This window comes from Streptomyces kronopolitis, assembly GCF_050953795.1.
Lineage (GTDB): Bacteria > Actinomycetota > Actinomycetes > Streptomycetales > Streptomycetaceae > Streptomyces > Streptomyces kronopolitis_A.
Genome location: NZ_CP191850.1, coordinates 4,507,575 through 4,738,260 on the forward strand (window position 1 = coordinate 4,507,575; position 230,686 = coordinate 4,738,260).

Here is a 230,686-nt window from a genome sequence, read left to right on the forward strand (position 1 = left end):
CCGCCTCATAGCTGGCGCCGAGGGTGTTTGCCCAGATCAGAGCGGCTACGGCCGCGGCCAGGAGGAGGATGCCGCCGACGGTCTCGGTGCGCAGGGCTTCCGCGAGGTAGTTCCGCTCGGGCAGGGACATGCGTCCCAGGAATATGGAGCGGCGGTTGTTGGGCGCACTCACGGGGGTGACCTCCGGCCTTCGGCAGCTGTGTACGGCTGTGGCAGTTGCCGACCAGACTTCCCGGCGCACCCTGAGTTTCTTGGCGTTTTCTTGACGCGGTTCCTACCTTACCGGGCGGGTGCGGGGCGCTGTCCGGTGGCCTCACTTTACGGGCAAAACGGTCTCCCGGCCGTCCGGTGCGCGGGCCGTGGCCGGTCGCCGGACCGGTGGATCCGGATGCCGGAAAAGGCGCGGCGGCGGACGGTCTGCCGGGGCCGGTCACGACGACGGGGGCGTGCGGCCGCACCGGCCGCACGCCCCCGTCACCCGTTCCGCTCAGTCCTCGCTCGCCGCGCTCGGCAGCTTCGCCTGGATCAGGTCCATGACCGAGGAGTCGGTCAGCGTGGTGACGTCACCGAGGTCGCGGTTCTCGGCCACATCGCGCAGCAGCCGGCGCATGATCTTGCCGGAGCGGGTCTTGGGCAGCTCCGCCACCGGCATGATCCGCTTGGGCTTGGCGATCGGGCCGAGCTGCTGGGCGACATGCGCGCGCAGCTCCTCGACCAGGCCCTCGTCCTCCTCCGCGCCGCCGCGCAGAATGACGAAGGCGCAGATGGCCTGGGTGGTCTGCGGGTCGGTGGCGCCGACGACCGCGGCCTCGGCCACCTTCGGGTGCGAGACCAGCGCCGACTCCACCTCCGTGGTGGAGATGTTGTGGCCGGACACCAGCATCACGTCGTCCACCCGGCCGAGCAGCCAGATGTCGCCGTCGGTGTCCTTCTTGGCGCCGTCGCCGGCGAAGTACTTGCCCTCGAAGCGGGACCAGTACGTGTCGAGGTAGCGCTGGTCGTCGCCCCAGATCGTGCGGAGCATGGCCGGCCAGGGCTCGGTCAGCACGAGGTAGCCGCCGGCCCCGTCGGGGACCTCGCGGGCGTCGTCGTCCACGACGGTCGCGGCGATTCCGGGCAGCGGCACCTGGGCCGAGCCGGGCTTGGTCGCCGTGACGCCCGGCAGCGGGCTGAGCATCATCCCGCCGGTCTCGGTCTGCCACCAGGTGTCGACGATCGGCGTGGCGTCGGCCCCGATGTGCTTGCGGTACCACATCCATGCCTCGGGGTTGATCGGCTCGCCCACCGACCCCAGGACGCGCAGCGACGACAGGTCGAACTTCGCCGGGATGTCGTCGCCCCACTTCATGCAGGCGCGGATCGCGGTCGGCGCGGTGTAGAGGACCGTCACGCCGTACTTCTGCACGATCTCCCACCAGCGGCCCTGGTGCGGGGTGTCGGGCGTGCCCTCGTAGAGCACCTCGGTGGCGCCGTTGGAGAGCGGGCCGTAGGTGATGTACGAGTGGCCGGTCACCCAGCCGACGTCGGCGGTGCACCAGAAGACGTCGGTCTCCGGCTTCAGGTCGAACACCGCGTGGTGGGTGTACGAGACCTGGGTGAGGTAGCCGCCGGTGGTGTGCAGGATGCCCTTGGGCTTACCCGTCGTGCCGGAGGTGTACAGGATGAACAGCGGGTGCTCGGCGTCGAAGGCCTCGGGCGTGTGCTGGTCGCTCTGCCGCTCGACGAGGTCGTGCCACCACACGTCGCGCCCCTCGTGCCAGGCGACGTCCTCCTGGCCGGTGCGGCGAACGACCAGCACGCTGCGGACGTTCTCGGTGCCGGGCCTGGTCAGCGCCTCGTCGACGGCGGGCTTGAGGGCGGACGGCTTGCCGCGGCGGTAACCGCCGTCGGCGGTGATCACGACGCGGGCGTCGGCGTCGTTGATGCGGGTGGCCAGCGCGTCCGCGGAGAAGCCGCCGAAGACGACGGAGTGCGGGGCGCCCAGGCGGGCGCAGGCCAGCATGGAGATGACCGCTTCCGGGATCATCGGCAGGTAGATGGCGACCCGGTCGCCGCTGCGCACACCCAGCTCGGTCAGCGCATGGGCGGCCTTGGAGACCTCGCGCTGGAGCTCGGCGTAGGTGATCGTGCGGGTGTCGCCCGGCTCGCCCTCGAAGTGCAGCGCGACGCGGTCGCCCAGGCCGTTCTCCACGTGGCGGTCCACGCAGTTGTAGGCGACGTTGAGCTTGCCGTCGGCGAACCACTTCGCGAAGGGCGCGTTGGACCAGTCGAGGGTCTGGGTGGGCGTGGTGTCCCACGACAGTCGTCCGGCCTGCTCGGCCCAGAAGCCCAGCCGGTCGGCCGCGGCCTGCTCGTACGCGGCAGCCGTGACGTTGGCGTGCGCGGCCAGATCGGCGGGCGGTGCGAACCGCCGCTCCTCCTTGAGCAGGTTGGCGAGGCTTTCGTTGCTCACAACATCTCCCATTCCCAGGGCGTCCGAAGTGTCCCCAGGCCCTAGCTCATCAGCCCGTGCGTGGCCTGACAAGGGCTGTGGACAAATATTGGTGTAGACCATTGTCCGGACGGCTCGTTTCCGGGCTGTCGAGGGGATGTTGTGCAGGTCAGACCGTCACCGGCACCGCTTCGCCGCGGACGGCGCCGAACCGGCCGGTGGCCTCGTCGAGCACATAGGCCTGGGCCTCGCCGACGTGGAAGTACATGCCGTGCAGGGCGAGCGAGCCCTCGGCCACCCGGCGGGCCACACACGGATGAGCCCGGAGGTGGTCGAGCTGCTGCATGACATTGACGAGCGCCAGCCGCTCCTGATCATCGCTCACCGGACGCTCGCGCAGGGCGACTTCTCCCCGCCCCAGCCGCCCGATGCGCTGCATCCGCGCCAGGCTCGGCCGGCCGTGCCGCAGCCAGCGGGCTAGCGGGGTCGGCTCGGCCTCCTCCGGGGCGGCGCCGCTCAGCAGCGCTCCCATGGCACCGCACCCCGAGTGCCCGCACACCGTGATCGAGCCGACCCGCAGCACCTCCACCGCGTACTCGACCGCCGCCCCGACGGAGTCACAGGAGGCGTCCGAGCCCGGCGGCGGCATCAGATTGCCGACGTTGCGCACGGTGAACAGATCGCCCGGGCCGCTGGAGGTGATCATGCTGGTGACCAGCCGGGAGTCGGCACAGGTCAGAAACAGCTGGGTGGGCCGCTGGCCGTCGCGCGCCAGCCGGGCCAGTTCCTCGCGGACGAGCGGGGCGGTGTGGCGCTGGAAGGCGCTGACCCCGCCCAGGAGTTGGCTGCCGCTGTCCGCCGGCTCGGCCGCGCCGTCCGGGTCGGGACGGGTGCAGTGGTGCTGGCGCCACGGCGTCCAGGGTCGGCAGGAGTGCGCGCCGGCCGCTTCGGCGGGCGGGCGTCCCGGGCGCCCCCCGAGGGTCACCAGGCCGCCGTGTGCCCGGTGGGCGGCGGCCCACGACTGCAGCGCCTCGTAGGCGGCGTGGTCCATGAACGAGCCGCACAGCTCGACGACGACCTCGGCGTGCGCCGGCACCCGGGCCAGTGTCCGGGTCAGCCGCGGCACCGCCAGAAACGTCAACTGCCCGCTGACGCGTACCCGGTAGCCGTCGGACTCCTCCGTCACCGTGACCCGGGTGCGGGTCAGCCGGCGCAGCGCCAGGAAGACCGCGACGGCGATGCCCGTCGCCACCCCCTGGAGCACACCGAGGAGGATCACTCCGCCCAAGGTGGCCACGTAGACCGGGAATTCACGGTGCCGCCGCACATGCCGGATGTGCGCGAAGCTCACCATCCGCACCCCGACGACCAGCACCAGCGCGGCGAGCGCCGCCAGCGGGATCGCCTCCAGCGCGGCGGCCAGCAGGCCCGCGCACAGCAGTACCCACACGCCGTGCAGCACGGTGGCGCGCCGGGTGACCGCGCCGGCCCGGACGTTGGCCGAGCCGCGCATCGCGCCCCCGGAGACCGGCAGCCCGCCCAGCAGCCCCGAGACGACATTGGCCGCCCCCTGGCCGGCCAGCTCGCGGTTGAGCCGGGCACGCCGTACCGGCGGGCCGGGGCGCTCGGCCGCCAGCCGGTCGACGGCCAGCGCCGAGAGCATCGACTCCATACCGGCGACCAGGGTGACGGTCAACACTGCGGCCGCCAGGGCCGGCACGGACGCGTCCGGCAGCACGGGCAGTTCGGGCGTCCGCCAGGACGGCAGCTCGACGCGCGCCACCGACGAGCCCGCGCTCATCGCCGTCGCCGCGAGGACGGCGGCCAGCGGCGCCGGCAGCACCCGCGCCCACCGCCCGGCGCGACCCGGCAGGCGCCCCCAGCCGAGGAGTACCGCCACCGTGACGGCGCCGATCAGCAGCGCGAGGACGTGCGGATGCGCCAACTGACCGGGCAGCGCCGCGGCGTTGTCGAGCGCCGAGCCGTCGGGGCCGCCGCCGAGCACCACATGGAGCTGCCCGATCGCGATGGTGACCCCGATACCGGCCAGCAGGCCGTGCACGATCGCCGGGCTGACGGCCGACGCCGCCCGGGCCGCGCGCAGCGCTCCCAGGGCGAGTTGGGCGAGACCGGCCAGGACCGTGACGGCACAGGTGGCGCGCCAGCCGTAGCGCTGGACCAGGTCGGCGGTGACCGCCAGCAGGCCGGTCGCGGCGCCGGTCACCTGGAGCGGCGCGCCCCCGAGCAGTCCGGCGACGAGGCCACCGGCGACGGCGGCGACCAGACCGGCCTGGAGCGGGGCGCCGGTGGCCAGCGCGACGCCCAGGGACAGCGGGACGGCGAGCAGGAAGACCACGATCGAGGCGGAGAGGTCCCGCCGCCAGACGGTCAGGCCGGCCCGCTCCCTCCGGGAGGTGGGCTCGGCCGCCGCCCGGGGTCCGGGAGGGGCTTCGGGGTGGTGCCGGTTGCGCGGCTGCTGCGGCGGCGACTTCTCCATCTGCGACATTCCCGTCTCCTCCGGGGCGACGCGGTCGCGCGGGGCGCGATCGTGGGGCGGCGGTGTGCTGCGGCGGGACGCGAGCCGGCCGGCGGTCGTCGCTGTGGGGTGACGGTCCGGTGACTCTCAAGCATCGGTAAACGAACCGTAATGCCAGGTAAAGGTCAGGAGAAGACTTTGCGGGCAAATGCCGCAATCCTTCCCTCCATCGGATGAATATGATGACTAATCACTTGCCCCTTTAGCCCCTTTTCTTGGTGTATGGAAGCTTGCACGCAATTATCCGATTAATCACTCGGAAGGTGCGCACAGGCACCGGGAATGGGGTGGCCGATGACGGCCGCAGCAAGGGTGACGGCGTCACGAGTCACGGCTTCCGTCGCGGCGGTGGTCGCGCTGGCAGCGCTGGCCGGCTGCTCCACGGCGATACAGAACGGCCCGCCCCCGGGCACCAGGAAGGGCCGGGCGGTGCCCAAGGCGCCCGCCCGGCCGTTCCGGCTGATCGGCGACGGCTCCACCGCGTACACGGGCGCCCAGCCCCACCAGCCCAGGCCGCACCGGCTCGCGCCGGGAAAGCGTCCCCCGCAGTTCGTGGTGTTCTCCTGGGACGGCGCCGGCGAGGACGGCCAGAAGCTCTTCTCGCACTTCCGCGCGGTCGGCAAGAAATACGGCGCGGCCATGACGTACTTCCTCAGCGGCGTCTACATGCTGCCCGGCGACCGCAGGCAGCTGTACGAGCCGCCCCGGCACAAGACCGGCGCCTCGGACATCGGCTTCAACGACATCCAGGGCGTCAAGAACACCGTGGCCCAGATGCGTGCCGCCTGGCTGGAGGGCAACGAGATCGGCACCCACTTCAACGGCCACTTCTGCGGCCCGCGCGGCGGTGTCGGTACCTGGACGCCGGACGAGTGGATCAGCGAGATCGAGCAGGCCGAGGCGTTCGTGCAGCACTGGAAGACCAACGCGGGCCTGGCCGCCGAACCTCCGCTGCCGTTCGACTACTCCCGGGAGCTGGTGGGCGGCCGCGCGCCCTGCCTGGAGGGCCAGCGCAACCTGATCTCCGCGGCCAAGGAGATGGGCTTCCGCTACGACGCCAGCTCCGTGGGCGGCCGGCAGACCTGGCCCCGGCGGATCGACGGCATCTGGGACTTCCCGCTGCAGGAGATCCCGTTCCCCGGGCGGGGGCTGGAGACGCTCTCGATGGACTACAACTTCCTCGCCAATCAGTCCGGCACCACGGAGGGCAACCCGCAGATGCACGCCACATGGGGCCGGCAGATGCGCGACGGCCTGCTCGCGGCCTTCGACCGCGCCTACCGCGGCAACCGCGCCCCGCTGTTCATCGGCAACCACTTCGAGTCCTGGAACGGCGGCACGTACATGAAGGCCGTGGAGCAGGCCATCAAGGAGATCTGCCCCCGCAAGGGAGTCCGGTGCGTCAGCTTCAAGCAGCTCAGCGACTGGCTGGACGTCCAGGACCCGGAGGTGCTGGCGAAGCTGCGGGCGCTGCCGGTGGGCCGGGAACCGGGCGGCGGGTGGGCGGCGTACCTCTCCAGCGGCTCCCCGGCGCCGTCCGCACCGGCTCCGTCCGTCCCCACCAGCAAACCGGCCGAGCCGCCCGCGCCCGCCCACGCCGCGTGGCAGGTCAGGCGGGCTGTGGGGTAGCCGCCCCCTCGAAGAGCACGAAGGCGGGGTCGACCTGGGCCGCCAGGTCGACCCCGGTCTTCGCATTGCCCCAGCTCTCCGCGTTCTTCAGGTGGAAGTGCACCATCTGGCGCGTGTAGCGCTCCCAGTCCCGGTCGCCGTAGGCGGCGTCGGCGGTGTCGTGCAGCGTCCGCAGGGCGGCCCGGTTGGGCTCTTCCAGCTGGGCGAAGCGGGCCGGCCGGCCCTTCTCCATGGCGCGCACCCAGTCGGAGTGGCCCACGGTCACCAGCAGGTCGTCGCCCACCTCGTCGCGCAGGAAAGCCAGGTCCTCGGGGCCCTGCACCTTGTTGCCCACGACCTTCAGGGGCACGCCGAAGTCCCGGGCGTACTCGCTGTACTGGCGGTAGACGGCGACGCCCTTCCGGGTCGGCTCGGCGACCAGGAAGGTCATGTCGAAGCGGGTGAACATCCCGGAGGCGAAGGAGTCGGAACCGGCCGTCATGTCGACGACGACGTACTCCCCGCGCCCGTCCACCAGGTGGTTCAGGCACAGCTCCACCGCGCCGACCTTGGAGTGGTAGCAGGCGACCCCCAGGTCGGACTCGGTGAACGGACCCGTGGCCATCAGCCGGACGGCGCTGTCGTCGAGCTCCACCGGCCTGGCGCACGCGGCGTAGACGGGGTTGGCCTCGCCCACCCGCAGCAGCCGCGAGCCCTCACCGGGCGGGGTGGTCTTGATCATGGATTCGGCGGACGGGATCCGGGGGTTGCTCCCGCGCAGGTAGTCCTTGATCAGCGGGAGATGGGCGCCCATCGCGGGGAGCGCGGCGGCCTGTGACTCGTCGAGTCCGAGGGCGGCGCCCAGATGCTGGTTGATGTCGGCGTCCACCGCGATCACGGGGACCCGGGCCGCGGCGAGATGCCGGATGAACAGGGAGGACAGGGTGGTCTTGCCGCTGCCGCCCTTTCCTACGAAAGCGATCTTCATGTTCACCAAGGGTAATCTTGGCATGGCCCTGAGTGAGAGAGCCGCGTGAGGAAGACCACTCCTTCGAGGGGTACGGCCAGGTGGTGCGTAGGGTCGTGGTCATGGCTGGAATCTCCCGGGGGACCTCCCCCGCACCCCCTCGAGCGAGCGACGACCCGCTCGCGACCCTGGCCTCGCTCCCGGGAGTCGCCGACTCCGTGGAATCGGTGCGCAAGGGCGTGGACCGCGTCTACGGGCACAGGGTCATGCGACGCCGCAGCAACGAGGTCACCTCCGAGGCGGCGCTGCGCGGAGCGCGCGGTTCCGCTGCCCTCTCGGGAGCCGACTGGGCGCTCGAAGAGGTCCGGCGCCGCACCGACTTCGGCGTCGACGGCGAGCCGCGGACGGTCGGCGCGGCCCTGCGGCTGACGGCCGAATCCGGCCAGCTGCTCAGCGTCTGGCGGCAGTCCCCCCTGCGGGTGCTGGCGCGGCTCCATCTGGTGGCGGCCGGCGGCGAGTCGGCCGACGAGACGGTGGGGCGGCCCCGGCTGGCCGGCGAACCGGTCGACGAGCCGCTCGTCGAACTGCCGCTGCCGGACGCCGACGAGGTCGCCGGACGGCTCGACGGGCTGTCGCGAATGCTGCTCGCCGGCACCCGGGCGCCGGCGCTGGTGACCGCTGCGGTGGTGCACGGCGAGCTGCTCGCGCTGCGGCCGTTCGTCTCCTGCAACGGGCTGGTCGCGCGGGCCGCGGAGCGGATCGTGCTGATCGGGAGCGGGCTGGACCCGAAATCGATCTGCCCCGCCGAGGTCGGACACGCCGAGCTGGGCCGCGCGGCGTATGTCGCCGCCCTGGAGGGCTACGTCTCGGGCACCCCGGAGGGCGTCGCGGCATGGATCGCGCACTGCGGACGGGCGGTGGAACTCGGCGTCCGGGAGAGCACCGCGGTCTGTGAGGCGCTGCAGCGCGGCGCGGCATAACGCGCGGGGACGGAAAGTCCGGGCCGGTGCCCGGAATTCCGGAAGCGTGGCTTCATTCGTCCCTGAACAGGGATGCGGCGGTACCAATGGGTGGTACCGCCGCTGGCATGTCCGCCGGGTTACCATGCGTGCTCGAAAATGTGCCCATCAGGTCGGAATCTTCGTCCGGTTACCTGGTGCGGCTGGCCCGTAATCGACGGGTCGGCGTCGCGTGGGTGCCTGGCTTTCATGCATCGGTCCGTGGGCCACTTCCTGCGTTAAAGGCGTTCCTCTCGGATGTCCTTGGTCTCGCGGGCCGTTAAGTCCTTTGTACTCCTCGGGTGAGTCAAGCGGAACCCTGCTTCGCAGATCTTTACGTTTGGCGTCAAACGCGTTCGGCGCGGGCCAGCGGACCACGGACAAGGGAGCCGATGCGGGACTTCGTGGTTTTCCGGCGGCTCGTGTACCAGACAAGCGTCGCGGTGGCGACGGCCGCGCCCGCCGCGGCCATGATGGCGAGCGCCGGCCGGGAAGGCATGGACAGCGTCGGCAGCCGCTGCTTGAGCGGGACCGGGCGGTGGAAGGAGAGAACCGGCCAGCCGCGCGCGGCCGCCTCGCGGCGCAGTGCCCGGTCCGGATTGACCGCACACGGGTGGCCGACCGCCGAGAGCATCGGGACATCGGTCGCCGAATCGCTGTAGGCATAACAGCGCGCGAGGTCGTAGCCCTCGGATTCGGCGAGTTCCCGGATGGCCTCCGCCTTGGTCGGGCCATAGGCGTAATACTCCACCTCGCCGGTGAAGCGGCCGTCCTCGCCGACGACCATGCGGGTGGCCACCACCCGGTCCGCGCCCAGGAGTTCACCGATCGGTTCGACGACCTCGGCGCCCGAGGTGGACACGATCACGACATCGCGGCCCGCAGCGTGATGCTCCTCGATGAGCGAGGCCGCCTCGTCGTAAATGATGGGGTCGATCAGATCGTGCAGGGTCTCGGCGACGATCTCCCGCACCTGTGCCACGTCCCAGCCGCGGCACAGCGAGGAGAGATACTCCCGCATTCGCTCCATCTGATCGTGGTCGGCGCCGCCCGCCAGGAACACGAACTGGGCGTACGCGGTGCGCAGTACGGCCCGCCGATTGATCAGGCCGCCTTGGTAGAACGACTTGCTGAAGGTCAGCGTGCTCGACTTTGCAATGACGGTCTTGTCCAAGTCGAAGAACGCGGCAGTACGGGGACTCGAGTGAGGCACGGAGTGGTTTTCCACGGGGCGAGCATAGGCGCCCACCATTCGGCGTAAGGTGTGGCGCGTGGGTTTGCCTGAGAAGGCTCTCGGGTACACCATGGAAGTCACGGATCGTTCGCGACCGTGCTAACCCGGTCCGGCTCCTCCCCCCCGAGTCGGCCGTGGGGACGACCCCCGCTCTCCCCCCCGGCGGGGGTCGTCGCATGTCCGGACGCATTTCCCGTCGTCGGACGCAGATCCACTTCTCTCCCTGCCCCGTGCGGCGGCCTGGGCCATGACGCCCACGTTCCATAACACACCGTAGTTGCCGGGATGCTCTGCGAAACGCCCGCCAGGTACTCGGAAGCGGCCGTTCCTCGCCGGAATAGGTGACAGGGATATTCACAGCCGTGGCGTTGTCCACAGATTTTCTTCAAGATCCACAAGATTTTCCCGATCGCTGCACGGTGAAAGTCCGCGAGTTCGCCGAGGTGCGAGCCGCGTAGCGATAGGGGGACGGAACGTGGCCGGATTCATGCCATCGGAACAACCGGTGGGAAGCGGTGGAGAGCGTGGCGGGCCGCTGATCGTCACCGAGGACGAAAAACTCCTCGACGATCTTGTGCGGCTGTGTGCGGCGGCCGGCGCGCTGCCCGAAGTGGCGCACGGGCTGCCGGCCCGCAAAGGGGAGTGGGAGGCGCCGCCCCTGGTGATCGTCGGCGCGGACTGCGCCCGCAGGCTGCGCGGCGCCGGACGACGGGCGGGCGTCCTGCTGGCGGCTCGCGACGAGGACGATCCGGACCTGTGGCGCCAGGCCGTCGCTCTCGGGGCGGAGCGCGTGCTCGCGCTGCCCGACGGCGAGCGCTGGCTGGTCGACCGGATCGCCGACGCCGTCGAGGGCGTCGGGCCGCCGGCCCTGACCGTCGGCGTCATCGGCGGCCGCGGCGGCGCCGGGGCGAGCACCCTGGCCGGTGCGCTGGCCCTCACCGCGGCCCGGACCGGCCGCCGCACCCTGCTCGTCGACGGGGATCCGCTGGGCGGCGGGCTGGACGTCCTGCTGGGCGGGGAGAAGGAGAAGGGCCTGCGCTGGCCCGCCTTCGCCGAATCGCGCGGCCGGGTGGCCTGCGGCGCCCTGGCCGAGTCGCTGCCGCGACTGCACTCGCTGCGCGTCCTCAGCTGGGACCGGGACTCCGATGTCGTCATCCCGCCGCCGGCCATGCGCGCGGTCATGGCGGCGGCGCGCCGGCGCGGCGGGGTCGTGGTGGTGGACCTGCCGCGCAGGGTCGACGAGGCGGCGGCCGAGGCCCTGGCCCAGGTGGACATGGGACTGCTGCTCGTTCCCACGGAGCTGCGCGCGGTCGCGGCCGCCCAGCGGGTGGCCTCCGGCGTGCGGCAGGTGCTCGGCGATCTGCGGGTGGTGGCCTGTGAAGCCCCCGCACGCCACGGGGATGGCCTGCCACCGGACGAGATCGCCCGCCTGACGGGGCTGCCGCCGGCCGGTGAAGTGCCATGGGAGGCGGGCCTGTCGGCGGATCTCGCCCGCGGGGTGCCGCCGGGGGCGCAGCCGCGCGGTCCGCTGGCGCGGTTCTGCGCGGGGTTCTGGGAACGCGTGGCGGAGAGCGTGGATGGCGGCGGTGCGGGGCCGGAGCGGGAGCAGACGTCCTGCCGGGGCGGGGGCCGGACATGAGCCAGAGCCAGGACCTGCTGGAGGCGGTGCGCCGGCGGCTCGCCGAGGACGGGGCGGAGCCGACGCCGGCACGGGTGGCGCTGGCGCTGCGCGAGCAGGGGCGGCTCCTGGGGGACGCCGAGGTGCTGGGCGTGGTGGCCGTGCTGCGCTCGGAGATGGTGGGCAGCGGCCCGCTGGAGCCCCTGCTGGCCGCGCCCGATGTCACGGACGTCCTGGTCACAGCGCCGGACGAGGTGTGGGTCGACCGCGGCGGCGGACTGGAGCGCACGGACGTCCGCTTCCGGGACGCGGCGGAGGTGCGCAGACTCGCCCAGCGGCTGGCGGCCGTGGCGGGCCGGCGGCTCGACGATGCCCGGCCATGGGTGGACGCCCGGCTGCCGGACGGCACCCGGCTGCACGCCGTGCTGCCCCCGGTGGCGGTCGCCGGGACCTGCCTGTCCCTGCGGGTGCTGCGGCCACGGGCCTTCGGCCTCGCGGACCTGGTGGCGGCCGGCACGATCCCGCCGGGCGGCGACCGGCTGCTCCGCGCGCTCCTGGCGGCCCGGCTGTCCTTTCTCATCAGCGGTGGGACGGGCGCGGGCAAGACCACCCTTCTCAGCACCCTCCTCGGCCTGGTCTCTGTGGACGAACGGATCGTCCTGGCCGAGGACTCGGCGGAGCTGCGTCCCGACCACCCCCATGTGGTGCGACTCGAGACCCGGCCCGCCAACCAGGAGGGCGTCGGCCGGGTGACGCTGCGGGACCTCGTACGGCAGGCGCTGCGGATGCGCCCGGACCGGCTGGTGGTCGGCGAGGTGCGCGGCCCCGAGGTCACGGATCTGCTGGCGGCTCTCAACACGGGGCACGAGGGCGGCTGCGGCACGGTCCATGCCAACGCCGCGGCCGATGTCCCGGCGCGTCTGGAGGCCCTCGGCTCGACCGCGGGGCTGGACCGCGCCGCACTGCACAGTCAGCTGGCGGCCGCGGTCTCCGTCGTCCTGCATGTCGTACGGGACCGGGGCGGCCGTCGCCGGATCGCCGAGATTCATGTCCTGGAGCGGGACCGCGGCGGCTTCGTGGTGACCGTACCGGCTGCCGTCCGTAGCCCCGCCGGCTTCCAGGAGGCCGCCGGCTGGGGGCGGTTGATGGGGCTGTGCGAGCGGGGCGGGTTCCGGTGAGTGCGGCCGGCGGGGCAGCACTGCTGGGTGCGGCGCTCTGCGCGGGAGCCGCGGGCCGGCTGGCCTGGGGACGGCCGGACGACGTACGGCGGCGGGCCCGGGCGCTGTTCGGAGCCCCTGGGGAGAAGGACGCGGCGGTGGGGTGGCGGGCCCGCCTGCGGGGCAGCGAGGTGCGGGCGTGGTGCGCCCAGCGGGTGGTCGAGGGGGACGCGGGGCGGCGATGGCGCCTGGGACGGCTGGGGGACGTCGGGCGGGAGCTGTGGTGCCTGCCGGCCGGGCTGGTGCTGGGGGTGCTGGGCGGGTCCGTGCTTCCGCCGCTGGCTTCGGTGGCGGCGGCGTTCCTCGTCCGGCGGTGGCTGGCCGCCCGGGGAGCGGTGCGGGCGCGCGACCGGCGGGCCGCTGCGGTGATCACGTTGTGCGCGGCGGTGGCGGGGGAGCTGCGGGCCGGGCGGCAGCCCGCCCAGGCCCTGCTCGCCGCGGGTGCGCCGGGGCTGGGAGCGGCGGGCTCGGGCGTGATCGCGGCAGCGCGGTACGGCGGAGACGTCCCCCAGGCATTGCGTGCGGCGGGGCGACTGCCGGGGGCAGAGGGGCTGACCGGCATGGCCGCGTGCTGGCAGGTGGCGGTGGAGGGCGGCGCGGGACTGGCCTGCGGACTGGAGCGGATCGCCTCCGGTCTGCGTGCCCAGCGCGAGCAACGCGACGAGCTGCGGGCCCAGTTGGCGGGCCCCCGGGCCACCGCGCTGATGCTCGCCCTGCTGCCCGGCGGCGGGCTCCTGATGGGCAGCGCCCTCGGCGCCGACCCACTGAGGGTGCTGCTGCACACCCCGGCCGGGTGGGGCTGTCTGGTGATCGGCGGCCTCCTGGAATGGGGCGGAGTGGTCTGGACGGCCCGGATCGTCGCGGCCGCGGAAGGCACATGAGGAGGGGTGGAGATGAGCGCAGAAGTTGTCCACAGGGTGGGGATGACGGTTGCGGCGGTGACGGCGATGCTCTGCGCCGTGGCACTGCTGCGGGAGGCACGCCGCGGACGGGCCGTGAGGCGACGGGTCTCGGCGTTATGGGCGGCCACCGGTCCGGCCCTATACGGGGCGGACGGGGCCCCGCCCTGTATAGGGCCGGACCGGGCTCCCTGGCGCCGCCGGGCCTCGACCGCGAAGCACGCCGCACACGGTCGGCTGAGCGAGTGGGCCGGACCGGCGGGAGCGGCCGTCCTGATGTTCATCCTCGTCGGTGGCGCGGGCGGAGCCCTGGCAGGACTCGCCGTGGGCTGGGGAGCGCACCGCGCCCTGGCCCGCCAACGAGGTGCGGAGTCGGCGCGGTGGGCGGCAGCGGAGGTACGGGCGGCACTGGCACCGGCCGGTGATCTGCTGGCGGCCTGTCTCGCTGCGGGAGCCGGGCCGCGGGAATCGGCCGAGGCGGTGGGCCGGTCGCTCGACGGGCCGGTGGCGCAGCGGCTGCGCCAGGTGGCGGCGGAACTGCGCCTGGGCGGAGAACCGGCGGCCGTGTGGCCGCGACTGGCCGAACTCCCCGGTGCGGAAGGGCTGGCGCGCTGTATGGAGCGCGCCGGGATATCCGGGGTGCCGGCCGTGGAGGCGGCCTCCCGGACCGCGGCCGAACTCCGTGCGGAACAGGCCTGGTCGGCGGTCGCCCGGGCCCGGCGGGCCGGGGTGATGGTCACCGTTCCGTTGTCGGCGTGCTTCCTGCCGGCGTTCCTGGTGCTCGGAGTGACCCCGGTACTGATCGGCCTGGCGAGCGGGCTCCTGGGGCGCAACTGAGGCGCGCACGCGGCGATTTCCAAGGCCGCTGCCGGCCCGGTCCTGGGCGGGTCGGACCGGACCGGTCAGGTGGGCGAGGGGATGCGCCGCCTCGCGGGCGACAACAGCTCATCAGCAGACATTCATCAGCAGACGACTTCCCGAGGGGGATGGACATGGTGCGCAGTGGAGTCCGGAGCGGAACGGCCGGGCGTGGAGTGGCCCGGAGCGGAGTGGTCCGGCGGTGGTGGGCGCGGTGGCGCGGGATCGGGGCCGACGATCGCGGGATGACCACGGCCGAGTACGCCGTGGGGACACTCGCGGCGTGTGCCCTGGCGGCGGTGCTCTACAAGGTCGTGACGAGTGGACCGGTGCAGGCGCTGCTGCGGTCGGTGATCGAGCGGGCGATCAATGTCCAGTTCTGAGCGGGGCGCCCCGCTCCCCCGGAACCGGGGCGCCCCGCCGGGGGCCCGCGATGCCGGATTCGTGACGGCGGAGACCGCGGTGGTCCTCCCCGTGCTGGTCGTCGTGGTGGCGGCGCTGATCTGGGGGCTGATGGCGGCCTGTGCCCGCATCGAGTGCGTGGACGCGGCGCGAGCCGGAGCCCGTGCCGCGGCGCGCTCGGAACCACCGTCGGCGGTGATCTCGGCGGCGCGGGGCGCGGCCCCACGGGGCGCGCGCGTCGCGCTGGCGCGGGAGGGCGACCTGGTGCGGGTACGGGTCGAGGCCGAGGTGCCCGGTGTGGCGCGGCTGACGGTGCGGGTCGGTGGGGAGGCGGTGGCTCTTGCGGAGGAGACGGTGCGGTGACGAGGGTTCCGCGACGGTCTGGACGGTCGTCGCCGCGGCGACGCTCTGCGCGGTCTTCGTCGCCCTGATGGGAGTGGGCCAGGCCGTCGCGGCCCGTCACCGGGCGGGCGGCGCGGCGGACCTGGCGGCGCTGGCCGCGGCGGATCGCGCTCTGCAGGGCCCGGCTGAGGCCTGTGCGGCGGCGCACCGGGTCGCGGCGGCGCAGCACGCCGTCCTGGTGCGCTGCGCGGTGGACGGCCGGATCGCCGATGTCTCGGCCGAGGCGGGCAGCCTCCCGTTCACCTCCCGGGTACGCGCCCGGGCGGGCCCTGCGGGGCAAGCACCCGCCGGGCGGGCCGGTGGAGGGCACTCCGCGGGGCCGGATGCGGGACCCGGTGCCGCCACGGCGCTCGCGGGCCGACCTCAGCCGCTCGCAGGCCACCCCTCGCGCGCCACGCGACAGCCCCGGCGTCACCTGCACCCCGCGCCACCGCGGTATCTCACACGGCGCCCCGCGCGCCCCCTACGCCTCCTTCGGCGCCCCGCGCAGCAGTTCGCCCAGGAGACGCACGGCGCCCCGTTTGTGGAGCGGGTCATTGCCGTTGCCGCACTTGGGGGACTGGATGCAGGAAGGGCAGCCGGCGTCGCATTCGCAGGCGGCGATGGCGTCCCGGGTGGCGGTGAGCCACTCGGCGGCCGTGTGGAAGGCGCGTTCGGCGAATCCGGCGCCGCCCGGGTGGCCGTCGTAGACGAAGACGGTCGGCAGCAGGGTGTCCGGGTGCAGCGGCACGGAGACACCGCCGATGTCCCAGCGGTCACAGGTGGCGAAGAGCGGCAGCATGCCGATGGAGGCGTGTTCCGCGGCGTGCAGGGCGCCGCCCAGCTGCTCGGGGTTCACACGGGCGGCGTCGAGTTGGTCCTCGGTGACCGTCCACCACACCGCGCGGGTGCGCAGCGTACGCGGCGGCAGGTCGAGTTTGGTCTCGCCCAGCACCTCGCCGGTGATCAGCTTCCGGCGCAGAAAGGAGACGACCTGATTGGTGACCTCGACGGAGCCGAAGCACAGCCGGGCATCGCCCCAGGGGATCTCGGTGTCGGTCTCCAGGACGGAGATGGCGGTGGTGTCGCGGGCGGTCGTGGAATAGGGCGGGCTGGCCTCCTCGACGAGCGCCACATCGTCCTCCAGGTCGAGCTGCTTGACGACATAGCTGCGCCCCTGGTGGAGATGGACCGCGCCGTCGTGGACGGTGGTGTGCGCGGCGGCGGCGTCCACGGTGCCCAGCAGCCGGCCGGTGCCGGCCTCCACGACCTGCACCGGCGAGCCGCCCTGGCCGCGGATGTCGGCGAGGTCGGCGGCCCGCTCCCGGCGCGTCCAGTGCCAGGCCCGGGCCCGCCGGCGCAGCAGGCCCGCGGCCTCCAGCTGGGGCATCAGACCGGCGGCCGCGGTGCCGAACAGGGCAAAATCCCCTTCCGTGAGCGGGATTTCGGCGGCGGCCGCGCAGAGGTGCGGGGCGAGCACGTAGGGGTTGTCGGGGTCGAGGACGGTGCTCTCCACGGGCTGGTCGAAGAGCGCCTCGGGGTGGTGGACCAGATAGGTGTCCAGCGGGTCGTCGCGGGCCACGAGCACGGCGAGCGCGCCCTGCCCGGAGCGGCCCGCCCGCCCGGCCTGCTGCCACAGCGAGGCCCGGGTCCCCGGATAGCCGGCGATGACCACGGCGTCCAGCCCGGAGACGTCCACGCCCAGTTCGAGCGCGGTGGTGGCGGCCAGTCCGAGCAGATCGCCGCTGTGCAGGGCGCGTTCCAGGGCGCGGCGCTCCTCGGGCAGATAGCCGCCCCGGTAGGCGGCGACCCGCTTGGGCAGCGAACGGTCCACCTCCGCGAGCCGCTCCTGCGCGATCAGGGCGATCAGCTCGGCGCCGCGCCGGGAGCGGACGAACGCGACGCTGCGCACGCCCTGGACGGCGAGATCGGTGAGCAGGTCCGCGGTCTCGGCGGTGGCGGTGCGGCGGACCGGGGCACCCTGCTCGCCGTGCAGTTCGGTCAGCGGCGGCTCCCACAGCGCGAAGACCAACTCGCCGCGCGGCGAGGTGTCCTCCGTGATTTCCACCACGGGCAGTCCGGTGAGCCGGGTCGCGGCCGGCCCCGGCTCGGCGGCGGTCGCGGAGGCCAGCAGAAAGACCGGATCGGAGCCGTAGCGGGCACAGATCCGGCGCAGTCGGCGGACGATCTGCGCGACGTGCGAGCCGAAGACCCCGCGGTAGCTGTGGCATTCGTCGATGACGACATAGCGCAGCGCGCGCAGGAAGGAGGACCAGCGCGGGTGCGAGGGCAGGATGCCGCTGTGCAGCATGTCGGGGTTGGTCAGCACATAGTTGGCGTACTGGCGGACCCATTCGCGCTCCTCGACGGGGGTGTCACCGTCGTAGACCGCGGGCCGCACGGCCGTGCCCAGCGGGGTGGCCAGTTCGCGTACTGCGCGCCGCTGATCAGCCGCCAGGGCCTTCGTGGGGGCCAGATACAGCGCCGTGGCACCCCGTCCGTTCGGGGCCTCGGAACCGTCCAGGAGCGTGGAGAGGACCGGTGCGAGATAGGCCAGGGACTTCCCCGACGCGGTCCCGGTGGCGACGACGACCGATGCGCCGCGCACCGCGTGTTCGGACGTCCGTGCCTGGTGGGCCCAGGGGCGATCGATTCCGGCCGAGCGGATGGCGTCGATCACTTCCGGCCGGATCTGTTCCGGCCAGTCGGCATGGCTGCCGATACGCGGGGGCAAGTGCTCCGTATGAGTGATGCGCGCAGCGCGGGTCGCGCCCCGGGCGAGACGTTCGAGAATCATGCCTGGGGAAGGGCGCGCGCCCGCATCCGGCGGGACGGGATTGGAGGCCATCGGCACCGAGTGTGTCACCGGAGTGACGGACAATGCTCAAAGGGCGTCGTGCACGCCTGCCGGTAAGTGATTGAATGCCATCGCGGCTGCCAGATCCGCCCCTACCGTCGGTGGGGAGGCCCCAGGGGGGCGACCGCTCGATAGCAAGGTGCTGGAGGATCCGTGGACCTGTCCCTGTCGACCCGGACCGTTGGCGACCGTACGGTCGTCGAGGTCGGTGGCGAGATTGATGTATACACCGCGCCCAAGCTGCGCGAGCAGCTGGTCGAGCTTGTGAACGACGGAAGCTACCACCTCGTGGTGGACATGGAACGTGTCGACTTCCTCGACTCCACTGGGCTCGGCGTGCTGGTCGGCGGACTCAAGCGGGTGCGTGCCCATGAGGGCTCGCTGCGCCTGGTCTGCAACCAGGAGCGCATTCTCAAGATCTTCCGTATCACCGGTCTGACCAAGGTGTTCCCGATTCACACCTCGGTCGAGGAAGCCGTCTCCGCTACCGACTGACGGTTTCACCGGACCCCCGTGCCCTCTCGGCGCGGGGGGAGGAAGCAGTGGGGGGTACCGGACGTCGTGTCCGGCCCCCTGCGTCGCACGCCCGCATAACGAGGGGGATGGCATGGCCACCGTCGAACTTCGATTCAGCGCCCTTCCCGAGCATGTCCGCACCGCGCGTCTGGTCGCGGCTGCCGTGGCACGGCGCGCCGGGGTGGACGAGGCCGTGCTGGACGAGGTGCGGCTCGCCGTCGGTGAGGCGTGCAGTCGCGCCGTGGGGCTGCACGAGAGCCATGACATCAACTCGCCGGTGCGGGTCCTGCTGATCGAGGACGAGAAGAAGTTCTCGATCGAGGTGGGCGACGGAGTGAACGGCGACTCCGGTGCGCACGAGAACGGTGCGGCCCGGGGCGCCGCGGAGAGCGACGCCGAGGGCGAGGACGAGATGGGCCTCGCGGTCATCAGCGGGCTGGTCGACGACGTCGAGGTCACCGCGGGCAAGGACGGCGGCATGATCCGCATGACCTGGCCCACGACGACGGCAGCGGTCCTGCCGCAGGGCGGCTAGCCCGCCGCAGACGGCCCGTACGGGCCGTCCCGCCCGAAGAGCGCCGGGAGCGCCACGGGCGGCCTTCACGAGCCGTCTGGCGGGCCCACCGTCTCCCCGTGCTCACGAGCCCGTGAGCACGCAGGCCCACGAGTCCACGTGGCAGAAGCCGTCACGGCTGCCACCCACTCCGCTGCTACCCACCCCCGCGCCTCCGCGCCCCTGCCGGGCTGCCCGGCTGTAGGGCCTCGCCAGGGCGACTCCAACCGCCTTACAGGCGGCCCCCGCCCCCACAAGCCGCCCCCGTGCCGCACAGCGCCTGGGGCACCGCAACCCTGACCACAGCACGAGCCCGGAGCGCTCGGCCCCCAGCTCCTGGCCCGCTGTCCCGACAACCGCCGCACGAGCCCCCAGGCGGCCCGACACGCCTCCCGGCCCCGGCACCCGCCCAGAGCCCCGGCCCCTGGCTCTCCCCAGGCCTCAGCCCGCGCAGGCCACCCGGGAGCCGCACGCTCCGCCGTCATCGGCCGTTCCTCGCACGGGACACCCCTTCGTCACGCGTCACGCGGTCCTCATGCGATGCGATCCGGCCTTGATCTGATGTGCCTTCACCGGCTGCCGGGGGTGGCGGGCGCGTGGCGGGCCACCCGTTCAGCCGTAGACGGGCGGACCAATTCCCTCCGGTGTCACGCCGGCCTCGCCCGGCGCGGGATTCCCGGGCGGCGTCCTTGAGCAGCGGCGATCAGTGCGCGTGCGGCGAATGATCAGTACGACAGAGAGATCATCGGGCGACGGTCAGTGAATTCATCGCTTTCCTTCGTCCGGGCGAATTCTGAGCGGCGTCGACCTTTTGATCTTCGCCGCTATCGGCGAATTCCCTTTGACGCGCACTGTTTTGATCAACCGTGGCTCCCTACAATCCGTCCACATCTTGCTCAGGACGCCTGAGCGTGCTTCCGCGCGCCCATGTGCCAAACGTCAAGGAGGACGAATGGCGGGGCCTTACACCCCTCAGTTGCTTGACACCCCCACTTTTCTGGCCGGGCCGTCTCTTACGACGGGCAACCGCGGCATCGTGCTGGCGATCGCGGTGGTCGCCCTGGCGGCGCTGGCTGTCGCGGCGGTGCTGGTCCGCCAAGTGCTCGCGGCCGGTGAGGGAACCGACAGTATGAAGAAGATCGCGGCGGCCGTGCAGGAAGGCGCAAATGCCTACCTGGCGCGGCAGTTGCGGACCCTCGGCGTATTCGCCGTCGTGGTGTTCTTCCTGCTCATGCTGCTGCCCGCGGACAATTGGTCGCAGCGCGCCGGACGCAGCGCCTTCTTCTTGATCGGCGCCGGATTCTCGGCGGCCACCGGCTATATCGGCATGTGGCTCGCGGTGCGCAGCAATGTGCGCGTGGCCGCGGCCGCCCGGGAAGCCACGCCGGGGGAGGGGGACCACGGGAAAAAGGATCTTACGGCCGTCTCCCACAAGGCGATGAAGATCGCATTCCGTACCGGTGGCGTCGTCGGCATGTTCACCGTGGGGCTGGGCCTGCTCGGCGCGTCGTGCGTGGTGCTCGTCTACGCGGTCGACGCGCCCAAGGTGCTGGAGGGCTTCGGTCTCGGTGCCGCGCTGATCGCGATGTTCATGAGGGTCGGCGGCGGCATCTTCACCAAGGCCGCGGACGTCGGCGCGGACCTCGTCGGCAAGGTCGAGCAGGGCATCCCCGAGGACGACCCGCGCAACGCCGCGACCATCGCGGACAACGTGGGCGACAACGTCGGTGACTGCGCCGGTATGGCCGCCGACCTCTTCGAGTCGTACGCGGTGACCCTGGTCGCCGCCCTGATCCTGGGCATGGCCGCCTTCGGTGACGCCGGGCTCGCCTTCCCGCTGCTGGTCCCGGCGATCGGGGTGCTCACCGCGATGGTCGGCATCTTCGTCGTCGCGCCGCGGCGCAGCGACCGCAGCGGCATGACGGCGATCAACCGCGGGTTCTTCATCTCCGCGGGCATCTCGCTGGTTCTGGTGGCCGTCGCGGTGTTCACCTACCTGCCGTCCAGTTACGGGGACCTGACCGGTGTCACCGACACCGACATCCTGAGCCGGACCGGCGACCCGCGGATGCTGGCGCTGGTGGCGGTCGCCATCGGCATCGTGCTGGCCGCGCTGATCCAGCAGCTGACCGGCTACTTCACCGAGACCAGCCGGCGTCCCGTGCGGGACATCGGCAAGACCTCGCTGACCGGCCCGGCAACGGTCGTGCTCTCCGGCATCTCGATCGGTCTGGAGTCGGCCGTCTACTCGGCGGTGCTGATCGGACTGGCCGTCTACGGGGCGTACCTGCTGGGCGGGGCCTCCATCATGCTGGCGCTGTTCGCGGTCGCACTGGCCGGCACCGGCCTGCTGACCACCGTCGGCGTGATCGTGGCGATGGACACCTTCGGCCCGGTCTCCGACAACGCCCAGGGCATCGCGGAGATGTCCGGGGACGTCACCGGTGACGGCGCGCAGGTGCTCACCGACCTGGACGCGGTCGGCAACACCACCAAGGCCATCACCAAGGGCATCGCGATCGCGACGGCCGTACTGGCCGCGGCCGCGCTCTTCGGCTCCTACCGGGACGCCATCGCCACCGCCGTCCGCGGGGTCGGCACGGCAGCCAACGACATGGGCCTGAGCCTGGACATCTCGCAGCCCAACAACCTGGTCGGGCTGATCCTCGGCGCCTCGGTCGTCTTCCTGTTCTCGGGGCTGGCGATCAACGCGGTGTCGCGGTCGGCGGGAGCGGTCGTCTTCGAGGTGCGCCGGCAGTTCCGCGAGCACCCCGGGATCATGGACCACACCGAGACGCCCGAGTACGGGCGGGTGGTCGACATCTGCACCAAGGACGCGTTGCGTGAGCTCGCCACTCCCGGGCTGCTGGCGGTGCTCACCCCCATCGCGGTCGGCTTCGCGCTCGGCGTCGGCGCGCTCGGCTCGTTCCTGGCCGGTGCGATCGGCACCGGCACGCTGATGGCGGTCTTCCTCGCCAACTCCGGTGGCGCGTGGGACAACGCCAAGAAGCTCGTCGAGGACGGTCACCACGGCGGCAAGGGCAGTGAGGCGCACGCCGCGACGGTCATCGGGGACACCGTGGGCGACCCGTTCAAGGACACCGCGGGTCCGGCGATCAACCCGCTGCTGAAGGTCATGAACCTGGTGGCGCTGCTGATCGCGCCGGCTGTGGTGAAGTTCTCCTTCGGGCAGGACAAGAGCGACGGCGTGCGGCTGGTGGTCGCGCTGCTGGCGATCGCCGTCATCATCGGCGCGGTCTACGTCTCCAAGCGGCGCGGAATCGCCGTGGGTGACGAAGACAACTCCGAAGACCCCGAAGGCATCGCCAAATCGGCCGAGACGGTGGTCGCCTCCTAGCCGGAAGGGACCGCCGAAAGGGCGCGCGGACCGCTCAACTGGGCGGGTGGACGGCGTTTTTTACCGACGCCGGCCACCCGCCTTCCGTGTGCCCGGGTGGCCCTGCGGGGCTTGGTGCAAATGGCTGCAATGAGGACGGGCCGCGATGGCCGACCCGATGCCCAGGCCCTTTGGACGTGTATGTTCCGGGGCCGAGAGCCATGGAAGGGACCAATCCGGTGAACAAGAAGCTTGTGGCTGCACTGTCCGGCGGTGCGGCACTGGTGCTCGCGCTGACCGGCTGCAGCGACGACAGCAACAAGAAGCTCAACGACTGGGCGAAGAGTTTCTGCGACCCTGCGCAGGCTCAGTTCAAGCAGATCCAGGACGCCAACGGCGCCATGCAGACGGCCGACAACGGCAGCACCGACTCCAAGAAGGTCCAGCAGACCGACTCGGCGGCGTTCCAGAAGATTTCCCAGGCGTACGCCTCGCTGGCCAAGTCCCTGGAGAAGGCCGGGCCGCCGCCCACCGACCAGGGCAAGACGGCCCAGCAGAACGCGGTCAAGGAACTCAACTCGCTGTCCAAGGGCTACGCGGACCTCCAGAAGCAGGTCAACAAGCTGGACACCTCGGACAAGCTGAAGTTCGCGGACGGTCTGCGCGACCTCTCCAACGGCATCAACAAGCTCAACAAGCAGAGCGAGGCCGCCTTCAAGAACCTCGAGGCCGGCGATGTCGGTACGGCGATGGCCAACCAGAAGGGCTGTCAGAACCCGGCCGCGTCCGGCTCCCCGGCCCCCACGCAGTCCAAGAAGTCCTAGCGACCGGGGACGGCGGCCAGGGCAGGAGCACCGGCGGACCGCGGCGCACGCGGCCCCGCCACCGCCCGGGACGGCCCGGCGACGCGCCCGGAAGGGGTGCGGCGCCGGGCCGTCGCCGATTGTCGGTGGCAGGGCCGACAATGGGGGCGTGAGTACGCACCTCCCCACCGCAGATGCCCAGGACCCCGACAGCACCGCCCGCACCACCCGGCTGCGCGAGGCGCTGCTGGCCGCCGACTTCACCGCCGACGGGTTGCTGGAGCTGCTCGGCGGCCCGGCCTATGCCGCGCTGGCGCGCAGCGAGACCGTCCCCGCGCTGCGGGCGACGCGCGGCGACGGCCCGCTGGAGACCCTGGTGCGGCTGTTCCTGCTGCAGCGTCCGGTGGCGCTGTCACGGGCACAGGCCGCGCTGCCGGTCGCGGACTGCCTCGCCGACGGCTGGCTGGTGCAGGAGGGCGACGAGCTGCGCGCCAGTGTGGACGTCCGCCCGTACGGCGGTCCCGAGGGGCAGAACTGGTGGATCGTCTCCGATCCGGGGTGTGCGGTCGGCGGCGCCGGCGGCATCCGGGGCGGCGGGGACGCGGACCGCTCCGAGCTGGTGCTCGGCGTCGGCGGCGCCTCCACGACCCTCGCCGGTCTCACCGTGCGCCGCCCGGTCGCCGGCGCCCTCGACCTCGGTACGGGCTCCGGCATCCAGGCGCTGCACGCCGCGCAGCACGCGACCCGGGTCACCGCCACCGACCTCAACCCCCGGGCGCTGCGGATGACCGCGCTGACGCTGGCGCTCTCCGGGGCCCGGCCGGCGGAGCTGCGCGAGGGCTCGCTGTTCGAGCCCGTCGGGGAGGAGACCTACGACCTGATCGTGTCCAACCCCCCGTTCGTGATCTCCCCGGGCGCCCGGCTGACGTACCGCGACGGCGGCATGGGCGGCGACGACCTGTGCCGCACGCTCGTCGAGCAGGCGGCAGCGCGGCTCAACGACGGCGGGTACTGCCAGCTGCTGGCCAACTGGCAGCACGTGGCGGGTGAGGAGTGGCAGGACCGGCTGCGCTCCTGGGTGCCGCGCGGCTGCGACGCCTGGATCGTGCAGCGCGAGGTGCAGGACGTCACCCAGTACGCCGAGCTGTGGCTGCGGGACGCGGGCGACCACCGCGCCGGTGACGAGACGTACACCGCGCGGTACGACGCCTGGCTCGACGAGTTCGAGGCGCAGGGGACCAGGGCCGTCGGCTTCGGCTGGATCACGCTGCGCAAGTCCGGGGCGGACACCCCCTCGATCACGGTCGAGGAATGGCCGCATCCGGTCGAGCAGCCCCTGGGGGAGTCGGTCGTCGGCCACTTCGCCCGCCAGGACTACCTGCGCGACACGGACGACGCCGCGCTGCTGGCCGCCCATTTCCGGCTCGCCGACGGGGTGGTGCAGGAGCAGGTCGGGCCCCCCGGGGCGGAGGACCCGGAGCATGTGGTGCTGCGTCAGAACCGCGGTATGCGGCGGGCGACGAAGGTGGACACGGTCGGCGCGGGCTTCGCCGGGGTGTGTGACGGCACCCTGCCCGCCGGGCGGATTCTCGACGCCATCGCCCAACTCGTCGGCGAGGACCCGGTCCTGCTGCGCGACCGCACCCCGGCCACGATCCGGATGCTGGTCGAGCAGGGGTTCCTGGAGCCGGTGGCGGCGAGCGACTGACGAGGGCGGGGGAGCGCCGGGGCGGGACACGCGGAAGTCGTTCACCCGGCGTTCGCCCAGTGGCCGCCCCGGCGTGCCACGCTCCCCGCATGGAGAGTGGACCCGAGGCGTTCGCCGGTGCCGCGTTCGCGCTGTTCGGCGGTGGACTGCTGGCGTGGACGGGCGTGTGCCTGCGGACCGGGATGCCGGTCGCCGACGGTGTCAGCCGTCCGGTCGCCACCGCGACGGCACTGCTGTGCGGGGTGGCGTTCCTCGCCACGGGCTGCTGGCTGCTGGTGGCCCTGTAGCCGCTGTCGGCAGGGTCCCCGCCGCCGCGCGACGGCCCCGCGCTCCATGGCTCTGACGAGGCACGACGTTCACTTCAGGCCAGTTCTGTCGTAGTTGGCCGATCTGTGGCGGTACGAGGGAACTTTCCGGTGCTGTCGCTCATGTTCCTCAGTGAAGGTCTCCACAGGCCGGTCGGCCGGCCCACGGCCATCGGACCGGCAGGCGCACCGACCCCATCAGTGAGGAACTCAGATGAACCGTGCACTTCGCTACGCCACCGTCGGCGTCATCGCCGTCTCCCTGCTCGCCGGCGGCTCCGCCGCGGCCTTCGCCGCGCCGCAGCAGCTCCACACCCCCGCCGCGGTCGTGGCCGCCGCGCCGGCCGCCGCCAGCCTGACGGCCAAGGCCAGCGCGACCACGGTCAACGCCTGGCAGGAGTTCCGGATCTCCGGTGCCGCCAAGGGCCTCAAGGCCGGCACCAAGGTCACCGTCCAGCAGAAGCAGGGCAGCAAGTGGGTCTCGCTGCCCGCGCAGTCGCCGGTCAACTCCAAGGGCGCCTACTCGGTGCGGGTCAAGCTCGGCCTCAAGGGCGTCAACCAGCTCCGCATCGGCGCCGGCGCCACCGTCTCGCCGGTGGTCAAGGTCACCGTCCGCTGACCCCGGACGGTCCGGTCACGGCCGGACCGTCCCCGTCCGCTCCGTCGGCCGCGTGCTAGCCGACGAGATTGCGGGCGACCGTCCACACCGCGGCAATGCCGAGCACCAGGGCATTGCCGCGGCCGGTCACCCGCGGCCGGTACGCGCGCCCGCCCAGCCCCGCGCCCAGCCAGCGCACGACGGCGTACGCCGCCACCGGCACGCCCAGCGTCAGGAGCACGGCGTTGTCGTGGAAGGCCGCCACCACCTCGCCGTGCATCAGGTCGTACGCCATCCGCGTCCCGCCGCACACCGGGCACAGCAGACCGGTGGCCCATTTGAACGGGCAGGGGAGCAGCAGCTGCCCCGGCCGGTGCGGATCGGTGTGCCAGAGATAGACGGCGGCGGGGACGCCCAGGCCGAGCGCCGCCGCCGCGCCGCGCAGGGTGCGCCGGCGCACCGCCGCCCCCGTGGGTCCCGCGGGCCGGGCGGGACCCCACGACTCCTTGTGACTCACACGCTCAGCGACCTGGCGTAGTTGACCTGGTTGAGCACGAACATGACCTGCTCGCGGGACTGCACCGGGATCATCGTGGAGTGGTGCCGGCCGCCGCTGTTGACCGTGACCTGCACGAATCCGGTCGTCACCCGCTCCTTCATCAGCAGGAACAGCAGACCGAGCAGACAGAAGAGGAAGAAGACGATGGCGAGCACGACCGCGTGCGTCGGCATCCGCTCCTCCGTCCGCGACATGTCCGTCGCCGTCCACACCGCGCCCTTCAGCGGCATCGGCCCCGCGGGCGTCATGATCGTGTCACCGCTGACCGCGATGTCGCCGAGCGACAGCATCATCCCGCCGGGCTGCCCACCGCCCTGGTGACCGCCGGGCGCGAAGCCCGGTGCGGGCGGCTGCTGCGCGCCGGTGTGCGGGGCGCCGTAGCCGGGCGGCGGCTGCGAGGGGGACTGCGGATAGCCGTACCCGGGCTCCCCGGGGCGGCCGCCCTGCGGGAAGCCGTAGCCGGAGCCGGCGGGCGTGCCGCCGTCCGGTGCGGCGTAAGGGTTCTGGCCGGGCGGTTGTTCCGGTGGCGGTCCGGGGTACTGGTGCGCCATGAGTGGTCCCCCCGAGGGTGCGTGACGACGGCCGTACTCGGCTCGAACGGCGAGCCGTGCCGTGTCCATCCTGCCAGCCCGCTCACATGCTGTATCAAGGCAATGACGGCATTCGACGCCGCCCGGTGACGGTCCGCGGCCCGCGGACGGTACGGGCCACGGCGCCGGGCGGGCGGTGAACGGCCGGGGATTCGTCACTGTGTGAGATCGCCCGTGGTGCCCGGACCGCGGTCCTGCGGGAGTCGTCCGAGGTGGGCGCCGGGAAGCGACGCGGGCCCGCCATGATCCACCGGGCCCGCTCCCGGCCCGCGGGGAACGCCTCCTGCGGTCCGTGCGGCATGAAGGCATGTAGTCGGGTTACCGTTCGAGTGGCGTTGCGGGGTTTTTCCGTTTGACACGGGGCCGGGAGGTACCGTCACACTCCGCAGCGTCAAGCGTCACCGCAGTGCGCCCCCAACGTCCGACCGGGGGGTATTCCCAGCGTCGACCGGAGAGAAGAGCGAAGTTGTCCCCGACCAGCGAGACCACAGGCGGCGGCCGCCGACTCGTCATCGTCGAGTCGCCTGCCAAGGCAAAGACGATCAAGGGCTATCTCGGCCCTGGCTACGTGGTCGAGGCCAGCGTCGGGCACATCCGTGACCTGCCCAACGGCGCCGCAGAGGTCCCCGCGAAGTACAAGGGCGAGCCCTGGGCCCGCCTCGGCGTGAACGTCGACGCCGACTTCCAGCCGATCTACGTCGTCAACAGCGATAAGAAGGACCAGGTCAAGAAGCTCAAGGAGCTGCTGGCCGAGTCCGATGAGCTCTATCTCGCCACAGATGAGGACCGGGAGGGCGAGGCCATCGCCTGGCACCTCCAGGAGATCCTCAAGCCCAAGGTCCCCGTCCACCGGATGGTCTTCCACGAGATCACCAAGGACGCGATCCGCGAGGCCGTGGCCAATCCGCGCGATCTGAACCAGAAGCTGGTCGACGCCCAGGAGACCCGCCGGATCCTCGACCGCCTCTACGGCTACGAGGTCTCGCCGGTCCTGTGGAAGAAGGTCATGCCCCGGCTGTCGGCCGGCCGCGTGCAGTCCGTGGCGACCCGTCTCGTCGTCGAGCGGGAGCGCGAGCGCATCGCCTTCCGCTCCGCCGAGTACTGGGACCTGACCGGCACCTTTTCCCCCAACCTCGGCTCCGCTCGGCCGGGGGGACCCCCATCCGGCCGGGCCGGTGACGCCAGCGACCCGTCGGTGCTGACCGCCCGCCTGAACTCCGTCGACGGCCGCCGCATCGCCCAGGGCCGTGACTTCGGCGCCAACGGACAGCTCAAGAACGACAGCCTCCATCTGGACGAGGCGAACGCCCGCGCGCTCGCCGCCGCCCTGGAGCACACCGACTTCGCGGTCCGCTCGGTCGAGTCCAAGCCCTACCGCCGCTCGCCGTACGCCCCGTTCCGGACGACGACCCTCCAGCAGGAGGCCAGCCGCAAGCTCGGCTTCGGCGCGAAGTCCACGATGCAGGTGGCGCAGAAGCTGTACGAGAACGGCTTCATCACCTATATGCGTACGGACTCCACCACGCTCTCGGACACCGCGGTCTCCGCGGCCCGGGCGCAGGTGACGCAGCTGTACGGCGCGAGCTACCTCCCGGACAAGCCGCGCACCTACGCGGGCAAGGTCAAGAACGCCCAGGAGGCGCACGAGGCGATCCGCCCCTCCGGCGACCGCTTCCGCACCCCGGCCGAGACCGGTCTGTCCGGCGATCAGTTCAAGCTCTACGAGCTGATCTGGAAGCGGACCGTGGCCTCCCAGATGAAGGACGCGACCGGCAACTCCGTCACCGTCAAGATCGGCGGCCGCTCCGCCGACGGCCGGGACGTCGAGTTCAGCGCGTCCGGCAAGACCATCACCTTCCACGGCTTCCTCAAGGCCTACGTGGAGGGCGCCGACGACCCGAACGCCGAGCTGGACGACCGCGAGCGCCGGCTGCCGCAGGTCGCCGAGGGCGACGCGCTGGCCGCGCGGGAGATCACCGCCGACGGGCACGCCACCAAGCCGCCCGCCCGCTACACCGAGGCCACGCTGGTCAAGGAGCTGGAAGAGCGCGAGATCGGCCGCCCGTCGACGTACGCGTCGATCATCGGCACGATCCTCGACCGCGGCTATGTCTTCAAGAAGGGCACCGCGCTCGTCCCCTCGTTCCTGTCGTTCGCGGTGGTCAACCTCCTGGAGAAGCACTTCGGCCGGCTGGTCGACTACGACTTCACCGCCAAGATGGAGGACGACCTCGACCGCATCGCGCGCGGCGAGGCCCAGTCCGTGCCGTGGCTGCGGCGCTTCTACTTCGGCGAGGGCGAGGCCGAGGGTGCCGCCTCGGACGCCGGCAACGGCGACGGCGACCACCTCGGCGGCCTCAAGGAACTGGTCACCGACCTGGGCGCGATCGACGCCCGGGAGATCTCGTCCTTCGCGGTCAGCGACGACATCAAGCTGCGGGTCGGCCGCTACGGCCCGTACGTCGAGCGCGGGGAGAAGGACGCCGAGGGCCACCAGCGCGCCGACGTGCCCGACGACCTGGCGCCCGACGAGCTGACGGTGGAGTACGCCGAGGAACTGCTCGCCAAGCCGAGCGGCGACTTCGAGCTGGGCATGGACCCGGGCAGCGGCCACCAGATCGTCGCCAAGGACGGCCGCTACGGCCCCTACGTCACCGAGATCCTGCCCGAGGGCACGCCGAAGACCGGCAAGAACGCGGTCAAGCCGCGCACCGCCTCGCTCTTCAAGTCGATGTCCCTGGACACCGTGACCCTGGCGGACGCGCTCAAGCTGATGTCGCTGCCGCGGGTCGTCGGCAAGGACCCCGAGGGCGTGGAGATCACCGCGCAGAACGGCCGCTACGGCCCGTATCTGAAGAAGGGCACCGACTCGCGCTCCCTGGAGACCGAGGAGCAGCTCTTCACGATCACCGTCGACGAGGCGCTGGCGATCTACGCCCAGCCCAAGCAGCGCGGGCGGGCCGCCGCCAAGCCGCCGCTGAAGGAGCTGGGCACGGACCCGGTCAGCGGCAAGCCGGTGGTGGTCAAGGACGGTCGGTTCGGCGCGTATGTGACCGACGGCGAGACCAACGCGACCCTGCGGCGGGACGACGACGTCGAGACGGTCACCGCCGAGCGCGGCTACGAGCTGCTGGCGGAGAAGCGCGCCAAGGGGCCGGCGAAGAAGACCGCCAAGAAGGCGGCCAAGAAGGCGCCGGCCAAGAAGACGGCCGCGAAGAAGACGGCGGCCAAGAAGACCGCGGCGAAGACCACCACGGCGAAGACCACCACGGCGAAGAAGACCACCGCGGCGAAGAAGACGACCGCCAAGAAGGCCACCGCGAAGACCGCCGCGGCCAAGAAGACGGCGGCGCCGGCCGAGGACTAGCCGGCCGCGCCACCGGGCCCGCCCGGTGGCAAAACCGCAGGACAGAGGCGGACCCGACGGATTCCTTCCGTCGGGTCCGCCCATTTGTTCGGGCGGGCGCTCGACGGCGTGGGGTGTCCCGATAGGCTGGCGAGATGACGCGTGCCGAGCAGCCAACGGTCGTGACCCCCACTTCAGGCGCCCTAGCGGCGGATTCCCGCGAGCGCGCCGTGCGAGCCCTGCTCCGCTTCCCCCCACTGAAGCGATTGTGGAGCGCCCAGTTCGTCGGGGGCATCGGCGATGCCCTGTCCATGCTTGTCCTGGTACTCCTCGCCCTTCAGGCGGCGTTGTACGTACCGCTGGGCGGCGAGCCCGTCTTCGGCGGTGGATATCGGGGTGCCGCGCTCGCGGTCACCGCGGTCTTCGCCGCCCGGATGCTGTCGACGCTGCTCTTCGGGGCCGTCCTGCTGGGCCCGCTGTCCGCGCTGACCGCGCCCTCGGGGCCGCTGGACCGGCGCTGGACGATGATCGGCGCGGACCTGCTGCGGCTCGCGCTGCTGGTCATCGCGCCCTTGTGGATCAACTGGACGCCGGACGACGCGCTGGCCTGGCTGCTGGTGACGGTCTTCGTCATCGGCGTCGCCGAGCGCTTCTGGACCGTCGCGCGGGAGAGCGCGGCGCCCGGGCTGCTGCCCGCGCCGCCCGCGGAGGGCGCCGCCGTCCGGCCGCTCCCGGACCACATGGACGCCCTGCGCCGCCTCTCGCTGCGCACCGGCTTCGTCTCGCTGCCCATCGCGGCCGCCGCACTCGTGGTCGTCACCCTCGTCAGCAAGCTGCTGGGCGTCGGCATCGACTGGTTCCACCTGCACCAGGCCGCGCTCGGCTCGTACGTCGCCGCCGGGCTGTTCGCCGCCTCCGTATCGATCCTCTACTTCATCGAACTCCCCGGTGGGCAGACGCCGCGGCCGCGCTCCCCTCTGGAGGGGCTGCGCCGCCCGCGTGCCACGGGAACGACGACCGGACGGCCGGCTCAGGGCGAGAACGCCGAACAGGGCAGCGCCCGGGCGGCCGCCGACAAGGGCCGCACCGGCGTGCTCCCGCTGCTGGTGACGACCTGCGCCGCGGTGGCCGCCGCGATCGCCGCCGCCGTCTCGCTCGCCGTCCTGCACGGCTACGACCTGGCCGGCGGACCGGCCACCTTCGCGCTGCTGGTGCTCGCGCTGACCGGCGGCACGGTCGTCGGCATCCGCGCCGCGCACCGCGTCCTGCCCGGCCTCTCCCGGCGCCGGCTGCTCGCCCTCGCGGTGGCCGCCACGGGGCTGGCGCTGCTGGCCATGGGGCTGGTCCCGGACCCGACGACGGTGCTGGTGCTCGCGCTGCTGGCCGGTGTCTGCGCCGGCATAGCCGCCAATACGGGGCACGTCCTGCTGGACCAGGAGTCCGAGGAGTCCCGCACCGCCCGCACCACCGAGCATCTGCACGCCGTCGTCCGGCTCTCGGTCGCGGTGGCCGCCATCGTCGCGCCGCTGCTCGCGGCCGTCATCGGCCCGCACCACCTCGGGGACGGCACCTTCAACTTCGCCTACGGCGGCGCCGCCTACACCCTGATGCTGGCCGGCGCGCTGCTGCTGCCGGTCGCCGCCCTGGTGCTCGGCAAGGTCGACGACCGGCAGGGCGTGCCGCTGCGGCGCGACCTGCGCGAGGCCCTGCGCGGCGGCGACCCGGCCCAGGCACCCGCCCCCACCGGCTTCTTCCTCGCCCTCGAAGGCGGCGACGGCGCCGGCAAGTCCACCCAGGTCGAGGCGCTCGCGGAGTGGATCCGCGGCAAGGGCCACGAGGTCGTGGTGACCCGCGAGCCGGGCGCCACCGCGATCGGCAAGCGCCTGCGCTCGATCATCCTGGACGTCTCGACGTCCGGGCTCTCGGACCGTGCGGAGGCGCTGATGTTCGCCGCCGACCGGGCCGAGCACGTCAACAGCGTCATCCGGCCGGCCCTGGAGCGCGGCGCGGTCGTCCTCACCGACCGGTACATCGACTCCTCGGTCGCCTACCAGGGCGCCGGGCGCAACCTCGCGCCCACTGAGATCGCCCGGATCTCGCGCTGGGCCACCGACGGCCTCGTGCCCCATCTGACGGTGCTGCTCGACATCTCCCCGGAGACCGCGCGGGAGCGCTTCACCGAGGCACCGGACCGGCTGGAGTCCGAGCCCGCCGAGTTCCACCAGCGGGTGCGGGCCGGCTTCCTGACCCTGGCCGCCGCCGACCCCGCGCGCTATCTGGTCGTCGACGCCGGGCAGGAGCCGGAAGCCGTCACCACCGTCGTGCGGCACCGCCTCGACCAGGTCCTCCCGCTGTCCGAGGCCGAGATCCAGGCGCAGGCCGAGGCCCGTAAGGCCGCCGAGGAGGAGGCCCGCCGCAAGGCCGAGGAGGAGGCCGCGCGCAAGGCGGAGGAGGAGCGCCTGGAGCGCGAGCGCCAGGAGCAGCTCGCCAAGCTGCGCGCCGAGGAGGAGGAGCGCAAGCGCCGCGAGGCCGAGGAGGCCAGGGCGCGCGAGGAGGCCCGGCAGGCCGAGGAGGCCCGCAAGCGCGCCGAGGAGGCCCGGCAGGCCGCGGAGGCCGAGCGGCAGCGCCGCGAGGCGGAGGAGCGCGCCCGCGAGGCCGAGCAGGAGCGGCTGCGCAAGCAGCACGAGGAAGAGGCGCGGCTGCGCAAGGAGGCCGAGGAGCGCCGCCTGGAGAAGCAGCGCAAGGCCGAGGCGGCCCTGGTCCGCGCCGAGGAGGCGCGGCGGGCGGCAGCCGAGGAGGCGGCCGCCGCGGAGGCCAGGGCGGCGGCCGAGGCCCGGGCCGCGGAGGAGGCGGCGGCGGACGCTCCCACCGCGGAGACGCCCGTCGCGGACCTGCGCAAGCGGCTGGCGGAGAGCGCGCCGGAGGAGCCGGCGGAGTCCGGCTCCGGCACGGACGCCGAGCGCACCGAGGCCCTGTCGTGGCCCGAGGCGCAGGGCGGGCACCCGTCCGGCGCGGCGGACGAGACCGCGGTGCTGCCCTCCGTAGGGGACGGCCGGGACTCCCGGGACGGCCGTGGGGCCGGCCCGGACGCGGACGAGACCGCCGTCCTGCCGCCCGTACGCGACGCCGGCACCGGGGGCCGGGGCCGGACCGAGCGGGAGGGCGACCCCGCCGACCGCGTGCCGTCGTGGATGTTCCGCAAGGAGACGCCGGAAGCGGCGGAGCCCGGGCACGCCGCGGCAGCCGGGCGCCCGTCCGGCACCCCGGCCGAGTCGCGCGTGGAGCGCACCCGTGAACTCCCGCAGATCGACCCGGCGACGGGCCACCCCGTCGAGCCCGCGCAGCGCAGCCGCCCCCGCCCCGAATGGGCGGAGGAGACCCCGCTGGACGATCTGCCGACGCTCGCCGACGAACTGCTGGGCGAGCGCGACGACGAAGCGGACGACGGGGCGGGCGGCAACGCGGGCGGCAACGGCCGCCGCGGCGGCCGGGGACGGCGCCGCTAGCACCGGTCCGCAAGCACACCCTCGGCCGTGGCCGCAGCCCGAAAGCTGCGGTCACGGCCGTTTTCCGCTTCCGCGCACGCGGCCGCCGGGCCGTCCGGCGCCGATTGTCGGTGGGGTGCACCACAATGGGTCGGGCGCGGAGCGATGCGTGGTGTGCGCGGCCGGCGCGGGCGCACTCCGCACCCCACGGGCAGTACGGAACGGACAGGAACGGCGGGCAGCGATGACGGTATGGGACGACGTGGTCGGCCAGGACCGGGTGACGGTGCAGCTGGCCGCTGCCGCGCGCGACGCGGACGCCCTCATCACCGCGGAGCACGCCGCGGCCGCGGCCGGGAGCGGCGGGCAGCCGGCGCCGTCCGCCGACCCGAGCGGCGCCTCCCAGATGACCCACGCCTGGCTGTTCACGGGCCCGCCGGGCTCCGGCCGGGCCACCGCGGCCCGGGCCTTCGCCGCCGCCCTGCAGTGCGTCAGCCCGGACCGCGCGGGGGAGTACGGCGCCCCCGGCTGCGGCTTCTGCGACGGCTGCCACACCGCCCTGGTCGGCACGCATGCCGATGTCGAGATCGTCCGCACGGACCTGCTGTCGATCGGCGTCAAGGAGACCCGTGACCTGGTCCGGCGGTCCTCCCTCTCCCCGTCCGGCGGCCGCTGGCAGGTGATCGTCCTGGAGGACGCCGACCGCCTCACCGAAGGCGCCGGCAACGTCCTCCTCAAGGCCGTGGAGGAGCCCGCCCCCCGTACGGTCTGGCTGCTCTGCGCCCCCTCCGTGGAGGACGTCCTGCCCACCATCCGCTCCCGCTGCCGACACCTCTCGCTGTGCACGCCGCCGGTCGACGCCGTCGCCGAGGTCCTCGTCCGCCGGGACGGCATCGAGCCGGCCGCCGCCGCCCGGGCCGCCCGCGCCACCCAGGGGCACATCGGCCGGGCCCGTCGGCTCGCCACCGACGAGCGGGCCCGCGCCCGCCGGACGGCCGTGCTCAAACTCCCGCTCCGCGTCGACGACATCGGCGGCTGCCTCAAGGCCGCCCAGGAGCTGATCGACGCCGCGGGGGAGGACGCCAAGCAGGTCGCCGAGGACGTCGACACCAAGGAGACCGAGGAGCTGCGCGCCGCGCTCGGCGCCGCCGCGGGGACCGGCGGCCGGCTGCCGCGCGGCACGGCCGGCGCCATGAAGGAGCTCCAGGACCGGCAGAAGCGCCGCTCGACCCGCACCCAGCGCGACAGCCTCGACCTGGCCCTGGTCGACCTCACCGGCTTCTACCGCGACGTGCTCGCCCTCCAGCTGGGCGCCTCGGTGGCGCTGGCCAACGACGAGGTCCGCGACAGCGTCGAGCGCATCGCCACCGCCTCGACCGCCGAGCGCACCCTGCGCCGGATAGAAGCCGTCATCGCCTGCCGCGAGGCCCTGGACCGCAATGTGGCCCCGCTCCTCGCGGTCGAGGCCATGACGGCGGCCCTCCGCGCCGGCTGAACACCCCGAGCGGGACCCGCACCCCCGTCCACGCCACCTCCCACTCCCTCAAGCGCGCACACAACGTCCCCGCCCGGATACTCTCCGTTCAGGAAACGTCACCCGCGCCCACCCCACCACCGGCTCCCCGCCCCGCACCCCACCTCCGAGGACCGCACCACACCGCACCGCACTCCAGCTTCCACGGACCGAGACCAAGGGACACCGCCCATGGCCACCAGCCGTCTGCTCCGCACCTCCGCCGCTGCCCTCGTGGCCACCGCTCTGCTGATCTCCGGCTGCTCCTCGGGGAGTTCCTCCCCCGACGGCGACACCTCCGCGGGCGGCACCACGGAGGCCGGCGCCCAGCGCCCCGCCGCCGACTCCACCCTTGAGCCCCTCGCGTCCTCCACGCCCGGCAACCTCCGCCCGTACTACGACCAGAAACTGAGCTGGCGCCCCTGCGGCGTGTCCGGATTCGAGTGCGCCACGATGAAGGCCCCCCTGGACTACGCCAAACCCGACGCCGGCAACGACCTCAAGCTCGCCGTGGCCCGCAAGAAGGCCACCGGCCCCGGCCGCCGGATCGGCTCCCTGCTGGTCAACCCGGGCGGCCCCGGCGCCTCCGCGATCGACTACCTCCAGCAGTACGCGCCCCAGCCCGCCCCCGTCCGCGCCCGCTACGACATGGTGGCGATGGACCCGCGCGGCGTGGCCCGCAGCGCACCGGTCGAGTGCCTGTCCAACAAGCAGATGGACGCCTACACCGAGGTCGACCAGACCCCGGACACTGCGGCCGAGACCACCAAGCTCGTCAACGCCTACCGCGCGTTCGCCAAGGGCTGCGAAGCCCGCTCCGGCAAGCTGCTCCCGCACGTCTCCACCGTCGAGACCTCCCGCGACATGGACGTCCTGCGCGCCGTCCTGGGTGATGCCAAGCTCAACTACGTCGGCGCCTCCTACGGCACCCTGATCGGTGCCACCTACGCCGGTCTCTACCCCTCCCGCGTCGGCCGGATGGTCCTCGACGGCGCCATGGACCCGGAGCTCGACTCCCGCGCCACCAACCTCGAACAGACCGCCGGCTTCAACACCGCCTTCACCTCGTTCGCCGCGGACTGCATCAAGCAGAAGGACTGCCCGCTCGGCACGAAGAGCACCGCGGACGCCGCCCGCCAGCTGTCTGCCCTCTTCAAGAAGCTGGACGCCCACCCGGCGGCGACGGGCCAGGAACGCAAGCTCACCGAGTCCCTCGCCACCACGGGCGTCATCGCCGCCATGTACGACCAGCGGGCCTGGCCCGTCCTGCGGGAGTACCTGGCCCAGGCCAAGGCCGGCGACGGCCGCGGGCTGCTCACCCTCTCCGACAGCTACTACGAGCGCGACCCGAACGGCACGTACAGCAACCAGATGTACGCCAACCCCGCCGTCAACTGCCTCGACCTCGCACCCGCCTTCCGCGACCCCGCCCAGGCCCGCGCCGCCGTGCCCGCCTTCCGCAAGGCCTCCCCGGTCTTCGGCGAAAGCTTCGCCTGGGCCGCCCTGAACTGCGCGTACTGGCCGGTCAAGCCCACCGGCACCGCCCACCGCATCGAGGCCAAGGGCGCCGCCCCGATCCTCGTCGTCGGCACCACCCGCGACCCGGCCACCCCCTACATCTGGGCCAAGGCCCTCGCCGCCCAGCTCTCCAGCGCCACCCTCCTCACCTACGAGGGCGACGGCCACACCGCCTACGGCCGCGGCAGCGACTGCATCGACACCGCGATCAACACCTACCTCCTCGACGGCACCGTCCCCCCGAAGGGCAAACGCTGCAAGTGATCCGCACCACACCCCCCACACCCCTTCCGGCCAACCTCTGACCAGCCCCTAAACCGGTGACAGAGCACCCCTCAACGATGTGTAGACTGGGCCGCGCACCACGCCGCCTTAGCTCAGTTGGCCAGAGCAACGCACTCGTAATGCGTAGGTCTCGGGTTCGAATCCCGAAGGCGGCTCAGAGAGAAGGCCAGGTCACATAGCCCGTGACCTGGCCTTTTGCGTTGCTCGGGGCATGACGTGTCGCGCGGCAGCGGTGCCGCGAGATGACTTGCGTGAGCGATGCGTGAGCGGGGGCGCTCAGAGACCTACTTCTTGGGCTTCCGGAGCTTGGCCTTCGTGTCGTCCTTGGCCTGGGCTTTCGCCTTGTTCTTCGGCTTGCCGCCCTTGCCGGTGTTCTTCGCCGTGGCCTTCTTGGCCTTCTCCTTCTTCGCCGCCTTGCGGGCAGCCTTCTCCGCCTCGGCCTTGCGCTGAAGCGGCACCAGCTTCGCCGTCGCCTCGGCGGCGCTCTTGCCGACCTGGGGCAGGACGCTCTGGTAGATGTCCCGCGTGATGCGGGTGTCGCTGTGTCCGAGCGTGTCCGACACGATCTTGATGTCGATGTCGGCGGCCAGCATGAGGGTTGCCGCTCCGTGACGCAGGTCGTGCAGCCGGATCGGCGGGAGGCCGGAGGCGGCGACGAGGCGCTCGAAGAGGTCGGTCACCTTGCCCGGGTGGAGCCAGGAGCCGTCTTCCTGAGTGAAGACGTGGCCGGTCTCGACCCAGGCCGAGCCCCACTCCGCGCGGTCCGCTTCCTGCCGCTCGCGGTGCCGCTTGAGGACGTTGACGGTGTCGTCGTCGAGTGCGACCACGCGATAGCCGCTGTCCGTCTTGGGATCGGACGCCTCGATCTCCCATCCGTCCTGCACGAGTTGGGAGGAGACGGTGAGCGAGTGGGTGTCGAGGTTCGTCTCCGACCACGGTTGCCCGCACGCCTCGCCACGGCGCAGGCCGCGGAAGGCGATCAGGTGCCACATCGCGTACAGCCGGTCTTCGGCGACGAAGTCGAGGAAGGTGCCGGTCTGCTGGGGCGTCCAGACCATCACCGGCGACGGCTTCTCGCCCGTCTGCTCCCACTTGGCAACCCGTTCGTCCGTCCACACGAGCGCCTTGGGCTTGCGTACGGGATCGATCTCGACGTGGGCGGCCGGGTTGAACGTGATGATCTGCTGCCCGATCGCGTCGTTCAGGGCCGCGCGGAGAGTGGCCTTGACGTGCTGACGCGTGGCGGGGCCGGTGACGCGACGGAAGCGCGGCATTGCGTCGATCGCGGCATTCATCGCCTTGCGACGGGCACGGTTCTCCACGCCCTTCCACGGTACGGTCGCCAGCTCGTCGATCGCGGCTCGCCGCTGGGCGTTGTACTCCAGGATCTGGGCGTTGGCGTCGCGGATGTCCGTGAACATCTCGCTGAGGTGGCTGACGCGCAGCCGGTCCAGTCGCCGGTTTCCGATGCGCGGCTTCAAGTGCACGCGGATGTCGGTCTCGTAGCGATTGAGGCCGGACTTGCGTATGCGCTTACCGGCCAGCCACCGGTCGAGCCACTCGCTCACTGTCAGGCTGCCGATGAGGTCCTGGCCGGCGTTCAGGCGCCGCCTCGTCTCCTCGACGTCAGGCAGAGGCGAACGCTCGCGGCTGACCTCCGCCAGCATCTCGGCGATGAGTTCCGTGCCCTCGGGGTCGTCCGACTCGGCCAGACCGAGGAGAGCGCGGACGTGGTCGAGGTCGGCCTGGGCCGACTTGAGGCTGCTGTACCCGCCACGGGCGAACGAGCGTCGGCTGCCGTCCTCACGGGGCGAGAGCTCCTGGCGTATGGAGTAGGTGCAGTGGTTCCTGCTGTTGCGCTTGGGGCAGGAGGTGCCGAGTTCCTTGCCGGTCTTCGGGTCGCGGCAGGAGCAGCGGCGATAGGTGGAGCCCTTCAAAGATCATTCTCCTCGGTGATATCGGGATCGCTCCCGGGGGAATCGATTGCGGCGGCAAGGTCGGGCCACAGGAATGGAGGCGTGACGCCCTCTTCTCGGATGAAGGCGCGGATCCTGCGCAGACGGTTCGCGGCGCCGTCAGCCACCTCGGCGGCACGAGCCTGAGCGCGGAGGGCCTCGGCCTTTCGGTCGGCGTTCGGGGCAGTCTCGGCGTGGTAGCGCGCGTACTCCTCATCGCGTCGCGCGCTCTGCAGTTGCTCCTCGGCGGCGTGGTGGGCGCGGAAGTAGCGGAGCATGTCGTCGTCCACGCCGAGGTCCGTCTCCTCCCCGGTGAACCAGCGCAGGGCGTTCACGGGGGAGGTGGGGTGCTGAAGCGGGAGCCGCTGCACACCGTCGACGTAACCGACGGGATAGATGAGGCAGATGGGTGGGGTGTTCAGCGCCTCGGCCAACACCATGACGTCGACCAAGGGCAGGTTGGAGCGGCGTCCGGACTCCATGTTGGCGATCACGTTGCGGGGGATCGAGTGGCCGATCTCCTCGCACTTGTCGGCCAAGTCCTGTGCGCTCCACCCCAGTTCCTTCCGTCGTCTACGGACCTCGTCGGCCACGGTGGCCATTACCTGGTCCACCCACTCAAGGACGTCGTCCTCGTCGTCGGCCTTCTCGTATCCATGGTCGCTACGGCGTTGTGTCATACGGACACATTAGCTCGCCTAACGTTGATTTCGTGACCTGGAGACGGGCGCGATGGTCGCGTTCGCCGAGGGCTCAGTCGTGGATGGAGCGCGCATGCGCGAGAACGAAGCTGGTGGGCGAGCGAAGGGGATGAGCCGCGAGGAGCTTCTAGAGCTTCCCGCCGCCGTTGACCTGGAGACAGGCAACCGAGCTTTGGGGCTGGGGCGGAGTAAGGGATACGAGCTCGCCAAGCGTGATCAGTACCCGTGCAAGGTGCTGCGACTCGGCAATGCCTACCGGGTGGTGACGGCGGACCTGTTGGCCCTGCTGGGGCTGGCAGCGTGAAGCAGCTGGTGCGTAGCAGGCGCTTCTGCGCTGAGCTGACACAGAAATGCTGGACTGTGGCGTGGCGTGGACGTACTGTCCGTGGTCGCTCGCGGTACCGAGACGCCCGCGAGAAGGGGGAGAGCCTCCGGCGGTGCAACGCCGGAGGCCCCAAGGCTCCCCAGCAATCCCATGAGAACCGACCCGGCGGCAGGGGCGTGCAAGCCCGACACCGCCAGACGAGGAGCCGCCCAGTGCAACCCGAGAGCCCCGAGTCCTATTCCGCCCCCGCCCGAGCGGGCTGGCCGGCCACGGCCATCCCCGGCCAGCCCGGCGCCCACATGCGCGCAGTGCAGGCCGACAGCGCCGCGGCAGACCCGAGCGAGGGTGCGGTCGAACGCAGCGTCGACGAGGCGGATGCCGCGAGCGAGCTGGAGGGTCTACCCGACGCGGAGCCGACAGCTGGCTCGAAGCTACTGGATGAACTGCGCGCCCAAGTAGCCCAGTTCGTGATCCCACCCTCGTCGGAGGCGCTGGACGCGATCACTCTGTGGGTGGCGGCGACGCATCTCCAGCCCGCGTGGCAGCACGCCCCGCGCCTGGCGGTGGTGGGCCCGGCGAAGCGCTGCGGCAAGTCGCGGCTGCTGGACGTGCTGACCGAGACGGTCCACGAGCCGATGCTGACCATCAACACCACACCGGCGGCCATCTTCCGCTCGATCAGCGAGGAGGAGCCGCCGACGCTGCTGGTGGACGAGGCCGACACCATCTTCGGCCCGAAGGTGGCGGAGAAGAACGAGGAGACGCGTGGCCTGCTCAACGCCGGTCATCAGCGCGGCCGGTACGTCACCAGGGTCGTCGGCAACGACCACACCCCGCACAAGTTCGCTACCTTCGCCATGGCGGCCATCGCGGGAATCGGTGACCTGCCTGACACGGTCATGGACCGTTCGGTGGTGATCCGCATGCGGCGGCGGGCCGAGGGCGAGAAGGTCCGGCCCTTCCGCTCCCGCCGCGATATCCCCGCCCTGCACGAGATACGCGACCGCATCCACGCGTGGGCCAGGCCGCTGCTGGAGGAGGCCGCGAACCTGGAGCCGGACATGCCGGTCGAAGACCGCGCCGCCGACACGTGGGAGCCCCTGGTGATCGTCGCCGATCTGGCAGGCGGTCGCTGGCCCCGGCTGGCGCGGGTCGCCTGCGTGCGGATGGTCAATGCCGAAGTGGCGGCCGAGGAGGACCACCCCAGTGGTGCACGAATCCTTGCCGACATCCGCCGGGTCTTCTTCGCCCAGCGTGAGGTGGACAGCCTGTCCACAGGGGACCTCCTCCACCACCTGCGCCAAGACGCCGAAGCCCCGTGGGCGGAGCGGGGACGTGACGGCCTAACGGCCCGAGAACTCGGCAGGATGCTGCGCGACTTCGACATTCGGCCCGGCAACGTGCGCATGGCCGACGGAAGGCAGCTCAAGGGCTACGTGCGGAACAAGTTCCTCGACGCGTGGCGGCGCTACTGCCCCACCGTGCACCCGGTCGACGCCGGTCCCGCGCCCAGCTCGGGCTGAGCCCCGCCCCTCCGGTTGCCGTCCTTGCCGTCCCTGCCGTGATCCCGCAGGTCAAACGGCATGTCGGTAAGACGGCAGCCAGGCTCAAGACGGCAACGCGATGACCAACGGCGCGCTGACCGCCAGGACGTCTCCCACCTCCGTCTTGCGCCGTCCTAGGCGTCCCTGCCGTATCGCCGCAGGTCACAGGAGCTTCGGCCAAGACGGAAGACGTATCCGCCCCGTCCACTGCCACCCCCACGCTCCAACCCGAGGGCGGCGGTGCCGCAATACGTCGGCACCGCCGCCGAGACGGAACGCCAGCACCTGTGCCGTACCTGCTCTGACCTGCGGTTTCAACGGCCAAGACGGCCAAGACGGACCACGCCACCACCACAGGAGAACCCCGCTTGACCACCCTCGCACCACCCGCCAACCACACCAATCAGGACACTGGTGGGAGCCGCGCTCTTAGGCCAGGAGGGCAGCAGGTGATGACCAAACAGACCGCCGAGCAATATGCGCTCGTCGCGGCGGGAACCGTCATCGTCGCCCTGACCGCCGGTGGGTTCTGGCTCTCCTACGCGCACCTCGCTGAGGTCGCCGGACAGCACGGACTCAAGAGTTCCCCCGTACGTCAATGGGCCTGGCCCGCGACGTTGGACGCGTTCATCGTCGCGGGGGAGTTGCTGATGCTCCGCGCGGGCCTGCGGCGGCTCACTGATGGGTGGGCCATCGCCCTCACGGCCACTGGGTCGGTCGGTTCCATCGCGCTGAACGTAGCCGGGGTCAGCGGAGCCGGCGGGCCCGGAGCGAAGCCCCTGCTCGACTATGTGGTCGCTGCCGTACCCCCGACCGCCGCGCTGCTGGCCTTCGGCGTCCTGATGCGGCAGATCCACCAGCTGGTCGACCAGCCGATCGCCCGACTGGGAACGGCGTTGGATGAGGGACCGGAGGCAGCGACCAATGCTGCTGTCCGTGCCACTGAGCCACCGGCTGGCAGTTCCGCCCAGTCGCCGGAATCTCAGCTCCGGGAATCGGACAGCAAGCCACGTGGGGGCCGCCCAGCTGGGGCCACGGTCGAGGAGCTCGTGGAGATCGGTCGGATCGCCGCTGCAGAGCAGGGCAAAGCCACCCGGGACATTGTCCAAAAGGCCATACGGGCCAAGGGACTGACGGTCAGCGGGGAACGGCTGACCGAGGTGATGGAAGTCCTTCGACGCGAGCTCGAAGCCGCTTCCGGCACCGGTCCCGATAGGGACTGACCGCTCGTCCCATGGGGTGACCGGAACCCTTCCGGTCACCCCGCCACCGGTCACCGCCCCCTCACCGCTTGGTCATCCACACCTGTGGAGGGGGCCGTGAACCGCCTGGACTCTGCCTGCCCTTCCTCGTCAGCCCGCCTGCCCCACTCGCACCTTCCGGAGAGCCACCCATGACGCACGACCCACACCACGCCGAGGCCACTCACAACGAGCCACGGCTGCTGACGAAGTCCCCTGGAGCGATGGGCCTTTTGCGGCGGGCATTCGGATGGATTGCCCCTGGCGGAGCCAGTAGTACCCCGAGTCCGACTCAAGGCCGGCCTTCGGGGATCTCCGCCCCAGGGGTGGCGGAGACGGCCCAGCGCCAGGGGACGCCGGGCCAAGGGGTCGGGGCCGGGGGTGGCCCCGACCCGGACACGCTCCACGCCATCCAACGCGAGACCCTCCGCCCCGCCCGTGCCGCCGAGAGCGCCACCGGCGAGCCCTCCGTGAAGAACGCCCAGCCCACGATCCGTCGCTTCAGCGGCAACAAGCGCACCGTCCGCGTCGGCCCGCTGCGGTTCACCGACCACGAGCACGCCGGCCTTCAGGAGGCCGCCACCGAGCACGGCTACAAGGGCGAGTCCGGCTTCGCCGCCGATGTCGTCCTGGCCTTCATCACCGGCCGGTTCACTGCCAACCTTCCCCTGTCCGGGGATCGCCGCCGCACGCACATGTTCCGCGCCCAGGTCCTGCGCCAGCTCAACCGCATCGGCGTCAACATCAACCAGATCGCCCGCGCCCTCAACAGTGACCTCACCCCACCCGACATACGCCACCGCCTCGACGAACTCCACCACCTGCTGGAACTGATAGCCGACGCCCTGCGCCAGCCTGCCGACCCGCGGGAGGATCTCGCCGCATGATCGCCGCCATCAAGGCGCCCGGCGCCAACACCCGCGGCCTGCTTGCCTACCTCTACGGCCGAGGAACCCACGACGAACACTTCGACCCGCACATCGTGGCCGGCTTCGCGATGCTCGGCATGCCAGACCCCGGCCGCGACGAGATGGCCACCCTCACCGAACTCGCCCGCCACCTCGACGAGCCCGTCCGCCTGCGCAACAGCGAGTTCGGCAAGCCTGTCACCGACCACGTCTGGCACTGCCCCGTCCGTGCCGCACCCGAAGACCGCTACCTCTCTGATGCCGAATGGGGCGAGATCGCCCAGCGCGTCGTCGCCGCGGCCGGCATCGCCCCTGCCGGTGATGACCTGGCCTGCCGCTGGATCGCCGTACGCCACGCAGACGACCACATCCACATCCTCGCCACCACCGTCCGCGAAGACGGCCGCCGCCCCAAACTCCATGACAGCGGCATCCGCGTCGGCGACGCATGCCGCGAGATCGAGAAGGACTACGGTCTGCGCCGCCTGAAGAAGGGCGATCGCACCGGCACCCGTCGCCCCATCCAGGCCGAGATGCACAAGGCCCAGCGCCTCGGCTGGGAGCAGACCAGCAAGGAGTGGCTCCAGGACCGCATCCGCGCCGCGATCCCCCACGCGAAGAGCGCCGAGGAACTCCTCGCCTACCTCGAAGCCGACGGTGTCCTGGTCAAGGCCAAGCGGGGCCCGTCCGGTGACCTCCTCGGCTACGCCGTCGGACGCCCCGGCGACCTCAACAAGGACGACGAACAGATCTTCCACCCCGGCGGAAAGATCGCCCCTGACCTCTCCCTTCCCAAGATCAAGGCCCGCCTCGAAGCCAGCCAGCCCGAAGAGCACCCCATCGCCCGCCGCGCGCAGCCCAGCACCCCCTGGCACCGAGCAACTGACGCCCTCGACAGTCTCCACGCTGACCTTGCCGACGACGCACGAGCCCAGGGACACATCACCGCCCTCGGGGAACTGATCGAAGCCACCGCCCAGAAGGCACCCGCCGACCTGCGCACTGAACTCCAAGCCGCGTCCAAGGCGTTCGCACGCGCCCAACGCTCCCAGATCCGGGCAGAAGACCGAGCCGCCCACGCTCTGCGCAACGCGGCCCGCGACATCGCCCACACCGCCACCGGCCCCGACGGCAGTGCCCTCGCCGCCCTGGTCGCAGCCCTCGTCTGGGCCGCAATCGTCGCGGGACGCTGGCACGAAGCCAAGGGCCACGCCCACCAAGCCGACGCCGCCCGCCAATCCCTCCAGCACCTTCAAAGCGCCGCCGACCACGCCCTCACCCCGGAACTCACAGACCTCGCGCAACGTCAACCGAAGGAGGAGACCCGCCGCACCCTGGCCAGCGACGTACGAGCCGCCATCCCCGAACACGCCGAGCAGATCCTCGCCGACACCGGCTGGCCGGCCCTCGCCACCGTCCTCGCTGATGCCGAAGCCCGCGGCCACAAACCCCGCCAACTCCTCAAGGAAGCAGCCGCCCAACGCGAACTGGCCACCGCCCGCCAACCCGCCCGCGTCCTGATCACCCGCATCCAGCACACCGGACGCAACCCCATCCCCAACCGCCGCGCAGCAGCAGCCCGACTCCGCACCACCGCAGCCCCGCACCCGCCCCTCGGGCGGCCTGACTTCGCCAAGCCAACGGCGGCAACTACAGCACCGGCCGAGCAGCACCACCGCCGGCGCTCGTAACTGCCCAACACGCCCTCTGCACGACCGTGGCTCCGCTGCGGTCGTGCAGAGCGCTCGGTGGCTCGCCTCCCACCGGAATCTGGGTGGTGGGAGGCTGCGGTCCTGCATGGGCTCACTGCTGGGCAGCGCTGTATCGGTGGCTGAAACCCACTCCCACCAGGTCGATTGTCGGTGCCGTATGTCATGGTCATCATCTGTGGGCCGAATGCATCGCCAGTGGTTCACAACGGGTTACGAGTACATGGTCAAGGGGGAAGTACGGCATGGCCGGCGACGGTTTCGACGTAGACACCGACCATCTCAAGTCCGCTGCTCCGACGTTCCACCGGGAGTCTGTTGCCCTGGAACGGGCGACGGCCAAGCTTCGTCACACGCTGGGCGGGCTGGGGGAGCCCTGGGGTGGTGACGAGCAGGGCAAGAAGTTCGAGCATGCCTACGCCCCGCATCAGGCGCAGATCGAGAAGGCGGCCGCGGCCCTGGTCAAGGGCCTGTCCAGCATCACCAAGGCCATGAACGACATGGCTGCCAACCACGAAGACGCCGACCACTCGGCCAAGTCCGGCTTCGAGGGCGGTAAGTGATGGGCGCTGCCGACAAGGCCAAGGAGATCGTCCAGGATCTCACCGGCATGTGGTGGCCGGAGGGCGACGAGGATGAACTCCGCGAGGCTGCCCGTGCTTGGCGGACGTACGCGGACGATGTCGAGGACTGCACTGCTGCCTGCCACAAGAAGGCCCAGGACGTCATCGACAACAACAAGGGCAAGTCGATCGAGGCGTTCGGGGAGTTCTGGCGCAAGTACCACGGCGGCGGCAAGGGTTACCTCGACGATGTGGCCAGCGCTGCCCGAGACATGGCCAAGGCGCTGGACAAGTACGCAGACCAGGTCGCCGAGGCCAAGAAGAAGATCGAGCACGAGCTGGAGATAGCCGGCGCGGTCTTGGTCGCCGGCACGGCCCTGGCCCTCTTCACCGGCGGCATCAGCGAAGTCGCGGCGGCCGGTGCCACCGAGGCGATCGTCGCGGCGGCGAGCACGGCGGGCGTCGCCGTTTCCGCCACCGTCACCGAGATCGCCGGAACGGTCCTGGCCACCGCTGCCATCGGCGGCATCGAGGCGATCACGGTGGACGTGGTCGTCGCCCAAGGCGGACGTAACCTCCTCGGCGATCAGAAGGGCATCAACCTGGCGGAGATCAAGGACGCCGGAGTCAGCGGGGTCTTGCTGGGGGGTGCCCTGGGCGGCGCAGGCCGCGCGGCGAAGGCTGTCGGCGACGCCGGTGGCTTCAAGAACGCCTTCGGCAAGATGAAGCTGGATGGCTTGGGCAACTTCAAGAACCCGCTGCGCGACTTCGAGATGTCGCTGCCCAACGTGGGGGGCCCGCGCTTTGCGATGGCCGGCGAGGGGCCTGTCGGTCCGACCGGCCAGCCGCTGATGCGCAGCGCCGAGCGCGGCGGAGGGGGAGGCCGGGCACCTCAGAAGCCAATTCCGCCGTATGCCAAGCCGCTGGACAGCATGGGCCGAGCCACCGGCGTCGAAACGAGGATCACGCAAGACATGCTCGACACCGGCACCAAGGCATCCCGGCGGATGCAGCCCCCGGGCTGGGGAGGCGAAGCGGCTGGTCACACGCGCGGACACCTCCTGGCCCGATCACTCGGGGGAGACGGCCGCTCTGAGGCCAACATCGTGATCATGCACAAGACTGCGAACAACGAGGTGATGGAAAAGCTCGAAGAGCAAATCTATGAAACTGTGAAGCAGCGCGGGAGCGTGGAATATTCAGCGGCACCTGCCTACGCCAATCCAGGCGACATAATTCCTACGGGCGTGCACGTCAGGGCCATTGGGCCTGGCCTGCACATCGACCAGACCATCATCAACAAGTAGGCGGCCATGACTGATCTCGAACTCTTGGCATCGTTTCGCGCAACTGGTGAAGCGGGACCGGTCATCAATGACTGGAAGGCCGCCGAGGAGGCCCTGAGCGCCGCCTTTCCGCCTGCGTTCAAAACGTTTCTCGAAGCTTTTGGCGGCGCGAAGTTCGACGACTTTCTGCGGGTGTATCGGGCAGGTGCCGAGAACGAGTACGCCGACCTGGTGGCGAACACGGTCACGGCGCGGCACACCATGGAGGTGACGCGGGACACGATCCGGGAACTGCTGGCAGAGCGGGGTGTGAAACCCTCGCAGCTGATCTGCTGGGGCGGCACGGACAACGCGGACATGTGCTTCCTGATCCCGCACGAGGACCCCGAGCAGTGGGCTGTCCTCACCGTCATCGGCCGTGGCAGGGAGTACGACCTGTACGAAGGTCCGGTGGAGAGCTATCTGCTGCGGATCCTCCGGGGTGACATCGTGAGCGAGGTCTTCCCGGACGACTTCCCCGACGAGGAACCGGGCTACGAGCGCAACCCGTGGATCTAGCGGGTGCAGCAACGCGCCTCCGATCCGGGCACGTGCCCGGATCGGAGGCGTCGTGGTCTTCGCCGCAACCTGCGACGAGCGCAACCGCTTCGCGGTCAAGCACCGCGGGCCGCACAGCGAAGGCTGTACGCGACGCCGGTGGCTTCAAGAACGCCTTCAGCAAGGTGAAGCTGGATGGCTTGGGCAACTTAAAGAACCCGCTGCGCGACTTCGAGATATTCGCTGCCCAACTTGGGGGTTCGGCACAGAAGGCATGATGGTGGTACCGCCGCCCCGAGACCATGCCCTGGTTTAAGGGATGGGCATGAGGCCGAGCGCCTCCGTGGATCTGACCGGGTAGGGGGCGGACCGAATGCGGTACTGATGCACCGGCCATGACCGCATGCCGCGGTCATGGCCGGTGGGCGCTCTGCGATTGGTCACTGTGTGGCGGGAGTCATCCGTTGGCCGTCGCGAATCCATCTGACTCCCGCCATTCGTGATCGAGGACTGAGTACGTGATCGAGTCCCTCCACGCTCCTCGTACGAACACGTGCTCCCGAATGCGGCCTTCCTCCGTCATGCCGGCGCGTAGCAGGGTCTTGGCAGAGGCGGCGTTCAGTGGTGCGCGAGCGGCCCAGATGCGGTGCAGGCCAAGGTGGTTGAAGCCGAGGGCGCACATCAGGTGAACGGTTTCGGTGCCCAGGCCCGCGCCCCATGTGTGGGGGCGCAGGGCAAAGCCGATTGTGGCGGCTTTCTGGGCGTGCGGGTCGAGCGCCAGGCGGGCGAAGCCCACCAGGTCCCTTTCCTCCTGGCGGACCACACCGAGGGCGTATTCGGTACGGGGTTGCTCGCCGGAGGAGGCGATGGAGCGGGCGACGATCTCCCCGGCCTGTTCATGGGTTCGGGGTTCGAAGCTCAGGTGGCGGGTGGCCTCGGCGTCGCCGTAGATGGCGTGTACGGCGTCCACGTCGTCGCTGGTGAGTTCGCGCAACTGAAGCCGGGGGCTTGCGATGTCGACCGGATGCATGGTCGGGACCCTACTCGCAGGCGGTGTTACCTGGGCAGGGCGGCGACAGGGGCCGCGGTGAACGCCTCGATTTCCTCCCGTGTCGTGCGAGCCTCGGGTGCGGTGAGCCACCGGGGATCCCGAAGCGCGGTGTGGACCTGCCGCACCGAGGCAACGATGCCGTTGATGCGCTGATCGGCGGGCAGGTCGAGAACGGGCCGCATGGCCTCGTCGACACCGTCGAGGCTTCCGGCATGGATGCGGGCGAGGGCAAGGTCGGTGTGGGCGCCGGCCTGGTCACCGAAAGCCCACTCTTCAGGTTCCGCTTGGCGGTAGGCGGCGACGGCCGCTTCAGCTTGATGCTCCGCCTCGGGGGCGTTAGGCAGCCAGGCGGTGGCGTCGGCGGCGTAGTAGAGCTGGCGTGGTACCGGGAAGGTCATGATGCCGCCGAACTCGTCCAGGTCGTCGGGGGACGCCGCATCGCGGGCCCGTTCGGCTTCTGTGAGGGACTCCCGTACAGCCGCCACATCGCCGAGTGCGGCGCTGGCACGGGCTTGCAAACAAGACAGCCATACGGCGCTGGTGCCGGTCACGCCCCCCACCTGGGAGATGCCGAGGGAAGCGTATTTGGAGGCTTCCTGGTGTCGGCCGTCCCAGTAGGCGATCAGGGATTGCAGGCCGCGGACCCAGGCGCGCATGGCGCGGTGGTCGGCGTTGTCCGCGCATACGTAGGCGGTGCGGGCCTGTGTCATGGCCGATCGCGGGTCGCCGAGGTCGTGGCTGGCCTTGGCGAGCATGCCGGAGGTGATGGCGGAGAGCAGGTACAACTCGCGGGCCTGGCCGGGGCGGACATGGCCATGTTCGAGGAAGCGGAAGGAGAGGTCTTGGACTTCGACGAGGTCGCCGAGGAGGGGGGCCAGCGGCAGCTGCGGGTAGGCGGCGGCTAGACGACGCACCTCCTGGTGGAGCTCGTCCAGGGTCTCAGGACCTACGTTGCTGCCTTCTGCCATCGCGCTGAAGCGGAATGCACGGCGAGCTGCCATGGCGACCTGCCTCTCTAACGTGTCCCGGCCGGCGTTGCCGCCTGGAACGGGTCTGCTGGTGAACTCGATGCCGTCGAAGCCGCTGTCCCCTTCGCTGGGTTCGAGCGAGGGGGACAGCAGCCGTGTCGGCATGACGAGCCGAAGCTGGGGAACGGCATCGGCTGCAGCACCGCCCTCGTCCGCTGGACCGAGCAGGACGTCGACGGGGTGTCGGAACATCGCCTCCAGTACCCGGCACAAGGCCGGGTAGGGGCGGGTCTTCACCTCGCCCCCGTACCACCGCTCAAACTGCCGCTTCGACACCGTCAGGCCGACAAGCGTCGGATCACGGTCCTGTTCGGCGAGTTCGTTGGCCGTGCGCTCGAAGTGAAGCTTGAAGGTTTCGAACACCTGCCAGTGGCGCCTGGTGATCAATGTCCGTAGAAGAGTGGGCCTTTGAGCCATCAATCCCCCGATGGGTTCCGGTCGGCTCGTCGGTTCGACGGTAGCCCCGCAATGCCGCCGTACGGGAGTAAGAGCTGCCGTGTGCGAGGAGATGACGGTGGAGACGGCGGCAACGTGACGGTACCCATGTCGTCCACTTCGCCAAGCCCGAATCAGACGTCGGCACTCATGTCGTGGTGAGGCGTGCCGCTTGGACGTCAGGCTCGATGCCCGCCCTGAACGCGAGCGACGAGGTGGTGTTCCGGCAATGCCAGCAGCAGGAGACAGCGCGATGCGGCGACAGGCAGAGCCCCGTACCGCGATTCGGAGCACGGAGGCCATTTGGAGCGACAGCGGCCCGCCCATGCGGCGCGAGCGGACCTTCTCTCCACACGGCTCGTCCGTGAGTGAGGCACGGAAGTTCGCCGTCGAGGCTCTGTCGGCTTGGGGAGTCCGGGACCGCCTCGATGACGTGTGTCTGTGCCTGTCTGAGGTCGCTACCAACGCGCTCGTACATGCAGGTCCGCCCAGCTTCGGATTCCGGGCACGGCTAGGCATCAGCGGATCGGTGGTTCGGCTGGAGGTTCACGATCAGGATGCGGACCGGCCGCATCGGCAGCATCCGCGCCTTGATGACACCTCGGGTCGCGGCCTGCTCCTGGTGGACGAACTGTCCGATGGGTGGGGCGTGGACGAGCAGCACGGCATCGGCAAGACCGTCTGGATCACCTTCAAGATCACCGCCCCTGACCCTCGCACGCCCAAACGCGAGATCTGACGGCGATGCGACCTGTTCACACCGATCACCAACGCCCATACAGAAAAGAGGAACCCATGCCCAAAGCCCAAAATCCCTTACCCGGCCGGATCGTCATCCTCGGTGCCGGCCCCTGCGGACTGGCATGCGCGAACGAACTGGACCGTCTCGGCCACCGCAACTGGACCCTGTTGGAGGCGGCGCCCACTGTCGGAGGGCTGGCGTCATCCGTGGTCGATCGCGCCGGCTTCACCTGGGACCTGGGTGGCCACGTGGTCTTCTCCCACTTCGGAGAGTTCGACCGGATCCTGGGCGAGCTCTTCGCCCCGCCTGAACTGCTGCACCACGACCGGTCTTCGTACATCCGATTCCGCGACCGCTGGGTGCCCTACCCCTTCCAGCAGTACCTCCACTGCTTGCCGCAGGCTGACGCCGAAGCGTGCCTGGTGTCGCTGACCCACGCCTGCCAACAGCGCGAACAGACCCTGCCGACCGACACCGACTTCGCGACGTGGCTACAGGCCCAGTACGGAAGCGGCCTCGTCGAGCGCTTCTTCGCCCCGTACAACACCAAGGTCTGGGCGATCTCACCAGAGAAGATGAGCGCAGGCTGGGTCGCGGAGCGAGTGGCACCGGTCGACCTCGACGAGATCCTGGCGGCCTTCTACGGCGTCAAAGCCCCCGCACCGAAGTGGGGCCCGAACTCCACGTTCGCTTTCCCTTCCATCGGGGGAACTGGAGAGATCTGGCGACGACTGGGCGCCCGCCTGGGCAACCGAGTCCGTACCCGAGCCCCAGCCACGTCGATCGACCCGAGCGCCCGCCTCGTGCGACTGGATAACGGGGAGGCGGTCCCTTACGACCAGGTCGTGGCCACCCTGCCACTGGACCGACTCGCCGCCATGACGACGACGAGCCCACTCGACGTGGGAGAGGCGGCCCGACGGCTGAAGCACACCACCGTCGCCATGGTCGGCCTCGGATACCGGGCCCCCACCCTGGACGAGCGGTCATGGTTCTACTTCCCGGAGGACGACGTGCCGTTCTACCGCGCCACCAACTTCAGCAAGTACGCCCCTGCCAACGTCCCCGGCGCCGACACCACCGCCTTCAGCTCATGGATGACGGAGATCTCCGTGATGCCCGGGACTCGGGTCAACCAGCGTGCCTTCGTGAAAGCCGCCGATGCTGCGCTGAGGCGACACCGCCTGGTTCCCGGACTGGCCGAGCTGGCCTCCGCCCATGTGGAAATGATCCCGTACGCCTACCCGATCCCCACTCTGGACCGGGACGAGGCGCTGGCGTTGACGGTGCCGTGGCTGGAAGACCAAGCGATCTACCCTCGCGGCAGGTTCGGCACCTGGCGGTACGAGATCGGCAACATGGACCACGCGGTGAAGATGGGCGTCGATATCGCGCGCCGTCTGGTCACGGGGGCAACCGAGGAGCTACTCAGCAGCCAGGCCGCGGTTCCCGCGGGGAGCCGCTCATGACCACCACCACGACGACGTCCGTCACCTTCGCCGGACACGTCTTCGATGTCGAGGTGGACCAGGACTTCGCCGTCGAACAGCGCACTCACCTGCACAGCTTCGTCCCCGAGGCCGCGCCGGCTCCACCCTGTGGTCGGCTGACCAGCATCCGCATCCGCCACAACCGTGAGCTGTTCGCAGACCGGTCCGCCCGCCTCCAGACGGTGCAAAGCCGGTGCGTCGAGCCGTTCCGCGGTGAGCCGTACCTGCGGTCGCGGGTGGGTGACGTGGACTGGTGGCGCCCTCATCCCCGCTCGCACCTGTCCCAGGACCATCTCTATGCGCACGACTCCACCGGACGCCTGCACATCGTCCTCCACCCTGATGCACATCGCGGAGAGCGCTATCTGCTGCGCATCGTCCGGGAAGTCGTGATGCGGTGCGGCGAAGACCGGGGCTGGACCGCATTCCATGCCGCCGCGGCGTCCATCGACGGAAACGGGGTGCTCATCGCCGGACCCACCACAGCCGGCAAGACCACCGTGCTCGCCGCTCTCGCCTGCCACCGCCGCGCGGACCTGGTGGCCTCCGACCGCGCGATGCTTGCGCAGAACGCGGCCGACGTCATCGGTGTCCCACTGTCCATCCGCATCGCGGGAGGCACACTGTCGGCTCTGACGCCGCGCGAGGCCCTGCCACCGCACCGGGTGCTCCCTCGCACGTTCGGTACAGATCAGAAGGCAAGCTGCACCCCGCGGGATTTCGCCGCCGCCTTCGCGGCCCAGGTCCACGAGGGCGCTCCACTGCGCCTCGTGCTTCTGCCACGGCTTCGCAACGACGATACCCCGCTCAGCATCCAGGGGCTGCACGGCGAAACCGCCCGCGCCGAGTTGGCCGCCGCGTGCTGTACCCCGGATGACGAGGACTGGCTCCATCCGTGGTTCGCGTGTCAGACCCGGTCGGTGGAGGGACTGCGCGCTCAGGCCGACCAGGTACTGGACGACCTGGTAGCGAAAGTCCCGGTGTTCAGGGTCACCGCCGGCGTTCGCATTCCCCACTTGCTGGAACGCCTCGCCGACACCGTTGCCAGGAGGCTTTCGTGATACCGAAACGCGTCGCCGTTGTAGGTCCCGTGGCCTCCGGGAAATCCACCCTCGCTGCCGTGGTTGCCGGACACACGGGACTGCCTCACCTGGACCTCGACAACCTGTTCTGGGGAGCCGGCTGGACGCCCGTCGACGCCGTGACCTTCCAGAACCGGGTCAGGGAAGCGCTCGGCGCAGAGACCTGGATCGCCGACGGCAACTACAGCGGGCCTGTCGGCGAGATGCTGCTGGGCCACGCCGAGCTGGCGATCTGGCTCGACCTCCCCCTGCGCACCTGCCTGCCCCGGCTGCTCAAGCGCTCATTCCGGCGAGCCGCCCGTGGCGAGGAGCTGTTCGCCGGCAACCAGGAGACCTTCCGGCATCTGTTCGCCAGGGACTCGATTCTCCTCTGGGGCCCGGCCCATCACCGCCAGCACCGCCGTCGCTGGCACCACCATCTCGGCCCCAACAAGCCCCATGGGCTGTCCGTGCTGCGCCTCACCAGATCCACGGCCGTTGCACCGGCGCTCCGAGCCATGGGTCTGTTGCCCGCAGCTACGAGGGCGGTGGCACCGTGCCGCACACGGTGATCGCCTCGGCCGTCCGCGTCCCCTGGCACAGCCACCATGGGGGCTACGACCGGCTCCTTGATTACCTGCCGGAAGCCAAGCGCATCGCCGCGCCACGAGGAATCACCGGCCAGAAGATCGCCACTGCCGCCCATCACTGGCTCCGCCGCCGCTGCCCTCTGCCGTTCTACCCGGCCGAGCACTTCGCCACGGATGCACGCGTCCTCGCCGGGCGCGGGCCCGCCCACATCCTCTACGGCGACGAGCAGTTCTGGTTCTCCCGCCACCGACCGGGCCCGACCGCCGTCACCTATCACCAGCCACCCGCACACCTGGCCCGCTTCATGCCGGCCACGAACTGGCGGCGGCTCGCCGCACACGCAAGCCAGATCATCGCCCTCGCCCCCGACCAGCTGGCGTTCTTTGCCAACCACCTGTCCGAGGAGCGCGTGCACCTGATCCCGCACGGCATCGACACCGCCGCCTTCACGCCGTCAGGAGTCCCGGAGCCCGTCGGCCGGCCATTGCTCCTGACTGTGGGCTGGTGGCTGCGCGATTGGGACGTCCTGGACACGGTCCACGACCAGCTCCATCGACGGCACGGCAACGACATCGAGCTCGCCGTCGTCACCCGTCAGGCCGACCGGCGCACCTGGCACCCGGCCGTGCGCCTGCTGGAAGGAATCAGCGAACTCACCCTCATCCAGTTCTACCGCCAGGCCGCGGCCGTCTTCCTCCCCCTGACGGAGGCAACCGCCAACAACGCCCTCCTGGAAGCCCTGGCCTGTGGAACCCCGGTAGTTGCCACCGACACCGGCGGCATCTCGTACTACACGGGTCACGGCCCGGCCGCCTTGCTCACACCACCCGGTGACGCAGCTGCCGCCGCCGAAGCCATCGAAACCCTCCTCGACGAACTCGGCACCGCTGCACACGCTTCACGACGTGCCGCGGCCCGGGAACGCGCCGAGCTCTTCGCCTGGCCGCGCATCGCCGATCAAGTTCGCTCCGTCTACCGCCTGCTGGAGGACGAACGATGATGCTGGCCGAACTGTGGCTCCACTACGCCGTTCCCGTCCTGCTAGCCCTCCTGCTGGCCCGCGGGCTCTGGGCACTCGTAGCCGTCGAACTCTCTGCCCGTTGGCTGCTGGACAACGCACGCCGAGACCCCGTCTCGGCCGACGAGGACGGGCCCTGGCTGGTGGTCCTGCTGCCCATGCTCCGCGAGCAAACCCTTGCCCCCAAGACGATTGCTGCCTTCACGGCCCTGGACTACCCACGAGAACGTGCAGTGGTCGTCGCCATCACCACCGAACGAGAAGAGAACGCCCGCCGGCGCGACCGTGATCGCCTTCCGGCGCTGGCGGACACCAGCTGCCTCACCGAGGTGCAACTGCGCGGGATGTTCCCCCGCGCCCGTTGCAGCGACGTCGCTGACGAGGTCAACGCCGCTCCCAGGGAGAAGCGTCTCTCCCTTCTCGCCGAGCTGTACGACGCAGAGCCCACGACATGCGAAACCCTCGCTGCCCTTGCCGATGACCAGCCAGCCGTCGGGCTGCGTCTGGTACACCTGCACCAACCTGACACCGGCGGCCGCAAGGCCGGACAGCTCAACCACGCCGTCGACCGCCTCGACGAGGTTCTCGGCCCCCTCGGCTGGCACGACGAGAATGACGCGGACAGCACCTTTCTCTGCGTCTATGACGCCGACGCCATCCCGGACGTCCGTACGCTGACCGCCTTCGCCGAGACAGCTACTCGCCACAGGGCCCTGACGGGTTGGCCACCGGTCCTGATCCAGCAGCAGCGCCTGCCACTGCTCGGCCGCCGCCCCTTTCCACCCGGCGCCACCGGCCTGTTCCTGGCGGGAGAATGGCTCTACCAGCTCCGCCGCTCACTCGGCATCGAGCTCGCCCGAATCCGCCTGACGCAATGGCTCACTACCACCCAAGTCCCGCGCCTCGTAGAGACACTGCTGCGGCCAATGATCTACGCCGTCGGCTGTGGCATGACCGTCCACCTGCCGACCGTACGAACCCTCGGTGGCTTCCCCGAACCGATGGAGGATCTCGGCACCGGCCACCGTCTCTCCCTCCTCGGTGCCGACATCGCATCCACCACCGTCGCCGCCCTGGACGAGCCGTATACAGAGCCACGCGGCCTGACCAACCTCCATGCCCTCGCCTTCCTCACGTCAGCCCGACCGGACCGCCATGCGAAGGCCGTCGCTCAGCTACCGAGCGCTCTCACTCGCATCGGCAAGGCGCTCTTGGTACTCCGGGAATGGGCCGACGAGGTCGCCTGGGTTGCCGGCGCCCCGCTGATCGCCGCCGCGGTCGTCTCCGCCGGTTGGTCCGGTCCCCTGTGGTCCGCGCTTGCCCTCGCAGGTGTCCTGCTGCATGGCCCCGTCCTAACCGCTCGGCTCATCGGGCTGGCCCCTGCCCTCCATGCCGCGGTCGTACCCCCGACCGGCCGCGTCGCTGCTACTCCATGCCCCACACGCGGCCGCCGAGCAGGATTGATCGCAAGCAGCCCCGTCCAACCGTTCATCCGTCTCGTCGGCCCCTGGCGGATGATCTTCCGCCGCATCACCGGACACGCCACCACCTTCGGCAAGACTGAGCGCTGAAGCACCACCCAATCCACATCAGGAAGTTGGACCAGCAAGTGACTGAATCCGCCACCCCCGAAATTCGCACCTCCGCCAAAGCCGTTGTCCTCCACGATGACCAGATCCTCCTCATGCGGGCCGTCTGGGAGGACCAGGAGTGCTACTTCCTCCCTGGAGGCGGCCAACACCCCGGAGAGAGTCTCGGCGACGCCGTCGCCCGCGAAGTCGACGAGGAAACCGGCCTGACCGTCACCGTCGAGCGGCTGCTGTGGCTCCGTGAATACATCGGCGCCAACCACGACCACCCCGAAAGCGAAGCCGACACCCACCGCATCGAAGCGATCTTCCTGTGCACCCCCACCAGTGATCCCGGCCAGCTCGGCGGCCATGCCCAGGACGAGGTGCAGACTGGCCTGGAGTGGGTGCCGCTGGGCAAGGTCCCTGCCCTCAACCTGCTGCCGCAGGCCATCCGCCAGCCAATCGCCTCCCTCACGGAGACGCCGCCCAAGCTTCCCGGCACCTACCTCGGCGATGTCGCCTGACAGCGCTATGGACGGTATCGACGGCCGCGTTCCACCCAGTGCCCGCGAGATCACCACCGGCCAGGCCAACCGTGTCTGGTCGGTGGAAGGATCGATGCCGTACATCCTCAAGTACTACGGCGACCCGAGCCGTGCTGCCAATGAAGTCGCCGCTCTCCGGCTCCTGACCAGCCACCGCGCCCCATGTCCACAGCTGCTCGCCGCGTCCAGAGGCAGCAGCACCCCTTCATGGACCGCACAGGCCGCACTACACGCGAAGCCTGTGCCCATCGACCGGTTCCTGGCAGACCTCGCCGAACCGCTGGCCGCCATCCACCGCATCCCCGGCACGCACTTCGGCCGCCTCGCCGGCACCCAACAACACCGCAGCTGGACCGGCTACCTCCACGACCGCTTGCGCACTTATGCGGCAGCCGCACCAGCCCTACGCGTCGTGGCCCGATGCCTCCACCAGGAAGTCGACGCCAGCGACACCCCGATCCAGCCAGTGCTGCTCCATCACGATCTGCAGCCGGGCCACCTCCTTCGGGAACCCGCGGGTTCCCGTCTGCTCATCGACTGGGAGCTGGCCATCTTCGGCGACTATCAGTCCGACCTTGCTCGCCTCGCCGTACGTCTCGGCCTCGACGACCCCACGCCCGTATTCGCTCTCGCCAGTCAGCCCGGCGCCACAGCCGAAGGCCGACTCCATCTGTACTGGCGCATCCACCTGCTCGCCGACGCCGCACTGAGCACAGACCGCGCCGTACGGGAATGGGCAGCCGGGAGGTTACTTGCTTCGAACGTCACGTAGCTGCTGGCGACTACCGAGTCGCTAGTGCCGCTGGTGGACTCTTGGGCGATGAGCTACAAGAGCAGATATCTGGGTGCACCCAGGGGTAGTTCGCAGGGAATGGTTTTGGATGAGGATCAACTCGGCAGACGGACAGCCTCAGCCCCTACGGACCTTCGCCCAAGAAGTAGGTGGTTCCAGGCCGCTCCACAGCTGACGAGTGGACTGATTGTCCCGCTTTCTTGCTAGCTTTCGGTCCGTCCCCAAGGAGGTGCGGTGTTGTCATCCTCGTCTGCCAAGGCTGGCCCAGCTGATCTGCGAGTTGAGCCACTCGATGGCGTGCTCGACGAGGTCGAGCGTGCTCTTCGAACACAGTTGGACCGGGGTTCTCTGGTGCGCAAGCGTCGAACGCTGGGGGTGCCTACAGATCGTGGCACATGGGTGCGGGTTGAGCGGCGTTGCCTCGACAAAATCGGCAGCCAAGGCTGGAACGGCACCGAGTGCGCTGCTTTCCTGGAAGGAGTGTCCAAGCCACAGTGGCATCGAGGCATCGAATGGAGACAGCCTGGGGACCCCATGATGTGGCGGGCGGATGAGACGGATCTTCTTCCCAGCGCGCCCGTCGGCAGCAGTGTCCTAGCCGAAGAGCCAGCGCTGCCGGACTACTGGTGGCAGGCGCTCAATACGTCGCTGGACGCCCTGGTTGAACAGCACACGAGGCGCGTCGCCACCCCCGACACCATGATGATCACGCAGAGTCGCGTCGCCCAAGCGATCCGTCGCTTTCTCCCCGGTGATGTCGATACGACAGTGCAACGATGGCTGCCGGCACACGCGGATCTGAATTGGGCGAACGTGACCGGGCCAGAGTTCTGCCTGTTTGACTGGGAGGACTGGGGCATGGCTCCTCAAGGGTTGGATGCCGCGTCGTTGTGGGGCAGCTCCCTTGCAGTTCCAGCTCTGGCCGAGCGCGTCCGCCGCGAGCGGACCGACGATCTGGAGAGCCGGGACGGCAAGCTAATGGTCTTGTTTGTCTGCGCGAAGATCCTGGTACCGGATGCCCATCCTGAGGATCCGCGCCTCGAACCCGCACGTCACATCGCGGCACAGGTCGCGGAGGACCTTCAGAGAGATTGACGGGCTCTCTATTCGCGGGGGCGCCGTCGATAGCCTCTTCTGAGGGCAGGCATCTCGATCGAGCGAGCCTGCTGGTCTGGAGGGATTGCGGACGCGGATCTTCCGGGAGCGGCAGTCGCGTGGGTCGGGGTCGAGGTAGATAGTTCGCTTGGTCACGTGCTGCGATGTTCGCCGGACCGTCGGCTCGGTCTACCTCGTCCGTCTCTTTGGTATCCATCCCAGCCGCCACGGTGGAGTACGTCCCTGCTGCCCATCCGGTGACCAGAAGGCATCGACCCCGCGGACGGCTCACCGGGAGTCGGTGGTCCGTAGGGCTTGTGGACGGTCTGGGTGCCCGCACACCGACGTATGCCGTCACAGGCATGCGGGCTGATCCGTCAGATCTCCTTGAACGTTCCGCTTATGCCGAGTTCTTCTAGACGTTGCTGGATCTGTTCTGCCTCATCGGCCTGTATGACCAATTGGAGAGTGCCCTGCAGATAGCTGATCTGCCTTTCGTCTAGGGCCATATAGAACGCCCGGAAGAGTGCGGCCAAACCGTCGGCGCTGTCGCCGTTGGCCAGGAGGTTTTTGGTGAAAGAGAAGGCGACCTGCCGGTCCCTGACCTGCTCCCTTTTCGGGGATTGGTCCGGACTCGGCCCGTCGGCTTCCCGCTGTCGGGGCACGCCCGGTGTCTCGCCCGCTGAGTTGCCTGGTTCGTGCGCCGAGCCGTTAGCGACGGTGTCGTCGGCACTTAAGGAGCATCGACCTTCATGTACCGGCTGGTCGCAGTCGGCGCACATCTTGGGCTGTGGCCTGGCGAGGCGCAGACCCGTGCTCGCGAGGTTGACCTGTCCTGGGGCTGTGACTTCCACCTCGGTCCCCGCTCCGTCGACGATGCTCAGCAGGCCCTGGCTGACAGCATCGAAGATCGCCTGCTGAAGGTCGCGGTCCCCGCTGTACAGCAGCGGCAATCGTGGGGCGCTGTAGAAGGCGGATCGGATGTCAGAGAGGGTCTTTCCGTAGTCGTGGTCGCGAAGGTTGTGCAGGAGAGCCTTGGCGCTGAACTGGCCAGTGTCGAAAACCTTGTCCCGAGCTGCGAGGCCCTTCCAGACGAGCATGCCGTCGAGCGCGGTGATGTTGTCCTTGTCGAAGGTAAGTTGGTCGAGGTGCCGCTCCCCGTCCGGATCGGGCTGGGCCAGGTAGGCGACATGCTGGTACGCCCGCTTGAGCGCCCTTTCCAGCTGCGTCGTGGCCTCGGCGAGCTCCTTGGCGCCGATTGTCTTGAGTTCGGCATCGTTCTGAATCTCGGGCGCATGCAGAGCCTTCTGCCTTGCCAGGTACTCCACCGCCAAGTTCCGTGCAAGAGAACGCTGCTGGGTGTTCACCACGGCGTACACCGCGCTGCTGGCCCACTGGACGGGGAGCTGCTGCGCACCTTGCCCGAGCCCCATGGCGACGGTGAGCGCCTCGAGGGTCGGCTTCTCCATGCCGTTGCGCAGGCTGTACTGCGCCGGGTCGAGGACGATGAGCCGTGTGGTGTAGGCGGTGTCCAGGCCGGCCGTGGCGAGGACGTCGGCGGGACTGTGTTGGGAGTCCGCCGGGACGAACTGCAGGTCGCGGAACGGGCCGCTGCTGGCTAGCCTCTTTGCGATGTCGGCGATGACCTGGTCGCGTTCGGCCTCGGTGATGGTGCGCCGGATGTTCTTCACCAACATGCGGTGGGTGAGCCGGGTGGAGAGGAAGTAACGGGCAGGCTTGTTGTTGCCTTGACCGGGAGTGATGTCGAGGGCGCTCATCCCCTGGTTCGGGTTAACCAGCTCATCGACGACGCCGTCTGCGTCAGTGACGGTGTACGCGGCTTCGGGCACACTGGTGGCCGCCTTGACCTCAGGAGCACTGGCGCCGCGGCCCCGCCCCGGGCGCAGGGTGCCGACAACACTCGCCAGGAAGATGAAGGTGGCCGCCCGTTCGGCCGCGCGCGGATTGTTCGTGCCCCAGGCGCTGGACTGCCGTTCGAGGTCCTGGCGCCGCGCTGCGCCTGACGAGCCGTCGTGGTTGATGACCTCGATCTCGGCCAAGCTCCGATAGTTCGCGATGGTGCGGTCGTCCTCCACCAGGCCGCTGCCCAGGAGCGCCTCGCGGACGGTGCTGTCTGACAGCGGCAGGTCTCCCGGTCCAATGAGCGCTGGCACCCACTCGCCTGCCTTGCCGCGCTGCTGCAGGGCATAGACCGTGGCTGCGAAGATGCGGATAGTGGACCGGACCCGTTGGAATCCGGTTACCTTGCTCCACTCCGACTGCGCCAGGCTCATCAGCATGGGGTGGAAGGGGTAGCAAGATGTCATTTCTGCACGCCAGTTGCGGCGCCACGCAGCTCCGATCGGATCCCAGACCTGCTTGCTCCAGGTCTTGTCCGTCAGCACTTCCTCGTAGAGCGCAGCAGTCGCAGCGAGCACCTCACCAGCGGGTTCAGCGTCGAACAGCCGCCGGCGGAGGATGTCGGCGAAGTCGCCCACGCCGGTGACAGTGGTGGGCAGGCCGTTGCGGTCGAGATTGCTATTCAGGTCGTCGCGGCGGGCCTGAGCGGCGGGCGAGAGCGCGGTCTTATCGATGTCGGAGGCGATCATCACGACCAGCATTGCGACGTGCGGGACATCGTTGACGACATCAAGCAAAGCCCGCAGGAACGCCATGTCCTGGGCCGCCAGGTCGGTCTGGTTTGCGCCGTCCAGTCCGTTGCCGATGTAGTCGAGCACCTCGTCGACGATGATCAGCACGGGTCGGTTCACCGCGCTGATGGCTTCAGCGATCTTGTGCTTGTCGCTCCAGTACCGACGGTAGCGTTCGAAGAGGGTGTAGTCCTTGGAGAAAAGACGCCACAGGAAACGCTCGTAGAGGTTGACCGCAGGCCCATCGAGCTCCTGTACCCCAGCCCCTGGAGTCATGTTGTCGCAGGGCAGCACGACGACATGTGGACGTCCAAGGCTGTCAGCAAGCGGGTGGCCGATTCTGGCCCTCGCGCGCTCGGTCACTTTCTGGCCGAGCTCAGTTCCCAGCAGCGCCCTTGGGTTGGCGGCCAGATGGTAGGCGCCGATGCACGCGTGCGACTTACCGCCGCCCATGCCCTGGTCGAGTCGGGTGACTGCTCGGGCTTTCAAGTAGTCGTCGCCACCACCGATGCGGACTGCGATTTCGGTGAGCAGGTCAATGAGCCGTTCGGTCGGGTGTGTGATGTCACCGTAGTAGTCGGCGTCGGCATAGGGCGGCCGCTCGGCTCCCGTGGCGTGAACGGCTCGGAACAGCGACATCTGTACGTCATCGATCTGCCCGGAGGCGCTCCGGATCTCCTGGCGGAGCTTGAGTGCCTTCCACCACGGCGTCACGCTGGTCGTCATGGTTTCTCTCCTGGGCTGGTGGAAACGAGGATCATGGGGGGCGGTGTTGGTCGTTTTCACGTGAGCCGCAACTGGACGTCGTCAATCAGTTGGAGTTGGGATTCTTCGCAGTTGTTCGCAGCGACCGCCTCGGCGGCACTGACCACGCCGGCCCGGTTGCGCAGCACGCGGGTAAATCGGACGGAGTCTGGGTCGTTGTCGGGAAGCCGGTCCGCGAGGAACTGGACTGCGGCCCACAGGAAGGTGTCATCGGCCGTGTGCTCTGCGGCCGCCAGTACCTGCCCCATGGCTTGCAGGCCCTCCTCCGAGGCGGCTGCGAGCGCGAGGGCGATGTCGATGACGGTCGAATCCTCGTCGATCTTGACCTTGCAGTCGCGGGCAGCGATGAACTGCACACCCTTGTCGGCATCAGGGACCAGGTCGCGTATCGCTGCCAGGTCGAGCGAGGAAGCCAGAGCCTGCCAGCGCAGTTCGGACTTTGCACGGATCTGGCGGTTATAGAGCGTGATCCACCACAATGCGAACCGCGTTCGAGCGTCAAAGGTCTCTAGCGGCTGGTGGTTGATCTCGACTGCCATGGCTTCTTGGACCGCAGCTCGCGCCAGCGGAAGAAATGTATAGATGTCGACGGGTTCGCCCTTGGCGTCGAGAACTTCGCTGTAACGTCCGACGACCTCCATGGCTGGTCCGGCAGCGGCCATTAGCATGTCCGCCGGGGCCAAACCCCACCGCTCCCAGTCGGGGTAACGCCGCTTGATCTCTGCCTTGATCTCGGCCTCGACCGCGCCCTTGCGCCCAGGGGATCGTCCGGGTGCCATGGGGCGGCACGTCATGGTCAGGGTGGTCTCGATGTTCGCCTTGCCCTGATGGTTGCTGGCCTCAGTGTTCGCAGGCCAGGACCCGGTCATCACCAGGCCGGCCTTCTCGATGGCCGTGAGCAGGCGCTGCCAGACCTCCGGATCTCCGGAACCGAACACGATGGTCACCAGCCCGTCGTCGCGGACCACGCGACGCATCTCGCCGAACGCCTGGGCGATCTTCGTGTCGTAGTGCTCCCGAGTTCGGTGCTCGTTGGGCGCCTCTCCCCGGACCCGCTTGACGATGATCTCTTCCGATTTCTCCTGGCAGCCGTGTTCGTCGGAAGTGATGACGAGCTCGGGCCAGGTGCTGTGCAGGGCGCGCTTCAACCATGCGTAGATCAGATCGGAGGAGTCGGCATACGCGATCATCTCGTCGTATGGCGGGTCGGTGACCACGGCAGTGATGGACCTGTCCCGCAGGTTCATCGCGGTAGCGGACCCCCGCGTCACGCTGACAGGCGTCCCCTGGATCTCGGCCATCAGGTTCGAGAGCGTCGCCATGCTGCTTTTGCACAGTGACGACCATGATCCCGCTCCTGTGCCGATTCCCACTTCGAAGAAGTCCTGTGAAAATGTGATTGATCCCTGATTTGCGTATACGTCGTGAACCCCTGCGCGACTGATGTCGATCGTGCATCCACGGGTAGCCCGTCGAAGCTTCCGAGCGACGACCGCCCCTGCATAACCACTCAGCGCTCGCGCATAGTCAGGGCTAACCCCCGTCTTGTACATGAGTTCGTCGGCCACCTCGGCGATGGACCGGGTGAGCATGACGAAGGCCAGGGTCTGCCGATCGCACATGAAGTCGCCGTAGGTGCGCGCCCCGTAGATAGATGGCCCGATGATGTTGTTGTTGCCCGGTGCGATCCGTTCGTCCGGTACGGCGCTCAGAAACGGACTCGGGTCGGACAGCTCACGTAGTGCCGCGGGCGTTGCGGCGACAGCCGAGAGCTCTGCCTGGGTGGGCTCCCGATACTCCTTGCCGGAGTCGTCCGAGTGGTCGGCCACCACCAGAAGCATGTCTGTGGCGCGCCTCTCGTCCGTCAGTCGTCGATGCACATCGAGTGGGTGCACATGACTGCAGAAGGGGCAGATCGCAGACTTCCCCGGTAGCGTGCGGCCCTCAGCCGTACGAGCGCGCGTCAGTGTTGGAGTACGCCTTGGAGGGCCCTCGTGCACCACCGCTGCGCAGGTACCGGCAGTGGGGTCGGCTTCGATGTAGAACGACTGGCCGGGATCGATGACAGGCGGTGCGCCCTTGCGACCGCGCTTCTGACTCGGCCTTCGAAGCTCGTACGAGCCGACCAGAGGGAATCGGTTGCCGCACTCCTGGCACGGTATGGCGATGGCCCACAGATACCCCCATGGTCGTTTGTCGTTGACCTCGGGGTAGTAGTCCGCCATGGCTGCCGTCCACCGGCGTCCGACCTCGTCGAGAGTTGCGCGAACGTCAACAAGCAGCCGTGGCCGGTCATCGTAGAGGGCGTCGCTTTCCTCGGCGAATGGCAGGTTCGGCTCCTGAGACCAGTCCCGGAGGGGGAAGTCGGTGAGGAGTGTGCTGGCCAGCACTGCGACCGGGCTGTAGTCGACACCGTGGGCCTCAAAGCCGAGCCGCCCCGCCTCGAGCGGGATCATTCCGCGCCCGCTGAACGGGTCCAGGACTGATGCGCCCTCAGGGTTGGCCTTGATGATCTCGTCATGGAGCATCTGCCAAGCGGCGTAGCGCCCGGACATGGCCTTGTGTACCAGCTCTTGAAGACGCTGTTGCTCGGCCTGGTCCTCCGGCCAGGGCAGCAGCGAGCAGACCACCGCAGCCTTAGCCTGTGCGACTGGACGCTTCGCGAACCACGGGAACAGTCCGATCTCGGTTGCACCGCTTCCCCATCCTGCTGAACTGTTCGCCGAAACCTCGGCACAGGGGAACCAGCGTTCAATCATTCGGGTCATGCGTTGCTCCCGGGGGCGTTCTTGAGGCTGCTGCCCGGGACACGGAACACCGCGTTCCCGGTCATGACGTTCGCGAAGAGGGTGGCGGGGTCCTGGTAGGCGCCGAAGAATCGGCCCTTGCCGTCGACGCACTGGTCGATGACGTAGAGCCAGTACTCCTTTCGATGCTGGGTTGCGATGAGGACTTCGTTGCCTGTCATTCGGATGCCGTCGCTGGCCGCGCTGCGGAGCACGCCCTTGACCTCGACATGGCGGACTTGGCTATGGCGGCGGGCCTCCAAGTCGTAACCACGGCCCTCGGTGTGAACATCGGCCACGGTCCAGCCGTCGTCCTCAAGGAGCTGTTGCACGCGCCGCATGGAGACCCGCTCGGCGTCGATCTCGGCCTGGACGCTGATGTCGGCGGTGGCCAGGATGCGGATTCGACCCACCTGCTTCGGTTCGGTCAGATGCACGTCCGCGAGCCGCTCGAGCTCTTCGAGTCGCTGGGCGGTCTGGGTCTGAAGCCGGTGCCGCAGCTCAAGGCGGGCGTCGCGGTCATCGATGCGATCGGTCAGGCTCAGCGGCAGGTTGGTCAGGTCACGGCGGGCCTGTGCGAACCAGTCGGCGCGCACCTTCCGGTGCTCCGTGACGGTCGCGGCGGCTACTTCGCGGGCCGCTGTGAGCGCCTGGCCCTCCCGAGCCGGATGCAGTGAGCCGCCGTTCTGGTCGGTGGGCACGAGGTTGGCCAGGGACTCCCATCGCACTGGGCGGGCATTGCCGCTGTCGTCCACCTTGATCAAGGTGGCCCATATGCTGGCGCGCTTACCGTTGCTCTCGGTCATCGTCGCCTCGTACGCGTACAGGTCGTACGGGGTGAGGCTGGTGGGGTCGGATGCGGCGCCGGACTGGTACAGGTCCTCGGCCAGGCTGTGCTCGGCTGTGTTGATCAGGTCGCTGAAGCCGGGCTCACCGGGGCCGAGGGTGACGGTGTCACCGATGTCGATGCTCTCCGAGGCTTCGCGCACGACATCCCCGCTGGTGGCGACGTGAACCTCGTTCCGTCCGCCCAGAGTGGCCGGAAAGGTGGCCTCGCCGCTTAGAGAGAGTCGCCGAAACCCGGGCCCGGCTGCGGTCGGAGCGGACTTCAGTACGCCGGCCGCCGCGAGCCGATCGAGGTATGCCTCGACGATGGCCGGGTTGATGCGAGCGAAGAGGTCACGCTGAAGCAGGGTCAGTGCGGCCACCGCGTCCACCTGGCTGGCCAGGCGTCGCTCGTTGTCCCGTACCTTCCGGGCTGCTCGGCTGAGTTCCTGCGCTTGGACCGCCTGGGCTGCGTCGATGGCCTGCTGCTTCTTCAGCTCGTCGTTGCCGTAGAGGTCCGACAACCACTTGTCATAGTCGACGCCGGTGATTTCGGCGACCGCCGAGAGGCTGTCGAACATCTGGCCGCGCAGCTCGTTTGCGGCCGTAACGAAGTTGTCGAGGAGGCGTAGCAGGGTCGCGCCTTCCCGGGTGTCGGTGGCGACCAGGTTGTAGAGGTAGACATCGCGCTGCTGACCGACGCGGTGGATGCGTCCCATCCGCTGTTCGAGACGGACCAAAGACCACGGGATGTCGTAGTTCACGAGCACGTGCGCGGCCTGCAGGTCGATACCCTCATTGCCAGCGTCAGTGGTGACGATGATCTGGAATTCGGCGCGCATGAACGCCTTGCGCGTCTCATCGCGTTCGGCTTTTCCCTGGCGGCCGGAGTAGAGCTGGGCGGTGTATCCCTGGGCCTGGAGCCGCCGGGCGATCCACTCGGCCGAGTCTGCGTACTCAGTGAAGACAACAGCCTGTTCACCGTTCCCAGGGTGGACCCCGTGGGCGGCCAGGCAGTCGTCGGTGAGTCGCTTCCACTTCGACGGCTGCCAGCGAGAGTCACGGACCGTTGCCTCGATCTGTTGCAGAAGGCTGTTGATCGCGGCCCGCTCAGCCCTGGTCGAGGCTGAGACCGTGTGAATCACCTTCGCCTCATCGACCTCAGCCTCGTCACCGTGATCCTCGCGGTCGGCGATGAGCGCAGCCTCCGCCTCGCTCATCGCCCCCATGTGCTCGTGCCGCCGGCGCAGCGTTTCAGCCAGCGCGTAGAGACTGGAGGCTGCTCGCTTGCCGTAGACCATGCGGGCAAGCGGCTGCGCCACCGGAGGGAAGAACCGGTCGACCATCTCTAGGGCGGCCCTGTAGAAGCCGTACTCGGTCTGCGACAGCGGGACGCTGTGGTTGCGTGCGGTGCGCCCTTTGAACAACCGGGTCGTGCCGTCGTAGTCGACTAAGTCCTCCTTCATCCGTCGCAGGAAATGGATGGGGCCGGGGCGCAGCGCACTGAGCTCGATGTTGGGGTCGTTGCCCGGATCCGGGTAGATCTCCGGGTCGACCAGATGCAGCAGGTGTCGGAAGAGCCACTCTTTGCCCCGGTGTGGCGTTGCCGTCATCAGCAGCGCCCGCGGGGTGTTCTTGGCCAGTAGCCGCCCGACCTGGTGGAATCCGGCGGCAGTCGGAGTCAGCCGGTGCGCCTCGTCGAAGACAACCAAATCCCAGCCGGCCTTGTCTGGCCGGATGGCGTCCTGCACCGCGGGGTTCACCGCTGCCAACTCCAGTGACACCACCCACAGGTCGTTGGAGTTCAGAGCGTCCTCGCGCACCGTGGCCGAGGTCAGCTGCCGCAGTCCGCCCCCCAGCAACCGCTGGAAGTCGTCCACCCACTTGGTGGCGAGGTTCGCAGGGCACACGATGATCGCCCGCTTGATCAGACCAAGCCTCTGCATCTCACGCAGATATAAGCCGGCCATGATCGTTTTGCCAGTACCTGGCTCGTCGCTGAGAAGGAAACGCAGCAGGGGCTGGGGAAGCATCGCTCCGTAGACGGCTGTGGTCTGGTGAGCGTATGGCTTCAGTGGCGTGGCTGCCATCGCGCTGGACTCGGCGTTGGTCGCCGCGGCGTTCATCCATTGGGTCCACATTGCGGCCAGAACACGGGCTGAGTCGGCCTGCCCGTCGCTGACGAGAGGTCGCACGGTCTCGGTGTCTCCGGCTGCCAGATTCACTTCGTGGCGACGGTCTTCGTCGTCGACCAAGATGAGGTCCCATGACCCCGGTTGATCTCCGGGCAGGGCGAACCTGACGGTGGCGAACTCTGGTACGCCAGCTGCCTGAACCCTTACTCTCTGGCCGCGCTCAAAGGTGCCTTGGGGCTGCATGCTATGCATCTGCCACAAGGCGCGTTGGAGTCCAGGTGATGAGACTGACCACAAGCCAGCCCGCTAGACGTGGACAAGCCATGTCCTGGTTCCTCCCCCTCGGCCACCCGTCGTCCCCAACTTTGGCCGACTAACGGATGGTCAAATTACAGTAGCCAACTGCTACTTCCAAGACCGAGAAGACCAGGATGGGGGGCCTGAGCGACGGTTTCCGGCCACCCATTTCCGCAGACGCAAGGGCCGGTTGGAACGTAACGCCGTTCGTTCAGGTCAACCTCACGGGTCGCGCTGTGGAGGTGAGGGCGGGCTACCGAGAGTCGAATCTGGCCAACGATCTCGCGATACCCCCACACCTCGTGGAGCTACCAGGACACGCCCTTGCTTCGTCGTTCCTTGGGACGGCGAACTCGTTCAAGGAGCTTCCCTCGTTGCGCGGAGACCGCGGCCGGAGGGGCAGCTGCTCAATGGCGGCCATCACGCCGCCTGGCTGGGCGGCGGGCGGCATCGGTGGCTAGTGGCAGCTGGCACCGGGACCCCTCCTGATGGTCGGCTTCAGCTCACCCATGCGGCAGCGCTTCCTCGATGCGCCACGGCGCGCCGTATCAGCTTGGCGAGTACTTTTCGCTCGGCCGGGACAGTGCGGGCGAGGCTGTGATGGGCTCATTGCGTGAGCGATGCGTGAGCGGACCGAGCAGCACCCATTGGACTGCGCGTCAGGCTCATGAGGCCGTTGATCCTCTGACCAGCCAAAACGGGACCTGGCGCCATCGCCCGGCACTGCCTGTCACGACCCCGCACCCCCTCGTTATGCGTAGGTCTCGGGTTCGAATCCCGAAGGCGGCTCAGTGAGGAACCCCAGGTCATGTAGCCCGTGACCTGGGGTTTTGTGCTGCTCGGGGCGTGATGCGTCGGCGGCTGGGGTGCCCCGTGGGTGAGATGTCTGAGTGAGGTGCCGGTGCGAAGCGCAGGTGTTCTCAATGCTTCATCGCATGTTCCTGAAGGGAGTGGACGCTGATGTCGTCGTGGGATACGTGGGACATGGCCTCGATGCCCTGGAGGGCGGCGGCGAGGGCTTGGACGGTGGTGAGGCAGGGGACGGAGCGGGCGATGGCGGCGGTGCGGATTTCGTAGCCGTCTTGGCGGCCGTCGGGGCCGTGGGGGGTGTTGACGATGAGGTCGATCTCGCCGTCGTGGATGAGTTGGACGATGGTGCGCTCGCCGTTCGGGCCCTCGCCCTCGCTGAGTTTGCGGACGACGGTGGCGTTGATGCCGTTGCGGCGCAGCACCTCGGCGGTGCCGGAGGTGGCGAGGAGTTCGAAGCCGTGGGTGAGGAGTTCCCGGGCCGGGAAGAGCACGGCGGGCTTGTCGCGGTGGGCGACGGAGAGGAAGGCGCGGCCCTTGGTCGGCAGCGGGCCGTAAGCGCCGGTCTGGGACTTGGCGTAGGCGGTGCCGAAGACGGAGTCGATGCCCATGACCTCGCCGGTGGAGCGCATCTCCGGGCCGAGGACGGTGTCGACGCCGCGGCCGTGGATGTCGCGGAACCGGGACCAGGGCAGGACGGCTTCCTTGACGGAGATCGGGGCGTCCAGGGGGAGGGTGCCGCCGTCCCCGGTGGCGGGGAGCATGCCTTCGGCGCGTAGTTCGGCGACGGTCGCGCCGAGGGAGAGGCGGGCGGCGGCCTTGGCGAGCGGTACGGCGGTGGCCTTCGAGGTGAAGGGGACGGTGCGGGAGGCGCGGGGGTTGGCCTCCAGGACGTAGAGGGTGTCGCCGGCCATGGCGAACTGGATGTTGATCAGGCCGCGGACGCCGACGCCCTTGGCGATGGCCTCGGTCGAGGCGCGCAGCCGTTTGATGTCGTAGCCGCCCAGGGTGATGGGGGGCAGGGCGCAGGCGGAGTCGCCGGAGTGGATGCCGGCCTCCTCGATGTGCTCCATGACGCCGCCGAGGTAGAGCTCGTGGCCGTCGTAGAGCGCGTCGACGTCGATCTCGATCGCGTCGTCGAGGAACCGGTCGACCAGGACCGGGCGGGTGGGGCTGATCTCGGTGGACTCCGCGATGTAGGTGCAGAGGCGGGCCTCGTCGTAGACGATTTCCATGCCGCGGCCGCCGAGCACGTAGGAGGGCCGGACGAGGACCGGGTAGCCGATCTTCTCGGCGATCTCCCTGGCGCCGTCGAAGGTGGTGGCGGTGCCGTGTTCGGGGGCGGGGAGGCCCGCTTCGGCGAGGACCTGGCCGAACGCGCCGCGGTCCTCGGCGGCGTGGATCGCCTCGGGCGGGGTCCCGACGATGGGGACGCCGTTGTCCTTGAGGGCTTGGGCGAGGCCGAGGGGGGTCTGTCCGCCGAGTTGGACGATGACGCCGGCGACGGGGCCTGCCTGGGTCTCGGCGTGGACGATCTCCAGGACGTCTTCGAGGGTGAGGGGCTCGAAGTAGAGGCGGTCGGAGGTGTCGTAGTCGGTGGAGACGGTCTCGGGGTTGCAGTTGATCATCACGGTCTCGTAGCCGGCGTCGCTCAGGGCGAAGGAGGCGTGGACGCAGGAGTAGTCGAACTCGATGCCCTGGCCGATGCGGTTGGGGCCGGAGCCGAGGATGATCACGGCGGGCTTCTCGCGCGGCGCGACCTCGCTCTCCTCGTCGTAGGAGGAGTAGAAGTACGGGGTCTTCGCGGCGAATTCGGCGGCGCAGGTGTCGACCGTCTTGTAGACCGGACGGACCCCGAGGGCGTGGCGGACCTCGCGGACGACGTCTTCGCGCAGCCCGCGGATCGCCGCGATCTGCGCGTCGGAGAAGCCGTGCCGCTTGGCGTCCGCAAGGATCTGCGGGTGCAGCTTCTCGGCGGCCGCGATCTCGTCCGCGACCTCCTTGATCAGGAAAAGCTGGTCGACGAACCACGGATCGATCTTCGTCGCCTCGAAGACCTCCTGCGGCGTCGCCCCCGCACGGATCGCCTGCATGACCGTGTTGATCCGGCCATCGGTGGGAACCTTCGCCACCTCCAGCAACTCCGCCTTCGCACCCGGCACGGAGACGAAGTCGAACTGACTGTCCTTCTTCTCCAGCGAGCGCAGGGCCTTGTTGAGGGCCTCGGTGAAGTTCCGGCCGATCGCCATCGCCTCACCGACCGACTTCATCGTCGTGGTGAGGGTGGCATCGGCCGCCGGGAACTTCTCGAACGCGAACCGCGGGACCTTGACGACGACGTAGTCAAGCGTCGGCTCGAAGGACGCCGGGGTCTTCTCGGTGATGTCGTTGGGGATCTCATCGAGGGTGTAGCCGACGGCGAGGCGGGCAGCGATCTTCGCGATGGGGAAGCCGGTGGCCTTCGAGGCCAGTGCGGAGGAGCGGGAGACCCGCGGGTTCATCTCGATGACGATGACCCGCCCGTCCTCGGGATTGACCGCGAACTGGATGTTGCAGCCACCCGTGTCGACCCCCACCTCCCGGATCACCGCGATGCCGACGTCCCGCAGGATCTGGTACTCACGGTCGGTCAGCGTCATCGCGGGGGCGACGGTGATCGAGTCGCCGGTGTGCACACCCATCGGGTCGAAGTTCTCGATGGAGCACACGACCACGACGTTGTCACTCTTGTCGCGCATCAGCTCCAGCTCATACTCCTTCCACCCCAGAATCGACTCCTCCAGGAGCACCTCGGTGGTCGGGGAGAGCGTCAGGCCCTGACCGGCGATACGGCGCAGCTCCTCCTCGTTGTGCGCGAAGCCGGAACCCGCACCGCCCATGGTGAACGAGGGCCGCACCACCACGGGGTAGCCGCCGAGCTCCTCGACACCCGCCAGGACATCGTCCATGGAGTGGCAGATGTAGGAGCGCGCGGACTCACCGTGACCGATCTTCTTGCGGACCTCCTCCACGACCTCCTTGAACAGGTCGCGGTCCTCACCCTTGTTGATCGCCTCCACGTTCGCGCCGATCAGCTCGACGCCGTACCTGTCGAGGGTGCCGGAGGCGTGCAGCGAGATCGCCGTGTTCAGCGCGGTCTGGCCGCCCAGGGTGGGCAGCAGCGCGTCGGGGCGTTCCTTGGCGATGATCTTCTCGACGAAGTCCGGGGTGATCGGCTCGACGTAGGTGGCGTCGGCGATCTCCGGGTCGGTCATGATCGTCGCCGGGTTGGAGTTGACCAGAATGACCCGCAGGCCCTCGGCCTTCAGCACCCGGCAGGCCTGGGTGCCGGAGTAGTCGAACTCGGCGGCCTGGCCGATGACGATCGGACCGGAGCCGATGACCAGGACGGACTGGATATCGGAGCGCTTAGGCACGCTGGCCCTCCATCAGGGATACGAAGCGGTCGAAGAGGTACGCGGCGTCATGCGGACCCGCGGCGGCTTCGGGGTGGTACTGGACACTGAACGCCGGCTGGTCGAGGAGGTGCAGGCCCTCCACCACGTCATCGTTGAGGCAGACATGGGAGACCTCGGCGCGGCCGAAGGGCGTCTCGGAGACCTTGTCGAGCGGGGCGTCGACGGCGAACCCGTGATTGTGGGCGGTGACCTCCACCTTGCCCGTCGTACGGTCCTGCACCGGCTGATTGATCCCCCGATGCCCGTACTTCAACTTGAACGTCCCGAAACCCAGGGCGCGGCCCAGGATCTGATTGCCGAAACAGATACCGAACAGCGGCGTCTTGCGCTCCAGCACCCCGCGCATGAGCGAGACCGCGTGGTCGGCGGTGGCCGGGTCCCCCGGCCCGTTGGAGAAGAACACCCCGTCCGGAGCCACCGCGTAGACGTCCTCGACGCTCGCCGTGGCGGGCAGGACGTGCACCTCGATGCCGCGCTCCGCCATCCGGTGCGGCGTCATCCCCTTGATCCCCAGATCGATCGCCGCGACCGTGAACTTCTTCGTACCGATCGCCGGGACCACATAGGGCTCCTTCGTGGCGACCTGGGCGGACAGGTCGGCGCCGGCCATCTCGGGAGCCTGGCGCACCTTGGCCAGCATCGTGCCCTCGTCGGGCAGCGCGTCACCGGAGAAGATACCCACCCGCATCGCACCACGCTCACGCAGATGACGGGTCAGCGCACGGGTGTCGACACCGCTGATGCCCACCACGCCCTGCGCGACCAGCTCGTCGTCCAGCGAACGCACCGCGCGCCAGTTGGACGGGATACGGGCGGGGTCGCGCACGACGTAACCGGAAACCCAGATCCGCTGCGACTCCGGATCCTCGTCGTTCACACCGGTGTTGCCGATGTGCGGAGCCGTCATCACGACGACCTGACGGTGATAGGAGGGGTCCGTCAGCGTCTCCTGATAGCCGGACATGCCCGTGTTGAACACGGCTTCGCCGAAGGTCTCCCCCACGGCCCCGTAGGCGCGGCCCCGGAAGCTGCGGCCGTCCTCCAGGACGAGTACGGCGGGAGTCCGGCCGGGTCGGCGGGTGGGGAGCGTCACCCGGTTCACCGGTCCTGTCCGCAGGTCTGGCGGCGTCCGGTGACCGGAGCGGTCACCTCGGCCGAGCACTCCAGGCGGAATCGGGCGGCCGTCCGCAGCACGGCCTTCTCGACGTCGCCGCTGGTCGTGCCCTTGAACCGGAACCGCGCGCCCACGTGCTCGTATCCGCCGATGCGCGGCAGGACGTGGCCCACGGGCGGGATGACGGACGTGTAGGGGCCCTCGTCCGGGTCCGGCGAGGCGGGCAGGTCCCAGGCGACCACCCGGCAGGGGGCCGGCACGGGGAGCGGGACGAGCAGCCAGCCGCCGGTGTGCCAGGTGGACGGTACGGGCAGGTCGGGGCGGTTGCCGAGCTGGATGTGGGCCGCCGCGGCCATCAGGTCGATGCCGTGCACCTCCCGCCACACGAAGGGGATCTCGGCGCCGCCGACGCGGTAGCCGGCCTCCAGGAACTGCAGCACGGGGGTGCCGTCGGGCGTCCGGCCGGCGAACAGTTCCAGGTGGAAGACCCAGGGTTCGGTGCTCAGCGCACCGGCCGCACGGGCGGTGAACTCGCCTATGAGGAAGAGGAGTTGGGGGTCGTCGATCTCTACCGAGCCGAGGGCCTCGCCCTCGGTGAAGTCCACGCAGGTGTTGACGTACCGGGACGCCCGCCAGGGGCCGAGCGCCTCGCCGGTCCACAGGCCGTCGATGTGCAGGACCGGGTCGGCGCAGTACGTCTGCACCAGGCGCGGCTCCGGCGGCAGGGTGCGCAGCAGCGGCAGATCGGCCGCGGAGTCCAGGCGGACGACGCCGCGGCTGGCGGTGCCGCGGCGGGGTTTGACCACGACGGGCCAGCCGTGGGCCTCGGCGAAGGCCTCCACGGCGGCCTCGTCGGGCGCGTCCGCGAAGGAGGGGGCCGGGACGCCGGCGTCCGCGATCACGCGGTTCATGGCCAGCTTGTCGCGGAACCTCGCCAGTTCGTCCGGCCTCTGTCCGGCGCAGCCGAGCTTCTCGCGCACCAGTGCCGCGGTGTCGAGGTCGCCCTCGTTGAGGGCCAGTACGCGCCGCGGCGTGCCGAACCGTGCGCTCAGGTGGGCGACGGCCGGCCAGACGCCGTGGAAGTCGTCGGTGGCGGGGACCATGCGGACCGCGGCAGCGCCGGCCGGTACGGAGGGCAGGCCCAGGTTGGTCGTCACATAGGTGACGTCGTACGCCTCGTGGTCGAGGTAGTTCTCGTAGCGCGCGTACCCGTCGCGCCACCGGTGGATGACGAGGAGGTGCTCCTTCATGCCTGGCCCGCCTCCGGCGCCGTGCGCGCGCCCTTCCGGGCCAGCTGCGTGCGGCTGTGGACGCTGCCCACCGCGTACGTCGCCGACACCACGGCGGCGCGGGCCGAGCCGAGCGCCTCGCGGGCCGTGTCGAGGTCGCCCTCGGGCAGCCGGGCCACGATGTCGGTCGCGCAGTCGATGAGGTGCAGGGCGGCGCGGGTGAGGGGCTGGTCCGCCGTGAACTCCTGCTCGACCAGGCGGCGGGCGTTCTTCAACTGGGTGACGGAGTCGGCCGGGGCGGTGGTGGGCGACGCCGGGGCGGCAGCAGCGATCGTTGTCACGGGCACTCTCTTCTCCTCCAGATCCGTGGGACTGGTCCTCGTTCGGCGAGCACCCGGGCGCGGAGCCCGAGTGCTCGCAGCAATGCGTCGCGGCGTCGGACCTCCGCCGGGAGGCCGGGCGGGATCAGCTCGTCTCGAAGCGGATCCGGGCGTTGGCCGTCTCGCACTTGGTGACCGCGTCCTCGGCGTCGCGCCCGGAGGCGATGACGTACCCGGAGACGCAGTCCGCGACGGTGAGCAGCGGCGGCACGGTGTCGCCCTCGCTCTTGGCGATGACGGCCGCCACGTCGACGTCCATGAACTCGTCCAGGTAGGGGAGGAACACCTGGGCCACCTCGCCCTTGGGGACGTGCCGGATGACGTCGGCGGCGTCCTCGGGCACGTCGAGGGCGGTGATCTCGCCCGGCTCCGGGGTGAAGAAGCGGACCGCGGCGCCGCCCAGCGGCTCCGGCGAGGTCTCGGGCAGTTCGTCGATGCCCAGCGGCACGGTGAGGAACATGCGGTTCAGGTTCAGTCCGAAGGCCCGCCGCACCAGCTCGGGGGCGCCGCTGCCGGCGAGCCGGGCGTGCGACTCCAGGACCCGCGGCCCGTGCTTCGTCAGGACGAACTCGCTGTGCGAGGGACCCTCGGTGAGGCCCACGGCATCGAGGAACTTGGGGGTCAGCTCGCGCAGCGCCGCCAGCTGCGGGACGGCGACCCGGCTGGGGGTGCTGACCTCCCACTCCACGTACTTCTCGTTCATCCGGTACTCGGAGTAGCCGATCGTCAGGTGCCGGCCCTCGTGCGAGAAGGAGTCGACGCTGACGACGGGCCCGTCGAGGTACTCCTCGGCGATGACGCCCGAGATCTCCGCCGCCTGCAGCGCGCTCCATGCGGCCGCGGCCTCGTCCGCGTTCGCGACGGGGTGGATGTGCAGGCTCGCCACTCCGTCGACGGGCTTGACGATGACGGTCCCGCCGACCTCGGCCTGGAACGCGGCGATCTCCGCGGCGCTGTGCACCATGCGGTAGAGGACCGGGCTCAGGTGGTGCTTGGCGAGGAGCTCGCGGGTGAGCGCCTTGTCCTTCAGGGCGCGGGCGGTGGCCTCGCTGACGCCGGGCAGACCCAGGGCGTCCACGACGAAGCCGGTGGACTCGGCCGCGGGCTCGGTGGTGGTCAGGACCCGGTCGAAGGGCCGCTCGTCGTGCAGCGGCTTGAGGGTGTCGAGGAGGGCCTGGCCGTCGGCGATCGGCGCGTGCACGATGCGCTCGCAGTGCACGGATATCGCCGGGTCGTAGGCGCCTTCCTCGTGCACGAGGACCACGTCGATGCCGAGTTCCTTGGCGCCGGCGATGGGAGCCGGCCTGCCGCCGATGACCGCTACGCGGAACTTGCCTGCCATGGTGCGTCCTTTTCGGTGAAGGGGTGTGTCAGGGGTGGTGGGTCAGGTGTGGTGGGTCAGGGGTGAGGTGTCGGAGGCGGTGGGTCAGGGGGGAACGGGTGCGCCGGGCCCGCCGTCAGGCGGCGTAGCAGCGGCGCAGCCAGCGCGCCGTGGCGTCGGGGGCCGGGGAGAACGCCTTACGGCGGTGGAGCACCCGGTAGTTGTCGAAGATCATGAACTCGCCGGGCTGCAGCACGAGTTCGGTGGACGGGGCGGTGCCCAGCGCGGTGGACCAGCGCTCCAGCGCCGCGGCCGCGGCATCGGTGCAGCCGGCCGTGGTGCCGCGGTCGTAGCGGGCACGGTGGTGCCGGCCGTCCGGACCGGGCTCCAGCACGGAGGTCTTCGTCAGCGGCGCCGTCGACCGCTGGTCGTTGGAGGCGGGCGCCCCGACCTGGAACTCCTGGGCCAGCAGCGCGAGCCGGGTCTCCTCGTCGAGCCGGACGACGACATCGTCGAGCGCCATCAGCTCGGTCGGCACGCGCTCCTCGTTGCGGACGGTGTAGAAGCTCAGGTACGGCGGTGCGTACAGCCGGGGGTCCGAGCCGGGCGGGCTGAAGGGCTGGTGCGGGTTGTCGGAGTGCCAGAAGAACTCCGAGTCCGCGCCCCAGGAACTGGTCGTGCCGGAGGCCTCCGGATTGGGCACGACGTTGCGGATGAGACGCCCGTCGTTCTCGTAGGCCACCGCGAACGGCGTGCACCCCAGCAGCCGCAGCAGCCCGAGGTGGAGCGCGTTGGTGACGGCGAGCCGGGACTCGTCCCCGAATCCGGAGACCGGGGTGGCGGGGAAGTCCTGGGTGGGCAGGTTGGTGAGGGTCAGCGCATGGCTGCCCCCGGCGGTGAACACCTGGATTCCGTGCAGGGTCTCGCCCGGCAGGTACCGGCGCAGCGCGTAGGCACCGATCCTGGCGAGGATCGCGTCGTCAAGATCCGAGTCCAGGCGGGTTTCGGAGACCCGTTCCGAAATCTCCTTGCCCAACAGTTCCCGGGCGCTGTCCTCGACGTGGAACCGGGTGAGCTGGAGCAAGCTGGTCATGAATTTCTCCGATCAATAAGTGGCACGCCGTTGTGCGCGACTCAGCGATCTGCCGAAGGAATCCAGTAGGTCGCTGCACTCCGGTTCCATCGGCGGGCCATCGGGTCCCGTACGAGCCGGCCCAGCAGGCCTGCCGGAGTGATGAAGAGGATGTAGACGAGCAGGAGCACGAAGGTGCGCATGGCGTTCCGATCTGTGGGGCGGGCCGGGGGCCGGCGCCGGTGGCGGGCTGCGTCAGTCCAGCGGGATCTCGTCACGCCAGTCGGACTCCTCCGACCAGGCGGGCTGGGCGCTCTTCTCCAGCAGGAAGTTGCCGAGTGCGAGCAGGTCGATGTCGGTGCGCATGAAGCAGGTGTAGGCGTCGTGCGGGGTGTTGACGATCGGCTCGCCGCGCACGTTGAACGAGGTGTTGACCAGCACGGGGCAGCCGGTGCGGGCCTTGAAGGCGGTCAGCAGCCGGTGGTAGGCCGGGTTGCTGTGCTCGGTGACCGTCTGCACGCGGGCCGAGCTGTCGACGTGGGTGACCGCGGGAATGGTGGAGCGCGGCACCTTCAGCAGGTCGAGGCCGGAGGCGCCGGTCTCCTGCGCCGCCAGTCGCTGGGCCGCCGCCACCTGCGAGACCACCAGCATGTACGGGCTCTTCTGCGGCAGGTCGAAGTAGTCCTTCGCGTCCTCCTCCAGGACGGCGGGCGCGAAGGGCCGGAAGGACTCCCGGAACTTGATCTTGAGGTTCATCGCCGACTGCATGGCCGGGTTGCGCGGGTCGCCCACGATGGAGCGCGCGCCCAGGGCCCGGGGGCCGAACTCCATGCGGCCCTGGAAGAAGCCGGCGATCTTGCCCTCGGCCAGCTGCTCGGCGACCGCCTTGGCCAGGGTGTCGCTGTCCAGGTGCTGGTAGGGGATGTGGTTCGCGTCGAGGTACGCGGCGATCTGCGCGTCGTCGAAGCCGGGGCCGAGCAGGGAGCCGCTCATGGCGTCCTGTCCGCTCCCGGTGTGCCCGCGCCGGGCCCCGCGCTCCATCGCCACGGCCTGGGCGGCGCCCAACGCCCCGCCGGCGTCCCCGGCGGCGGGCTGGATCCATACCTCGTCGAAGATGCCCGCGTCGATCACCTTGCCGTTGGCGACGCAGTTCAGCGCGACCCCGCCGGCCAGGCAGAGCCGGGACTCGCCGGTGCGCTCCCGTGCGGAGCGGGCCAGCTTGAGCACGGCTTCCTCGGTGACCTCCTGCACGGAGGCGGCGAGGTCGAATTCCCGCTCGGTGAGCGCGGCTTCGGGCATCCGCCGGGGGCCGCCGAAGAGCTTCTCGAAGCCCTTGCCGGTCATCACCTGGCCGCGCATGTATGCGAAGTAGCGCATGTCCAGGCGGAACGAGCCGTCCGGCTTGATGTCGATGAGGCGCTCGCGGATGAGATCGGCGTAGCGCGGCGTGCCGTACGGGGCCAGGCCCATCAGCTTGTACTCGCCGGAGTCGACCTTGAAGCCGCAGAAGTAGGTGAACGCGGAGTAGAGCAGCCCCAGGGAGTGCGGGAAGCGCAGCTCCGACACCGGCTTCAGCTCGGTGCCCCGGCCGTGCCACAGCGTGGTCGTGGCCCACTCGCCCACACCGTCGATGCACAGCACGGCCGCGGACTCGTACGGGCTCGGGAAGAAGGCGGAGGCGGCGTGCGACTCGTGGTGGCGGCGCACGGACAGCTCCGGGACCCGCCCCCGGCCGAGCGCGGCCAGCTCGTCGCGGACGGTGTCCGCGGTGTGCAGCTTGCCGCCCCGCGAGAGCCACGCGGGGAGGGTGTCGCGGAAGGAGGCGAAGCCCATGGGCGCCGCTCCCTTGAAGGTGGAGAGCACCCGCTTGAACTTCAGCCGCGGGTCCTCGTAGTAGGCGACCGCCGAGACGTCGTCGAGGCTCACCCCGTACTCGTCGAGGCAGTACTCCACCGCCTGCGCCGGGAAGGCGGGGTCGTGCCGGCGCCTGCTGAAACGTTCCTCCTGCGCTGCCGCAACGGGCACGCCGTCGGCGACGAGTGCCGCCGCGCTGTCGTGGTAGTAGGCCGCGATGCCGAGAACCAGGTCAGTCACTGATGTTGTCCCTCGCCGTGGTCGGGGTCACGCCGAGGCGTGACCGGGTACGCGTACCGCTGTGCGCGGCCGCTCCTGGGGTGGGCCGGCCGGGGTGGTTCACCGGCGCCTGCGCGCGGACCTGCCGCGGCGCGCCGCCCTGCGGGCCCCCATGCCGCTCGGTGGGTTCAGGGACCGGTAGCCGGTCCTGACCCGCTCCCACACCTCTGTGCGCGCGCCGGGTCCCGGGGTGTCGGGAAGGGCGGCCATCAGGGTGTCGATCGCGTCGGCCGCCCACGCGGAGTGCCCGGTGGCGACGTTGTCGATGGTGTTGTGGATGTCCACGAAGCGCGTGTTGAAGCCGTACGTCTTCAGGGCCATGCGGGCCCTGCGGTACGTCCCGCCCACCCCCGACAGCTCCATGGCCAGGTTGAGGCCCAGCACCTCGGGCAGGAAGGTGCGCGGGAAGCGGCCCACGCACAGCCAGTACACCGGCAGTTCGAACGAGGCGTCGTGGAAGCCGGGCCAGCGCGCGAACTCCGGGGAGGCGGTGGGCGGCAGCTCGATGTCCATCTCCTTGAGCACCTCGCGGTAGATCAAGGGGTGGTTGAGCTTCGGCTCGCCGTTGCCCAGCTCGTCCCAGTAGGTCTCGAAGAGCGAGTGGCCGATCTCCGAGGAGGCCTGCTCGTAGTCGGTGAAACCCTGGAGCCAGCTGCCGTCGATGAGGGTGAGCGGCGCCGTCTGCACGGTGTCCTCGACCACGGCCTCCCGGGTCGGCAGCGGGATCTCCGCGTTCTCCTCGAACTCCGCGCCGTGCCGGTCGTGCTGGGTCTGGAGCCAGGGCCGCAGCCCCTCGCGGCCCCAGGCGTCCGGCAGCAGCATCGTTCCGGCGTCCATCCCGTGCCGGGAGCGCGCCAGCCAGCCCGCCGTGTAGTCCAGGGCCCAGGCGCGCAGTGCGGGGGTGTCGGTGCGCCCCATCAGCAGGTGGTAGGCGTCGCGCAGATCGGCCGGGGCCCGGCCGGCGGACGGTGCGCCGGCCCGCAGCGCGGCGGCCACCGCGGTCAGCTGTCCGCCCGCCGGCCGGGGCGCGGGGGAGCGGGTGTCCGGTGCGGTGTCCGCCGCGCGCACCGTCTCCGGGGACAGCGAGTCGATCCAGCGGCGGATCACCGTCAGGTCCTCCGGGGAGAACACCCGGAACATCGGTCCGCGCTCGCCGACCAGGCCGCGCACCAGCGAACTGGCGCCGGAGCGGCCGGGCTTGACGAGCCGGCTGCGGGCCAGGACACCGAGCAGCGGCCCGGCGTCGGTGCGGCAGTCGGCCAGCCAGGCGCTCAGCGGCCGCCCCTCCATCTCGAAGCCGTGGTGGTACACGGCCCCCTCGCGGGAGCGCAGCCGCATCAGCTCGGCCATGTCGTACGCCGGGTCCTTGGACGCGGTCAGCTCCGTGTGGAGCAGCTCCGCCCAGTCGCGCAGCTCGGCCAGCGCCCAGCCGAAGCCCAGCCGGACCGCGTCGGCGGCGGCCGGCCCGCCCTCGGCGATCAGCGCGTCCACCGCCGCACGGCACATCAGGGGCGGCGGTTCGCCCTCCTGGCCCCGGCCGTCGGAGAGGTCGAGGGCGGCCCAGTCCGCCTCCGTGGGCAGCGCCCGGGCGACCAGGGCGAGCGGCGGCAGCAGCCCGACGGTGCGCAGGCACAGGTCGGCGCCGAGGAGTTCGCCGCGGAAGTCGTCCGGGCGGCGGCTCATCGCCAGCAGCAGCGCGGGGAAGCGGAACGTGCGGTCCGCGATGCGCTGGTCGCCGGTGAGCCGGGCCAGGGGGACCGCGTTCTCCGAGAGCCGCAGATGGCGCAGGAGGCCCAGGTACGCATGGCCCCGGGAGGCTCCCGGATGTCCGGCGCCCACATCACAGGCGTACAGCGCCAGGGTCCGCAGCACGGCCGGCTCGTCCGCGTTGCCGGGGGCGCTGAGCCACTGCAGCCAGGCGCCCGAGACCAGGGCGAGCGGGGCGCAGCCGAGCACCGCCCGGCGGACGAGGGCCTGCCGGGCGCCGTCCGCGCCGTCACCGGTGACGGGCGGGTGCGCCGCGTCCCCGGCCACGTCGAGCGCCCGGAAGCGGGCGCTCTCGGTGCGCGCCCAGTCGGCGGCCCGGCGGACGGCAGCGTCGAGATCCGTCTCCGCGCCTGCTGCCTGCCGGCGCAGTTCGGCGCGGACCTCGTCGGTGAACCGGCCCCCGGGGACGGACGCCTCCGGGTCGGCGGCGTACGCGTACACCGTCCGTGCGGTGTCGTCGTCCCGCGCCGGTACGTGCCGCGGGGCCGGGCCGGTTGCCTGATGGCCTTGCATCCTTCTCCTCTCCTCTGCTTCGTGGACCATCCGGCGCGCGGTGCCGCCGCCGGCCGTACCGGTCAGAACATGGGGTAGATGGAGGCGTCGTTCTTGCGCTTGGCGCGCTTGTTGCGCCGGAACAGCGCATTGGCGATCTTTCGCACGAAGGACATGTTCGGTAATTCCTCTCGGGTAAGGGGAGTTGAGGTCAGGACAGGCCGAGGGTGTCCGCCATGATGTGGGCGACGACGTCGTATCCGTGGTCCGTGTAGTGCGCCCGGTCGACGAATATCCAGTCGTTCGGGCCGACCGCGTCGGCGACGACGGGATTCAGGTCGTGGTATCCGATGCCGAGCTTTTCGCAGCCGGTCCGCAGGGTTTCGGAGAACTCCCGGGCGACCTCCGGCGTCGAGATGTCGCCGTACAGCGCTTCCCAGGTGCCGAGTTTGGAGATCCGGTCGATCTCGTCGAAGAGCAGCTTTTCCTGGGGAGCCGGGGTGTCGCGCATCCACTGGGCCATGGGCTGGAGGACGTAGCTGACGCGGGTGTGCGGGCCGGCCAGCCTGCGCCAGCTGTCCAGGTGGCGCAGGGTGAGGTCGGCCGCCGACGCGATGACCTGCGGGATGTCCCGGCGGACGTCGTCGTGGGTGGAGATGGTGCGCCGCCGCTCCGTGCGCCGGCCGAAGGGCTTGGCGGCCTTCCGGTTGCTCTCGCGCAGCTCCTCCATCTTCTCGAAGTACTCGCCGCAGAACCAGAATGCGCCGTGGTCGCCCTGCTGCCATTCGGGCAGGCGGCCGACGGTCAGATCGTTGAGCCCCGAGAAAATGACGATCTCTTCGATCTCGGGCAGCAGATGCCGGTACAACGTGAAGAGCAGGAGTTCCTGGGTGGAGTTGTAGCAGCGGCCGCCGAAATTGAGCCACGGGGCGGAGGGGGCGTGCTTGCTCCACAATTGGGAGGCCAGCGTGGTGGCGTCACTGGTGGCGCCGATGCCGAGCACGGTGGAACTGCCGGCGATCAGCCGGACGGGACCCGCCGGCACGTTCTCCGCCGCCGAGGCCGTGGCGCCGCCGGGACCGTGTGAGATACGGAATCCGGCCCGGTCCGTGTTGATGGTCGCGGACCGGTAATCCGCCTGGTGGAAATACATGAGGTACGGCAGATAGCGCGCCTCGCCGCGGTCGTCGAACCGCGCGTACTCCTGGTGCTGCGGAGTCAGTTCGTCGCGGTGCAGTTTCACGGGAAAGCTCCTCGGATCGTGTGCGGACATTCCTCCCAACCGGCGCACGGCGGCGCGCACGGACAGGGCGGCCCGAGGCGCGTACACGGTGGAAGAAGGAACGGAGAAACGGAGGTGGAGAGAATTCGGGCGAGAAGAATTCAGGGCGCCGGACGAAAGCCCGGAGAGAGCCCCGGAGAGCGCCCCGGAGAAGGCCCCGGAGGGAGGACCGGAGAGCGCCCCGGCGGCGCGCTCAGGTGCCGAACAGCGGGCCGCGGTGCAGCTTGTGCTGGGCGGCCTGGGCCAGCGGCCGCACCACCATCCGGTCGACGTTGACGTGCTGCGGGAGCCCCACGACGAGCGACACGCACTCGGCCACGTCGTCCGCGGTCAGCGGCGCGTCGACGTTCTCGTAGAGCGCGGCCGCCCCGGCGGCGTCGCCGCGCAGCCGGTTGAGGGCGAACTCCTCGGTGTGCACCATCCCGGGCGCCACCTCGATGACCCGGACCGGCTGACCGCACAGTTCCAGCCGCAGCGTTTCGCTGAGGGCGTGCTCGGCGTGCTTGGCGGCGCTGTAGCCGCCCCCGCCCTCGTAGTTGACGAACGCGGCGGTGGAGGTGAGGGTCACGACCGTGCCGCCGCCCTCCCGCAGCAGGGGCAGCAGCGCCTGCGTCATCCGCAGCGTGCCCAGCACGTTGACGGAGAACATGTGCGCCCAGTCGTCCGGCGCGGCGAGCGCCACCGGCTCCGCGCCGAGGGCGCCGCCCGCGTTGTTGACCAGGACGTCACAGGAGTCCAGGTCGCCGGCGAAGTGCCGCACGGCGTCGTCGTCCGTGATGTCCAGGGGATACGCCTGCGCACCGGTCTCCGCCGCGAGCGCGGCCAGCCGGTCCGCGCGCCGGGCGAGGGCCACGACGTCGAAACCGTCCTTGGTCAGCCGGCGGACCGTTGCCGCACCGATTCCGCTGCTCGCACCGGTCACCACTACCTTGCCGGCCACCCGACACCTCCGCCTTTTCCCTTTATGGCATTTCCGAAACCTCTATTCGATGTGCCACGCATTAACGAGTGGAAGGCGGGTACCCGAAGGTTTCCTGCCAGGTATTCGTTCCGCTGCACACGTGAATCCTTCACGAATGCAGCCGTCAGCAGAAGTAATTCCGGGCGGCTGGATCGCGCATTGCGGGAACCCGACCGTGGGGCATAACGCCATGAAACGGCCACAGCGGGGCAACGCAAGAGGCCGGACCGCTCCGGTGGTACGGAGCGGTCCGGCCTCGGACGTACGGTGCTGCCCGGCCGGCTCAGGCGGGGCCGGAGGTGTCGAGGGCGAGGGTGACGGCCAGCGCCCCGAGCACGGTGCCCATCATGTAGCGCTGTGCCTTCAGCCAGGACGGGCGGCGGGTGAGGAAGACCGCGATGGCCCCCGCGCCCAGCACGATCACGAAGTTCACGCCGATGCTCACCACGATCTGGATCGTCCCCAGCGCGAGCCCCTGGAAGAGCACATGCCCCGACTTCGGGTTCACGAACTGCGGGATGAGCGAGAGGTACATGACGGCGATCTTGGGGTTGAGCAGGTTCGTCATCAGCCCCATCGTGAACAGCCGGCGGGGCGAGTCGTGCGGCACGTCCTCGGGGGTGAACACGCTGACCCCGCCGGGCTTGAGGGCCTTCCACGCCAGCCACAGCAGATACGCCGCGCCGGCCAGCTTGATGGCCGCGTAGAGCTCGGGGACGGCGATGAAGATCACCGACAGTCCGAGGTTGGCGGCGATCAGATAGATCATGAAGCCCACCGCGACCCCGCCGAGGGAGACGATCCCGGCCCGGCGCCCCTGGGTGATGCTCCGGGACACCAGGTAGATCATGTTCGGTCCGGGGGTCAGCACCATGCCGAGCGCGACCACCACCACGCCCAGGATTCCGCTCAGTTGCAGCATCTCTTGTTCCCTCTCCGGTGCATGCGCTGTCGTGCCTGGTCCGCCGTTGCCGCTCCGCCTCAGGGCGCCTTCAGGCGCGCCACCTCGGAGAGGTCGTGGACGAGATCGTGAATGAAGTGCTCGGTGCAGAGCTCGACGCTGAGCCCCGGTGCCCCCGAACGCGGGTCCCTGCCGAGCCAGTCGGCGCCGGTGAAGGTCTCGAAGCGGCAGGCCAGCGACTCCGCGGCCCAGCCGAGTTCCGGCGCCACCTGCCGGGGGTCCTCCTCGCTGTAGCGCGTGAGCAGGTCCGCCTCGACGTGCTTGCGGCCCGTCTCGCGGACCCGGCGCACCGGCGGCAGGCGGAGCATCGTGATCAGCCGCCGGTGGAAGAGCACGCACATGTCCCGCGCGTGGCAGCCGTATTCGAGCGGCGACCAGCCCAGCGGGCCGGTCTTCTGCCGGCTCAGGTGCGGGTCGCCCAGGATCGTGCGCCACTGCCCGGCGCACGCCCGCAGGACGGCCGGTACCTCGCGGCGGTGGAAGGCCTCGCCGGTGAACCCGCACCGTTCGCACCGCACCGACGTCAGCGACGTGCGGCCTCTCGTTCCTGACGGGGTCACGGGGTCCCTTCCTTGGCGCGTGCGACCGTGCGGGTCGGAGCACGATCGAGCATATTGATCCGATTGGCTCGGCGCAAGATTTGCATTGCACCGAGGGCAATTCTCTGCTTCCTCTGAGACGATGGGACGGGAAGCGGAGCGGTCGGGACCGGCACGGGCGAGGAGAGAGTCGTGAAGGACTATGTGCAGGCGGCGGACGCGGTGGCCGCGGACATCGCGGCGGGCCGGCTGCGGCCGGGCGACCGTCTGCCGCCGCAGCGCGACTTCGCCCGGCAGCACGGCATCGCCGCCTCCACGGCCGCCCGCGTCTACCAGGAACTGGCCCGTCGGGGGCACACGGTCGGCGAGGTGGGCCGCGGCACCTTCGTGCGCGCCACCGCGCACCCGGTCGCGCCCGCGCTGAGCGAGCCCGCGGACGGCCGGATCGATCTGGAACTGAACTACCCGGTGGTGCCCGGGCAGGCCGGGCTGCTCGGGGCCGGGCTGGGCGGACTGGCGGCGCCGGACGTGCTCGAAACCGTGCTGCGGCCGGTCGGTGCAATCGGCACCCCGGCCGCCCGTGAACTCTCGGCCGATCTGCTCGCCCGCGGCGGCTGGCGCCCGGACCCGGACCGGGTGCTGTTCGCCGGCAACGGCCGGCAGGCGATCTCGGCCGCGGTCTCCGCGCTGGTCCCGCCGGGGGCACGGCTGGGCATCGAGGAACTCACCTACCCCGGGCTCAAGGTCATCGCCGCCCGGCTCGGGATCACCCTGGTGCCGCTGGCCATGGACGAGGACGGACTGGTGCCGGAGGCGGTCCGGGCCGCCCACCGCAGTGCCCCGCTGCACGCCGTCTATGTCCAGCCGACTCTGCACAACCCGTTGTCCCTCACGATGAGCGAGCGGCGCCGGGGTGAACTGGGCGGTGTGTTGCGGGAGTTGGACCTCCACGCGATCGAGGACACCATCTGGGCGTTCCTCTACGACGACCGCCCGCCGCTCGCCGCCCTGGCGCCCGCGCACACGGTGGTGATCGACAGCCTGTCCAAGCGGCTGTCGCCCGGATTGACCCTCGGCTTCGCGGTGGCCCCGCCCGCGGTCGCCGCCGGCATCACCTCGGCCCTGCGCTCCGGCGGATGGACGCCCATGCGCTTCGCGCTGGAAGCCGCGGCCCGCTGGCAGGCGGACGGCGCGGTGCGGGCGCTGGTGGCGGAGAAGAAGCAGGAGGCGGCCCGCCGCCAGGAGGTGGCCGCCCGGCATCTGGGCCCCTTCCCGGTGCGCAGCGATCCGCGCTCGTACTACTGCTGGTGGGAGCTGCCGCGCCCCTGGCGGGCCGACATGTTCGTGGCCGCCGCGGCGCGGCACGGGATCGCGGTGACCCCCGCCGCGGCCTTCACGGTCGGCCAGTACCGGGCCCCCAACGCGATCCGCCTGGGGCTGGCCTCGCCGCGGATCGAGGTCCTCTCGCAGGCCCTCGCGGTGCTCGCGGACCTCGCCCGCTCCGCCCCGGACGAGCTCGTCTCCGACTGAGCTGCGGCGAGGGGCCGTTGGGGGGCGGCCCGGGCGGCGGGTCGGGGTCGCGCGGGCCGGGAGTCGCGCGGTCCGGGAGCGTGGCGGGCGGTGCGGGGCGGGCGGTGCGGGGCGGCCGCCGACCGCTCGCACACTATGGACCCGCCGGCCGCACCGGGCGGTCGTCCGCCCGTACCGTCCCGCCCTGCCCTTTCGGGCAGGATCGCCGTCTCCGCGCCGGCCGTCGCACCGGACCGGTGTACTCTGCACCCATCCTTCACGAGGACGGAGTCCGTCCGCGGACCGGCGTGCGCACCGCACCGGTCCCGGAATTCCGGATCGTCCTCTGAATTCCAGCCGTCCCGAGGGGTGACGGCTTCTTCGGTGTGCCCGGGATTTATCCCCAGGCGGAATCGCTGTGTCGCTGGGTATCCGGGGTGAAATCGGCGATGGCCTGTGCCTGCTGGGTGTCATCCGTCGAGATCGCAATGCCGGCCAGCGGCAGCAGAATCAGGGCGAGAGTGGAAATCAGGGCGGGTGCGGGCTTGGTGACTCTCGGCATGAGGAACTTCCCCGTTCGGTTATGTGTGTTTTGTCTGTTTAAGGCAAAACTTCCCAGGCCGAGCAGTCTCCCCGTCCAGTTTCCGGGCGGACGAGCGGCTGAACAGCCGATGGATCCGAGATGGCTGGTCGCGTCACTGACCAGGACTTTCCTTGACGACTCATTGATCTTGCGCCAGGTTCCGCTCGGAAGCCAGCCCGACTGGCATCATGATCAGGAAGTGCGACAACTGGAAGGGGGAGCAGATGGGCTCACATAAGGACATGTGCGGAAAGGGGGGTGCAGTTCGCCTCTGCGAGCAGGGGCTGAACCAATACCGCGAAGCCCTCGAAGCCGGGGTCATGTCGGGGGATGTGGCCGATTGCCTGCTCGCCTGCGGGCTGCTGCGGCCGCTGCCCGGATCGGTCGGCGTCTACATTCCCATTCCACCGGAAATTGCCGAGTCCGACCTCGCTCGGCCGGTCGAGCAGAAGATCCAGAATTCCCAGCAGGTCCTGACCGAGTTATACACCTCATTTCTCGCCGCGAAGGGGGTCTACCGCAAAGTGCAGCAGCAGGTGGCGACCCCGATCGACACCCTGATGGGCGAGGACGTGATCAGCGAGGCGCTCCAGATGGCCATCGGCAAGTGCCAGGGAGAATTGCTCACGGCACAGCCGGGCGGCGGCCGCCCCACCCATCTGCTGGCCGAGGCACTGCCCCGCGACCTCGCGCTGCTCCGCCGGGGGGTCCAGCAGCGCACCCTCTACCAGCACACCGTGCGCTCGCACGCCCCGACGCTCGGCTACATCGAACGCATACTGGCCGAGGGCGGCCAGATCCAGACGCTGGACGAGATCTTCGAGCGCGTCATCATCTGCGACCGCTCGATCGCCTTCATCCCCGGCTCCCCGGACCGCAAGACCCACGCCGTGGCCATCCGGCACCCCGGCGTCGTCGGCTTCCTGTCCAAGGCGTTCGACCACATGTGGGAGCGGGCGACGCCGGTCACCGCCGTCATGGGCCAGTACCGCCCCGAACCCCTCACCGACGTCGTCCGGCGCAGCGTGCTGCGCATGGTGGTCAGCGGCTGCACCGACGAGGTCATCGCGACCCGCCTCGGCATGAGTTCCCGCACCGTCTCCACCCACATCAGAAAGGTGTCGGAGATGCTCGGCAGCCGCAGCCGCGCGGAACTCGGCTATCTGGTCTCGGAGCACGGCCTCCTCAAGGACGAACCCGCCGACGCCGGCTGACCGGGCCGGGCCCGGCGGCCCCGCACGCCGCCCGCGGCCCGCACTACGCCGCGCCCTCCACCCGTCGACAACTCGCCCGCGTCGTACGGGGGGTTCCTGCCCCCCTGCCGAGCGGCGCTCGGCTCCCGCCGCCCCCAGTCCGTCCCGTCGCAGCATCCGGAGCTTCGCCGCTGCCCCCTCGGCCTCCGGGCGCGCGCCGGCTCCACGGTGCCCACGCCGCCGAGCGCTTGCCGCTTGCGGGGCCGCCCGGATGGCGGGCCCCCACGCGACCTCGTCACCCGACTCGCCCGGCCCGTCCCGCACCACGCTGACCTGGGGAAACAGTCCCGGAGGAGAGGGTGGCGCCCGGCGGCCGGGGGGTGTGCTCGCGTGGCGGGGGCCGGGGGATGCCCGCATGTTGAGGAGACAGCCGTGTCCTGGACCGGAGGAGGGGCGGGGGTGCCTGGCGCAGACGAGCCGTCTGCGGGTGAGTGGACCGGGAGGCTCCCGCATGTTTCGCAGATCGCTGCGGATACCCGCCGCCGGATGTGCCTTCCTGGTGACGGCCGCGGTGTCCTCGGCGGTGCTCTCCTCCGGACCGGAGGAGTACGCCGATGTCGCCGTGATCAGCGGCGCCCGGGCCGGTCCCGGCACCGCGGCCGCCCGGGTGATCGCGCACCGCGGTGCCTCCCGTGACGCGCCGGAGAACACCCTCGCCGCGGTCGACGCCGCACATCGCCGCGGACTCATATGGGTGGAGAACGACGTCCAGCGCAGCAGGGACGGCCGGCTGGTGGTGCTGCACGACGCCACCCTGGCGCGGACGACCGACGCCGCGAAGGTCTTTCCCGGGCGGGCGCCGTGGCGGGTGGGGGATTTCACCGCCGCCGAGATCGCGCGGCTGGACGCCGGGAGCTGGTTCGGCCGGCGGTTCGCGGGGGAGCGGGTGCCCACGCTCGCCGCCTATCTGCGCCGCCTGGAGCGCAACGGGCAGCGGCTGCTGCTGGAGATCAAGGCCCCGGAGAAGTACCCCGGTATCGAGGCGCAGGTCCTGCGGGAACTACGGGCGGCCGGTTGGCTGGATCGCGCCCATGTCCGCGGCCGCCTGGTGATCCAGAGCTTCTCCGTACGGTCCGTCCGCACCGTGCACGCGCGTGCACCCCAGGTGCGTACCGGGATTCTGGGGGCTCCCGCGGTGCGCCTGCTGGCGCGCTACGCGCGGTTCGCCGATCAGATCAACCCCCCTGCGTCCGCGCTCAGTTCGGGGTGGCTGGCGGCCGTGCACCGGCTGCGCGGACCGCACGGACGTCCCGTGGACGTCTACGTCTGGGGCGTGGCGAAGAACACCACCGTGCGGTCCGTTCGCGTACGCGGTGCCGACGGTGTTATTGAATAATGGGTAACGGGCGGTGGTTCGAGGGGCATTGTCCGGATCGCCCGCGGTGCCGGCCACACATGCCGCCGCACCGCCGTCCGCGCTGCGTGAAGGAGCTGTGGAGGGCGGATGCTGCGTGTGTGGCAGCCATAGTCGGGGATTTACGTGATTCCCGCCGCGGGGCTAAGGTGCCTGAGATGTTCGACGCCGCCACACTCCCCGTAAAAGAACTAAGACGCAGGATTTGGCTTTTGGGTTCCGATGTGCGGCCCGGTGCGGGCCAGCGTCCAGTTCCTCCCCTGGGATCCTTTCGGGAGGCTCCTTGACGAACGACTTTCCGGCGTACGGCGAACGGCGGGTTCCCCTGCCCCCGCCTCGGCATATGCCGCAGAACACGCTGACACGTACGGGCGCCGCGGCGTCGTCGCACTCCGCAGGTGCGACGGCGACCATGACGCCCGTGGCGAAGAGTTCCACCACGGCGACGGCGGACCGCCCGCTCTCCGACCCCCCTTCCGGGGGCGGCACTTCACCGGCCCGGTCCGAGCACCGTGCCGGGGGACGGGGTGGCAGCCGCGCCAAGAGCGCGGCCACGGGCGAGGCCAAGGCGAAGCCGCGCGACGCCTTTTTCGACAATGCGAAGTATCTGGCCATCGTGCTGGTGGCGATGGGGCACTCCTGGGAACCGCTGCGTGACGGCAGCCGGTCCGCGGCGGCGCTCTACATCACCGTCTATGCCTTTCATATGCCGGCCTTCATCATCATCTCGGGCTATTTCTCGCGCAGTTTCGATATGCGCAAGGACCGCCTGCAGCGGCTGATTACCGGCGTCGCCGTTCCCTACATCCTCTTCGAGGTCGCCTACACGCTCTTCAAGAGGTGGGCGGACGACGACCCCGGTTATCCGATCAGCCTCACGGACCCCTGGTATCTGACCTGGTTCCTGCTCGCGCTGTTCATCTGGCGGCTGACCACCCCGCTGTGGAAGATCGTGCGCTGGCCGGTCCCGCTGGCGCTGGCCATCGCCGTGCTCGCGTCCGTCTCCCCGGACATCGGCGACGACCTGGACCTCCAGCGGGTGCTGCAGTTCCTGCCGTTCTTCGTGATCGGGCTGTCGCTGCGGCCGGAGCACTTCAGGCTGGTACGCCGCAAGAAGGCGCGCATTCTGGCCGTTCCGGTGTTCGCCGCCGCGCTGGTCTTCGCCTACTGGGCGGCGCCGCGGATGAACGCCGCGTGGTTCTACCACCGCGACGCCGCGCAGGAACTCGCCGCCCCGTGGTGGAGCGGCGCGGTGATGACGCTGGCGATGTTCGGCTGCTCGCTGGTGCTCGTGGCCTGCTTCTTCGCCTGGATCCCGGGCCGCACCATGTGGTGCACGGCGCTGGGTGCGGGCACCCTGTACGGCTACCTGCTGCACGGCTTCCTGGCCAAGGGGTCGCGCTTTTGGAACTGGTACGACACCCCGTGGGTGCACACGCCCTGGGGCGCGGTACTGCTGACCCTCATCGCGGGCAGCGTCATCACGGTGCTGTGCACACCACCCGTGCAGCGGATCTTCCGGTTCGCCATGGAGCCCAAGATGACCTGGGCGTTCAAGAAGGACCCGGTGGGGACGGCCCGCAGCCGCCACTGAGCGGAGCGGACACCGCCGCACACCGTCAGGGCGCCCGTTCCACCGGAGGACCGGTGGGGCGGGCGCCCCGGTGTGTGCGGGGAGCGGGAGACGCGCTCCCGCTACCGGACGACGGCGATGCCCTCGATCTCGACCAGGGCCGCCTCGTCCCACAAACGGGTGGTCCCGATCACGGCCATTGCCGGATAGTCGCCCCCGATCAGCCGCTTCCACACCAGGCCGAGGTCGCGGGCGTGGCGGCGGTAGTCGGCGACATCGACCGCGAAGACGGTGAGCTTGGCGAGGTCGGACGGGCCGGCCCCGGCCGCCGCCGCGACGTCCAGGAGGTTGCTCAGCGCCCGCTCGAACTGCTCGACGACCCCGTCCCCGACGATCCGGCCCGCTCCGTCGAGCGCGGTCTGCCCGGCGAGGAAGACCATGGTGCCCGAGGCCGCGCGCACCCCGTGGCTGAAGCCGGCCGGCGGCGCGAGATGCGGTGGGTTGACGCGCTCCAGCCCGTCGGACGTCCCGCCCGCGCCCCGCCCGTCCCTGCCCGCTTCGCCGTGCTCGCCGTGCTTGCCGTGCTCGCCGTTCTCGGTCGTCATCCCTGCTCCCGCGCTCGTCCGGCCGTTCACGCATACGGGGGTTGCCCCCCAGGGGATTCAAGCGCCTCCGGCTCCCGGCCGTCCAGCGTTCCCCGCGCCCGCACGGCCGGAAACGGCGGAAGCCCGCCACCTGAGCCGGCCGGCTCAGTCCCCCGCCGCGCACGGATACAGCGCCGCCCGCAGATGCTCCGTCCAGTGGGCCGTCATCTCCCGTGCCGGCCGCGTGCGGGGTGCGTGCAGCTCGAAGCCGTGCCAGGCGCCGGGCACATTGCGGACCGTGACCTGCACCCCCGCGTCCATCAGGCGCCGGGCGTAGGCCAGCCCCGGGTCCCGCAGCGGATCGAGATCGCAGACCAGGACATAGGCCGGCGGCAGCCCCGTGAGGTCCTCGGCGCGGGCCGCCGCGGCGTAGGCGTCCGCCGCCGTGCCCTGGGGCAGATAGTGCTGCCATGTCCGGCGCATCGTGCGGAGGCTGTTGACCCACGGGGCGGGCACGTCCTCGGCGTCCGTCGGGAGCGGTTCCGTGGCGACGCGGTCGTCGACGTCCGGTACGCACATCGACTGGTAGGCCAGGGCCGGTCCGCCGCGGTCGCGGGCCATCAGGGCCACGGCCGCGCTCAGCCCGCCGCCCGCGGAGTTCCCGGTGACGGCGATCCGCCCGGCGTCGACGCCCAGCGCGGCCGCCTGCCCGGCGGTCCACTCCAGCGCGCGGTAGCAGTCCTCCACGCCCGCCGGATAGCGGTGCTCGGGCGCGAGCCGGTACTCGACGGAGACGACCACCGCGGGCAGCTCACGGCAGAGCGCGAGGGCCGTCGTGTCCTGCCCCGGCAGGGGCCGGCCGATCGCGTACCCACCGCCGTGGAAGTGCAGTACGGCGGGCAGCGCGCCGCCCGAGGAGGAGCCCTCGGCGTCCTCGCTGCCTTCGGGGCGGTAGACCTCGACCGTCAGCGTGCTGCCGTCCTCGCGCGGGAGGTCGTACCGGCGGCTGCGCACGCCGGTGCGGTCCGCCGGGGTCGCGGCCAGCAGCTTCCGGAACCGCTCTCGGGTCGCCTCGATGTCCTGGAAGGCATCGGAGTACGGCGGCAAGTCCGCCAGATACGGCGCGAGTTCGGGATGGACGGTTATTCCCGGCGGGAAGGGCACAGGGGTCTCCGGTGATCGCGTAGGGGGCCTGCATTCTGCTCGTACCGCCTCCTTCCCGCCATCACCGACACCCGCCCCGCTGCCCGCCTCCCGGTCACTTCGCGTCGGCATAGCACTCCACCACCGCCGTCGTGAACGGGAAGCGGACAGGGGCCTCCCCGAACGCGATCCGCCCCGCCGTCGCGGCCGCCGCGGCGATCGCCTCGGACACGGTCGCCGCCTCCTCGGCGGGGCAGTGCACGATCACCTCGTCGTGCTGGAAGAAGACCAGCTCGGCGCGGAGCCCGCCGTCCGCCAGCGACCGGCGCAGCGCCGCCAGCACCAGCAACGCCCAGTCGGCGGCGCTGCCCTGGACGACGAAGTTCCGCGTGAACCGGCCGCGGGCCCGGGCGGCGGCCGAGCCGCCGGCGTACCCGGCCGCCTGCGCGTCCTCCTGGGGCAGCCCGGCCTCGTCCGGCGGCGTCACGGACGCCGGCGGGCAGGTGCGTCCCATCCAGGTGCGCACCAGCCGGCCCTCCTCGCCCGCGCGGGCCGCCTCGTCGACATACGCCACCGCGGCCGGATAGCGACGGCGCAGATCGGCCATGTGCTTGAGGGCGTCGCCGGACGTCTGGCCGTAAATGGCTCCCAGCAGGGCGAGTTTGGCCCGGTCACGGTCGCCGCCGAACGCCCGGGCCGCCAGATCGGCGTACAGATCCTCGCCGGTGCCGGCCACCTCCATCAGGCCCCGGTCGCGGGAGACGGCCGCCAGCACCCGGGGTTCCATCTGGTCGGCGTCGGCGACCACCAGTCGCCATCCCAGGTCGGCCCGCACGGCCTGCCGGATCACCTTGGGGATCTGGAGCGCGCCGCCGCCGTTGGTGGTCCACCGGCCGGAGACCGTGCCACCGGGCACATACTCGGGGCGGAAGCGGCCGTCGTGCACCCACTGCTGGAGCCACGCCCAGCCGTGGGCGGTGTGCAGACGGTAGAGCTTCTTGTACGCCAACAGCGGGGCCACCGCGGGGTGATCGATCCGCTGCAGCTCCCATTTGCGGGTCGAGGTGAGGGAGATCCCGGCGCGCGCGAAGGACTTGAGGATCTCCTGGGGCAGATCCGGGCGCACCCGCGCGCCGGTGCCGAAGGCCCGGGAGACCTCCTCGGCCAGCTCCGCCATCCGCCGTGGCTCCAGGCCGCCCGGATACCGCCCGCCCAGCAGCCGGTCGAGCAGGTCACGGTGCACATCCGCCCGCCAGGGCACCCCGACCCGCCCCATTTCCGAGGCCACCAGCATGCCCGCGGACTCGGCGGCCAGCAGCAGCCGCATCCGGTCGGGGTGCTCCGCCCGCGCCGTACGCGCCACTTGGCCGGCATAGACCTCCAGCAGCGCGGCCAGCTCGTCCGTGCCGGGCGGCAGCGGCACCGGACCCGGCTCGAACAGCGACGGCTGGGTCTGCGCCGTACGGGCCGGCCCGTCCTGCGGAACGGGCAGGCCGTGCAGCCGCGCCCAGGCGGCGGCCAGCGAACGGGGCTGGCCGTACTGCCCCTCCTCATGGCCGATCAGCAGCGCCTCCGCGGCCTCCACGTCGTAACAGCGCTCGACGCGCACCCCCGCCGCCAGCAGCGGCCGGTAGATCTCCGCGGTGGACCGCCACACCCACCGCTCGACCCCGGGGCGGCTGCGCACGGCCTCGGCGAGCGAGGACTCCGCCAGCACCGGCCCCGCGGCCCGCCCGTCCGGGGCGAGCGGGCAGAGACGAGCACCCCCGTCGCCCGTCTCCACCACCGCCCATCTCATGCTCCTGAGTCTCGCACCGGGGTCTGACAACGGCTGGGCTCCGGCTCCGGCACCGATTCCGGCCTCGTCCCGGGCGAGGTCCCCGACGGGCGCGGACGAAGGCCCCCGGGGAACGGGCCGGGCAGCACTCCGCACAGCCCGCCTGCGCCCCCCACGGCACCTGCGCGAGCTTCAACTCCCATATGAAGAGCGGCAATTAGTGAAATCTGGCAGCGCAGAAAAAAGTGGAGGGCATCAAATCTCGCCGCCCCAGACCTCACTCATTCACCCGAATGAAGCGCTACTTTCACCTTGTTGATGCGTTGAACAGCTTGTCGCTCAAAGCGGCGCATCACCGAAATCTGCTTGCTGCTCAGTGAAGAGGTTCACCGTGAAGTTTGTCTCCAAGGCCGCTGTCCTGTCTGCCGCCGCGGGCATTGCCGTTGTGGGTGGGGCCGGTGTGGCCAGCGCTTACGGCGCCGGCGCCGCGGGCGTCGCCCACAACTCTCCCGGCGTCGTCTCCGGAAACGTCATTCAGGCCCCGGTCGACCTGCCGCTCAACGTCTGCGGCAACACCCTCAACGTTGTCGGACTGCTGAACCCGGCCGCCGGCAACACCTGCGTCAACCTCTGATCACCATACGGCGCTTGAGGTCCGGCCCGTGCCCGGGCGGGGCCTCTCGACGGCAAAGGCCGGTACGCATTCCGTACCGGCCTTTCGTATGCCCAAAAGGCCCGGCAGTGCAGCGCGGCTCAGCGTCAATGATATGTGTCTATTGGTTTCGTGGCATTCGGGTGAAACGGCGAAACCGCTCCCCCGGAAGTGAGTTGACCAGGGCGCTCCGGATACGGGCACTCCGCTTCGAGAAGGGTAAATCGTGATCAAGAAGGTCCTGGCCACGACGGCTGTAGCCGCGTCCGTCGTCGGAATCTCGGCGACGGCCGCCCCCCAGGCGATGGCGATCGGGAACCACAACGGCACGTCCACGGTCAACGGGAACGGCGCCAAGAGCGCGTTCGGCAACTCCACCACCATGGGTCGGATGAGCCCGCAGTTGGAGCTCATCCAGGGCTCGCTGAACAAGCCCTGCCTCGCTCTGGGCAAGGTGGACGCCCAGGTCTTCGCAGGTGCGACCCCGATCGCGCTGCAGGACATCAACGCGCTGTCGAGCTCGCAGAACCAGCAGTGCACCGAGAACTCGACGCAGGCAAAGGGCGACGACCCGCTGTCGCACATCCTCAGCGACATCCCGGTCCTGTCGGGCAACGGCGTCGGCAACCGCTGAGCCTGCCATCGGCCGTAGGCCCGGACCGCCGGCTCTCGCTTCCAGAGCGGTCCGCGGCCTGCGACACCCCGTTACGAATCGTAGGGTCAGAACTTTTTCGATCCCCTTTCGGTAGGAATTCGTATTCGGCGGATGTCTCGTTGTTCGAACTCCGGTGTTTTTTCCGCGTCGTATGCGCGGTGGCAATCTCTCGAAATGGTCGTGCACCCTTCGGGCGATTCCTCCGAAAACCTCCGGGCAAGAGTTTCGTCCACGAGGGTAGATCGTTACCAATATCGGCAGCGGCGTTACGGGCGATCAACACGGCGCCCGAGCGACACGACGGTCGTGTGCGCCACGGACCCGCTGCAAGGAAGGGCAGAAAGTGAAGTACGCAAAGGCCGCAGCAATCACTGCCGGTGCGCTCATGGCGGTGGGCGTGGCATCGCCGGCGTTCGCCGACGCGGGGGCTTCGGGAGGCGCTACGGGCTCTCCCGGAGTCCTCTCCGGCAATCTCATCCAGGTTCCGATTCACGTCCCGCTCAACGTGTGCGGAAACACCGTCGACATCGTCGGTCTGCTCAACCCGGCGTTCGGCAACACCTGCCTGAACCACTGACTCGAAGAAATTCGAGCCGCTTCGATGTGATCCGGCCCCGGTGCACGGCTCCCCTGTGCACCGGGGCCGGTCGTCCTTCATCTCCCAGGGCGCCCGCACAACCCCTCCAAATTTCGGGCGGATTAGCCGAGAAGGGCGGAACTTCAGGGTTTCCCCGGATGAAGGCACTCGTTAGTCATGCTGAAAGCGGTGATCCGAGCAGCGAGATTATTGCTCGCGCGGCGCTGATGTCGCCGAACCGTCAAGCACCGCCCGAGAAGGGACAGTTGAAGTGAAGTACGCAAAGTCCGCCGCGGTTGTCGCCGGTTCCGTCATGGCACTGGGCGTCGCTGCCCCTGCTTTCGCCGCCCAGCCCGGCGCTCCGACCATGAGCCTCAACGGCGGGTTGTCCGACGCCCTGAGCAACAAGCAACTGGACGGCCACCAGATCACTCCGCTGATCAATACGGTCAAGGCCGCGGAGGGCAAGGTCAGGTCGACCAACGCGAAGAAGCTGCTCCATGGCGTTGCCGGGACGGCCAAGAAGACTCCGTTGCTCGGTGGGCTGCCGCTCAAGTAATGCCGAAACGGGTGGCGTTGACCGTCGGAGAGCGGACCTCGGAGCTGCCCGGCCCAGGAGCGGCGGCGGGTGTGTGGACTTCCCGGCTCCGCCGCCGTGGCAGGTGAGTTCGACGCGGATATCGAGATTGCGCGGTATGTGGCTCCGGGTTCAGGCGCCCGGAGTTGTGCCACGGCTCGGCCGTTCTTATCCCGGGCGCAGGCGTCCGGTCGCGAAGCCGAGCGGCAAAACTACTCGGTGCGCAGCTGTTTGAGTGAATGAGAACAACCAAAATCATCCTTGTGAGTTGGGCACATTGCCCGGCCCAAGGGCATCCCGAAACACGAAGGATCAAAATGATCAAGAAGGTTCTGGCGACCACGGCCGCGGCTGCTTCCATTGTCGGTGTGTCCGCTGCTGCCGCCCCCGCGGCGATGGCGATCGGCAACCAGCACGGACCGTCTACCGTTAACGGCAACGGTGCTGCGCAGTTCTACGGGAATTCCACCACGTATGGATACATGAGCCCGCAGATCGGGCTGATCCAGGGCTCGTTTAACAAGCCCTGCATCGCTGTGGGCAAGGTGCCCGTCCAGGCTCTCGCGGGTGCGACCCCGATCGCGCTGCAGGACATCAACCTGCTGTCGAGCTCGCAGAACCAGCAGTGCACCGAGAACTCGACGCAGGCAAAGGGCGACGACCCGCTGTCGCACGTCCTGGACAACATTCCGATCCTCTCCGGCAACGGTGTCCACAACCACTGACCGGCCGCCTACGACCCGGGCCGCCCGGTCCTCCTTCTTCCGGGCGGCCCGGGTTTCCGGCGTCCGGTTCCCGAGCGGAAGTGTTACTCGCTCGTGACTGCGCTCCGGTGAGCCGGATCGTTAGCAGTGGTGTGTGGAGGGAAGCTGCCAATGCCCTTGTGGAATTGATGGGCTACCAGGGCATTGGCATGCTGTCCGTAATTCGGCAGGGCCTGCGAATCCGTTCATCGGCATCGCAGGCCCTGTTGTATGTAATGAGAGTCGACAAGACCGGCTCGACAAGTCGCATTTTCGGTACGCGAATTGATGCACTTCGGGCCCCCGCGGCGACGATGGTATCTCTGCGGGAGATTCGTGCCAGCTATTCGGGTGATGGTGCGGAACTCAAACCGGTATGGCGGGTTGTTCAAACAGGGCTCCCGTGTCGGGAGTTCCCTCTCCTGAAGGGTTTCGTAATGAACAAGATGATCGCGGGCGCGGCTGCGGCGGCGTCGTTGGTCGGCTTTTCCGCCATGGCCGCTCCGCAGGCCATGGCGATCGGTGACCAGCATGGCACCAGGACGGTCAACGGAAACGGGGCGGCGTCGGTCTACGGCAACTCGACCACGCGCGGCGACCTGAGCACGCAGCTCGGGCTCGTCCAGGGCTCCCTGAACCAGCCGTGCCTCGGCCTGGGCAAGGTGGATGCCCAGGTTCTCGCCGGTGCGGCCCCGATCGCGCTGCAGGACATCAATGTGCTGTCCAGCGCGCAGAACCAGCAGTGCACCGAGAACTCGGCGCAGGTCAAGGGCGACGATCCGCTGTCGCACGTCATCGACGACATCCCGGTCCTCTCCGGGAACGGTGTCGGCAACGGCTGACGAGCAACAGTCGGGACATGCCACTCGCTTGTGTCTCCGGGCGGCCGGCGCCGCGTCTGCGCCGCCGGCCGCCCGGTCGTGAAGCGGCGGGGCGTGCGTCAACACTGCTGAGGAAGGACGAGAGATGCGACAGGGCCTGAAGGCGTGCATGTTCGTGGTGGCGGCGTCCGGTGTGCTCGGCGCGAGCTGCGGCACGGCGTACGCGGATGCCGGCGCCGGCGGAGGCACCGCGAACTCTCCCGGGGTGCTGTCCGGGAACAGCGTCCAGCTGACCGTGGACACCCCGGTCAACGCGTGTGGCAATTCGGTGGACGCGGGCGCGGCGCTCAACCCGGCGATGGGCAACTCGTGCGGGAACGGTGCGGGGGTGCGGCCGCCGTTTGCCGGGCGGTCCCCGGGGGAGGGGGCGCCGCGGACGATGGACGCCCCGGGGGTGCACTGGAATACCCCGGGGCAGCGTGCCGAGCCGGCGCCGCGCACGGGTGGGGAGCCGGCCGAGCGCCCCGCCGCGGCGCCGGTGGCGCCGCTGGCGCAGGTCCCCGGGCCCGCCGCGCGCCCCGCACACGAGGCGCAGGTGGGTGCCGTGCCGCGGGCCCGGGAGTCGGCGGACACCCCGCTGCTGGCGTCCACGGGCGGACCCGAGCTGGCGGCGGTCGCCGCGGCGGGCGGCGGCCTGCTGGCGGGCGGCGTGCTGCTGCTCCGCAGGACCCGGCCGCGCCGCGGGTGAGGGCCGGCCGGGGCCGGAGCGGGAGCCGGGCGGCGGGCCGGGAGCGTCCGTCCGGTGCCCGGCCCCGGCCGCCCGGGCCGGGCACCCCGCCCGGGCCGTGCCGCGTCCGGCCGCCTCTGGCAAAATAAGGACGAAGGCCGCAAAAGCCATCGTTCGATGAGGTGGGGACATGCTCATTGCGCTGGCGCAGACGGACTGCGTGCTCGGTGACGTGGAGGCGAACCTCGATATCGCCCGTGCGCAGGTCGAGCAGTCGGCGGCGCAGGGCGCGGATCTCGTCGTCTTTCCCGAACTGAGCCTGCACGGCTATCACTTGGGCGTACTGCCGCGCGACACGTCCATCGAGGCGAACGATCCCCGGCTGCTGGAACTCAGCCTCCTCGGCCCCGATGTGCTGGTCGGCTTCCACGAGCACACCGGTCTGCGGGCGTACAACACGGCGGGTCACTACGCGGACGGCGCGCTGCTGCACGCCCACCGCAAGCTCTATCTCCCCAACTACCTGGCCTGGGAGGAGCGCAAGCACGTCAGTCCGGGGCAGTCACTGCGCGCCTACGACCTGACGAAGTCCGGGAGTGGCGGCCGGGGCGCGACGCTGGTGTGCAATGACGCCTGGCAGCCGGCGCTGCCGTGGCTGGCGGTGCAGGACGGCGCCGAGGTGCTGTTCGTGCCGACCAACAGCGCGGCGAGCCTGGACCCGGAGGCGATGGACACCGGCCTGTACTGGGACACCCTGCTGTCCTATACGGCGAAGATGCTCCAGTGCTGGGTGGTCTTCGTCAACCGGGTGGGCAACGAGCACGGCGCGGCGTTCTGGGGCGGCTCGCGGGTGGTCGACCCGCGGGGCGCGGTGGTGGCGCAGGCGCCCAAGTGGGAGCCCGCGCTGGTCACCATCGAGATCGATCTCGCCGAGGCGCGCCGACAGCGCCGGGCGGTGCCGCTGGTCGCCGAGGCCCGGCTGGGGCTGATCGACCGCGAGGTGCGGCGGCTGATCGACGAGGGCGGCGACCACTGAGGGCGGCCGCCCGGCCCGTCGTCAGTGACCGCCCGCGGACCCCTGGCGGGGCGCCTCGGTGGGCCCGTCGTCCTTGAGGGCCTTGGCCTCGGACTTGAGGATGCGCATCGAGCGGCCGAGCCCGCGCGCCATGTCGGGGAGCTTCTGGGAGCCGAAGAGCAGCACGAGCACCGCGAGGATCAGGATCAGGTGCCAGGGCTCGAAGGCGTTGCGGAGCATCGGCGCGCTCGCTTTCGTCGGGGGCCGGGGAGACGTTCTGTCCAGTATTACCCGAACGGTCCGGCCGCCCCGGTGCAGGGGTCGCCCCCGACGCCGGGGCGGCCGGCCTCGGCTACCAGCTGGACTTGCGGACGCCCGGCAGGTGGCCCGCGTGCGCCTGCTCGCGCAGCCGTACGCGGGACAGCCCGAAGGCCCGGAAGTAACCGCGCGGGCGGCCGTCCATCGCGTCGCGGTTGCGCACCCGGGTGGGGCTGGCGTCCCGTGGCTGGCGGGACAGCTCCCGGCGGGCGGCGGTGCGCTCCTCCTCGGGGGTGTGCGAGCTGCGGATCACGGCCTTGAGGACGGCGCGGCGGGCCGCGTAGCGGGCGACGGTCGCGCGGCGCTTCGCGTCCTTGGCGATCTTGCTCTGCTTGGCCATCAGACCTTCTCCCCCCGGGCGCGGATGCGGGCGACGGCCGCCTCGATCCCGATGACGTCGACGGTCTTGAGACCCCTGGCGCTCAGGGTGAGCCGGATGTGGCGGCCCTCGCTCGGCAGCCAGTAGCGCTTGCGCTGGATGTTGGGGTCGAAGCGGCGCGGGGTGCGGCGGTGGGAGTGGGAGACGGCGTTGCCGAAGCCCGGCGCGCGGCCGGTCAGCTGGCAGTGGGCGGACATGGTGCGGTCCTTCCGGTCGGAGCCCCTGATGAGGGCCTATTGAAAATGGAAACCATTTCCGTATACTAACCGCATGGCTCGCAACGAACTACGCCCGGTCGTCAAGCTCCGGTCCACCGCCGGAACGGGCTTCACCTACGTCACCCGCAAGAACCGCCGTAACGACCCCGACCGCCTGGAACTGCGCAAGTACGACCCGGTGGCCGGCCGTCACGTCGACTTCCGAGAGGAGCGCTGAGCACCGTGCAGACCGCACTCCACCCCGCCTACGGGCCCGTCGTCTTCCGCGACCGGGCCGCCGGCCACGCCTTCCTGACCCGCTCGACCGCGACCGGTGAGCAGACGGTCGAGTGGGAGGACGGCCACACCTATCCCGTCATCGACGTCGAGATCTCCTCGGCGAGCCACCCCTTCTACACGGGCGCCGCCCGGGTGCTGGACACCGCGGGCCGCGTCGAGCGGTTCGAGCGCCGGTACGGCAAGCGGGACCGCTGATGGAGCGGCTCGACGTCGTGCTGCTCGGCGGCCTGCACGCGGACGCGCGGCGGGCCGCTGTCGAGCGGCTGCTGCGCACGGTGCCCGGCAGCGTCGCCCTCCACCACGACCTCTCCTCGGCCACCGAGGGCACCGTGCGGCGCACCGTCCGCGATGCCGGCGGCACGCTCGACGCCGGCATCGCGGACGGTCCGCTGGTCAACGACTGCGCTTGCTGTGCGCTGCGCGAGGACCTGGTGCCCGAGCTGGAGCGGCTGGCCGCCGGCCGGACGTGCCGGCTTGCGGTCGTCGAACTGTGGGACTCGGTCGAGCCCAAGGCCATGGCCGAGGTGATCACCTCCTGCGGCAGCGAGAATCTGGCGCTGACCGGCGTGCTCACCGCCGTCGACCCGGCCCTGGTGCTGCCCTGCCTCGGCTGCGGCGACGACCTTTCCGAGGCGGGCCTGGCGGCCGCGGCCTCCGACCGGCGCACCGTCGCCGACACCTGGGCACGGCAGCTGGAGTACGCCCCGGTGCTGGCGATCGCGGCGGGGGAGGAGGAGGCGGATCCGACCGACCTCGCGCTGCTCGCCCAGCTGCACCCGACGGCCGTCCAGGTGCCCGTCGAGGCGGAGGAGTTGGCGGCCGCGGCGACGGCCGGCTTCGATGTGGCGGCGGCCGCGGCGCGGCAACACCCGGCCTGCGCGCTGCTGCCCCAGGAGGCCGACGCGGAGGGCGTGGGCACCATGGTCTGGCGGCACACCCGTCCCTTCCACCCCGGCCGCCTCTACGCCGCGCTGGAGGACCTGACCTGCGCGGCCGCCCGCAGCCGGGGCCGGTTCTGGCTGGCCGACCGCCCGGACACGCTGCTGTCCTGGGACGCGGCCGGCGGTGCGCTGTGCGTGGAGAGCGCCGGACCGTGGCTGGCCGCGCTGCCGGACGCCGCCTGGGAGCTGGTGCCGCCGACGCGCCGGGCCGCGGCCGCGCTGGACTGGCACCCCGAGCACGGCGACCGCACCCAGCACCTGGTCTTCACCTCGCCCGGCCTGGACCGCGAGAACCTGCGCACCCTGCTGGACTCGTGTCTGCTCACCGACGCCGAGTACGCGGGCGGCCCGCCGTCCTGGAAGAGCCTGCCGCCCGCCTTCGACGCCCTGCTCGACCCCGTTTCGTAACGCCGGCCGCCCGCCCCCCGGTGACGGCCGTCCACCCCGCACGCACAAGGACGTTCCCATGCCCCGTCGGCACGAACCGCGCCGCACGCCCATCCCGCGCCGCAACCCGCTGGATGCGGCGGGCGTCACGTACATCGACTACAAGGACACCGACCTGCTGCGCAGGTTCCTCTCCGACCGCGGCAAAATCCGGAGCCGCCGGATCACCCGGGTCAGCGCCCGGCAGCAGCGGCAGCTGGCCCGCGCGGTCAGGAACGCCCGGGAGATGGCGCTGCTCCCGTATCCGTCCCGGTGACGTGACCGCGGCCCCGGGGTGGAGCCCGGGGGCCACGACGGCCCGCCGGCGAGACGTGTGCCACGCCCCCGGAACCCCGGGGGCGTGGCACACGTCTCTTCCCTGTCCGTGAGGGCTTCGGGCCCGGTGATCCGTATCAGGTGACGGAGCCGGCGCCGGCGCGCCGTGCCCTGAGCGGGCAGGTGGCGGGTGGCCTGCGGACCTGGTGCGCGGGGGGCCTGGGGGAGCGGTCCGGGAGGGCGCTCGACGAGCTGTGACGGGCTCGGCACCCGCTGTCGTGCACGTGCATCTGCGCATGCATCCGCATGAGAACGCGGCTATGCTCCGGGGCAGTTGACACCATTTATCACTGGGAGAGCCCTGTGCCCCACGCATACAACGGCATGGCCGCCACGGATCTCCACGAGGTGGCGTGGCAGAAGAGCAGGCACAGCAACTCCCAGGGCTCCTGCGTGGAGTTCGCCAAGCTGCCCGGGGGTGACATCGCGGTCCGCAACTCCCGCTTCCCGGACGGCCCCGCGCTCGTCTACACGCCGGCCGAGGTCCGGGCGATGCTGCTGGGCATCAAGGACGGGGAGTTCGACCACCTCGTACGGGACTGAGTGCCCGCGCGGCCCGATCGGCCGCGGGCACACGGCAACCGGGCGCCCGCCCATGACGGTGCGCCCGGTGTGCGGAGCGGCTACGGCAGCCGGAACAGCGCCCACACGATCTTGCCGTGCGCGGCCCCGGCCAGCGGGTGCCAGCCCCAGCTGTCGCTGAAGGAGTCCACCAGATACAGCCCGCGCCCCGACTCCGCGGCGAAGTCCGCCTCGCCGGCCACCGGGGAGTCGTCGCTCGGGTCCCGTACGGCGCAGACCAGCCGGGTGGACCAGCGCATCAGGTGCAGCCGGGCCGGCGGGGTGGCGTCGTGGTGCTCCGGGGCGGCGAGGACCGCGTGCCGCAGGGCGTTGGTGACGAGTTCGGAGACCACCAGGGCGACCGAGTCGAAGAGCTCGTCGAGATCCCAGCCGCGCAGGGTCTCGCGGGTGAACGCCCGTGCGCTGCGCACCGATTCGTAGCGTGGTGGGAGCGTGCGGGACGCGGATCCGGAGACGGCCAGGGGGTCGACGGGAGGGAAGCCCTGCCATAACGGCTCGAGCATGGTCAAAACCTTGGTCCCCATGCGAGGCACTCCTGGCGTTCGCGGACGTCATGACCCTGGCCGGTCAGCCGGATCTGGCGGATCTTTCACGAGCGTGCATGCGTGCGACGCCCATGGTTCCCAATGTGCGAGACAGATGCAAGGGCAGATGCACGTGCACGTGCCGCGATTGCGGGAACCCGCACCGGTTCGAGGGGGATTCTTCCCCGATGTTTGTGTGGAGGGCTTGCGGGGGCCTCACACATCTGTAACCGGATGAGCACTCAACGAAGCCCGGACGTGGCAGACTTGCGGCCCTCTGTTGGACGGGGTGGGGTCACGGGAGGGTCGGAGAGGTGTCCGCAAGTGAGTCGAGCGGGTCGGTGGTGCGGCGGATCCTGCTCGGGTCGCAGCTCCGCCGGCTGCGTGAGTCGCGCGGGATAACCCGCGAGGCGGCCGGCTACTCGATCCGTGCGTCCGAATCGAAGATCAGCCGCATGGAGTTGGGCCGCGTGAGCTTCAAGGCACGTGATGTGGAGGATCTGCTCACCCTGTACGGGGTCGGCGACGCGCAGGAGCGCGAGGCGCTGCTGTCCCTGGCGCGGGAAGCCAACGTGGCGGGCTGGTGGCACAGTTACACCGACGTACTGCCCGGATGGTTCCAGACGTATGTCGGTCTGGAAGGCGCCACCTCGCTGCTACGGGTCTATGAAGTCCAGTTCGTGCACGGGCTGTTGCAGACGGAGGACTACGCCCAGGCCGTCGTCAGACGCGGCATGCCGGACGCCGGTCCGGCCGAGATCGAGCGCCGTGTCGCGCTGCGCATGGAGCGCCAGAAGCTGCTGGTGGCCGAGCGGTCGGCGCAGTTCCACTGTGTGCTGGACGACGCGGCGCTGCGCCGCCCCTACGGCGAACGCGCGGTGATGCGTGAGCAGATGAAGCATCTGATCGAGGTGTCCGAGCGGCCCAATGTGCGGCTCCAGGTGATGCCCTTCAGCCTGGGCGGGCACGCGGGTGAGAGCGGCGCGTTCACCATGCTCGGCTTCCAGGAGTCGGGGCTGCCGGACGTGGTGTATCTGGAGCAGCTGACGAGCGCCCTCTATGTGGACAAGCCCGAAGAGGTGGCGCAGTACGGGCGGGTGATGGACCGCCTCCAGGAAGAGGGGCCGAATCCGGCCGAGACCAGGGACCTGCTGCGTGGGCTGCTCCAACTGATGTGACGCGTCGGTAGGATGGCGTGCCATCAGGAGTCAGCACCCCCCAATGCGGCGCCCTGAGCGCCCTGTTCTCCAGATCGGGATGGCATGTCCTACTTCGACGAGTTGGCGTATCAGTTCATCGACGGTGAGTGGCGCTCGGGCAGCGGCTCATGGGACATCGTCGACTTCAATCCCTATAACGGCGAGAAGCTGACCTCCATACCGGTGGCCACCGTCGAGGAGATCGACCAGGCCTACCGCGCCGCCGAGCGCGCCCAGCGGGCCTGGGGCGACACCAACCCCTACAGCCGCCGGCTGGTCTTCGAGCGGGCGCTGCGGATCATCGACGACCGCGAGGCGGAGCTGGCCGAGGCGATCGCCGCCGAGGTCGGCGGCACGCACGCCAAGGTGGGCTTCGAGCTGCACCTGGCCAAGGAGTTCCTGCGCGAGGCGGTGCAGCTGGCGCTGCGCGCCGAGGGCCGCATCCTCCCCTCGCCGATCGACGGCAAGGAGAACCGCCTCTACCGGCTCCCGGTCGGCGTCGTCAGCGTCATCAGCCCGTTCAACTTCCCGTTCCTGCTGTCGGTCAAGTCCGTCGCGCCGGCCCTCGCGCTCGGCAACGCCGTCGTCCTCAAGCCGCACCAGAACACCCCGATCTGCGGCGGCGGCCTGGTCGCCAGGATCTTCGAGGAGGCCGGGCTGCCGGCGGGCGTACTCAATGTCGTCGTCACCGACATCGCCGAGATCGGCGACGCGCTCCTGGAGCACCCGGTGCCCAAGACGATCTCCTTCACCGGATCCGAGAAGGTCGGCCGGCATGTCGCGACGGTCGCCGCGGCGCACTTCAAGCACGCCGTGCTGGAGCTGGGCGGCAACAGCGCGCTGGTCGTTCTCGACGACGCCGATGTGGACTACGCGGTCGACGCCGCGGTCTTCAGCCGCTTCGTCCACCAGGGCCAGGTCTGCATGGCCGCCAACCGGGTGCTGGTGGACCGCGCCGTGGAGCGGGAGTTCACCGAGAAGTTCGTCGCCAAGGTCCGCGGCCTGACGGTGGGCGACCCCACCGACCCGCGGACACACATCGGGCCGCTGATCAACGAGGGCCAGGCCGAGGCCGTCACCGCGCTGGTGGACCGGGCCGTCGCCGACGGTGCCGCGGCGCTGCTCCGGGGCGAGACCCGGGGCACGCTGGTCGCGCCGAGCGTGCTCGGCGGGCTGCCGGCGGACTCCCCGCTGCTCCGGCAGGAGATCTTCGGTCCCGTGGTGCTGCTGGTGCCGTTCGACGGTGACGAGGAGGCGGTGCGGCTCACCAACGCGACGCCGTACGGACTCAGCGGCGCCGTGCACACCGGTGACATCGAGCGCGGGGTGCGGTTCGCCAAGCGGATCGAGACCGGGATGTTCCACGTCAACGACGCCACGGTGCACGACGAGCCGATCGTGCCGTTCGGCGGCGCGAAGAGCTCCGGTGTCGGGCGGCTGAACGGCGACGCGATGGTGGAGGCGTTCACCACCACCAAGTGGATCTCCATCCAGCACGGCCGGTCGCGGTTCCCGTTCTGAGCGGAGGCCCCGCGCGCGGGGCCCGCGCCGACCGGTCGCGAGTCGAGGACAGAAGCTGACCGCAAGGGCTTCTAGCGTGAGTGAGGTCGAAAGGCGGACGGCGAGACGGCCGGCCGCCGGGGGATCCCACGAAAGGCGAATCCATGCCCACTCACGTTCCTGCCGAGGCACACGGTGACGAGGTCGGCGCGCTGCTGGCCTTCCTGGAGGCCCAGCGCGGCGGGCTGCGGCGGTCCGTCCTGGGACTGACCGAGGAGCAGGCCCGCCACCGCCCGTGCGTGAGCGCACTGACGACGGCCGGGCTGATCAAGCATGTCGCGGAGACCGAGCAGGGCTGGATCGAAACCGCCCAGCAGCGGCCGCACACCATCCAGCGGACCATGGACACCTGGCATCTGAGCTTCGAGGCCGGGGACGACGAGAGCGTGCCCGAGATGCTGGCGTTCTGGGACAAGGTCGCCCGGCGCACCGAGGAGTTCGTGCGCGCCCTGCCGAGCCTGGACGAGACCTTCCCGCTGCCCGAGGCGCCGTGGTACCCGCCCGAGGCCCGGCAGTCGATGCGCTGGCTGCTGCTGCACCTGATCGAGGAGACGGCCCGGCACGCCGGCCACGCCGACATCCTCCGCGAGTCCCTGGACGGCAAGACGGCCTTCGCCCTGGTGGACGAGGAGCGGGCGGGCCGGCAGGGGTAGGGAGCGGCACCGTCCGGAGGAGACCGGTGTCGTGGCGCGGTGTGGCCGCCGGCCCGGTGTGCGCCCGGGCGGTCGCCAGGGCGGAGTCCTTCCGGGCCGGGCCCGCGCACCGACGCCGGGGCGTTCCCGGCCGTTCCGGTCAAGGCACCCACCTTCTCGACCCTTCATCCGGAAAACCATAATTTCAGCTGAATACCCTTCACATACCACTGGGTCTCCCTATGCTGCGGGCATACCGGTCGGCAGGTACAAGACCGGATCTTCCTGCATGAAGGGGGGCATCGTGAGGGACCGCAAGGTCAATCGGATCAAGACGGGTGACTTCACGGGGCAGTTGGTTGCCGGGGACGGCAACAAGGTGGTCGGTGCCACCGGAGGTCCACCCCGGGCGCCCGAGGTGGACCAGGACGAACTGGAGGCGCTGCGGGCGGAGTTCGCCCTGGTGCGCGACCGGCTGGCGGCGCTGGACGACCCGCAGAGCGGGCGTGGCGCCGAACGACTGGCGGAGCTGGAGGAGGCCGTCGCGGACGGGGAGCCCGATGTACCGGTCATGGTGTACGTCAGGGGCTGGTTCGCGCGGCAGCTTCCCGCACTGGCCGGCGCGGTGACGAGCCTGATCGTCCATCCCGTTGTCGGCCGTCTCGTCCAGCAGGCCGGTGACGGCGTCGTGGCGGAGTTCCGGCGGCACTTCGGGGAGGAGGGCGCCGGATGACGCCCGGAGGCGATCGCCGGGTACGGATCAGCGGGGACGTGCGCGGCCAGATCGTGGTGGGCGACCACAACATCGTGGTCTCCGCCGAGCGTTCCGTCGTCACCGTCGTGCGGGAAGGCGAACGGCCGGTGCCACGCCGGCGGGAGTCCGTCGCTCTGCTGCCGCGCCGGCCGCGGTCCGCGGTCGGCCGGGACGCGGAACTCTCCACGGTCACCGCTGCCCTGGACGACGACGGCGCCGCTCAGGTGTCGGGGCCGGCGGGTGTCGGCAAGAGCACCCTGTTACGCCTGGCGGCGCACCGCCGCGCCGAGGCCGGCGAGGTGGCGTTCGTCGACGCCGCGGGCCGTGAGGTGGGCGATGTGCTGCAGGACGTGTTCGAGGCGTGCTACGACGCTCCCGGCTACCATCCGTCCCGCACCGAACTGCGACGCCTGATGTCCGGTGTGGACGTCGCGGTGGTCCTCGACGACCTCGACTGCGCGTCGGACGAGCTGGACGGCCTGCTCGACACCTTCCCCGACGCCCCCGTGCTCTCCTCGGGGGTGCGTCGCACGCTGTGGGGCCGGGGGCGTTCCCTGGCGCTCGACGGGCTGCGGCACGACGGCGCCACGGCGCTGCTCGCCCAGGCACTGGGCCGTCCCCTCGGCGATGACGAGGAGGCGGTGGCCGAGGCGCTGTGGCGGGCGACGTCCGGGTCTCCGCTGCAGCTCCTGCGCGCCGCCGCCGACGGACGCCTGGCGCGTGCCGCGGAGCTGGAGGCGGTGCTGCCCGGACTGCTGGCGGGACTGTCGGAGCGGGACAGCGACCTCATGGCGCTGTTGGCGCTGGCCGGTCAGGGGGGCGTGGGCACCGCGCTGCTGAGCGAGCTGGGCGGCGGCGGCGATGTTCCCGGGCGGTGCGAGCGGCTGGTCGCCACCGGACTGGCCGTCGCCACCGGCCACGGCTACCGGGTGTCCCCCGACCTGGGCACCACTTCTCTCGCCTCGCTGCGGCCCGGGCCCCCCGAACTGGTCGACCTCGCCGAGCGGATGGCGCGGTGGGCCGACTCCGCCGACCGGGATCCGGCCCAGGTGGCCGCCGGGCAGGCACTGATCACCGCGGTGATCGAGGCGGCGTCCCGGGCGCACGCACCACAGGCGGGGGCGCGGCTGGCCCGGGCGGCGGCCCCCGCGGCGGCCCGCTCCCTGCGTCTGGGGGCCTGGGGGCGGATCCTGGAACGGGGCAGGCAGGCCGCCGAACAGGCCGGGGACGGAAAGGCACTGGCCTATCTGACCCACGAGGACGGCATCCGGCAGCTGGTCTCGGGAAAGCGGGCGGCCGCGGCGGTGGCGTTCGCCGCGGCGGGTGAACTCTGGAAACACTTGGGCAACCACGGGGGAGCCGCCTCCGCGCAGCACGCGCAGCATCTGTGCGGACCCCAGGCCACCACCACCGCGCCGCCTGACGGGGGGCTGTCCGGCGGCGCGCACACCGGCGCGGCTCCCGCGGACGGCCATGCCGCGGTCCACGACCCGTCGTCGGCCGCGAGCCAGGGCGCGCCCGCGCACGCCGCCCCGCCCGCGGACCCCGGTACCGCGGCGGCCACGGCCACCGGCGGGCACACCGCCGGGCTCGGGCTCACCGCCAAGGTCGTCATCGGCGGCGGTCTGCTCGCCACGACCGCGGCGGGGGTGGTCCTCACCCAGCACCGCGCGGGAGAAGGGACCGTTCCCGTACGGGTCGTCGTGCACACCGACGTCCTGGAAGCCCACATGCCGGGAAAGGAGGAGAACGGGTGCGAGGTGTCCGGCGGCACGACGGACTGCACCACCGTCGTCCACCCCAAGAAGGGCACCCGGGGGCCGGTCGAGGTGCGGCCGGCCGATCCTCTGCCCGCCGGTACCAGCCTGATCTACTGGGGATGCGACGGCGGCCCCGCGTCGGCGTCCTGCACGCTGACCGCGAGCCGGCCACGGACCGTCTGCGTCACCACCACCTCTCCCCAGGACGGCGCCGCCCGCGGCCGGTGTGCCAGGCTCACCGGTTCGCCCGCCCCGGCTTCCGTGTTCCGGCCCATGGCCTGGGTCACCGCCACCCGTGTCGAGGTGCTGTCGACGCCACAGGGAAAGCCGCGGGTCCTCGCGACCGTCGCGGGCGCGAAGAAGCCCGGGACAGTCGTCTGGTCCCGGGACCGGAGCCAGCTCGCCTGGACCGAGATCGACGACCCGGGCACCGCCGGTTCGCTCGCCGGGTACGAGCCCTCCGGCACGATCCACCTCACGAACCTGCGCACCGGGGACGCCCACTCCTGGGAGTGCAACGCCTGCGATGTCGCCTTCCTCGGGGACGAGCTGATCTCCTCGGCGTTCGGCGGGGCGGACCTGTGGTCCTACCCGGTCAACGGCGGCGCACGGGTGAAGCGGACGTTCAAGGGACTGCCGCCCCATTCGCCGAGCCTGCTGGAGACGCCCGCCTACCGCCCCCTGGCCTCCTGGCAGGGGGACGGGCTCGTCACGTACGTCACCGCCCTGTACGACAACAACGGCAAGGACGCGGACGGCCTGTACCGGTTGTCGGCGGACGGCACCGCGGCACCCGTCCTCCGCCGGGACCCGGGCAACAGCTTCCGTGCCATCAGCCCGGACGGCACCCGGGTGCTCGTGACCCGGGCCGTGGGCCCGGCAACGGCCTCCTGCGAGGAGAGGAGCTACGAGACCACCGTGGTGAGCCTCTCCTCGGGCGGGCAGAGCGCGGCCGCCGCCCCCGGAGCGGGCTGGGCGGTCGCCGACGCCTGGTTCGCCCCCGGCGGTGCCGCCGAGGTCACGCACCGGCACAGCCGCACGGACCGGGGGGCGACCGGGCACTGCGCACTCGACCTCGGCGCCACCCCCCGCACGCTCACCCTCCGTCCGGGGTCCGGCTCCTGGAGCGCCGCGGCGAAGACGGGCGATCATCTCCGCGACGTGGGCGGTGGCTGGCAGGCCCACACGGGCCCCGCGGGAAGCGCGGCGCCCCTGACGCTCACCAAGGGACGGGAACAGCGGATGCTCGACACCGGCGTGGTGGGCGTCTTCCCCTCGTCGTCCCACTGAACGGGCGAGGCGGAGTACGGTCACCGCCCTCCGCACGCCTGGGGGCGGGATCGGCGCGGCCGCATCGGCGAGATCAGCGGTGCCGCGGCGTCCTCAGTGGTGGAACGCCGTGGCGACGTTCTCCGGGCGCTGCATCGGGCCCGGCTGCTCGCGGAGTTCGGTCAGCAGCTGCTCCAGGTCCGCGAGGAAGAGGTCGGCGAGGTCCATGGAGAAGCCGTTGCGGCAGACCACCCGCAGGACGGACAGGTCCTCGCGGTTCGGGGGGAAGGTGTAGGCGGGCACCAGCCAGCCGCGCTCCCGCATCCGCCGGGACACGTCGAAGACGTCGAACGCGGTGACGTGGTCGGCGGTGGTGAAGGCGAAGACCGGCAGCTGGTCGCCCTTGGTGAGCAGCCGGAAGTCGCCCAGCGCGCCGATCCGTTCGGCCATCGAGCAGGCCACGTCGCGGGTGGCCTGCTGGACGGCGCGGAATCCGGCCCGGCCGAGCCGCAGGAAGGTGTAGTACTGCGCGGCGACCTGGGCGCCGGGCCGGGAGAAGTTGAGGGCGAAGGTCGGCATGTCGCCGCCCAGGTAGTTGACCCGGAAGACCAGCTCCTCGGGCAGCGCCGCCGTGTCGCGCCACAGCGCCCAGCCGACGCCCGGGTAGACCAGTCCGTATTTGTGCCCCGAGGTGTTGATGGAGGCGACCCGCGGCAGCCGGAAGTCCCACATCAGCTCGGGGTCGAGGAAGGGCGCGATCATGGCGCCGGACGCGCCGTCCACATGGACCGGGATGTCCCAGCCCCGCTTCTCCTGGAGGTCGTCGAGGGCCGCGCAGATGTCGGCCACCGGCTCGTAGGACCCGTCGAAGGTCGAGCCGAGGATCGCCACGACGCCGATGGTGTTCTCGTCGCACAGCTCGGCGGCCGAGGCCGCGTCCAGATGGAAGCGGTCGCCCTCCATCGGGACGGTGCGCGCCTCGACCTCCCAGAAGTTGCAGAACTTCTCCCAGCAGACCTGGACGTTGGCGCCCATGACGAGGTTGGGCCGGGCGCTGCCCGGATAGCGGTCCTTGTTGCGCTGCATCCAGCGCCGTTTGAAGGCCATCCCGGCGAGCATGCAGGCCTCGCTCGACCCCGTGGTGGAGCAGCCGACGGCGGCCGAGGGGTCGGGGGCGTGCCACAGGTCGGAGAGCATGGCCACGCACCGCTTCTCGAGTTCGGCGGTGCGCGGGTACTCGTCCTTGTCGATCATGTTCTTGTCCCGGCACTCCGCCATCAGGACGCCGGCCTGCGGCTCCATCCAGGTCGTGACGAACGTCGCCAGGTTCAGCCGGGAGTTGCCGTCCAGCATCAGCTCGTCGTGCACGAACTGATAGGCGTTGTGCGGGGCGAGCGGGCCGTCGGGCAGGGTGTGCTGCGGGGGTGCGGTCTCCATCCCGGCGACCGGGTCGGCCTCGCCGTAGAAGGGGTTGACCGGGTGCCCGGTCTGCTTGCGGTCGGATGCCGATGCGCCTTTGTGCAGAGTCATGTTGTCGCCACTACCCGTCAACTGGCCGGAGAAAGGCCGCGCTTGATGGCCTTGGTGAACTTCACGACGCGCACCGCCTGGATGCGGGCGGCGGTGCGGGCGTCGTCGTCGAGCGGCGAGTCCGGGCCGCCGACGTGCGAAGTGCCGTAGGGATTGCCGTCGGAGAACTTCGCCGGGTCGGTGTAGCCCGGCGTCACGAGGATGCCGCCGAAGTGGTGGATGGTCTGGTACAGCGCGAGCAGGGTGGACTCCTGGCCGCCGTGCCGGGTGGCGCTCGCGGTGAAGCCGCTGTAGACCTTGTCGGCCAGCCGGCCCTGCTGCCAGAGGCCGCCCAGGGTGTCGAGGAACTGCTTGAGCTGTGAGCTCACATTGCCGAAGCGGGTGGGGGTGCCGAAGAGCACCGCGTCCGCCCACAGCATGTCCTCGGGCGTGGCCTCCATGATGTCGGCGGTGGCGGCGGCGTTCGCCGCCCAGGCCGGGTTGGCGTCGATCGCGGTCTGCGGGGCGAGTTCCGCGGTCCGGCGCAGCCGTACGTCCGCCCCGGCGTGCTCGGCGGCGTCGGCGATCAGCCGGGCGAGCTCGGCGACGGTGCCCGTCGAGGAGTAGTAGATGACGGCGACCGTGACGTCATGGTCGGGCATGGGCGTACCTCCTGAAACCCGACAATAAGGGCATCAGGGGCGGGTGGCCTCCAGGGCTCACCCAGTGGAAGCGGGTGCGGGCGGGCGGCCGCCCCGGAGGACCGCCACCCGCCCGCACCCGTCCCGTACGAGTCGCCCAGCCCGCGCTAGCCCGCGCTCGCCAGCGACAGCTTCGCCGCGAAGCCGAGGAACGCCGCCCCGGCGCCCGCCGACAGCCCGGCCGTCAGTCGCCGGCGCCGGCGGAAGGTCGCCGCCAGATACGTCCCGCTGAAGATCAGGACCGACAGATACGTGAGGCTGAACAGCTGTGCCCAGGCGCCCAGCGTCAGGAACGACAGCACCGGATGGGCGTACGAGGGGTCCACGAACTGCACGAAGAAGGAGATGAAGAACAAGATCGCCTTCGGGTTGAGCAGACTGACCACCAGCGCCCGGCGGTACGGCCGCTCGACGGCCTCCTTCGCCGCCCGCGGCGCCCGCTCCGCCTCTTGGTCCCGGCGGTCCTGACGGCCGCGCCACAGCGCCCAGGCGCCGCGTAGCATCCCGGCCGCCAGCCACGTCAGATAGCCCGCGCCGGCGAACTTGACGACGGCGAACAGCACCGGGCTGGTCTGCAGCAGCGAGGCCACCCCGCCCGCCGACAGCGTCATCAGCACGGTGTCGCCGCACAGCACACCGGCCGCCGCCCGGTAGGCCACCCGCGGGCCGCGCCGGGCGGCCACCGACACGACATAGAGCGAGTTCGGGCCCGGCAGCAGAATGATCAGCGCCAGCCCCACCAGATAGGTGGACAGATCCGTTATCCCCAGCATGAGCGGCAGGATCTCACCCGTGTGCGGCCCGCTCCCCGTATTCCAGGATCCGGACTTGCCCCTCACGCGGCGTGAGGAGCCATCGTGGGGTGCGTACCGAGGAGGGAGCGGACGTGAGCTATCCGGTAGGGCAGGTGGCCGGCCTCGCCGGGATCACCGTGCGTACCTTGCACCACTACGACGAGATCGGGCTGCTGCCGCCCGGTGAGCGCAGCCCCGCAGGTCACCGCCGCTACGGCGAGGACGACCTGGACCGGCTGCAGCAGATCCTCTTCTACCGGGAGCTCGGGTTCCCGCTCGATGAGGTCGCGGTCCTCCTGGACGATCCGGACGCGGACCCGCAGGACCATCTGCGGCGCCGGCACGACCTCCGGGGCGTGCCGGCGGACGCCGCCGAGGCCATGGACGTCGCCGAGGAGCACCGGCGGTTCATCAGCGGCGCGTACTACGGGTGCAGCCACGAGACGCATGCCGGGCTCGGCGAGATGTACGTCACGGACGAGCGGTTCACCGCCACCTACGAGGCCATCCGGCCCGGCCTCGCGGTGTACCTGCGCGACGCGATGCCGGCCAACGCCGTCCGCCGGCTGTGAGCCGTCCGGGCCGGGCACTCGCGCCCCGGCCCGGACGGTGCCGCGCCGGCGCGCTCAGCTCAGCGGGGAGAGCACCACGGCCGTGCCGTAGGCGCACACCTCGGTGCCCACGTCCGCGGCCTCCGTCACATCGAAGCGGAACATCAGCACCGCGTTCGCACCCCGCGAGCGGGCCTGCTCCACCAGCCGCTCCATCGCCTGGTTACGGGTCTCGACCAGGGTCTTGGTCAGGCCCCGCAGCTCGCCGCCGATCATCGACTTCAGGCCCGCGCCGATCTGGCTGCCGAGGTGCCGCGAGCGCACCGTCAGGCCGAAGACCTCGCCGATCACCCGTTCCACGTGAAACCCCGGGACGTCGTTGGTCGTCACCACCAGGACGTCGGACTGGGCGTGCTGCCCGCCGCCGTACTCCTCGATGCCCATGCCGCACACCTCCTCGTGGCCAGCATCACCCGGTCCGGGGCCCGCGGCCAGCGGTCGGGGGCCGTCGGGTGGGGGCGCGGGCGCCCGCCTGGAACCACGACGTGCCGTCCGGCGTTGATAGCTTTGGGCCCGCACACGCGCCTGCACCCCGTCGCTTCGCTCGTCGCACCGCACGATCCGGCGCCCTCGACCCAGGAGCCTTCACCCCGTGAATACTCTCGCGCTCGGCCCCCAGTGGCTGGACCCGGACTATCTGATCGCGACCTTCGGCCTGATCGGCGTCCTGGTCATCGTCTTCGCGGAGTCCGGCCTGCTGATCGGCTTCTTCCTGCCGGGTGACGCGCTGCTGTTCACCACGGGCCTGCTGGTGACGACGAACAAGCTGGACCAGCCGCTGGCGCTGGTGTGCTTCCTGATCGTGCTCGCGGCCGTCATCGGCGATCAGGTGGGCTACCTCTTCGGCCGCAAGGTCGGCCCCTCGCTCTTCAAGCGCCCCGACTCCCGCCTCTTCAAGCAGGAGAACGTCGAGAAGGCGCACGAGTTCTTCGAGAAGTACGGCCCCAAGTCGCTGATCCTGGCCCGCTTCGTGCCGATCGTGCGGACGTTCACGCCGATCATCGCCGGTGTGAGCCGGATGAACTACCGCTCCTTCATCACCTTCAACGTCGTCGGCGGTGTCCTGTGGGGCGCCGGGGTCACGCTGCTCGGCGCCCTGCTCGGCAACGTCGCCTTCGTCCACAAGAACATCGAGCTGATCCTCATCGCGATCGTGCTGGTCTCGGTGGTGCCGATCGCCATCGAGTTCCTCCGGGCGCGCGGCAAGGCCAAGAAGGAAGGCAGCGCGCCGGACACCCACGGGGGCGGCGCCCCCGCCGAGCCCTCGCGCCGCGGCCGGCACGCCAAGCGCTGACCGCGCGCCCGGCCCCGCCGCCGGGCTCCCTGCCACGCCGCGCCACACCCTTCGCCTCCGCCCGCCTCCCCCGGGAGGCCGCCCGCGGTGCTTGCTCCCCGGGGCCCTGGGCAGGCGAAAGGGGTGACTTCCTCCGATCCGCACGGCGCCACAGCCGAAAACGCCCGCCCCAAGGAAGCGCAGCGCACGGCCATCAGGCATCGTGTCCTTGACATCCGTCAGGAGGCTTACGAGGAGCGAAGATCCGTGGCGTCGGACCCACAGCGCGGCCAGCGCGGTACCAGCGGCAGCAGCGGCGGCAGCGGTGCCCCGGACCGCGGCGCCGCCCCCGAGGAGCGCAAGCCCGCGTCGGACGAGGCGCACAGCGCCTTCACCCCGCCGCTGGGCGTGCCGTACCCGCCGGCCCCCGAGGAGGAGCATCCCACCTCGGAGTTCGCGCTGCCCGCCGGGCTGCGCCCGGAGACGCCGGCCGAGCAGGAGGGCTCGGCGTTCACGCCGCCCAGCAGCACCACCGGCCAGCACCCGATGCCCGTCGGCGCCACCGCCATGGGCGCCGCCTTCACCCCGCCGCACGGCATACCGGTCGTCCGCCTCACCAAGGAGGCGCCCTGGCAGGACCGGATGCGCACGATGCTGCGGATGCCGGTGGGGGAGCGGCCGGTGCCCGAGCGCCCGGAGCGCGACGACGAGGAGACCGGTCCGGCCGTTCCCCGCGTCCTCGACCTGACGCTGCGTATCGGCGAGATCCTGCTGGCCGGCGGCGAGGGCGCGGAGGACGTCGAGGCCGCGATGTTCGGTGTGGCGCACGCCTACGGGCTGGAGCGCGTCGAGCCGACCGTCACGTTCACCCTGCTGTCGATCTCCTACCAGCCCTCGCTGGTCGACGACCCGGTGACGGCCAGCCGCACGGTCCGGCGCCGCGGCGTCGACTACAACCGGCTGTCCGCGGTCTTCCGGCTCGTCGACGACATCGCCTCGGAGGGCATCACCCTTGAGGAGGCCTACCGCGGTCTCGCCGAGATCCGGCGTAACCGCCACCCGTACCCCAGCTGGGCGCTGACCCTGGCCTCCGGGCTGCTGTCCGGCGCGGCCTCGATGCTGGTCGGCGGTCAGGAACTGGTGTTCGTCGCGGCCGCGGTGGGCTCGATGCTCGGCGACCGGCTGGCCTGGCTCGCCTCCGGGCGCGGGCTGCCGGAGTTCTACCAGTTCGTGGTCGCCGCGATGCCGCCCGCCGCGGTCGGCGTCGCCTTCGGTCTGGCGCACGCCAGCATCCAGGCGTCCGCGGTGATCACCGGTGGGCTGTTCGCGCTGATCCCGGGGCGGGCCCTGGTCGCCGGTGTGCACGACGGGCTGACGGGCTACTACATCACCGCCGCCGCACGTCTGCTGGAGGTCGGCTATCTCATCGTCGGCATCGTCGTCGGCGTGCTCAGCGTGCTCTATATCGGTCTGCAGCTGAACCCCGCCCTGCGGCGGCTCAACCCGGAGCAGGCGCTGGGTCAGTACAACGCGCCGACGGTCCAGATCATCGCCGCCATGCTGCTGGCGCTGGCCTTCTGTGTGCTGCTCCAACAGGAACGCAACACCGTGGCGTTCGCGACGCTGAACGGCGGGGTCGCCTGGGTCGTCTACGGCACCCTCGTGCACCGCGCCGACATCAATGTGGTGCCGGCCACCGCCATCGCCGCCGGCGTGGTCGGACTCTTCGGGCAGTTGCTCTCCCGCTACCGCTACGCGTCGGCGCTGCCGTACGTCACGGCGGCCATCGGCCCGCTGCTGCCCGGTAGCGCCACGTACTTCGGTCTGCTCAACTTCGCCCAGGGGCATCTGGCGCAGGGGCTGCCGTCCCTGGTGCAGGCCGCCTCGCTGGCGCTCGCCATCGCCGTCGGGGTGAACCTCGGTGCCGAGATCGCCCGGCTGTTCCTGCGCGCGCCCGGCGTCGAGGAGGCCGCCGCCGGCCGCCGCGCCGCCAAGCGCACCCGTGGTTTCTAGGGCGGGACGCGGCGTCATCGGACGGGGCGCCCCGGCCGGAAAAGTACCTCATCGGGTGGAGGGCGAATCCTTGGCGCGCTCCACGCCCACCGCGGGTGCCGCCCACCGGGCGGCACCCGCGGTGCGGTCGGTGCCTGCGGCCGCACCGGCCGGCCGTCCTCCAGGGTGCTCGGCAGGCCGTATGCGACCGCTTCCCAAGTAAGCAGCGCAGCACTTAACTGACGCCTTTCGCGCACTGCTGCCTTTTGCCCGAGGGTGCCGCGCCGGCACATCAAGTAACCCATAACTTGATACCGGACGGCGTGCTAGCTTCGAACACCTTGACGACGAATCCCCAGCAGACCGGGCTGTCGCGCGCAAAAAAGCGACTGTCGTCAAAACGGGGGGAGCACTCATGGCGGGTCATGCGCACAGAGCGAGCCTGAGAGGCGGGACCGAAAACGGCGCCGAGTCGGTGGCCGGTGTCTTTCGACAACACACCACGCTGCTGGTCACGGGCGTGCTGCTGGGGCTGCTCGGGGTCGCCGCCTCGCTCACCCAGCCCTGGGCCATCGGCAAACTGATCGCGGCGGCGGGCCGCGACGAGTCGCTGGCACAACCCATCGCCCAGCTCGTCGGGCTCTTCTGCGCGGGCGCCCTCTTTTCCTCGCTCCAGGCCTACATTATCGGCCGGGCCGGGGAGAATATCGTCTTCGACGTCCGAGAGATCCTGACCGGCCGGCTGCTGCGCGCCGATCTCACCGCATTCGGAAAACAATCCCAGGGCGATATCTTCACCCGCACGGTCACCGATACCTCACTGGTGAAAATCGCCCTTTCGCAGAGCCTGGCCCAACTGATCATCAGCGGTGCCACGGTCATCGGCGGCGTCGTCCTGATGTTCCTCATCGACACCTGGCTGATGCTCATCACCATGAGCTGCCTGGGAGCCGCCAGCGTCCTGTCCCTCGCGCTCGCCCGCAAGCTGCGCAAGGTCGCCCTGGAGAACCGCGACGACACCGGCGAATTCGCGAGCGACATCCAGCGGGTGCTCTCCGCGCTGCCCACGGTCAAGGCCTCCCGCGCCGAGCCCCGCGAGGCCGCCCGGATCGGCAGGCTGGCCGACCAGGCGCGGCGTTCGGGCATCCGGGTCAACGCCTTCAACGCCCTGCTCATGCCGTCGATGAACGTCGGCACGCAGGGCGCGCTGGCCGTCGTCGTGGGCGTCGGGATGTCCTGGGTGGCCCGCGGCGAGATGAACATGGCCACGCTCACCTCGTTCATCATGTACCTCTTCCAACTGGTCTCGCCCCTGGTGACGTTCTTCATGGGGGTGGGCCAGTTCGTCCAGGGCCGGGCCGCCATCCAGCGGGTCGACGAACTGGCCCGGCTGCCCCAGGAGGGCGGCGGCGCGACGGCCGGCCGGGCCCCCGCGGCCTTCGGACCGCTCGCCCGGCAACGCCCGGCGGTGGAGTTCCACGACGTGCGGTTCGCCTACCGGCGCGGGAAGCAGGAGGACCGCACGCCGGTGCTCCGGGGCGTCTCGTTCACCGTGCCGGCGCGCGGGCTGACCGCGATCGTCGGACCGTCCGGCGCGGGCAAGACCACCATGTTCCAGCTGATCGAGCGCTTCTACGCGGCGGACGGCGGCCGCGTCCAGCTCAGCGGGCAGAACATCGAGGCGCTGCCGCTCGACACGGTCCGCGGGCTGGTCGGCTACGTCCAGCAGGACAGCGCCGCCATGCGCGGCACGGTCCGCGACAACCTGACCTACGCCCAGCCGCACGCGACGGAGTACGACATCCAGGAGGCGGTGGAGATGGCCGGCCTCACCACCGTGATCGCCCAGCTGCCGCAGGGCCTGGACACCGAACTCGGCGACCAGGGCAGCGGGTTGTCCGGCGGCCAGCGACAGCGCCTGTGCATCGCCCGCACCCTGCTGCAGAAGCCCGCGGTCATGCTGCTGGACGAGGCCACCTCCAATCTCGACTCCGACTCGGAGCGGGACTTCCGCGACGTGCTGCGCCGGGTCTCCCGGCAGTGCGCGGTCATCGCCATCGCCCACCGGATCTCCACGGTGATCGACGCCGAGAAGATCGTGGTGCTGGAGGGCGGCCGGGTCCGGGCCACCGGCGTCCACCAGGACCTGATGGAGCACGACGAGCTCTACCGGCGGCTGGCGGGCTCGCAACTGCACGCCGGACCCGGCCGGGCCGCCCCGGCGGCCGCCCCCGTGCCCATGGAACCCTGGGCACCGCCGCCCGCCCTCGCGATCGGCTGGCCCGCGTACGCCGGCCTCACCGAACAGACCGTGCGCCTGCGGCCGATCACCCAGGAGGAGCGCTGGTGAGCACCGCCGACGTGGCGATCGTGGGCACCGGGCCCAACGGGCTGGCGGCCGGGGTGGTCCTGGCCCGGGCCGGCCTGACGGTGGAGCTCTACGAGGGGGCCGAGACCCTCGGCGGCGGGCTGCGCACCGCCCCGCTCTTCGACAGCGGCGTCGTGCACGACCTGTGCTCCGCCGTCCACCCCATGGCCGCCGCCTCGCCGTTCTTCCGGGAGTTCGACCTGGCGGCCCGCGGGGTCGACCTCCTGCACCCCGAGATCAGCTACGCCCACCCCCTGGACGGCGGCCGCGCGGCCCTCGCCTACCGCTCGCTGGCCGAGACCTGTGCGCACCTGGGCGTCGACGGCCCCCGCTGGCGGCGGCTGATGGGCCCGCTGCGGGAGCACAGCGCGGGCGTCGTCGACCTGGTCTTCTCCGGCCCGCGCGGGCTGCCGCGGGACCCGGCGGCCGCCGTGCTGCTGGCGCACCGGCTGGCCGTCCACGGCACCGGGCTCGGCGCGGCACACTTCCGTGGCGAGGAGGCGGCCGCCCTGCTCACCGGCGTCGCCGCGCACGCGGTCGGCAAGCTGCCGAGCCTCGCCTCCGGCGCGGTGGCCCTGCTGCTCGGCCACCTCGCCCACGGGACGGGATGGCCCCTTCCGCGCGGCGGCAGCGGCCGCCTCGCCGAGGCGATGGCCCAGGACATCACCGCGCACGGCGGCGTCTTCCACACCGGGGTCACCATCGAGGACCTGGAGCAACTGCGCGGCGCCCGCGCGGTGTTGCTCGACACCAGCCCGAAGGGCTTCCTGGCCCTGGCCGGCGGCCGGCTGCCCCGCGCCTACGCCCGCGCCCTGGAGCGTTTCCGCTACGGCCCGGGCGCCGCCAAGGTCGACTTCCTGGTCTCCGAGCCGATTCCCTGGGCCGACCCGGCGGTGGGGCTGGCCGGAACGGTGCATCTGGGCGGCACCCGTGCCGAGATCGTCCGGCAGGAGACCCTGACCGCGCGCGGGGTGCGGACCGGCGAGCCCTTCGTCCTCCTCGTGGACCCGGCGGTGGCCGACCCCGGCCGCGCGCTGCCCGGCAAGCGCCCCGTGTGGGCCTACGCGCATGTGCCGAACGGCGATCCCACCGACCCCTACGAGCTGGTGCGCGCCCGCATCGAGCGCTACGCCCCGGGCTTCGGGGACACGGTCCTCGCCCACCGCTCGACGGCGGCTGCCCACTATGAGGCGTACAACCCCAACTACGTGGGCGGGGACATCGGTTCCGGCGCCATGACGCTGTATCAGAGCCTCGTCCGGCCCGTTCCCCGCATCGACCCTTACCGGACACCGCTGCCCGGGGTCTTCCTGTGCTCCTCGGCCACTCCGCCGGGGCCCGGTGTGCACGGCATGTCCGGCTATATGGCAGCTCTCTCCACCCTTCGGCGGTGTTTCGGTATACACAGTGCACCCGGCCTGGCGCCCACGCCCGTGCCATTCGGAAACGGCCCCGCCGGTAAATGCGGAGAGTGATGCGTGATGCTCCGTCAAGTGACGTACAGGGTGCGCTCGGTGGCGTGGAGCGGGCCGCCGAAAATTCATTGGACAGGCCATAGCGACCTGATATTGTCTCAAATGTAAGTACCCCCCCACACGCTCCGTTGAGGCGTCCTCACTGGATCGACAGGAACTGCTGGTCTGACCAACCATGCAGACGGCTGCGGTGATCCCGCGCCGCCTTGTTGGCGAATCACGTCTTGCCTCGTTCCAGCTCCTCGGCTTCGCGACGTTCCCATCGGCACCGGCAGTGGGGATAATGAGAGGAAGCTCGGGTGCAAAACGGGGTTGAAGACATTGGCTATGGGCGACAGTTCAAGGGCTGGTACGACCGGCTGATCCCGGATGACGGGATTACCGATGAGGCGGTGGAAGGGCTGGCGGCCCTCCATCCCGCACCCGGGACGGGAGCCCTTGAGTTCGGCGTCGGCACGGGGCGGATAGCCCTCCCGCTCTCCGCGCGTATCGGCCGGGTGACCGGCGTGGACTCCTCACCGGAGATGCTGGACGCACTGCGCGTCAAACTGAAGGACGGCGGCGACGTCGAGCCGGTGCACGGTGACATCCGCACCTATACCTCGGAATCCCGATACGCCCTCGTGTATTGCGTCTGCGCCACCCTGTCGATCCTGCACACCCCCGAGGACCAGCAGCAGGCCGTGCAGCGCGCGGCCGATCTCCTCACCCCCGGCGGCCGGCTGGTGATCGAGACCCACAACAAGCCGCCGATCCTGGAACTGCACGAGGGACGCACCCGCACCACCTACTTCGTCCCCTACCCGGAGCCCGGCACCGGTGTGCAGACCCACTCCACGCTGCTCGACGGCGGTCTGTGGCACTGCTCGCACATCCTCTACCAGCCCGACGGCACCACCCGGGTGGGATCCGAACTCACCCGGCTGACCACCCCGGACGACATCGACGGCTACGCCCGCGCGGCCGGGCTGCGGCCCGAGGCCCACCTGGCGCGGTGGGACGGCTCCCCGTACGGCGAGCGGGCCCCCATGTTCATCTGCTGCTACGTCAAGCCCTGAAAGACGGCAGCACACACAACAGCGCAGATGACAGAAGAGGGTTGCCGTGGGACGTCCTCCGATATTGCCGACCGACAAGAAATTCGCCCTCGTACTCAGAGTGGTGTCCGGTGAACTGACCGCAGCGGAAGCCGCGCGGGAAGCGGCGGTCTCCGAACAGTCCGTATCCAACTGGCGTCGACAGTTCATCGAGGGCGGCCGTAACGGCCTGGCCGGTGAAGGCGGCAGGGACTCCGAGAGCGCGTCGCGGATAGCGGAACTGATCAAAGAAAACGCCACGCTGAAGGCCACGATAGGCGAGCTTTACATAGAACTCCGGAAGTACAGCAGAAGTGTCATCGGCCGTGTTCCGGCGCCCCGGGGGAATACCCACCCCGGCCGGAGGGTCAACTAACTCATTATTTGAGTCCGGCCGTGCGTGCTAGATTCCTTGGTATCAGCCACTTCGAATCACGGGGGAGGGAATGTGGCGTCTTTGGAGCGCCAGTTTGCCGTAGGAATTTCCGGACTGGCGGGCGCGAGTCTGCTGGCCGGCGCAGTAATGCGATTCACCGGCAGACGTGAACGTGCGCGCCGCTTCATGCTGCACGAGCGGCCGGACGGAAGCCTTGTCGAGGTGGCCGTCGATATTCCTCCGCAGGCCCGTCGCGTTGTCCTGCTGGACAACGGTATGGGCATGCCCCATGAATACTGGGACTGGGTCTGCGGGGCGCTTCCCGCGGACATGGGATATGTGCGGTTCAACGCTCCCGGCTACGGGCTCAGCACACCGAGCACGCGCTACGGTCTGGAGCGGCATTTCGCGCTGCTGCAGGAATTGCGCGAGACGTACGCCGCCGGCCTCCCGCTGGTGCTGGCCGGCCACTCCCTCGGCGGGTACTTCGTCGCCGCCTATGCCTCGCTCCACCCCGGCGCGGCGGAAGGCGTGAGCGCGGTGGTCATGGTCGACGCCACCGACGTGGCCCATCTGCGCAGTTCCCGGCGCAGCGAGGTCGACCGCTGGTCGCAGCAGTCGATGCTCATGGAGCGGGTGTACGCCCTGGCCGGCCTGTCGGTCTTCCGCCCCGCCCTGAACAAGAACAAGACCTACCGCCCGGACATCAACCGGAGCTCCACCGCGTTCCTGGCGGAGCCCCGCACCTGGGCCCTGGCCTACCGGGACTACCTCGACGCGATGACCTACCCGGCCCTCACCGGCCTGGACGTCCCGCTGAGCGTGATCACGGCGGAGAACAACCACGGGGACAACGCCGCCCACCACGCGGTCCAGGCCAAGATGGCCGCCCTGGCGAAGAGTTCCCGCCACCGCATCATCGACGGCGCCGATCACGAGTCGCTGCTCACCGTCCAGGCACACGCCGAGCAGGTGGCAGCGGTGATCGCCGGCGATCCCCCGACCGGTCCGGCCGCCCCGCAACCACGGCGGCGGTCCGCCGCGGACCGTCCCGCCGCCAAGACCGCCGCGGGCGCGAAGAGGAGCTGACGTGAACCTGAGCGTGAACACCGAACGCGTGAAGACGGCCGCGGTCACGGCCTCGCTCGCCACCTGGCTCGTCGTGACCGCCGCGGCGCAGCTGCCCGATACGCGCTTCGACAGTCTCCTGTGGTGCGGCAAGCGGCGGATACCGACCCCCAACTGGCGCTTCTTCGGGCCGAATCCGGGCGTCAAGGACAGTCATCTGCTCTACCGGGACCTCACCGACGGCACGCCCGGCGAGTGGAAGGAGATCCCGGTCACCCGCGACCGGCCCTGGTACGCCCTCGCCTGGAACGCCCGCAACCGTTCCCCCAAGGCCCTGTTCGACGCCGTCCAGGGCATCCGCGCCCGCGCGGCGGCCGCCGGGTCGGAGATGGGCCCCGTGGTGTGGTCGCCCGGATACGTGCTGCTCTCCCGCTACATCCAGCACCACCTGCCGCACGCCGAAGGAGCCTCGCACAGCCAGTTCCTGCTGATGCACTCCTACCTCGCCGCCCCGGAGAACCGGGAGATCGAGCCCTTCTTCGTCTCCGAGGAGATCGCGCTGCCGACCGCCGGCACGCCCCGTCCCCGGACTCTTCCGACAGCCGCCTAGCAGTTTTTTCAGGCCCGCTCGGCCGGAAGCCGCGCACTCACTCGGCAGCTCCACCCCCGCGTGAGTCCGTGCCCTCCCGCCGAATGGCCGGAGTGCTCACAACCGAAAGAAAGAGGACAGCAATGTCTATGCTGGCTGACTTTGCCAACGCCCAGCTGGTCGACGTGGAGCCGGGCCGTATCGGCGCCGACGCGACCCCGACCATGATGACCCCGCTGGCGACCATCGCCACCCCGGAGGCGACGCCGATCGGTTTCGCGGCGACCTCCGCCACCGCGGTCGCGGTCGACAAGATCACGCACAACATCGCCGGCTGATCCATCGGCGACCGATCAATGAGGGCGGGGGCACGGTACGCCCGATACACGTACCGCGCCCCCGCCTTTTGATACCCACCTCATCCTCTCCACTCACAGGGAGCACTCACCCATGTTTCTCAGCGCTCCACCCGAGGTCACGGCACGCCGAGTGGCTTCGCTGGGCACGCTGGTCTCCGCACTGGAAATGCTGAGCCAGCACCGCAAGTTCGAGGAAGGTGAGCTGCTGAGCGGCCAACTGGAGAGCATGCGGCCCCGGTTCGCCAAGCGCTTTCCGCGGCTGACCCGCGCCCTCAGCTCCAAGAAGGCAGCGGTCGCCCTGTACGGAGTGCAGGCGGGTGCTTCCGCCGCCACCATGATCTGGGCGCACAAGCGCGGCGTGCGCGCGGCGGGCAGCGCCGTGCTGGCGGTGACCGGTGCGGCCGGCCGACTGCACACCCCCTTCGGCGGGGACGGCGCCGACCAGCTCCAGCAGGTGGTCAACGTGGTCCTCGCCTCGACCGGCACCTTCAAGGACGACGAGAAGGCCCGTGACGTGGCCATGCGCGCCCTGGCCCTGGAGACGACCATCTCCTACGTCGCCTCCGGCGTGGTCAAGCTGGTCTCCCCGGTGTGGCTGAGCGGGGAGGCCTTCAGCGGCGTCATCCGCACGCACAACTACGGGGACCCGCGCCTCTTCCAGCTGGTGCACAAGTACCCGATGCTGGGAAAGCTGGTGACCTGGGCCACGGTCGCCGCCGAGGTCGGCTTCCCGCTGGTCTTCGTGCTGCCCAAGCCCGCCGCCAAGGCCTATCTCGGCTCCATGACGCTGTTCCACCTGGGAATCGGTCAGTTCATGGGCCTCAACCGCTTCGTGCTGGCCTTCGGCGCCACCCACCCGGCACTGCTCTACGTCTTCCTGGAGAACGAGAAGCGCGCCGCACCGGTCGAGAAGGCCGCCGCGGCCCCCGCCCTCGCCTCCGCGTGACGGCTGCCCCTCACCCGGGGCCCGCCAGCCGTTCCCGTCCACGCCCACGCCCCGCGCGGGGCCGAGCCTCCTGCGGGCCGTCGCAGGCCGCCCAAGGCGCCTCCGCGCACGGCCGCCGCGCCCCTGCCCGCGGCCGGAGCCGGCCCGACCCCGCCCCGCCCCGGACACCGCCGTCCGCCGGCGACCCGTGACACGCACGACGGGCGGCACCCGACTGGGTGCCGCCCGTTCGCGTACGAAAATCAGAGTGCCCCTCCCGGCGCACGGCGGCCGCGGGAAGCGGGCCGGACGCCGGGTCGGTGACCCTGGATCAGTGCGCGCCGCCCTGCGCCTCAAGGCGCTTGTAGGAGGCCTCGATCTCGGCCTCGGCCTCGGTGCGGCCGACCCAGTCGGCGCCCTCGACGGACTTGCCGGGCTCCAGGTCCTTGTAGACCTCGAAGAAGTGCTGGATCTCCAGGCGGTCGAACTCCGACACGTGGTGGATGTCCCGCAGGTGCTCCACGCGCGGGTCGGACGCCGGCACGCACAGCAGCTTGTCGTCGCCGCCGGCCTCGTCGGTCATCCGGAACATGCCGATGGCACGGCACTTGATGAGGCAGCCGGGGAAGGTCGGCTCGTCCAGGATGACCAGGGCGTCCAGCGGGTCGCCGTCCTCGCCCAGGGTGTTCTCGACAAAGCCGTAGTCGGCCGGGTAGCTGGTCGAGGTGAAGAGTCGACGGTCCAGGCGGATCCGACCGGTCTCGTGGTCCACCTCGTACTTGTTCCGCGAACCCTTCGGGATCTCGATGGTGACGTCGAACTCCACGGGTGGCTCCTCCATGATCAACACATACGTCTGGTGATTAAGTGTCCCCCACGCAGGTGTGTGGTGGCGAAAGGGGCTGGTCCGAGGTGCCGGAGACCAGAACGTGGCAGGTCAGATGGCAGTCGGCGCAGCGTTCCGCGCGCACGGCGGCGGGGTCGGCCGGGCAGGCCGTGCGCACGTCGGCGCATGCCGCGAACCGGTCGGCGCGGGCAGCGGCCGATGCCGCACGGCAGGCCTGGCAGGCCACACCGCGTCACACACAGCAGACCTGGCGGCTCACGGTGGTCTCCGCGGGCACCGGCCTGGCGGTCGCGCTCGTCGCGGTGGCGGCGGCCGGACCGTGGGACTCGGGTCAGCGTACGGCCGAGCGCGCGGAGGCGGCGGTGATGGACGGCGCCAGTGGCGAGCATCACGCCGCGCAGCCGGCTCCCGCACCCAGCGCACCGGCCGTGCTGCCCGCGCTCGGCGCCCCCGCGCACGGTGCCGCCGGCCGCGGCGCGGCCCCCGTGCCCACCGACGCCGGGCTGGCCGACGCGCTCGCCCCGCTGCTGGCGGACCCGGCCCTCGGCCCGGTGCGCACGGCCTCCGTCGTGGACGTCGCCGCCGGCCGGGAGGTCTTCGGCGACGGGCAGAACAAGGCCGCCACCCCCGCCTCCACGGTCAAGCTCGCCACCGCCGTCGCCGCGCTCTCCGTGCTCGGCCCCGACCACCGCATCGACACCGGCGTCGTGCTGTCCGGCAAGGACCGCATCGTGCTGGTCGGCGCCGGCGACCCCACCCTCACCGCCCGGGCCCCGCGGCACGGTGCCGAGGAGCAGCCCGCGAATCTGCGCACCCTCGCAGACGCCACCGCCCGCGCCCTCAAGCGGCGCCACCTCACCAAGGTCGGCCTCGGCTACGACACCGGCGCCTACTCGGGCCCCGTCGAGCACCCCATCGGCCCGAACGAGAACCTCGCCCCGGTCACCGCGCTGATGGCCGACGAGGCCCGCCTCGACGACAGCGAGCACGGCCCGGCGCCCCGCGAGTCCGACCCGGCCCACGCCGCGGCCCGCACCTTCGCCGGCCTGCTCCACCAGCGCGGCATCACCGTCGACGGCGACCCGGCCGGTGCCAAGGCGCCCCGGAAGCCCGAGCGGATCGCCGCCGTCCACTCCCTGCCGCTGTCCGGGCTCGTCGAGCGGATGCTCACCAACAGCGACAACGACATCGCCGAGGCCCTGGCCCGGCAGACCGCGCTCGGCTCCCGTCGTCCGGCCAGCTTCGCGGGCGCCGGGGACGCCGTCCGCACCGCCCTTGCCCGGCAGCACCTGCCGCTGTCCGGTGCCGTCTTCAAGGACGGCAGCGGCCTGAACCGCGACGACAAGGTCAGCGCCGGCCTGCTCTCCCACCTCCTGCTGCAGGCCGCGGCGAGCGACCACCCGGCCCTGCGCCCGGTCGTCACCGGCCTGCCGGTGGCCGCCTTCACCGGCACTCTCAGCAACCGCTACCGGGGCCAGAGCGCCGGCGCCGGCGCCGTCCGCGCCAAGACCGGCACCCTCACCGGCGTGAACACCCTGGCCGGCACCGTCGTCGACGCCGACGGCCGCCTCCTGGTCTTCTCCTTCATGACCACCGGCACCACCGACCCCCAAGGCGCCCAGTCCGCCCTGGACAAACTCGCCTCAGCAGTAGCCAACTGCGGCTGCCGCTAAGGCGGAACAGCAGACACCGACCCGCCACCTCCACCCCCACCGGCCCTCCTCCCTCCCCCCACGGGAGGGGGCGGGCCGGAGGGGTCGGTGTGTGGGACGTAAAGCGAAGCAGTCCCACACACCGACCCCGGAGGCCCGTCACCGCACCCGACAGCCCCGCGCAGCGGACCCCGCCCGCCGCAGGCGCAACGGCGGGAACGCCGAAAACGGGGCCGTGGCAAAGCGCAGCGGACCGGCAACGGCGGGAACGCCGAAAACGGGGCCAAGTCAAAGCGCAGCGGAGCCGCACCGCGCAGTGGGCGACACACGGCGAGCCCCCCGGCGGGAAAGCCGACAGCGCGGGAAGGCGACAGTCGGCTACCCCCACGCCAGGCGCCCACGTACGGTGAACTCATGACGAGCATCGGTGGAACCGAGATGGTCGACTGGAATCTCGCGGTCGCGACCGCGACCCGCTTCGTGCGGCCGGGTCCCGAGGTGAGCCGGGACGAGGCACGCGCGATCGTCGCCGAGCTGCGCAAGCACGCCAAGGCCTCCGAGGCGCACGTCCGCGCCTTCACGCGCATGGCACAGCCCGACGCGACGGGCGAGGAGCCGCACGACACCCCGGTCCTCGTCGTGGACCGTCCCGGCTGGATCAAGGCGAACGTCGCCGGGTTCCGTGCCGTGCTCAAGCCGCTGCTGGCCAAGATGGAGGACCGCCGCTCGACGGTCCCCGGCGGCGCGGTGCTCGGCGCCGTCGGCGGCAAGGTCACCGGTGTGGAACTGGGCATGCTGCTGTCGTTCCTGGCCTCCCGGGTCCTGGGCCAGTACGAGACGTTCGCCCCGGCCTCCCGGGACCTGCCGGCCGCGGCACAGGGCGGCCGGCTGCTGCTCGTCGCGCCGAACATCGTGCACGTCGAGCGTGAGCTGGAGGTCTCCCCGCACGACTTCCGGCTGTGGGTGTGCCTCCACGAGGAGACCCACCGCACCCAGTTCACCGCCGTCCCGTGGCTGCGCGACCACATCGAGGGCGAGATCCAGTCCTTCCTCAGCGAGACGGACATCGACCCCGGCGCCCTCCTGGAGCGGCTGCGCGAGGCCGCCCAGTCGCTGGCCGGCGCCAAGCCCGAGGGCGAGGAGGGCGAGGACGACCGCTCGCTCGTCGATCTCGTCCAGACCCCCGCGCAGCGCGAGATCCTCGGCCGGCTGACCGCCGTGATGTCCCTGCTGGAGGGGCACGCCGACTTCGTGATGGACGGGGTGGGCCCCGATGTCGTGCCCACCGTCGCCGAGATCCGCGAGAAGTTCCAAAAGCGCCGGGCCAGCGGCGCGGGCCGGCTCGACCAGGCGCTGCGCAAGCTGCTCGGACTGGACGCCAAGCTCCGGCAGTACCGCGACGGCGAGCGGTTCGTCAGCGCGGTCGTCGAGGAGGTTGGCATGGACGGCTTCAACCGCGTCTGGACGTCGCCGAACACCCTCCCCACCAAACAAGAGATCGCCAAACCGGCGGACTGGATCGCGCGGGTGCACCGCAAGGCGGACGGGGCACCGTAAGCGAACGGCGTGAGCTGGGCACGCCGGGCGGCAGTAGCGCGCCCCTTCAATCACCCGTCTGAGGGACCGATACGGATGGATAGGCGTGCAATGCTCGGGGAACCGCTCGCCTCTGTCACCATCTAGGCACTCTGTGTGACGAAGTTGGGCCTCACGGCCCGAGGCTCCCCAGCTGAACGATTGGAAACGGACATGGGTCCCCATCCAGCGGTCGCCGCGATACGCCTGGCGGTCCGCCGCGTACTCCACGACGTCCTCACCCACCACTGCACGCAGGACCGGCCCGAGCCCCCGCTCGTGCTCGTCGCCTGCTCCGGCGGCGCCGATTCCATGGCGCTCGCCTCCGCTCTCGCCTTCGAGGCCCCCAAGCTCGGGGTCCGCGCCGGGGGCGTCACCATCGACCACGGCCTCCAGGAGGGCTCGGACCTCCGCGCCGCCGAGGTCGCCCTGCGCCTGCGGGGCCTGCGGCTGGACCCCGTCGAGGCCGTCGCCGTCCGGGTCGGCGAAGCCCACCCGGTGGCGCACGGTGCCGGCTACCGTGGTGGCGGCGGACGACGGGAGGGTGGGCCCGAAGCCGCCGCCCGCGACGCCCGCTACGCCGCCCTGGACGCCGTCGCCGAGCGCCACGGCGCCACCGCCGTCCTCCTCGGCCACACCCGCGACGACCAGGCGGAGACAGTGCTGCTCGGTCTCGCCCGCGGCTCCGGTACCCGCTCGCTGTCCGGCATGGCGGCGACCAGCGGCCGCGGCGGGCGCTACCGCCGCCCCTTCCTCGACGTGGACCGCCAGACCGCCCGCAAGGCCTGTCTGATCCAGTCGCTGCCCGTCTGGGACGACCCGCACAACACCGACCCCGCCTACACCCGCTCCCGGCTCCGCCACGAGGGCCTGCCCGCGCTGGAGAAGGCGCTCGGCAAGGGCGTCGTCGAGGCCCTGGCCCGCACCGCACAGCTCTCCCGCGACGACGCCGACGCCCTGGACGCCTGGGCCGCGGACGCCGAGGGCACGGTCCTCGACGAGGCCGGCACCCTCGACGTCGCCGCCCTGTTCGCCCTGCCCCCCGCGGTCCGCCGCCGGGTGCTGCGCCGGGCCGTCATCGCCGCCGGCTCACCGGCCGGTTCGCTCTTCGCCCGCCACATCGAGGAAGTGGACCGCCTGATCACGGCCTGGAGGGGGCAGGGAGCCATCAACCTCCCCGGGCGAGTGGGTGTGCGACGGCAGGGTGGCAGACTGGTCATCCGGCAGGGCTGAGCCGCAGACGCTGCCCCGCACCGAAGTCTCACGACTGACGCGAACACCGAACAGAGCGAGAGTGGCACGGGTGGACGACAAGGACATGGGCGCCGACCTTCAATCGGTACTCATCAGCAAGGAAGAGATCGACGCGAAGCTGGCGGAGCTGGCGGCGAAGATCGACGCGGAGTACGCGGGCAAGGACCTGCTCATCGTCGGTGTCCTCAAGGGCGCCGTGATGGTCATGGCGGACCTGGCGCGCGCGCTGTCCACCCCCGTCACCATGGACTGGATGGCCGTGTCCTCCTACGGCGCGGGCACCCAGTCCTCCGGTGTGGTCCGCATCCTCAAGGACCTCGACACCGACATCAAGGGCAAGCACGTCTTGATCGTCGAGGACATCATCGACTCCGGCCTGACGCTGTCCTGGCTGCTGTCGAACCTCGGCTCCCGGGAGCCGGCCTCGCTGGAGGTCTGCACCCTGCTGCGCAAGCCGGACGCGGCCAAGGTCGCGATCGACGTGAAGTGGATCGGCTTCGACATCCCGAACGAGTTCGTCGTCGGCTATGGCCTGGACTTCGCGGAGAAGTACCGCAATCTGCCGTTCGTCGGTACTCTCGCGCCGCACGTCTACGGCGGCTGAGGAAGCTCCCGCGGACCGGCGGGAACCCTTCGGGGCTTCCCGCCGTTGGAGCAGGGAGAGCAGAATCCCCGGCTGCATGTTCACTGTCGGCGCAGGCGCCGGGTGACGATGCTGGGGTACCGTCCGAAGGCAATTCTTTTTCGGGCCAGTAATACACCGTACGCACGACCAGCCCTCCCCAGGGCGTTGTGCCTCACTGTGGCAGGAGGGACGGGGCCTCAACGGCTCCGTATGGATGGACGTGAAGCGATACTTCCGTGGGCCGGTCATGTGGATCGTGCTGGCCGTCCTCGCCGTGGTCGTGTTGATGCAAGTCGTCGGCTCGTCCGGCGGCTACAAGACGGTGGACACCGGTCAGGTCGTCAAGGCGATCGCTGACAACAAGGTGAAATCCGCCGAGCTGACCACCGGTGACGAAAACAAGATCAAGATCGAGTTGTCGGGCTCCAACAAGATTGAGGGCTCCAACAAGATCCAGGCCAGCTACATCGGCGACCAGGGCGTCGACGTGGCGAAGAACCTGCAGGCCAAGTACCAGACGGGCGAGATCAAGGACGGTTACACCGTCTCCCCGTCGAAGCAGAACCCGTTCGTCGGCGTCCTGATCACGCTGCTCCCCTTCATCCTCCTTCCCATCATCTTCCTGTTCCTGATGAACCAGGCGCAGGGCGGTGGCTCCCGGGTGATGAACTTCGGGAAGTCGAAGGCGAAGCTGATCACGAAGGACACCCCGAAGACGACGTTCTCGGACGTCGCGGGGTCGGACGAGGCCGTCGAGGAGCTCCACGAGATCAAGGAGTTCCTCCAGGAGCCGGCGAAGTTCCAGGCCGTGGGCGCCAAGATCCCCAAGGGTGTGCTGCTGTACGGCCCGCCCGGAACGGGCAAGACCCTGCTCGCGCGCGCCGTCGCCGGCGAGGCGGGCGTCCCGTTCTACTCGATCTCCGGTTCCGACTTCGTCGAGATGTTCGTCGGCGTCGGCGCCTCCCGGGTCCGTGACCTCTTCGAGCAGGCCAAGGCGAACGCCCCGGCGATCGTCTTCGTCGACGAGATCGACGCCGTCGGCCGGCACCGCGGTGCGGGCCTGGGCGGTGGCCACGACGAGCGTGAGCAGACCCTCAACCAGCTGCTGGTCGAGATGGACGGCTTCGACGTGAAGGGCGGCGTCATCCTGATCGCCGCCACGAACCGTCCGGACATCCTCGACCCGGCGCTGCTGCGTCCCGGCCGTTTCGACCGGCAGATCGCCGTCGACCGTCCGGACCTGCAGGGCCGCCTGGAGATCCTCAAGGTCCACCAGAAGGGCAAGCCGGTCGCGCCGGACGTCGACCTCTCGGCCGTCGCCAAGCGCACCCCCGGCTTCACCGGTGCCGATCTGTCGAACGTGCTCAACGAGGCCGCGCTGCTGACGGCCCGGAGCGACGCGAAGCTGATCAACAACCACTTCCTGGACGAGGCGATCGACCGCGTCGTGGCCGGCCCGCAGAAGCGGACCCGGATCATGTCCGAGAAGGAGAAGAAGATCACCGCGTACCACGAGGGCGGACACGCCCTGGTCGCGGCGGCCTCACCGAACTCCGACCCGGTCCACAAGATCACGATCCTGTCCCGCGGCCGGGCCCTGGGCTACACCATGGTCCTGCCCGACGAGGACAAGTACTCCACCACCCGCAACGAGATGCTCGACCAGCTGGCGTACATGCTGGGCGGCCGCGCGGCGGAGGAGCTGGTCTTCCACGACCCGACCACGGGCGCCGCGAACGACATCGAGAAGGCCACCGCCACGGCCCGCGCGATGGTCACGCAGTACGGCATGACCGAGCGGCTCGGCGCGATCAAGTTCGGCACCGACAACTCCGAGCCCTTCCTGGGCCGTGAGATGGGTCACCAGCGCGACTACTCGGAAGAGATCGCCGCGCTGGTCGATGAGGAAGTCAAGAAGCTCATCGAGACCGCGCACAACGAGGCGTGGGAGATCCTGGTCGAGAACCGCGATGTGCTGGACAACCTCGTCCTGACGCTCCTGGAGAAGGAGACGCTCAACAAGGACGAGATCGCCGAGCTCTTCAAGCACGTGGTCAAGCGCCCGGCCCGCCCGGCGTGGACCGGCTCCTCGCGCCGTACGCCCTCCAGCCGCCCGCCGGTGCTGTCGCCGAAGGAGCTGGCCCCGGCCAACGGCTCCGTGACGACGAACGCCACCGTCTCCATCGAGAAGAAGGCGGCGGAGTCTCCGGAGGAGCAGCACCCCGAGAGCTGATCCCGCAGCTGCCCTCGGGCCCCGGAATAACTGCCGCGCCCCCCAGGCTTAACCTGGGGGGCGCGGCATTCCGCGATTTCGAGCGGGCGCAGAAGGAACGAGGCACCACATGACCGACCCTGTGACGCTGGACGTCGACGGCAAGATCGGCACTTTCGACGAGAAGCGCGCCGAGAACGCCGTCCGCGAGCTGCTCATCGCGGTGGGCGAGGACCCGGACCGCGAGGGGCTGCTGGAGACGCCGGCGCGGGTGGCACGGGCGTACAAGGAGATCTTCGCCGGTCTGTGGCAGAAGCCGGAGGACGTGCTCACGACCACGTTCGATCTGGGCCACGACGAGATGGTGCTGGTCAAGGACATCGAGCTGGTGTCCAGCTGCGAGCATCACCTGGTGCCGTTCGTCGGGGTGGCGCACGTCGGCTACATCCCGTCCGCGGACGGGAAGATCACCGGGCTGTCGAAGCTGGCGCGGCTGGTCGATGTGTTCGCCCGGCGCCCGCAGGTCCAGGAGCGGCTGACCACGCAGATCGCGGACTCCCTGATGGAGATCCTGGAGCCGCGCGGCGTGATCGTCGTCATCGAGTGCGAGCACATGTGCATGACGATGCGCGGGGTGCGCAAGCCCGGGGCCAAGACCACGACCTCGGCCGTCCGCGGCCAGCTGCGCGACGCCGCGACCCGCGCCGAGGCGATGAGCCTGATACTCGCCCGCTAGCCGATCGGTCCCCACGGCGCCGCATGCTCCGACGGCCGGGCCCCTGCTCGTGCGGCAGGGGCCCGGCCGTCGTCGGTGGCGCGGGGGAGGGGCGGTGGCCGGTCAGGCCTTGAGGTGGTTGCCCAGCCACTCCAGGGCGGCGGGGATCTCGCGGCGCCAGGTGTTGAAGTTGTGGCCGCCGCTGTCGAGGATGATCGACGAGATCCGGCTCGGGGACTTCGTCTGCTGGATGAACCGCAGGGTCTGGTGGTAGTTCCCCTCGCCCTGCTTGCTGCTGGTGACCAGCAGGTTCACCGGGGGAGCGGGCAGGTGCCGCTGGCGCCACAGCAGGTTGTTCTCCCGCTGGAGCTGCGGATTGCCGCCGAAGAGATCACCGGTGGTGGCGTCCTGGGGGGCCTTGTAGGCGCCGGAGAGCGCGACGGCGGTGGAGTACGCGTCGGGGTGGCGCATCGTCATCTTCAGCGCGCAGTAGCCGCCGGTGGAGTCGCCGATGACTCCCCAGCTCTTGGCCTCACGCCCTATTCGGTAGTGCTCCGCGATGTCCGCCCGCAGATCCTTGGTGAAGAACGTCTCGGTCTGCGGACCGTTCGGTATGTCCATGCACTCGGTATCGCGCGGCGGGGCCACGGTCGGCCGCATCATCACCAGGACCGTGGGACGCATCCGGTTCTTCTTCAGCAGGTCGTGCTGGGTCTGCGGGAAATGCAGCTTCTTGTAGAGCGCCTCGGCGGTACCCGGGTATCCGGTGAGCACCACGGCCGCCGGGAATTTCGTCTTCGCGTACTTCTTCTGGAAGTACTGCGGCGGCAGATAGACATACGCGGGGCTCGCGATGCTGGAGTGTTCGCCGCGGACCAGCACCTTGTCGATCCGGCCGCCGGAGGAGGGCCGGCCGCCGTTCTTGACGCTGACCCGCTCCGTGCCCAGCATCTGCAGCTTCGTGCCGTTCGGACCGGTCTGGTAATTGGTGACCACGCCCGGCTCCTGCTCCTGGCCGAACAGATCGGCCCAGGACGCGTAGAAACCGAAGGAATTGTTGGCGTAAAGGCCGATGGAGGCGAAAACGGCGAGCTGGGTCGCCAGCAGGAGCCCGATACGACCGAGGACGGCCCGCCAGTTCCCCTTGGACAGCCGGGGCCAGAGCCAAATCGTGAGGACGAACAGTGCCACCGCGACGAGGACGGCAAGAAGCAGCACTTTCTTGCTGGTGAGACCCATGTGGTGCTTTCTTCCGGGCGGCCGGGCCTTCCGTACCGCTAGTGGAACCCCTAGCCCTGAAACGCCGTCATACAGGGCGCAAAAAGTCCAGATGCTGCGACAAGGCTCGCACGTTCTCTCGACCGGGGCGACGGGAAAGTGATGTCTGACAGGCTAGATGGCGAAAAGTCGGAGACGGTTGCGTGGCGAACGCCACGCTGGCTCCGCGGCCCGCGACCCGAGGCGGTGCCGCGTGTCGTCGGCACGGCCGGGGTGATCGTCGGTCTGTTGAACCTCGCGGCCGGGGTGTTCCCGCGGTTCCGGCACAGCCGGGTGCACGCCGTGGCCGAGGTGCTGCCGGGCGCGGTGAGCCCGCTGGCGGCCGCCGCCTCCATCGTCGTCGGCATCCTGCTGCTCCTGCTGGCACACGGACTCAAGCGGCGCAAGCGGCGGGCCTGGGTGGCGGCGGTGGCGCTGCTCCCGGTGGGCATCGTGGCGCAGCTGGTGTACCGCCATTCGGTCTTCGGCGCGGTGCTCTCGCTGGCGCTGCTGGTGTTCCTGGTGCGTCACCGGCGGGAATTCGCGGCCCTGCCCGATCCGCGCAGCCGCTGGAAGGCCGTCGCCAACTTCGTCGTCCTCGGCGGCGCGAGCTTCGGCATCGGCCTGGTCATCGTCAGCACCCACCCCGGGAAGACCCTCGGCTCACCCACGGTGTGGGAGCGCGCCCAGCACGTCCTGTGGGGCCTGTTCGGCTTCGAGGGCCCGATCGGCTACACCCATCACGTCGACGACACCATCGGCTACTCCCTGGGCGCCCTCGGCCTGCTGACCGTCGCCACCACCGCCTACCTCGCCTTCCGCCCCGAGCACCCGGCCGCCCGGCTGACCGACGACGACGAGCGGCAGCTGCGCGAGCTGCTGGAGCGGCACGGCGCCCGGGACTCGCTGGGCTACTTCGCGCTGCGCCGGGACAAGGGCGCGGTCTTCTCCCCGACCGGCAAGGCCGCGGTCTGCTACCGGGTGATCTCCGGGGTGATGCTCGCCAGCGGCGACCCGATAGGCGACGTCGAGGCCTGGCCGGGCGCCATCGAGCGCTTCATGGAGGAGGCCCGGGCGCACTCCTGGACGCCGGCGGTCACCGGGTGCAGCGAGACCGGCGGCCAGGTGTGGACCCGGGAGACCGGGATGGACGCGCTGGAGCTGGGCGACGAGGCGATCGTGGACGTCGCCGGCTTCACCCTCACCGGCCGCGCGATGCGCAACGTACGGCAGATGGTCAAGCGCATCGAGCGCAACGGGTACGAGACCCGGGTGCGCCGGGTGCGCGACCTGGAGCCGGCCGAGCTGGCACGGATTCAGAAGGCCGCGGACGCCTGGCGGGACACCGACACCGAGCGCGGCTTCTCCATGGCGCTGGGCCGGATCGACGCGGTGGCCGACGGCGACGCGGTGATCGCCACCGCGCATCAGCCGGCGGCCGAGGGCGAGGAGCCCGGCCCGTACGGGGACCTGAAGGCCATGCAGCACTTCGTGCCGTGGGGCGGCGACGGCATCTCGCTGGAGCTGATGCGGCGTGACCGCGCCGCCGACCCCGGGATGAACGAGCTGCTGATCGTCGCCACGCTGCAGGCCGCCCCCGACCTCGGGATCAGGCAGGTGTCGCTGAACTTCGCGGTCTTCCGCTCCTCCCTGGAACGCGGCGAGAAGCTCGGCGCCGGGCCGGTCCTCCGGGTCTGGCGCGGCATGCTGATCTTCCTGTCCCGCTGGTACCAGATCGAGTCGCTGTACAAGTTCAACGACAAGTTCCGGCCACGCTGGGAGCCGCGCTTCGTGGTCTTCCGCAACAGCCGTGACATCCCGCGGATCGGGCTGGCGGCGCTCCAGGCCGAGGGGTATCTGGAGCTGAGCCTGCCGCGCTTCCTGCGGCGGCGGACGAATGCCGGGCCGCGGCCGTGTGCGCACCTGCCGGAGCCGGTGGGCACCGCCACCGTCGAACGGGCGGCCTGACGGGCCCGGTCCCGGGGCGCCCGGAGGGCCGGTCCGGGACGGCCGCGGCGGCCCGGCGCCCGAACTGTCCGGGCCCGCGGCAGCCGCAATCCGGCCGGTCGGCACACGGCCTACGCTGGTGCCATGAGTACCTTGCGTGGCCGGGTGGCCGGACTGCCGGACTGGGACCGCTGCGCGGTGTTGGGCGTCGTCAATGTGACGCCCGATTCGTTCTCCGACGGCGGTGACTGGTTCGACACCGAACTCGCGGTCAAACACGGCCTCGATCTGGTGGCGCAGGGCGCCGACATGGTGGACGTGGGCGGGGAGTCGACCCGCCCGGGCGCGGCGCGGGTGGACGAGGCCGAGGAGCTGCGCCGGGTCGTTCCGGTGGTCCGGGAGCTGGCCGCCGCCGGCGTGGTGGTCTCCGTCGACACCATGCGCGCCTCGGTCGCCGAGCGGGCCGTGGAGGCCGGGGCGCGGCTGGTCAACGACGTCAGCGGGGGCGCCGCCGATCCGGCGATGGTGCCCGTGGTGGCGGCGAGCCACGTCCCGTTCGTGGTGATGCACTGGCGCGGCCGGTCCATCGACATGAACAACCGGGCCGTCTACGGCGATGTGGTCGCCGACGTCGTCGACGAGCTGACGCGGAGCATGGAGCGCGCGGTGTCCGGCGGGATCGACCCGGACCGGATCGTCCTCGACCCCGGCCTGGGCTTCGCCAAGGAGGCCGGGCACGATCTGGCGCTGGTCGCCCGGCTGGCCGCGCTGCGTGCCCTGGGCCGTCCGCTGCTGGTGGCCGCATCGCGGAAACGGTTCCTGGGCAGGGTGCTGGCAGGCGGCGAGGGAGCCGCCCCGCCGCCGGCCCGGGAACGGGACGCCGCGACGGCGGCGGTGTCGGCGATCGTGGCGCGAGAGGGGGCCTGGGCGGTGCGGGTGCACGAGGTCAGGGCGAGCGCGGACGCGGTACGGGTGGCCCGTGCCGTGGAGGGTGCGGCGGCAGCGGCCGCCGCAGGGACGACGGCGAACACGACGGGAACGGTGTGAGCGGCTTGGGCCCACAGACGGACATCGAGCTGGTCGAGCAGGCGAACACGACCCTGTACGAGACCATCGAGCGCGGCGATCACGAAGCGTTGTCCGGGTTGTGGCTGGACGGCCAGGTCAGCGTGGTCCATCCGGGGTGGCCGGTGCTGCGGGGGCGCGGTGAGGTGCTCCGCTCGTACGCCCTGATCATGGCGAACACCGAGTACATCCAGTTCTTCCTCACGGACGTGGAGATCGACGTCATCGGCGACACCGCGCTGGTGACCTGCACCGAGAACATCCTCAGCGGCGGTCCGGCCGAGGACGACGGCTCGGTGGGTCCGTTGATCGGCCAGCTGGTGGTGGCGACCAATGTCTTCCGGCGCACGGACGAGGGCTGGCGGGTGTGGTCGCACCACGGCTCGCCGGTGCTGGCGGACCGTGACGACGACGAGGACGAGGACGATGAGGGGCCCGAGGGGCCCGGGGGACCCGACGAGGGCGACGGCGCCCCGGACGCCCTCTGAGGGCGCTCACGGGCGCGGGCGCCGGACGCCGGTGGCCCGGGCGCGCGGTGGTGTGAGCCTTGCCATGCCGTGCGCCCCAGCGCGCGGCGGCGGCCCCGCGCACCGGCGTCGGTCCGCCCCGGACCACCGGTGGGCGTCAGCCATCCGGGCGAGGGCGCACCCGTTCGAGCCAAGTGCGGCACGGGGAGGGGTGGGGCGTGGGCACGGGGGTAAGAGGGCCGCGCGGACGATCTACCGGTCTGCCGGTCTGCTAGGCACCGCCCCACGGGCTGTACCTAGCAGGAGGCCGGGGTCTTGTCCATGGCCCCCGTGGGCGAGGACTGTCGGTGCTCGAAGGTAGATTCGACGGCGAGGCGGTGTTGCCGGACGCTGCGGCGCCCGCCCGGAATCCGACGAACAGTGGCACCCCAGGTGCCGTGGACCAGTGGGAGTGATTCGCGTGGATCGTGTCGCGCTGCGTGGGCTGAGGGCCCGGGGCCACCACGGGGTGTTCGCCCGTGAGCGCGAGGAGGGCCAGACCTTCGTCGTCGACGTGGTCCTCGGCCTCGACACCCGTGAGGCGGCGGCAGGCGACGATCTCGCGAAGACCGTGCACTACGGCGTGGTGGCCGAGGAGGTGGTGGCCGTCGTGGAGGGCGAGCCCGTCGACCTCATCGAAACCCTGGCCGAGCGCATCGCCGACCAGTGCCTCAAGCACGGGGGCGTGCAGCAGGTGGAGGTGGTGGTGCACAAGCCGGAAGCGCCGATCACCGTCCCCTTCGACGACGTGACCATCACAATCACTCGGAGCCGAGTATGAAGCCCAACGGCCAGCCGACCCTCACCGCCGACGGGACCGCGCAGGCGCGCCCGGATTTCGGTGACCCGACCGTGCAGCCGGTGCCCGCCTCCGTGGTGGAGCAGGTGGACGCCGCGGATGTGACGCTCTCCAACCCCAAACACGCCGTGATCTCCCTGGGCAGCAACCTCGGCAACCGCCTGGAGATCCTCCAGGGCGCCGTCGACGCGCTGGAGGACACCCCCGGGCTGCGGGTCAAGGCCGTCTCCCCCGTCTACGAGACCGAGCCGTGGGGCGTGGAGCCCGGCTCCCAGCCGACGTACTTCAACGCCGTGGTGCTGATCCGCACGACGCTGCCGCCGGACTCCCTCCTGGAGCGCGGGCAGGCGATCGAGGAGGCCTTCGAGCGGGTCCGCGAGGAGCGCTGGGCGCCGCGCACGATCGACGTCGACATCCTGGCCTACCAGGGCGTGGTCTCCGACGACCCCGGGCTGACGCTGCCGCACCCGCGGGCCCACCAGCGCGCGTTCGTGCTGGCGCCGTGGCTCGACATCGACCCGGAGGCGGAGGTCCCCGGGCACGGCGCGGTGGCCGCCCTGCTGTCGGCGATCGGCCGCGACGGGGTCGCGCCGCGCACGGACCTGGAACTGCGGCTGCCCGAGTAGTCGTTAGGGTTGCGGGTCGGTTCCCTGCGGGAGGCATCCGTACGGAAGCGGCAAGGCGGCCATATCGGCAGGAATGGTCGTGACGGCAGGGAGTGTCATGACGGTGCGAAGGGCGAGCGCTCGGTGAAGCAGCTACACATCAAGGTGCTGGTCGGGCTGTTTCTGGTGGCCGGGGTGCTGGCCTGGGGCGGCGCCCGGCTGTGGGACGCTTTCGGCACCCTGCCCAGCGTGCCGGTGGCCGCGCCGATCGTGCTGGCGATGATCGCCGCGGTGCTCGCCGCGACCGCCTTCTCCTTCCGGTCGCGGCTGCGGGCGCAGCGCGAGCGCCGGCCGGGCGCGCGGGGCGTCGAGCCGCTGGTGGCCGTCCGCGCGGTGGTCTTCGGACAGGCCAGCGCGCTGGTGGCGGCGCTGGTGGCCGGGCTGTACGGCGGCGTCGGCGTCTTCTGGCTGACCTCGGGCCTGGATCTCGGGCCCCGCCGGGACCAGGCGATCTACGCCGGTCTGTCGGTGCTCGCCGGGGCCGCGGTCGTCGCGGCGGCGATCTTCCTGGAGCGGGTGTGCAAGCTGCCCGAGGACGACGGCAAGGGCAACGGCGGGGTGGACGCGGCCGTGTGAGGCCGGCCGGCCCGTGCGGTCAGCGGGCCCCCGAGAGCGTCTCCGTTCCCATCCGCCGCGCAGGGCACGGCGCCCGTGTGAAGAGCTGGAGCGGGCGCGTTGCGGAATGCGCCGCGCCGCGCGCCGCATTCCTTCCGGGGCATGTGGTGAACCGGTGCACGCGGTGAAGCGACAGCCGGGCCGCCGGGGGCGGCGCACCGTCCCCTCCCCGGCCGGTAAATCGCCGCAGCGTACGCCCACATCGGGCGCGGAGTGCGAGCCCGGCCGTGTCGTGGACCGGGGGACGATGCACGGGCATATGCGCAGTCGGCGGGGTAGGTCGAGAAGTAACCAGCGGGAAACGGATTGGTGTGCGCGGTCCCATAGATCCCGCACGCACGGTAAGTTTCTGGCCATGCCACGAGGACGCCACCGCCAATCACCACCCCTCCACCGGCTGCTTCCTCCCGCGACGGTCGCCGGTGCGTCGATCGCCTGCGCCGCGGGCGCGTGGTTCGCCGGCGACGACCTGGTGCAACGGGTGCTCGCCGCGGGCGCGGCAGCCGCCGCACTCACCGGCGCGGTCCTGCTGCGGACCTGGGACCGCAACGCCGGCCGGCGGGTCGCCGAACTCACCCGCGCCCGGCTGCGCGACGAGTGGCGCACCGAGGAGCGGATCGCCGAACTCGAAACGGATGTCGAGGAGTCCCGCGAGCTGCGCGCCGCCCTGGACGTCAAACTCCGCGCCAAGCGCGCCGAATTGGCCCGCCTGCGCAGCGAACACGCCGACCTGCTGCGCCGTTACGCCACCGCCGAGACCGAGCGGGCCAGCGCCCTGGAGGGCCGCCGGCTGCTCGCCATCGAGGCCGCGACGCCCTCCCGCGCCCTGCCCGCCGCCCGTCTGCCCCGCGCGCTCCACTTCGTCCGGTCGGGGGAGTCCTCGGTCCCGGCCCCGCGCGAGCCCCTCACCGGCGCGGACCGTACGGCCCCGGCGACCTATGCGCAGGCCGACCAGGCGCTCCGCCGCCTCGCCCGCAACGCCGCCCGCCAGCGCACCGCCCAGAAGGCCGCGCGCACCCCGCGGGACGGCTCCGCAGGCGATGCGGCCGCCCGTCCCGAGCCGTCCGGCCGTGAGGCCCGGGACGGTGAGAACGGCCGGGGGAAGGCACCGGCGGCCGCCGCACCGCGCACGGGTGGGGGCGCGCACGCCCGCCCGGACGACGCCGCCGGACCCGCGCTCCGTCCGGTCCCGGCCGCCGCCATCGCACCGTCCCGCCCGGCCGCGTCCCGCCGCACCGCGTCCCGCGCCCAGGGCGGCTTCGACTTCTTCGGCAACGCGACCGGCGACGGCCCCCGCGAGCTGACCGCGCCGCTGGAGGACGATCTGGCGGACGTCGTCGGGGACGAGGCCGTCGCCGAGCACTCGGCCCGCAAGCAGCCCGCCGCCCAGGGCGCCGCGGCCGGGGACGAGCGGGCCGGGGGCGACACCACCAACGGCACCGGCGAGGTCATCGACCTGACCGCGCACGACGAGACCGAGCAGCTCGACCTCGGCGGACTGCGCAGCGCCATCTCCTGACCGCGGCACGCCGCAGCGCGGCCCCGGAGCCCACAGAGGCTCCGGGGCCGCGCTGTTGTGAGAGTCCGTTGCGCCTTCCCGGCCCGGAGGGAGGAGTGCGCCGGCCGCCGTCCACACGGTGTGGACGGATCGGCGGCCCCCGCCCCGCGCCGCCTCCTTGGCGCCTACTTGTCGATGTCGCCCACGACGAAGAACAGCGAACCGAGGATCGCGACCATGTCGGCGACCAGCGTCCCCGGCAGCAACTCCACCAGCGCCTGGATGTTGTTGAACGACGCCGACCGCAGCTTGAGGCGGTAGGGCGTCTTCTCCCCCTTGGAGACCAGGTAATAGCCGTTGATGCCCAGGGGGTTCTCGGTCCACGCGTACGTCGCGCCCTCCGGGGCCTTCAACACCTTGGGCAGCCGCTGATTGACCGGCCCCGGCGGCAGCTCCGCGATCCGGTCCAGACAGGCGTCCGCGAGATCCAGCGCGTTGTGGCTCTGCTCCAGCAGGCACTCGAAGCGCGCCAGGCAGTCGCCCTCCTCGCGGGTGACGACCTTCAGCGTGGACTGCAGCTCCCCGTACGCCAGATACGGCTCGTCGCGCCGCAGATCGAAGTCCACCCCCGAGGCACGGGCGATCGGCCCGGAGACGCCGTAGCCGTGCACCGCCTCCGGCGTGAGCACACCCACCCCGCGGGTACGGCCGCGGAAGATCTCGTTGCCCAGGACCAGGTTGTCGAAGACGCCCATGCGGGAGCGCACCTCGGCGACGGCGTGCCGGGCCCGGCCCGCCCAGCCCGCCGGGAGGTCCTCCTTGAGGCCGCCGACGCGGTTGAACATGTAGTGCATCCGTCCGCCGGAGATCTCCTCCATGACGGTCTGGAGCTCCTCCCGCTCCCGGAACGCATGGAAGACCGGCGTGATGCCGCCCAGCTCCAGGGGGTAGGAGCCGAGGAACATCAGATGGTTCAGCACACGGTTCAGCTCGGCGAGCAGCGTCCGCAGCCAGACGGCACGCTCGGGCACCTCCATGCCCAGCATCCGCTCCACGGCCAGCACCACACCCAGCTCGTTGGAGAACGCCGACAGCCAGTCGTGCCGGTTGGCGAGCATGATGATCTGGCGGTAGTCGCGCGCCTCGAAGAGCTTCTCGGCACCGCGGTGCATATAGCCGATCACCGGCTCGGCGTGCTGGATGCGCTCGCCGTCCAGGACGAGGCGCAGCCGCAGCACGCCGTGCGTCGAGGGATGCTGCGGGCCGATGTTCAGCACCATGTCGGTGCTCTCCGCCGCGCCGCCGATGCCGACCGTCGTCTCCGTCATGGGAACAGTCTCGCAGGACCCCCCGACAGCGGACCGCGGAGCCCTCAGCCGTCCCACTCCCCGAGAAGCCCCGCGCACGCGCCGCCCACCGGCTCCACCAGCCAGCCGAAGCCGCCGAGGCCGCCCGGATCGGTCAGCTCCGCCGCCGCCCCCGCCGCGCCGAGGGCCCGCACGTACCCCGCCGGGTCGGCGGCGGCCAGCGTGAGCGGCGGCCGCCGGCCGTCCACGCCCAGGGCGTGCAGCGCCGCGCGCTGGGTCAGCCGCACCGCCCCCGGACCGGCACAGGAGTCCAGCGCCACATGCGCCGTGAGGTCGCAGCTGCCGTCCGGCACGGGCGGCACCTCACGGCCCTCACGGAAGCCGGTGAGCGTGCCGAACGGCGGCCGGTCGGCCCGCTCGTGCGCGTAATCGACGGCGACCGCCAGCCCGGCGCGCAGCGTGCCCACGGCCCGCGCCCAGGCCTCGTCCCGGGGACGGCCGATCTCGGCACGCAGCCCGGGGCCGGCGGCGCCCTCCCGGGCCGCCGGCCACCAGCGCTCCAGCCACTCCGCGTCTGCGCCGTCCACCGGCCCGCCCAGCCGCTCCGTCCCGTCGGCCCGCACCAGCACCCGGCGCGGCACCCCCTCCGCATCCGTCTCGACGACCTCGACCGGCACATTGTCGAGCCACTCGTTCGCGAACAGCAGCCCGCTCACCGAACCCGGCGCGGGCAGCTCGCCGTGCCAGCCGACCCGCGGATCGAGGCCCTCCGGGCGCGCGGCCCGCTCGACCACCAGCGGACGCAGCCGGGCCGCCACCTCCTCCGGCAGCGCGGCCAGCACCCCCGTCAGCAGCTCCCCGCGCCCCGCGCCCACATCGACCAGCGCCAGCTCCCCGGGATGCCCCAGCGCCGCGTCGACCCGGCACAGCAGGGTGGCGACGGCGCCCGCGTACAGCGGGGAGACATGCACGGACGTACGGAAGTGCCCGGCCGGCCCCGGACCCCCGGCCCGGGTGTAGAACCCCTCGCCCGGGCCGTACAGCGCCCGCTCCGTGGCCTCGCGCCACCCGCACCACTCGTTCGTCATCTGCACCACGCTACGGGCCCGCCCCGGCCCCGCCCGCACGGACAGCCGCGCACGTGCGACCCACCGCCCGCCGCGGGTGACGACCCGGATCTCCACCTTGGGGAGTAGACCCGGCCGGACAGGATCGCCCCTCCGGTTGACCCGTACACCCAAACCGCCTGCCTACGCTGGGTGACGTGCAGCGTCTCTACGACTTCCTCCGCCGACACCCGACGGGAGTGGACTCCTTCTGGGCGGTCGTACTCCTCGGGTTCAGCGCTCTGTCGATCGTGTTCGACAGCGTCGGAGTCGTGCACACGGCCGCGACCGTGATCTTCACCCTCGGCCTCTGCCTGGTCGTGGCGCTGCGCCGCAAGGCCCCGGTCAAGATGCTGCTGCTCACGGCCGCCATCGGCGTGAGCCAACTGATCATCGGCGTCCGGCCCATGTTCGGCGACTTCGCCATGCTCGTGATCGCCTACACCGTGGCGTCCGCACCCGCCGGCCCCCGCTGGGCCTCCCGCTGCGCCCTGATCGGTGCCGTCGCCGGCCCCGCCCTGACGTTCTGGCGCTACGCGAACGTCGACCACCAGTCGCTGCAGATGCGGATCTTCTACGTCGTCCTGATTACCGTGCCCTTCGTGCTGGCCTGGGTGCTCGGCGACTCCATGCGCACCCGCCGCGCCTACTGGGCGCAGCTGGAGGAGCGGGCCGCCCGGCTGGAGAAGGAGCGCGAGGCCCAGTCCCGGATCGCGGTCGCGGCCGAGCGCGCCCGGATCGCCCGCGAGCTGCACGACGTCGTCGCCCACAACGTCTCGGTGATGGTCGTCCAGGCCGACGGCGCCGCCTACGTCCTCGACACCGCCCCCGACCAGACCCGGCAGGCCCTGGAGACGATCTCCGGCACCGGGCGCCAGGCGCTCGCCGAGATGCGTCGGCTGCTGGGCATCCTGCGCACCGGCGAACAGGCCGAGAGCGGCGAATACGTGCCCCAGCCCGGCGTCGAGCAGCTCAGCGACCTCGTCGACCAGGTGCGCGGCGCGGGCCTGCCGGTCGACTTCCGCACCGAGGGCGAGCCCCGGGAGCTGCCCAGCAGCGTCGAGCTGACCGTCTACCGCATCGTCCAGGAAGCCCTCACCAACACCCGCAAACACGGCGGCCCCGACGTCCGCGCCACCGTCCGCGTCTCCTACCGGGGCGAGGACCTCGACCTCCTCGTCGAGGACGACGGACGCGGCGCACAGCAGGAGTACTACGAGGAGGGCGGCGCCGACGGCCTCGGCCACGGCCTGATCGGCATGCGGGAGCGCGTCGGCATGGTCGGCGGCAGCCTCACCGCCGGACCACGCCCGGGCGGCGGCTTCCGCATCGGCGCCGTCCTCCCGCTCAAACCCACCCGATGAACACCGCCGCGCCCCCACACCTCCCCGCCACGGCCCCCGGGCCGGCCCCCGACGACCACCACCGCCCCACCACACCGCCCCACCACACCGCTCCGCCCCACCGCTCCGCCCCACCACACCGCTCCATGCGCTCCGCCCCCGCCCGTGCACGAAGGGAACCCCCTGCCATGACCATCCGCGTGATGCTCGTCGACGACCAGGTGCTGCTGCGCACCGGATTCCGGATGGTGCTGGCCGCGCAGCCGGACATGGAGGTCGTCGCGGAGGCGGGGGACGGGGTGGAGGCGCTGGAGGTGCTGCGCGCCACCCAGGTCGACGTGATCCTCATGGACGTGCGGATGCCGCATCTGGACGGGGTGGAGACCACCCGCCGGATCTGCGCCGGCGAACAGCCCGAAGGCGGCCCGAAGGTGCTCATCCTGACCACCTTCGACCTGGACGAATACGCCTTCTCCGCGCTGAAGGCCGGAGCCAGCGGCTTCATGCTCAAGGACGTGCCGCCCGGTGACCTGCTCGCCGCGATCCGCGCCGTGCAGAGCGGCGACGCGGTCGTCGCCCCCTCCACCACCCGCCGGCTCCTCGACCGCTTCACCCCCATGCTGCCCGCCACCTCCGCCGAGCCCTCCCGGCCCGAGCTGGGCCGGCTGACGGACCGGGAGCGGGAGGTGTTGCTGCTGGTCGCCCAGGGCCTGTCGAACGGGGAGATCGCGGCGCGGCTGGTCCTCTCCGAGGCCACGGTCAAGACGCATGTGGGCCGCATCCTGACCAAGCTGAACCTCCGGGACCGCGTCCAGGCGGTCGTCCTCGCCTACGAGACCGGGCTGGTGCGCGCGGGCGGAGCGGGCGGAGCGGGTGCACAGGGCTGAACCGGCGGGCGAGGTCCCCGGGGGCGGCCCGGAGGCGCGGGGGAGGGCGGTACCGGTCCGGGGGCTCCGGCTCAGCGTCTCCCCGGCGTCAACGCAGCACGCCCTCGAGGAAGTCGCTGCCCAGCCGGGCCACCGTCTGGAGGTTCAGCTGGTGCAGCACATAGCGCCCACGGCGCCGCGTCAGGATCAGCCCGGCCTTCTTCAGCGTGGCGATGTGCCGCGACACCTCCGGCGGGGTGATCCCGTACGCGTGCGCCAGCTCCCCCGTCGTGTGCGGCCCCCGGGACAGCGAACGGCACAGCTGCATCCGCATCGGATGCGCCAGGGCCTCCAGCCGCTGGTGCACCAGCTCCAGCGCGGCCGGCGCCGGCAACTCCGTTCCGGCGACCGGGTACTGGAGCACCGGGCGCCACCCCGGGGCATGGCTGAACAGCAGATGCGGCCAGCCGAACGACGTCGGCAGGAAGGTGACGCCCGGATCCGCCGGGTTCGAGAACGCCGTCGTACGCCCCTGGGCCAGTTTGTCGACCAGGATGCGGGTGGCGCCGCCGTCTCGGCCGACGTCCAGGGTCAGCGCGCGTGAGGTGGCCGACAGCGTCTCGGACAGGCCCTTGTGGCGCAGCAGTTCGGTCTTGTGCCGGGCGTCGGCCGCCAGCTGGATGCCCACCCGGCGCCAGATGTCCCCGAAGAACGCCTCCTCGCAGTCCTCGAACAGCCGGCGCAGCCACCGCCGCAGGCCGTCGGGGTCGGTCAGCATCCGGTCGGTGAAGGCCGCCTGCCGCGGGCCGCGCGCGGCCGCCATCTCCCGGACCCGCGCCCGCTCGTCCGGGTCGACCAGGGGTGAGGGCGTGCAGCGGGTGTAGGACGTCGAGCAGGTGATCTCGAACACCGCGGCCACGAACCGTTCGTCGTCGATGGCGTCCAGCTCGTCCAACTCCTCGGCGAGCGTCGCCCCGGGGCGGGCCGGCAGCAGGATGTCGGAGCGGGAGGAGCGCCACAGGAAGTCCGCCTCGCACAGCCGGTCGGCGAGGTCGGTGTCCAGTGCCGCGTTGGTGGCGGTGACCCAGCCGTGCAGCCCGGGATGGTGCCCCGGCTCGGACAACGCGTGCAGTGCGGCGCCCAGTTCCGCCAGCGGGGACGGGGAGAAGACGACGCGCTCCGGCGGCAGCCCGGTGATGTCGATGACGTTGGCCATGCGCACATCATGCGTGAGCCGCCACCTGCGCGGACATCGATTGACGGCTCTGGTCAATCGACGCGCGGCGGGCCGGGTGGCCACCGCACAGTGAGCGGCATGAACGCTTCCCAGCAGCACCTTCTCGACACCTACCGCGCCGCTCGCCGAGCCGAGGCCGCCCCGCCCGCTCCGGGCACCCACACCGTCCGCACCGCACACGAGATCCGCCAGTGGTTCCGCTTCCGGACCGTCGTCACCGAACCCGGCGAGCGGGGAGCGGGCAGGGGCGGAGGCCGGGTCGGGGGCTGGGCCGGGGGCTGGTTCGCGGGTCGCTTCGGGGGCCGGTTCGCAGGCCGGCTCTCGGGGCGGGGGAGGCGGCACGTGCGGGGGGTGGGGGCTTGAGGAGGGCATCGGGTGGGCTGGCGTTTGTCGCGCCTGGCTCCCCTTCCCCCGGGGGGCCTCCCCCCCCGCCCCCGCCCCCTCCCACCCCGCCTCCCCCCGACGCCCCCGCCCTACCCGCGCTCCTCCCGCACGCGCTCCACGTACGCCACGAACTCCCCGAGCACCGCGCGGACTTCTCCCGCCGTCCACTCCAGGGCGGACGCGGAGATCGTCAGCTCCGTGAGCGCCACCCCGGGCGGGCCGCCGAGGGTGGGCTCGGACCACCAGCGGAACAGCGTGGTCCCGGTCTCCTCCGCCTGGCGTACGGCGGCCTCGTTCAGCAGCTCGGGCGGGTACGGGAGCCACACCTGGAACTGGTGGGTGTGGGGTATCTCCGGATGCACCCGGAACCACGGCACGCCGGCACCGGCCAGGCCCTCGCCCAGCGCGCGGGCCACGGTCTTCGCGTGCGCCACGTACTCCGGCAGCCGGGGCAGCTCACGGTCCAGGCCGGTCAGGGCGGTCAGGGCGGCCGGCCACTGCTGGAACAGCTGGCCGCCGTACCGGTGCCGCCAGGTCCGCGCCTCGTCGATGAAGTCCTCGGTGCCCGCGAGGGCGGCGCCCGATATGCCGTTCAGCGTCTTGTAGAAGGAGACGTACACGCTGTCCGCGAGGGCCACGATCTCCGGGAGCGTGCGGCCGAAGTGCGGGCCGCACTCCCACAGCCGGGCGCCGTCGAAGTGCACCACCGCGTCGCGGTCCCGCGCCGCCGACACGGCCGCGGTCAGCTCGTCCCACGACGGCAGGACGAATCCGGCGTCGCGCAGCGGGAGTTCGAGGGTGAGCGTGCCGAACGGCTCGGCGAGGTCGGCTATCTCCGCGGCGGTCGGCGGCCGCGCGGCGCTCGTCGGGTGCACCATGCGCAGCCCGCTGACCGCGGCGTAGGCATCGCGCTCGTGCACCTCCATGTGTGACATGGGATGGCCGGCGACCGTGGCGTTGCCGGTGCGCCCCGCCCAGCAGCGCAGCGCGACCTGCTGGGCCATCGTGCCGGTCGGGAAGAAGGCGGCCGCCTCGGTGCCCAGGGCCTCGGCGGTGCGGCGCTCCAGCTCGCCGATGACGCTGTCGTCGTTGCCGTAGATGTCGGTCCAGCCGTCCAGGTCGAAGGCGGCCGGGGCGTCGGCGGCCAGTTCGTCCAGCCGGTCGCGGAGCGTTCTGGCCCCTCCCGAGCTGCCGGCCAGTACGCGCTTCGAGGACCGGATCGCCGCGAACATCCGCTCCCGCCCGACGGGACCCCGCGCCCCGTCCGGAGCTGCGCCCGAGCCGGCCCCCTCGGTGTCCGCCGAGCCCGTGCCCATGCTCCCCGCGCCGTCCTTGTTTGCGTTTCCCATACGCCTCACACGCCCCCTGCCTGCTCTTTCTCCGCGCGGTCGTTCCGGGCGATCCGCGCGCCGTCGGATTGATCATTGCCCAGTCCGGCGCGGGGCCGCGACCCCTGTGGATAACTCGGGCGGGAGACCCCCGTCTCACCTTGTGCACAACGCGGAAGGCCGCCGGAAACACTCGCGTAGCATGGCGATGAATCGTCCGGTACCCCCCGCGGACTGGAACGGAAGGCCATCGCCGCGTGAATGCACAGCCACCCACCGAGGCCCAGGACCGACCCGCCCGGCTGACCGTCGGGGTCGTCGGCGCCGGCCGTGTCGGGCCCGCCCTCGCCGCCGCGTTGCGGCTCGCGGGGCATCGTCCCGTCGCCGTGTCGGGAGTCTCCGACGCCTCCGTACGACGCGCCGCCGAGCTGCTGCCCGACGTCCCGCTGGTCACCCCCGCCGAGGTGTTCGCCCGCGCCGACCTCGTCCTGCTGACCGTCCCCGACGACGCCTTGGCCGGCCTGGTCAGCGGCCTCGCCGAGACCGGCGCCGTGCGCCCGGGCCAGCTGCTGGTGCACACCTCCGGGCGGTACGGCACCGCGGTGCTGGACCCGGCCACCCGCGCCGGGGCCCTGCCGCTGGCGCTGCATCCGGCGATGACGTTCACCGGCACCTCCGTGGATGTCCAGCGGCTGGCCGGCTGCTCGTTCGGGGTGACCTCGCCCGACGAGCTGCGGATGGCGGCGGAAGCGCTGGTCATCGAGATGGGCGGGGAGCCCGAGTGGATCGCGGAATCGGCCCGTCCGCTCTATCACGCGGCGCTCGCCATCGGCGCGAACCACCTGGTCACCCTGGTCGCCCAGGCCATGGAACTGCTGCACGACGCGGGTGTGCAGGCCCCTGACCGGATGCTGGGCCCGCTGCTCGGCGCCGCCCTGGACAACGCGCTCCGCTCCGGTGACGCCGCGCTGACCGGCCCGGTCGCCCGGGGCGACGCCGGCACCGTCGCCGTCCACATCGCCGAGCTGCGCCGGCACGCCCCGCAGAGCGTCGCCGGGTATCTGGCCATGGCCCGTACGACCGCGGACCGTGCGCTGTCCCACGGTCTGCTCAAGCCCGAACTCGCCGAGGACCTGCTCGATGTCCTCGCCGGCTCCGACGACGGCTCCGGCACCGCCCCTGGCCCCCGGGGCCCGGGCCCCGACGCCTCCGGTCCCGAGGGGGACGAGCGATGACGCGCCAGGAACCGCAGCCGCCGGTGGATCCGGAGCTCCCCGCCGAGTCGGCCCGGCCGGGCCCCGGACACCTCCTCCACACCGCCGTGGAGCTGCGCGATCTGCCCCGCAGCTCCGGTGGGGCGCGTGCGGTCGTGATGACCATGGGCGCGCTGCACGAGGGCCATGCCACCCTGGTGCGCGCCGCGCGCCGCCGCGTCGGCCCCCGGGGGCAGGTCGTCGTCACGGTCTTCGTCAATCCGCTGCAGTTCGGCGCCGGCGAGGACCTGGACCGCTATCCGCGCACGCTGGAGGCGGACGTCGAACTGGCCGCCGCGGCCGGTGCGGACGTGGTCTTCGCGCCGTCCGCCGACGAGGTCTACCCGGGCGGGGAACCGCAGATCCGGATCGCCGCCGGGCCCATGGGCGGCCTCCTGGAGGGCGCCAGCCGCCCCGGACACTTCGACGGCGTCCTGACGGTCGTCGCCAAGCTGCTGCATCTGACCGCGCCGGACTGCGCGTTCTACGGGCAGAAGGACGCCCAGCAGCTCGCGGTGATCACGAGGATGGCCGCCGACCTCAACTTCCCCGTCGAGATCGTCGGTGTCCCCACGGTCCGTGAGGAGGACGGGCTCGCCCTGTCCAGCCGCAACCGCTACCTCTCCGGGCCGGAGCGGCGCACCGCGCTCGCGCTGTCGGGGGCGCTGTTCGCGGCGCGCGACCGGCTCGCCGCCGAGGAGGCGCTGCGCGCCCGCGCCGCCTGCGCCGGCCATCCCGCCCAGGACCGCGCGGCGGGGCTGGCCGCCCTCGGTGAGGACCGGGCCGCCGCCGACGCGCACGCCGTCGCCTACGCCGCCGCGGTGCCCCCGCACGGGCCGTCGGTGGCGCGCGCCGCGGCCCACGCGGTGCTGGCGGACGCGGCCCTGCTCGACCCGCCGCTGGTGCTCGACTACCTGGCGCTGGTCGATCCGTCCGACTTCACCGAGGTCCCGGACGACTACGAGGGCGAGGCGATCCTCGCCGTCGCCGCCAAGGTCGGCATCACCCGCCTCATCGACAACATCCGTCTCCTCTTCGGGGCGCAGGGCACGCCGCCCGCCGCCCCGGGCGGAGCCACCCCGCGCGCCGCCGGCTCCGGCGCACCCGCCGACGACCCGGCCACCCCCCACCCCCACGGCCCCCTCGGAGCGACCCGATGACCGCCCAAGGAACAGGTACCGCACCCGGCCTCCTGCCGGGCAGCGGCATACGTCTGACCGCCCCCGCCCCTGGCTGGTCCCTGGAGGCGGACGTCGTCGTCGTGGGCTCCGGGGTGGCCGGGCTGACGGTCGCGCTGCGCTGCGCCGCGGCCGGCCGCCGGACCGTCGTCGTCACCAAGGCCCGCCTGGACGACGGCTCCACCCGCTGGGCGCAGGGCGGTATCGCGGCGGCGCTCGGCGAGGGCGACACCCCCGAGCAGCATCTGGCCGACACCCTCGTGGCCGGCGCCGGACTGTGTGACGAGGAGGCCGTGCGCACCCTGGTCACCGAGGGCCCCGACGCGGTCCACCGGCTCATCCGGACCGGCGCGCGCTTCGACACCGCACCGGACAGCGAGGAGATCGCGCTGACCCGCGAGGGCGGCCACCACCGCCGCCGGATCGCGCACGCCGGCGGCGACGCCACCGGGGCGGAGATCTCCCGCGCGCTCGTCGAGGCGGTCCGCGCCGCCGGCCTGCGCACCGTCGAGAACGCCCTGGTCCTGGACCTGCTCACGGACGCCGAGGGCCGCGCCTCGGGCGTCACCCTGCATGTGATGGGGGAGGGCCAGCACGATGGCGTCGGGGCCGTGCACGCCCCGGCGGTGGTGCTCGCCACCGGCGGCATGGGTCAGGTCTTCTCCGCGACCACCAACCCGGCGGTCTCCACCGGCGACGGGGTGGCGCTGGCGCTGCGCGCCGGCGCGGAGGTCTCCGACCTGGAATTCGTCCAGTTCCACCCGACCGTCCTGTATCTGGGCCCCGAAGCGGAGGGCCAGCAGCCGCTGATCTCCGAGGCCGTACGGGGCGAGGGCGCCCATCTCGTCGACGCCGACGGGACCCGCTTCATGGTGGGGCAGCACGAACTCGCCGAGCTGGCCCCGCGCGACATCGTGGCCAAGGCGATCATGCGCCGGGCGCACGAACAGGGCGTCGAGCACATGTATCTGGACGGCCGGCACTTCGGCGCGCAGATGTGGGAGAACCGCTTCCCGACCATCCTCGCCGCCTGCCGCAGCCACGGCATCGACCCGGTCAGCGAGCCGATACCGGTTGCCCCGGCCGCCCACTACGCCTCCGGCGGCGTGCGCACCGATCTGCGCGGGCGCACCACCGTCCCCGGCCTCTACGCCTGCGGTGAGGTCGCCTGCACCGGCGTGCACGGCGCGAACCGTCTCGCCTCCAACTCCCTCCTGGAGGGCCTGGTCTTCGCGGAGCGGATCGCCGCGGACCTCGCCGAAGGCCCCGCGACGCACCCCGCACCGGCGCCCGCCGCACACCCCGCGCCGGCGCCCGCGCCCCGTACCACCCTCCCGCTCCTCGTCCCCGAGGCCCGCGGCGCCGTGCAGCGGATCATGACCGCCGGCGCCGGGGTGCTGCGCAGCGCCGAGAGCCTGGCGCAGGCCTCCGCCGCCCTGGACCGCCTCCACCGCGAGGCCGCGGGGACGAGCGCCCCGGCCGCCGCGCACAAGGCCCCCGAGCCCGGCGTGGAAGCATGGGAGGCGACCAACCTCCTGTGCGTCGCCCGGGTACTGGTCGCCGCGGCACAGCGCCGTACGGAGACCCGCGGTTGCCATTGGCGCGAGGACCACCCGGAGCGGGACGATGCCTCCTGGCGCCGGCACTTCCGGATCACCCTGGACGCGGACCGCGCGCTGGACCTCCGTACGACGCGGACCGCCGGATTCCCGCCGACCGCCGGCGACGGCCCCCGGGCCACCGCCACCCCGTGACCACGCCCGACCGCAACAACAGACCACCGGGGGCACCCCACCCCCCTCCCGGAAGACGGAGCCACCCCGTGAGCAGCACCCGCGACGACCTCCCCCTCCTCCAGATCGGCGGGCCCGCCGGCGACACCCCCAGCGGTGGCTGCGGCGACGCCTGCGGCTGCGGCGGCGACGAAGGCTCGTACGAACTCGACCCGCTGAGCTGCGGCCTGGACCCCGACCTGGCCGCGCTGCTGGTGGCCGCCGGGCTCGACCCCGTGCAGGTCGAGGACATCGCGCACCTCGCCCTGGAGGAGGACCTCGATCAGGGCGTGGACGTCACGACCGTGGCGACCGTCCCCGAAGACGCCGTCGCCACCGCCGACTTCACCGCCCGCGAGGCCGGCACCGTCGCCGGGCTGCGGATCGCCGAGGCGGTGCTGTCCATGGTGTGCACCGACGAGTTCGCCGTCGAGCGGCACGTCGAGGACGGCGACCGGGTCGAGGCCGGCACCGTGCTGCTGAGCGTCACCACCCGCACCCGCGACCTGCTCACCGCCGAGCGCAGCGCGCTGAACCTCCTGTGCCGGCTGTCGGGCATCGCGACCGCGACCCGGCGCTGGGCGGACGTGCTGGAGGGGACCAAGGCCAAGGTCCGCGACACCCGCAAGACGACGCCGGGGCTGCGCGCCCTGGAGAAGTTCGCGGTGCGCTGCGGCGGCGGCGTCAACCACCGGATGTCGCTGTCCGACGCGGCGCTGATCAAGGACAATCACGTGGTCGCGGCGGGCGGCGTGGCGGCGGCCTTCCAGGCCGTGCGCTCCGAGTTCCCCGGGGTGCCCATCGAGGTGGAGGTCGACCGCCTCGACCAGATCCCGCCGATCCTGGACCAGGGCGCCGACCTGATCCTGCTGGACAACTTCACCCCGGAGCGGACCCGCGAGGCCGTGGAGCTGGTCGCCGGCCGCGCCATGCTGGAGTCCTCGGGCCGGCTGACGCTCGACAACGCCCGGCCCTACGCCGAGACCGGCGTCGACTACCTCGCGGTGGGGGCGCTCACGCACTCCTCGCCGATCCTCGACATCGGCCTTGACCTGCGCGAGGACGCGGACCCCACGGCGCTCGCCCCGGACACCGCGGCACGCGAGGACGGCTGACCGCCATGCTGTTGACCATCGACGTGGGCAACACCCACTCCGTCCTGGGGCTCTTCGACGGTGAGGAGATCGTCGAGCACTGGCGGATCTCCACCGACGCCCGCCGCACCGCCGACGAGCTCGCCGTCCTGCTCCAGGGCCTGATGGGGATGCATCCGCTGCTCGGCGACGACCTGGGCGACGGCATCGAGGGCATCTCCATCTGCTCCACGGTGCCCTCCGTGCTGCACGAACTGCGCGAGGTCACCCGCCGCTACTACGGCGACGTCCCCGCCGTCCTGGTGGAGCCCGGCGTCAAGACCGGCGTGCCGATCCTCATGGACAACCCCAAGGAGGTCGGCGCCGACCGGATCATCAACGCCCTGGCCGCCGTCGAGCTCTACGGCGGCCCCGCGGTGGTCGTCGACTTCGGCACGGCCACCACCTTCGACGCGGTGAGCGCGCGCGGTGAGTACGTCGGCGGCGTGATCGCGCCGGGCATCGAGATCTCCGTCGACGCGCTGGGCGTCAAGGGCGCCCAGCTCCGCAAGATCGAACTGGCCCGGCCGCGCAGCGTCATCGGCAAGAACACCGTCGAGGCCATGCAGTCCGGCATCCTCTACGGCTTCGCGGGCCAGGTCGACGGCGTGGTGCAGCGGATGGCACGGGAGCTGGCCGACGACCCGGAAGAGGTGACCGTGATCGCCACCGGCGGGCTGGCCCCGATGGTGCTCGGTGAGTCCTCGGTGATCGACGCGCACGAGCCGTGGCTCACCCTCATCGGTCTGCGGTTGGTCTACGAGCGCAATATCACCCGCTCGTAGCGGAAACGGCGGCTTTGCGCACCGGACTCCGGCCGGTCCCCACCGGCCGCCGGTACGCCGCGCGCGCGGTGGCGCGGCTCGCTGCCGCGCCACCGTTCACGAATTAAGCGGCTTTTGTCGAATTCGGTCGTAAAGTCGCCACATGCCAATGCCAAACGGAACCCGCGGCGGCATGGCGTTCAGCGCCGATGAGTTGCGTGTGCTCCGTCGCGCCCTCGCCCATGCCCTTGAACCGACGTCCCACCCCGCACCGCTCCGGGCCCCCGTGCCCGAGTGGTCACAGGACATCCAGGAATATCTCCGGCTGGCCGAGGCGGTGGACGAGGCGGTCCGCGAAGGCGGCCGGCTGCGCGCCTTCCTCCTCGCCGACCTCGCCCGCTACCGCGACGCCCTGCCCGGCTCGGCGGTCGGCTACCTCGCGCAGCTGACCGAGGCGCTGGCCGCCGGGCACGTACCCGGCCCCGACGACCTCGCCGCCCTGCGCGACCTCAGCGCCCGCCCGGCCACGATGGCCGAGTGCGCACGCCGCAAAGCCCTGCTGCACCACTGCGAGCAGCTGGCCGAGCACTCCGTACGGGCCAGGCTGCGCGCGCTCCCCGGCGGCCGCTCGGCGGCCCTCGACGGGCGCGAGCGCGAGCCCGACCGGGAGCCGAAACCGGACCGGAAACCGGAACGCACACCGGAGCCCGCCCCCTCGCCGCGGCCGAAGTCGCCCCGCCCGGACCGGCCGATCCCCACGCCCGGCGAGGTCTTCCCGCCCCGGAGGAAGCCAGCCCCGCCCCCCGAGAGCCGCACCGCCTGAGCGCTGCGTACTCTCGAAGGGTCACATTCCTGAAGGAGGCCGAACGGCATGGATTACGTCGCAGCGCTGCTCCCGCCCGTGGTGATGGCCGTGGCCTTCACCGCTCTGATCGTGACCATGGTCAAGAGCCAGGGCGGGGCGAACAAGTCCAAGGAGGACGCCGCCGTGGACGCCGTGCTGGCCCGCACCGAGTCCGCCGCCCAGGAGCCCCGCGGGCAGGGCGCCTGACCTCCCGCCGCCTTTCGGCGGCCCGCACGCACGGTACGACCCGGGAAACACCGTCCCGGGTCGTACTTCCTTTTTCCGGCACAAACGCCACGAGATCAACGGGCATTCACGACATCTCCCACTATTGTTCTTGTGTGCCGAGACGCTTGGGTGATCTGGAAGACGCGGTCATGACGCGGGTCTGGGAGTGGAACCGCCCGGTCACCGTTCGAGAAGTCCTGGAAGATCTGCAGAAGGAACGGTCGATCGCCTACACCACGGTCATGACCGTATTGGACAACCTCCACCAGAAGGGCTGGGTGCGCCGCGAGGCAGAAGGCCGCGCCTATCGATATGAGGCGGTCTCCACTCGCGCCGCCTACGCGGCCGCACTGATGAACGAGGCATGGTCGGCCAGTGACAACCCCGCGGCCGCCCTGGTGGCCTTCTTCGGCATGATGTCGCCGGAACAGCGACAGGCCTTGCGCGATGCCGTGCGGATGGTGGAAGTCGACGAACCCGCGGACGGCGCGGAACAACAGGCACAACCGGCACAAGCGGCCGCGCCGGCGGAAGAAGGCCGGGCACGGGCGGCACCCCGAGCGGCCGGGGAAGCCGGATCCGCCGAAGGGGATGAACCCGGGGCGAACGCCACCGGCAAGGGGCGATAGCGTCCCCGCATGCCTCCGCATTCAAAAGGCCTCACCGTGCGCCGCGCCAGGACCAGCGATGTTCCGGCCGTACGCCGGCTCATCGACGCCTACTCACGTGACGGGATCCTGCTCGACAAAGCCACCGTCACGCTTTACGAGGACATCCAGGAGTTCTGGGTCGCCGAGCGGGACGAAGACGCCGAGGTCGTGGGCTGCGGAGCGCTCCACGTCATGTGGGAAGACCTGGCCGAGGTCCGCACACTGGCCGTGGATCCGCGGCTCAAGGGGTCGGGAGTCGGCCATCAGGTCCTGGACAAGCTGGTGCGCACCGCGAGCTGGCTGGGAGTGCGGCGCATTTTCTGTCTCACCTTCGAAGTCGACTTCTTCACCAAGCACGGCTTCGTGGAGATCGGCGATGCCCCGGTAGACGGTGATGTCTACAGTGAGCTGCTGCGTTCCTATGACGAGGGCGTTGCGGAGTTCCTGGGCCTCGAACGAGTGAAGCCGAACACCCTGGGTAACAGCCGGATGCTTCTGCACCTGTGAGGAGTGTTCTATGTCCGAATCGCTCCCCTATCTCATGGCTACGGAAGCATGCGTTCCCCGGTCTGCGGGCAAGTGAACCCTACCCAAGGGTTTGTGTTTTTCCCGGAAAAGCGGTTTGCTTTCCGTCGTAATCCGCATTCGATGAAAGGGAAACCGGTGGCACAGAAGGTTCAGGTTCTTCTTGTCGACGACCTCAACGGTGGCGAGGCGGACGAGACGGTGACGTTCGCTCTCGACGGCAAGTCCTACGAGATCGACCTCTCCGACAGCAACGCCCAGAAGCTTCGCGAGTCGCTTGCCGACTTCGTGAAGGCGGGTCGCCGTACCGGTGGCCGCGCTTCTTCCGGTCGTGGCAAGTCCCGTGCGGCGGCTTCCGGCGGCAGCCAGGACACCGCGAAGATCCGCGCGTGGGCGAAGGAGAACGGCTACAACGTCAATGACCGTGGCCGGGTCCCCGCCGACATTCGCGAGGCATTCGAGAAGGCCAACGGCTGATCGCCGTTCGCGCGGTCCGATTGGGCATTACCAGCACGCCACAACCGGGCACGGTGGCACTCGGTGGCCGCCGCGCTCACGAGCCGTACGAGGTCGGGGGCGCCCCCGACGTCCCCGATTCCTGCTCCCGGCCCCGTGGTGGGCAGGGAATTCTCCGCCTCGTACCCGGGTCGGGGAGGTCGCACCCACCCCGCGGCCTCCCTCGCACCGAATCCGTATGACGGTGCCGGACCCGTGGGGAACGCGGGTGCGGGCATCCGGTCTCCGGTCCCACGCGCCGTGAGATCGGGCGCGAGCGCGCCCCACTCCAGCCATTCCAGGATTCCCGGGAGTTCCTCGGCGCCGCCGGCTGCGATGAAGATGAGCAATTTCGGCCGATTACCCGGCCGATTTCCGTCGCGTCCGGTCCGAAGCAGTGCCACCGGGCCGGTACAGGGCAGCCGGCGGAGTACGGCGTACCCCGCATCTGCGGGCATCTCCAGGAGATCGAAGCGCACCCCCGCCAGCAGTTCCACCGGTTCCCCGCCGGTGGTCGGCCAGCCCATTTCCTCCTCGTACCACCGTCGGACGGCGGCGAGGGGGCTGCGGGGGCGCGGAAGCACGCGGGCCATGCCCGGTGCAACTGCCGGAATGCCAGGAAGTTACGCTGTGTAGAGGTATGGATACTTTCCGCTTCCTCGTGCGGCGCATGCGGGAGCATGCGGCGGCGTGCGGATGTTCGCCCGTAGCGGATGGAAGCGGCCCGCGCCGCATGGAGTGTCAGTGGCAGCGGGTAAGACAGTCTCAGTGGGAAGAGACCGTGTGACCGGCGCCCGAGGCGATACGCCCCGGCCGGTGGCCGACGGCGGACGGCGTGTCGGCACCCGGCGCGTTCGCCACGGGCGTAGTGGCAGAGGGCGTATATGCCTGGCCTGCGGGAACATCGTCTCGCACCATCGAGTTGGAGCAGATGTCAGCTGTTCGGCAGTAAATTTCCCCGCCGGAGCGGGGGTGATCCGGACGGGTGTCGGCAGTTGGAATGAGCTGTCCCGCCCCGCGGGACTAGCATGCGGAAGGACAGGGAGGGGACCGACCCCTAACTGCCTGACCGCTCTGAGGAGCGATTAACGATGTTCGAGAGGTTCACCGACCGCGCGCGGCGGGTTGTCGTCCTGGCTCAGGAAGAAGCCCGGATGCTCAACCACAACTACATCGGCACCGAGCACATTCTCCTGGGCCTGATCCATGAGGGTGAGGGTGTCGCCGCTAAGGCCCTGGAGAGCCTCGGGATTTCGCTCGAGGCGGTCCGCCAGCAGGTGGAGGAGATCATCGGGCAGGGCCAGCAGGCCCCGTCCGGACACATTCCCTTCACCCCCCGTGCCAAGAAGGTCCTGGAGCTTTCGCTCCGTGAGGCCCTCCAGCTCGGCCACAATTACATCGGTACGGAGCACATCCTGCTCGGCCTGATCCGCGAGGGCGAGGGCGTCGCCGCCCAGGTCCTGGTGAAGCTGGGCGCCGATCTGAACCGGGTGCGGCAGCAGGTCATCCAGCTGCTCTCCGGCTACCAGGGCAAGGAGGCCGCCACGGCCGGCGGCCCCGCCGAGGGCACGCCCTCGACCTCCCTCGTCCTGGACCAGTTCGGCCGCAACCTGACGCAGGCCGCTCGCGAGACCAAGCTCGACCCGGTCATCGGGCGCGAGAAGGAAATCGAGCGGGTCATGCAGGTGCTGTCCCGCCGTACCAAGAACAACCCGGTCCTCATCGGCGAGCCCGGCGTCGGCAAGACGGCGGTCGTCGAGGGCCTGGCGCAGGCCATCGTCAAGGGCGAGGTGCCCGAGACCCTCAAGGACAAGCACCTCTACACCCTCGACCTCGGTGCCCTGGTCGCCGGCTCCCGCTACCGCGGTGACTTCGAGGAGCGCCTGAAGAAGGTCCTCAAGGAGATCCGCACCCGCGGCGACATCATCCTGTTCATCGACGAGCTCCACACCCTGGTGGGTGCGGGCGCCGCCGAGGGCGCGATCGACGCCGCGAGCATCCTCAAGCCCATGCTGGCGCGAGGCGAGCTGCAGACCATCGGTGCCACCACGCTCGACGAGTACCGCAAGCACCTGGAGAAGGACGCGGCCCTGGAGCGCCGCTTCCAGCCGATCCAGGTCGCGGAGCCGTCGCTGCCGCACACCATCGAGATCCTCAAGGGTCTGCGGGACCGCTACGAAGCGCACCACCGCGTCTCCATCACGGACTCCGCACTGGTCGCCGCCGCGACGCTCGCCGACCGCTACATCTCCGACCGCTTCCTGCCGGACAAGGCGATCGACCTGATCGACGAGGCCGGCTCCCGGATGCGCATCCGCCGGATGACCGCGCCGCCGGACCTGCGCGAATTCGACGAGAAGATCGCCGATGTGCGCCGGGAGAAGGAGTCCGCGATCGACTCGCAGGACTTCGAGATGGCCGCGGGCCTGCGCGACAAGGAGAAGCAGCTCCTGGCCGCGAAGGCGAAGCGGGAGAAGGAGTGGAAGGCCGGCGACATGGATGTCGTCGCCGAGGTGGACGAGGAGCTGATCGCCGAGGTGCTGGCGACGGCCACCGGCATCCCGGTCTTCAAGCTCACCGAGGAGGAGTCCTCCCGGCTGCTGCGGATGGAAGACGAGCTGCACAAGCGCGTCATCGGCCAGAAGGACGCCATCAAGGCGCTCTCCCAGGCCATCCGCCGTACCCGTGCCGGCCTGAAGGACCCCAAGCGTCCCGGCGGCTCGTTCATCTTCGCCGGTCCGTCCGGTGTCGGTAAGACGGAGCTGTCCAAGACGCTGGCGGAGTTCCTCTTCGGTGACGAGGACGCGCTGATCTCCCTCGACATGTCGGAGTTCAGCGAGAAGCACACGGTCTCGCGGCTGTTCGGTTCGCCTCCCGGCTACGTCGGCTACGAAGAGGGCGGCCAGCTCACCGAGAAGGTGCGCCGCAAGCCGTTCTCCGTCGTGCTCTTCGACGAGGTCGAGAAGGCCCACCCGGACATCTTCAACTCGCTGCTGCAGATCCTGGAGGACGGTCGCCTGACCGACTCCCAGGGCCGGGTCGTGGACTTCAAGAACACGGTCATCATCATGACGACCAACCTCGGCACGCGGGACATCTCCAAGGGCTTCAACCTCGGCTTCGCGGCCCAGGGCGACACCAAGTCCAGCTACGAGCGGATGAAGAACAAGGTCAACGAAGAGCTCAAGCAGCACTTCCGCCCCGAGTTCCTCAACCGTGTGGACGACACCGTCGTCTTCCACCAGCTGACCGAGGAAGACATCATCCAGATCGTCGACCTCATGATCGCCAAGGTGGACGAGCGGCTCAAGGACCGCGACATGGGCATCGAGCTCAGCGGCGAGGCCAAGTCGCTGCTGGCCAAGCGCGGGTACGACCCGGTGCTCGGCGCCCGTCCGCTGCGCCGCACGATCCAGCGCGAGATCGAGGACGCTCTCTCGGAGAAGATCCTCTTCAGCGAGCTGCGTCCCGGCCACATCGTGGTCGTCGACGTCGAGGGCGAGGGTGAGGCTGCCAAGTTCACCTTCCGCGGCGAGGAGAAGTCCGCACTCCCGGACGCCCCGCCGATCGAGTCCGCCACCGGCGGCTCGGGCCCCAACCTGAGCAAGGACGCGTAACCGCGCACCGCGCGCACCTCTCGCACGGGAACTGCCCCGGAACCGTTTCTGACGGGTCCGGGGCAGTTTTGTGTGCGGGGCCCTAGGTACGGGGGCGGGGGTAGCGGGCGGCCGTGATCTGTGGCGGCGGGGCAGCACGCAGGTCTGGAGGCCACAGGCCGCGCCCGCAGGCTCCAGAGACGGCCTCCAGCCGTGCGGCGAGGGCCGGGGCGCCCAGGTGGACGGCCTGGAGGTCGTCCATGTCGAGGTTGCCGAGGGCGCGCAGTGTGGTGGCCAGGGCGTCGGCCACCGCCTGGTCCTCGTCCGTGGGCACGGGGCGCTCGCCGGGGCCGGCGGTCCGGACGGCGCGGGTCACCAGCTCGGCCGCGATCCGGTGCAGGTCCTGGTCGGAGAGGGTGCGCCGCTCGCCGGTGAAGCTGACCAGGCCGGAGATCCGGACCGGCTTCGCCGCCAGGCCGGCGCCCGGGCCCTCCTTGACGAAGAGCTTCCTGACGAGGGGTGCGACCACGGCGGAGGTGAGTCGGACACCCAGTGCTGTCGGGTCCATGGTGCGGTTCCGCCCTCCCCCGTGGCCGGTGTTGTCGTCCGTGGCCGGTGCATTCGTCCCGTCCGGCCAGGCTAGGGCGGCCGCGGGCGCGGCGGGGCGGGGTTCGGCCAGGTGTCCGTGCGGGGGCGGGGTGCGGCGGCATGGGGCGGAAAGCTGTGGCGCCGGTCACGGAATTCGCTTCCGTATTGGCGGGGGAATTGCTTTTCGGTGGGGCGTGAGTAACCCGCGTCACAGCATTATGAGTAGCCCAGGTCACAGTGAAAAGGCATTTGATCTTGCCTATCGGTGACATGGCGCACAGGCGATTTTGGCCCTACTAGAGGGATTAGGGGTGGGCGGGGGCGGTGGTTCGGGGGGCGTGGGGGGCGCGGGTGCGCAGTGAGGGGGAGGTGAGGGCCGGGCGGGGGGTCGCCCGTGCAATGGAGGGGTAAAGGGCCTGTTCAGAGGGCCTTTGTGGGGCAGTGGGAGTGTCCGTGATGTCCGGAAGTGGCGGTTTCGTGCGGTGTTCGGGGGTGGGGTCAAGGGGTGGATTTGACCGGCCTTTGGTACGGGCCCGGTTAGTAGAAAGGCCCCTTGGCGGGGCGGCGCAGGCGGGTTACCAAGGAATGGCAATCCCGGTCCGCAGCCGGGGAGCCAATCACATTCTCTGGAGGGAAAACCCGCATGCCCAAGTTCACCGCTCTCCGCAATTCCAAGAAGTCCGCGCTCCGCAATCGCGTCGCCGTCGTGGCCGCCGGTGTCGGCGTGACCGCCGCACTCGGTGCCGGTATCGCCACCGCCGCCGACGCGGGGCTGCAGCACCTCACCTCGGGTGTCGGTTCGACCGTCACCGCGCAGGCCGACGCGCAGGCCAAGTCCGTCGCCGATGCCAAGGCCGCCGCGGCCAAGGCGAAGAAGGACGCGGCCAAGAAGGCCGACGCCTGGGTCAAGCCGGTCGACAAGTACACCCTGGGCGAGCCCTTCGGCATCGCCGGCAGCCACTGGTCGCACAAGCACAGTGGTCAGGACTTCGTCGTGCCGACCGGCACGCAGGTCAAGGCCGTCCACAAGGGCACCGTCGTCAAGGCCGGCCCCAATGGTGGCGGCGACGGCCCGGCGTACGGCAACGCCATCGTCATCCAGCACGAGAACGGCACGTACACCCAGTACGCGCACCTGTCACAGATACAGGTGCAGGTCGGCCAGCAGGTCGGCACCGGCCAGAACATCGGTCTGTCCGGCAGCACGGGTAACTCCACCGGTCCCCACCTGCACTTCGAGGTCCGCACCGGTCCCGACTACGGGACGGGCGTCGAGCCGACCGGATTCCTGCGGGCTCACGGCGACGCCGTCTGAGCTGAGTCCGGCCGGGCTGGCCGGCGGCTCGGCGGGTTTGCCGCCGTGACCAGTTCTGTGGCGACCTCGAGGATGGCCTTGCGCTTCTCCTCGGGGTCGCCCTCCACGTGCTGCATCGCGAACATGCCCGCGTGCATCGAGAACAGCGCCGTGACGCAGCGCACCTGATCAGCCAGCTCCGAGTCGGGCTCCTTCAGGAGGTCGCAGAGCGTCAGCATCCGCTCCTTGAAGCGCTCGCCGATGCTCAGCTCGCGCACCGCGGCCTGGTTCTCCTGCATGAAACGGAAGAGCGGCTCGGCCGACCGCAGCGCCTCGCCGTAGCGCCGGATGACCTCCTGCTTGGTCTCCAGGGTGCGCGGCTGTTCCCCGGCCCAGGCGACCAGATCGTCGATCGGCCTGGTCAGGTCCTCGAACAGGCTGATGACGATGTCTTCCTTGGTCTTGAAGTGGTAGTACAGCGCCGCCTTCGTGACCTCCAGCTTTTCCGCGATCTCGCGCAGCGAGGTCTTCTCGTAGCCGTGTTCGGAGAACAGTCCCAGAGCGACGTCCTGAATGCGCTGGCGGGTGTTCCCCCTGCGCCCTTGTGTGCTCACGGTGTTCTCCTGCGTCGTCGGTGCCGGTCAGGGGGCCGCCCGGCCGGGTCGAAGGGAAACTTACTTGACGCCCGGCAAGTTGGCCGCCTATCTTCTTCAGTGTACTGAACTAGCCGGGCGGCAAGTAAGTGGGAGTGAGTAATGGGGAAGTCGCGCTCTGCGACCCCGACGGGGGACGGACGGATAGCGGCGTCGACGGGAAGACCGGACGCCGCACAGCACACGCAGGACAAGCAGCCGGCCAGCGTGCGGGTGGTGCTCTTCGCGCTGATGATCGCGATGCTGCTCGCGATGCTGGACAACATGATCGTCGGCACCGCGATGCCGACGATCGTCGGTGAACTGGGCGGGATGGACCACCTGTCCTGGGTGGTGACCGCCTACACGCTCGCGACCGCGGCCTCGACGCCGATCTGGGGCAAGCTCGGCGACATGTACGGGCGCAAGGGCGTCTTCCTGTCGTCCATCGTGCTCTTCCTGATCGGCTCCGCGCTGTCCGGCATGGCGCAGGACATGGGACAGCTGATCGGCTTCCGCGCCGTGCAGGGGCTGGGCGCGGGCGGTCTGATGGTCGGCGTCATGGCGATCATCGGCGACCTGATTCCGCCGCGGGAGCGCGGCAAGTACCAGGGCATGATGGCCGGCGTCATGGCCGTCGCGATGATCGGCGGACCGCTGGTCGGCGGCAGCATCACCGACCACCTCGGCTGGCGCTGGAGCTTCTACATCAACCTGCCGCTCGGCGCGATCGCGCTGATCATGGTGACCGCGGTGCTGCACCTGCCGAAGAAGCGGTCGCAGACCCGGATCGACTACGCCGGCGCCGCGCTGCTCACCCTGGGCATCACCTCGCTGGTGCTGATCACCACCTGGGGCGGCACCGAGTACGACTGGCTGTCCGGCCAGATCATCGGCCTCGGGGCGCTCGGCGTCGTGGCGCTCGCCCTCTTCGTACTGGTGGAGCGCAAGGTCGGCGAGCCGGTGCTGCCGCTGCACATCTTCCGTAACGGCAACTTCGCGCTGGTCACCCTGATCGGCTTCCTGGTCGGCTTCGTGATGTTCGGGTCGATGACGTTCCTGCCGCTGTTCCAGCAGACCGTGCAGAACGCCTCGGCCACCAACTCCGGTCTGCTGCTGCTGCCGATGCTGCTCGCGATGATGGCCGTGTCGCTGTTCGCCGGGCGGGTGACCACCCGGACCGGCAAGTACAAGATCTTCGTCGTGGTCGGCGGCGGCCTGATCACCGCGGGCCTGGCGCTGCTGTCCCTGATGGACACCGGCACCACCCGCTTCACCTCGGGTGTCTACATGGCGGTGCTCGGCGCCGGTATGGGATTCCTGATGCAGACCACGATGCTGATCGCGCAGAACAGCGTCGAGATGAAGGACATGGGCGTCGGCTCGTCCTCGGCGACCCTCTTCCGCACGATCGGCGGCTCCTTCGGCGTCGCGATCTTCGGCGCGATCTTCACCCACCAGGTGCAGACCACGATGGCCGAGCGGATCGGCGCGGCCGGTGCGAAGGTGACCGGCGGCGGGGCCCAGATGGACCCGAAGGGGCTGGCCAAGCTCCCGCCGGCGATCAAGGACGCGTACGACCACGCGGTGGCGACCGGCACCCACCACGTCTTCCTGTGGGGCGCGCTGATCAGCGTCGTGGGCTTCGCCGCGGCGTGGTTCCTCAAGGAGGTGCCGCTGCGCGGCGCCCCGACCCAGGCTGCCGGGAACCCGGAGGGTGGGGACGCTCCGGTGGACCGGATGGCGATGGCGGAGACCGTCTGATCCGGTACCGGTTCTCGGCCCACAGCGGCCCCCGGCAGGAAACTGCCGGGGGCCGCTGTGCTGGTTTCGGGGCCGGGCGGGGCGCAGGACGTCGTGGACCGCCGGGACCGGGGGCACCGGGAGGACCGGCGCCGCCGTCCCCGTCAGCGGTCGGGAAGCTGGATGACCGGGAAGCTGCCCGTATTGGTGGGCGCGTTCTCCGGGAGCCAGAGGACGGCGACGGCGCCGGTCGAGCCGTCGGTGAGGGCATCGGCGTTGCGGAAGGTGAGGCGGGCGCCCAGAACACGGGCCTGGCCGGCCGCGATGGTCAGACCCAGGCCGTGGCCGCGGCCGGCCCGGTCGCTGCTGCCGGTGCGAAAGCGGCTCGGGCCCTCCCGCAGCAGCGCCTCGGGGAAGCCCGCACCGTGGTCGCGGACCCGCAGCACCCGGCCCTCGACGGTGACCTCGATCGGCGTCCTGCCGTGCCGGGCGGCGTTGGCGATGAGATTGCCGAGGATCCGCTCCAGGCGGCGCGGGTCGGTGCTGACCTCGGCGTCCCGCGCGATCTCGACGACGATGTCGCGGTCGAGGGCGTGCACCCGGCGGGAGACGAACTCGCCGAGCACCACGTCCTGGAGTTCGGCGCGCTCCGCGTGGCCGTCCAGCCGGGCCACTTCCAGGACGTCCTCGACGAGGGTGCGCAGCGCCTGCGCCCGGTCGCGGACCAGCTCGGAGGGGCGGCCGGGCGGCAGCAGTTCGGCCGCGGTCAGCAGCCCGGTGACGGGGGTGCGCAGCTCGTGCGCGATATCGGCGGTGACCCTCCGCTCGGCCTCGATGCGCTCCTGGAGGGCATCCGACATGGCGTCCACGGCCCAGGCCAGATCGTCGGTCTCGTCGCGCACCCGCCCGCTGCCGACCTCGTCGCGGATACGGACCGAGGTGTCGCCGTCGGCGAGCTTGCCGGCGGCCGCGGCGGCCTTGCGCAGCCGCTGCGAGAGCCGTCCGCCGACGAGGACGCCCAGCGCGCAGCCGCCGACCACCACCGCGGTCGAGCCGATGACCAGCGCCTGGTCCAGGTCGTCCAGGACGGTGAAGCGGTCGCGGGACCGCTTGTGGACGGAGAGCACCCGGCCGTTGCCGAGCGGGGCGGCGGCCCACACGTCGGGGGCGGTGTCCCCGGTGTCGTCGAGGTAGGTGGCGCGCTTGTTCTTGGCGACCTCGTCGCGCAGCGGCTCGGGCAGCTCCGGATCGTTGATCTTGGCGCCGAACTGCAGCCGGTTGGTCGACTCGAAGATCCGCTGGGTCAGGTCGAGCAGCTCGATCTGATCGTCGCGGCTGCTGTCGAGCATGGAGTGCCGGGCTGCGTTGTGCACGACAAGGCTCAGCGCGATCGCGACCAGGGCTCCGACGAGCGCGATCGCGGCGCTGAGCTTCCATCTCAGCCCCGTCCGCAGGGCCAGCCTGACCACCGGCGGTGTCAGCCTCTCAGTTTGTATCCGAAGCCGCGGACCGTCTCGATCCGGTCCTGGCCGATCTTGCCGCGCAACCGCTGGACGTGGACGTCCACGACCCGGGTGTCACCACCCCAGCCGTAGTCCCAGACCCGCTCCAGCAGGCGGTCGCGCGAGAGGACCGTACCCGGCGCGTGGGAGAACTCCAGCAGCAGCCGCATCTCGGTCGGTGTCAGCGCGACGTTCTCGCCGCCCTTGCGGACCTCCATGCCCTCGGTGTCGACCTCCAGATCGCCGAAGCGCAGCAGCGTCTCGGCGGGGTCGTCCGCCTCTGCGCGCAGGGCCGCGGCGTCCGGGCCGCCGGCGTGGCCGAAGCGGCGCAGCACGGCGCGGATCCGGGCGACCAGCACCGCGCCGTCGAACGGCTTGGTGACGTAGTCGTCGGCGCCGGCCTCCAGACCGAGCACCACGTCGATGGAGTCGGCGCGCGCCGACAGCATGATCACCGGGACCGTCGACTCGTCCCGGATCCGTCGGCACAGGCTGACGCCGTCCAGCCCCGGCACCATCACATCGAGCAGCGCGATGTCCGGGCGGTTGGCGCGGAACGCCTCCAGGCCCGCGAGCCCGTCGGGCATCGCGGTGACCGCGAAGCCGTCCCGCTCCAGTGCGAGCTGGGTGGCTTCGCGGATGACGTCGTCGTCCTCGACGAACAGCACATGCGTCTCGGCCATGCGGTGGTCTCAACCCTCCGATGTCGTGCCGGCGTCCGGCGTCGCCTTGTTGTAGTCCGTGTGCGAGCTGGTGTGCTTGACGAAGCGGCCGTTCTTCCAGCGGTAGCTGGTCACGTCCTCCCCGGAGGGGCAGCACACCTTGTCCCGGGCGGCGTAGGTCTGCCGTGAGACCTCCAGCTCGCCCTTGTTGAGCCCGGCGTACACCGACGGCTGCTCATTGGCGTACACCTCGTCGTACCCGCCCTTCGCGCCGTCGCGCTTGCGGTAGACGTAGGAGCCGATGCCGACGGAGTCCGCGCAGGTCATGACGTTGACGATGATATCGGGGGAGGAGCTGCCGGTCAGGGACGCATACGTCACCTCGACCGGGTAGGCGTCGGCGGCGCACGGCTTGTGGAGGCTCTGCTTCACATAGCTGCCGACCTTGGGGTCGCCGCGCAGCAGCTGGATCGCGTTGACCTTCTTGCCCTTGGGGGTCGAGGTCGGGGTGGGGGTGGTGTTCACCGCACCCTTGGGGGCGGGGGTGGCGCCGGCCGACCCCTCGCTGCGCACGCCCTCGCCACCGGGATTGCATCCGGCCAGCAAAAGGCCGACGGCGGCCACCCCCGCCGTGGCCGCGCCGCCTTTGGTCAACCCCGTTCTGGTCAACCTGTTCCTGGACAATCCGCTCCCGCTCACCGTGCTGCTCGCACAGCTGCTGTTCCCGCTGCTGTTCCTGATGTGATTGTCGCGCGTACAGCCGTGAGCCGTAAGGCACCCGCCGATGTGTCCGCTTTATTCAGTAATGCCGAGATGGTGCGTGGGCGCCGCGCGGTGCGGTGCGTCACGGGCCGTGCGCCGCCGGTCAGGCCGCGCACCGCTCCTGCCCCCGCCCCCGCTCGCCGCGCTCCAGCATCCGGGCATCGATGTCACGCATCTGCAGTTCCTGGCGCAGCCGCGCGAGGGCACGGTGCAGGGTGCTCTTCACGGTACCCGTCGACATGCCGAGCGCCGCCGCGGTCTCCTCCGTGCTCATCTGCTCCCAGTGGCGCAGCACGACGACGCTGCGCTGCTTGGGCGCGAGCACCCCGAGGATGTCCATCAGCAGGGCGCGGTCGGCGCGCTGCTCGGAGCCGTCGTCCACGCTCGCGTCCGGGAGCTGCTCGGTGGGCACCTCCTCCAGCTTGCGCGCCCGCCACCACTCGGTCCGCGTGTTGATCATGACGCGGCGGAGGTAGGCGTCGGCCAGCGACTTGTCCGCGATGCCGTCCCAGCGGCCGTAGGTGCGCACCAGTGCCGTCTGCAGCAGGTCCTGGGCGTCGACCGGGTCGGGTACCAGGCGCCGGGCGCTCCGCAGCAGTGCCTCCTGCCGCGTCCGCACGTACTCTTCGAAGTCCAGTACCTTGCCGCCGCTGGTCGCCATATCGACGCCTCCGATCCGCTTTCGATTCCCCACGTTGACCGTGCTGGCGGTCATCTCCAGCACGAGGGAGACGCTACGGAGGAGGTGTTGCGGCGTAGTGTGCGTCGGCACCACAGCGGATGCACGGAAAACCCTCGGTTGTGTAACAGCCCACCGGGGGTCATACCTCGGACGGACGGCGGGCTCCCGGGCGTCATCCTCCGGGGGGAGAAGCGCCCCCGCCGGAAGGTCTAGGGGCCGTCACGACGCGGCAACCGGCCCGCGAGGGGGTCTTCTTCAGGGCACATCGCGGTGCTTTTCCGGTCATCACGCCCGGGAAGATCCGGGCATTGCACCCTGAAAGATGAGGTGAGATCAGAATCGGTTGCCCGGAAACGCGAGACGCGGCCGCCGAAGCGGCCGCGCCCCTGTATCCCCGTGAACGGTGCCGGCCGCGCTACGTCAGCGGCAGCCGGTAGCGGCCGCCGCCGAGCGGCTCCACCAGACCGTCCGAGACCAGCCCGTCGAGCGCCCGGGCCCGCTGCACCGGCTCGTCCCACACCGCGTCCAGCACCTGCTGCGGCACCGGCGCGACCGCCTCGCGCAGCACGGCGAGCAGCTTGCCGCGCACCTGCCGGTCGGTACCGGCGTAGGTCTGGATGCGCCGCGGCGGACCGTCGTGGGCCGGGGACCCGGCCTGCCGCCAGGCGCACTGCGCGGCGATCGGGCAGCGGCCGCACTCCGGCGAGCGCGCCGTGCACAACAGCGCACCCAGCTCCATCGTGGCCGCCGCCCAGCGCGCCGCCAGCTGCTCGTCCTCCGGCAGCAGCGCGCGGGCGAGCTTGCGCTCCGCCGCGGTGGTGGCGTTCGGCGGGAACTGGCGGCCGGCCACCGCGCGGGCGAACACCCGGCGCACATTGGTGTCCAGCACCGCGTGCCGCTGCCCGTAGGCGAACGAGGCGACCGCCGCTGCGGTGTACTCGCCGACGCCGGGCAGCGCGAGCAGCTGGGCGTGCTCGCGCGGCACGTCCCCGCCGTGCCGCTCCTGTATCGCGGAGGCGGCGGCGTGCAGACGCAGGGCGCGGCGCGGATAGCCGAGGCGGCCCCAGGCGCGCACCGCTTCACCGGGCGCCTCGGCGGCCAGGTCGGCGGGGCGCGGCCAGCGGGCCAGCCACTGCTCGTAGACCGGCAGCACTCTGCTGACCGGGGTCTGCTGCAGCATGAACTCGCTCACCATCACACCCCAGGCGCCCGCCTCGGGGCGGCGCCAGGGCAGATCGCGGGCGTGCTCGTCGAACCAGTCGGTGACCGGGCCGTGCAGCGCGGTCCCGTCGGCGGCTCCCGCGGCCGCGTCGGCGGCGGGGGCGGTCTCGGCGGCGGCGGTCGTGGCAGTGGTGGTGACAGGCGTCGAAGTCATGGCACTGACGATCCTGGCACGTCGGGGGGCGCCCGGGAAACGTGCCGGGCCCGCCCCGCCGCGCGTCCACCCGCGCGCAGGACGGCCGGGGGTGCACGGGTGGCGGTTACCAGCGGTATGCGGTATCCGGTGCTGCGCCCGGGGCGGGGGCCCGGCGCGCGCCGGCCGCTCCCGCCGGGTGAGGATGCGGTCATGGCGGAAAAGACCGGTGCGGAAATCACGAACGGCACGGGCGGGTCGGCCTGCCCGGAGGCGATCCGGCGGGCGCTCGGCGCGCACACCACGATGACGCTGGCGTACGCGGACGAGGACGGGCCGCAGGCCTGCGCGGTGCTCTACGCGGCGGACGCGGCGGACACGGCGGACACGGCGGGCGCGGCGGACGCGGCGGACACGGCGGGCGGCGGTGCGGCCGGCGCCGGGCCGGTGCTCTACTTCGTCACCGCGACCGGCACCCGCCACGGCCGGGCGCTGGCCGGCTCCGGCGGCCGGGCCGCGTTCACGGCGCAGCAGGACGGTCAGGAGTGGAGCGGGCTGACCGGGCTTCAGGGCCGGGGTCGCTGCCGCGTCCTGGCCGGCGCCGAGCGGGCCGCGGGCTGGCAGGTCTACCTCGCGCGCTTCCCGTTCGTCGCCGGGAGCGAGCGGCTGCGCGGCGCCCTGGAGCGGACCTCGCTGTGGGAGCTGCGCCCCGACTGGCTGCGGCTGATCGACAACGGGCGGGGCTTCGGGCACAAGGAGGAGTGGTCGCGGGGGTGAGGCCGGGGGCACCCGGGGCGCGCGGCGCGACCGGGGTGCGGGGCCCGTGCCGGGCGCCCCCGCGCGGTCTCCCTGAAGGGCCGGCCCCCGTACCCGGCCTTCGTGATCAACTGCCGTACGGGCCCGGCTTCGACGGGACCTCGCACCCCGTTCGGGAAGCTCGCCTCGTCCGGGGCGCCGCCTCCGGGCAGATGATGGGAAAAGTTGCACCGGATGCGGCGGGTACTGGCCGGTGCGGCCGCCGATCCCCCGTAGAGTTTCCGCGTGGGATCACTGCGCAATCCGATCGGGCCGCTTCCCTCCTCCATCTACTGGCGGCGGAGGGCCGTTGCGCTGGCCGTCGTCGTCCTGCTCGCCCTGCTGGTGGTGTGGGCGCTCAACTGGGGCCGGGGCGGCGGCGGAAGCGATGACGAGGGCAAGGGGTCGCAGGGACACGGGCCCGCGACGTCCATCACGCCCGGCCCCTCCGGCAGCGGCCCCGCGATCAGCGAAAAGCCGGGCGGACGCGGGGAGTCGGGCGGCGGGGGTGCCGGCTCCGGCGGCTCCGGTTCGGCGGGCGGCGACGACGCCCCCGGCGGCGGTCCGGGCTCCGGCGGCTCCGGCGGCGGGCCGATCGGCCAGGGCTCCGACGCGCACGCCGTCGAGGCCGGCACCACCCTCCCCAACTGTGTGTCCGACCAGGTCGAGTTGGTCCTGCGCAGCGTCAAGCACTCCTACGCGCCGGGCGCCGAGCCGAAGTTCGAGCTGACGGTCAAGAACGCCGCCGGCGCGGCCTGCAAGGTGGACCTCGGGCGGAAGGCCGCGGTGCTCACCATCACCGACAGCGCCGGCGACGACCGTGTGTGGGCCTCGAACGACTGCCCGTCGGGCACCGCGCCCGCGCTGCTGAAGGTGCCCGCCAAGGGCGAGGTGCAGCGCACCGTCGTCTGGGACCGGCGGGCCAGTGGTCCGCAGTGCGCGACGCCGAGTTCGGCCACCGTGCCGTCCGGCACCTACCGGATCGAGGCCGAGGTCCCGGGGCTGGACAAGGTCCACACGACCTTCGTGCTGGCCAAGGGCTGACGGCCCGGAGGCCACAGGTAGGGGCGGGCCGCCCCGGCCGGGCGGGCCCGCCGGAATGATCCGGGTGCCCACCCTCCGCCTGTGTTCGCCCAGGGTGATTCCGCCGAGAGCGTGCTTCCCTGGCCCCCGGCCGCCGGCGTCCGGCACAGTCGCCCCATGAAGCTACTGATGCTGGGCGGTACGGAGTTCGTCGGCCGGGCGGTCGCCGGGGCGGCGCTGGCGCGGGGCTGGGAGGTGACGGTCTTCCACCGCGGGAACCACGCACCGCCGCCGGGCGTGACGGCCCTGCACGGCGACCGCGCCACCCCGGCCGGGCTCGCGGCCCTGGAGCACGGCACCTGGGACGCCGTCGTCGACACCTGGAGCAACGCCCCCTCCGCGGTACGGGACGCCGGGCGGCTGCTGACCGGGCGCGCCGGGCGCTACGCCTACGTCTCCACCCGCTCCGTGTACACCTACCCGGCCCCCTACGGGCTCGACGAGGACGGGCCGCTGGTCGCCGGATCCGCCGACGACACGGCGTACGACGACTACGCGACGGCCAAGCGGGGCGGCGAACTGGCCGCGACCGAGGCGTTCGGCGACCGGGCGCTGCTGATCCGCGCGGGGCTGATCCTCGGGCCGTACGAGAACCTCGGGCGGCTGCCGTGGTGGCTGGACCGGATCGCCCGCGGCGGCCCGGTCCTCGCGCCGGGGCCGCGGGAGCTGGCGCTCCAGTACATCGACGCCCGCGATCTCGCCGAGTGGACCCTCGACGCCCTGGAGTCCGGGCTCGGCGGGGCGTACAACCTGGTCAGCGAGGCCGGGCACGCGACGATGGGCGAGCTGCTGGAGAGCTGCGCGCGGGTCACCGGCGCGGACGCGGAGCTGCGCTGGACGGCCCCCGAGGACATCCTCGCGGCCGGTATCGAGCCCTGGACCGAGCTGCCGGTCTGGCTGCCGCCCGGCGAGACGCGGGACACGCTCTTCGGCGGCGATGTGTCCAGGGCGCTGGCGACCGGGCTGCGCTGCCGTCCCGTCGGCGAAACGGTCGCCGACACCTGGGACTGGATGCGGTCCCTGGGCGGCACCGCCCCGCGGCGCACGGACCGGCCGGCGGTCGGCCTGGCCCCGGAGAAGGAGGCGGCGCTGCTGGGGTAGACACCCCTGGCTAGTGGTCGACCGCCGCGGCCGGCTCGTGCTCGCCCCCGCGAGCCGGCCGCCGAGGGGTGCGGGCCCGGCCGGTCGCCGCCAGCACGAAGGTGACACTGATCAGCAGCGACCAGGCACCGAACTTGTCCAGGCCGACCGGCTGCCAGCCGTGCAGCTGGTAGGGGTAGCGCCAGGCGCCGACGTAGGTGGCCGCGTTCTCCGCGACCCACAGGAAGAAGCCGATCAGGCCGAAGGACAGCGCCAGAGGCATCCGCCGCCGCACGCCCTGCACCGTGAAGCACACCCACGTTCCCGCGGTCACCACCAGGAGGAGACCCGCCAGCACCCACCGGGCGTCGGGCAGCCAGTGGTGGCTGAAGAAGTTGGCATAGATCAGGGCGGCCGTGACGGCCATGGCCCGGGTGCGGTACCGGACCAGTTCCAGGTCGAGCAGGCGCCAGGCCCGGCAGACGTAGCTGCCGACGGCCGCGTAGAGGAACCCGCCGTACAGCGGCACCCCCGCGAACTTCAGCACGGCCGGCCCGGGATAGCTCCAGGAGCCGAGCGAGACCTTCACGATCTCGAAGGCCAGGCCGATGACGTGGCAGCCGGCGATGACGGCGACGTCCCGTCCGCTCTCCCACCCGCGGAGCCAGAAGGTCAGCGTGAGCAGCACGCCGTAGCAGAACAGCACGTCGTACCGGGCCACGGGCAGCGCCGGCAGCAGCTTCGAGACCGCCAGGCCAGCGAGCAGGGCGCCGGCGAACGCGCAGGCCCTGGTCTGGCTCCAGGCGAAACCGAGGAGCTGGCGTAGCGGCGGGGTGGGCGCGGTGGCGGTCATGGACATGGGTGCCCCTGGGACGTGCGGTGTTGTCCCTACGGACGTGCCGTGCCGCCGGGTGGTTGCTCGGCAGGTCCGTGCGCCGTCATCCCGCAGCCCCGCTGAGCCAAACGCCAGGACTTAGACGTACCGCTCCAGGATCGACGACTCGGCCAGGCGCGACAGGCCCTCGCGGACCGAGCGGGCCCGGGCCTCGCCGACGCCGTCCACGGTCTGGAGGTCGTCGACGCTGGCGGCGAGGAGCTTTTGCAGCCCGCCGAAGTGGTCGACGAGGCGCTCGATGACCGTGCCGGGCAGCCGGGGGACCTTCGCCAGCAGGCGGAAGCCGCGCGGGGAGACCGCGGAGTCCAGCGTCTCGGGCGAGCCGCTGTAGCCCAGCGCGCGGGCCACGGTGGGCAGTTCGAGCAGCTCGGTGTGGCTGAGCGCGTCCAGCTCGGCGAGCGCCTCGGCCACCGTGCGCGAGCGCTTGGCGGTCGGCTGGGGGACGTAGTCGCGCACGACCAGCTCCCGCTCGGGCTCCACGCCGGCGATCAGCTCCTCCAGCTGGAGGGCGAGCAGCCGGCCGTCGGTGCCCAGCTCGACGACGTACTCGGCGATCTCGGTGGCGATCCGGCGGACCATCTCCAGGCGCTGGGCGACCGCGGAGACGTCGCGGACCGTGACCAAGTCCTCGATCTCCAGGGCGGAGAGGGTGCCGGCGACCTCGTCCAGCCGGAGCTTGTAGCGCTCCAGGGTGGCCAGCGCCTGGTTGGCGCGGGAGAGGATCGCGGCCGACTCCTCCAGGACGCGGCGCTCGCCGTCCACGTAGAGGGCGATCAGCCGCATCGACTGGCTGACCGAGACGACCGGGAAGCCGGCCTGGATCGAGACGCGCTGCGCGGTGCGGTGGCGGGTGCCGGTCTCCTCCGTCGGGATGGAGGCGTCGGGCACCAGCTGCACACCGGCCCGCAGGATCTTGGTGATGTCCTTGTCGAGGACCAGCGCGCCGTCGAGCTTGCACAGCTCGCGCAGCCGCGTGGCGGTGAACTCGACATCCAGCACGAATCCGCCGGTACACATGGATTCGACGGTCTTGTCGAAGCCGAGCACGATCAGTCCGCCCGTATTGCCGCGGAGGATGCGCTCCAGGCCGTCGCGCAGGGCCCGGCCGGGCGCGACGGCGCTCAGCGAGGCGCGCATCAGGGCCTCGGTGCCGGAACTGCCACCGGCCCTGCCGGGAGTCGATGCCCGGTCGTTGGCTGCCACTGCACTCCTCCGTCGCAAGGTCTGTCGGTCCGCAGGCCGCCCGGACCGTGCGTGGTCGACGTACCAGCGGAGCGTACGCGGCCGACTGGCAATTCTGCGGTGACGGGCGAGACCAGGGCAAAGTCTACCGGCGTGCGCCCTCCTCCTGCGGGGCCTCCCGGCGTACCCGCTTGGGCAGGACGCTCAGCGCCTCCCCGATGTCGGCCACCTCCAGCACCCGCATCCCGTCGGGGATCTTGCCGGGGTCCGCGGGGACCAGGGCGTGGGTGAAGCCGAGCCGGGCCGCCTCGGACAGCCGGCGCTGGACGCCGGTGACCCTGCGGACCTCGCCCGCGAGGCCGACCTCACCGATGGCGACGAGGTTCTTCGGCAGCGGGGTGTCACTGGCGGCGCTGGCCAGCGCGAGGGCCACGGCGAGGTCCGCGGCCGGCTCGGTCAGCTTCACCCCGCCCACCGTCGCGCTGTAGATGTCGCGCTTGCCCAGGGCGCTGATCCGGCCGCGCTGCTCCAGGACGGCGAGCATCATCGAGACCCGGGAGGTCTCCAGGCCGGAGGTGGTGCGCCGGGGGGAGGGGATCTGGGAGTCGACGGTCAGCGCCTGGACCTCGGCGACCAGCGGGCGGCGGCCCTCCAGCGTCACCGTCAGGCAGGTGCCGGGCACCGGCTCGGCGCGGCGGGTCAGGAACAGGCCCGAGGGGTCGGCGAGGCCGGTGATCCCCTCGTCGTGCAGCTCGAAGCAGCCGACCTCGTCGGTGGTGCCGTAGCGGTTCTTGACGCCGCGGACCAGCCGCAGCCGGGCGTGCCGGTCGCCCTCGAAGTGCAGGACGACATCGACGAGATGCTCCAGCAGGCGGGGGCCGGCGATGGCGCCGTCCTTGGTGACATGGCCCACCAGAAGGGTGGACATCCCGCGTTCCTTGGAGGCGCGGATCAGGGCGCCGGCCACCTCGCGGACCTGCGCCATGCCGCCGGGCGCCCCCTCGATCTCGGGGGAGGCGACGGTCTGCACCGAGTCCAGGACCAGCAGCGACGGCTTGACCGTGTCCAGATGACCGAGCACCGCGGACAGATCGGTTTCGGCCGCCAGATACAGATGGTCGTCGAGGGCGCCGATGCGGTCGGCGCGCAGCCGCACCTGGCTCGCGGACTCCTCGCCCGTGACATACAGCGTGCGGTGGGCGTCGGAGGCCGCCTTGGCGGCGACGTCCAGCAGCAGGGTGGACTTGCCGACGCCGGGCTCGCCGGCCAGCAGCACCACGGCGCCCGGGACCAGCCCGCCGCCCAGGACGCGGTCCAGTTCGTCCACGCCCGTGGAGCGGGCGGTGGCCTGCCGGCCGTCGACCTCGCCGATGGGCACGGCGGCCGTGGTGACCCGGCCGGGCGCGGTCGTGCGCACCGCCGGGGCGCCGCCGAACTCCTCGACCGTGCCCCATGCCTGGCACTCGGGGCAGCGGCCGAGCCACTTCGCGGTGGTCCAGCCGCATTCGGTGCAGCGGTAGGAGGGACGCTCCTTGCCCGACGATTTACGCGTTGCCATGGGGTCACCGTAACGGCGGGCTCTGACAGCGCGTTCTCAGGAGTGCCGGGAGCACCGGGAGCGGAGGCGGCCGGAGCCGGGCCCGGGGAGCCGCCGGTGGCACCGGAGAGTGGTGAGTGCGCAGTGCGCCAGCCGCGGAATGGCTGATTCGTGTCCTCTTTTGAGGGATCTGGTCACCCGTAAGGGTTAAAAGTGGCCAACGGGAGCAAGCCTGGCTGCATCATCCGCCTACCGTCGCCGGGGTGATGAGCAGGCCCGAGCACCCCACGCACTCCACCGGCGCACACCGGTCGCGCGGCGACGCGCAGCGCCGGAGCCGGCCGCAGTCCGACCGGCGGCCCGACCCGGACACCCCCGACGCGCCGCGCTCCCCGGACACCCATGACGGCCACGAGCCCTTCCTGGACGGGCTGTTCACCTACTGCCTCTCCGTGCTGTGCGCCCACGACGCGGCGATCGCGGTGCTCGGCGAGGTGCTCGCGCTCGCCGAGCGGCACCACCACCGGCGCCCCGCCGACCCCGCGCTGCACCGCCCCTGGCTCTACGCCCTGGCCCGCTGGTCCTGCCAGTGCCGGCTCGCCGAGCGGACCGGGCCGGGCGGCCGCGCGGCGGACACCAAGCGGCACGAGAGCGCGGCGCCGGACGCCGGGGCCGCCCGCGACGCCGAGCTGCGGCAGCGTGAACTCGCCGCGCTGGCCTGGCCGGAGGCCGCCGGCACCACCCCCGAGCAGCGGGAGGCGCTGGAGCTCTCGGTGCGCCATCAGCTCTCGGCCGACGAGGTCGCCGCGGTGCTCGGGGCCGACCCGGCGGCCACCCGCGCGCTGCTGGCCGCCGCGTCCTGCGAGGTCGAACGGACCCGCGCGGCGCTGGCCGTCGTGGAGTCCGGCCGCTGCCGTGAGGTCGCGCAGCTGGCGGGCGACACCCAGGTGCTGCTGGGCCCGGCGCTCAGCCGGGAGCTGGTGCGCCATGTCGACCACTGCACGGTGTGCCGGCGCACCGCCGAGCGGGCCACCGCCCCCGGCGCGTGGCCCGGCACCGCGCCGGTGGACCGGGGCGCGCTGCCGCTGGTCCCCGCGCCCCGGGAGGCCGTTCTCGGCGCGCAGGCGGTGGCCCGGCGCGCCAAGTCGGGCCGGGCGAAGGGGATGCCCGGCGCGGGCCGCGGCGGCCGGGCGGGTGGGGCAAACGGTTCTCCTCGCTACGACCGCAGCGGATTTCCCGTCGGCCCCCCGACGGACCGGGTGGCCCGCCGGCGCCGGCTGCGCGGCCGGGCGCTGACCACCACGGTGGTCGCCACCGTCGTCGCGGCGCCCGTCTTGGCCCTGTGGGCGGCGTACCACAGCACCCCGGCCACCGACGAGGCGGCGGACGACTCGCCCGCGGTGACGGCCAGCGAATCCCACACCGGGGAGCGGATGGGCGGCCGCCCCTACGAGAACGCCGGCAACGCCCGGACCACGCCCGGACCCGGCTTCACCACCGGCGACGGGTCGCACGACGTGTCCGTCGAGGTGATCAGCGCGAGCGGCGGGCCGGAGCGGACGGACGGGCCGGACGGCCGGCCGGAGGCCGCGGGCCGGCTGACGGTCGCCGCACAGCCGAGCGGCCGCAACACGGTGATCACGCTCAGCGCCTCGGGCTCCCGCCCCGTGCGCTGGCACGCCGCGGCGGGCGCGGCCTGGCTCCGGCTGAGCCGGACGGCGGGCTCGCTGCGGCCGGGGCAGTCCACCACCCTCACGGTCTCCATCGACCACGACCGGGAGCCCGCGGGCCACTGGCGGGCCCGGATCGCCGTCGAACCCGGCGGCACCGCCGTCACGATGGAGGGCTACGGCGCGACCGGTCCGGCTCCCGGCCCGCAGCGCCCGACGCCCGCGCACCCCAGGCCGCGGCCGACCCGGCCGTCCGCCACACCGACGCCCACGCCGACCCCGCCGGCGCCCACGCCCACCGCCACGTCCGGGACGCCGGCACCCACGCCGACCAAGCCGGCGCCGGGCTCCACGCCGTCCCACACCACCCACCCCGCCCGCTGAGCGCACACCGGGGCTCGCCACCTCCCACGGCGGCCCCGGCGCGCCCTACTTCTGCGGCGGGGCCGGGTCCGCCGGATGCGGCGCCATGGGCAGCGTCGCCGCCAGCCGCTCCTCGCACAGCTCGACGAGCCTGGCGTAGCCCTTCTTGCCCATCAGCTCGGTCAGCTCCGGCTTGTACGAGACGTACACCGGGTCGCCCGCGCCGTGCGCCGAGGTCGCCGAGGTGCACCACCAGTGCAGGTCGTGGCCGCCGGGGCCCCAGCCGCGCCGGTCGTACTCCCCGATCGTCACCTGGAGGATCTGGGTGTCGTCCGGCCGGTCGATCCAGTCGTAGGTGCGCCGCACCGGCAGCTGCCAGCAGACGTCCGGCTTGGTCTCCAGGGGCTCGCGGCCCTCGCGCAGCGCGAGGATGTGCAGCGAGCAGCCCGCGCCGGCCGCGAAGCCGGGGCGGTTCTGGAAGATGCAGGAGCCCTGCCAGCGGCGGGTCTGCCGGTCGCCGTCCTCGTCCTCCTCGATCCAGCCGGACGTGGTGCCCACGTCGTGGTGCTGCCACACCTCGGGCGTGAGGCGTGCCACATGCTGCGCGACCCGCTCCTCGTCCTCCTCGTCCGAGAAGTGCGCCCCCAGCGTGCAGCAGCCGTCGTCCGCCCGGCCGGCCTGGATGCCCTGGCAGCCGCTGCCGAAGATGCAGGTCCAGCGGGAGGTCAGCCAGGTCAGGTCGCAGCGGAAGATTTGCTCGTCGTCGCCCGGGTCGGGGAAGGTGACCCAGGCGCGGGCGAAGTCGAGGCCGACCTCGTCGGCCGTGGCCCCGCCCGGGGACCGCGCCTCCTCGGCCGCCTGAGCGCGCCGCTTTTCTTCCTTCTTCAGCGCTTTTTCGTGCTTCGCCTTTTTCGTCTTAGCCACGAGTCCAGCGTACGGCGAGCGGCGGTGGGCACCCGCGCCGACAGGAGCACCGGCCGCGCGCAGTAGGTTTCCCCGTATGAGACTCGGTGTCCTCGATGTGGGTTCGAATACGGTCCATCTCCTGGTGGTGGACGCACACCCCGGCGCGCGCCCGCTGCCCGCCTACTCGCACAAGGCGGAGCTGCGCCTGGCCGAACTCCTCGACGCGCGCGGCGCGATAAGCGAGGACGGGGTGGAGCGGCTGGTCGCCACCGTGCGGGAGGCGCTGCAGGTCGCCGAGGACAAGGGCGTCGAGAGCGTGCTGCCGTTCGCCACCTCCGCGGTCCGCGAGGCCACCAACGGCGAGGACGTGCTGCGCCGGGTCGCCGCGGAGACCGAGGTCGAGCTCCAGGTCCTCTCCGGCGAGGACGAGGCGCGGCTCACGTTCCTCGCCGCCCGCCGCTGGCTGGGCTGGTCCGCGGGCCGGCTGCTGGTGCTGGACATCGGCGGCGGCTCGCTGGAGATCGCCTACGGCCTCGACGAGGACCCGGACGCGGCGGTGTCGCTGCCGCTGGGCGCCGGCCGGCTGACCGCGGGCGATCTGCCCGGCGACCCGCCGGAGGCCGAGGACGTCCGCACGCTGCGCCGCCGGGTGCGCGCCGAGATCGCCAAGGTGGTGAGCGAATTCACCCGCTACGGCACTCCCGACCGGGTCGTCGGCACGTCCAAGACCTTCCGGCAGCTGGCCCGGATCGCGGGTGCCGCGCGCTCGGCGGAGGGGCTGTACGTCCAGCGGGAGCTCACCCGCAAGAAGCTGGAGGAGTGGGTGCCGCGGCTGGCCGCGATGTCCGCGCAGGAGCGGGGCACGCTGCCCGGCGTGTCCGAGGGGCGCTCGCGCCAGCTGCTGGCCGGGGCGCTGGTGGCGGAGGCGGCGATGGACCTGTTCGGGGTCGAGACGCTGGAGATCTGCCCGTGGGCGCTGCGCGAGGGCGTCATCCTGCGCCGGCTGGACCACCTGCCGTAGAGCCGGCGGCCGCGGTGCGCACGGGCCGGGCGGCGGGCAACGGCCGTCCGGGCCTCGTGCCCCGTGCACAGCACCGGCCCGTACGCTGTCCCTCGTGACAGAGCCAGTGGTGCGCATCCCGGATGCGAAGGTCGCGCTGTCCACGGCCTCGGTGTATCCGGAGTCGACGGCGACGGCCTTCGAGATCGCCGCACGCCTCGGCTACGACGGCGTCGAGGTCATGGTGTGGACCGACCCGGTCAGCCAGGACATCGACGCGCTGCGCCGGCTCTCCGACTACCACGGCGTACCGGTGCTGGCCGTGCATGCGCCGTGTCTGCTGATCACCCAGCGGGTCTGGTCCACCGACCCGTGGGTCAAGCTCCAGCGGGCCCGCAGCGCCGCGGAGAAGCTGGGCGCCTCGACGGTGGTGGTGCACCCGCCGTTCCGCTGGCAGCGCGGCTACGCGCGGGAGTTCGTCCGCGGGGTGTGGCGGATGGAGCACGAGACGGACGTGAAGTTCGCCGTCGAGAACATGTACCCGTGGCGCTACCGGGACCGCGAGATGCTGGCCTACGCCCCGGACTGGGACCCCACCAACGACGACTACCGGCACTTCACGGTCGACCTCTCGCACACCGCCACCGCCCGCAACGACGCGGTGGAGATGATGCAGCGGATGGGCGACCGGCTGGCGCATGTGCATCTGGCCGACGGCAACGGCTCCGCCAAGGACGAGCATCTGGTGCCGGGGCGCGGCAGCCAGCCCTGTGCGCAGGTGCTGGAGCGGCTGGCGGCCACCGGGTTCGACGGCCATGTGGTCGTCGAGGTCAACACCCGCCGGGCGATGTCCGCCGCCGAGCGCGAGGCGGACCTGGCCGAGGCGCTGGCCTTCACCCGCCTCCACCTCGCCTCGCCGACCTGGGTCCCGGGCTCGTGAGCGGCGGCGCCGACGGGCCGGACGAGGCGTCCGCGGAACCCGGCCCGCCGCCCCCGCCGGCCCGCCGCCGGGGCCGTCCCGCCCGGGCCGCCGACGGGGCCGGTCCCGGCGCCCGGGAGCGGATCCTGGCCGCGGCCCGTACGGAGTTCGCCGAGCGCGGCTACGACAAGACCTCGATGCGCCGGATCGCCCGGGCGGCCGGGGTGGACTCCGCGCTGGTGCACCACTACTTCGGCACCAAGGAGCAGGTCTTCGCGGCCGCCATCGAGCTGACCTTCGCCCCCGCGCTGACCATGCCGGACGCCTTGGCGGGCGGCGGTGCGGACGTCGGCGAGCGGATGGCCCGCTTCATGTTCGGCATCTGGGAGAACCCGGTCAGCCGGCAGCCGCTGCTGGCGATCATGCGCTCCGCGCTGACCAACGACACCGCGGCGGCCGTGCTGCGCGGGCTGATCGAGCGCCGGATGCTCCAGCGGGTGGCCGGCGAACTCGACGTGCCCGACCCGGAGTTCCGGGCCCAGCTGGCCGCCGGTCACCTGATCGGGATCGCGATGCTGCGCTACGTGATCAGGATGGACCCGGTCGCCTCCGCGGACACGGAGGAGATCATCGCCATGGTCGCCCCCGCACTCCAGCGCTATCTGACACAGCCCTGACAAGCGCCGCGTGTGCTGGCCCGAGACCCTCTGCGCTCTCGTGACCTGCACGAACGCCCCTCCTCGCGGTGTCCGCACTCCGGGCAGCTGTCTCACATCCCGGAGAGGCTGTCCAGATCTTGGATCAGGGGCGTAATCTCGACGGGAGCCTATATATGACGCCACTCGGTACCCGGCAGGGCCGGATACCGGCGCCGGCGGTCATACGGACGTAAATCCCGAGGGAGTGACCATCGTGCCCGAGCTGAGGTCCCGCACCGTTACCCATGGCCGCAACATGGCCGGCGCCCGAGCGCTTATGCAGGCATCCGGGGTAGCGCGCGAGGACTTCGGCAAGCCGATCGTCGCGGTCGCCAACAGCTTCACCGAGTTCGTGCCCGGCCACACCCACCTCCAGCCGGTCGGCCGGATCGTCTCCGAGGCGATCCACGCGGCGGGCGGCATCGCGCGTGAGTTCAACACCATCGCGGTCGACGACGGCATCGCCATGGGCCACGGCGGCATGCTCTACAGCCTGCCCTCCCGCGACCTGATCGCCGACTCCGTCGAGTACATGGTCGAGGCGCACTGCGCGGACGCGCTGATCTGCATCTCGAACTGCGACAAGATCACCCCCGGCATGCTGATGGCCGCGATGCGGCTCAACATCCCGACCGTCTTCGTCTCCGGCGGCCCGATGGAGTCCGGCAAGGCGACGCTGGTCGACGGCACCGTCCGCACCCTCGACCTGGTCGACGCGATCTCGGACGCCGTCAACGACAAGATCTCGGACGAGGACATCCTCCGCATCGAGGAGAACGCCTGCCCGACCTGCGGCTCCTGTTCCGGCATGTTCACCGCCAACTCGATGAACTGCCTGACCGAGGCCATCGGCCTGTCGCTGCCCGGCAACGGCTCCGTCCTCGCCACCCACACCGCCCGCCGGGCGCTGTACGAGAACGCCGGCCGCACCGTCGTCGAGATCACCAAGCGCCACTACGAGCAGGACGACCACACCGTCCTGCCGCGCAACATCGGCACCCGCGCCTCCTTCGAGAACGCCATGGCCCTGGACATCGCCATGGGCGGCTCGACGAACACGATCCTGCACCTGCTCGCCGCCGCCCAGGAAGCCGGCCTCAACTTCGACCTGGACGACATCAACGCGGTCTCGCGCCGGGTGCCCTGCCTGGCGAAGGTCGCGCCGAACGTCGCGCCGGGCGGCACGTACTACATGGAGGACGTGCACCGCGCCGGCGGCATCCCCGCCATCCTCGGCGAGCTGTGGCGCGCCGGACTCCTCAACGAGGACGTGCACACCGTGCACAGCGCCTCGATCGAGGAATGGCTCAAGACGTGGGACGTGCGCGGCGGTTCACCCTCCGACGTGGCCGTCGAACTGTGGCACGCGGCCCCCGGCTGCAAGCGCTCGGCGACCGCCTTCTCCCAGTCCGAGCGCTGGGACAGCCTCGACGTCGACGCCGAGGGCGGCTGCATCCGCGACCTGGCGCACGCCTACTCCGTCGACGGCGGCCTGGCGGTCCTCAAGGGCAACCTCGCCGAGGACGGCTGCGTGGTGAAGACCGCCGGCGTCGACGAGTCCATCTGGACCTTCGAGGGCCCGGCCGTGGTCTGCGAGTCGCAGGAGGAGGCCGTCGACAAGATCCTCAAGAAGCAGATCACGGAGGGCGACGTCGTCGTCATCCGCTACGAGGGCCCCAAGGGCGGCCCCGGCATGCAGGAGATGCTCTACCCGACGTCCTTCCTCAAGGGCCGCGGCCTGGGCAAGGCCTGCGCCCTGGTCACCGACGGCCGCTTCTCCGGCGGCACGTCCGGCCTGTCCATCGGCCACGCCTCCCCCGAGGCGGCGTCCGGCGGCACCATCGCCCTCGTCGAGGACGGCGACCGCATCCGCATCGACATCCCGAACCGCACGATCGAACTCCTCGTCGGCGACGTCGAGCTGGAGTCCCGCCGGCTGGCCCTGGAGGGCGTCTACGCCCCCAAGCACCGCGAACGCAAGGTCTCCCAGGCCCTGCGCGCCTACGCCGCCATGGCCACCAGCGCCGACAAGGGCGCGGTCCGCGACGTGAGCAAGCTGGGCTGAGGCCGCCGGGCAGGTTCTCAGCAGGTAGGGCAACGGCCCCCGTCGCGGCGAGCGGTGGGGGCCGTTGTCGTGGCTTCAGGGCCTGACGGCCACTGAGGGCGGAAGGTCGCGACATCATCGCGCGAGGGGCCTGCACGGTTGCCTTGAAGCCATGGAATTCAGTATCGAATCACTACCCTTTTGACGTGCAGGGTGGAGCCGGGGAAAATCCCGGCGAGCGTGAAGTAGTAGTCGCCTGCGGACATGTCGCCCCACGAGGATGTATTGCAGTGGTTGTTTCGAGTCCCATGGTTTTCATCGGGGCCGAATACGTCCTTGTACAGAGTGAGGGTAGCCGTTTTGAAGCCGTCGGCCGTGTCTGTCGAACACCCGCTGAACTGCACGGACGTGCTGGCGCCGTCGCGATTTCCGTCCGTCCAGCGCTTGGATTCATTGTTGACGTGCCAGTCCGAGATGTACGTGTTCCGACTGCCTTCCGCGTGGGCCGGGACAACCCCCACGAGACCCAGGAACAGCGATCCTGCGATAACTCCGGTTATTCGACGGTTCGCGTGCATAGCTTTGCTCACTTCCCCCGCATGACACGGTACTCGGCTCACCGCTTGGCCGTCGGGCGTCTTGCCCTTCCAGCGGTAACTTTCGGCGACTGCGGTAGGGAAATTAGCCGTAGGTGTTCGATATCGGCAACGTTGATTGCGGTGCATGGCTGAAATCGTGGGCCACTTCTCATGGTTATAGATGGGCATCCACGGGGTGTCGGGTGTGATGACACTGGCTCGTCAGGCGGTGTGGCTGATGTGAGTGGCGAGGGTGACTGTGCGACGGAAGTTGTGATTCCGATGCCCTCGCTCGTGGCATAGGTGACTGAATCTCGCGGGAAGGGCCTTCAGTCGACGGCGAGTTCGGATCGGCGCATTCCGTTTTGTGTGCAGTTGCTACACCCGGACACCGACAGTCTTCCCTGCGAAGTGTGCATTTTTGGCCAACCCGACGAGCTGCTGTATGTACAACTCGTGCGAGGGCACGGCATCTCGCCTTGAAATTTCGGAGTACCGCGCAGGTCGGAGCACAGGAGCGCGCTGAGCTCCATCTTGACTCAAATATTCGAATCCTGTTGCAGGTGTGCTGCAAGCGTCGGATGATTCGATCAGCGCCCCCCGGTCGAGTTCTCGACTGCACCTTCCGAGGGTGTGCACAGGGGGAGATTACTTAGGGGGAACGATGCGAGTTTCACGTGTGACTGGTGCTGTCCTGTCTGGTGTTCTGGCAACAGTCACCTTTGGCGCCATACCGGCGCACGCAGAGGGCAGTAAGACGTCGTACATCTCGTACTGGGCCACCGGAGCGGAGTCCGGCCGGTGGACCGACAACAACAGTGACGGCGCCAGCACCACGGTGCGCCTCTCCAACTGCACGACTGCGAGTTCGCCCCACACCAGGACGAGTGCAGCGGTTTCGGTATGGAAGGATGTCTTCGGCCCGGACACGAACAAGGGCTCAAAGAGTGATGTGTGCAGCTCGACGAAGTCTTGGGGGGACCTCGCTTCAGGTGACTACTACTTCAGCCTCGACAAGATTAATGGGACTTCGGGGCCGGGGACGTTCCACCTGTACGCCAAGCCCGTCAAGATGACGTGGTAATGGAATAGGTGACGAGGCGTCGGCCGGGAGCATGTCTGTGCTCCCGGCCGGCATTTTCGGCTCGCGGAAGCTAGGGTGCGATGTCTCTGCAATTCAATCGGTGTTCCTTCCAGTACGGACGGAAAGTTCCTGTCCTCGACCGGCTCGATCTCTCCATCGGGCACAGAGCCACCGTCCTGCTTGGGCCGAACGGCGCGGGGAAATCCACGCTTCTGGGTATTGCAGCCTCCTGGATCGCGCCTACCGAGGGCGCGGTGACCTGGCGGGGAGTCGATCCGGCCCGGCCGAAGTCACAGGCCGCCTATCGTCAGGCGGTGGGCTGGCTTCCTCAGAACGTCAAGCCCATGCCCGGACTCACCGTTCGGGAGAACGTCGCCTATATCGGATGGTTGAAGGGGATGTCCCGTTCCGACGCATGGGACCAGTCCCGCGACGCTCTGGAACGTGTGAAGCTGGGAAGCCTGGCGGACCGGAAGAGTCATCAGCTTTCCGGGGGCCAGCTGCGGCGCATGGGCATAGCGGGAACGCTCGTCCACAGGAGCGAGATCGTGCTTCTTGACGAACCCACCGCAGGTCTCGACCCCTCGCAGCGTCAGATCTTCCGCGATTTGGTGACGCAACTGCTGGCCGACATCCAGGTCGTGGTGTCGACCCATCAGACCGAGGACCTCGACACCATGTATGACCACGTGGTCATCCTCGACCAGGGCAGGGTGCGGTTCGAAGGCGACACCGACGCCTTCCTGTCCTTGGCCGCCCCCGGCATCCCCGAAAGCCGGCGTGCCGAGGGCGCCTACACCCAACTGATCGCCCAGGAGGTGTGAGCCATGTTGTGGCGTACCGTCCTGCGCTCCTCCTCCGCCTCGTGGCTGGCTCCCTTGCTGGCTGCGTTCGTGGCCCTGCTGCTGTCCGATGACCTCGCCGCCGGGGTCATCCACGGCTACTGGCCCAGCACCCTGGGAGCTGCCACCTTCGCCTTACCGTTCGTCGCACCTGCATGTGCCACGGCAGGCGCCTGGGAAGGTACCCGGCTCACGCGAGGCAACGTGACGCATTGGGCCCCGACGCGCTCCGGCCTCGGCATTGCCCTGCCGCTGCTCGCTCCCGTGCTCGTCCTGGGGACCGTCGGCATGGCTGTAGCCGTTGCCGTGACCATCTCCACGGGCCGCCCGGACGTCGGTACGCCGCCGGTCGGCATGGTTCTCATCTGGCTGGTCATTCTCACGGCCCACGCCATGGCCGGATTTCTTCTCGGCACACGCCTGCCCCTGGTCGTGGCCACGCCCCTGGCGCTCATCCTCAGCTTCGTGCTGACCGCGTACCCGGCTGCTCTGGAGCCGCTGTGGCTGCGCCACATGGTGACCGGTGGCATGGGCTCGTGCTGTTCTCTCGACCAGACGCCCAGCTGGCGTGCTGCGGCGAGCGCCCTGGTGCTCGCCCTTGGCGTCATCGTCGCTGCTGCCCTGGCTCTGACCATGCTGCGACGGCGAGCCCGCACTCTCCTCATCGGCGGAGCACTGGTGGCCGGCCTGGCCGGCAGCGCATGGCTCGCCTACGGGCTGCCGGCGGATCCGGTGACCGCTCGCTCCAGTGACCAGCTGGAGTGCGCCGGGGACGAACCGCGCGTGTGCCTGTGGCCGGAGCTGGCCGGGCACGCGGCCATGGTCCGGGAGAGCGCCACCGACGCACGTCACCGTCTCCAGCAGGCCGGGCTCAGCGTGCCCGACGAGCTCACCATGGACGAACATCCCGGAAAGGGATCTCTGTTCATCGGAGCCTGGCCGGACCCCACCCCGTCCGAGGTGCGAGCCGGTGTGGGCACCGCGCTTCTGCCGTCCGGGCCGCCGGCTTGTGCCCAGTCCGGCAGTTCCTTCCCCGGTGCCGATGCCTACGGGCCGACAGCCGCGTGGCTCTCCCTGACCGCGGGGGCCGAGCAGGAGGCAGTGGCCGGTCACTACGGTGAGAAGGAAGGCGCGGTGGCCGCACGCATCAGGCAGGCATCTCCCGACGAGCAGCTGGCGTGGTACCACCGTAACGACCGGGCCCTGCGCGACTGCACGACGCACCCTGCACCGCCGCCCGCACCGCACGTCCGGGAGTCAGCACGATGATCTGGTGGCTCAAAGCCAAAGGCGCCCCGGCAGTTGTCGCCTCCACCATTGCGGTGTACCTCATGGCCGCCTTGGTCCGTGAAGAGGCCATCCCCGTGCCCGCGGTCGTGGGTCCGTCCGGGCAGCTCCTGGTCACACAGATCCTCGGCGTACTCCCCGTCGTTCTGCTCCTGCACGGCATCGACCGCGGCGACACCATCACCGAAGAAGTCGCCCTGCGCCACAAGGGCCGACGCAACCTCACGCTGTGCCTCGCGTTCGCGATCCTGGCCGTGACGTTGGCGGTCGGTGTCCATCTGCTGTGGGACCGGCCCGAAGCGCTGTCTCTGGCCCGCAACTGCGTGGGCTTCCTCGGGGTCGCCCTCATCGTCCGGGCGGCTCTGGGGCCCGGCGTTGCTGCGATCTGTGTCGCTGTACTCCCCCTGGCCTGTGCCGCCGCCGGACGCAGACCGGGAGGCTCGGCCCAGCCCTGGGCATGGCCCATCCAGCAGCCGGTCTCCCACCTCGGCGCAGGCGAAGCCGCCTTTCTCTTCGCCGTTGGCTGCGCTCTCGTTCTGTGGAAGCAGCGTCCCCTGCTCAACTCACTCGCCCGCACCACCTGAAGAGCCGGGCGCGCGCGTCAGCCGCGGGAAAGCTGCCCGAGCTTCACTGCCGTGACGAAAGACCTCCAGGCCGTCGCCTCGAAGGTGAGGGCGGGGCCCTGGGGGTTCTTGCTGTCGCGGACGGGGACGAGGGCGGGGAGGTTGTCGGCTACCTCGACACAGTTGCCCCCGTCGGGGTTGCTGTAGGTGGACTTGCGCCAGGTGGCGGTGATCAGGAAGTCGTCGGAGACCTCGATGCACTGGCCGCCGTCCTGGTTGCTGTGGGTGCTCTTGCGCCAGGTGGCGGTGGTCAGGTCGATGGAGCGCACGGTGCTTCCTCCTCGCGGGTGCTCAATGGGGCCTGTCGTTGAGCGAGTTCAGCATGCAGAGTGCGTCGGGGGAAGGCCGTGATCGGACAACGGCCCCCGTCGCGGGCGAGCGACGGGGGCCGGTCTGTGGGCCGGCTCTTGAGAGCCGGGGCCGCGCGGGTCAGGTGCGGGGGAGTTGTCCGTGCTTCACGGCGGTGACGAAGGAGGTCCAGGCGGTCGCCTCGAAGGTGAGGGCGGGGCCGTGGGGGTTCTTGCTGTCGCGGACGGGGGTGACGGTGGGGATGTTGTCGGCAACCTCGATACACGCGCCCCGTCCGAATTGCTGTGGGTGCTCTTGCGCCAGGTGGCGGTGCTCAGATCGATGGATCGCACGGCACTTCCTCCAACATCCGCGTGACGAACTTCTGTGATTCGGCCGGGCTCAAAGCCCGGTCACGAACCGCATCGTACGCGTGTTGCAGATGCTCAACCGATGCAGTTTCCTCGATGAGTTCGCCGCGGTGTGCATTCTCGGTATAGGCGACGGTGCGGCCGTCCGGAAGACGCAGAAACATCACGGATGTGCTGTCCAGGCCGTAGAGCCCAGCGCTGAACGGTATTACGTGGAGTGTGATGTTGGGGCGTTTCGTCGCCTCGATCAGGTGCTCAAGCTGTTCCCGCCACTCCGGGGCATCCTCCAGCGGCGTTCGCAGTACCGCTTCCGAAAGGATGGTGCGAAACCGCGGCGAGTGGTCACCATCGAGCAACTCCCTCCGCCCCATCCGTGCTTCAACCTGCCGTGTGAGTTCTGCGCCTTCGCTGCTGCCCGCCTCAAGCAAGGCGCGCGCTTAGCCTTCTGTTTGGAGCACCCCATGAACGGTACTCACTCCGAAGTGCCAAAGGCTCACCGCCTCGGCTTCCAGAGCCATGTACCGCCGGTATCGCTCCTTGAACTGCGAAGGGTCTCCCGCTGCCAACTCCCATAGCGTCAGCAGCAGATCCTTCGTCCCGTAGTGGTGGTCCAGCGCCTGTGCGACCTCGGGGCTGCCGATCGTCTGGCCGCTCTCCATCTTGCCGAAGAGGGACCAGTCCCAGCCCAGTGCCGCACCGAGCTGCCGCAGGCTTTCGCCCTTCTTGGCGCGCAGTGAGCGCAGTTCTTCGGCGAACCGTTGGCGCGGTTCCTGGCTCCGGCCGGTGATCGCTCGTCGCGGCGGCATGGTGACCTCCTCCGTGGAAGCTGTGGAACTAGCGGCGCGGAGCGGTGCAACAGGGCCCGCAAGCGGCATTCGCGCCTTTTTCCGGGGCCATCCTCGTAATGGCCGGAACACACACGGTAGTGGCGCTCCGGGGTATCGGACAGGGAAACGGCAGACGGGAGCGATACGGATGACGACGCGACGACGGGCGGCGGGCGACGCGAGGGACGAGGCCGAGGTGGCCTGCGGGGAGTTGGCCGCCGTGCTCAAGGAGACCGGCATCGTGCTGCCGTCGCTGGCCGTGGGCCCGGTGACGTTCGGTTATGAACCGCCGCGCAGTCTCGTCGAGTTGGGGCGCTGCAACGTGGAGACGACCCGCAAGCTGATCGCGGTGCTGCAGCGGGCGGCCCGGTGAGCGCGGGCGCCCCGTACGTCTCGCCGGCCTGCCATGTCGGCAGGCACCCCGGATGCACCACGGGCGGTCCCGGGACCGAGGCCGCCGAGGCCGTTCCGGGGGTGCGGCGCGAGTGCTGTGGCTGTCCCTGCCATGCGGCGGGCGGTGGGCCCGGCCGTCACCAGCCCGCGGGGTCGCCCGACGCGGCGGAGAAGACGCTGCCGTCCGGTGCCGCCGCGTAGACGCGGCCGTGCCGGGCGTCCACCAACGGGGCCGGCAGCCTTTCCACGAACCCGTTGTGGCGGCCGTGCATCCGGGGCGGTGTCTGGCCCAGCAGCTCGCCGGAGCGGGTGTCGACCGCGAGCAGCCGGCCGTCCGCCGCGGTGAAATACAGCCGGTCGCCGCTCACCACCGGTGCCGAGCCCCGGCTGACGGAGGTCTCGGTGTCCCAGGTCCGCGCGCCGACGGCCTGCAGCGCACCGCCCTCCGCGAGCAGGTACACCGACTCGCCGCGCACGACGGCCGAGGCCCCGTCCAGCGGTGCGGTGAGCTTGAGGCGCCGGGTGTGCCCGGTGGCCGGGTCGTACCGGAGGACGGCGGTGGTGCGGTACGCCAACGACGGGTCGGTGACGGTCAGATAGAGCGCCCCGCCCGCACCGGGCCCGGCCACCGCGAGCAGCCCGGGCAGCCGGTGTGACCAGCGGACCCTGCCGTGGGCCGGGTCGATGGCGGTGACCTGGGTGCCGGTGCCGTCGGGGGTGTTCTCGGCCGCGTAGGCGGTGTGCCCGTCGCCGAACGCGGTGAAGGCGGGCAGGGCGTGGCCCGTGAAGCGCCGGTGCCACACCTGCCGGTGGCTCGTGCTGTCCAGCGCGGTGACGGTGCCGTCCGCCGCCGTCAGCAGCACCTGGTCCCCGACGATCCGAGCCCCGCCCTCGTAGCCGGAGACGTCCTTGGTCCAGCGGGTGGCGCCCTTGGCCTCGGCCGACGGGTCCAGCGCCGTCAGCCGTTCGGCGTCGGCGGAGAAGGCGTACAGCAGTCCGCCGGAGAGCGCCGGCGGGGTGGGGGAAGCGGCGTTCTTCGGGGAGTTCCCGCCGGTGGCGGCGTCGTCCTTGCGCTGCCAGGCCACCCGGCCGCTGCCCGGGGCGAGCCGGGCGGCGAGCACGCCGGGCTGGCCGCAGAAGACGGCGCCCGCGCCGTGGGTGCAGAAGGGCAGCTCGGCCGCGTGGCCCCGGGGGCGCTTGACGAGGGTGGTGTGCCACGGGCGGACGTCGGCCCGGTCGGCGGACGAGGGGCGGGTCTGCAGCTCGGGGTCCTGGCTGTCGCCCGCCGGGGCCAGCGCACGGATGCCGGTGAACGTGCCGGCACCGGTGACGAGCAGGGCGAGGGCGGCCCACAGGGGCCAGCGGCGGGTGCGGGGGTTGCGGGTACCGGAGGGGCGGCGGGGACCGGCGGGGTTTTCGGGGGCGGCGGCGCGGACGTGCGTCGGCTCGGGGCGTGCGGGCACGGCCCCGTCCCGTTCCGCCGGTGCGGCCGGACGTGCCTCCGCCGGGGCGTGCGTGCGCAGCAGCTCCATCAGCGCGTCCGGCGTCGGGCGGTCCGCGGGGTCCTTCGCCAGACAGCTCTCGATCAGCGGCGCCAACTCCTCGGGCACGCCCGCCAGATCGGCCTCGTCGTGGACCACCTGATACGCGACGATGTACGGGCTCTCCGAGTCGAACGGCCCGCGCCCGGTCGCGGCGTGCACCAGCACCGAGCCCAGCGCGAAGACATCCGCGGCGGGACCCACCTCGCGCGGCCGCTGGAACTGTTCCGGCGCCATGAACGGCGGCGTGCCGATCAATTTGCCGGTCTCGGTGCGCATGTCGCTGTCGGAAGGGCGCGAGATCCCGAAGTCGATGACTTTGGGACCGTCCGCGGCCAGCAGCACATTCCCCGGCTTGAGATCACGGTGCACCACCCCGGCGCGGTGGATGTCGCGCAGCGCCTCGGCGAGTCCGGCGGCCAGCTGCCGCACCTCGCCGGGCACCATCGGGCCATTCCTCTTGACATGGTCCGAGAGGGTCGGGCCGGGAATGTGCAGGGTCGCCATCCACGGCCGCCCGGCCTCCGGATCGGCGTCGACGACGGGCGCCGTGAAGGCCCCGCTGACCCGCCGGGCCGCCGCCACCTCCTGCCGGAACCGCCCGCGGAACTCCGGGTCCTGGGCGTATTCGGCATGGATGACCTTGACCGCCAGGCTCAGCCCGGACGAGGAGCGCGCCAGATGCACCACGCCCATTCCGCCGGAGCCCAGACGGGCTTCCAGACGATATTGCCCGGCATATTCCGGATGTTCCGCTTCCGATTCCGGCCCGGAATCGCGCAGCGCCGGCATGGATCCACCCCCGTGTCATTCCCTTGCCATGCGGTCGCGAGTGCGACGCGCGGAGCTTAGTCGATAGCGCGTGCGAGGTGAACGAGGCTTGCTAGCGTGCGCGTTGCGCCATCGAGGCGCACCGTCACGGCGCATCGTCGGACGAGCAGCCGCGGCGGCTCTCGCCACGGCGGCATACGGGTCTCGCCACGGCGGCATAAAAGAGGCACGAGTAAACGGGGGAATGCAGAGATGACCACAGAGGATCAACGGAGCGTAGGGGAGCCGGCCGAGGGGCAGGCGCTCGCCGCGGCGGGCGGCCTCGACTTCCCGCTCGCGCCCGGCTACCGCGTCAAGGTCCGCCAGGGCCCGAGCACCGACGAGCCCGTCGTGCGCACGCTGGCCGAGGGCGCCCGGGTGCAGATCCGCTGCCAGCGACACGGCCAGCGGGTGAGCGGCCCGTACGGCACCTCGGACATCTGGGACAACATCGCGCCCGGCCAGTACGTCTCCGACACGTACGTCCACACGGGCAGCAGCGGCAGGGTCGCTCCGGTCTGTACGAGCTGACCGGACTGACCGGACTGACCGGGCGGGACGTCACGACCGGACGGGACGTCACGACCGGACGGGACGTCACGACCGGACGGGACGTCACGACCGGACGGGACGTCGCGACCGGTCCGGACACCGCGACCGGTCCGCGTTTCCTGACCCGTCCGCCGCCGTCACCGGTCGGCCGTGCTCCGGTCCGGCGCCGCGCCCGCAGGCCCCGTGCCGCCCGCAGGCTCCCGTGCCGGCCCCGCCGGGGATAATCGGGGCATGAGCGAGCAGCAGAGGGCCACCGCGGAGCCGGGGCAGGGCGACGGCCGGGAGGCCGGCGGGGCGGAGCGCGGCGGACCGGAGCCGGAGCCGATCCGGTTCTTCGGCACCACCTGGGTCCGCCGCGACGGCGGCTACGGCCTGCGCCGGGCCGGGGTCGCGGTGGGCTCGCTCGCGCTGGCCGCGGCCGGTGCGGTGGTGCTGCGCTTCGCGTTCCAGGGCCTGGCGACGGCCGCCGTGGGCTCGCTCGTCAGCACGCTGGTCGTCGTCGGCATCGCCGTGTGCAGCGCCCTGGCCTTCCGCCACACCTGGGCGGGCTTCACCGGAGGCCCCGGCCCGTCGGCGGCGCGCGCGGCCGACAGCTCCGGGCAGGGGCTGATGCTCATCGGTTTCCTCGGCTCGCTGCTCGCCTACTTCTGCCGCAGCCTCGTCGAGGCTCCCGGGGAGAAGCGCTGCCGCGCCGAGTACGAAGTGGCCCGCGAGCGGTACGAGCGCCGCCGGGGCGCCCGTACCGGCAATCCGGCCACCCGCAAGTCGGGGACCAAGAAGCGCCGTTGAGCGAGGGGGCGCCAACCGCGGCAAGCGTGCGGCGGGCGGCTCAGCCCTGCGCGTCCCTCTCGTCGCCGCCCCCGGGGGCTCCGTCCCTCGCGTACCGGGCGGCCATCGTGTGGAACACCTCGCGCGGCTCCCAGTGCGTCCCGTCGAGCATCCGCACCACCCCGTACGAGGCGAGGTCGGCGCCCTTGAGCGTCTTGAAGCCCGCGAAGGTGAACCACAGCGCGGTGTCCACGCCCTCCTCCTCGAAGATGTCCAGCAGCTCCGTGAAGTAGCGCACCTGCTCGCTCTCGTCCGGCACCGCCCCGGCCGGCGGCTGCCAGGCAAGGCCGCCCCGCTCGCCCGCGCCGCGGTAGGCGCAGGTGCCGAACTCGGTCACCGCGACCGGCTTGCCGTGGCCGCGGTGCGCGCGCAGCTCGTCGCGGAACGTCGTGGCGTTGTACGCGGCCCGGTACGCGTCCACGCCGACGATGTCGAAGGGCTGCCAGTCGATGCTCTCCCAGGGGCCCGCGGCATAGCTGATCCGGCCGCCGAAGCGGGACCGGGCCACGGACGCCACCTCGGCGAGAAAGTTGTTGAGCCGCTCGTGCACCGGGCCCAGCGACGCCCACCAGTCCATGTCGGCGGAGATCATCGCCTGCAGCCGGGCGCCGTAGGTGTCCCCGGGGAGGAACCCGGCGCAGAACGCGCTCAGTTCGCACCCGGCGACGAACACCACCTCCGCCCCGCCCGCCCGTACGGCCTCGGCCCGCTCCGCGCAGTCCGCGAAGTACGGCAGCAGCTCCTCGGGGGTGAGGTCGACGGGGAAGGGCGCGAACCACACCTCCAGTCCGGCCTCCGCGGCGCACTGCGCGGCGATGCCCAGCCGCTCCGGATCGCCGCCCGAGATCCGCACCGCGTCACAGTGCAGCTCCCGCGCGATCGCCATGAGGTCGTGCCGCACCGCCTCGACGGTGAAGGTCTTCCGGGAGAGCTCCTCGCCGGGGAGGAATCCGACGTCGTAGTTGATGCCCCGTGCGCGCATGCCGCGTCTCACTGCCCTCTCTGGTTCCTCTGGATGCCTCGGTCCTGCCCTGCCTGCCCGTCGTGCCCGTCGTGCCCGCCGAGTCCGTGGGTCAGCAGGTCGAAGGCGAGCTCGATCTCCTCGCCCAGCCGCGCGCGGGCGTCCGCCGGCGCGCTGCCGTCGGCCAGCCGGCGGAAGAAGCCCTCCTGGAGGGTCACCACCGAGGCGCTGATCTGCGCCGCCGCCAACACGGCCGTCCGCTCGCCGAGTTCCGCGGTCAGCGCCTGCGCCAGCCGTTGCCGCTGCTGGTAGAGCAGGCTGTTCGTGGCGCTGCTCAGGGCGGGGCTGTCGAAGATCACCCGGACCCGGGAGACCAGCACCTCCGGGTCCAGGCCGGTCATCGGTCCGGCGGCGAGGGCCCGGAAGTGCGCCCGGAGCGCGGCCAGGGCCGTCGTGCCGGCCGCCCGTCCCGTGACGATGCCCGCCAGGTCGTCGTCCCCCACGCCCTGGAGGGCGAGCGCCTCCTTGGTCGGGAAATAGCTGAACAGCGTGGCCTTGGCCACCTGCGCCGCCTCGGCGATCTCGTTCACGGTGACCGCCTCGAAGCCCCGCTCGGCGAACAGCCGCCAGGCCGTCGCCGCGATCCGCCGCCGGGTCTCTTCCTTCTTCCGCTCACGCAGTCCCACCATGGCGCCACTCTAGCCATACCGGGTTCAAAATTAAACCGGGTATGACTTTTTTCCTCGGCCTCCGCGCGCTCCGTGACATGGGCAGGATGACGGGCATGCCGGAATCGCCTCAGCCTCAGCCGTCGCGGACGACGCAGCACGGCACGCCCGTACCGCCGCCGGCCCAAGCCACCCTGGCGCGGTCGTTCGACGCGGTGGCCGCCCAGTACGCCGCCGCCCGGCCCGGCTATCCACCGGCCCTCTTCGACACGATCGAGGAGCTGGCCGGACAGTCGCTGGCCGGGGCGCGGGTGCTGGACGTCGGGGCCGGCACGGGCATCGCCACCGGGCTGCTCGCCGCCCGTGGCGCACGGGTCACCGCCGTCGAGCCGGGCGCCGCCATGGCCGCCGAGCTGCGCGGCGCCCACCCCGGTACTCCGCTCGTCCGCGCGCTGGGTGACGCGCTGCCGTTCTCCGACGGCGCGGGCTTCGACCTCGTCGGCTATGCGCAGGCCTGGCACTGGACCGACCCCGCCCGCTCCGTGCCCGAGGCGATCCGCGTGCTGCGGCCCGGCGGCGCGCTCGCCCTGTGGTGGAACATCCCCGACCCGGAGGTGAGGTGGGCGGCTGCCCAGGAGGCCCGGATCGCCCGGCGGCTCCCCGGATGCCATGCCCACGGCGTCGCGCCGGAGGCCCCCGACCTGATCCGTGGCCTCGGCCTCGGACTGCGCCCGGTCACCCGCGTCCTGCACTGGACCAGGCGGGTCCCCCTCGACACCCACCTCGCGATGCTGGGCAGCCGCTCGTACTTCTCCGCCCTCGGCCCCGCGGCCGCCGCCCCCGTCCTCGCGGACGAGCGGGCCGCGCTGCTGGACGTCTTCCCGGACGGCATCGTCGAGGAGGCCTACGCGCTGGACGTCACGGTCACCCGCCGGCCGCCCGTCCCGTCCTGACGGGGGCCCGCGGCAGACGACCGCGCGGGGGCGGAGGAGCGGAGCGGCGGCCCGGGTCCGCGTCGGGCCGCCGCTCAATACGTCAGCTTCGGCTCAATACGTCAGCTTCGGCTTCCCGTTCCCGTACAGCCAGGCCTGGAACAGCGGCTTCAGGTCCACGTGCGTGCGCTCCTGGCTGAAGGCGATGAAGTCCGCCGAATCGGCCGTGCCGTAGCGGTACTTCGCCGGCCACTCCTTGAGGATCCGGAAGAACGTCTTGTCGCCGACGGCGTTCCGCAGCTGCTGGAGCAGCATCGCGCCCCGCTCGTAGACGGCCGGGCCGGTCACGTTCTTCGCCGCGCCCGGGCGGCCCGGCGGGAAGTCCCAGCGCTCGTTGTGCGGGTCGTCCTTGTAGAGCGCGTCGAACTGCTGCTGCGGGGTCTTGCCGCCGGTGTGCTCGGCCCACAGCCACTCGGTGTACGTCGCGAAGCCCTCGTTGAGCCAGGCGTCTGCCCAGGTCCTCGGCGTCACCGAGTCCCCGAACCACTGGTGGGCCATCTCGTGCACCACGGTCACGGTGTCCGGCGCCCCGGCGTAGACCGGCTTGGTCTGGGTCTCCAGCGCCTCCCAGGTGATCCGTGCGGGGGTGTCGTCGACGATGGCGCCCGCCGAGGAGAAGGGGTACGGGCCGAACAGCCCGCTCTCCCACGTCAGGATCTCCGGCAGCTTCGCCAGCGGCCCCCGGCTCGCCCTGGCCTCCGCCGGGTCCACCGCGACGTACAGCGGCAGCCCCTGGGGCGTGTGCGAGGTGCGGACGTCGAACTTGCCGATGGTGGCGGTCGCCAGATAGCTGGCCATCGGCTGGCCGCTGTGCCACCGGAACGTTGTCCGGCCCCCGGCGGTCTTCCGCGACCGCAACTCCCCGTTGGCGACGGCGGTATAGCCCTGCGGCACGGTGATGCGGAAGTCGTACGTCGCCTTGTCCTCGGGGTGGTTGTTGCCGGGGAACCACGTCATGGACCCGGCGGGCTCACCCGAGACGAACGCCCCGTCGGGGGTCTTGACCCACCCCTCCGTCGTACCGTCCGGATCCGTCAGCTCCTGCGGGCTCCCGGCGTAGGTGACGGTCGTACGGAACGCGGCGCCCTTACGGAGCCCGTCGGGCGGCCGGACGATCAGCTTGTGTCCCTTGCGGGAGAAGTCGGCGTTCTCGCCGTCGACCCGCACGCGGGACACCTGCAGCCCCTGGAGGTCGAGCTGGAAGGAGCGCAGGTCCTCGGTGGCCTCGGAGGTGAGGTCGGCGGTCGCGTCCAGCCGCTTCTTCTGCACGTCGTAGTCGAGGTCCAGCCCGTAATGGCGCACCTGGTAGCCGCCGTTGCCGAGCGCCGGGAAGAGCGGATCGCCCACCCCGCCGCCGCCCGCCGCCCCCCGCGCACCGCCGCCGGTGCACGAGGAGAGCAGCAGGGCGACGGAGAGGGCGGCGGTCGCACCACAGGAGCGATAGGGCCGGCGGTTCACGGCACTCCAAGGGTCGGCGGTGATCAGCATGCCGACACTACGGTCATTTCCGCCCGGCCGCCGGTCCCTATCGGGCTCGTGTCACGGGGTGATGGACGGGGCCTTGCGCCGCGCGGACCCGTCTGGCCCGCGCCGGTGCTCCGCCCAGCTGCCGAGGGCGGTCGCACAGGCCCGGTCGAGATGCCGCAGCCCGGACAGGTCCAGCTCGATCTCCCGGTCCTCGGGCAGCGCCGCCAGCTGGTCGAGCAGCTTCGGCAGCCGCAGGAAGGTGGCGTTGCCGATGGCCCGGACGAGGAGCGGACGCCGGGGGAGCGGGGCGGCCGTGGTGCCGTGGCCGGGCCCGCCGTCGCCGCCCGCGGGCTCGTCGCGCTCCACGATCTCCAGATGGACGTGCGAGGTCTCCCACGCCGACTTGGCCACCGCCATCAGCAGCCCCAGCAGCACCCCCTCGAACATGTTCGTGGCCACGATCGCCACCGCCGTCGCGGCCAGCACCACGGCCTCGCCCCGGTGCTCGCGCCACAGCGGACGCCACTGCCGCACCGGGATCAACTTGCCGCCCGCATGGACCAGTACACCGGCCAGCGCCGCGATCGGCACCACGCTCAGCGCCACCGGAAACGCCGCCGCGAAGACCAGCAGCCACACCCCGTGCAGCACCCGCGAGGCCTTCGTCCGCGCCCCGGCGTGCACGTTCGCGGCGCTGCGGACGATCACCGCGGTCATCGGCAGCGCGCCGAGCAGCCCGCACACCGTGTTGCCGGCGCCCTGCGCCATCAGCTCCTTGTCGTAGTCGGTCCGCGGCCCGTCGTGCAGCCGGTCCACCGCGGCCGCGCTGAACAGCGACTCCGCCGACGCGATCAGCGCGAACGCCAGCACGGTGCCCACCGCCCCGGCCAGCGCCCCCGCCTCCGCGAGCCGGGCGAAGTCCGCGCCGCCCGGCGGCTGGACGACATCCAGCAGGCCCGCCACCTCGACCCGGGCCACCGGCAGATCCAGCGCCGCCACCACGGCCGTCGCCAGCGCCACCGCCACCAGCGGCGCCGGCAGCACCCGCGCCGCCGGCCGCCACTTGGGCCACAGCACCAGCAGCACGATGGTGCCCGCCCCCACGGCCAGCGCCGTCAGCGCCGTACCGGAGGAGGCGGTGTCCGCCACGAGATGCGGCAGCCCGCCCAGATTCGCCGGCCCGTTGCCCGGCGCCTTGGCATCCGCCAGGGCGTACAACTGCCCGGCGATCAGCACCAGTCCGATGCCCGCGAGCATCCCCTGGACCACCGCCACGGAAATGGCCCGGAACCAGCGGCCCAGCCGCAGCGCCCCCATGACCAGCTGCAACAGCCCGGCGAGCAGCACCAGCGCGCCCAGCGCGCCGAGCCCGTACTCCCGCACGGCCTCGAAAACCAGCACGGTCAGCCCGGCGGCCGGGCCGCTGACCTGCAGACTGCTGCCGGGCAGCAGCCCCGTCAGCAGCCCGCCGACGATCCCGGTGACCAGCCCCAGTTCGGCGGGCACCCCGGACGCGACGGCCACCCCGACACACAGCGGGACGGCGACGAGAAAGACGACGAGCGAGGCGGTGACATCGGCGCGCCCGCGCGCCAGCGTCCGGCGCGAGGGTATGGAGAGCAGGGACGGGCGGAGCCGGGCAACACGGAACCTCTGCATGAGCATGCCTCCAGCGAGTGCGTGGTGAGGCGGCGCGCGCGGACGCCCGGGTACGCACGAGAACGCACCGGGACACACGAGCCGAACGCGACGCGGCAGCGGTCCGGCGACCACCGGCCCGAGAGCTGTGGTCACCCGCCGCCGCGCCGTGTCACGTGGCGCGCGCCAGGAAAGGGATGACGGCTGGATCCGTCGGGTGCGCGGGCCGGGGGAGGCCCTGGGGCGGCTCTCGGCCCTCAGCAGCGGAAGACGAGGTGCCGGACCGGCAGTTCGCCCGATCTCCAGACCGGAACGGCCCGCCGGCCGGTGAGCGGGACGGTCCGGCCCGGCCCGCCCTCGGCGCGCAGCGGACCGGCACTCGACACGGTCGTGCGTGGAGGGACGGGCACGGAGACCGTGGCCGTGGAGCGCCCGCCGTGGCGCGTCCGGCAGCGGTCGGCACCGGGCTCCTGGTGCTCGGAGGCGTCCGACGCCCACTGCGCGTCGTCCGGCGCGTCCCCGCGGGCGGTGCTCTTCGCGGCCGCCGGCCCGCTCGCCGCGTACGCGCCTCCGGCGACCGCCGGAAGGGCCAGCACGAGGGCGACGACGAGCAACAGGAGCCGGCCGAGAAGGCCGGCCCGGGTCTTCGCCATGTCGCCCCTTCCGGCGCGGCTGGACAGGTCACCCCATTGTGTCCACGCGACCACGCAGCGCTCCACCTCGGGATGTAAGCACCCTGTGAACGAGGAGTTATCGGACGGGAATGGCTGGTTCCGTTCGCTCCGGCGGCCAGAAATGCCACCCCGTTCCGCAATGCGCCGCCCCGCGCTCTTATCCGCCCGCTTCGAAGCCCCACGCGGCCCGGTGGCCACCCGCGCCCCTCCGGCCACCTTCTTCTTTCTCCGGTTCTCCTTTCTCCGGCGGCGCCCCCGGCGGAGCGCATTTCCGCTGCCCACCCGCTTGACGCCCCACCCCGCCGGGAGCACTATTCATCACATGATGAATTATGGCCGCGACCCCGCCGTCGCCGTCCACGCGCAGGACCTCACCGCCGTCCGCGGCGGCCGCACCGTCCTCGACGCCCTCCGCTTCGACGTGCCCCGCGGCCGCATCACCGGCCTCCTCGGCCCCTCCGGCTGCGGCAAATCCACCCTGCTGCGCGCCATCGTCGGCACCCAGGCCAAGGTCACCGGCACCCTCGACGTCCTCGGCCGGCCCGCGGGCGACCCCCGGCTGCGCCCCCGTATCGGCTACGTCACCCAGGACCCGTCCGTCTACGACGACCTCACCGTCCGGCAGAACCTCGACTACTTCGCCGCCGTCCTCCACCCCGGCCGGGCCGCCCGGGCCCTGCGCCGCGACAGCGTCACCCGCGCCGTCGAGGACGTCGACCTCACCCGCCAGGCCGACGCCCTCGCCGGACACCTCTCCGGCGGCCAGCGCAGCCGGGTCTCCCTCGCGGTCGCCCTGCTCGGCGCCCCCGAACTCCTCGTCCTCGACGAACCCACCGTCGGACTCGACCCCGTCCTGCGCCGCGACCTGTGGAACCTCTTCCACACCCTCGCCGCCGACCGCGGCACCACCCTCCTGGTCTCCTCCCACGTCATGGACGAGGCCGAGCGCTGCCACCGGCTCCTCCTGATGCGCGAGGGCCGCATCCTGGCCGACGGCGCACCCGACGCCCTCCGGGAGCGCACCGGCTCCGCCACCGTCGAGGCCGCCTTCCTCCACCTCGTCGACGAGGCCGCGGCCACCGGCCGGACCCCGGAAGCGGCCCGCACCACCCTTGAGGAGTCCGCGCGATGACCACCGCACCGCACCCCACCGGCGCACCCCACCCCGCCACCGCGCCCTGGTCGCCGTCCCGCACCCTGGCCACCGCCGCCCGGGTCCTGCGCCAGCTGCGCCACGACCCGCGCACCATCGCGCTGATGCTCGTCGTCCCCTGCGTGATGATCGCCCTGCTGCGCTACGTCTTCGACGCCCGCCCGCAGACCTTCGACGGCATCGGCGCCTCGCTCCTCGGCATCTTCCCGATGATCACGATGTTCCTGGTGACCTCCATCGCCACCCTGCGCGAACGCACCTCCGGCACCCTGGAACGCCTCCTCGCCATGCCCCTCGGCAAGGCCGACCTGATCAGCGGCTACGCCCTCGCCTTCGGCCTGCTCGCCGTCGTCCAGTCCGCCCTCGCCACCGGCCTGTCCGTCCGGGTCCTGGGCCTGGACGTCATCGGCTCGCCCTGGCTGCTCCTCCTGGTGGCCGTCCTCGACGCCCTGCTCGGCACCGCCCTCGGCCTGTTCGTCTCGGCCTTCGCCGCCTCCGAATTCCAGGCCGTCCAGTTCATGCCCGCCGTCCTCATGCCCCAACTGCTGCTCTGCGGCCTGTTCACCCCGCGCGACACCATGCAGCCCGCGCTCCGGGCCCTCTCCGACGTCCTGCCGATGTCCTACGCCGTCGACGGGATGAACGAGGTCCTGCGGCACCCCGACATCACCGGCGAGTTCGTCCGCGACGCCGTCATCGTCACCGGCTGCGCCCTCCTCGTCCTCGGCCTCGGCGCCGCCACCCTCCGCCGCCGCACGGCCTGACGCCGTCCCGGCCCTCGGAACGCCGCCGCGCCGTCCGCCCGCCAGGTGCGAGGATGACGGGGCAACCGACCGCTCAACGGGCCGGCCCCCGGGCCACCGCCCGGGCACCACCGGCGAGGTGAACCGCAGCATGACCCAGAAGGTCGCCGTACTCGGCACCGGAAAAATCGGCGAAGCCCTGCTCAGCGGCATGATCCGGGGCGGCTGGGCGCCATCCGACCTGCTGGTCACCGCCCGCCGCCCGGAGCGCGCCGCACAGCTCCGCTCCCGCTACGGCGTCGAAGCCGTCAGCAACTCCGAGGCCGCCGAGGCCGCCGACACCCTCATCCTCACCGTCAAGCCCCAGGACATGGGCACCCTCCTGGCGGAGCTGACCCCGCACCTCCCCGCCGACCGCCTGGTCATCAGCGGCGCCGCCGGCATTCCCACCTCCTACTTCGAGGAACGCCTGGCCGCCGGCACCCCGGTCGTACGGGTCATGACGAACACCCCCGCCCTCGTCGACGAGGCGATGTCCGTCATCTCCGCCGGCACCCACGCCACCGGCAGCCACCTCACCCGCGCCGAGGAGATCTTCTCCGGCGTCGGCAAGACCCTCCGCGTCCCGGAGTCCCAGCAGGACGCCTGCACCGCGCTCTCCGGCTCCGGCCCGGCGTACTTCTACTTCCTCGTCGAGGCCATGACCGACGCCGGCATCCTCCTCGGCCTGCCCCGCGACAAGGCCCACGACCTCATCGTCCAGGCCGCCGTCGGCGCCGCGGTGATGCTCCGCGACAGCGGCGAACACCCCGTCACCCTCCGCGAGAACGTCACCTCCCCGGCGGGCACCACCATCAACGCCATCCGCGAACTGGAGAACCACGGCGTCCGCGCCGCCCTCCTCGCCGCGCTGGAAGCCGCCCGCGACCGCAGCCGCGAACTGGCCTCCGGCAACGGCTGATCCACGGCGGGAGCCACCACCACGGCTCCCGCCCGGAAGGGCCCTCTCCCCGAGGGCCCTCCCTCCCTACGGTCCCTAAGCCGACAGCCCCACCGCCCGATAGGCCGCGTCCACCCGCGGCCGGGCCAGCCCCCGCGCCCGCTCCGCACCGGCCCGCAGCACCTCGTCGACGTACGCGGGGTCGGCGGCCAGCTCCGCATGCCGCTTGCGCACCGGCCGCAGCACCTCCACCACGGCCTCCGCCACATCCTTCTTCAGCGCGCCGTACGAGGTGTACCCCTCGGCCAGCCGAGCCGGCTCCCCACCCGCGCACGCGGCCAGCACGTCCAGCAGGTTCGCCACCCCCGGCCGCTCGTCCCGCGCGTACACGACCTCGCCCGCCGTATCCGTCACGGCCCGCAGCACCTTCTTGCGCACCGCCTCCGGCTCGTCCAGCAAAAAGACGGTCCCGGCCGTCCGGCCCTGCGACTTCCCCATCTTCGACGTGGGCTCCTGCAGATCCATCACCCGCGCCGCCACCGCCGGATACGTCCCCTCCGGCACCACGAACGTCGCCCCGTACCGCTGGTTGAAGCGCACCGCCAGATCCCGCGTCAGCTCCAGATGCTGAGCCTGGTCCGCGCCGACCGGCACCTCGTGCGTCCCGTACGCCAGGACGTCCGCCGCCATCAGCGCCGGATACGTCAGCAGCGACAGCCGTACGCTCCCGCCCCGCGCCTCCTCGCGCGCCGCCTTCTCCTTGTACTGGATCATGCGCCGCATCTCACCGTCGGAAGCCGTGCACTCCATCAGATACGACAGCCGTACATGTTCGTGCACCTGACTCTGCACGAACAGGGTGCACCGCGCCGGATCCAGCCCCGCCGCCAGCAGCAGCGTCGCCGCCTGCCGGGTGAGCCGCCGCACCCGCGCCGGATCGTGCTCCACGGTCAGCGCGTGCAGATCCACCACACAGAACAGGGCGTCCGCCCGGTGCTGGTCCTCCTCGACCCACCGTCGCATCGCCCCCAGGTAGTTCCCCAGCGTCAGATGCCCCGTCGGCTGCACACCACTGAAGATCCGTACCCGCTCCGTCATCGCCATCCCGTCCGTCCTTGCCTTCGTCTTGCGCACCCTTGCCGGGTGCGTCGGGACCGCCGGCCTCACCGGCCGGCTGCGAGAGGGAGAAACGCGAACGGCCGCCGAAGCGGCGGCCGTGGTCATGCATGCGCTGTGGTCGGCCGCCGTCAGGCGAGCCACCACTGCTGTACGAGCGCATGCGGAGTCATGGGCTCAAAGTACCCCGCAAACCCTGCCCCGGCACGGGTTTGAAGCACCTGACCCCCTCGTGTAGTGTTCTCCGAGTTGCCACGGAGCCGACAGGCACCAGCAGCCATCCCGCCGCCTCGCGGCACACCACTACTGCACGGCCCCTCAACGGGACCTATTTCGGCATGCCGAAATTCGAACCGTGACGTGATTATGCGTCAGCGAGGAATTCCGCTAAAGTAGTGAACACGCCGAAAGGCGCGGCAGCTCAAATAGCCGCACCACGGCAACCCCCTCCGACGGGGAATCGGAAACGAATTCGGACCGGAAACGGAACGAAATCGGGTCTGGTAGAGTCGGAAAGGTCGAAAAGCGAAAGCCGGACGGCCGAGCCCGCTCCAACAGGGCGCCGGACACGGAAACGGATCTGGTAAGGTTGGAAACGCGAAGAAGCCGAAAGGCGGAAACGCACCGGCGAAAATCGGGCCCGCAAGGATCTGGTAGAGTCGGAAACGCAAGACCGAAGGGAAGCGCCCGGAGGGCCTGGTACTGAGTCAATCAGAACCGATAAGGCACAAAGGAAGCGTCCGTTCCTTGAGAACTCAACAGCGTGCCAAAAGTCAACGCCAGATATGTTGATACCCCGTCCACCTCGGTGGATGAGGTTCCTTTGAAAGTCCATCGGCACCCATGCGGTGCGGATGGCACACACAGCGAGGACGCTGTGAACGACCGGACCTATTCCGTCTGGTTGTTCCGCTCTCGTGTGTGTTTGACCCGCAGTTTTTAATTAAACGCAGTCGGGAAAACATTCACGGAGAGTTTGATCCTGGCTCAGGACGAACGCTGGCGGCGTGCTTAACACATGCAAGTCGAACGATGAACCTCCTTCGGGAGGGGATTAGTGGCGAACGGGTGAGTAACACGTGGGCAATCTGCCCTTCACTCTGGGACAAGCCCTGGAAACGGGGTCTAATACCGGATACGACACGGGGTCGCATGACCTCCGTGTGGAAAGCTCCGGCGGTGAAGGATGAGCCCGCGGCCTATCAGCTTGTTGGTGGGGTGATGGCCTACCAAGGCGACGACGGGTAGCCGGCCTGAGAGGGCGACCGGCCACACTGGGACTGAGACACGGCCCAGACTCCTACGGGAGGCAGCAGTGGGGAATATTGCACAATGGGCGAAAGCCTGATGCAGCGACGCCGCGTGAGGGATGACGGCCTTCGGGTTGTAAACCTCTTTCAGCAGGGAAGAAGCGAGAGTGACGGTACCTGCAGAAGAAGCGCCGGCTAACTACGTGCCAGCAGCCGCGGTAATACGTAGGGCGCAAGCGTTGTCCGGAATTATTGGGCGTAAAGAGCTCGTAGGCGGCTTGTCACGTCGGATGTGAAAGCCCGGGGCTTAACCCCGGGTCTGCATTCGATACGGGCAGGCTAGAGTTCGGTAGGGGAGATCGGAATTCCTGGTGTAGCGGTGAAATGCGCAGATATCAGGAGGAACACCGGTGGCGAAGGCGGATCTCTGGGCCGATACTGACGCTGAGGAGCGAAAGCGTGGGGAGCGAACAGGATTAGATACCCTGGTAGTCCACGCCGTAAACGTTGGGAACTAGGTGTGGGCGACATTCCACGTCGTCCGTGCCGCAGCTAACGCATTAAGTTCCCCGCCTGGGGAGTACGGCCGCAAGGCTAAAACTCAAAGGAATTGACGGGGGCCCGCACAAGCAGCGGAGCATGTGGCTTAATTCGACGCAACGCGAAGAACCTTACCAAGGCTTGACATACACCGGAAACGTCTGGAGACAGGCGCCCCCTTGTGGTCGGTGTACAGGTGGTGCATGGCTGTCGTCAGCTCGTGTCGTGAGATGTTGGGTTAAGTCCCGCAACGAGCGCAACCCTTGTTCTGTGTTGCCAGCATGCCCTTCGGGGTGATGGGGACTCACAGGAGACTGCCGGGGTCAACTCGGAGGAAGGTGGGGACGACGTCAAGTCATCATGCCCCTTATGTCTTGGGCTGCACACGTGCTACAATGGCCGGTACAATGAGCTGCGATACCGCGAGGTGGAGCGAATCTCAAAAAGCCGGTCTCAGTTCGGATTGGGGTCTGCAACTCGACCCCATGAAGTCGGAGTTGCTAGTAATCGCAGATCAGCATTGCTGCGGTGAATACGTTCCCGGGCCTTGTACACACCGCCCGTCACGTCACGAAAGTCGGTAACACCCGAAGCCGGTGGCCCAACCCCTTGTGGGAGGGAATCGTCGAAGGTGGGACTGGCGATTGGGACGAAGTCGTAACAAGGTAGCCGTACCGGAAGGTGCGGCTGGATCACCTCCTTTCTAAGGAGCACTTCTCACTCGGACTTGTCCGGGTCAGAGGCCAGTACATCGGCGAATGTCTGATGCTGGTTGCTCATGGGTGGAACGTTGACTATTCGGCACACTTGGTTGGTTGTCACTAGTACTGCTTCGGCGTGGAACGTGGGGATTGATCGGGTGGGCCGGGCGCGCTGTTGGGTATCTGAGGGTACGGACTACGGTCTGGACCTTCGCGATGCCGGCCCCAGTGAACTCAGCCTTCGGGTTGGGGTGGTGGGTGGCTGGTCGTTGCTTGAGAACTGCACAGTGGACGCGAGCATCTGTGGCCAAGTTTTTAAGGGCGCACGGTGGATGCCTTGGCACCAGGAACCGATGAAGGACGTGGGAGGCCACGATAGGCCCCGGGGAGCTGTCAACCGAGCTTTGATCCGGGGGTGTCCGAATGGGGAAACCCGGCAGTCGTCATGGGCTGTCACCCGCTGCTGAACACATAGGCAGTGTGGAGGGAACGCGGGGAAGTGAAACATCTCAGTACCCGCAGGAAGAGAAAACAACCGTGATTCCGGGAGTAGTGGCGAGCGAAACCGGATGAGGCCAAACCAGTCACGTGTGATACCCGGCAGGGGTTGCGTGGTTGGGGTTGTGGGAGTTCTCTTTTGCAGTCTGCCGGCTGTGAGACGAGTCAGAAACCGTTGATGTAGGCGAAGGACATGCGAAAGGTCCGGCGTAGAGGGTAAGACCCCCGTAGCTGAAACATTAGCGGCTCGTTTGAGAACCACCCAAGTAGCACGGGGCCCGAGAAATCCCGTGTGAATCTGGCGGGACCACCCGTTAAGCCTAAATATTCCCTGGTGACCGATAGCGGATAGTACCGTGAGGGAATGGTGAAAAGTACCGCGGGAGCGGAGTGAAATAGTACCTGAAACCGTGTGCCTACAAGCCGTGGGAGCGTCGCGCATCGAGCTTGCTCGGTGCGTCGTGACTGCGTGCCTTTTGAAGAATGAGCCTGCGAGTTTGCGGTATGTTGCGAGGTTAACCCGTGTGGGGAAGCCGTAGCGAAAGCGAGTCCGAATAGGGCGTTGAGTAGCGTGCCCAAGACCCGAAGCGGAGTGATCTAGCCATGGGCAGGTTGAAGCGGAGGTAAGACTTCGTGGAGGACCGAACCCACCAGGGTTGAAAACCTGGGGGATGACCTGTGGTTAGGGGTGAAAGGCCAATCAAACTCCGTGATAGCTGGTTCTCCCCGAAATGCATTTAGGTGCAGCGTCGTGTGTTTCTTGCCGGAGGTAGAGCACTGGATAGGCGATGGGCCCTACCGGGTTACTGACCTTAGCCAAACTCCGAATGCCGGTAAGTGAGAGCGCGGCAGTGAGACTGTGGGGGATAAGCTCCATGGTCGAGAGGGAAACAGCCCAGAGCATCGACTAAGGCCCCTAAGCGTGTGCTAAGTGGGAAAGGATGTGGAGTCGCAGAGACAACCAGGAGGTTGGCTTAGAAGCAGCCACCCTTGAAAGAGTGCGTAATAGCTCACTGGTCAAGTGATTCCGCGCCGACAATGTAGCGGGGCTCAAGCACACCGCCGAAGTCGTGTCATTGCGATATTACCCCCAACGGGGATCGTGATGGGTAGGGGAGCGTCGTGTGCCGGGTGAAGCAGCCGTGGAAACGAGTTGTGGACGGTTCACGAGTGAGAATGCAGGCATGAGTAGCGATACACACGTGGGAAACGTGTGCGCCGATTGACTAAGGGTTCCTGGGTCAAGCTGATCTGCCCAGGGTAAGTCGGGACCTAAGGCGAGGCCGACAGGCGTAGTCGATGGACAACCGGTTGATATTCCGGTACCCGCTTTGAAACGCCCAGTATCGAATCCATTAATGCTAAGGCCGTGAAGCCGGCCTGGAGTCTTCGGACAAAGGGACGTGGTGGAGCCGCCGATCCAAGGTGGTAGTAGGTAAGCGATGGGGTGACGCAGGAAGGTAGTCCAGCCCGGGCGGTGGTTGTCCCGGGGTAAGGGTGTAGGCCGTGTGGTAGGTAAATCCGTCACACGTTAAGGCTGAGACCTGATGCCGAGCCGATTGTGGTGAAGTGGATGATCCTATGCTGTCGAGAAAAGCCTCTAGCGAGTTTCATGGCGGCCCGTACCCTAAACCGACTCAGGTGGTCAGGTAGAGAATACCGAGGCGTTCGGGTGAACTATGGTTAAGGAACTCGGCAAAATGCCCCCGTAACTTCGGGAGAAGGGGGGCCATTGCTGGTGATCACTCTTGCAGTGTGAGCTGGTGGTGGCCGCAGAGACCAGCGAGAAGCGACTGTTTACTAAAAACACAGGTCCGTGCGAAGCCGTAAGGCGATGTATACGGACTGACGCCTGCCCGGTGCTGGAACGTTAAGGGGACCGGTTAGTCAACCTTCGGGTTGGCGAAGCTGAGAACTTAAGCGCCAGTAAACGGCGGTGGTAACTATAACCATCCTAAGGTAGCGAAATTCCTTGTCGGGTAAGTTCCGACCTGCACGAATGGCGTAACGACTTCTCGACTGTCTCAACCATAGGCCCGGTGAAATTGCATTACGAGTAAAGATGCTCGTTTCGCGCAGCAGGACGGAAAGACCCCGGGACCTTTACTATAGCTTGATATTGGTGTTCGGTTCGGCTTGTGTAGGATAGGTGGGAGACTTTGAAGCGGCCACGCCAGTGGTTGTGGAGTCATTGTTGAAATACCACTCTGGTCGTGCTGGATGTCTAACCTGGGTCCGTGATCCGGATCAGGGACAGTGTCTGGTGGGTAGTTTAACTGGGGCGGTTGCCTCCTAAAGAGTAACGGAGGCGCCCAAAGGTTCCCTCAGCCTGGTTGGTAATCAGGTGTTGAGTGTAAGTGCACAAGGGAGCTTGACTGTGAGACTGACGGGTCGAGCAGGTACGAAAGTAGGGACTAGTGATCCGGCGGTGGCTTGTGGAAGCGCCGTCGCTCAACGGATAAAAGGTACCCCGGGGATAACAGGCTGATCTTCCCCAAGAGTCCATATCGACGGGATGGTTTGGCACCTCGATGTCGGCTCGTCGCATCCTGGGGCTGGAGTCGGTCCCAAGGGTTGGGCTGTTCGCCCATTAAAGCGGTACGCGAGCTGGGTTTAGAACGTCGTGAGACAGTTCGGTCCCTATCCGCTGTGCGCGTAGGAGTCTTGAGAAGGGCTGTCCCTAGTACGAGAGGACCGGGACGGACGAACCTCTGGTGTGCCAGTTGTCCTGCCAAGGGCATGGCTGGTTGGCTACGTTCGGAAAGGATAACCGCTGAAAGCATCTAAGCGGGAAGCCTGCTTCGAGATGAGGACTCCCACCCCCTTTGAGGGGTTAAGGCTCCCAGTAGACGACTGGGTTGATAGGCCAGATATGGAAGCCCGGCAACGGGTGGAGTTGACTGGTACTAATAGGCCGAGGGCTTGTCCTCAGTTGCTCGCGTCCACTGTGTAGGTTCTGAAGTAACGACCTGTGTCATTGCCGGGTTGGTTAACTTCATAGTGTTTCGGTGGTCATAGCGTTAGGGAAACGCCCGGTTACATTTCGAACCCGGAAGCTAAGCCTTTCAGCGCCGATGGTACTGCAGGGGGGACCCTGTGGGAGAGTAGGACGCCGCCGAACAATCATTGTGGGAAAGCCCCGCACCGTATGGTGCGGGGCTTTTCTGCGTTCCGGAACAGAAACCGTTCCAGAGACTGGACTTTTCGCCCCGGAAGCCGGGGCGCTGCGATCCTGTGCCGCATGACGTATGTGATCAGGCCTGTGAAGGCGGAGGAGTGGCAGCGGCTCAGGGAACTGCGGCTGGCGGCCCTGGCGGATCCGATCGCCCGGGTGGCGTTCAATGAGACGCTGGAGGAGGCGACCGGCCGGCCCGACGAGGTGTGGCAACGCCGGGCGGCATGCAGCGAAGAGGGCGCCGCGCCGCTGACGTTCGTCGGGGAGGACGCGGACGGCCGGTGGGGCGGCATGGTGGTGGTCCTGGTCGAAGCGGACGAGGAGATGCCGCAGACCCATCTCGTGGGCGTGTATGTGCGGCCCGAGCACCGGGGGACCGGGCTGGCACGGGAGTTGTTCCGCGCGGCGATCGCATGGTCGTGGCAGCTCACCGAGCCGGTGGCCGAGCGGGTACGGCTGTGGGTGCACGAGGAGAACGGGCGGGCCGAGGCGTTCTACCGGTCCCTGGGGTTCGTGGAGACGGGGCGGACCGAGGCCGATCCGAAGGACCCGGCCGCGCGGGAGCGGGAGATGGTGCTGAAGCGGGAGTAGCGCGGTGCGGCCGGCTCCGTGGCGGCGGGTGTCAGGCCGTCAGGGAGTGGTGGGGCCAGCGGGCGCGGGCCTGTTCCTGGGAGCGCATCGTCGCCAGCGTCAGCAGGCCGCTCCTGGCGCCCGTGGCGAGGAGATCGGGCAGCGCGGGTAGCGGGGCGAGGGCCGCGATGTCGTCCAGGACGAGGGTGAGTGGTGGGTCGAGCCGACCGTCAGATGACCGTTCGGCCATGCGGCGGCCGTGCTCGACCACGCTCGAGAGGAGTGCGGTGAGCAGTGGCATCGCACCCGGGTCGGTACGCGGATCCTCGAGGGGATCGCCTACCACGTAAAGCGTTCCCCCCTCGTCGATAAATGATTCGAGGAGCGCGGAATCCGCTCGAAGTGGGTTGCAGGCGTCCCGGATGTGGATCGAGGAGAGCGCGGTCAGGGCGCGGCCGGCCAACTGCTGGGCGGCCTCGCGGCGTTCGGCGTAGGCGGTGAGCACCGACTCCAGCTCGCCGGCCTGGCCCGCGGAGGCCTTGGCGCTTGTGCGCAGGATGCGTACGGGCTCCTGTGCGGCGCCTGCGGCATGGGCCCAGCGGTGCAGCTGGCGGAACGGGCGGCCGTCGATCGCGGCGGCGTGCAGCCAGCAGCGCAGCAGGGTCTGGGCGGCGTCCGCGACGGCCGCGTCCGAGGCGGCGGCGGGGCGTACGGGGGCCAGCAGGGCGGCGGCGCGGGTGGTGGCGGTGGCGAGGTCCGTACAGCCGGAGGTCGGCGACCAGCGCAGCCGGGACGGGGTGTCCAGGCGGTGGGAGGGATCATAGGTCAGCAGGGGGCCGAGTTTGGCGCGGGCGTCCTTGGTCTCGGACCACAGGGCGGGATCCGTGGTGGCGACGATCAGCGGGCCGGGGGCGGCGGTGGCTGTGGCCAGGGTCGTGGCGAGGGCGGCGCCGCGGGTGGCGGAGAACTGGAGGCGGGGGAGGGCGGGTTCGTCCGTACCGCCGGGGTGCCCGGTCTCGGGGGCCGGCAGCGGGGGTGAGGTGCGCTGTTCGGGGAGGGGGCCGGTGGGCGCGGTCCCGACGGGCGTGGCCGGGACGGACGGTGCGGGCCGCGGGTCCTCGCCCGGCGCCGTGGGAACGGTGCTGACGGTCTCCTGGAGGGCCTCGCGGGCCTGCCACGCCTCCCGTTCGGCCTGCTGGGCCGCCGACGGCTGCGACGGCTGCGGTGGCTGCGGTGGCTGCGGTGGCTGCGATGAGTGGACGGGTGCGGTGGACGGGCGGGGCGTCGCCCGGCGGGCCTTCCGCACGGCGCGATAGCGGGTGACCGTTCCCAGCGTGAAGATCGCCAGGACCAGCAGCACCATCAGCTGGCCGATGAGGATGCCCCAGAACAGGCCGTAGCCGGAGAGCTGGCCCTGCGGGGTGTCGGGCCAGGCGGCGGCCATGTCATGGGGTGCGGCGACGAGATGACGCAGCGCCATCGGGGTGCCGGGGTAGGTGACGCCGGTGGGCCAGGCGCCGTGGGCGAAGAGGCCGGCCAGGCCCGTCGCGCTCCACACCAGGACGGTCAGGCCCAGCAGGAAGACGAGCAGCCCGATCAGCAGGGAGTCGGGGATGCCGCGGCCCCGGGGGCCGGGCGCCCCGCGGTAGCCGGCGGCGCCTCGTTCGTCGTCGTATCCGGGCCTCACGCCACCGTCTCGCTCGACTCGTCTCTCCACTGCCGCTCCCTCGCCATGGCATCGGCGCGTGCCTCGGCCTCGGCGTCCGCGGCCGCCTGGAGGGCGCGCGCCTCGTCCGTCGGCATCGCGGAGGACTCGGTCATCGCCCGGTCGGTGTAGACCAGCGGGCGTTCGGCCTCGGTGATGAGGTGTTTGACGACCTGGACGTTGCCGTTGACGTCCCAGACGGCGATGCCGGGGGTGAGGGTCGGGATGATCTCGACGGCCCAGCGGGGCAGGCCGAGCACCCGTCCGGTGGCCCGTGCCTCGTCGGCTTTCTGGGCGTAGATCGTGCGGGTGGAGGCCATCTTGAGGATCGCCGCGGCCTCGCGCGCGGCGGCGCCGTCGACCACGTCGCTGAGGTGGTGGACGACGGCCACGAACGACAGGCCGAGTCGCCGGCCGAACTTCAGCAGTCGCTGGAAGAGCTGGGCGACGAACGGGGAGTTGATGATGTGCCAGGCCTCTTCCACCAGGAAGATGCGCTTCTTGCGGTCGGGGCGGATCCAGGTGTGCTCCAGCCAGACGCCGACGATCGCCATCAGGATCGGCATCGCGATGGAGTTGCGGTCGATGTGCGAGAGGTCGAAGACGATGAGGGGGGCGTCGAGGTCGATGCCGGCCGTCGTCGGTCCGTCGAACATGCCGCGCAGGTCACCGTCGACGAGCCGGTCGAGGACCAGCGCGACGTCCAGACCCCAGGCCCGGACATCGTCTATGTCGACATTCATCGCCTCCGCCGACTCCGGTTCCGGATGCCGCAGTTGCTCGACGATGTCGGTCAGGACGGGCTGCCGGTCGGTGATGGTCTCGATCACGTAGGCGTGCGCGACCTTCAGGGCGAAGCCGGAGCGTTCGTCCAGGCCGTGGCCCATCGCGACCTCGATGATCGTGCGCAGCAGGGCCAGCTGGCCGGTGGTGGTGATCGACGGGTCGAGGGGGTTGAGACGGATGCCGCCGTTGAGGGCGGCGGTCGGGTCCAGGCGGATGGGGGTTATGCCCAGCTCCTGGGCGATGAGGTTCCACTCGCCGACGCCGTCCTCGCCCTGCGCGTCCAGCACGACGACCTGCCGGTCGCGGAACCGCAGCTGTCGCAGGACGTAGGTCTTCTCCAGCGCGGACTTGCCGTTGCCGGACTCGCCGAGGACCAGCCAGTGCGGGGCGGGCAGCTGCTGTCCGTACAGCTGGAAGGGGTCGTAGATGTATCCCTTGCCGCTGTAGACCTCACGGCCGATGATCACGCCGGAGTCGCCGAGACCGGGGGCCGCGGTGGGCAGATACACCGCCTGGGCCTGGCCGGTGGAGGTGCGTACGGGCAGCCGGGTCGTCTCCACCTTCCCGAACAGGAAGCTGGTGAACGCGTCGGTGAGCGCTCCGAGCGGATCGAGCATGGCCATGACGTACGCGCCTCCCAGCGGCTTTAGCGGCGGATCCCGGTCGCGAAGGGCAGGGTGTTGACGAACGCCCGGTGGTGCTCGCGGTCGCACCACTCCAGCTTGAGGTAGGACTTGCCGGCCGAGGCGCGGATGGTGCGCTTGTCGCGGGCCAGCGCTTCGGGGGAGCGGGAGGAGACCGTGATGTAGCCGACGAGGTTGACGCCGGCGGCGCCGGAGGCCAGGTCCTCGCCGCGCTGGTCCACGCGGCCGTGGTGGGCGACGTCCCGCGGGTCGACGACGCGGTTCATCTTCGCGGCCCGGCTGGCCTCGGCGTCGTCGTTGGTCTTCTCCGTCAGCATGCGCTCGATGGCGACCTCGGTGGGCTCCAGGTCCATGCAGACCGCGACCGTACGGATCACGTCGGGGGTGTGCACCAGGAGGGGCGCGAGGAAGTTGACGCCCACCGGGGTGAGCGGCCACTCCTTGACCCAGGCGGTGGCGTGGCACCACGGTGCGCGGGTCGTCGACTCCCGCGTCTTGGCCTGGAGGTAGGTCGGCTCCATCGCGTCGAGCTCGGCCGGCCAGGTGTTGCGCTTGCTCATCGCCTGGATGTGGTCGATGGGGTGGTCCGGGTCGTACATGGAGTGCACGAGGGAGGCGAGGCGGGCCTGGCCCAGCGGCTGGCGCACCCGGATGTCGGCCTCGGCGAGGCGGGCGCAGATGTCGGTCAGCTCACGGGCCATCACGACCGCGAGGCCGGCGTCCCGGTCCAGCTTCTTGCGCAGCAGCCCGCCCTGGTGCATCCGGGCGGCGCGCGCCATGGTCTGCGCCTCGGCGGCCAGCTCGCGGGTGTAGTGCATGCAGGCGACGAGGTAGGCGCGGTGCTGCTCGGAGGAGGTGGAGACCATCGACTGGAGCTGGTCGTAGGACTCCTGCAGCCAGGCCGGGGAGGAGCGGTCGCCACGCTGGGAGACGTCCTTGGCGTGCGCGTCGGGGTCGGCGGGCAGGGTGCGGGCGAGCATCTGCAGCCGGGTCACGTACCCGTCGCCGTTGGCCACGTGCTTCAGCAGCGTCCCGAAGCGGTCGACCAGCGCCTCCTGGTCCTCGCTGTCGCGCAGGCCGACGCCCGGGCCCTCGATCTCGATGGCGGCGGTGACCGTGCGGCGGTCGGCGTGCAGCAGGACGGCGATCTCGTCCGGTCCGAAGGGGGCGGACAGCCAGTTGATCCGGCCGATGCCGGGCGGCGGGCCGATCTCGATCTCCCGGCCGTCGAGGCGGACGCCGGCCTCGGCGGCGCCGGAGCGGTAGCCGGCGCCGCGGCGGACCGTACGGCGGAAGCTGCGCCGGATCTCGAACCACTTGTAGAACGTCCGGCCCTTGTACGGCACATAGACGAGGGCGAGCCCCAGCATCGGGAAGCCGGTGAGGGACACGATCCGCAGCGGCAACACGGGCACCAGCAGTCCGCACATCATCCCGAGGAACGCGCCCACGATGATCAGCGCGATCTCACCCGTCTCGCGGTTCTTGCCGACGATCGCGTGGGGCCGGGCGCGGCCGATCAGATAGGTGCGGCGTGGCGTGATCGGGTGGGACTGCGTGCTCAACGCCCCTCACCTCCTGAGGTCTTGCCGGTGCGGGAGCTGCTGCCCGGGCCGGGGTGCGGGTTCGTACGGGGTGCGGGGGTGGCGGGTACGGGGCCGCGGCCGCCGCCGGTGCGGGAGCTGTGCGCGGCGACGCCGCCGGCCACCGCGTCGGCCGGCCGGGACTGGCCGCCCTGCGCGCCCTGGGAGGCCCCGCCGTCCCCGCCGGAGCGGCGGGAGCTGTGGGTCTTGATGCCCTGGGAGACCAGCGCGGCCGGCGAGGAGATCATTGCGGCGGCCTGGCTGCCGTCGGTGGCCCGGCCCTTGTTCGTACGGGCCGAGACCATCTCGTCGCCGAAGCCGGGGACGAAGCGGTAGATCACCGCGCTGGCGAAGATGGCGAGGATGATGATGGCGAGGCCGGAGACGACGGCGGAGAAGGCGTTCGGGCCCTTGTCGTGGGAGAGCGCCCCGGCGATGCCGAGGACGATCACGATGACCGGCTTCACCATGATCACCGCGATCATGATGCCGGCCCAGCGGCGCACATGGCCCCACATGTTCTTGTCGACCAGGCCCGCGTAGACGACCGTGCCGAGCAGCGCCCCGACGTACAGCAGCGCGGCCCGGATCACCAGCTCCAGCCACAGCACACCGGCGGCCAGGACCGACACCAGCGACACCACGATCAGCATGATCGGCCCGCCGCCGATGTCGGTGCCCTTGGTGAGCGCCTGGGAGAACGCGCCGAAGAAGGTGTCGGTCTGGGCCCCCGTCCCCTTGGCGATGATCTCGGTGACGCCGTCGGTCGCCGACACGATCGTGTAGAGGATCAGCGGGGTGAAGGCGGAGGCCAGCACCGTGAGCCAGAGGAAGCCGACCGCCTCACCGATCGCCTCGGTCAGCCGCACCCCGCGCACGGCGCGCTTGGCGACGGCCAGCAGCCACAGCACGAGCGTGAGGACGGTGGAGGCGGCGAACACGACGGCGTACTGCCGCAGGAAGGCCGCGTTGGTGAAGTCCACATGGGAGGTGGCCTGCACCGCGTCCGACAGCTTGCCCACGATCCACGCGGCGGCCTTGGCGAAACCCTTGGCGAGGGAACTGAGGGGGTCGAGGGGGTTGTCGTCGGTGAGGCCCCCGGGCTGCTTGGGCGCACCGGACCCGGCTTTGTCACCGGATTGGCAGTAGGCCTTGGCGGGGCCCCGGACGAGGTCACAGGGGTCGCTGCTCGGTGTCGGGTCCGGTGCTGCGAAGGCGCGGGAGGCCAGCAGCACAGCGTTCGTTTGGACGATCGTCACCAGCGCGGCGAGGGAGAGGGCACGACGACTGTTAGCGGGCATAGGTGAACCCTCCGAACCCTTGCACGGCCTTGGTCATGTCCCCTGCCGACGCAGCAGCTTGGTCTCTGCCGACCGGAGCGGGACCGTCCTTCTGCGTGAAGTCGGTGACCTTCCAGTCCCCGTCCCTCCACTTCAGGTCGAACGTGTTCGTGTACCAGCTCTCCGACACGGGGTTCTTCGACTGCGCACCGGCGAGGCCGAAGAGGGCGGAGTACCAGACCGAGACCTTGGCGGTGTCGTCCTTGAGCGATTCGGTCTTGGTGCCGACCGGGTTCGCGCGTGAAACGAACGTCATGCCGCTGGGGGCGGTGCCGTCCGGCTTGAGACCGATCCGGCCGAGGAAGGCGGGGTCGGAGTACACCTTGTCGAGGGCGCTCTTGCGGGCCGCTGCCACGGATGGCGCATAGACGGCGTCGGCGATCTCGTGCCTTCTGGCGGCCTTGTACATACCTTCGCTGGTGAGCGCCACCGCATAATTCGCCGCCGCCGACTCCGCCCCCTGTTCCGTCTTGGGGAAGCCCTTGGCGATGCCGCCGTTCTTGCCGGTGACCGGCTTGGTGCCGGTGGGGGCGGTGGGGCGGGCGGCGCCGGCGTCCTTGGCGGCGTCGTCCGAGGGGGATTCGCTGTTGCCGCTGCCGCCGCGGTTGGCGAAGGCGATGGCCGCGAGCAGCAGGACGATCACGCCGACGATGGTGATGAGGTTGCGGCTGGTCAGGCCGGTGCGGGAGCGACGCGCCGCGCCGTAGCCTTCACCGTCGCTGTCGGGAAGTCTGGTCCGTGTCTGGCCCGTCTCGGGACCGCGGTGGCTGTCGCCGCCGTAGCCGCCGTCGTCGCTGAGACTCATCGCGCCTGTGCCCCCTCTGCCGCTGTCGCCGTGCGTGCCGTGGTGTTGCCGCCCTCATATGACCGTAGCCGCGCGCACGGCGACTCGGGTGCTGTGGTTCGAGTACATCTCACCGTGACGGGTCCTCAGATGCGGTACGGCGGAGGCGAATGGGGGACTCTGGGGCATTTGCGCCCCTGCCCCGTTCCGGGGTCGCCGCCGCCTTCTTGCGCCGCCCCGCTCCCGGATGCACCCGCCCCGGGGCGGTGGCCGGTCCCGTCGGTCCGCTGGTGGCGGGGGTGGCCAGGGGGCGGGGTGGTGGCGTCGGGCCGGCGTGAGTGGGCGTCAGCATGTGGCCTCGGCAGGGAAGGTGGAGACGGTGGGGGGTGAGCGGGGGCACGGGGAGGCGGAGAGAGGACGGGCGGGGGCGCATGGGGGCGGCGCGGGGACGGGCGCGGGTCAGGGTGCGCCGACGGGGCCGCCCGGGCTTCGGCGTGCCTAGACCGCCATGCCGTAAACGATGGTGAACAGTGTCCCCAGGGAGCCGATGATGAAGACGCCGGTCAGGCCGGCCACGATGAGGCCCTTGCCCTGTTCGGCGCTGAAGGTGTCGCGCAGCGCGGTGGCGCCGATGCGCTGCTTGGCGGCGCCCCAGATCGCGATGCCGAGGCACAGCAGGATCGCTACCGCCATGACCACCTCGATCATCACGCGGGCCTCGTTGCCCAGGGTCCCGAACGGCCCCCAGTCCGGGGCGATTCCGCCGATGATGGTGGTGATGTCGCCTTTGTCGGCCGCAATGAACATGTGTGAACTCACCGCCCCTTGATGGGTAGTTGTGCGCCTGGCCGGCGCGGTACAGGTCAGCCTCTATCTTCGCTGACAAACGAGCCGTCAGCTGTCGACTTGGCGCCTTTCTTTGACGGATCCCGTGGGAGTGGCGTGTATGTGCGGGCGCACGCCATCCATTGAACCGACTAGTCTCACTGTGTGTATCACGGTGGATAACCCTGAGCAATGATCATCGGAAGCGTCGGTGGCCGGTCCGGCGCGCCGTGCGGGACTGGTCCGTTCGTGTGGCGGCCGCGGGCCGTGCCGGCCGCCCCGGGCCCGTGGGCGGTGTCCCTCGTTCGGCGGTGTTCCCGGCGCGTCCGTGCGCGCACTCACCCTCCGGACGATGTGCCCCCTCTGGCGCCCCGTGCCGCTCTTGTGCCGCCCCCTGCGCCGTGTCGTGCGCCGTCGTGCGGCATCTCACGGCGCGGGGCGCGCGGGTCCGGCCGGAAAAAGGCAGTGAACCGCTGCTGGATGAGGGAGGGTTGGGGGGTGCGCAAATTCTGGGTGGCCGGTGGGCTCGGGGCAGGGCTGATGCTCTGTCTGCTCGGGCTGCTCGTGATCGCCACGTTCACGGTGGCGGCCGGGCTCGGCGGGGCCGCCGGGCGGGCCCTGGGGCTGGCGAAGGGCGCGGTGCCGGCGGCGTATCAGCCGCAGGTGCAGAAGTGGGGCACGCTGTGTTCGGCGATAAGCCCCGCGCTGCTGGCGGCGCAGCTCTACCAGGAGAGCGGATGGAACCCCAAGGCGCAGAGCGCGGCCGCCGCGCAGGGGCTGGCGCAGTTCATCCCGGGCACGTGGCAGACGCACGGCGTCGACGGGAACGGCGACGGCCGCAAGGACGTGTGGGACCCGCAGGACGCCATCGCGTCGGCGGCCTCGTACGACTGCGAGCTGGCGCGCTATGTGAAGGGCGCCTCGGGCGACCCCACGCAGAACATGCTCGCGGCGTACAACGCCGGCGCCTACCGGGTGATCCAGTACAACGGCGTGCCGCCCTATGGCGAGACCCGGAACTACGTGAAGACGATCACGACCCTGGCGAAGAGCTTCGAGGCGCGGACCGGGCCGGTGGCGCCGTCGCGGCAGGCCGCCGGGGCCATCTACTTCGCGCAGGAGAAGCTCGGTACCCGCTATCTGTGGGGCGGCACGGGGACCGCGGCGCAGGGCGGCCGGTTCGACTGCTCCGGGCTGACCCAGGCCGCGTACCGCTCGGTGGGCATCGAGCTGCCGCGGGTGGCGAACGACCAGTGGAACGCCGGGCCGCATCCCAAGCGGGACGAGCTGCTCCCGGGCGATCTGGTGTTCTTCGCCTACAACCTGAACGACCCCCGTTCGATCCACCATGTGGGGATGTACGTCGGGGGCGGCTACATGATCAACGCGCCGTACACGGGTGCCGTGATCCGGTTCGACAAGATCGACTCGCCGGACTACATCGGTGCGACGCGCGTGACCTCGGATGGCGCAAAAGCACTGCCGGGCACCAACCCTGCGTGAACATAAGGCCCTGAACTGCAGTGATGAATCAAGCTTCGATAACGTCCTGGTGATCTTCCGGTGGAGAAGGGAACGCCGGGGTGCGGCATCGCGTTTCCTTGGCGTGGGGACGTAGCAGAAATCGCAGCAGCACCCGCTCGACGACCACGGGGGCAGGCAGCACACGAAGGCGCTCGCGCGCGCGAAAGATAAGGGGCCGCGGCAGATGGCTGGACTCGCACTCGAGGGGCCGAATCCCGACGTCGACGTGCTCGACGGCGTCAACGGCCTCGCGAAGGACGCCCCCCACTGGGTCAACACGGCGATGGAGTACATCGGCGAGTACGGCCTCATCGCCGCCCTCGCGGTGCTGTGCCTGGTCGCCTGGTGGTCCGCGCGCCGTCGGCCCGGTGCGCCGTCCGCCGTCGCGGGGCTGGTCTGGGCGCCGCTGGCCTCGGGGATCGCGCTGCTGGCCAACATCCCGATCCGGGCGTTCGTCGAGCGGCCGCGGCCGTTCAAGGACCACCCCGGCCTGGCGGTGCTGATCCCCGGCAAGAGCGACTTCTCGTTCGTCAGCGACCACGCGACGCTCACCATGGCGGTCGGCGTCGGCCTGTTCGTCGCGCACCGCAAGTACGGCCTGATCGGCATCGGGCTGGCGCTCGCCGAGGGCTTCTGCCGCGTCTACATGGGCGTCCACTATCCGACGGACGTGATCGGCGGCTTCGCCCTGGGCACCGCCGTCGCGCTGCTGCTCGCGCCGCTCGCGCAGGCGCTCCTGGTGCCGCTGATGACGGCGATCGCCGGGTCGAAGCTGGCGTGGCTGGTGCGGGCGCCGGGCGCCGAGGGCGCGGACGGGGACGGCTCGCCCCCGGAGGGCAGCCGGGTGGTGGCCGCGGGCCCGGGGATGCAGCCCGGCCCCAAGGAGCGGGACAAGGATCTGGCGGCCTGACGGTCGCGGCCGGCGGGCCCTGCCGCCTGACGGCCCGTCGGCAGGGACGACGACCTGGCGGATGCGGACGGCCCGGACCCCTCGCGGGGCCGGGCCGTCCGTGTGTCCGCCCGCGGTCTCAGAGCGCCTGGGGGAAGGTGCTGAACAGCCGCTGCGGGTCGTAGGTGTGCTTGACCTGCGCGAGCCGGCCGGCCGCGGAGCCGTAGTAGGCGGACTTCCAGTCGCTCAGGCCCGGGTCGGTGTAGTTCTGGTAGGCGGCGCCCGAGGAGTAGCGGCGCATCGCGTCATGGAACGCATTCAGCCACGCGGTCTGCTTGCCGGACGAGCCGCCGGCCCCCCAGGACGTCAGGTACTGGGCGAGGAAGCGCGAGCCGCGGTGGACGAACGCGGTGTCGGTGCTGCCGACGCGGTTGATGGCGCCGCCCAGCGCCGTCAGGGCCACGTTGCCGCCGACGCCGCCCCGGCCGCCGCGCTCGATCTGGTCCATCAGGGCGCGGATGCCGGCCGCCGGCAGCGAGCGGTCGAAGAAGTGCGAGCGGGCGGCGTAGGTCTCGCGGCCCAGCTTGCCGGCGGCGGTGTGCCCGGGCAGCGAACCCGGCATGTGGCACTGCGCGGTGGACTTCGAGGAGCAGCCCGCGTACGACTCCATCGCGTCCAGGTAGCCGATCGGCGTGAGGTGGATGCTGGTGGCGGGGCCGGGGCCGCCGGGCTGGTCGGCGAGCTTGTCGACGGCGTTCTTCAGGTCGCCGTAGCTGCCCATCGAGAAGGCCGCGACGGAGACGCCGGGGGAGTTGCCGGGGCGGGCGTCGAGATGGCAGGCGGACCATATCTCGTCGGCCTGCGTGGGGCCCCACTTCTGCCAGGACGCCACCACCTTCGCCGCCTTCGACCACGGCCAGGTCATGTAGGCCATCACCGAGCGGGGCGCCGGGTGCGTGCGGAAGCGGAGTTCGGTGACCACGCCGAAGTTGCCGTTGCCGGCGCCGCGCAGCGCCCAGAAGAGGTCGGCGTGCCGGTCCTTGTCGCAGTCGACGGTCTTGCCGTCGGCCGTCACGAGGGTGGCGCCGACGAGGCTGTCGCAGGTCAGGCCGTAGGCGCGGGAGGACACGCCGTGGCCGCCGCCGAGCGTGAGCCCGGATATGCCGACGGTGGGGCAAGAGCCCCCGGGTATGGTCACGCCGTGCGCGCCCAGGCCCTCGTAGACGTCGATGAGTTTGGCGCCGGCGCCGATGCGGGTGATGCCGCCGGAGGGCGCGCCGACCTTGGACAGGGCGGAGACGTCGATGATGAGTTTGTTGTTGCCGCTGGACCAGCCCGCGTAGGAGTGGCCGCCGCTGCGGATGGCGACCGGGGTGTCGTGCCGCCGGGCGAAGGACAGGCACTCGGCGATGTCCGCCGGGTGCTTGACGTAGGCGATGGCCGACGGCTTCAGCGTGTCGTAGCGGGTGTTGTAGAGACGGCGGGCGGTCGCGTAGGCAGCGTCCGACGCCCGTATCAGCTTGCCGTCCAGGCTCTTGCCGAGCGCGGTCCAGGAGGCCTTGGAGGCCCCGCCGCCGGCGACGGCCGCGGTGTTCTGCACCGCGCCGACGCTGTTCGCGGTCCCCGAGGCGGAGGCGGAGGACGCCGCACCCGCCTTGCCGGTCTTGGTGTCGCAGCCGGTGGCCCAGGCGACCGACGTCGCCGCCAGTCCGCCGCCGACCTGCAGGAGTGTGCGCCGCTTCACTGGGATGGATCCCCCTCGATGTCGTCCGGTCCGGCCCCGCCCGCCGGGAGACCGGCAGAGGCTACGGGGCGTGTCCGAGGAGGCGGACACGGGCGGATGCGGCGACGCGCTGCCCCGCGTGCCGCTGTGCCCGGTCCTGTCCTGCGCTGTCCGGTAGCGGGCCTGAAGTCCGTTACCGGTGGCGGGCATTGCCTCCCCTCCTAGGCAGATGCCGTACGGGCGCGGGGGGTTCCCGGAACGGAGTTCCTCATTCCATCCGGCTGTGCGGAGCGGCGCCCGCCCCGGCGTCCACCAGATGCCGCTCGGCGTCCGTACGCGCCTGTGAGCGGGCGCGGCGGGCCGGCCCCCGCCAGCCGCAGTCACAGCGGGCGCTGCAGAAGGACCCGCGTTCGGTGGTGGAGGTCGCGTGGGGCGTTCGGTCGGGCACGCCGCCACGCTACGCCCCGTTCGCCGGTGCGTGACGAGCCCCCTCGCCACTCGTTGAACGGATCGGTCGGCGGAACGCGTGACGCGGCGGTGGCGCACCGTCCGGCCCACCCGAGCGGACCGGCCGGCCCAGGCCGTTCCCGAAGACAGCGGCCGAGGGGGCTCGTACGCGATGGTGGTGCAGGACAGGCGAGGAGGCGGCGCGGCCGTCGTGGCCATGGCGTGCGGGACGGGGCTGGCGGTCGGGCTGCTGACGACGGGCTGTTCCCCGGACGGCGCTGCGGCCGACGACCAGGAGCCGCCCGGCCGGGGCCCCGCCGCTGCCGCCAGGGACGTCCGGGCCAGCGCCGACGCCCTGCTGCGGGCCCGCTCCGCCCGGGTCCGTACGTCCATGGAGACCGTGAGCGGCGGCACCCGCGTGGCCATCCGCGGCACCGGCGGCTACGACTTCGTCACCAGCACCGGGCGGCTGCGCGTCGTGCTGCCCGATCCGGCGGGCCGGGCCGACGGCGGCCATCAGCCGGTCACCGAGATCCTCACGCCCGGTGCGCTGTTCATGAAGAACCGCGGCGCCGGGGTGCCCGCCGACAAATGGGTACGGGTCGCCACCGCCTCGCTCGCCGACGGGAACCTGGTCACCGGCGGTGCGACCGATCCGCTGACCGCCGCCGAACTCCTGCGTGGCGCACGGAATGTGACATATCAGGGCGAAGAGCGGGTGGACGGAGTCGTGGTGCGGCACTATCGGGGGGTGACGGACATCCAGACGGCCGCCCAGGCGGCGTCCCCGCGCTCCCGTTCCGCGCTGGTCGCCGCGGAGGAAGGATTCATCACCGACGAGGTGCCGTTCGAGGTGTCTCTGGACGGGGCCGGCCGGCTGCGCCGGGTGCGCCAGTGGTTCCGCTTCGCCAACGGCGCACCGCAGGGCGCGGCGGTGGTCTCCACCACGGAGCTGTCCGGTTTCGGCACGGGGATCACGGTGCGGCTGCCGGACGAGCGTGACATCTACGCGGGAAAGGTCGCCTCGGCCACCCCGTAGGGCCGGCGCGCCGGCCGGTCACCATGTCGGGGCGCGGGCGGGCAGGCGGAAATGGTCCATCCGTGCCATGCGCGGAGTGTGCGCCGCTCTTTACGCTGACGGTAACCACCGGAGGCGTGGGAAGGCGCTCGAAGGAGGAGGTGTTGTACGTGGCCGGACACCGCCCTACGACGGTTCAGGACCACGTCGCCCTCGTCGAGATCGACCTGACCGGTGAGTTGATGATCGCGGCGGCGGCCGCGAGCGAGGATCGGCTCAGTCCGGACCGTATCGACGAGGTGCTGGAGGTCGACGGGGAGGACGGCGGGCGCGTGCAGCCGGTGCCGCCGCCCGGGCCGGCGGGGCGTCCCCCGGGCTAGGGGTGTCGCAGGCCGGCCGGCTCAGGTGCGCAGCATCCGCTCGATCGCCTTGGTCGCTTCCTGGACCTTGGCGTCGATGGCCTCGGGGCCCTTGACGGCCGCGTCGGCGACGCAGTGCCGCAGATGCTCCTCCAGGAGCTGGAGACCGAAGGACTGCAGGCCCTTGGTGCTCGCCGAGACCTGGGTGAGTATGTCGATGCAGTACACATCCTCTTCGAGCATCCGCTGCAGTCCGCGGATCTGTCCCTCGATCCTGCGCAGTCGCTTGATGTGTGCGTCTTTCTGCTGTGCGTAGCCGTGCGGGCCGACTGCGGGAGGAGTCGCTGCGTTATCGGTCACGGTTTGGGCGTCGCCTCGGTGGTCGGAGTCCGGCTGCGGGGTGGCGCGGGCGGCGGGTGCTGCGGTGTCGCCGTCGGTGTCGGCGTCCATGGTCGTCATGGCCGTCTCCCCTGCTATCTAGGCGTCCATATACCCCTGGTGGGTATATGGTACCGAACTTTACGGGCACCTGTGGTACCCCGTGCAGAGCATGCTGCCCGATGGGCGACACTGAAGGAATGCCGGTTAGCAGTGGCTGGAGGATGCGCCTAGCATCAACCCGACCGAATCCGATGTACCCCGAGGATTTCACGTGCGCTTTCGTCTGACCCCCAGGGAGACGAGCTTCTACGACATGTTCGCCGCCTCCGCGGACAACATCGTCACCGGCTCGAAGCTCCTGATGGAACTGCTCGGGGCCGACGCCTCCGCCCGGGCAGAGATCGCTGAGCGGATGCGGGCGGCGGAGCACGCGGGGGACGACGCGACGCACGCGATCTTCCACCAGCTGAACTCCTCGTTCATCACGCCGTTCGACCGCGAGGACATCTACAACCTCGCCTCGTCGCTCGACGACATCATGGACTTCATGGAAGAGGCGGTCGACCTGGTCGTCCTCTACAAGGTCGAGGAGCTCCCCAAGGGCGTCGACCAGCAGATCGAGGTGCTGGCGCGGGCGGCCGAGCTGACCGCCGAGGCCATGCCGCATCTGCGGACGATGACCAACCTCACCGAGTACTGGATCGAGGTCAACCGGCTGGAGAACCAGGCCGACCAGATCCACCGCAAGCTGCTGGCGCACCTCTTCAACGGCAAGTACGACGCCATCGAGGTCCTCAAGCTCAAGCAGATCGTG

General features: G+C 70.8%; 197 protein-coding genes, 1 tRNA gene, 3 rRNA genes and 4 pseudogenes (2 of these 205 only partly in view). 128 read left to right on the forward strand and 77 right to left on the reverse strand.

What is annotated here, in order from left to right; genetic code table 11:
- From nhaA to ACQP17_RS19950, 3 genes are all read right to left on the reverse strand, one after another.
- Positions 1-172, reverse strand: partial view of a Na+/H+ antiporter NhaA gene (gene nhaA / locus ACQP17_RS19940; protein ID WP_433857488.1) — the 5' portion only. The gene continues 1,223 nt to the left of window position 1, outside the view; the window shows 172 of its 1,395 coding nt (coding positions 1-172); the start codon lies at positions 170-172; its stop codon lies off the left edge, out of view.
- A gap of 315 nt (positions 173-487) precedes the next feature.
- Complete coding sequence (gene acs, locus ACQP17_RS19945; protein WP_433857489.1) at positions 488-2,452, reverse strand: acetate--CoA ligase; 1,965 nt, start codon at positions 2,450-2,452, stop codon at positions 488-490.
- A gap of 148 nt (positions 2,453-2,600) precedes the next feature.
- Positions 2,601-4,937, reverse strand: coding sequence for a SulP family inorganic anion transporter (locus tag ACQP17_RS19950; protein ID WP_433857490.1), 2,337 nt, complete (start codon positions 4,935-4,937; stop codon positions 2,601-2,603).
- A gap of 324 nt (positions 4,938-5,261) precedes the next feature.
- Between ACQP17_RS19950 and ACQP17_RS19955 the strand changes: the two genes are divergently transcribed.
- The gene (locus tag ACQP17_RS19955; RefSeq protein ID WP_433857491.1) at positions 5,262-6,596 is read left to right on the forward strand and encodes a hypothetical protein; all 1,335 of its coding nucleotides are present in this window, start codon (positions 5,262-5,264) and stop codon (positions 6,594-6,596) included.
- Here the strand turns inward: ACQP17_RS19955 and ACQP17_RS19960 are convergent.
- A complete protein-coding gene (locus tag ACQP17_RS19960; protein ID WP_364873042.1) occupies positions 6,577-7,563 on the reverse strand; it encodes an ATP-binding protein in 987 nt (328 codons plus the stop codon). The two genes, ACQP17_RS19955 and ACQP17_RS19960, sit on opposite strands and share 20 nt — an antisense overlap.
- Positions 7,564-7,664: 101 nt before the next feature.
- Here ACQP17_RS19960 and ACQP17_RS19965 point away from each other — a divergent pair, with 101 nt between their 5' ends.
- Positions 7,665-8,522, forward strand: coding sequence for an oxidoreductase (locus ACQP17_RS19965; protein ID WP_433857492.1), 858 nt, complete (start codon positions 7,665-7,667; stop codon positions 8,520-8,522).
- A 364-nt stretch (positions 8,523-8,886) separates the two neighbouring features.
- On the opposite strand, the gene ACQP17_RS19970 is transcribed toward ACQP17_RS19965, so the two are convergent.
- The gene (locus ACQP17_RS19970; protein ID WP_433857493.1) at positions 8,887-9,792 is read right to left on the reverse strand and encodes an HAD family hydrolase; all 906 of its coding nucleotides are present in this window, start codon (positions 9,790-9,792) and stop codon (positions 8,887-8,889) included.
- Positions 9,793-10,249: 457 nt separating this feature from the next.
- On the opposite strand from ACQP17_RS19970, the gene ssd reads away from it, so the two are divergent.
- The 7 genes and pseudogenes from ssd to ACQP17_RS20005 form a co-directional block, all read left to right on the forward strand.
- Complete coding sequence (gene ssd, locus ACQP17_RS19975; RefSeq protein WP_433857494.1) at positions 10,250-11,413, forward strand: septum site-determining protein Ssd; 1,164 nt, start codon at positions 10,250-10,252, stop codon at positions 11,411-11,413.
- The gene (locus ACQP17_RS19980) at positions 11,410-12,570 is read left to right on the forward strand and encodes a TadA family conjugal transfer-associated ATPase (protein WP_433857495.1); all 1,161 of its coding nucleotides are present in this window, start codon (positions 11,410-11,412) and stop codon (positions 12,568-12,570) included. Before ssd ends, ACQP17_RS19980 begins: the two co-directional genes overlap by 4 nt.
- On the forward strand, positions 12,567-13,490 hold the full coding sequence (locus ACQP17_RS19985; protein ID WP_433857496.1) for a type II secretion system F family protein: 924 nt from the start codon (positions 12,567-12,569) through the stop codon (positions 13,488-13,490). The genes ACQP17_RS19980 and ACQP17_RS19985 overlap by 4 nt, the downstream gene beginning before the upstream one ends.
- Positions 13,491-13,784: 294 nt before the next feature.
- Positions 13,785-14,345 (forward strand): type II secretion system F family protein, encoded by a 561-nt coding sequence (locus ACQP17_RS19990; RefSeq protein WP_433857497.1) that lies wholly within the window; start codon positions 13,785-13,787, stop codon positions 14,343-14,345.
- 155 nt (positions 14,346-14,500) lie between these two features.
- A complete protein-coding gene (locus tag ACQP17_RS19995; RefSeq protein ID WP_433857498.1) occupies positions 14,501-14,749 on the forward strand; it encodes a DUF4244 domain-containing protein in 249 nt (82 codons plus the stop codon).
- On the forward strand, positions 14,736-15,131 hold the full coding sequence (locus ACQP17_RS20000) for a TadE family type IV pilus minor pilin (RefSeq protein ID WP_433857499.1): 396 nt from the start codon (positions 14,736-14,738) through the stop codon (positions 15,129-15,131). The genes ACQP17_RS19995 and ACQP17_RS20000 overlap by 14 nt, the downstream gene beginning before the upstream one ends.
- A pseudogene (locus ACQP17_RS20005) lies at positions 15,091-15,381 on the forward strand (Rv3654c family TadE-like protein); the annotation flags it as partial. The gene ACQP17_RS20000 and the pseudogene ACQP17_RS20005, both read left to right, overlap by 41 nt.
- Positions 15,382-15,633: 252 nt before the next feature.
- Here ACQP17_RS20005 and ACQP17_RS20010 read toward each other — a convergent pair.
- Complete coding sequence (locus ACQP17_RS20010; RefSeq protein ID WP_433857500.1) at positions 15,634-17,997, reverse strand: DEAD/DEAH box helicase; 2,364 nt, start codon at positions 17,995-17,997, stop codon at positions 15,634-15,636.
- A gap of 162 nt (positions 17,998-18,159) precedes the next feature.
- On the opposite strand from ACQP17_RS20010, the gene bldG reads away from it, so the two are divergent.
- From bldG to ACQP17_RS20045, 7 genes are all read left to right on the forward strand, one after another.
- Complete coding sequence (gene bldG, locus ACQP17_RS20015; protein WP_018089983.1) at positions 18,160-18,501, forward strand: anti-sigma factor antagonist BldG; 342 nt, start codon at positions 18,160-18,162, stop codon at positions 18,499-18,501.
- A 112-nt stretch (positions 18,502-18,613) separates the two neighbouring features.
- On the forward strand, positions 18,614-19,057 hold the full coding sequence (locus ACQP17_RS20020) for an ATP-binding protein (RefSeq protein WP_433857501.1): 444 nt from the start codon (positions 18,614-18,616) through the stop codon (positions 19,055-19,057).
- 970 nt (positions 19,058-20,027) lie between these two features.
- Complete coding sequence (locus ACQP17_RS20025) at positions 20,028-22,433, forward strand: sodium-translocating pyrophosphatase (protein ID WP_433857502.1); 2,406 nt, start codon at positions 20,028-20,030, stop codon at positions 22,431-22,433.
- 218 nt (positions 22,434-22,651) lie between these two features.
- Entirely contained in the window at positions 22,652-23,236 is a 585-nt protein-coding gene (locus ACQP17_RS20030) for a small secreted protein (protein WP_364873014.1), read from the forward strand.
- 148 nt (positions 23,237-23,384) lie between these two features.
- Positions 23,385-24,923, forward strand: coding sequence for a DUF7059 domain-containing protein (locus tag ACQP17_RS20035; protein WP_433857503.1), 1,539 nt, complete (start codon positions 23,385-23,387; stop codon positions 24,921-24,923).
- Between the two features lie 89 nt (positions 24,924-25,012).
- Positions 25,013-25,210, forward strand: a complete 198-nt coding sequence (locus ACQP17_RS20040) for a hypothetical protein (protein ID WP_285505514.1) — start codon at positions 25,013-25,015, stop codon at positions 25,208-25,210.
- A gap of 232 nt (positions 25,211-25,442) precedes the next feature.
- Positions 25,443-25,847, forward strand: coding sequence for a hypothetical protein (locus tag ACQP17_RS20045; RefSeq protein WP_433857504.1), 405 nt, complete (start codon positions 25,443-25,445; stop codon positions 25,845-25,847).
- Between the two features lie 55 nt (positions 25,848-25,902).
- On the opposite strand, the gene ACQP17_RS20050 is transcribed toward ACQP17_RS20045, so the two are convergent.
- Positions 25,903-26,286, reverse strand: coding sequence for a DUF2752 domain-containing protein (locus ACQP17_RS20050; RefSeq protein ID WP_433857505.1), 384 nt, complete (start codon positions 26,284-26,286; stop codon positions 25,903-25,905).
- 53 nt (positions 26,287-26,339) lie between these two features.
- A complete protein-coding gene (locus tag ACQP17_RS20055; RefSeq protein WP_433857506.1) occupies positions 26,340-26,936 on the reverse strand; it encodes a hypothetical protein in 597 nt (198 codons plus the stop codon).
- A gap of 505 nt (positions 26,937-27,441) precedes the next feature.
- On the opposite strand from ACQP17_RS20055, the gene topA reads away from it, so the two are divergent.
- The 5 genes from topA (at position 27,442) to ACQP17_RS20080 (ending at position 37,277) form a co-directional block, all read left to right on the forward strand.
- Positions 27,442-30,342 (forward strand): type I DNA topoisomerase, encoded by a 2,901-nt coding sequence (gene topA, locus ACQP17_RS20060; RefSeq protein ID WP_433857507.1) that lies wholly within the window; start codon positions 27,442-27,444, stop codon positions 30,340-30,342.
- A gap of 134 nt (positions 30,343-30,476) precedes the next feature.
- A complete protein-coding gene (gene tmk / locus ACQP17_RS20065; protein ID WP_433857508.1) occupies positions 30,477-33,827 on the forward strand; it encodes a dTMP kinase in 3,351 nt (1,116 codons plus the stop codon).
- 223 nt (positions 33,828-34,050) lie between these two features.
- Positions 34,051-35,301, forward strand: a complete 1,251-nt coding sequence (locus ACQP17_RS20070; RefSeq protein ID WP_433857509.1) for a DNA polymerase III subunit delta' — start codon at positions 34,051-34,053, stop codon at positions 35,299-35,301.
- 210 nt (positions 35,302-35,511) lie between these two features.
- The gene (locus ACQP17_RS20075) at positions 35,512-37,101 is read left to right on the forward strand and encodes an alpha/beta hydrolase (RefSeq protein ID WP_433857510.1); all 1,590 of its coding nucleotides are present in this window, start codon (positions 35,512-35,514) and stop codon (positions 37,099-37,101) included.
- A gap of 102 nt (positions 37,102-37,203) precedes the next feature.
- Positions 37,204-37,277 (forward strand) — tRNA-Thr (locus ACQP17_RS20080).
- Positions 37,278-37,406: 129 nt separating this feature from the next.
- Here ACQP17_RS20080 and ACQP17_RS20085 read toward each other — a convergent pair.
- Both ACQP17_RS20085 and ACQP17_RS20090 read right to left on the reverse strand, forming a co-directional pair.
- Positions 37,407-39,059: a tyrosine-type recombinase/integrase gene (locus tag ACQP17_RS20085; RefSeq protein WP_433857511.1), complete on the reverse strand. Its 1,653-nt coding sequence runs from the start codon at positions 39,057-39,059 to the stop codon at positions 37,407-37,409.
- Complete coding sequence (locus ACQP17_RS20090; RefSeq protein WP_359824043.1) at positions 39,056-39,757, reverse strand: helix-turn-helix domain-containing protein; 702 nt, start codon at positions 39,755-39,757, stop codon at positions 39,056-39,058. Before ACQP17_RS20090 ends, ACQP17_RS20085 begins: the two co-directional genes overlap by 4 nt.
- A 94-nt stretch (positions 39,758-39,851) precedes the next feature.
- Here ACQP17_RS20090 and ACQP17_RS20095 point away from each other — a divergent pair, with 94 nt between their 5' ends.
- From ACQP17_RS20095 to ACQP17_RS20130, 8 genes are all read left to right on the forward strand, one after another.
- Positions 39,852-40,082: a hypothetical protein gene (locus ACQP17_RS20095; RefSeq protein ID WP_168480677.1), complete on the forward strand. Its 231-nt coding sequence runs from the start codon at positions 39,852-39,854 to the stop codon at positions 40,080-40,082.
- Positions 40,083-40,315: 233 nt separating this feature from the next.
- The gene (locus tag ACQP17_RS20100) at positions 40,316-41,626 is read left to right on the forward strand and encodes a DUF3631 domain-containing protein (protein WP_433857512.1); all 1,311 of its coding nucleotides are present in this window, start codon (positions 40,316-40,318) and stop codon (positions 41,624-41,626) included.
- A gap of 473 nt (positions 41,627-42,099) precedes the next feature.
- Entirely contained in the window at positions 42,100-42,870 is a 771-nt protein-coding gene (locus tag ACQP17_RS20105) for a DUF2637 domain-containing protein (protein ID WP_433857513.1), read from the forward strand.
- 344 nt (positions 42,871-43,214) lie between these two features.
- On the forward strand, positions 43,215-43,775 hold the full coding sequence (locus ACQP17_RS20110) for a MobC family plasmid mobilization relaxosome protein (RefSeq protein ID WP_433857514.1): 561 nt from the start codon (positions 43,215-43,217) through the stop codon (positions 43,773-43,775).
- Positions 43,772-45,487 carry a relaxase/mobilization nuclease domain-containing protein gene (locus tag ACQP17_RS20115; RefSeq protein ID WP_433857515.1) on the forward strand — a complete coding sequence of 572 codons (1,716 nt, stop codon included), beginning with the start codon at positions 43,772-43,774 and terminating at the stop codon, positions 45,485-45,487. The genes ACQP17_RS20110 and ACQP17_RS20115 overlap by 4 nt, the downstream gene beginning before the upstream one ends.
- A gap of 263 nt (positions 45,488-45,750) precedes the next feature.
- Positions 45,751-46,068 carry a WXG100 family type VII secretion target gene (locus ACQP17_RS20120; protein ID WP_433857516.1) on the forward strand — a complete coding sequence of 106 codons (318 nt, stop codon included), beginning with the start codon at positions 45,751-45,753 and terminating at the stop codon, positions 46,066-46,068.
- Positions 46,068-47,375, forward strand: a complete 1,308-nt coding sequence (locus tag ACQP17_RS20125; RefSeq protein WP_433857517.1) for a DNA/RNA non-specific endonuclease — start codon at positions 46,068-46,070, stop codon at positions 47,373-47,375. Before ACQP17_RS20120 ends, ACQP17_RS20125 begins: the two co-directional genes overlap by 1 nt.
- Positions 47,376-47,381: 6 nt before the next feature.
- On the forward strand, positions 47,382-47,912 hold the full coding sequence (locus ACQP17_RS20130; RefSeq protein WP_388418588.1) for a hypothetical protein: 531 nt from the start codon (positions 47,382-47,384) through the stop codon (positions 47,910-47,912).
- A 436-nt stretch (positions 47,913-48,348) separates the two neighbouring features.
- Here the strand turns inward: ACQP17_RS20130 and ACQP17_RS20135 are convergent, their stop codons facing one another.
- Both ACQP17_RS20135 and ACQP17_RS20140 read right to left on the reverse strand, forming a co-directional pair.
- On the reverse strand, positions 48,349-48,921 hold the full coding sequence (locus ACQP17_RS20135) for a GNAT family N-acetyltransferase (RefSeq protein ID WP_433857518.1): 573 nt from the start codon (positions 48,919-48,921) through the stop codon (positions 48,349-48,351).
- Positions 48,922-48,947: 26 nt separating this feature from the next.
- A complete protein-coding gene (locus tag ACQP17_RS20140; protein ID WP_433857519.1) occupies positions 48,948-50,333 on the reverse strand; it encodes a hypothetical protein in 1,386 nt (461 codons plus the stop codon).
- 397 nt (positions 50,334-50,730) lie between these two features.
- On the opposite strand from ACQP17_RS20140, the gene ACQP17_RS20145 reads away from it, so the two are divergent.
- From ACQP17_RS20145 to ACQP17_RS20185, 9 genes are all read left to right on the forward strand, one after another.
- On the forward strand, positions 50,731-51,144 hold the full coding sequence (locus ACQP17_RS20145; protein WP_433857520.1) for an ATP-binding protein: 414 nt from the start codon (positions 50,731-50,733) through the stop codon (positions 51,142-51,144).
- Between the two features lie 56 nt (positions 51,145-51,200).
- Positions 51,201-52,616 (forward strand): protoporphyrinogen/coproporphyrinogen oxidase, encoded by a 1,416-nt coding sequence (locus ACQP17_RS20150; protein ID WP_433857521.1) that lies wholly within the window; start codon positions 51,201-51,203, stop codon positions 52,614-52,616.
- Entirely contained in the window at positions 52,613-53,698 is a 1,086-nt protein-coding gene (locus ACQP17_RS20155) for a hypothetical protein (protein ID WP_433857522.1), read from the forward strand. The genes ACQP17_RS20150 and ACQP17_RS20155 overlap by 4 nt, the downstream gene beginning before the upstream one ends.
- 59 nt (positions 53,699-53,757) lie before the next feature.
- Positions 53,758-54,270 (forward strand): hypothetical protein, encoded by a 513-nt coding sequence (locus tag ACQP17_RS20160; RefSeq protein WP_433857523.1) that lies wholly within the window; start codon positions 53,758-53,760, stop codon positions 54,268-54,270.
- A complete protein-coding gene (locus ACQP17_RS20165; RefSeq protein WP_433857524.1) occupies positions 54,255-55,289 on the forward strand; it encodes a glycosyltransferase family 4 protein in 1,035 nt (344 codons plus the stop codon). Before ACQP17_RS20160 ends, ACQP17_RS20165 begins: the two co-directional genes overlap by 16 nt.
- Positions 55,286-56,878, forward strand: coding sequence for a hypothetical protein (locus tag ACQP17_RS20170; protein ID WP_433857525.1), 1,593 nt, complete (start codon positions 55,286-55,288; stop codon positions 56,876-56,878). The genes ACQP17_RS20165 and ACQP17_RS20170 overlap by 4 nt, the downstream gene beginning before the upstream one ends.
- 38 nt (positions 56,879-56,916) lie before the next feature.
- Positions 56,917-57,402 (forward strand): NUDIX domain-containing protein, encoded by a 486-nt coding sequence (locus ACQP17_RS20175; protein ID WP_433857526.1) that lies wholly within the window; start codon positions 56,917-56,919, stop codon positions 57,400-57,402.
- 7 nt (positions 57,403-57,409) lie between these two features.
- Positions 57,410-58,195, forward strand: coding sequence for a phosphotransferase family protein (locus ACQP17_RS20180; RefSeq protein ID WP_433857527.1), 786 nt, complete (start codon positions 57,410-57,412; stop codon positions 58,193-58,195).
- A 258-nt stretch (positions 58,196-58,453) separates the two neighbouring features.
- Complete coding sequence (locus ACQP17_RS20185) at positions 58,454-59,311, forward strand: hypothetical protein (protein WP_433859952.1); 858 nt, start codon at positions 58,454-58,456, stop codon at positions 59,309-59,311.
- 377 nt (positions 59,312-59,688) lie between these two features.
- Here ACQP17_RS20185 and ACQP17_RS20190 read toward each other — a convergent pair whose 3' ends face one another.
- The 15 genes from ACQP17_RS20190 to ACQP17_RS20260 all read right to left on the reverse strand — a co-directional run bounded on the left by ACQP17_RS20190 (position 59,689) and on the right by ACQP17_RS20260 (position 86,307).
- On the reverse strand, positions 59,689-62,688 hold the full coding sequence (locus tag ACQP17_RS20190) for a DUF499 domain-containing protein (RefSeq protein WP_433857528.1): 3,000 nt from the start codon (positions 62,686-62,688) through the stop codon (positions 59,689-59,691).
- 56 nt (positions 62,689-62,744) lie between these two features.
- Positions 62,745-65,495 carry a DUF1156 domain-containing protein gene (locus tag ACQP17_RS20195; protein WP_433857529.1) on the reverse strand — a complete coding sequence of 917 codons (2,751 nt, stop codon included), beginning with the start codon at positions 65,493-65,495 and terminating at the stop codon, positions 62,745-62,747.
- A complete protein-coding gene (locus ACQP17_RS20200; RefSeq protein WP_433857530.1) occupies positions 65,492-68,593 on the reverse strand; it encodes a helicase-related protein in 3,102 nt (1,033 codons plus the stop codon). The genes ACQP17_RS20195 and ACQP17_RS20200 overlap by 4 nt, the downstream gene beginning before the upstream one ends.
- 1,097 nt (positions 68,594-69,690) lie before the next feature.
- A complete protein-coding gene (gene carB, locus ACQP17_RS20205; RefSeq protein WP_433857531.1) occupies positions 69,691-72,993 on the reverse strand; it encodes a carbamoyl-phosphate synthase large subunit in 3,303 nt (1,100 codons plus the stop codon).
- Entirely contained in the window at positions 72,986-74,128 is a 1,143-nt protein-coding gene (gene carA, locus ACQP17_RS20210) for a glutamine-hydrolyzing carbamoyl-phosphate synthase small subunit (protein ID WP_433857532.1), read from the reverse strand. The genes carB and carA overlap by 8 nt, the downstream gene beginning before the upstream one ends.
- A gap of 5 nt (positions 74,129-74,133) precedes the next feature.
- Positions 74,134-75,399 (reverse strand): ATP-grasp domain-containing protein, encoded by a 1,266-nt coding sequence (locus ACQP17_RS20215; RefSeq protein ID WP_433857533.1) that lies wholly within the window; start codon positions 75,397-75,399, stop codon positions 74,134-74,136.
- Positions 75,396-75,725, reverse strand: a complete 330-nt coding sequence (locus tag ACQP17_RS20220; protein WP_433857534.1) for a hypothetical protein — start codon at positions 75,723-75,725, stop codon at positions 75,396-75,398. Before ACQP17_RS20220 ends, ACQP17_RS20215 begins: the two co-directional genes overlap by 4 nt.
- A gap of 118 nt (positions 75,726-75,843) precedes the next feature.
- Positions 75,844-77,100, reverse strand: coding sequence for an ATP-grasp domain-containing protein (locus ACQP17_RS20225; protein ID WP_433857535.1), 1,257 nt, complete (start codon positions 77,098-77,100; stop codon positions 75,844-75,846).
- Positions 77,101-77,215: 115 nt separating this feature from the next.
- Positions 77,216-78,172: a TauD/TfdA family dioxygenase gene (locus ACQP17_RS20230; protein WP_433857536.1), complete on the reverse strand. Its 957-nt coding sequence runs from the start codon at positions 78,170-78,172 to the stop codon at positions 77,216-77,218.
- 234 nt (positions 78,173-78,406) lie between these two features.
- Complete coding sequence (locus tag ACQP17_RS20235) at positions 78,407-80,245, reverse strand: carbamoyltransferase family protein (RefSeq protein WP_433857537.1); 1,839 nt, start codon at positions 80,243-80,245, stop codon at positions 78,407-78,409.
- 99 nt (positions 80,246-80,344) lie between these two features.
- Positions 80,345-82,564 carry an iron-containing redox enzyme family protein gene (locus ACQP17_RS20240; RefSeq protein ID WP_433857538.1) on the reverse strand — a complete coding sequence of 740 codons (2,220 nt, stop codon included), beginning with the start codon at positions 82,562-82,564 and terminating at the stop codon, positions 80,345-80,347.
- Between the two features lie 190 nt (positions 82,565-82,754).
- Positions 82,755-83,786 (reverse strand): Inducer of phenazine A, encoded by a 1,032-nt coding sequence (locus ACQP17_RS20245; protein WP_433857539.1) that lies wholly within the window; start codon positions 83,784-83,786, stop codon positions 82,755-82,757.
- A gap of 232 nt (positions 83,787-84,018) precedes the next feature.
- On the reverse strand, positions 84,019-84,765 hold the full coding sequence (locus tag ACQP17_RS20250) for an SDR family oxidoreductase (protein ID WP_433857540.1): 747 nt from the start codon (positions 84,763-84,765) through the stop codon (positions 84,019-84,021).
- A gap of 304 nt (positions 84,766-85,069) precedes the next feature.
- Positions 85,070-85,708 carry a LysE family translocator gene (locus ACQP17_RS20255; protein ID WP_433857541.1) on the reverse strand — a complete coding sequence of 213 codons (639 nt, stop codon included), beginning with the start codon at positions 85,706-85,708 and terminating at the stop codon, positions 85,070-85,072.
- Between the two features lie 59 nt (positions 85,709-85,767).
- Positions 85,768-86,307, reverse strand: coding sequence for a hypothetical protein (locus tag ACQP17_RS20260; protein WP_433857542.1), 540 nt, complete (start codon positions 86,305-86,307; stop codon positions 85,768-85,770).
- Positions 86,308-86,478: 171 nt separating this feature from the next.
- Here ACQP17_RS20260 and ACQP17_RS20265 point away from each other — a divergent pair, with 171 nt between their 5' ends.
- Complete coding sequence (locus tag ACQP17_RS20265) at positions 86,479-87,816, forward strand: PLP-dependent aminotransferase family protein (protein ID WP_433857543.1); 1,338 nt, start codon at positions 86,479-86,481, stop codon at positions 87,814-87,816.
- A gap of 376 nt (positions 87,817-88,192) precedes the next feature.
- Here ACQP17_RS20265 and ACQP17_RS20270 read toward each other — a convergent pair whose 3' ends face one another.
- The gene (locus tag ACQP17_RS20270) at positions 88,193-88,357 is read right to left on the reverse strand and encodes a hypothetical protein (RefSeq protein WP_433857544.1); all 165 of its coding nucleotides are present in this window, start codon (positions 88,355-88,357) and stop codon (positions 88,193-88,195) included.
- Between the two features lie 209 nt (positions 88,358-88,566).
- On the opposite strand from ACQP17_RS20270, the gene ACQP17_RS20275 reads away from it, so the two are divergent.
- From ACQP17_RS20275 to ACQP17_RS20285, 3 genes are all read left to right on the forward strand, one after another.
- A complete protein-coding gene (locus ACQP17_RS20275; RefSeq protein WP_433857545.1) occupies positions 88,567-89,592 on the forward strand; it encodes a LuxR C-terminal-related transcriptional regulator in 1,026 nt (341 codons plus the stop codon).
- Between the two features lie 490 nt (positions 89,593-90,082).
- On the forward strand, positions 90,083-90,967 hold the full coding sequence (locus tag ACQP17_RS20280; RefSeq protein WP_433857546.1) for a glycerophosphodiester phosphodiesterase: 885 nt from the start codon (positions 90,083-90,085) through the stop codon (positions 90,965-90,967).
- Positions 90,968-91,397: 430 nt separating this feature from the next.
- Positions 91,398-92,579: an acyltransferase family protein gene (locus ACQP17_RS20285; RefSeq protein ID WP_433857547.1), complete on the forward strand. Its 1,182-nt coding sequence runs from the start codon at positions 91,398-91,400 to the stop codon at positions 92,577-92,579.
- 101 nt (positions 92,580-92,680) lie between these two features.
- Here ACQP17_RS20285 and ACQP17_RS20290 read toward each other — a convergent pair whose 3' ends face one another.
- The 3 genes from ACQP17_RS20290 to ACQP17_RS20300 all read right to left on the reverse strand — a co-directional run bounded on the left by ACQP17_RS20290 (position 92,681) and on the right by ACQP17_RS20300 (position 96,083).
- The gene (locus tag ACQP17_RS20290) at positions 92,681-93,163 is read right to left on the reverse strand and encodes a RidA family protein (RefSeq protein ID WP_433857548.1); all 483 of its coding nucleotides are present in this window, start codon (positions 93,161-93,163) and stop codon (positions 92,681-92,683) included.
- 144 nt (positions 93,164-93,307) lie between these two features.
- Complete coding sequence (locus ACQP17_RS20295) at positions 93,308-94,306, reverse strand: alpha/beta hydrolase (RefSeq protein WP_433857549.1); 999 nt, start codon at positions 94,304-94,306, stop codon at positions 93,308-93,310.
- Between the two features lie 94 nt (positions 94,307-94,400).
- Positions 94,401-96,083: a bifunctional 3'-5' exonuclease/DNA polymerase gene (locus tag ACQP17_RS20300; RefSeq protein ID WP_433857550.1), complete on the reverse strand. Its 1,683-nt coding sequence runs from the start codon at positions 96,081-96,083 to the stop codon at positions 94,401-94,403.
- A gap of 439 nt (positions 96,084-96,522) precedes the next feature.
- Between ACQP17_RS20300 and ACQP17_RS20305 the strand changes: the two genes are divergently transcribed.
- The 8 genes from ACQP17_RS20305 (at position 96,523) to ACQP17_RS20340 (ending at position 101,850) form a co-directional block, all read left to right on the forward strand.
- Positions 96,523-96,696: a chaplin gene (locus ACQP17_RS20305; protein ID WP_352231968.1), complete on the forward strand. Its 174-nt coding sequence runs from the start codon at positions 96,523-96,525 to the stop codon at positions 96,694-96,696.
- 244 nt (positions 96,697-96,940) lie between these two features.
- Positions 96,941-97,348: a rodlin gene (locus ACQP17_RS20310; RefSeq protein WP_285509157.1), complete on the forward strand. Its 408-nt coding sequence runs from the start codon at positions 96,941-96,943 to the stop codon at positions 97,346-97,348.
- A 364-nt stretch (positions 97,349-97,712) separates the two neighbouring features.
- The gene (locus ACQP17_RS20315; protein WP_433857551.1) at positions 97,713-97,946 is read left to right on the forward strand and encodes a chaplin; all 234 of its coding nucleotides are present in this window, start codon (positions 97,713-97,715) and stop codon (positions 97,944-97,946) included.
- 271 nt (positions 97,947-98,217) lie between these two features.
- The gene (locus ACQP17_RS20320) at positions 98,218-98,505 is read left to right on the forward strand and encodes a hypothetical protein (protein ID WP_433857552.1); all 288 of its coding nucleotides are present in this window, start codon (positions 98,218-98,220) and stop codon (positions 98,503-98,505) included.
- Positions 98,506-98,840: 335 nt separating this feature from the next.
- Entirely contained in the window at positions 98,841-99,248 is a 408-nt protein-coding gene (locus tag ACQP17_RS20325) for a rodlin (RefSeq protein WP_433857553.1), read from the forward strand.
- Between the two features lie 455 nt (positions 99,249-99,703).
- On the forward strand, positions 99,704-100,108 hold the full coding sequence (locus ACQP17_RS20330; protein ID WP_433857554.1) for a rodlin: 405 nt from the start codon (positions 99,704-99,706) through the stop codon (positions 100,106-100,108).
- Between the two features lie 124 nt (positions 100,109-100,232).
- Entirely contained in the window at positions 100,233-100,835 is a 603-nt protein-coding gene (locus ACQP17_RS20335; protein ID WP_433857555.1) for a chaplin, read from the forward strand.
- A 169-nt stretch (positions 100,836-101,004) separates the two neighbouring features.
- A complete protein-coding gene (locus tag ACQP17_RS20340) occupies positions 101,005-101,850 on the forward strand; it encodes a nitrilase-related carbon-nitrogen hydrolase (protein ID WP_433857556.1) in 846 nt (281 codons plus the stop codon).
- 21 nt (positions 101,851-101,871) lie between these two features.
- Here ACQP17_RS20340 and tatA read toward each other — a convergent pair whose 3' ends face one another.
- The 3 genes from tatA to rpmB all read right to left on the reverse strand — a co-directional run bounded on the left by tatA (position 101,872) and on the right by rpmB (position 102,723).
- Positions 101,872-102,069 carry a Sec-independent protein translocase subunit TatA gene (tatA, locus tag ACQP17_RS20345; protein WP_433857557.1) on the reverse strand — a complete coding sequence of 66 codons (198 nt, stop codon included), beginning with the start codon at positions 102,067-102,069 and terminating at the stop codon, positions 101,872-101,874.
- 112 nt (positions 102,070-102,181) lie between these two features.
- Positions 102,182-102,487 (reverse strand): 30S ribosomal protein S14, encoded by a 306-nt coding sequence (gene rpsN, locus ACQP17_RS20350; protein WP_433857558.1) that lies wholly within the window; start codon positions 102,485-102,487, stop codon positions 102,182-102,184.
- On the reverse strand, positions 102,487-102,723 hold the full coding sequence (gene rpmB / locus ACQP17_RS20355) for a 50S ribosomal protein L28 (RefSeq protein ID WP_189100681.1): 237 nt from the start codon (positions 102,721-102,723) through the stop codon (positions 102,487-102,489). The genes rpsN and rpmB overlap by 1 nt, the downstream gene beginning before the upstream one ends.
- A 73-nt stretch (positions 102,724-102,796) precedes the next feature.
- Between rpmB and rpmG the strand changes: the two genes are divergently transcribed.
- The 5 genes from rpmG to ACQP17_RS20380 all read left to right on the forward strand — a co-directional run bounded on the left by rpmG (position 102,797) and on the right by ACQP17_RS20380 (position 105,269).
- The gene (gene rpmG / locus ACQP17_RS20360) at positions 102,797-102,961 is read left to right on the forward strand and encodes a 50S ribosomal protein L33 (protein ID WP_433857559.1); all 165 of its coding nucleotides are present in this window, start codon (positions 102,797-102,799) and stop codon (positions 102,959-102,961) included.
- A 5-nt stretch (positions 102,962-102,966) separates the two neighbouring features.
- Complete coding sequence (locus tag ACQP17_RS20365; protein WP_364880476.1) at positions 102,967-103,218, forward strand: type B 50S ribosomal protein L31; 252 nt, start codon at positions 102,967-102,969, stop codon at positions 103,216-103,218.
- A complete protein-coding gene (locus ACQP17_RS20370) occupies positions 103,218-104,372 on the forward strand; it encodes a CobW family GTP-binding protein (RefSeq protein WP_433857560.1) in 1,155 nt (384 codons plus the stop codon). Before ACQP17_RS20365 ends, ACQP17_RS20370 begins: the two co-directional genes overlap by 1 nt.
- A 58-nt stretch (positions 104,373-104,430) precedes the next feature.
- Positions 104,431-104,667, forward strand: coding sequence for a 30S ribosomal protein S18 (gene rpsR, locus ACQP17_RS20375; RefSeq protein ID WP_433857561.1), 237 nt, complete (start codon positions 104,431-104,433; stop codon positions 104,665-104,667).
- 362 nt (positions 104,668-105,029) lie between these two features.
- Complete coding sequence (locus ACQP17_RS20380; protein WP_189100676.1) at positions 105,030-105,269, forward strand: DUF397 domain-containing protein; 240 nt, start codon at positions 105,030-105,032, stop codon at positions 105,267-105,269.
- Between the two features lie 80 nt (positions 105,270-105,349).
- On the opposite strand, the gene ACQP17_RS20385 is transcribed toward ACQP17_RS20380, so the two are convergent.
- Positions 105,350-105,832, reverse strand: coding sequence for an ATP-binding protein (locus ACQP17_RS20385; protein WP_433857562.1), 483 nt, complete (start codon positions 105,830-105,832; stop codon positions 105,350-105,352).
- 314 nt (positions 105,833-106,146) lie between these two features.
- Here ACQP17_RS20385 and ACQP17_RS20390 point away from each other — a divergent pair, with 314 nt between their 5' ends.
- The 5 genes from ACQP17_RS20390 to ACQP17_RS20410 all read left to right on the forward strand — a co-directional run bounded on the left by ACQP17_RS20390 (position 106,147) and on the right by ACQP17_RS20410 (position 113,027).
- A complete protein-coding gene (locus tag ACQP17_RS20390) occupies positions 106,147-107,010 on the forward strand; it encodes a helix-turn-helix domain-containing protein (protein WP_433857563.1) in 864 nt (287 codons plus the stop codon).
- A gap of 84 nt (positions 107,011-107,094) precedes the next feature.
- Positions 107,095-108,552 (forward strand): aldehyde dehydrogenase family protein, encoded by a 1,458-nt coding sequence (locus ACQP17_RS20395; protein ID WP_433857564.1) that lies wholly within the window; start codon positions 107,095-107,097, stop codon positions 108,550-108,552.
- 143 nt (positions 108,553-108,695) lie between these two features.
- Positions 108,696-109,244: a DinB family protein gene (locus tag ACQP17_RS20400; RefSeq protein ID WP_433857565.1), complete on the forward strand. Its 549-nt coding sequence runs from the start codon at positions 108,696-108,698 to the stop codon at positions 109,242-109,244.
- Positions 109,245-109,527: 283 nt separating this feature from the next.
- Positions 109,528-109,956: a hypothetical protein gene (locus ACQP17_RS20405; RefSeq protein ID WP_433857566.1), complete on the forward strand. Its 429-nt coding sequence runs from the start codon at positions 109,528-109,530 to the stop codon at positions 109,954-109,956.
- The gene (locus ACQP17_RS20410) at positions 109,953-113,027 is read left to right on the forward strand and encodes a hypothetical protein (protein WP_433857567.1); all 3,075 of its coding nucleotides are present in this window, start codon (positions 109,953-109,955) and stop codon (positions 113,025-113,027) included. The genes ACQP17_RS20405 and ACQP17_RS20410 overlap by 4 nt, the downstream gene beginning before the upstream one ends.
- Positions 113,028-113,120: 93 nt before the next feature.
- On the opposite strand, the gene ACQP17_RS20415 is transcribed toward ACQP17_RS20410, so the two are convergent.
- The 3 genes from ACQP17_RS20415 to leuE all read right to left on the reverse strand — a co-directional run bounded on the left by ACQP17_RS20415 (position 113,121) and on the right by leuE (position 115,989).
- The gene (locus tag ACQP17_RS20415) at positions 113,121-114,536 is read right to left on the reverse strand and encodes a glutamate decarboxylase (RefSeq protein WP_433857568.1); all 1,416 of its coding nucleotides are present in this window, start codon (positions 114,534-114,536) and stop codon (positions 113,121-113,123) included.
- A 17-nt stretch (positions 114,537-114,553) separates the two neighbouring features.
- Positions 114,554-115,177: an NAD(P)H:quinone oxidoreductase gene (gene wrbA, locus ACQP17_RS20420; RefSeq protein ID WP_433857569.1), complete on the reverse strand. Its 624-nt coding sequence runs from the start codon at positions 115,175-115,177 to the stop codon at positions 114,554-114,556.
- Between the two features lie 146 nt (positions 115,178-115,323).
- Positions 115,324-115,989, reverse strand: coding sequence for a leucine efflux protein LeuE (gene leuE, locus ACQP17_RS20425; protein WP_433857570.1), 666 nt, complete (start codon positions 115,987-115,989; stop codon positions 115,324-115,326).
- 113 nt (positions 115,990-116,102) lie between these two features.
- Between leuE and ACQP17_RS20430 the strand changes: the two genes are divergently transcribed.
- Positions 116,103-116,582, forward strand: a complete 480-nt coding sequence (locus tag ACQP17_RS20430) for a MerR family transcriptional regulator (protein ID WP_433857571.1) — start codon at positions 116,103-116,105, stop codon at positions 116,580-116,582.
- Positions 116,583-116,636: 54 nt separating this feature from the next.
- Here the strand turns inward: ACQP17_RS20430 and ACQP17_RS20435 are convergent, their stop codons facing one another.
- Complete coding sequence (locus ACQP17_RS20435; RefSeq protein ID WP_189100660.1) at positions 116,637-117,005, reverse strand: YbjQ family protein; 369 nt, start codon at positions 117,003-117,005, stop codon at positions 116,637-116,639.
- Positions 117,006-117,213: 208 nt separating this feature from the next.
- Here ACQP17_RS20435 and ACQP17_RS20440 point away from each other — a divergent pair, with 208 nt between their 5' ends.
- From ACQP17_RS20440 to ACQP17_RS20485, 10 genes are all read left to right on the forward strand, one after another.
- On the forward strand, positions 117,214-117,915 hold the full coding sequence (locus ACQP17_RS20440) for a DedA family protein (protein WP_433857572.1): 702 nt from the start codon (positions 117,214-117,216) through the stop codon (positions 117,913-117,915).
- Positions 117,916-118,161: 246 nt separating this feature from the next.
- Complete coding sequence (locus tag ACQP17_RS20445; protein ID WP_433857573.1) at positions 118,162-119,907, forward strand: threonine/serine exporter family protein; 1,746 nt, start codon at positions 118,162-118,164, stop codon at positions 119,905-119,907.
- 454 nt (positions 119,908-120,361) lie between these two features.
- Positions 120,362-122,236 (forward strand): ABC transporter ATP-binding protein, encoded by a 1,875-nt coding sequence (locus ACQP17_RS20450; RefSeq protein ID WP_433857574.1) that lies wholly within the window; start codon positions 120,362-120,364, stop codon positions 122,234-122,236.
- Entirely contained in the window at positions 122,233-123,729 is a 1,497-nt protein-coding gene (locus ACQP17_RS20455; protein WP_433857575.1) for a phytoene desaturase family protein, read from the forward strand. The genes ACQP17_RS20450 and ACQP17_RS20455 overlap by 4 nt, the downstream gene beginning before the upstream one ends.
- 299 nt (positions 123,730-124,028) lie before the next feature.
- Entirely contained in the window at positions 124,029-124,787 is a 759-nt protein-coding gene (locus tag ACQP17_RS20460; protein ID WP_433857576.1) for a class I SAM-dependent methyltransferase, read from the forward strand.
- Between the two features lie 64 nt (positions 124,788-124,851).
- Positions 124,852-125,181 carry a helix-turn-helix domain-containing protein gene (locus tag ACQP17_RS20465; protein ID WP_229700096.1) on the forward strand — a complete coding sequence of 110 codons (330 nt, stop codon included), beginning with the start codon at positions 124,852-124,854 and terminating at the stop codon, positions 125,179-125,181.
- A gap of 282 nt (positions 125,182-125,463) precedes the next feature.
- The gene (locus tag ACQP17_RS20470) at positions 125,464-126,270 is read left to right on the forward strand and encodes an alpha/beta fold hydrolase (RefSeq protein ID WP_433857577.1); all 807 of its coding nucleotides are present in this window, start codon (positions 125,464-125,466) and stop codon (positions 126,268-126,270) included.
- Position 126,271: 1 nt separating this feature from the next.
- On the forward strand, positions 126,272-126,859 hold the full coding sequence (locus tag ACQP17_RS20475) for a hypothetical protein (RefSeq protein WP_433857578.1): 588 nt from the start codon (positions 126,272-126,274) through the stop codon (positions 126,857-126,859).
- Positions 126,860-126,981: 122 nt separating this feature from the next.
- Positions 126,982-127,176: a linaridin family RiPP gene (locus tag ACQP17_RS20480; RefSeq protein ID WP_329148114.1), complete on the forward strand. Its 195-nt coding sequence runs from the start codon at positions 126,982-126,984 to the stop codon at positions 127,174-127,176.
- Positions 127,177-127,288: 112 nt separating this feature from the next.
- Positions 127,289-128,143, forward strand: a complete 855-nt coding sequence (locus tag ACQP17_RS20485; RefSeq protein WP_433857579.1) for a hypothetical protein — start codon at positions 127,289-127,291, stop codon at positions 128,141-128,143.
- 310 nt (positions 128,144-128,453) lie between these two features.
- On the opposite strand, the gene ACQP17_RS20490 is transcribed toward ACQP17_RS20485, so the two are convergent.
- Positions 128,454-128,948: an inorganic diphosphatase gene (locus tag ACQP17_RS20490; RefSeq protein ID WP_018959738.1), complete on the reverse strand. Its 495-nt coding sequence runs from the start codon at positions 128,946-128,948 to the stop codon at positions 128,454-128,456.
- A gap of 86 nt (positions 128,949-129,034) precedes the next feature.
- On the opposite strand from ACQP17_RS20490, the gene dacB reads away from it, so the two are divergent.
- From dacB to folE, 6 genes are all read left to right on the forward strand, one after another.
- Positions 129,035-130,642 (forward strand): D-alanyl-D-alanine carboxypeptidase/D-alanyl-D-alanine endopeptidase, encoded by a 1,608-nt coding sequence (gene dacB / locus ACQP17_RS20495; RefSeq protein ID WP_433857580.1) that lies wholly within the window; start codon positions 129,035-129,037, stop codon positions 130,640-130,642.
- Between the two features lie 393 nt (positions 130,643-131,035).
- Positions 131,036-132,178, forward strand: coding sequence for a zinc-dependent metalloprotease (locus ACQP17_RS20500; RefSeq protein ID WP_433857581.1), 1,143 nt, complete (start codon positions 131,036-131,038; stop codon positions 132,176-132,178).
- A gap of 192 nt (positions 132,179-132,370) precedes the next feature.
- Positions 132,371-133,429: a tRNA lysidine(34) synthetase TilS gene (tilS, locus tag ACQP17_RS20505; protein ID WP_433857582.1), complete on the forward strand. Its 1,059-nt coding sequence runs from the start codon at positions 132,371-132,373 to the stop codon at positions 133,427-133,429.
- Between the two features lie 85 nt (positions 133,430-133,514).
- Positions 133,515-134,054 carry a hypoxanthine phosphoribosyltransferase gene (gene hpt / locus ACQP17_RS20510; RefSeq protein ID WP_030066146.1) on the forward strand — a complete coding sequence of 180 codons (540 nt, stop codon included), beginning with the start codon at positions 133,515-133,517 and terminating at the stop codon, positions 134,052-134,054.
- A 235-nt stretch (positions 134,055-134,289) separates the two neighbouring features.
- Positions 134,290-136,308: an ATP-dependent zinc metalloprotease FtsH gene (ftsH, locus tag ACQP17_RS20515; RefSeq protein WP_433857583.1), complete on the forward strand. Its 2,019-nt coding sequence runs from the start codon at positions 134,290-134,292 to the stop codon at positions 136,306-136,308.
- 109 nt (positions 136,309-136,417) lie between these two features.
- Complete coding sequence (gene folE / locus ACQP17_RS20520; RefSeq protein WP_364880437.1) at positions 136,418-137,023, forward strand: GTP cyclohydrolase I FolE; 606 nt, start codon at positions 136,418-136,420, stop codon at positions 137,021-137,023.
- A 102-nt stretch (positions 137,024-137,125) separates the two neighbouring features.
- Here the strand turns inward: folE and ACQP17_RS20525 are convergent, their stop codons facing one another.
- Positions 137,126-138,241 carry an alpha/beta hydrolase gene (locus ACQP17_RS20525; protein WP_433857584.1) on the reverse strand — a complete coding sequence of 372 codons (1,116 nt, stop codon included), beginning with the start codon at positions 138,239-138,241 and terminating at the stop codon, positions 137,126-137,128.
- Between the two features lie 141 nt (positions 138,242-138,382).
- On the opposite strand from ACQP17_RS20525, the gene ACQP17_RS20530 reads away from it, so the two are divergent.
- From ACQP17_RS20530 to ACQP17_RS20560, 7 genes are all read left to right on the forward strand, one after another.
- The gene (locus ACQP17_RS20530; RefSeq protein ID WP_433857585.1) at positions 138,383-140,227 is read left to right on the forward strand and encodes a phosphatidylglycerol lysyltransferase domain-containing protein; all 1,845 of its coding nucleotides are present in this window, start codon (positions 138,383-138,385) and stop codon (positions 140,225-140,227) included.
- Between the two features lie 123 nt (positions 140,228-140,350).
- On the forward strand, positions 140,351-141,253 hold the full coding sequence (gene folP / locus ACQP17_RS20535; RefSeq protein ID WP_433857586.1) for a dihydropteroate synthase: 903 nt from the start codon (positions 140,351-140,353) through the stop codon (positions 141,251-141,253).
- A 5-nt stretch (positions 141,254-141,258) separates the two neighbouring features.
- Positions 141,259-141,759: a nuclear transport factor 2 family protein gene (locus ACQP17_RS20540; protein WP_433857587.1), complete on the forward strand. Its 501-nt coding sequence runs from the start codon at positions 141,259-141,261 to the stop codon at positions 141,757-141,759.
- Between the two features lie 439 nt (positions 141,760-142,198).
- Positions 142,199-142,558: a dihydroneopterin aldolase gene (gene folB, locus ACQP17_RS20545; protein WP_189100635.1), complete on the forward strand. Its 360-nt coding sequence runs from the start codon at positions 142,199-142,201 to the stop codon at positions 142,556-142,558.
- On the forward strand, positions 142,555-143,202 hold the full coding sequence (gene folK, locus ACQP17_RS20550; protein WP_433857588.1) for a 2-amino-4-hydroxy-6-hydroxymethyldihydropteridine diphosphokinase: 648 nt from the start codon (positions 142,555-142,557) through the stop codon (positions 143,200-143,202). The genes folB and folK overlap by 4 nt, the downstream gene beginning before the upstream one ends.
- A gap of 123 nt (positions 143,203-143,325) precedes the next feature.
- Entirely contained in the window at positions 143,326-143,817 is a 492-nt protein-coding gene (locus ACQP17_RS20555; RefSeq protein ID WP_433857589.1) for a DUF3180 domain-containing protein, read from the forward strand.
- A 394-nt stretch (positions 143,818-144,211) separates the two neighbouring features.
- On the forward strand, positions 144,212-145,375 hold the full coding sequence (locus tag ACQP17_RS20560; protein ID WP_433857590.1) for a hypothetical protein: 1,164 nt from the start codon (positions 144,212-144,214) through the stop codon (positions 145,373-145,375).
- Between the two features lie 164 nt (positions 145,376-145,539).
- Here the strand turns inward: ACQP17_RS20560 and ACQP17_RS20565 are convergent, their stop codons facing one another.
- Together ACQP17_RS20565 and ACQP17_RS20570 are read right to left on the reverse strand one after the other, a co-directional pair.
- Complete coding sequence (locus ACQP17_RS20565; RefSeq protein WP_433857591.1) at positions 145,540-146,682, reverse strand: NADH-quinone oxidoreductase subunit D; 1,143 nt, start codon at positions 146,680-146,682, stop codon at positions 145,540-145,542.
- Between the two features lie 44 nt (positions 146,683-146,726).
- A complete protein-coding gene (locus ACQP17_RS20570) occupies positions 146,727-147,749 on the reverse strand; it encodes an SAM-dependent methyltransferase (RefSeq protein ID WP_433857592.1) in 1,023 nt (340 codons plus the stop codon).
- Between the two features lie 176 nt (positions 147,750-147,925).
- Here ACQP17_RS20570 and ACQP17_RS20575 point away from each other — a divergent pair, with 176 nt between their 5' ends.
- A complete protein-coding gene (locus ACQP17_RS20575) occupies positions 147,926-149,131 on the forward strand; it encodes a sensor histidine kinase (RefSeq protein WP_433857593.1) in 1,206 nt (401 codons plus the stop codon).
- A gap of 167 nt (positions 149,132-149,298) precedes the next feature.
- The gene (locus tag ACQP17_RS20580; protein WP_433857594.1) at positions 149,299-149,997 is read left to right on the forward strand and encodes a response regulator; all 699 of its coding nucleotides are present in this window, start codon (positions 149,299-149,301) and stop codon (positions 149,995-149,997) included.
- 88 nt (positions 149,998-150,085) lie between these two features.
- Here ACQP17_RS20580 and ACQP17_RS20585 read toward each other — a convergent pair whose 3' ends face one another.
- Positions 150,086-151,192: a DUF5937 family protein gene (locus tag ACQP17_RS20585; protein WP_433857595.1), complete on the reverse strand. Its 1,107-nt coding sequence runs from the start codon at positions 151,190-151,192 to the stop codon at positions 150,086-150,088.
- Positions 151,193-151,291: 99 nt separating this feature from the next.
- Here ACQP17_RS20585 and ACQP17_RS20590 point away from each other — a divergent pair, with 99 nt between their 5' ends.
- Positions 151,292-151,576, forward strand: a complete 285-nt coding sequence (locus ACQP17_RS20590; RefSeq protein WP_433857596.1) for a hypothetical protein — start codon at positions 151,292-151,294, stop codon at positions 151,574-151,576.
- Between the two features lie 110 nt (positions 151,577-151,686).
- Here the strand turns inward: ACQP17_RS20590 and ACQP17_RS20595 are convergent, their stop codons facing one another.
- Positions 151,687-152,946 (reverse strand): threonine aldolase family protein, encoded by a 1,260-nt coding sequence (locus ACQP17_RS20595; protein WP_433857597.1) that lies wholly within the window; start codon positions 152,944-152,946, stop codon positions 151,687-151,689.
- A gap of 236 nt (positions 152,947-153,182) precedes the next feature.
- Here ACQP17_RS20595 and ACQP17_RS20600 point away from each other — a divergent pair, with 236 nt between their 5' ends.
- The 10 genes from ACQP17_RS20600 to ACQP17_RS20645 all read left to right on the forward strand — a co-directional run bounded on the left by ACQP17_RS20600 (position 153,183) and on the right by ACQP17_RS20645 (position 161,749).
- Positions 153,183-154,160 carry a Rossmann-like and DUF2520 domain-containing protein gene (locus ACQP17_RS20600; protein WP_433857598.1) on the forward strand — a complete coding sequence of 326 codons (978 nt, stop codon included), beginning with the start codon at positions 153,183-153,185 and terminating at the stop codon, positions 154,158-154,160.
- Entirely contained in the window at positions 154,157-155,338 is a 1,182-nt protein-coding gene (gene panC, locus ACQP17_RS20605) for a pantoate--beta-alanine ligase (RefSeq protein WP_433857599.1), read from the forward strand. The genes ACQP17_RS20600 and panC overlap by 4 nt, the downstream gene beginning before the upstream one ends.
- Positions 155,335-157,110 (forward strand): L-aspartate oxidase, encoded by a 1,776-nt coding sequence (locus tag ACQP17_RS20610; RefSeq protein WP_433857600.1) that lies wholly within the window; start codon positions 155,335-155,337, stop codon positions 157,108-157,110. The genes panC and ACQP17_RS20610 overlap by 4 nt, the downstream gene beginning before the upstream one ends.
- Entirely contained in the window at positions 157,107-158,243 is a 1,137-nt protein-coding gene (gene nadC, locus ACQP17_RS20615) for a carboxylating nicotinate-nucleotide diphosphorylase (RefSeq protein WP_433857601.1), read from the forward strand. Before ACQP17_RS20610 ends, nadC begins: the two co-directional genes overlap by 4 nt.
- A 5-nt stretch (positions 158,244-158,248) precedes the next feature.
- Entirely contained in the window at positions 158,249-159,046 is a 798-nt protein-coding gene (locus ACQP17_RS20620) for a type III pantothenate kinase (protein WP_433857602.1), read from the forward strand.
- Between the two features lie 172 nt (positions 159,047-159,218).
- Positions 159,219-159,848 (forward strand): hypothetical protein, encoded by a 630-nt coding sequence (locus ACQP17_RS20625; RefSeq protein ID WP_433859953.1) that lies wholly within the window; start codon positions 159,219-159,221, stop codon positions 159,846-159,848.
- 48 nt (positions 159,849-159,896) lie between these two features.
- Positions 159,897-160,076: a hypothetical protein gene (locus ACQP17_RS20630; protein WP_433857603.1), complete on the forward strand. Its 180-nt coding sequence runs from the start codon at positions 159,897-159,899 to the stop codon at positions 160,074-160,076.
- A 170-nt stretch (positions 160,077-160,246) separates the two neighbouring features.
- On the forward strand, positions 160,247-160,726 hold the full coding sequence (locus tag ACQP17_RS20635; RefSeq protein WP_433859954.1) for a BlaI/MecI/CopY family transcriptional regulator: 480 nt from the start codon (positions 160,247-160,249) through the stop codon (positions 160,724-160,726).
- A gap of 9 nt (positions 160,727-160,735) precedes the next feature.
- Positions 160,736-161,254 carry an amino-acid N-acetyltransferase gene (locus ACQP17_RS20640; RefSeq protein ID WP_329148058.1) on the forward strand — a complete coding sequence of 173 codons (519 nt, stop codon included), beginning with the start codon at positions 160,736-160,738 and terminating at the stop codon, positions 161,252-161,254.
- Positions 161,255-161,410: 156 nt separating this feature from the next.
- Entirely contained in the window at positions 161,411-161,749 is a 339-nt protein-coding gene (locus tag ACQP17_RS20645; RefSeq protein WP_006604017.1) for a histone-like nucleoid-structuring protein Lsr2, read from the forward strand.
- Here ACQP17_RS20645 and ACQP17_RS20650 read toward each other — a convergent pair.
- Positions 161,680-162,360: an SCO3374 family protein gene (locus tag ACQP17_RS20650; RefSeq protein ID WP_433857604.1), complete on the reverse strand. Its 681-nt coding sequence runs from the start codon at positions 162,358-162,360 to the stop codon at positions 161,680-161,682. The two genes, ACQP17_RS20645 and ACQP17_RS20650, sit on opposite strands and share 70 nt — an antisense overlap.
- Before the next feature lie 498 nt (positions 162,361-162,858).
- Here ACQP17_RS20650 and ACQP17_RS20655 point away from each other — a divergent pair, with 498 nt between their 5' ends.
- Positions 162,859-165,384, forward strand: coding sequence for an ATP-dependent Clp protease ATP-binding subunit (locus ACQP17_RS20655; RefSeq protein ID WP_129294908.1), 2,526 nt, complete (start codon positions 162,859-162,861; stop codon positions 165,382-165,384).
- Positions 165,385-165,538: 154 nt separating this feature from the next.
- Here ACQP17_RS20655 and ACQP17_RS20660 read toward each other — a convergent pair.
- A pseudogene (locus ACQP17_RS20660) lies at positions 165,539-165,931 on the reverse strand (NACHT domain-containing protein); the annotation flags it as partial.
- A 663-nt stretch (positions 165,932-166,594) separates the two neighbouring features.
- Here ACQP17_RS20660 and ACQP17_RS20665 point away from each other — a divergent pair.
- Positions 166,595-167,266, forward strand: coding sequence for a M23 family metallopeptidase (locus ACQP17_RS20665; protein WP_433857605.1), 672 nt, complete (start codon positions 166,595-166,597; stop codon positions 167,264-167,266).
- On the opposite strand, the gene ACQP17_RS20670 is transcribed toward ACQP17_RS20665, so the two are convergent.
- Positions 167,248-167,859: a TetR/AcrR family transcriptional regulator gene (locus ACQP17_RS20670; RefSeq protein ID WP_433857606.1), complete on the reverse strand. Its 612-nt coding sequence runs from the start codon at positions 167,857-167,859 to the stop codon at positions 167,248-167,250. The two genes, ACQP17_RS20665 and ACQP17_RS20670, sit on opposite strands and share 19 nt — an antisense overlap.
- Positions 167,860-168,000: 141 nt before the next feature.
- Here ACQP17_RS20670 and ACQP17_RS20675 point away from each other — a divergent pair, with 141 nt between their 5' ends.
- Positions 168,001-169,641: an MDR family MFS transporter gene (locus ACQP17_RS20675; RefSeq protein WP_433857607.1), complete on the forward strand. Its 1,641-nt coding sequence runs from the start codon at positions 168,001-168,003 to the stop codon at positions 169,639-169,641.
- Between the two features lie 143 nt (positions 169,642-169,784).
- Here the strand turns inward: ACQP17_RS20675 and cseC are convergent, their stop codons facing one another.
- From cseC to ACQP17_RS20690, 3 genes are read right to left on the reverse strand one after another with little or no spacing between them, the layout of a single operon-like run.
- Positions 169,785-171,089, reverse strand: a complete 1,305-nt coding sequence (gene cseC, locus ACQP17_RS20680; protein WP_433857608.1) for a two-component system sensor histidine kinase CseC — start codon at positions 171,087-171,089, stop codon at positions 169,785-169,787.
- 8 nt (positions 171,090-171,097) lie between these two features.
- A complete protein-coding gene (gene cseB, locus ACQP17_RS20685) occupies positions 171,098-171,805 on the reverse strand; it encodes a two-component system response regulator CseB (RefSeq protein ID WP_364880390.1) in 708 nt (235 codons plus the stop codon).
- 9 nt (positions 171,806-171,814) lie between these two features.
- Positions 171,815-172,309: a hypothetical protein gene (locus ACQP17_RS20690; RefSeq protein WP_433857609.1), complete on the reverse strand. Its 495-nt coding sequence runs from the start codon at positions 172,307-172,309 to the stop codon at positions 171,815-171,817.
- Between ACQP17_RS20690 and ACQP17_RS20695 the strand changes: the two genes are divergently transcribed.
- A complete protein-coding gene (locus ACQP17_RS20695; RefSeq protein WP_189100756.1) occupies positions 172,302-172,529 on the forward strand; it encodes a hypothetical protein in 228 nt (75 codons plus the stop codon). The genes ACQP17_RS20690 and ACQP17_RS20695 overlap by 8 nt on opposite strands.
- Positions 172,530-172,649: 120 nt before the next feature.
- Here the strand turns inward: ACQP17_RS20695 and ACQP17_RS20700 are convergent, their stop codons facing one another.
- A complete protein-coding gene (locus ACQP17_RS20700) occupies positions 172,650-173,261 on the reverse strand; it encodes a SigE family RNA polymerase sigma factor (protein WP_433859955.1) in 612 nt (203 codons plus the stop codon).
- Positions 173,262-173,643: 382 nt separating this feature from the next.
- Positions 173,644-174,603: an A/G-specific adenine glycosylase gene (locus ACQP17_RS20705; protein ID WP_433857610.1), complete on the reverse strand. Its 960-nt coding sequence runs from the start codon at positions 174,601-174,603 to the stop codon at positions 173,644-173,646.
- A gap of 192 nt (positions 174,604-174,795) precedes the next feature.
- Here ACQP17_RS20705 and ACQP17_RS20710 point away from each other — a divergent pair, with 192 nt between their 5' ends.
- The 3 genes from ACQP17_RS20710 to ACQP17_RS20720 all read left to right on the forward strand — a co-directional run bounded on the left by ACQP17_RS20710 (position 174,796) and on the right by ACQP17_RS20720 (position 177,561).
- The gene (locus ACQP17_RS20710; RefSeq protein ID WP_433857611.1) at positions 174,796-175,359 is read left to right on the forward strand and encodes a pyridoxamine 5'-phosphate oxidase; all 564 of its coding nucleotides are present in this window, start codon (positions 174,796-174,798) and stop codon (positions 175,357-175,359) included.
- Positions 175,360-175,623: 264 nt separating this feature from the next.
- Complete coding sequence (locus ACQP17_RS20715; RefSeq protein ID WP_433857612.1) at positions 175,624-176,421, forward strand: hypothetical protein; 798 nt, start codon at positions 175,624-175,626, stop codon at positions 176,419-176,421.
- Positions 176,422-176,577: 156 nt separating this feature from the next.
- The gene (locus tag ACQP17_RS20720) at positions 176,578-177,561 is read left to right on the forward strand and encodes an NAD-dependent epimerase/dehydratase family protein (RefSeq protein WP_433857613.1); all 984 of its coding nucleotides are present in this window, start codon (positions 176,578-176,580) and stop codon (positions 177,559-177,561) included.
- A 10-nt stretch (positions 177,562-177,571) separates the two neighbouring features.
- On the opposite strand, the gene ACQP17_RS20725 is transcribed toward ACQP17_RS20720, so the two are convergent.
- From ACQP17_RS20725 to radA, 3 genes are all read right to left on the reverse strand, one after another.
- Positions 177,572-178,399, reverse strand: a complete 828-nt coding sequence (locus ACQP17_RS20725) for a DUF817 domain-containing protein (RefSeq protein WP_433857614.1) — start codon at positions 178,397-178,399, stop codon at positions 177,572-177,574.
- A 114-nt stretch (positions 178,400-178,513) separates the two neighbouring features.
- The gene (gene disA, locus ACQP17_RS20730; RefSeq protein ID WP_364880380.1) at positions 178,514-179,638 is read right to left on the reverse strand and encodes a DNA integrity scanning diadenylate cyclase DisA; all 1,125 of its coding nucleotides are present in this window, start codon (positions 179,636-179,638) and stop codon (positions 178,514-178,516) included.
- 124 nt (positions 179,639-179,762) lie between these two features.
- Positions 179,763-181,175, reverse strand: a complete 1,413-nt coding sequence (gene radA, locus ACQP17_RS20735) for a DNA repair protein RadA (protein ID WP_433857615.1) — start codon at positions 181,173-181,175, stop codon at positions 179,763-179,765.
- 245 nt (positions 181,176-181,420) lie between these two features.
- On the opposite strand from radA, the gene ACQP17_RS20740 reads away from it, so the two are divergent.
- Entirely contained in the window at positions 181,421-183,208 is a 1,788-nt protein-coding gene (locus tag ACQP17_RS20740) for a BACON domain-containing protein (protein ID WP_433857616.1), read from the forward strand.
- Between the two features lie 45 nt (positions 183,209-183,253).
- Here ACQP17_RS20740 and ACQP17_RS20745 read toward each other — a convergent pair whose 3' ends face one another.
- Positions 183,254-184,111 carry a hypothetical protein gene (locus ACQP17_RS20745; RefSeq protein ID WP_433857617.1) on the reverse strand — a complete coding sequence of 286 codons (858 nt, stop codon included), beginning with the start codon at positions 184,109-184,111 and terminating at the stop codon, positions 183,254-183,256.
- 76 nt (positions 184,112-184,187) lie between these two features.
- Between ACQP17_RS20745 and ACQP17_RS20750 the strand changes: the two genes are divergently transcribed.
- The 4 genes from ACQP17_RS20750 to ilvD all read left to right on the forward strand — a co-directional run bounded on the left by ACQP17_RS20750 (position 184,188) and on the right by ilvD (position 188,775).
- On the forward strand, positions 184,188-185,114 hold the full coding sequence (locus ACQP17_RS20750) for a Ppx/GppA family phosphatase (protein ID WP_433857618.1): 927 nt from the start codon (positions 184,188-184,190) through the stop codon (positions 185,112-185,114).
- A gap of 94 nt (positions 185,115-185,208) precedes the next feature.
- On the forward strand, positions 185,209-186,033 hold the full coding sequence (locus tag ACQP17_RS20755; RefSeq protein WP_433857619.1) for a sugar phosphate isomerase/epimerase family protein: 825 nt from the start codon (positions 185,209-185,211) through the stop codon (positions 186,031-186,033).
- Complete coding sequence (locus ACQP17_RS20760) at positions 186,030-186,689, forward strand: TetR family transcriptional regulator (protein ID WP_433857620.1); 660 nt, start codon at positions 186,030-186,032, stop codon at positions 186,687-186,689. The genes ACQP17_RS20755 and ACQP17_RS20760 overlap by 4 nt, the downstream gene beginning before the upstream one ends.
- 235 nt (positions 186,690-186,924) lie before the next feature.
- On the forward strand, positions 186,925-188,775 hold the full coding sequence (gene ilvD / locus ACQP17_RS20765; protein ID WP_433857621.1) for a dihydroxy-acid dehydratase: 1,851 nt from the start codon (positions 186,925-186,927) through the stop codon (positions 188,773-188,775).
- 158 nt (positions 188,776-188,933) lie between these two features.
- Here the strand turns inward: ilvD and ACQP17_RS20770 are convergent, their stop codons facing one another.
- A complete protein-coding gene (locus tag ACQP17_RS20770) occupies positions 188,934-189,479 on the reverse strand; it encodes a hypothetical protein (protein ID WP_433857622.1) in 546 nt (181 codons plus the stop codon).
- A gap of 1,017 nt (positions 189,480-190,496) precedes the next feature.
- Here ACQP17_RS20770 and ACQP17_RS20775 point away from each other — a divergent pair.
- The 3 genes from ACQP17_RS20775 to ACQP17_RS20785 are packed head-to-tail and all read left to right on the forward strand — an operon-like array spanning position 190,497 to position 193,129.
- Entirely contained in the window at positions 190,497-191,240 is a 744-nt protein-coding gene (locus ACQP17_RS20775) for an ABC transporter ATP-binding protein (protein WP_433857623.1), read from the forward strand.
- 3 nt (positions 191,241-191,243) lie between these two features.
- Positions 191,244-192,527: a DUF7224 domain-containing protein gene (locus tag ACQP17_RS20780; protein WP_433857624.1), complete on the forward strand. Its 1,284-nt coding sequence runs from the start codon at positions 191,244-191,246 to the stop codon at positions 192,525-192,527.
- Positions 192,524-193,129, forward strand: coding sequence for a hypothetical protein (locus tag ACQP17_RS20785; protein ID WP_433857625.1), 606 nt, complete (start codon positions 192,524-192,526; stop codon positions 193,127-193,129). Before ACQP17_RS20780 ends, ACQP17_RS20785 begins: the two co-directional genes overlap by 4 nt.
- A gap of 17 nt (positions 193,130-193,146) precedes the next feature.
- On the opposite strand, the gene ACQP17_RS20790 is transcribed toward ACQP17_RS20785, so the two are convergent.
- The 3 genes and pseudogenes from ACQP17_RS20790 to ACQP17_RS20800 form a co-directional block, all read right to left on the reverse strand.
- A complete protein-coding gene (locus ACQP17_RS20790; protein WP_433857626.1) occupies positions 193,147-193,437 on the reverse strand; it encodes a DUF397 domain-containing protein in 291 nt (96 codons plus the stop codon).
- A gap of 160 nt (positions 193,438-193,597) precedes the next feature.
- Positions 193,598-193,809 (reverse strand): annotated as a pseudogene (locus ACQP17_RS20795) (DUF397 domain-containing protein).
- Positions 193,791-194,633 (reverse strand): annotated as a pseudogene (locus ACQP17_RS20800) (helix-turn-helix domain-containing protein). Before ACQP17_RS20800 ends, ACQP17_RS20795 begins: the two co-directional pseudogenes overlap by 19 nt.
- A 169-nt stretch (positions 194,634-194,802) precedes the next feature.
- On the opposite strand from ACQP17_RS20800, the gene ACQP17_RS20805 reads away from it, so the two are divergent.
- Positions 194,803-195,027: a hypothetical protein gene (locus ACQP17_RS20805; RefSeq protein ID WP_433857627.1), complete on the forward strand. Its 225-nt coding sequence runs from the start codon at positions 194,803-194,805 to the stop codon at positions 195,025-195,027.
- A 157-nt stretch (positions 195,028-195,184) separates the two neighbouring features.
- Here ACQP17_RS20805 and ACQP17_RS20810 read toward each other — a convergent pair whose 3' ends face one another.
- Positions 195,185-197,380, reverse strand: a complete 2,196-nt coding sequence (locus tag ACQP17_RS20810) for a serine/threonine-protein kinase (protein ID WP_433857628.1) — start codon at positions 197,378-197,380, stop codon at positions 195,185-195,187.
- Between the two features lie 231 nt (positions 197,381-197,611).
- Between ACQP17_RS20810 and ACQP17_RS20815 the strand changes: the two genes are divergently transcribed.
- Together ACQP17_RS20815 and ACQP17_RS20820 are read left to right on the forward strand one after the other, a co-directional pair.
- Positions 197,612-197,929, forward strand: coding sequence for a peptidase (locus ACQP17_RS20815; protein WP_433857629.1), 318 nt, complete (start codon positions 197,612-197,614; stop codon positions 197,927-197,929).
- A gap of 252 nt (positions 197,930-198,181) precedes the next feature.
- Positions 198,182-198,739 carry a hypothetical protein gene (locus tag ACQP17_RS20820; protein WP_433857630.1) on the forward strand — a complete coding sequence of 186 codons (558 nt, stop codon included), beginning with the start codon at positions 198,182-198,184 and terminating at the stop codon, positions 198,737-198,739.
- A gap of 40 nt (positions 198,740-198,779) precedes the next feature.
- Here ACQP17_RS20820 and ACQP17_RS20825 read toward each other — a convergent pair whose 3' ends face one another.
- Together ACQP17_RS20825 and ACQP17_RS20830 are read right to left on the reverse strand one after the other, a co-directional pair.
- Positions 198,780-199,760: a hypothetical protein gene (locus ACQP17_RS20825; protein ID WP_433857631.1), complete on the reverse strand. Its 981-nt coding sequence runs from the start codon at positions 199,758-199,760 to the stop codon at positions 198,780-198,782.
- A gap of 8 nt (positions 199,761-199,768) precedes the next feature.
- Positions 199,769-200,428, reverse strand: coding sequence for a TetR/AcrR family transcriptional regulator (locus ACQP17_RS20830; protein ID WP_433857632.1), 660 nt, complete (start codon positions 200,426-200,428; stop codon positions 199,769-199,771).
- A 95-nt stretch (positions 200,429-200,523) separates the two neighbouring features.
- Between ACQP17_RS20830 and ACQP17_RS20835 the strand changes: the two genes are divergently transcribed.
- Entirely contained in the window at positions 200,524-201,360 is an 837-nt protein-coding gene (locus ACQP17_RS20835) for a class I SAM-dependent methyltransferase (RefSeq protein ID WP_433857633.1), read from the forward strand.
- 93 nt (positions 201,361-201,453) lie between these two features.
- On the opposite strand, the gene ACQP17_RS20840 is transcribed toward ACQP17_RS20835, so the two are convergent.
- From ACQP17_RS20840 to ACQP17_RS20850, 3 genes are all read right to left on the reverse strand, one after another.
- Positions 201,454-202,887, reverse strand: coding sequence for a M1 family metallopeptidase (locus ACQP17_RS20840; protein ID WP_433857634.1), 1,434 nt, complete (start codon positions 202,885-202,887; stop codon positions 201,454-201,456).
- A gap of 51 nt (positions 202,888-202,938) precedes the next feature.
- Complete coding sequence (locus ACQP17_RS20845) at positions 202,939-204,525, reverse strand: SulP family inorganic anion transporter (protein ID WP_433857635.1); 1,587 nt, start codon at positions 204,523-204,525, stop codon at positions 202,939-202,941.
- Positions 204,526-204,761: 236 nt separating this feature from the next.
- Complete coding sequence (locus tag ACQP17_RS20850) at positions 204,762-205,157, reverse strand: hypothetical protein (protein ID WP_433857636.1); 396 nt, start codon at positions 205,155-205,157, stop codon at positions 204,762-204,764.
- 343 nt (positions 205,158-205,500) lie between these two features.
- On the opposite strand from ACQP17_RS20850, the gene ACQP17_RS20855 reads away from it, so the two are divergent.
- The 3 genes from ACQP17_RS20855 to proC all read left to right on the forward strand — a co-directional run bounded on the left by ACQP17_RS20855 (position 205,501) and on the right by proC (position 208,035).
- Positions 205,501-206,310, forward strand: a complete 810-nt coding sequence (locus ACQP17_RS20855; RefSeq protein ID WP_433857637.1) for an ABC transporter ATP-binding protein — start codon at positions 205,501-205,503, stop codon at positions 206,308-206,310.
- Positions 206,307-207,095, forward strand: a complete 789-nt coding sequence (locus ACQP17_RS20860; protein WP_433857638.1) for an ABC transporter permease — start codon at positions 206,307-206,309, stop codon at positions 207,093-207,095. The genes ACQP17_RS20855 and ACQP17_RS20860 overlap by 4 nt, the downstream gene beginning before the upstream one ends.
- A gap of 130 nt (positions 207,096-207,225) precedes the next feature.
- The gene (gene proC, locus ACQP17_RS20865) at positions 207,226-208,035 is read left to right on the forward strand and encodes a pyrroline-5-carboxylate reductase (RefSeq protein ID WP_433857639.1); all 810 of its coding nucleotides are present in this window, start codon (positions 207,226-207,228) and stop codon (positions 208,033-208,035) included.
- A gap of 75 nt (positions 208,036-208,110) precedes the next feature.
- Here proC and trpS read toward each other — a convergent pair whose 3' ends face one another.
- On the reverse strand, positions 208,111-209,118 hold the full coding sequence (trpS, locus tag ACQP17_RS20870) for a tryptophan--tRNA ligase (protein WP_433857640.1): 1,008 nt from the start codon (positions 209,116-209,118) through the stop codon (positions 208,111-208,113).
- 976 nt (positions 209,119-210,094) lie between these two features.
- On the opposite strand from trpS, the gene ACQP17_RS20875 reads away from it, so the two are divergent.
- From ACQP17_RS20875 to ACQP17_RS20890, 4 genes are all read left to right on the forward strand, one after another.
- A 16S ribosomal RNA gene (locus tag ACQP17_RS20875) occupies positions 210,095-211,623 on the forward strand.
- Between the two features lie 303 nt (positions 211,624-211,926).
- Positions 211,927-215,049: ribosomal RNA gene (locus ACQP17_RS20880) — 23S ribosomal RNA — on the forward strand.
- A gap of 74 nt (positions 215,050-215,123) precedes the next feature.
- Positions 215,124-215,240: ribosomal RNA gene (gene rrf, locus ACQP17_RS20885) — 5S ribosomal RNA — on the forward strand.
- The 16S, 23S and 5S rRNA genes sit together here, the layout of an rRNA operon.
- 120 nt (positions 215,241-215,360) lie before the next feature.
- Positions 215,361-215,885 carry a GNAT family N-acetyltransferase gene (locus ACQP17_RS20890; RefSeq protein WP_433857641.1) on the forward strand — a complete coding sequence of 175 codons (525 nt, stop codon included), beginning with the start codon at positions 215,361-215,363 and terminating at the stop codon, positions 215,883-215,885.
- 31 nt (positions 215,886-215,916) lie between these two features.
- Here the strand turns inward: ACQP17_RS20890 and ACQP17_RS20895 are convergent, their stop codons facing one another.
- The 6 genes from ACQP17_RS20895 to ACQP17_RS20920 all read right to left on the reverse strand — a co-directional run bounded on the left by ACQP17_RS20895 (position 215,917) and on the right by ACQP17_RS20920 (position 223,513).
- Positions 215,917-217,551 (reverse strand): type VI secretion protein, encoded by a 1,635-nt coding sequence (locus tag ACQP17_RS20895; protein WP_433857642.1) that lies wholly within the window; start codon positions 217,549-217,551, stop codon positions 215,917-215,919.
- A complete protein-coding gene (locus ACQP17_RS20900) occupies positions 217,548-218,972 on the reverse strand; it encodes an ATP-binding protein (RefSeq protein WP_433859956.1) in 1,425 nt (474 codons plus the stop codon). The genes ACQP17_RS20895 and ACQP17_RS20900 overlap by 4 nt, the downstream gene beginning before the upstream one ends.
- 29 nt (positions 218,973-219,001) lie before the next feature.
- Positions 219,002-220,564 (reverse strand): SCO6880 family protein, encoded by a 1,563-nt coding sequence (locus tag ACQP17_RS20905; RefSeq protein ID WP_433857643.1) that lies wholly within the window; start codon positions 220,562-220,564, stop codon positions 219,002-219,004.
- Complete coding sequence (locus tag ACQP17_RS20910; protein WP_433857644.1) at positions 220,561-221,883, reverse strand: hypothetical protein; 1,323 nt, start codon at positions 221,881-221,883, stop codon at positions 220,561-220,563. Before ACQP17_RS20910 ends, ACQP17_RS20905 begins: the two co-directional genes overlap by 4 nt.
- On the reverse strand, positions 221,873-222,727 hold the full coding sequence (locus ACQP17_RS20915) for a hypothetical protein (RefSeq protein WP_433857645.1): 855 nt from the start codon (positions 222,725-222,727) through the stop codon (positions 221,873-221,875). The genes ACQP17_RS20910 and ACQP17_RS20915 overlap by 11 nt, the downstream gene beginning before the upstream one ends.
- Before the next feature lie 477 nt (positions 222,728-223,204).
- Positions 223,205-223,513, reverse strand: a complete 309-nt coding sequence (locus ACQP17_RS20920; protein WP_189104173.1) for a hypothetical protein — start codon at positions 223,511-223,513, stop codon at positions 223,205-223,207.
- 516 nt (positions 223,514-224,029) lie between these two features.
- Here ACQP17_RS20920 and ACQP17_RS20925 point away from each other — a divergent pair.
- Entirely contained in the window at positions 224,030-225,034 is a 1,005-nt protein-coding gene (locus ACQP17_RS20925) for a bifunctional lytic transglycosylase/C40 family peptidase (RefSeq protein ID WP_364879497.1), read from the forward strand.
- A gap of 205 nt (positions 225,035-225,239) precedes the next feature.
- Positions 225,240-225,965 carry a phosphatase PAP2 family protein gene (locus ACQP17_RS20930; RefSeq protein WP_433857646.1) on the forward strand — a complete coding sequence of 242 codons (726 nt, stop codon included), beginning with the start codon at positions 225,240-225,242 and terminating at the stop codon, positions 225,963-225,965.
- A gap of 118 nt (positions 225,966-226,083) precedes the next feature.
- On the opposite strand, the gene ACQP17_RS20935 is transcribed toward ACQP17_RS20930, so the two are convergent.
- Both ACQP17_RS20935 and ACQP17_RS20940 read right to left on the reverse strand, forming a co-directional pair.
- Entirely contained in the window at positions 226,084-227,688 is a 1,605-nt protein-coding gene (locus ACQP17_RS20935) for an FAD-binding oxidoreductase (RefSeq protein ID WP_433857647.1), read from the reverse strand.
- 247 nt (positions 227,689-227,935) lie between these two features.
- A complete protein-coding gene (locus ACQP17_RS20940) occupies positions 227,936-228,115 on the reverse strand; it encodes a hypothetical protein (RefSeq protein WP_433857648.1) in 180 nt (59 codons plus the stop codon).
- 171 nt (positions 228,116-228,286) lie between these two features.
- On the opposite strand from ACQP17_RS20940, the gene ACQP17_RS20945 reads away from it, so the two are divergent.
- Both ACQP17_RS20945 and ACQP17_RS20950 read left to right on the forward strand, forming a co-directional pair.
- Complete coding sequence (locus ACQP17_RS20945; protein ID WP_433857649.1) at positions 228,287-229,153, forward strand: hypothetical protein; 867 nt, start codon at positions 228,287-228,289, stop codon at positions 229,151-229,153.
- A gap of 140 nt (positions 229,154-229,293) precedes the next feature.
- On the forward strand, positions 229,294-229,512 hold the full coding sequence (locus ACQP17_RS20950) for a hypothetical protein (RefSeq protein WP_433859957.1): 219 nt from the start codon (positions 229,294-229,296) through the stop codon (positions 229,510-229,512).
- A gap of 21 nt (positions 229,513-229,533) precedes the next feature.
- Here ACQP17_RS20950 and ACQP17_RS20955 read toward each other — a convergent pair whose 3' ends face one another.
- Positions 229,534-229,950, reverse strand: coding sequence for a metal-sensitive transcriptional regulator (locus ACQP17_RS20955; protein ID WP_433857650.1), 417 nt, complete (start codon positions 229,948-229,950; stop codon positions 229,534-229,536).
- A gap of 193 nt (positions 229,951-230,143) precedes the next feature.
- Between ACQP17_RS20955 and ACQP17_RS20960 the strand changes: the two genes are divergently transcribed.
- Positions 230,144-230,686 carry the 5' portion of a DUF47 domain-containing protein gene (locus tag ACQP17_RS20960; RefSeq protein ID WP_026170326.1) on the forward strand. It continues 78 nt past the right edge of the window, so 543 of the gene's 621 nt are visible here — the first part of the coding sequence; the start codon lies at positions 230,144-230,146; its stop codon lies beyond the right edge, outside the window.

Bases quoted from the DNA above. Each gene is read 5' to 3' on its own strand.
- ACQP17_RS20045 (WP_433857504.1), top strand. From the start codon at position 25,443: ATGAACCGTGCACTTCGCTACGCCACCGTCGGCGTCATCGCCGTCTCC.
- ACQP17_RS20655 (WP_129294908.1), top strand. From the start codon at position 162,859: ATGTTCGAGAGGTTCACCGACCGCGCGCGGCGGGTTGTCGTCCTGGCT.
- ACQP17_RS20890 (WP_433857641.1), top strand. From the start codon at position 215,361: ATGACGTATGTGATCAGGCCTGTGAAGGCGGAGGAGTGGCAGCGGCTC.
- ACQP17_RS20500 (WP_433857581.1), top strand. From the start codon at position 131,036: ATGACGAGCATCGGTGGAACCGAGATGGTCGACTGGAATCTCGCGGTC.
- ACQP17_RS20330 (WP_433857554.1), top strand. From the start codon at position 99,704: ATGAACAAGATGATCGCGGGCGCGGCTGCGGCGGCGTCGTTGGTCGGC.
- ACQP17_RS20180 (WP_433857527.1), top strand. From the start codon at position 57,410: ATGGACGGTATCGACGGCCGCGTTCCACCCAGTGCCCGCGAGATCACC.
- ACQP17_RS20725 (WP_433857614.1), bottom strand. From the start codon at position 178,399: ATGTCCATGACCGCCACCGCGCCCACCCCGCCGCTACGCCAGCTCCTC.
- tatA (WP_433857557.1), bottom strand. From the start codon at position 102,069: ATGCTCCGCAACGCCTTCGAGCCCTGGCACCTGATCCTGATCCTCGCG.
- ACQP17_RS20095 (WP_168480677.1), top strand. From the start codon at position 39,852: ATGCGCGAGAACGAAGCTGGTGGGCGAGCGAAGGGGATGAGCCGCGAG.
- ACQP17_RS20845 (WP_433857635.1), bottom strand. From the start codon at position 204,525: ATGCAGAGGTTCCGTGTTGCCCGGCTCCGCCCGTCCCTGCTCTCCATA.
- ACQP17_RS20720 (WP_433857613.1), top strand. From the start codon at position 176,578: ATGAAGCTACTGATGCTGGGCGGTACGGAGTTCGTCGGCCGGGCGGTC.
- radA (WP_433857615.1), bottom strand. From the start codon at position 181,175: ATGGCAACGCGTAAATCGTCGGGCAAGGAGCGTCCCTCCTACCGCTGC.
- ACQP17_RS20270 (WP_433857544.1), bottom strand. From the start codon at position 88,357: ATGCCGAGAGTCACCAAGCCCGCACCCGCCCTGATTTCCACTCTCGCC.
- ACQP17_RS19965 (WP_433857492.1), top strand. From the start codon at position 7,665: ATGGCTGGAATCTCCCGGGGGACCTCCCCCGCACCCCCTCGAGCGAGC.
- ACQP17_RS20340 (WP_433857556.1), top strand. From the start codon at position 101,005: ATGCTCATTGCGCTGGCGCAGACGGACTGCGTGCTCGGTGACGTGGAG.
- ACQP17_RS20370 (WP_433857560.1), top strand. From the start codon at position 103,218: ATGGAGCGGCTCGACGTCGTGCTGCTCGGCGGCCTGCACGCGGACGCG.
- ACQP17_RS20040 (WP_285505514.1), top strand. From the start codon at position 25,013: ATGGAGAGTGGACCCGAGGCGTTCGCCGGTGCCGCGTTCGCGCTGTTC.
- ACQP17_RS20835 (WP_433857633.1), top strand. From the start codon at position 200,524: ATGCCGGAATCGCCTCAGCCTCAGCCGTCGCGGACGACGCAGCACGGC.
- ACQP17_RS20145 (WP_433857520.1), top strand. From the start codon at position 50,731: ATGCGGCGCGAGCGGACCTTCTCTCCACACGGCTCGTCCGTGAGTGAG.
- ACQP17_RS20820 (WP_433857630.1), top strand. From the start codon at position 198,182: ATGAGCGAGCAGCAGAGGGCCACCGCGGAGCCGGGGCAGGGCGACGGC.
- ACQP17_RS20020 (WP_433857501.1), top strand. From the start codon at position 18,614: ATGGCCACCGTCGAACTTCGATTCAGCGCCCTTCCCGAGCATGTCCGC.
- ACQP17_RS20230 (WP_433857536.1), bottom strand. From the start codon at position 78,172: ATGACCAGCTTGCTCCAGCTCACCCGGTTCCACGTCGAGGACAGCGCC.
- ACQP17_RS20170 (WP_433857525.1), top strand. From the start codon at position 55,286: ATGATGCTGGCCGAACTGTGGCTCCACTACGCCGTTCCCGTCCTGCTA.
- ACQP17_RS20090 (WP_359824043.1), bottom strand. From the start codon at position 39,757: ATGACACAACGCCGTAGCGACCATGGATACGAGAAGGCCGACGACGAG.
- ACQP17_RS20000 (WP_433857499.1), top strand. From the start codon at position 14,736: ATGTCCAGTTCTGAGCGGGGCGCCCCGCTCCCCCGGAACCGGGGCGCC.
- ACQP17_RS20955 (WP_433857650.1), bottom strand. From the start codon at position 229,950: ATGACGACCATGGACGCCGACACCGACGGCGACACCGCAGCACCCGCC.
- ACQP17_RS20400 (WP_433857565.1), top strand. From the start codon at position 108,696: ATGCCCACTCACGTTCCTGCCGAGGCACACGGTGACGAGGTCGGCGCG.
- rpmG (WP_433857559.1), top strand. From the start codon at position 102,797: ATGGCTCGCAACGAACTACGCCCGGTCGTCAAGCTCCGGTCCACCGCC.
- ACQP17_RS20635 (WP_433859954.1), top strand. From the start codon at position 160,247: ATGACGCGGGTCTGGGAGTGGAACCGCCCGGTCACCGTTCGAGAAGTC.
- tilS (WP_433857582.1), top strand. From the start codon at position 132,371: ATGGGTCCCCATCCAGCGGTCGCCGCGATACGCCTGGCGGTCCGCCGC.
- ACQP17_RS20120 (WP_433857516.1), top strand. From the start codon at position 45,751: ATGGCCGGCGACGGTTTCGACGTAGACACCGACCATCTCAAGTCCGCT.
- ACQP17_RS20225 (WP_433857535.1), bottom strand. From the start codon at position 77,100: ATGGCAGGCAAGTTCCGCGTAGCGGTCATCGGCGGCAGGCCGGCTCCC.
- ACQP17_RS20915 (WP_433857645.1), bottom strand. From the start codon at position 222,727: ATGAGTCTCAGCGACGACGGCGGCTACGGCGGCGACAGCCACCGCGGT.
- ACQP17_RS20155 (WP_433857522.1), top strand. From the start codon at position 52,613: ATGACCACCACCACGACGACGTCCGTCACCTTCGCCGGACACGTCTTC.
- rpsR (WP_433857561.1), top strand. From the start codon at position 104,431: ATGCCCCGTCGGCACGAACCGCGCCGCACGCCCATCCCGCGCCGCAAC.
- rpsN (WP_433857558.1), bottom strand. From the start codon at position 102,487: ATGGCCAAGCAGAGCAAGATCGCCAAGGACGCGAAGCGCCGCGCGACC.
- trpS (WP_433857640.1), bottom strand. From the start codon at position 209,118: ATGGCGATGACGGAGCGGGTACGGATCTTCAGTGGTGTGCAGCCGACG.
- ACQP17_RS20920 (WP_189104173.1), bottom strand. From the start codon at position 223,513: ATGTTCATTGCGGCCGACAAAGGCGACATCACCACCATCATCGGCGGA.
- ACQP17_RS20115 (WP_433857515.1), top strand. From the start codon at position 43,772: ATGATCGCCGCCATCAAGGCGCCCGGCGCCAACACCCGCGGCCTGCTT.
- ACQP17_RS19955 (WP_433857491.1), top strand. From the start codon at position 5,262: ATGACGGCCGCAGCAAGGGTGACGGCGTCACGAGTCACGGCTTCCGTC.
- ACQP17_RS20075 (WP_433857510.1), top strand. From the start codon at position 35,512: ATGGCCACCAGCCGTCTGCTCCGCACCTCCGCCGCTGCCCTCGTGGCC.
- ACQP17_RS20830 (WP_433857632.1), bottom strand. From the start codon at position 200,428: ATGGTGGGACTGCGTGAGCGGAAGAAGGAAGAGACCCGGCGGCGGATC.
- leuE (WP_433857570.1), bottom strand. From the start codon at position 115,989: ATGCTGGGGATAACGGATCTGTCCACCTATCTGGTGGGGCTGGCGCTG.
- ACQP17_RS20480 (WP_329148114.1), top strand. From the start codon at position 126,982: ATGTCTATGCTGGCTGACTTTGCCAACGCCCAGCTGGTCGACGTGGAG.
- ACQP17_RS20070 (WP_433857509.1), top strand. From the start codon at position 34,051: ATGACGGTATGGGACGACGTGGTCGGCCAGGACCGGGTGACGGTGCAG.
- ACQP17_RS20025 (WP_433857502.1), top strand. From the start codon at position 20,028: ATGGCGGGGCCTTACACCCCTCAGTTGCTTGACACCCCCACTTTTCTG.
- ACQP17_RS20770 (WP_433857622.1), bottom strand. From the start codon at position 189,479: ATGCACCGCAATCAACGTTGCCGATATCGAACACCTACGGCTAATTTC.
- ACQP17_RS20630 (WP_433857603.1), top strand. From the start codon at position 159,897: ATGGATTACGTCGCAGCGCTGCTCCCGCCCGTGGTGATGGCCGTGGCC.
- hpt (WP_030066146.1), top strand. From the start codon at position 133,515: ATGGGCGCCGACCTTCAATCGGTACTCATCAGCAAGGAAGAGATCGAC.
- ACQP17_RS20675 (WP_433857607.1), top strand. From the start codon at position 168,001: ATGGGGAAGTCGCGCTCTGCGACCCCGACGGGGGACGGACGGATAGCG.
- ACQP17_RS20815 (WP_433857629.1), top strand. From the start codon at position 197,612: ATGACCACAGAGGATCAACGGAGCGTAGGGGAGCCGGCCGAGGGGCAG.
- ACQP17_RS20560 (WP_433857590.1), top strand. From the start codon at position 144,212: ATGCCACGAGGACGCCACCGCCAATCACCACCCCTCCACCGGCTGCTT.
- ACQP17_RS20325 (WP_433857553.1), top strand. From the start codon at position 98,841: ATGATCAAGAAGGTTCTGGCGACCACGGCCGCGGCTGCTTCCATTGTC.
- ACQP17_RS20055 (WP_433857506.1), bottom strand. From the start codon at position 26,936: ATGGCGCACCAGTACCCCGGACCGCCACCGGAACAACCGCCCGGCCAG.
- panC (WP_433857599.1), top strand. From the start codon at position 154,157: ATGACGCGCCAGGAACCGCAGCCGCCGGTGGATCCGGAGCTCCCCGCC.
- ACQP17_RS20010 (WP_433857500.1), bottom strand. From the start codon at position 17,997: ATGGCCTCCAATCCCGTCCCGCCGGATGCGGGCGCGCGCCCTTCCCCA.
- ACQP17_RS19970 (WP_433857493.1), bottom strand. From the start codon at position 9,792: ATGGTGGGCGCCTATGCTCGCCCCGTGGAAAACCACTCCGTGCCTCAC.
- ACQP17_RS20385 (WP_433857562.1), bottom strand. From the start codon at position 105,832: ATGGGGACCAAGGTTTTGACCATGCTCGAGCCGTTATGGCAGGGCTTC.
- ACQP17_RS20595 (WP_433857597.1), bottom strand. From the start codon at position 152,946: ATGGGAAACGCAAACAAGGACGGCGCGGGGAGCATGGGCACGGGCTCG.
- ACQP17_RS20485 (WP_433857579.1), top strand. From the start codon at position 127,289: ATGTTTCTCAGCGCTCCACCCGAGGTCACGGCACGCCGAGTGGCTTCG.
- ACQP17_RS20240 (WP_433857538.1), bottom strand. From the start codon at position 82,564: ATGCAAGGCCATCAGGCAACCGGCCCGGCCCCGCGGCACGTACCGGCG.
- ACQP17_RS20290 (WP_433857548.1), bottom strand. From the start codon at position 93,163: ATGACGACCGAGAACGGCGAGCACGGCAAGCACGGCGAGCACGGCGAA.
- ACQP17_RS20775 (WP_433857623.1), top strand. From the start codon at position 190,497: ATGTCTCTGCAATTCAATCGGTGTTCCTTCCAGTACGGACGGAAAGTT.
- ACQP17_RS20300 (WP_433857550.1), bottom strand. From the start codon at position 96,083: ATGAGATGGGCGGTGGTGGAGACGGGCGACGGGGGTGCTCGTCTCTGC.
- ACQP17_RS19980 (WP_433857495.1), top strand. From the start codon at position 11,410: ATGAGCCAGAGCCAGGACCTGCTGGAGGCGGTGCGCCGGCGGCTCGCC.
- cseB (WP_364880390.1), bottom strand. From the start codon at position 171,805: ATGGCCGAGACGCATGTGCTGTTCGTCGAGGACGACGACGTCATCCGC.
- folE (WP_364880437.1), top strand. From the start codon at position 136,418: ATGACCGACCCTGTGACGCTGGACGTCGACGGCAAGATCGGCACTTTC.
- folK (WP_433857588.1), top strand. From the start codon at position 142,555: ATGAAGCCCAACGGCCAGCCGACCCTCACCGCCGACGGGACCGCGCAG.
- ACQP17_RS20285 (WP_433857547.1), top strand. From the start codon at position 91,398: ATGACGCCCGTGGCGAAGAGTTCCACCACGGCGACGGCGGACCGCCCG.
- ACQP17_RS20640 (WP_329148058.1), top strand. From the start codon at position 160,736: ATGCCTCCGCATTCAAAAGGCCTCACCGTGCGCCGCGCCAGGACCAGC.
- ACQP17_RS19950 (WP_433857490.1), bottom strand. From the start codon at position 4,937: ATGTCGCAGATGGAGAAGTCGCCGCCGCAGCAGCCGCGCAACCGGCAC.
- ACQP17_RS20810 (WP_433857628.1), bottom strand. From the start codon at position 197,380: ATGCCGGCGCTGCGCGATTCCGGGCCGGAATCGGAAGCGGAACATCCG.
- ACQP17_RS20850 (WP_433857636.1), bottom strand. From the start codon at position 205,157: ATGGCGAAGACCCGGGCCGGCCTTCTCGGCCGGCTCCTGTTGCTCGTC.
- ACQP17_RS20190 (WP_433857528.1), bottom strand. From the start codon at position 62,688: ATGACGACCAGCGTGACGCCGTGGTGGAAGGCACTCAAGCTCCGCCAG.
- ACQP17_RS20565 (WP_433857591.1), bottom strand. From the start codon at position 146,682: ATGACGGAGACGACGGTCGGCATCGGCGGCGCGGCGGAGAGCACCGAC.
- ACQP17_RS20840 (WP_433857634.1), bottom strand. From the start codon at position 202,887: ATGCTGATCACCGCCGACCCTTGGAGTGCCGTGAACCGCCGGCCCTAT.
- wrbA (WP_433857569.1), bottom strand. From the start codon at position 115,177: ATGCCCGACCATGACGTCACGGTCGCCGTCATCTACTACTCCTCGACG.
- ACQP17_RS20195 (WP_433857529.1), bottom strand. From the start codon at position 65,495: ATGACCCGAATGATTGAACGCTGGTTCCCCTGTGCCGAGGTTTCGGCG.
- ACQP17_RS20105 (WP_433857513.1), top strand. From the start codon at position 42,100: ATGACCAAACAGACCGCCGAGCAATATGCGCTCGTCGCGGCGGGAACC.
- ACQP17_RS20825 (WP_433857631.1), bottom strand. From the start codon at position 199,760: ATGCGCGCACGGGGCATCAACTACGACGTCGGATTCCTCCCCGGCGAG.
- ACQP17_RS20665 (WP_433857605.1), top strand. From the start codon at position 166,595: ATGCCCAAGTTCACCGCTCTCCGCAATTCCAAGAAGTCCGCGCTCCGC.
- ACQP17_RS20525 (WP_433857584.1), bottom strand. From the start codon at position 138,241: ATGGGTCTCACCAGCAAGAAAGTGCTGCTTCTTGCCGTCCTCGTCGCG.
- ACQP17_RS20930 (WP_433857646.1), top strand. From the start codon at position 225,240: ATGGCTGGACTCGCACTCGAGGGGCCGAATCCCGACGTCGACGTGCTC.
- ACQP17_RS20900 (WP_433859956.1), bottom strand. From the start codon at position 218,972: ATGCTCGATCCGCTCGGAGCGCTCACCGACGCGTTCACCAGCTTCCTG.
- ACQP17_RS20415 (WP_433857568.1), bottom strand. From the start codon at position 114,536: ATGACTCTGCACAAAGGCGCATCGGCATCCGACCGCAAGCAGACCGGG.
- ACQP17_RS20910 (WP_433857644.1), bottom strand. From the start codon at position 221,883: ATGCCCGCTAACAGTCGTCGTGCCCTCTCCCTCGCCGCGCTGGTGACG.
- ACQP17_RS20125 (WP_433857517.1), top strand. From the start codon at position 46,068: ATGGGCGCTGCCGACAAGGCCAAGGAGATCGTCCAGGATCTCACCGGC.
- ftsH (WP_433857583.1), top strand. From the start codon at position 134,290: ATGGACGTGAAGCGATACTTCCGTGGGCCGGTCATGTGGATCGTGCTG.
- ACQP17_RS20470 (WP_433857577.1), top strand. From the start codon at position 125,464: ATGCCCCATGAATACTGGGACTGGGTCTGCGGGGCGCTTCCCGCGGAC.
- ACQP17_RS20280 (WP_433857546.1), top strand. From the start codon at position 90,083: ATGTTTCGCAGATCGCTGCGGATACCCGCCGCCGGATGTGCCTTCCTG.
- ACQP17_RS20855 (WP_433857637.1), top strand. From the start codon at position 205,501: ATGATGAATTATGGCCGCGACCCCGCCGTCGCCGTCCACGCGCAGGAC.
- ACQP17_RS20650 (WP_433857604.1), bottom strand. From the start codon at position 162,360: ATGGCCCGCGTGCTTCCGCGCCCCCGCAGCCCCCTCGCCGCCGTCCGA.
- proC (WP_433857639.1), top strand. From the start codon at position 207,226: ATGACCCAGAAGGTCGCCGTACTCGGCACCGGAAAAATCGGCGAAGCC.
- ACQP17_RS20215 (WP_433857533.1), bottom strand. From the start codon at position 75,399: ATGAAGGAGCACCTCCTCGTCATCCACCGGTGGCGCGACGGGTACGCG.
- ACQP17_RS20710 (WP_433857611.1), top strand. From the start codon at position 174,796: ATGGCGGAAAAGACCGGTGCGGAAATCACGAACGGCACGGGCGGGTCG.
- ACQP17_RS20255 (WP_433857541.1), bottom strand. From the start codon at position 85,708: ATGCTGCAACTGAGCGGAATCCTGGGCGTGGTGGTGGTCGCGCTCGGC.
- ACQP17_RS19990 (WP_433857497.1), top strand. From the start codon at position 13,785: ATGTTCATCCTCGTCGGTGGCGCGGGCGGAGCCCTGGCAGGACTCGCC.
- ACQP17_RS20590 (WP_433857596.1), top strand. From the start codon at position 151,292: ATGAACGCTTCCCAGCAGCACCTTCTCGACACCTACCGCGCCGCTCGC.
- ACQP17_RS20585 (WP_433857595.1), bottom strand. From the start codon at position 151,192: ATGGCCAACGTCATCGACATCACCGGGCTGCCGCCGGAGCGCGTCGTC.
- ACQP17_RS20395 (WP_433857564.1), top strand. From the start codon at position 107,095: ATGTCCTACTTCGACGAGTTGGCGTATCAGTTCATCGACGGTGAGTGG.
- tmk (WP_433857508.1), top strand. From the start codon at position 30,477: ATGACGCGTGCCGAGCAGCCAACGGTCGTGACCCCCACTTCAGGCGCC.
- ACQP17_RS20435 (WP_189100660.1), bottom strand. From the start codon at position 117,005: ATGGGCATCGAGGAGTACGGCGGCGGGCAGCACGCCCAGTCCGACGTC.
- ACQP17_RS20705 (WP_433857610.1), bottom strand. From the start codon at position 174,603: ATGACTTCGACGCCTGTCACCACCACTGCCACGACCGCCGCCGCCGAG.
- ACQP17_RS20570 (WP_433857592.1), bottom strand. From the start codon at position 147,749: ATGACGAACGAGTGGTGCGGGTGGCGCGAGGCCACGGAGCGGGCGCTG.
- ACQP17_RS20275 (WP_433857545.1), top strand. From the start codon at position 88,567: ATGATCAGGAAGTGCGACAACTGGAAGGGGGAGCAGATGGGCTCACAT.
- ACQP17_RS20335 (WP_433857555.1), top strand. From the start codon at position 100,233: ATGCGACAGGGCCTGAAGGCGTGCATGTTCGTGGTGGCGGCGTCCGGT.
- ACQP17_RS20130 (WP_388418588.1), top strand. From the start codon at position 47,382: ATGACTGATCTCGAACTCTTGGCATCGTTTCGCGCAACTGGTGAAGCG.
- ACQP17_RS20860 (WP_433857638.1), top strand. From the start codon at position 206,307: ATGACCACCGCACCGCACCCCACCGGCGCACCCCACCCCGCCACCGCG.
- ACQP17_RS20530 (WP_433857585.1), top strand. From the start codon at position 138,383: ATGTCTGACAGGCTAGATGGCGAAAAGTCGGAGACGGTTGCGTGGCGA.
- ACQP17_RS20740 (WP_433857616.1), top strand. From the start codon at position 181,421: ATGAGCAGGCCCGAGCACCCCACGCACTCCACCGGCGCACACCGGTCG.
- ACQP17_RS20150 (WP_433857521.1), top strand. From the start codon at position 51,201: ATGCCCAAAGCCCAAAATCCCTTACCCGGCCGGATCGTCATCCTCGGT.
- ACQP17_RS20750 (WP_433857618.1), top strand. From the start codon at position 184,188: ATGAGACTCGGTGTCCTCGATGTGGGTTCGAATACGGTCCATCTCCTG.
- ACQP17_RS20610 (WP_433857600.1), top strand. From the start codon at position 155,335: ATGACCGCCCAAGGAACAGGTACCGCACCCGGCCTCCTGCCGGGCAGC.
- ACQP17_RS20410 (WP_433857567.1), top strand. From the start codon at position 109,953: ATGACGCCCGGAGGCGATCGCCGGGTACGGATCAGCGGGGACGTGCGC.
- ACQP17_RS19995 (WP_433857498.1), top strand. From the start codon at position 14,501: ATGGTGCGCAGTGGAGTCCGGAGCGGAACGGCCGGGCGTGGAGTGGCC.
- ACQP17_RS20580 (WP_433857594.1), top strand. From the start codon at position 149,299: ATGACCATCCGCGTGATGCTCGTCGACGACCAGGTGCTGCTGCGCACC.
- ACQP17_RS20945 (WP_433857649.1), top strand. From the start codon at position 228,287: ATGGTGGTGCAGGACAGGCGAGGAGGCGGCGCGGCCGTCGTGGCCATG.
- ACQP17_RS20780 (WP_433857624.1), top strand. From the start codon at position 191,244: ATGTTGTGGCGTACCGTCCTGCGCTCCTCCTCCGCCTCGTGGCTGGCT.
- folP (WP_433857586.1), top strand. From the start codon at position 140,351: ATGAGTACCTTGCGTGGCCGGGTGGCCGGACTGCCGGACTGGGACCGC.
- ACQP17_RS20620 (WP_433857602.1), top strand. From the start codon at position 158,249: ATGCTGTTGACCATCGACGTGGGCAACACCCACTCCGTCCTGGGGCTC.
- ACQP17_RS19960 (WP_364873042.1), bottom strand. From the start codon at position 7,563: ATGAAGATCGCTTTCGTAGGAAAGGGCGGCAGCGGCAAGACCACCCTG.
- ACQP17_RS20700 (WP_433859955.1), bottom strand. From the start codon at position 173,261: ATGACCGCCAGCACGGTCAACGTGGGGAATCGAAAGCGGATCGGAGGC.
- ACQP17_RS20805 (WP_433857627.1), top strand. From the start codon at position 194,803: ATGACGACGCGACGACGGGCGGCGGGCGACGCGAGGGACGAGGCCGAG.
- ACQP17_RS20135 (WP_433857518.1), bottom strand. From the start codon at position 48,921: ATGCATCCGGTCGACATCGCAAGCCCCCGGCTTCAGTTGCGCGAACTC.
- ACQP17_RS20785 (WP_433857625.1), top strand. From the start codon at position 192,524: ATGATCTGGTGGCTCAAAGCCAAAGGCGCCCCGGCAGTTGTCGCCTCC.
- rpmB (WP_189100681.1), bottom strand. From the start codon at position 102,723: ATGTCCGCCCACTGCCAGCTGACCGGCCGCGCGCCGGGCTTCGGCAAC.
- ACQP17_RS20625 (WP_433859953.1), top strand. From the start codon at position 159,219: ATGGCGTTCAGCGCCGATGAGTTGCGTGTGCTCCGTCGCGCCCTCGCC.